Source organism: Rudanella paleaurantiibacter (assembly GCF_009184635.1).
Classification (GTDB): Bacteria; Bacteroidota; Bacteroidia; order Cytophagales; family Spirosomataceae; genus Rudanella; species Rudanella paleaurantiibacter.
The window spans coordinates 288,358-519,043 of the sequence record NZ_WELI01000003.1 but is presented as its reverse complement, the minus strand read 5'-3'; the positions used below and the strand labels follow the sequence as shown (position 1 = coordinate 519,043).

General features: G+C 54.3%; 178 protein-coding genes and 1 riboswitch (2 of these 179 running past the window's edge). Of the genes, 85 read left to right on the top strand and 93 right to left on the bottom strand.

Features of this window, described 5'->3' with window-relative positions; genetic code table 11:
* The 14 genes from F5984_RS10800 to F5984_RS10735 all read right to left on the bottom strand — a co-directional run.
* A protein-coding gene (locus F5984_RS10800) for an efflux RND transporter permease subunit (protein ID WP_152124256.1) crosses the window boundary here: on the bottom strand, window positions 1-2,532 show its 5' portion. It extends 561 nt beyond the left edge of the window; only the first 2,532 of its 3,093 coding nucleotides appear in the window; it begins with the start codon at window positions 2,530-2,532; its stop codon lies beyond the left edge, outside the window.
* 102 nt (window positions 2,533-2,634) lie between these two features.
* Window positions 2,635-2,994 (bottom strand): four helix bundle protein, encoded by a 360-nt coding sequence (locus F5984_RS10795; protein ID WP_152124255.1) that lies wholly within the window; start codon window positions 2,992-2,994, stop codon window positions 2,635-2,637.
* An 85-nt stretch (window positions 2,995-3,079) separates the two neighbouring features.
* The gene (locus F5984_RS10790; RefSeq protein ID WP_152124254.1) at window positions 3,080-4,201 is read right to left on the bottom strand and encodes an efflux RND transporter periplasmic adaptor subunit; all 1,122 of its coding nucleotides are present in this window, start codon (window positions 4,199-4,201) and stop codon (window positions 3,080-3,082) included.
* 185 nt (window positions 4,202-4,386) lie between these two features.
* On the bottom strand, window positions 4,387-4,869 hold the full coding sequence (locus tag F5984_RS10785; RefSeq protein WP_152124253.1) for a hypothetical protein: 483 nt from the start codon (window positions 4,867-4,869) through the stop codon (window positions 4,387-4,389).
* Window positions 4,870-4,879: 10 nt separating this feature from the next.
* On the bottom strand, window positions 4,880-6,334 hold the full coding sequence (locus F5984_RS10780; RefSeq protein ID WP_152124252.1) for a RagB/SusD family nutrient uptake outer membrane protein: 1,455 nt from the start codon (window positions 6,332-6,334) through the stop codon (window positions 4,880-4,882).
* 21 nt (window positions 6,335-6,355) lie between these two features.
* Complete coding sequence (locus tag F5984_RS10775) at window positions 6,356-9,418, bottom strand: SusC/RagA family TonB-linked outer membrane protein (RefSeq protein WP_246168908.1); 3,063 nt, start codon at window positions 9,416-9,418, stop codon at window positions 6,356-6,358.
* A gap of 358 nt (window positions 9,419-9,776) precedes the next feature.
* Window positions 9,777-10,289 carry a hypothetical protein gene (locus F5984_RS10770; protein ID WP_152124251.1) on the bottom strand — a complete coding sequence of 171 codons (513 nt, stop codon included), beginning with the start codon at window positions 10,287-10,289 and terminating at the stop codon, window positions 9,777-9,779.
* A 21-nt stretch (window positions 10,290-10,310) separates the two neighbouring features.
* Window positions 10,311-11,765, bottom strand: a complete 1,455-nt coding sequence (locus F5984_RS10765; RefSeq protein ID WP_152124250.1) for a SusD/RagB family nutrient-binding outer membrane lipoprotein — start codon at window positions 11,763-11,765, stop codon at window positions 10,311-10,313.
* A gap of 22 nt (window positions 11,766-11,787) precedes the next feature.
* Complete coding sequence (locus F5984_RS10760) at window positions 11,788-14,937, bottom strand: SusC/RagA family TonB-linked outer membrane protein (RefSeq protein ID WP_152124249.1); 3,150 nt, start codon at window positions 14,935-14,937, stop codon at window positions 11,788-11,790.
* 202 nt (window positions 14,938-15,139) lie between these two features.
* Window positions 15,140-15,619 carry a hypothetical protein gene (locus F5984_RS10755; RefSeq protein ID WP_152124248.1) on the bottom strand — a complete coding sequence of 160 codons (480 nt, stop codon included), beginning with the start codon at window positions 15,617-15,619 and terminating at the stop codon, window positions 15,140-15,142.
* Between the two features lie 57 nt (window positions 15,620-15,676).
* Window positions 15,677-17,167 carry a RagB/SusD family nutrient uptake outer membrane protein gene (locus tag F5984_RS10750; protein WP_246168907.1) on the bottom strand — a complete coding sequence of 497 codons (1,491 nt, stop codon included), beginning with the start codon at window positions 17,165-17,167 and terminating at the stop codon, window positions 15,677-15,679.
* A gap of 25 nt (window positions 17,168-17,192) precedes the next feature.
* On the bottom strand, window positions 17,193-20,294 hold the full coding sequence (locus F5984_RS10745) for a SusC/RagA family TonB-linked outer membrane protein (protein WP_185155481.1): 3,102 nt from the start codon (window positions 20,292-20,294) through the stop codon (window positions 17,193-17,195).
* Window positions 20,295-20,756: 462 nt separating this feature from the next.
* On the bottom strand, window positions 20,757-22,283 hold the full coding sequence (locus tag F5984_RS10740) for a RagB/SusD family nutrient uptake outer membrane protein (protein WP_152124247.1): 1,527 nt from the start codon (window positions 22,281-22,283) through the stop codon (window positions 20,757-20,759).
* 33 nt (window positions 22,284-22,316) lie between these two features.
* Window positions 22,317-25,436, bottom strand: coding sequence for a SusC/RagA family TonB-linked outer membrane protein (locus F5984_RS10735; protein WP_152124246.1), 3,120 nt, complete (start codon window positions 25,434-25,436; stop codon window positions 22,317-22,319).
* Between the two features lie 336 nt (window positions 25,437-25,772).
* Between F5984_RS10735 and F5984_RS10730 the strand changes: the two genes are divergently transcribed.
* A complete protein-coding gene (locus F5984_RS10730; protein WP_152124245.1) occupies window positions 25,773-27,110 on the top strand; it encodes an amidohydrolase in 1,338 nt (445 codons plus the stop codon).
* A 299-nt stretch (window positions 27,111-27,409) separates the two neighbouring features.
* Here F5984_RS10730 and F5984_RS10725 read toward each other — a convergent pair whose 3' ends face one another.
* The 4 genes from F5984_RS10725 to F5984_RS10710 form a co-directional block, all read right to left on the bottom strand.
* Window positions 27,410-28,873 (bottom strand): SusD/RagB family nutrient-binding outer membrane lipoprotein, encoded by a 1,464-nt coding sequence (locus tag F5984_RS10725; protein WP_152124244.1) that lies wholly within the window; start codon window positions 28,871-28,873, stop codon window positions 27,410-27,412.
* 86 nt (window positions 28,874-28,959) lie between these two features.
* Window positions 28,960-32,268 carry a SusC/RagA family TonB-linked outer membrane protein gene (locus F5984_RS10720; RefSeq protein ID WP_152124243.1) on the bottom strand — a complete coding sequence of 1,103 codons (3,309 nt, stop codon included), beginning with the start codon at window positions 32,266-32,268 and terminating at the stop codon, window positions 28,960-28,962.
* A 183-nt stretch (window positions 32,269-32,451) separates the two neighbouring features.
* Window positions 32,452-33,240, bottom strand: a complete 789-nt coding sequence (locus F5984_RS10715; protein ID WP_152124242.1) for an SDR family oxidoreductase — start codon at window positions 33,238-33,240, stop codon at window positions 32,452-32,454.
* Between the two features lie 81 nt (window positions 33,241-33,321).
* The gene (locus F5984_RS10710) at window positions 33,322-34,233 is read right to left on the bottom strand and encodes a S66 peptidase family protein (protein WP_152124241.1); all 912 of its coding nucleotides are present in this window, start codon (window positions 34,231-34,233) and stop codon (window positions 33,322-33,324) included.
* Window positions 34,234-34,352: 119 nt separating this feature from the next.
* On the opposite strand from F5984_RS10710, the gene kefF reads away from it, so the two are divergent.
* Together kefF and F5984_RS10700 are read left to right on the top strand one after the other, a co-directional pair.
* Entirely contained in the window at window positions 34,353-34,955 is a 603-nt protein-coding gene (gene kefF, locus F5984_RS10705) for a glutathione-regulated potassium-efflux system oxidoreductase KefF (protein ID WP_152124240.1), read from the top strand.
* Window positions 34,952-36,838, top strand: a complete 1,887-nt coding sequence (locus tag F5984_RS10700; protein ID WP_152124239.1) for a monovalent cation:proton antiporter-2 (CPA2) family protein — start codon at window positions 34,952-34,954, stop codon at window positions 36,836-36,838. Before kefF ends, F5984_RS10700 begins: the two co-directional genes overlap by 4 nt.
* On the opposite strand, the gene F5984_RS10695 is transcribed toward F5984_RS10700, so the two are convergent.
* A complete protein-coding gene (locus tag F5984_RS10695) occupies window positions 36,831-37,157 on the bottom strand; it encodes a DUF721 domain-containing protein (protein ID WP_019990319.1) in 327 nt (108 codons plus the stop codon). The genes F5984_RS10700 and F5984_RS10695 overlap by 8 nt on opposite strands.
* Window positions 37,158-37,489: 332 nt before the next feature.
* A riboswitch (SAM riboswitch) is annotated at window positions 37,490-37,601 on the top strand.
* A gap of 109 nt (window positions 37,602-37,710) precedes the next feature.
* On the opposite strand from F5984_RS10695, the gene F5984_RS10690 reads away from it, so the two are divergent.
* Together F5984_RS10690 and F5984_RS10685 are read left to right on the top strand one after the other, a co-directional pair.
* Window positions 37,711-39,009 carry an O-acetylhomoserine aminocarboxypropyltransferase/cysteine synthase family protein gene (locus F5984_RS10690; protein WP_152124238.1) on the top strand — a complete coding sequence of 433 codons (1,299 nt, stop codon included), beginning with the start codon at window positions 37,711-37,713 and terminating at the stop codon, window positions 39,007-39,009.
* Between the two features lie 122 nt (window positions 39,010-39,131).
* The gene (locus tag F5984_RS10685) at window positions 39,132-40,172 is read left to right on the top strand and encodes a homoserine O-acetyltransferase family protein (RefSeq protein WP_152124237.1); all 1,041 of its coding nucleotides are present in this window, start codon (window positions 39,132-39,134) and stop codon (window positions 40,170-40,172) included.
* Between the two features lies 1 nt (window position 40,173).
* On the opposite strand, the gene F5984_RS10680 is transcribed toward F5984_RS10685, so the two are convergent.
* On the bottom strand, window positions 40,174-40,794 hold the full coding sequence (locus tag F5984_RS10680) for an MCP four helix bundle domain-containing protein (protein WP_152124236.1): 621 nt from the start codon (window positions 40,792-40,794) through the stop codon (window positions 40,174-40,176).
* A 377-nt stretch (window positions 40,795-41,171) separates the two neighbouring features.
* Here F5984_RS10680 and F5984_RS10675 point away from each other — a divergent pair, with 377 nt between their 5' ends.
* Entirely contained in the window at window positions 41,172-44,624 is a 3,453-nt protein-coding gene (locus F5984_RS10675) for a pyruvate carboxylase (protein ID WP_152124235.1), read from the top strand.
* A gap of 44 nt (window positions 44,625-44,668) precedes the next feature.
* Here F5984_RS10675 and F5984_RS10670 read toward each other — a convergent pair whose 3' ends face one another.
* The 3 genes from F5984_RS10670 to F5984_RS10660 are packed head-to-tail and all read right to left on the bottom strand — an operon-like array spanning window position 44,669 to window position 45,953.
* Window positions 44,669-45,037 carry a TM2 domain-containing protein gene (locus tag F5984_RS10670; RefSeq protein ID WP_152124234.1) on the bottom strand — a complete coding sequence of 123 codons (369 nt, stop codon included), beginning with the start codon at window positions 45,035-45,037 and terminating at the stop codon, window positions 44,669-44,671.
* Entirely contained in the window at window positions 45,034-45,324 is a 291-nt protein-coding gene (locus tag F5984_RS10665; RefSeq protein WP_152124233.1) for a DUF2752 domain-containing protein, read from the bottom strand. The genes F5984_RS10670 and F5984_RS10665 overlap by 4 nt, the downstream gene beginning before the upstream one ends.
* A 17-nt stretch (window positions 45,325-45,341) precedes the next feature.
* Entirely contained in the window at window positions 45,342-45,953 is a 612-nt protein-coding gene (locus F5984_RS10660) for a hypothetical protein (protein WP_152124232.1), read from the bottom strand.
* 173 nt (window positions 45,954-46,126) lie between these two features.
* Between F5984_RS10660 and F5984_RS10655 the strand changes: the two genes are divergently transcribed.
* The gene (locus F5984_RS10655; RefSeq protein WP_152124231.1) at window positions 46,127-47,233 is read left to right on the top strand and encodes a Gfo/Idh/MocA family protein; all 1,107 of its coding nucleotides are present in this window, start codon (window positions 46,127-46,129) and stop codon (window positions 47,231-47,233) included.
* Between the two features lie 88 nt (window positions 47,234-47,321).
* On the opposite strand, the gene F5984_RS10650 is transcribed toward F5984_RS10655, so the two are convergent.
* The gene (locus F5984_RS10650) at window positions 47,322-48,431 is read right to left on the bottom strand and encodes a hypothetical protein (protein WP_152124230.1); all 1,110 of its coding nucleotides are present in this window, start codon (window positions 48,429-48,431) and stop codon (window positions 47,322-47,324) included.
* A 153-nt stretch (window positions 48,432-48,584) separates the two neighbouring features.
* Here F5984_RS10650 and F5984_RS10645 point away from each other — a divergent pair, with 153 nt between their 5' ends.
* The 4 genes from F5984_RS10645 to F5984_RS10630 all read left to right on the top strand — a co-directional run bounded on the left by F5984_RS10645 (window position 48,585) and on the right by F5984_RS10630 (window position 52,075).
* Window positions 48,585-49,340: an outer membrane beta-barrel protein gene (locus F5984_RS10645; protein ID WP_152124229.1), complete on the top strand. Its 756-nt coding sequence runs from the start codon at window positions 48,585-48,587 to the stop codon at window positions 49,338-49,340.
* Between the two features lie 279 nt (window positions 49,341-49,619).
* The gene (locus F5984_RS10640) at window positions 49,620-50,018 is read left to right on the top strand and encodes a LytR/AlgR family response regulator transcription factor (RefSeq protein ID WP_152124228.1); all 399 of its coding nucleotides are present in this window, start codon (window positions 49,620-49,622) and stop codon (window positions 50,016-50,018) included.
* Between the two features lie 191 nt (window positions 50,019-50,209).
* Window positions 50,210-50,842 carry a hypothetical protein gene (locus F5984_RS10635; protein ID WP_019990331.1) on the top strand — a complete coding sequence of 211 codons (633 nt, stop codon included), beginning with the start codon at window positions 50,210-50,212 and terminating at the stop codon, window positions 50,840-50,842.
* A 51-nt stretch (window positions 50,843-50,893) separates the two neighbouring features.
* Complete coding sequence (locus F5984_RS10630) at window positions 50,894-52,075, top strand: glutathionylspermidine synthase family protein (protein ID WP_152124227.1); 1,182 nt, start codon at window positions 50,894-50,896, stop codon at window positions 52,073-52,075.
* A 396-nt stretch (window positions 52,076-52,471) separates the two neighbouring features.
* On the opposite strand, the gene F5984_RS10625 is transcribed toward F5984_RS10630, so the two are convergent.
* Window positions 52,472-53,098 (bottom strand): hypothetical protein, encoded by a 627-nt coding sequence (locus tag F5984_RS10625; RefSeq protein ID WP_152124226.1) that lies wholly within the window; start codon window positions 53,096-53,098, stop codon window positions 52,472-52,474.
* Window positions 53,099-53,307: 209 nt separating this feature from the next.
* On the opposite strand from F5984_RS10625, the gene F5984_RS10620 reads away from it, so the two are divergent.
* Window positions 53,308-54,663 carry an NAD-dependent succinate-semialdehyde dehydrogenase gene (locus F5984_RS10620; RefSeq protein ID WP_152124225.1) on the top strand — a complete coding sequence of 452 codons (1,356 nt, stop codon included), beginning with the start codon at window positions 53,308-53,310 and terminating at the stop codon, window positions 54,661-54,663.
* A 108-nt stretch (window positions 54,664-54,771) separates the two neighbouring features.
* Window positions 54,772-55,614, top strand: coding sequence for an ion transporter (locus F5984_RS10615; protein ID WP_246168906.1), 843 nt, complete (start codon window positions 54,772-54,774; stop codon window positions 55,612-55,614).
* A gap of 66 nt (window positions 55,615-55,680) precedes the next feature.
* On the opposite strand, the gene F5984_RS10610 is transcribed toward F5984_RS10615, so the two are convergent.
* From F5984_RS10610 to recJ, 3 genes are read right to left on the bottom strand one after another with little or no spacing between them, the layout of a single operon-like run.
* The gene (locus F5984_RS10610) at window positions 55,681-56,253 is read right to left on the bottom strand and encodes an NUDIX hydrolase (protein ID WP_152124224.1); all 573 of its coding nucleotides are present in this window, start codon (window positions 56,251-56,253) and stop codon (window positions 55,681-55,683) included.
* Window positions 56,250-56,981, bottom strand: a complete 732-nt coding sequence (gene lptB, locus F5984_RS10605; protein ID WP_019990337.1) for an LPS export ABC transporter ATP-binding protein — start codon at window positions 56,979-56,981, stop codon at window positions 56,250-56,252. Before lptB ends, F5984_RS10610 begins: the two co-directional genes overlap by 4 nt.
* An 18-nt stretch (window positions 56,982-56,999) precedes the next feature.
* Window positions 57,000-58,823, bottom strand: a complete 1,824-nt coding sequence (gene recJ, locus F5984_RS10600) for a single-stranded-DNA-specific exonuclease RecJ (protein ID WP_185155480.1) — start codon at window positions 58,821-58,823, stop codon at window positions 57,000-57,002.
* Window positions 58,824-59,068: 245 nt separating this feature from the next.
* Here recJ and F5984_RS10595 point away from each other — a divergent pair, with 245 nt between their 5' ends.
* The gene (locus F5984_RS10595; RefSeq protein WP_152124223.1) at window positions 59,069-59,491 is read left to right on the top strand and encodes a DUF2141 domain-containing protein; all 423 of its coding nucleotides are present in this window, start codon (window positions 59,069-59,071) and stop codon (window positions 59,489-59,491) included.
* A gap of 194 nt (window positions 59,492-59,685) precedes the next feature.
* Here F5984_RS10595 and F5984_RS10590 read toward each other — a convergent pair whose 3' ends face one another.
* A complete protein-coding gene (locus tag F5984_RS10590) occupies window positions 59,686-60,120 on the bottom strand; it encodes a hypothetical protein (RefSeq protein WP_152124222.1) in 435 nt (144 codons plus the stop codon).
* Between the two features lie 311 nt (window positions 60,121-60,431).
* On the opposite strand from F5984_RS10590, the gene guaB reads away from it, so the two are divergent.
* Window positions 60,432-61,904, top strand: a complete 1,473-nt coding sequence (gene guaB / locus F5984_RS10585; RefSeq protein ID WP_152124221.1) for an IMP dehydrogenase — start codon at window positions 60,432-60,434, stop codon at window positions 61,902-61,904.
* Between the two features lie 331 nt (window positions 61,905-62,235).
* Here the strand turns inward: guaB and F5984_RS10580 are convergent, their stop codons facing one another.
* From F5984_RS10580 to F5984_RS10540, 9 genes are all read right to left on the bottom strand, one after another.
* On the bottom strand, window positions 62,236-63,012 hold the full coding sequence (locus F5984_RS10580; RefSeq protein WP_152124220.1) for a DUF3223 domain-containing protein: 777 nt from the start codon (window positions 63,010-63,012) through the stop codon (window positions 62,236-62,238).
* Between the two features lie 165 nt (window positions 63,013-63,177).
* On the bottom strand, window positions 63,178-63,906 hold the full coding sequence (locus F5984_RS10575; protein ID WP_152124219.1) for a metallophosphoesterase family protein: 729 nt from the start codon (window positions 63,904-63,906) through the stop codon (window positions 63,178-63,180).
* The gene (gene mazG, locus F5984_RS10570; RefSeq protein ID WP_152124218.1) at window positions 63,903-64,757 is read right to left on the bottom strand and encodes a nucleoside triphosphate pyrophosphohydrolase; all 855 of its coding nucleotides are present in this window, start codon (window positions 64,755-64,757) and stop codon (window positions 63,903-63,905) included. Before mazG ends, F5984_RS10575 begins: the two co-directional genes overlap by 4 nt.
* A 394-nt stretch (window positions 64,758-65,151) precedes the next feature.
* Complete coding sequence (locus tag F5984_RS10565; protein ID WP_152124217.1) at window positions 65,152-66,453, bottom strand: TraB/GumN family protein; 1,302 nt, start codon at window positions 66,451-66,453, stop codon at window positions 65,152-65,154.
* Between the two features lie 162 nt (window positions 66,454-66,615).
* Window positions 66,616-67,506, bottom strand: a complete 891-nt coding sequence (locus F5984_RS10560) for a LytR/AlgR family response regulator transcription factor (protein WP_152124216.1) — start codon at window positions 67,504-67,506, stop codon at window positions 66,616-66,618.
* Between the two features lie 62 nt (window positions 67,507-67,568).
* The gene (locus F5984_RS10555; protein ID WP_152124215.1) at window positions 67,569-67,898 is read right to left on the bottom strand and encodes a YegP family protein; all 330 of its coding nucleotides are present in this window, start codon (window positions 67,896-67,898) and stop codon (window positions 67,569-67,571) included.
* Between the two features lie 89 nt (window positions 67,899-67,987).
* Window positions 67,988-68,608, bottom strand: coding sequence for a GNAT family N-acetyltransferase (locus tag F5984_RS10550; protein ID WP_152124214.1), 621 nt, complete (start codon window positions 68,606-68,608; stop codon window positions 67,988-67,990).
* On the bottom strand, window positions 68,581-69,000 hold the full coding sequence (locus F5984_RS10545; protein ID WP_152124213.1) for a nuclear transport factor 2 family protein: 420 nt from the start codon (window positions 68,998-69,000) through the stop codon (window positions 68,581-68,583). Before F5984_RS10545 ends, F5984_RS10550 begins: the two co-directional genes overlap by 28 nt.
* A 139-nt stretch (window positions 69,001-69,139) precedes the next feature.
* Window positions 69,140-69,913: a hypothetical protein gene (locus tag F5984_RS10540; protein ID WP_152124212.1), complete on the bottom strand. Its 774-nt coding sequence runs from the start codon at window positions 69,911-69,913 to the stop codon at window positions 69,140-69,142.
* A 709-nt stretch (window positions 69,914-70,622) separates the two neighbouring features.
* On the opposite strand from F5984_RS10540, the gene F5984_RS10535 reads away from it, so the two are divergent.
* From F5984_RS10535 to F5984_RS10505, 7 genes are all read left to right on the top strand, one after another.
* A complete protein-coding gene (locus tag F5984_RS10535) occupies window positions 70,623-71,315 on the top strand; it encodes a DUF1361 domain-containing protein (RefSeq protein ID WP_152124211.1) in 693 nt (230 codons plus the stop codon).
* A gap of 94 nt (window positions 71,316-71,409) precedes the next feature.
* A complete protein-coding gene (locus F5984_RS10530) occupies window positions 71,410-71,781 on the top strand; it encodes a diacylglycerol kinase family protein (protein WP_152124210.1) in 372 nt (123 codons plus the stop codon).
* A gap of 299 nt (window positions 71,782-72,080) precedes the next feature.
* Window positions 72,081-72,734, top strand: coding sequence for a hypothetical protein (locus tag F5984_RS10525; RefSeq protein WP_152124209.1), 654 nt, complete (start codon window positions 72,081-72,083; stop codon window positions 72,732-72,734).
* Window positions 72,731-73,027, top strand: a complete 297-nt coding sequence (locus F5984_RS10520) for a winged helix-turn-helix domain-containing protein (protein WP_019990353.1) — start codon at window positions 72,731-72,733, stop codon at window positions 73,025-73,027. Before F5984_RS10525 ends, F5984_RS10520 begins: the two co-directional genes overlap by 4 nt.
* 146 nt (window positions 73,028-73,173) lie before the next feature.
* Entirely contained in the window at window positions 73,174-73,971 is a 798-nt protein-coding gene (locus tag F5984_RS10515; protein ID WP_152124208.1) for a hypothetical protein, read from the top strand.
* 102 nt (window positions 73,972-74,073) lie between these two features.
* The gene (locus F5984_RS10510; protein ID WP_152124207.1) at window positions 74,074-75,102 is read left to right on the top strand and encodes an aminodeoxychorismate synthase component I; all 1,029 of its coding nucleotides are present in this window, start codon (window positions 74,074-74,076) and stop codon (window positions 75,100-75,102) included.
* On the top strand, window positions 75,032-75,649 hold the full coding sequence (locus F5984_RS10505; protein ID WP_152124206.1) for an aminotransferase class IV: 618 nt from the start codon (window positions 75,032-75,034) through the stop codon (window positions 75,647-75,649). The genes F5984_RS10510 and F5984_RS10505 overlap by 71 nt, the downstream gene beginning before the upstream one ends.
* A gap of 106 nt (window positions 75,650-75,755) precedes the next feature.
* On the opposite strand, the gene F5984_RS10500 is transcribed toward F5984_RS10505, so the two are convergent.
* From F5984_RS10500 to F5984_RS10420, 17 genes are all read right to left on the bottom strand, one after another.
* Window positions 75,756-76,313 (bottom strand): heme oxygenase-like domain-containing protein, encoded by a 558-nt coding sequence (locus F5984_RS10500; protein ID WP_152124205.1) that lies wholly within the window; start codon window positions 76,311-76,313, stop codon window positions 75,756-75,758.
* A gap of 217 nt (window positions 76,314-76,530) precedes the next feature.
* A complete protein-coding gene (gene miaA / locus F5984_RS10495) occupies window positions 76,531-77,457 on the bottom strand; it encodes a tRNA (adenosine(37)-N6)-dimethylallyltransferase MiaA (RefSeq protein ID WP_152124204.1) in 927 nt (308 codons plus the stop codon).
* A gap of 6 nt (window positions 77,458-77,463) precedes the next feature.
* On the bottom strand, window positions 77,464-78,336 hold the full coding sequence (locus tag F5984_RS10490) for a hypothetical protein (protein ID WP_152124203.1): 873 nt from the start codon (window positions 78,334-78,336) through the stop codon (window positions 77,464-77,466).
* A 36-nt stretch (window positions 78,337-78,372) separates the two neighbouring features.
* Entirely contained in the window at window positions 78,373-78,789 is a 417-nt protein-coding gene (locus F5984_RS10485; RefSeq protein ID WP_152124202.1) for an SRPBCC family protein, read from the bottom strand.
* A 220-nt stretch (window positions 78,790-79,009) separates the two neighbouring features.
* On the bottom strand, window positions 79,010-79,918 hold the full coding sequence (locus F5984_RS10480) for a helix-turn-helix domain-containing protein (RefSeq protein ID WP_152124201.1): 909 nt from the start codon (window positions 79,916-79,918) through the stop codon (window positions 79,010-79,012).
* Window positions 79,915-80,682 (bottom strand): hypothetical protein, encoded by a 768-nt coding sequence (locus F5984_RS10475; RefSeq protein ID WP_152124200.1) that lies wholly within the window; start codon window positions 80,680-80,682, stop codon window positions 79,915-79,917. The genes F5984_RS10480 and F5984_RS10475 overlap by 4 nt, the downstream gene beginning before the upstream one ends.
* A gap of 18 nt (window positions 80,683-80,700) precedes the next feature.
* Complete coding sequence (locus F5984_RS10470; protein WP_152124199.1) at window positions 80,701-81,681, bottom strand: bestrophin family protein; 981 nt, start codon at window positions 81,679-81,681, stop codon at window positions 80,701-80,703.
* On the bottom strand, window positions 81,671-82,168 hold the full coding sequence (locus F5984_RS10465) for a hypothetical protein (protein ID WP_152124198.1): 498 nt from the start codon (window positions 82,166-82,168) through the stop codon (window positions 81,671-81,673). Before F5984_RS10465 ends, F5984_RS10470 begins: the two co-directional genes overlap by 11 nt.
* Window positions 82,169-82,272: 104 nt before the next feature.
* Window positions 82,273-83,091 (bottom strand): SDR family oxidoreductase, encoded by an 819-nt coding sequence (locus F5984_RS10460; RefSeq protein ID WP_152124197.1) that lies wholly within the window; start codon window positions 83,089-83,091, stop codon window positions 82,273-82,275.
* Between the two features lie 134 nt (window positions 83,092-83,225).
* Window positions 83,226-84,005, bottom strand: a complete 780-nt coding sequence (locus tag F5984_RS10455) for a phytanoyl-CoA dioxygenase family protein (RefSeq protein ID WP_152124196.1) — start codon at window positions 84,003-84,005, stop codon at window positions 83,226-83,228.
* A 121-nt stretch (window positions 84,006-84,126) separates the two neighbouring features.
* Window positions 84,127-85,491: a flavin monoamine oxidase family protein gene (locus F5984_RS10450; protein ID WP_152124195.1), complete on the bottom strand. Its 1,365-nt coding sequence runs from the start codon at window positions 85,489-85,491 to the stop codon at window positions 84,127-84,129.
* Between the two features lie 43 nt (window positions 85,492-85,534).
* Complete coding sequence (locus F5984_RS10445) at window positions 85,535-85,861, bottom strand: DUF2200 domain-containing protein (protein WP_221412961.1); 327 nt, start codon at window positions 85,859-85,861, stop codon at window positions 85,535-85,537.
* Window positions 85,862-85,938: 77 nt separating this feature from the next.
* Window positions 85,939-86,433 (bottom strand): hypothetical protein, encoded by a 495-nt coding sequence (locus F5984_RS10440; RefSeq protein WP_152124193.1) that lies wholly within the window; start codon window positions 86,431-86,433, stop codon window positions 85,939-85,941.
* Between the two features lie 18 nt (window positions 86,434-86,451).
* Window positions 86,452-87,153: a VIT1/CCC1 transporter family protein gene (locus F5984_RS10435; RefSeq protein ID WP_152124192.1), complete on the bottom strand. Its 702-nt coding sequence runs from the start codon at window positions 87,151-87,153 to the stop codon at window positions 86,452-86,454.
* A 129-nt stretch (window positions 87,154-87,282) separates the two neighbouring features.
* Window positions 87,283-89,394 carry an ATP-dependent DNA helicase RecG gene (recG, locus tag F5984_RS10430; protein WP_152124191.1) on the bottom strand — a complete coding sequence of 704 codons (2,112 nt, stop codon included), beginning with the start codon at window positions 89,392-89,394 and terminating at the stop codon, window positions 87,283-87,285.
* Between the two features lie 192 nt (window positions 89,395-89,586).
* Window positions 89,587-90,120 carry a protein kinase family protein gene (locus F5984_RS10425; protein ID WP_152124190.1) on the bottom strand — a complete coding sequence of 178 codons (534 nt, stop codon included), beginning with the start codon at window positions 90,118-90,120 and terminating at the stop codon, window positions 89,587-89,589.
* On the bottom strand, window positions 90,117-91,586 hold the full coding sequence (locus tag F5984_RS10420; RefSeq protein ID WP_185155479.1) for an amidohydrolase: 1,470 nt from the start codon (window positions 91,584-91,586) through the stop codon (window positions 90,117-90,119). The genes F5984_RS10425 and F5984_RS10420 overlap by 4 nt, the downstream gene beginning before the upstream one ends.
* Before the next feature lie 54 nt (window positions 91,587-91,640).
* Between F5984_RS10420 and F5984_RS10415 the strand changes: the two genes are divergently transcribed.
* The gene (locus tag F5984_RS10415; RefSeq protein ID WP_152124189.1) at window positions 91,641-91,982 is read left to right on the top strand and encodes a hypothetical protein; all 342 of its coding nucleotides are present in this window, start codon (window positions 91,641-91,643) and stop codon (window positions 91,980-91,982) included.
* A gap of 81 nt (window positions 91,983-92,063) precedes the next feature.
* Here the strand turns inward: F5984_RS10415 and F5984_RS10410 are convergent, their stop codons facing one another.
* The 6 genes from F5984_RS10410 to F5984_RS10385 all read right to left on the bottom strand — a co-directional run bounded on the left by F5984_RS10410 (window position 92,064) and on the right by F5984_RS10385 (window position 98,832).
* Window positions 92,064-93,611, bottom strand: a complete 1,548-nt coding sequence (locus F5984_RS10410) for a phosphatase PAP2 family protein (RefSeq protein ID WP_152124188.1) — start codon at window positions 93,609-93,611, stop codon at window positions 92,064-92,066.
* 60 nt (window positions 93,612-93,671) lie between these two features.
* Complete coding sequence (locus F5984_RS10405) at window positions 93,672-94,565, bottom strand: hypothetical protein (protein ID WP_152124187.1); 894 nt, start codon at window positions 94,563-94,565, stop codon at window positions 93,672-93,674.
* Window positions 94,566-94,574: 9 nt separating this feature from the next.
* Window positions 94,575-95,696, bottom strand: coding sequence for a TonB-dependent receptor (locus tag F5984_RS10400; protein ID WP_185155478.1), 1,122 nt, complete (start codon window positions 95,694-95,696; stop codon window positions 94,575-94,577).
* Window positions 95,697-95,881: 185 nt separating this feature from the next.
* Window positions 95,882-96,421, bottom strand: coding sequence for a hypothetical protein (locus F5984_RS10395; protein WP_152124186.1), 540 nt, complete (start codon window positions 96,419-96,421; stop codon window positions 95,882-95,884).
* 95 nt (window positions 96,422-96,516) lie between these two features.
* A complete protein-coding gene (locus F5984_RS10390) occupies window positions 96,517-97,299 on the bottom strand; it encodes a DUF2490 domain-containing protein (protein WP_152124185.1) in 783 nt (260 codons plus the stop codon).
* Between the two features lie 54 nt (window positions 97,300-97,353).
* Entirely contained in the window at window positions 97,354-98,832 is a 1,479-nt protein-coding gene (locus F5984_RS10385) for a sodium:solute symporter (RefSeq protein ID WP_152124184.1), read from the bottom strand.
* Between the two features lie 172 nt (window positions 98,833-99,004).
* Between F5984_RS10385 and F5984_RS10380 the strand changes: the two genes are divergently transcribed.
* From F5984_RS10380 to F5984_RS10370, 3 genes are all read left to right on the top strand, one after another.
* Window positions 99,005-99,283: an ATP-dependent Clp protease adaptor ClpS gene (locus F5984_RS10380; protein WP_019990379.1), complete on the top strand. Its 279-nt coding sequence runs from the start codon at window positions 99,005-99,007 to the stop codon at window positions 99,281-99,283.
* Window positions 99,284-99,294: 11 nt separating this feature from the next.
* Complete coding sequence (gene recR, locus F5984_RS10375; protein ID WP_152124183.1) at window positions 99,295-99,906, top strand: recombination mediator RecR; 612 nt, start codon at window positions 99,295-99,297, stop codon at window positions 99,904-99,906.
* Window positions 99,907-100,344: 438 nt separating this feature from the next.
* On the top strand, window positions 100,345-101,049 hold the full coding sequence (locus F5984_RS10370) for a superoxide dismutase (RefSeq protein ID WP_152124182.1): 705 nt from the start codon (window positions 100,345-100,347) through the stop codon (window positions 101,047-101,049).
* A 135-nt stretch (window positions 101,050-101,184) separates the two neighbouring features.
* Here the strand turns inward: F5984_RS10370 and F5984_RS10365 are convergent, their stop codons facing one another.
* Window positions 101,185-102,747, bottom strand: coding sequence for an ATP-binding protein (locus tag F5984_RS10365; RefSeq protein WP_246168905.1), 1,563 nt, complete (start codon window positions 102,745-102,747; stop codon window positions 101,185-101,187).
* A gap of 177 nt (window positions 102,748-102,924) precedes the next feature.
* Between F5984_RS10365 and F5984_RS10360 the strand changes: the two genes are divergently transcribed.
* The gene (locus F5984_RS10360) at window positions 102,925-103,881 is read left to right on the top strand and encodes an isopenicillin N synthase family dioxygenase (protein ID WP_152124181.1); all 957 of its coding nucleotides are present in this window, start codon (window positions 102,925-102,927) and stop codon (window positions 103,879-103,881) included.
* A gap of 127 nt (window positions 103,882-104,008) precedes the next feature.
* The gene (gene chrA, locus F5984_RS10355; RefSeq protein ID WP_152124180.1) at window positions 104,009-105,211 is read left to right on the top strand and encodes a chromate efflux transporter; all 1,203 of its coding nucleotides are present in this window, start codon (window positions 104,009-104,011) and stop codon (window positions 105,209-105,211) included.
* Between the two features lie 52 nt (window positions 105,212-105,263).
* Here chrA and F5984_RS10350 read toward each other — a convergent pair whose 3' ends face one another.
* The 3 genes from F5984_RS10350 to F5984_RS10340 all read right to left on the bottom strand — a co-directional run bounded on the left by F5984_RS10350 (window position 105,264) and on the right by F5984_RS10340 (window position 110,411).
* On the bottom strand, window positions 105,264-106,619 hold the full coding sequence (locus F5984_RS10350) for a hypothetical protein (RefSeq protein WP_152124179.1): 1,356 nt from the start codon (window positions 106,617-106,619) through the stop codon (window positions 105,264-105,266).
* A gap of 263 nt (window positions 106,620-106,882) precedes the next feature.
* On the bottom strand, window positions 106,883-107,947 hold the full coding sequence (locus tag F5984_RS10345; RefSeq protein ID WP_246168903.1) for a hypothetical protein: 1,065 nt from the start codon (window positions 107,945-107,947) through the stop codon (window positions 106,883-106,885).
* Between the two features lie 136 nt (window positions 107,948-108,083).
* Entirely contained in the window at window positions 108,084-110,411 is a 2,328-nt protein-coding gene (locus tag F5984_RS10340) for a PAS domain-containing sensor histidine kinase (RefSeq protein ID WP_152124178.1), read from the bottom strand.
* A gap of 129 nt (window positions 110,412-110,540) precedes the next feature.
* Between F5984_RS10340 and F5984_RS10335 the strand changes: the two genes are divergently transcribed.
* From F5984_RS10335 to F5984_RS10325, 3 genes are all read left to right on the top strand, one after another.
* Window positions 110,541-111,797 (top strand): sulfite oxidase, encoded by a 1,257-nt coding sequence (locus F5984_RS10335; protein WP_152124177.1) that lies wholly within the window; start codon window positions 110,541-110,543, stop codon window positions 111,795-111,797.
* A 13-nt stretch (window positions 111,798-111,810) separates the two neighbouring features.
* Window positions 111,811-112,203 (top strand): hypothetical protein, encoded by a 393-nt coding sequence (locus F5984_RS10330; protein WP_152124176.1) that lies wholly within the window; start codon window positions 111,811-111,813, stop codon window positions 112,201-112,203.
* Between the two features lie 82 nt (window positions 112,204-112,285).
* Window positions 112,286-113,083 carry a hypothetical protein gene (locus F5984_RS10325; protein WP_152124175.1) on the top strand — a complete coding sequence of 266 codons (798 nt, stop codon included), beginning with the start codon at window positions 112,286-112,288 and terminating at the stop codon, window positions 113,081-113,083.
* Window positions 113,084-113,155: 72 nt separating this feature from the next.
* On the opposite strand, the gene F5984_RS10320 is transcribed toward F5984_RS10325, so the two are convergent.
* Both F5984_RS10320 and F5984_RS10315 read right to left on the bottom strand, forming a co-directional pair.
* The gene (locus F5984_RS10320) at window positions 113,156-113,707 is read right to left on the bottom strand and encodes a hypothetical protein (protein ID WP_152124174.1); all 552 of its coding nucleotides are present in this window, start codon (window positions 113,705-113,707) and stop codon (window positions 113,156-113,158) included.
* A 27-nt stretch (window positions 113,708-113,734) separates the two neighbouring features.
* Window positions 113,735-114,265: a hypothetical protein gene (locus F5984_RS10315; RefSeq protein WP_152124173.1), complete on the bottom strand. Its 531-nt coding sequence runs from the start codon at window positions 114,263-114,265 to the stop codon at window positions 113,735-113,737.
* A gap of 507 nt (window positions 114,266-114,772) precedes the next feature.
* Here F5984_RS10315 and dprA point away from each other — a divergent pair.
* Window positions 114,773-115,882 carry a DNA-processing protein DprA gene (dprA, locus tag F5984_RS10310; protein ID WP_152124172.1) on the top strand — a complete coding sequence of 370 codons (1,110 nt, stop codon included), beginning with the start codon at window positions 114,773-114,775 and terminating at the stop codon, window positions 115,880-115,882.
* A gap of 5 nt (window positions 115,883-115,887) precedes the next feature.
* Here dprA and folP read toward each other — a convergent pair whose 3' ends face one another.
* On the bottom strand, window positions 115,888-116,742 hold the full coding sequence (gene folP / locus F5984_RS10305) for a dihydropteroate synthase (protein WP_152124171.1): 855 nt from the start codon (window positions 116,740-116,742) through the stop codon (window positions 115,888-115,890).
* Window positions 116,743-116,846: 104 nt separating this feature from the next.
* Between folP and F5984_RS10300 the strand changes: the two genes are divergently transcribed.
* The 3 genes from F5984_RS10300 to F5984_RS10290 all read left to right on the top strand — a co-directional run bounded on the left by F5984_RS10300 (window position 116,847) and on the right by F5984_RS10290 (window position 119,208).
* On the top strand, window positions 116,847-117,401 hold the full coding sequence (locus F5984_RS10300) for a DUF1599 domain-containing protein (RefSeq protein WP_152124170.1): 555 nt from the start codon (window positions 116,847-116,849) through the stop codon (window positions 117,399-117,401).
* 102 nt (window positions 117,402-117,503) lie between these two features.
* On the top strand, window positions 117,504-118,649 hold the full coding sequence (locus tag F5984_RS10295; RefSeq protein ID WP_152124169.1) for a BT_3928 family protein: 1,146 nt from the start codon (window positions 117,504-117,506) through the stop codon (window positions 118,647-118,649).
* A gap of 52 nt (window positions 118,650-118,701) precedes the next feature.
* Window positions 118,702-119,208 carry a shikimate kinase gene (locus F5984_RS10290; protein WP_152124168.1) on the top strand — a complete coding sequence of 169 codons (507 nt, stop codon included), beginning with the start codon at window positions 118,702-118,704 and terminating at the stop codon, window positions 119,206-119,208.
* A gap of 101 nt (window positions 119,209-119,309) precedes the next feature.
* Here F5984_RS10290 and F5984_RS10285 read toward each other — a convergent pair whose 3' ends face one another.
* Together F5984_RS10285 and F5984_RS10280 are read right to left on the bottom strand one after the other, a co-directional pair.
* On the bottom strand, window positions 119,310-120,884 hold the full coding sequence (locus F5984_RS10285) for a hypothetical protein (RefSeq protein ID WP_152124167.1): 1,575 nt from the start codon (window positions 120,882-120,884) through the stop codon (window positions 119,310-119,312).
* 144 nt (window positions 120,885-121,028) lie between these two features.
* Entirely contained in the window at window positions 121,029-122,366 is a 1,338-nt protein-coding gene (locus tag F5984_RS10280; RefSeq protein ID WP_152124166.1) for a hypothetical protein, read from the bottom strand.
* A 363-nt stretch (window positions 122,367-122,729) separates the two neighbouring features.
* On the opposite strand from F5984_RS10280, the gene proS reads away from it, so the two are divergent.
* The 5 genes from proS (at window position 122,730) to F5984_RS10255 (ending at window position 128,185) form a co-directional block, all read left to right on the top strand.
* On the top strand, window positions 122,730-124,202 hold the full coding sequence (proS, locus tag F5984_RS10275; RefSeq protein WP_152124165.1) for a proline--tRNA ligase: 1,473 nt from the start codon (window positions 122,730-122,732) through the stop codon (window positions 124,200-124,202).
* A 97-nt stretch (window positions 124,203-124,299) separates the two neighbouring features.
* Complete coding sequence (locus F5984_RS10270; RefSeq protein WP_152124164.1) at window positions 124,300-125,043, top strand: TerC family protein; 744 nt, start codon at window positions 124,300-124,302, stop codon at window positions 125,041-125,043.
* Between the two features lie 187 nt (window positions 125,044-125,230).
* Complete coding sequence (locus F5984_RS10265; protein ID WP_246168901.1) at window positions 125,231-125,854, top strand: thioredoxin family protein; 624 nt, start codon at window positions 125,231-125,233, stop codon at window positions 125,852-125,854.
* A gap of 63 nt (window positions 125,855-125,917) precedes the next feature.
* A complete protein-coding gene (locus tag F5984_RS10260; protein ID WP_152124163.1) occupies window positions 125,918-126,349 on the top strand; it encodes an FKBP-type peptidyl-prolyl cis-trans isomerase in 432 nt (143 codons plus the stop codon).
* 162 nt (window positions 126,350-126,511) lie between these two features.
* A complete protein-coding gene (locus F5984_RS10255) occupies window positions 126,512-128,185 on the top strand; it encodes a sulfatase family protein (RefSeq protein ID WP_152124162.1) in 1,674 nt (557 codons plus the stop codon).
* Window positions 128,186-128,203: 18 nt separating this feature from the next.
* Here the strand turns inward: F5984_RS10255 and F5984_RS10250 are convergent, their stop codons facing one another.
* A complete protein-coding gene (locus tag F5984_RS10250) occupies window positions 128,204-129,055 on the bottom strand; it encodes a LysR substrate-binding domain-containing protein (protein WP_152124161.1) in 852 nt (283 codons plus the stop codon).
* Between the two features lie 214 nt (window positions 129,056-129,269).
* Between F5984_RS10250 and F5984_RS10245 the strand changes: the two genes are divergently transcribed.
* From F5984_RS10245 to F5984_RS10225, 5 genes are all read left to right on the top strand, one after another.
* On the top strand, window positions 129,270-130,805 hold the full coding sequence (locus F5984_RS10245; protein WP_152124160.1) for a proton-conducting transporter transmembrane domain-containing protein: 1,536 nt from the start codon (window positions 129,270-129,272) through the stop codon (window positions 130,803-130,805).
* A gap of 49 nt (window positions 130,806-130,854) precedes the next feature.
* Complete coding sequence (locus tag F5984_RS10240) at window positions 130,855-133,113, top strand: DUF2309 domain-containing protein (RefSeq protein WP_246168900.1); 2,259 nt, start codon at window positions 130,855-130,857, stop codon at window positions 133,111-133,113.
* Window positions 133,114-133,293: 180 nt separating this feature from the next.
* Window positions 133,294-133,737 carry a DoxX family protein gene (locus tag F5984_RS10235; protein ID WP_152124159.1) on the top strand — a complete coding sequence of 148 codons (444 nt, stop codon included), beginning with the start codon at window positions 133,294-133,296 and terminating at the stop codon, window positions 133,735-133,737.
* Window positions 133,738-133,749: 12 nt separating this feature from the next.
* Window positions 133,750-134,235 carry a glutathione peroxidase gene (locus F5984_RS10230; protein ID WP_152124158.1) on the top strand — a complete coding sequence of 162 codons (486 nt, stop codon included), beginning with the start codon at window positions 133,750-133,752 and terminating at the stop codon, window positions 134,233-134,235.
* Between the two features lie 34 nt (window positions 134,236-134,269).
* A complete protein-coding gene (locus tag F5984_RS10225; protein ID WP_152124157.1) occupies window positions 134,270-134,740 on the top strand; it encodes a MarR family winged helix-turn-helix transcriptional regulator in 471 nt (156 codons plus the stop codon).
* Window positions 134,741-134,807: 67 nt separating this feature from the next.
* On the opposite strand, the gene F5984_RS10220 is transcribed toward F5984_RS10225, so the two are convergent.
* The 6 genes from F5984_RS10220 to F5984_RS10195 all read right to left on the bottom strand — a co-directional run bounded on the left by F5984_RS10220 (window position 134,808) and on the right by F5984_RS10195 (window position 143,795).
* Window positions 134,808-140,363: a putative Ig domain-containing protein gene (locus tag F5984_RS10220; RefSeq protein WP_185155477.1), complete on the bottom strand. Its 5,556-nt coding sequence runs from the start codon at window positions 140,361-140,363 to the stop codon at window positions 134,808-134,810.
* A gap of 126 nt (window positions 140,364-140,489) precedes the next feature.
* Entirely contained in the window at window positions 140,490-141,011 is a 522-nt protein-coding gene (locus tag F5984_RS10215) for a phage tail protein (RefSeq protein ID WP_152124155.1), read from the bottom strand.
* 180 nt (window positions 141,012-141,191) lie between these two features.
* Window positions 141,192-141,713 (bottom strand): phage tail protein, encoded by a 522-nt coding sequence (locus F5984_RS10210; RefSeq protein WP_152124154.1) that lies wholly within the window; start codon window positions 141,711-141,713, stop codon window positions 141,192-141,194.
* Between the two features lie 32 nt (window positions 141,714-141,745).
* Window positions 141,746-142,378 (bottom strand): leucine-rich repeat domain-containing protein, encoded by a 633-nt coding sequence (locus tag F5984_RS10205; RefSeq protein WP_152124153.1) that lies wholly within the window; start codon window positions 142,376-142,378, stop codon window positions 141,746-141,748.
* Window positions 142,379-142,597: 219 nt separating this feature from the next.
* Complete coding sequence (locus tag F5984_RS10200; protein ID WP_152124152.1) at window positions 142,598-143,110, bottom strand: hypothetical protein; 513 nt, start codon at window positions 143,108-143,110, stop codon at window positions 142,598-142,600.
* A 175-nt stretch (window positions 143,111-143,285) separates the two neighbouring features.
* Complete coding sequence (locus F5984_RS10195) at window positions 143,286-143,795, bottom strand: hypothetical protein (protein ID WP_152124151.1); 510 nt, start codon at window positions 143,793-143,795, stop codon at window positions 143,286-143,288.
* A gap of 371 nt (window positions 143,796-144,166) precedes the next feature.
* Here F5984_RS10195 and F5984_RS10190 point away from each other — a divergent pair, with 371 nt between their 5' ends.
* Window positions 144,167-144,814, top strand: a complete 648-nt coding sequence (locus tag F5984_RS10190; protein WP_152124150.1) for a collagen-like triple helix repeat-containing protein — start codon at window positions 144,167-144,169, stop codon at window positions 144,812-144,814.
* Between the two features lie 290 nt (window positions 144,815-145,104).
* Here F5984_RS10190 and F5984_RS10185 read toward each other — a convergent pair whose 3' ends face one another.
* Window positions 145,105-147,777, bottom strand: coding sequence for an MGH1-like glycoside hydrolase domain-containing protein (locus F5984_RS10185; protein ID WP_152124149.1), 2,673 nt, complete (start codon window positions 147,775-147,777; stop codon window positions 145,105-145,107).
* Between the two features lie 324 nt (window positions 147,778-148,101).
* Between F5984_RS10185 and F5984_RS10180 the strand changes: the two genes are divergently transcribed.
* Both F5984_RS10180 and F5984_RS10175 read left to right on the top strand, forming a co-directional pair.
* The gene (locus F5984_RS10180; RefSeq protein ID WP_185155490.1) at window positions 148,102-148,632 is read left to right on the top strand and encodes a gluconate 2-dehydrogenase subunit 3 family protein; all 531 of its coding nucleotides are present in this window, start codon (window positions 148,102-148,104) and stop codon (window positions 148,630-148,632) included.
* Window positions 148,633-148,756: 124 nt separating this feature from the next.
* On the top strand, window positions 148,757-150,469 hold the full coding sequence (locus tag F5984_RS10175) for a GMC oxidoreductase (RefSeq protein WP_152124148.1): 1,713 nt from the start codon (window positions 148,757-148,759) through the stop codon (window positions 150,467-150,469).
* Window positions 150,470-150,654: 185 nt separating this feature from the next.
* Here F5984_RS10175 and F5984_RS10170 read toward each other — a convergent pair whose 3' ends face one another.
* Together F5984_RS10170 and F5984_RS10165 are read right to left on the bottom strand one after the other, a co-directional pair.
* Window positions 150,655-151,416 carry a hypothetical protein gene (locus F5984_RS10170; RefSeq protein WP_152124147.1) on the bottom strand — a complete coding sequence of 254 codons (762 nt, stop codon included), beginning with the start codon at window positions 151,414-151,416 and terminating at the stop codon, window positions 150,655-150,657.
* Between the two features lie 236 nt (window positions 151,417-151,652).
* A complete protein-coding gene (locus F5984_RS10165; protein ID WP_152124146.1) occupies window positions 151,653-153,917 on the bottom strand; it encodes a S9 family peptidase in 2,265 nt (754 codons plus the stop codon).
* Window positions 153,918-154,249: 332 nt separating this feature from the next.
* Here F5984_RS10165 and lepA point away from each other — a divergent pair, with 332 nt between their 5' ends.
* From lepA to F5984_RS10090, 15 genes are all read left to right on the top strand, one after another.
* Window positions 154,250-156,037, top strand: coding sequence for a translation elongation factor 4 (lepA, locus tag F5984_RS10160; RefSeq protein WP_152124145.1), 1,788 nt, complete (start codon window positions 154,250-154,252; stop codon window positions 156,035-156,037).
* Between the two features lie 242 nt (window positions 156,038-156,279).
* Complete coding sequence (locus tag F5984_RS10155) at window positions 156,280-157,707, top strand: FAD binding domain-containing protein (RefSeq protein WP_152124144.1); 1,428 nt, start codon at window positions 156,280-156,282, stop codon at window positions 157,705-157,707.
* 3 nt (window positions 157,708-157,710) lie between these two features.
* Window positions 157,711-159,987, top strand: a complete 2,277-nt coding sequence (locus tag F5984_RS10150) for a xanthine dehydrogenase molybdopterin binding subunit (RefSeq protein WP_152124143.1) — start codon at window positions 157,711-157,713, stop codon at window positions 159,985-159,987.
* A gap of 337 nt (window positions 159,988-160,324) precedes the next feature.
* On the top strand, window positions 160,325-163,357 hold the full coding sequence (locus F5984_RS10145) for a hypothetical protein (protein ID WP_152124142.1): 3,033 nt from the start codon (window positions 160,325-160,327) through the stop codon (window positions 163,355-163,357).
* A gap of 3 nt (window positions 163,358-163,360) precedes the next feature.
* Window positions 163,361-163,768: a DUF596 domain-containing protein gene (locus tag F5984_RS10140; protein WP_152124141.1), complete on the top strand. Its 408-nt coding sequence runs from the start codon at window positions 163,361-163,363 to the stop codon at window positions 163,766-163,768.
* 186 nt (window positions 163,769-163,954) lie between these two features.
* A complete protein-coding gene (locus F5984_RS10135) occupies window positions 163,955-166,768 on the top strand; it encodes an ADP-ribosyltransferase domain-containing protein (RefSeq protein ID WP_152124140.1) in 2,814 nt (937 codons plus the stop codon).
* Between the two features lie 3 nt (window positions 166,769-166,771).
* On the top strand, window positions 166,772-167,059 hold the full coding sequence (locus F5984_RS10130) for a hypothetical protein (protein ID WP_152124139.1): 288 nt from the start codon (window positions 166,772-166,774) through the stop codon (window positions 167,057-167,059).
* Window positions 167,060-167,061: 2 nt separating this feature from the next.
* Entirely contained in the window at window positions 167,062-167,319 is a 258-nt protein-coding gene (locus F5984_RS10125; protein WP_152124138.1) for a hypothetical protein, read from the top strand.
* A 61-nt stretch (window positions 167,320-167,380) separates the two neighbouring features.
* Entirely contained in the window at window positions 167,381-167,866 is a 486-nt protein-coding gene (locus tag F5984_RS10120) for a hypothetical protein (RefSeq protein ID WP_185155476.1), read from the top strand.
* A complete protein-coding gene (locus F5984_RS10115; RefSeq protein ID WP_221412960.1) occupies window positions 167,844-168,524 on the top strand; it encodes an HNH endonuclease signature motif containing protein in 681 nt (226 codons plus the stop codon). The genes F5984_RS10120 and F5984_RS10115 overlap by 23 nt, the downstream gene beginning before the upstream one ends.
* Before the next feature lie 12 nt (window positions 168,525-168,536).
* A complete protein-coding gene (locus tag F5984_RS10110; protein ID WP_152124136.1) occupies window positions 168,537-169,118 on the top strand; it encodes a hypothetical protein in 582 nt (193 codons plus the stop codon).
* 38 nt (window positions 169,119-169,156) lie between these two features.
* Window positions 169,157-170,548, top strand: coding sequence for a hypothetical protein (locus F5984_RS10105; RefSeq protein ID WP_152124135.1), 1,392 nt, complete (start codon window positions 169,157-169,159; stop codon window positions 170,546-170,548).
* 3 nt (window positions 170,549-170,551) lie between these two features.
* Window positions 170,552-171,559: a PQQ-binding-like beta-propeller repeat protein gene (locus tag F5984_RS10100; RefSeq protein ID WP_152124134.1), complete on the top strand. Its 1,008-nt coding sequence runs from the start codon at window positions 170,552-170,554 to the stop codon at window positions 171,557-171,559.
* A gap of 400 nt (window positions 171,560-171,959) precedes the next feature.
* Window positions 171,960-172,865, top strand: a complete 906-nt coding sequence (locus F5984_RS10095) for a hypothetical protein (RefSeq protein ID WP_152124133.1) — start codon at window positions 171,960-171,962, stop codon at window positions 172,863-172,865.
* Between the two features lie 231 nt (window positions 172,866-173,096).
* Entirely contained in the window at window positions 173,097-174,695 is a 1,599-nt protein-coding gene (locus F5984_RS10090) for an FAD-dependent oxidoreductase (protein ID WP_152124132.1), read from the top strand.
* Here F5984_RS10090 and F5984_RS10085 read toward each other — a convergent pair whose 3' ends face one another.
* Window positions 174,696-175,835 carry an NAD(P)/FAD-dependent oxidoreductase gene (locus F5984_RS10085; RefSeq protein WP_152124131.1) on the bottom strand — a complete coding sequence of 380 codons (1,140 nt, stop codon included), beginning with the start codon at window positions 175,833-175,835 and terminating at the stop codon, window positions 174,696-174,698.
* Between the two features lie 184 nt (window positions 175,836-176,019).
* On the opposite strand from F5984_RS10085, the gene F5984_RS10080 reads away from it, so the two are divergent.
* The 4 genes from F5984_RS10080 (at window position 176,020) to F5984_RS10065 (ending at window position 182,024) form a co-directional block, all read left to right on the top strand.
* Window positions 176,020-178,764, top strand: coding sequence for a DUF1553 domain-containing protein (locus F5984_RS10080; RefSeq protein WP_152124130.1), 2,745 nt, complete (start codon window positions 176,020-176,022; stop codon window positions 178,762-178,764).
* A 61-nt stretch (window positions 178,765-178,825) separates the two neighbouring features.
* On the top strand, window positions 178,826-180,301 hold the full coding sequence (locus tag F5984_RS10075; RefSeq protein WP_185155475.1) for a DUF1501 domain-containing protein: 1,476 nt from the start codon (window positions 178,826-178,828) through the stop codon (window positions 180,299-180,301).
* A gap of 81 nt (window positions 180,302-180,382) precedes the next feature.
* Window positions 180,383-180,970 (top strand): DUF4082 domain-containing protein, encoded by a 588-nt coding sequence (locus F5984_RS10070; protein ID WP_152124129.1) that lies wholly within the window; start codon window positions 180,383-180,385, stop codon window positions 180,968-180,970.
* A gap of 247 nt (window positions 180,971-181,217) precedes the next feature.
* Window positions 181,218-182,024: a DUF2490 domain-containing protein gene (locus tag F5984_RS10065; RefSeq protein WP_246168899.1), complete on the top strand. Its 807-nt coding sequence runs from the start codon at window positions 181,218-181,220 to the stop codon at window positions 182,022-182,024.
* A gap of 152 nt (window positions 182,025-182,176) precedes the next feature.
* On the opposite strand, the gene F5984_RS10060 is transcribed toward F5984_RS10065, so the two are convergent.
* Window positions 182,177-182,611 carry a hypothetical protein gene (locus F5984_RS10060; RefSeq protein ID WP_152124128.1) on the bottom strand — a complete coding sequence of 145 codons (435 nt, stop codon included), beginning with the start codon at window positions 182,609-182,611 and terminating at the stop codon, window positions 182,177-182,179.
* A gap of 269 nt (window positions 182,612-182,880) precedes the next feature.
* Between F5984_RS10060 and F5984_RS10055 the strand changes: the two genes are divergently transcribed.
* Both F5984_RS10055 and F5984_RS10050 read left to right on the top strand, forming a co-directional pair.
* The gene (locus F5984_RS10055) at window positions 182,881-184,098 is read left to right on the top strand and encodes a hypothetical protein (RefSeq protein ID WP_152124127.1); all 1,218 of its coding nucleotides are present in this window, start codon (window positions 182,881-182,883) and stop codon (window positions 184,096-184,098) included.
* 121 nt (window positions 184,099-184,219) lie between these two features.
* Window positions 184,220-185,302 carry an alpha/beta hydrolase gene (locus tag F5984_RS10050; RefSeq protein WP_152124126.1) on the top strand — a complete coding sequence of 361 codons (1,083 nt, stop codon included), beginning with the start codon at window positions 184,220-184,222 and terminating at the stop codon, window positions 185,300-185,302.
* Between the two features lie 83 nt (window positions 185,303-185,385).
* Here F5984_RS10050 and F5984_RS10045 read toward each other — a convergent pair whose 3' ends face one another.
* Both F5984_RS10045 and F5984_RS10040 read right to left on the bottom strand, forming a co-directional pair.
* Window positions 185,386-186,768 (bottom strand): S8 family peptidase, encoded by a 1,383-nt coding sequence (locus F5984_RS10045; protein ID WP_152124125.1) that lies wholly within the window; start codon window positions 186,766-186,768, stop codon window positions 185,386-185,388.
* A 196-nt stretch (window positions 186,769-186,964) separates the two neighbouring features.
* Window positions 186,965-188,083 carry a glycoside hydrolase family 18 protein gene (locus tag F5984_RS10040; RefSeq protein WP_152124124.1) on the bottom strand — a complete coding sequence of 373 codons (1,119 nt, stop codon included), beginning with the start codon at window positions 188,081-188,083 and terminating at the stop codon, window positions 186,965-186,967.
* Window positions 188,084-188,267: 184 nt separating this feature from the next.
* Here F5984_RS10040 and F5984_RS10035 point away from each other — a divergent pair, with 184 nt between their 5' ends.
* Entirely contained in the window at window positions 188,268-188,708 is a 441-nt protein-coding gene (locus F5984_RS10035; protein ID WP_152124123.1) for a VOC family protein, read from the top strand.
* A gap of 308 nt (window positions 188,709-189,016) precedes the next feature.
* On the opposite strand, the gene F5984_RS10030 is transcribed toward F5984_RS10035, so the two are convergent.
* Window positions 189,017-190,237 (bottom strand): multidrug effflux MFS transporter, encoded by a 1,221-nt coding sequence (locus F5984_RS10030; RefSeq protein WP_152124122.1) that lies wholly within the window; start codon window positions 190,235-190,237, stop codon window positions 189,017-189,019.
* 352 nt (window positions 190,238-190,589) lie between these two features.
* Between F5984_RS10030 and F5984_RS10025 the strand changes: the two genes are divergently transcribed.
* From F5984_RS10025 to F5984_RS10010, 4 genes are all read left to right on the top strand, one after another.
* Window positions 190,590-191,441, top strand: a complete 852-nt coding sequence (locus tag F5984_RS10025) for an alpha/beta fold hydrolase (protein WP_152124121.1) — start codon at window positions 190,590-190,592, stop codon at window positions 191,439-191,441.
* Window positions 191,441-191,944 carry an RNA polymerase sigma factor gene (locus F5984_RS10020; protein WP_246168898.1) on the top strand — a complete coding sequence of 168 codons (504 nt, stop codon included), beginning with the start codon at window positions 191,441-191,443 and terminating at the stop codon, window positions 191,942-191,944. Before F5984_RS10025 ends, F5984_RS10020 begins: the two co-directional genes overlap by 1 nt.
* The gene (locus F5984_RS10015; RefSeq protein WP_152124120.1) at window positions 191,931-192,536 is read left to right on the top strand and encodes a hypothetical protein; all 606 of its coding nucleotides are present in this window, start codon (window positions 191,931-191,933) and stop codon (window positions 192,534-192,536) included. The genes F5984_RS10020 and F5984_RS10015 overlap by 14 nt, the downstream gene beginning before the upstream one ends.
* 151 nt (window positions 192,537-192,687) lie before the next feature.
* Complete coding sequence (locus tag F5984_RS10010; RefSeq protein ID WP_152124119.1) at window positions 192,688-195,435, top strand: DUF5686 and carboxypeptidase regulatory-like domain-containing protein; 2,748 nt, start codon at window positions 192,688-192,690, stop codon at window positions 195,433-195,435.
* A 4-nt stretch (window positions 195,436-195,439) separates the two neighbouring features.
* On the opposite strand, the gene F5984_RS10005 is transcribed toward F5984_RS10010, so the two are convergent.
* From F5984_RS10005 to F5984_RS09995, 3 genes are all read right to left on the bottom strand, one after another.
* Window positions 195,440-197,944, bottom strand: a complete 2,505-nt coding sequence (locus F5984_RS10005; RefSeq protein ID WP_152124118.1) for a penicillin acylase family protein — start codon at window positions 197,942-197,944, stop codon at window positions 195,440-195,442.
* 39 nt (window positions 197,945-197,983) lie between these two features.
* On the bottom strand, window positions 197,984-198,793 hold the full coding sequence (locus tag F5984_RS10000; RefSeq protein WP_152124117.1) for a peptidoglycan-binding protein: 810 nt from the start codon (window positions 198,791-198,793) through the stop codon (window positions 197,984-197,986).
* Window positions 198,794-198,925: 132 nt separating this feature from the next.
* Window positions 198,926-201,325, bottom strand: a complete 2,400-nt coding sequence (locus F5984_RS09995; protein ID WP_152124116.1) for a bifunctional YncE family protein/alkaline phosphatase family protein — start codon at window positions 201,323-201,325, stop codon at window positions 198,926-198,928.
* Between the two features lie 203 nt (window positions 201,326-201,528).
* Between F5984_RS09995 and F5984_RS09990 the strand changes: the two genes are divergently transcribed.
* Window positions 201,529-201,804, top strand: coding sequence for a hypothetical protein (locus F5984_RS09990; protein WP_246168897.1), 276 nt, complete (start codon window positions 201,529-201,531; stop codon window positions 201,802-201,804).
* Between the two features lie 14 nt (window positions 201,805-201,818).
* Here F5984_RS09990 and F5984_RS09985 read toward each other — a convergent pair whose 3' ends face one another.
* Entirely contained in the window at window positions 201,819-202,592 is a 774-nt protein-coding gene (locus F5984_RS09985; protein WP_152124115.1) for an SDR family NAD(P)-dependent oxidoreductase, read from the bottom strand.
* Window positions 202,593-202,711: 119 nt separating this feature from the next.
* On the bottom strand, window positions 202,712-204,370 hold the full coding sequence (locus F5984_RS09980) for a UxaA family hydrolase (RefSeq protein WP_152124114.1): 1,659 nt from the start codon (window positions 204,368-204,370) through the stop codon (window positions 202,712-202,714).
* Between the two features lie 171 nt (window positions 204,371-204,541).
* On the opposite strand from F5984_RS09980, the gene ade reads away from it, so the two are divergent.
* The gene (gene ade, locus F5984_RS09975; protein ID WP_152124113.1) at window positions 204,542-206,173 is read left to right on the top strand and encodes an adenine deaminase; all 1,632 of its coding nucleotides are present in this window, start codon (window positions 204,542-204,544) and stop codon (window positions 206,171-206,173) included.
* Window positions 206,174-206,276: 103 nt separating this feature from the next.
* Window positions 206,277-206,861 (top strand): RNA polymerase sigma factor, encoded by a 585-nt coding sequence (locus F5984_RS09970; RefSeq protein ID WP_019990455.1) that lies wholly within the window; start codon window positions 206,277-206,279, stop codon window positions 206,859-206,861.
* Between the two features lie 137 nt (window positions 206,862-206,998).
* On the opposite strand, the gene F5984_RS09965 is transcribed toward F5984_RS09970, so the two are convergent.
* The 3 genes from F5984_RS09965 to F5984_RS09955 form a co-directional block, all read right to left on the bottom strand.
* Complete coding sequence (locus tag F5984_RS09965) at window positions 206,999-208,627, bottom strand: carboxylesterase/lipase family protein (RefSeq protein ID WP_152124112.1); 1,629 nt, start codon at window positions 208,625-208,627, stop codon at window positions 206,999-207,001.
* Between the two features lie 164 nt (window positions 208,628-208,791).
* Entirely contained in the window at window positions 208,792-210,903 is a 2,112-nt protein-coding gene (locus F5984_RS09960; protein ID WP_152124111.1) for a carboxy terminal-processing peptidase, read from the bottom strand.
* Between the two features lie 99 nt (window positions 210,904-211,002).
* On the bottom strand, window positions 211,003-211,764 hold the full coding sequence (locus F5984_RS09955; RefSeq protein WP_152124110.1) for an FKBP-type peptidyl-prolyl cis-trans isomerase: 762 nt from the start codon (window positions 211,762-211,764) through the stop codon (window positions 211,003-211,005).
* Between the two features lie 385 nt (window positions 211,765-212,149).
* Here F5984_RS09955 and atpA point away from each other — a divergent pair, with 385 nt between their 5' ends.
* From atpA to F5984_RS09915, 8 genes are all read left to right on the top strand, one after another.
* Complete coding sequence (atpA, locus tag F5984_RS09950; RefSeq protein WP_152124109.1) at window positions 212,150-213,724, top strand: F0F1 ATP synthase subunit alpha; 1,575 nt, start codon at window positions 212,150-212,152, stop codon at window positions 213,722-213,724.
* Window positions 213,725-213,816: 92 nt separating this feature from the next.
* A complete protein-coding gene (gene atpG / locus F5984_RS09945; protein WP_152124108.1) occupies window positions 213,817-214,704 on the top strand; it encodes an ATP synthase F1 subunit gamma in 888 nt (295 codons plus the stop codon).
* Between the two features lie 136 nt (window positions 214,705-214,840).
* Window positions 214,841-215,560, top strand: coding sequence for a LolA-like protein (locus tag F5984_RS09940; protein WP_152124107.1), 720 nt, complete (start codon window positions 214,841-214,843; stop codon window positions 215,558-215,560).
* 193 nt (window positions 215,561-215,753) lie between these two features.
* On the top strand, window positions 215,754-217,955 hold the full coding sequence (locus tag F5984_RS09935) for a xanthine dehydrogenase family protein molybdopterin-binding subunit (RefSeq protein WP_152124106.1): 2,202 nt from the start codon (window positions 215,754-215,756) through the stop codon (window positions 217,953-217,955).
* A 69-nt stretch (window positions 217,956-218,024) separates the two neighbouring features.
* Window positions 218,025-218,726 carry a membrane or secreted protein gene (locus F5984_RS09930; protein WP_152124105.1) on the top strand — a complete coding sequence of 234 codons (702 nt, stop codon included), beginning with the start codon at window positions 218,025-218,027 and terminating at the stop codon, window positions 218,724-218,726.
* Between the two features lie 238 nt (window positions 218,727-218,964).
* Window positions 218,965-220,692, top strand: a complete 1,728-nt coding sequence (locus F5984_RS09925; RefSeq protein WP_246168896.1) for a helix-turn-helix transcriptional regulator — start codon at window positions 218,965-218,967, stop codon at window positions 220,690-220,692.
* A 148-nt stretch (window positions 220,693-220,840) separates the two neighbouring features.
* Entirely contained in the window at window positions 220,841-228,664 is a 7,824-nt protein-coding gene (locus F5984_RS09920) for a choice-of-anchor Q domain-containing protein (protein ID WP_152124103.1), read from the top strand.
* A 467-nt stretch (window positions 228,665-229,131) separates the two neighbouring features.
* Window positions 229,132-230,686 carry the 5' portion of a right-handed parallel beta-helix repeat-containing protein gene (locus tag F5984_RS09915; RefSeq protein ID WP_185155474.1) on the top strand. 1,538 nt of this gene lie beyond the right edge of the window, so 1,555 of the gene's 3,093 nt are visible here — the first part of the coding sequence; it begins with the start codon at window positions 229,132-229,134; its stop codon lies off the right edge, out of view.

Below are 230,686 nucleotides of genomic sequence, written 5' to 3'. Positions count from 1 at the left end.
GGCGGTGGTGAACGAGGGGTCCAGAATTTCACCTGCGATACGCTCCATTTCGGTAATCCCTTCGCCGAGCGAAACCCCTTTGGCCAAACCAGCCGAGACCGTAGCCGATGCGTACCGGTTGTAGCGGTATAGCGTGGGCGGGGTGCTCTGCTCCGACACCCGCACGAGGTTGTCGAGCTGAATCAGTTCGCCCCGGTTATTCTTGACAAACAGAGACTTCAGGTCGGTAATGTCGTTACGGTCAGAGCGTTCAATCTGGCCAATTACCTGATACTGCTTGCCGTCCATGATGAAATAACCGAACCGCCGACCCGACAGGCCGAGTTGGAGCGTTTGGGCCACATCCTGCACCGATACACCCAGGTTGAGGGCCTTGTCGCGGTCGATGTCGAGCCGAATTTCGGGCTTGGTAAATTTGAGGTTCACGTCGGAGGCCGCGAATTTTTCGGAAGCCTGCACCGCTTTCATAAACTCCGGCAGTTTGGCCCGAAGCTGCTCAAACTTGTTGGCCTGAATCACAAACTGAACGGGTAGGCCTCCACCCCCGCGCTGTCCGGTCTGAATGGTTTGTTCCTGCGCTACAAACGTGCGGGCACCCGTGTACTGCTTTACAACGGGCGTCATTTCATCGACTACCTGTTGCTGGGTTTTGGTGCGGGGCGGTTTTTCGCCGAGGTAAATCCGGATGTTGGCCGTGTTGGTGGCCCCGCTACCAAAGCTGGGCGAAGTAACGGCAATGACACCCGGCACCGTAGCCGTATCGAACCGGGCGCGCAGGTCTTTGGCCAGCCGGTCGGTGAAGTTGAGCATGTACTCAAACGTAGCCCCTTCGGGCGCGGTGGCCTGAATTCGGAAACCACCCCGGTCTTCGAGCGGGGCCAGTTCCGACGGAATGGCGTTGGTTTTGAACAGCACGTACACAATACCCACCATGCCGAGCATAATGACCCACGCCAGCCAGCGCAGGCGCAGAAAATGGGCCAGCGAACGCTCGTATCCGCTAATCATCCACTCGAAAAATGGCTCGGTAGTACGGTAGAGCCAGGGTTGCCGTTTCCGGTTTTTCAGGAGTTTCGACGAGAGCATGGGTGTGAGCGTGAGCGACACAAAAGCCGAAATAAGCACCGAGCCCGCTACCACAATGCCAAACTCCCGGAACAAACGGCCCGTAATGCCCTGAAGGAAAATCACGGGCAGAAACACGGCCGCCAGCGTGACCGTAGTCGAGATAACGGCAAAGTAAATTTCATTGGAACCACTCACGGCCGCCTTGTAGGGCGACATGCCCTCTTCAATTTTGGCGTAGATGTTTTCGAGTACCACAATGGCGTCGTCGACAACCAGACCGATGGCCAGTACGATTCCGAGCAGGGTGAGCACGTTGATCGAGAAGCCGCAGAGGTACATGATGAAAAACGTACCAATGAGAGAAACCGGAATGGCCGTGAGCGGAATAATGGTACTCCGCCAGTCGCGCAGAAACAGGAAAATGATAATGGCAACCAGCACAAACGCAATCCCGATGGTTTCTTCTACCTCTGTAATAGACCGGCGTACGTACTGGGTATAGTCGAAGCCCAGCATCACCTTGAGGTCGGGGGGGAGGTCGCGCTTGATCTGATCGAGCTTGACGTACACATCGTTGGCAATCTCGATCTGGTTGGCGCCCGGCTGCGGAATCACGGCGACGGCCACCATCGGCACCCCGTCGCGCTTAAACATGGTCCGTTCCACCTCAGGGGCCAGTTCGGCATAGCCTACATCCTGAAACTTCACCACCTGATCGGCGGTCTCTTTCAGAATCAGGTTGTTAAAGTCGGAGGCCGTGCTCAGGCGGCCCAACGTCCGAACGGTCAGTTCCGTGGTTGCCCCCTCCACCGAACCCGAAGGCAGCTCGACGTTCTGGGTGCGGAGGGCATTGGCAATATCAATGGCCGTGAGCCGGTACGAAGCCAGCTTGACGGGGTCGATGCGGAGCCGCATGGCGTATTTCTTTTCGCCCCATATCTGAACGCTACTTACGCCCGGAATGGTCTGAAAACGCTCGCGAAACTGCCGGTTAGCAATGTCGTTTACTTCGAGCAACGAACGTTTGCTCGACAGCAGCTGGATAAAATAAATAGGGCTGGCGTCGGCGTCGGCCTTGGCCACAACGGGTGGGTCGGCATCGGGTGGGAGGTTGGCTACGGCCCGGCTCACCCGGTCGCGCACGTCGTTGGCGGCATCTTCGATGTTCACGTCAAGTTCAAACTCGACCGTGATCGACGAGCGCCCGTCGCGGCTGCTGCTGGCGAGGGTGCGGATACCGGCAATCCCGTTGATCGACTCTTCGAGGGGCTCGGTAATCTGCGACTCCACAATGTCGGCGTTGGCACCGGTGTAGGTAGTTTGTACGGTTACCACGGGCAGGTCGATGCTCGGAAATTCGCGTACGCCCAGATACAGGAAGCCGATCACCCCAAAAACAATAATCAGCAACGACAGTACAACGGCCAATACGGGGCGGTTGATGGAAGTGGTAGAGAGGTTCATGCGTGTATAGGAGTGAGGAGATAGGAGAGAGTAGTGAGAAGAATGAACTCACTGCGAACGTCCTTCTGCGTGTCAACCTTGTAAATTAGTGAGTCTCTGAGGCTATTTTTTTGCCTCGATAGCCCCGTAATAAGCATTGAGTAATCGGGATACTTCATCCAGATTTGATTGTAAGGTTATTGTATCAGCATAGCCGAGATCGTGGGCCAGAATAAGGTAGTAATGTGTTTCGTCGAGCGAGCCCTGAGCTATGTTTAGAAACTTTGATTTGTCGGGGAGCGTCCGTTTGCGATACCCTTCGGCAATATTAGCGGGAACAGACGTAGCGCTTCGTCGAAGCTGTGAAGTCAGACAAAAGAGTTCGTCTTTGGGAAACGATTTGGTGAGTTGGTAAACAGACAGTACGAGTTTGTGTGCTTTCTGCCACACTATGAGCTGTGTAAAATGCTGCGTTTTTTGCATGATGATACAAGTAGACAAAAGCAAAATACTGTTTATCCTCACTCCTCACTCCTCACTCCTCACTGCCGGGCGGCCCCGTCCTCACTTACTGCACCAGCACCTCACCGCCGGGTTTGACCATCTGAATGCCTGAGGTAATGAGCGAGTCGCCCACGTGCAGGCCACTCTTGATTTCAACGTTGCGGTCGGTGCGAAGGCCGATCTGCACCGGTACCGACTCGGCTTTCCGATTGCGGACAACGTACACCTTCTGGCCGTTTTGTTCGGGAATAATCGCTTCTGTGGGGACTACAATGGCGTTGCCACGCGCGCTGAGCACCACTTCAATACGGGCAAACGCACCCGGTACGAGCGCCCCGTTGGGGTTGGGGCTGGTGGCCCGGAGCAGCATTGCCCGGGTTTCGGGGTTTACCTTAGGTTCAACGGCGTACACCGTACCCGCCCGATTGGCTTCTGACCCCTCCACCGTAAACTGAATCCGGCTACCCCGCCGAACAATCTGAGCGTATTTGGCCGGTACCGAGAAGTCGATTTTGGCCGGGTTCGTGTTGGTGAGCGTAGCAATGGGCGTAGCCGGTGATATGTAGCTTCCTACGCTGATCTGGCGCAGACCAATAGTCCCGTCAAATGGCGCCCGGATCACAGTTTTGGCCAGTTGCGCTTTCAGGTTTTCGATGTCGGCCAGAATACCCGTGAGGTTCGTTTGGCTGATTTCGTATTCGGCCCGGCTGATGGCCTCTTTTTCAAACAGCCGCTTTTGCCGTTGTTCGTTGGCCTCGGCCAGTTTGCGGTTGGCATTTAGTTTCTGGAGCTGTGCCTGTAAATCGGCATCGTTGATACGGAGCAGCACCGTCCCCCGGCGCACATAGTCGCCTTCACGGAAACCAATGCTCGTTACCCGCCCCGACACTTCTGAGCGGATTTCCACCTCCTCGTTGGCAACTACCGTGCCGGTGGTCAGAATTTTCTCGTCCAGCGATTCGGTGTTGACCACCATAATCCCGACAGACGTAGGCCCACCGCCCGCTTTTCCGCCCGCAGGACCACCACCAGCCCCCTTGGCTGCTCCACCCGCAGCCGTGGTTTTGGCAGGATCACCGGCTCCGTCGGCGGGTTTGAAAAGGGTTTTCAGTTTGGGGTAAAAAGCCAGCCCGATGACGAGCAGAATAATCAGGACGGTCAGAATTCGTTTGGTAGAGGTGTTCATAGTGCCAACCCAGGTGTATAACAGAATGTGCCACGAAATTACGGAGTAGGCACGCTTCTTCAATAAGACAAAAGTCAATTTGGTTTACTGCCACGAAAAAGCCCTCTACAACGAGGTAGAGGGCTTTTAATCTAGGCTAAACGGGCTCTGGTTCACTCGTGACCGAGCCCGGAGCGCGGTTGCAGTTAGTTGCGAATGGTAAACCCAATTCGCTTATAGTTGGTATTTGCCTTGTACTCCGTACTGGTGCTGTCCAGGGTGAGAACCAGGTTACGGATTGGAGCCGTGGTGCTGCTTGCCCGCGATACCGCAATGGAAAGCGACCCAACGCTGCTATTGGCCGGAATAACCACCTCGCCGTTGTTGACCAGTGTGTAGGTGTTAGCGCCTGTTGTGGTGAGCGTTGGTTCTACCAACACCTTAACCCGTAGTTCGCTGTTGCGCTGGGGACCCACCAAATTAAGCTGCGTGGTGAGGGTGGGCGCCAGCGTAACACTATTCGCACTGGCCACGAGCGGAAACGTCAGACCCACGGCTGGGTTACTGCGCACGGCCGTCTCGAATTCTACCTGAGCTGGGCCATCGTAGGTAATCTCCAGATCTTTAAAACAAGCTGTTGCCAGCAGCATAATACCCAGCAACAGGCTATATGGAAGTAACTTTTTCATGATGTCTCGATTAGTAACCTGCGTTTTGAACCAGTTTGTTGTTGGCTTGAATTTCCCGAACTGGAATAGGGGCGAGGGTGCGCGTATCGCCATAGGGTACGTTGCCCGTTGACTTGACCACATCACGTCCGCGACGCTTCAGGTCGAACCAGCGGTGTCCTTCAAAGGCCAGTTCCAAACGGCGCTGCAGCTCAATCTCTGTCTGCAACTGTGCATTAGTCGTTGTAGTGGGCAGCGCTGTCAGGCCGGCACGAGTCCGAATCCGGTTCACGTCGGCCAGAGCTTGAGCCTGGTCGCCGTTGCTGCGAGCCAAAGCCTCAGCCCGGATCAGAATCAGCTCAGAGATACGAATTACGGGTACGTTGTCCATGTAAATTACGCCCGACTTGCCCACAAACTTGGTGCACTCTTCCACGATGCTACCTGAACGGTTCAGGCCCAACTGGTAAAGCTGACGCCGAACATCACCGGTCTGGTGCAGGCCCAGAAAAGCCGTTGTTGGTACCACCGATCCCCAACCGTTGGCTGTTGGCAGCGGAGTAGGACGCAGGGCACCCAGGCTGTTTACCTGCGCTACCGATTCCATCGTCGTGTAAGCCGATTGCAGTGAGTTGTTTACGCCCAACGACTCCTGGCGGGTTTGGAACAGAATTTCAAACACCGACTCGGGGTGGCTGTTGCTACGCCACGCAGCTACATAATCCGTATTGCCTACAAAGCGGCCCACGCCCGCATTGAGCGCGTCGGTAGCATATTTGATCGCGTTGGTGAAGTCTTCGTTGTACAGAGCTACCCGGGCAAACAAAGCCATGGCTGCTGCGCGGGTAGCCCGGCTTGGGGCACCCGTGGTAGGGGCTTTCGCAACGGCGTCGGTCAGGTCTTTGTAAATCTGAGCGTACACCTCATCAACCGAAGCACGTGGGTGGTTTTCGATCTGCTCGGGCGTGCTAACACCTTTCAGAACGAGAGGTACCCCGCCCCGGTCCAGCGAACTGATTCGTACTTTAGGATCGTAGGCAAATACACGGGCCAGATTGTGGTAGTTCAACGCCCGCAAAAACTTCAATTCGCCCTCGATGCGCTCACGCTCGGCTTCATTGAAAGGGCTGCTTGGCAGCGCGTCCAGAATGAGGTTGATGTTGTTAATGCCGAGGTAGTAGATGTTCCAGCCCAGCAGATGGCTGTTAATCACGTTCTGGCCCTCATTGATGAAACGGCCACCTGCCCGGTTGATGATCCGGCTTTCGTCGCCCAGTGCTTCGGCAATGGCAATCAGGTCACGACCATACAGGGTAATATCTTTCTGGTACGTGTAAACGTTGGTGACGGCCGCATTGATGCCTTCGCGCGTGGTAAGGGCCACACCCGAATCAATGGATTGCCGGGGCTGCACATCAAGCAGGTTGCTGCAACTTGCCATGAACAGGCCAACTGTCAGCGTCAGAATTCCTAATGTATGTTTCATAAAAGTCGTTTGTCGAGAGAATTAAAGGCCAATTTGAACACCCAGCGTGTAATTGCGTGACTGCGGAATGATCCCCTGGTTGTCCAGGCCACCTTCAATAGCAAACTCAGGATCGAAGCCTGTCCAGCGCGTCAGCGTGAAGGCATTGACTGCCTGCGCATACACTTTCAAACCTGACAGCTTCAGGCGGCTTACTACAGCCGGTGGTACGGTGTAGCTGAGCGAAACCTGCTTCAGACGGATATACGATGCATCTTGGAAAAAGCGCGTGCCTGACTGGTACGAACTTACACGACCACTGATTTCGGTCCGGTTGTTGGCCGGGCGTGGTACGCTCGTAATCTGACCGGGAGTAGTCCACCGGTTCGTGAAATAATATTCCAGTCCGTTGCGCAGTACGCCGGCATTGTCGGCCAAACGGAACTCCTGGGTGTTCTGAATCACCCGGCCAAAGTCATACTGGAACAAGCCTGACAGTTCGAACCCTTTGTAGCTGAACGTGTTGGTGAAGCCACCAAACTGCTTAGTGATACCTGAATGACCCAGCGGACGCTGATCGGCTGTCCGGACAATGTACGTAAGGTTGCCACTGGGGTCATACCACATCGGCCGACCGTTGGCTGGGTTTACACCGGCATAGGGTACACCCACGTTGGTAAAGAGCGGATAACCTACCCGTACTGACAGGTTGCCGGGCAGAACGTCAGCACCTTCAAACAGCTTGGTTACTTTGTTGTCGAGGAACGTGATGTTGAAGTTGCTCTCCCAGCGGAAACCACCCGTGTTGACGTTGACAGTCGTGATGGCAAATTCCAGACCCCGGTTTTGTACCTCGCCGATGTTCTCAAAAATACTGTTAAAACCGTTGGTTTGCGGAATCGAGCGGGTCAGCAGCAGGTCGCGGCTAATGCGCTGGAAGGCATCAATCGAGCCTTTCAGACGGCCCCCGAAGAAACCATAGTCAAGACCCACGTTGTAGGTTACGTTACGCTCCCAGCGCAGGTTGGGGTTACCCAACTGACTTACGCCAATACCGGCATTACCCTGATACACACCGCCAAGGCCATACAGCCGACGGGCTGCAAAGTTAGCTACCTGATCGTTACCGGTGCTACCCACGCTAAACCGCAGGCCGAGGTCACTAACTACGTTGCTGCCTTTGAGGAAGTTCTCTTCAGCCAGGTTCCATTTGGCCGAAATCGATGGGAACACACCCCATTGGTTGTTAGCCCCGAACCGTGATGAACCATCGTACCGAATAATACCGCTCAGAATAAAGCGTTTCTGGTATTCGTAGCGCAGGTTAGTAAATACACCGGCCCGCTTGAAGCCCGACCAGAAACCGCCTACCGATACGGGTTCAGCAGCCGCGTTGGCGGTGTTGAGTTCTGGCGTGGGGAATCCCTGGGCGTTGAGTGATGTACCTTCGTTGATCTCCTGCCGGTATTCAGCACCCAACAAGGCACCAAACGTATGCTTGCTGCCAAACGTTTTGTTGTAGTTCAGCGTAGCGTTGGTCGTGAGGTTGGTGTTGTTATTCACAAACTGGTTCAGCGTACCCCGGATGTTGAAGTAATCTGACAGGCGTGGGTCACCAAAAAACGACGAGTTTACCGAACGGTAATCTAAGCCACCAAACGCCTTAAAAATCAGGTCTTTGTTGATAGCGTACGTTAGGCCCAAGTTGGCTACAAGCTGACGGGTGCCTGTTTTCGACTTGATGAGATTTGAGTTGGCAATAACGTTCTGCGAGAGGTCACCCGGCATTACGATTCCCGAAGCGGGCAGGCCGTAGTAGCTACCGTCCGGTGCGTAAATGGGGTTGATAGGCAGAATCAGCGGGGCTGAGTACTGAGGGGCACCAAACGCCAGCGAGCCTTCAGAACCACCGTAGGGACCGCGTTGTGACACGCTGGCGGCTGTCAGGCCGGCGTCCAGTGTAATCTTATTGCTCAGTTTGCTCGTGAGATTCATTTTGCCCGAGAACCGCTGGAAATCCACATTGCGCAGAATGGCATCCTGCTGGTTGTACGAGCCTGAGATGTAGTACGTGGTGCGGTCGTTGCCACCCTGTGCCGACAGGTCGGCGTTGGTTACGCTGCCAGGCCGGTACGCTTCGCCTTGCCAGTTATACGTTGGCAATTCAGCAATAGCCTGATCGCTCAGGTCAACGGGTAGGTTCAACGAGGCCAGTACGGTTGTCCGGCTGGCGGCCGGGGTCAGGGTAGGCGTGTTCGTGATAAGAGCCTCCTGTCGGGCCTGAATCCACTGTTGGGTGTTCAGTACGTCGAGTTGCCGGATGGGTTCTACCACCCCGCGATACATATTCAGGTTTACTTTGGCTTTAGTACCCGCTTTACCGCGCTTGGTGGTTACCAGTACCACCCCGTTGGCGGCTTGTGCACCGTAGATAGCGGCCGTAGCGGCATCTTTCAGGATGTCGATGCTCTCAATATCGTTAGGGTTCAAAAACGCCAGCGGGTTATTGCTTACGTTGCCGCCCCCGTCGTTCCGGTTGTTTAGCTGAACACCATCGACAATGTACAGGGGCTCATTACCAGCCGAGATCGAGCCGACACCCCGAATCCGTACCTGTACGGCACCACCGGGTGTTCCATTATTTGAGGTGATTTGCACACCGGCTGCTCGTCCCTGCATAGCCCCGTCGAAGCTCGGGTTAGGCAGGTTTTCAATTTCTTTTCCCTTGACGTTTGCTGTGGCGCCGGTTGTTTCCTTTTTGGTAAGCGAAGCGCCGTAGCCCACAACCACAACCTCGTTCAGGTTCGATGCGTCGCTTTCGAGCGTAACCGATAAGGTCGACTGGTTCCCGACCGCAATTTCCTGGCTTTTATAACCGACAAAGCTGAAAACCAGCCGGCCGGTGGCAGGAGCTTCAATCCGGAAATTTCCTTCTGCATTAGTGGTGGTACCGCGGCTGGTTCCTTTCAGCAAAACGGTTACACCCGGTAGGGGCGATCCATCATCGCCCTTCACTTTTCCGGTTACTGCCCGATCCTGTGCCCAGGCCAATTGACCCAGCAGAACCATGACCAGCAAACAGAGTTGTTGTAAAGTGTTTCTCATGGTATTTAAGATATATTGGTAATGCACGGCAAGTTATTCACAAACCGTTGAATAAATAAATTCGATTCACAATAAAATTTGGTTAATAAGAAGATTTGTGATACTTAATGCGAATGAGGACGAATTTGTGACCGTATTATGCAAGAGATTATAGTAGTGTATGTGCAAACAGGAGTACGCCTTTAGAATTAGTAGGATGAGTAAATTTTGTTATGTATGAAATTGGATTATTAGAAGATAGTATATCCGATACTAATAGTGTTATTGCCTAAGTGAAATCCTGATTAAAAAAGTAGACATAACGCACAAAAAAAGCACCGATGCGCAAGCATCGGTGCTTTTAACAAACAGAAACGGTTTAAGCCAACACGCGGGCCCGTACCTGCTGAGTCACAATCTGGGTGTTGTCGTCCAGTGTTACCAGGAAGATAAAGGCAATCTCACGCGGAGCCGCCGGGTTACCCGTAGGAGTAAGCACTACTGCCGGATACTTAGCGGCAAAGGCAGCCTGCGTCATGGTAAACGTAGCCGTTGTGCCGGTACCCGCAATCGGGGCCGTGTTAATTACCAGTGAGCTGGTGTTGAGCGAACCGGCGTTGATACCCGTACCGCCACCCACTACGCGGGTAATCTCTTTAATAGTCCGACCTGAACCGGCCGGAATCGACAGGGTAAACGTGATGGGTGTAGCCCCGGCCCGAGAAATTTCGATGAAGGGGTTACCGCCGTACGTGGTGGCGTTGGTGAACGTAACCGGTACCGCCGGGCGGTTGTCGCGCACAAGTGTGCCGTACTCCAGATCGTCTTTGCAGGCAACGGTACTCAATGCCATCGCTGCCAGCAATACTCCTTTTATAAGTGTCAGTTTCATTGTGTAGCTATGTTTTGAGTATTAGTTGGCGTCCCACCAAACTTTTACGTTCGACTGGGGGGCTGGGTTCGGGAAGTTGGTGTTCCGCTCGTTTTCAAACGACACATACACCGCCCGTACAGGCCGGGTTCCGTCGATACCTACTGCATTCTGAGCAGGCTGCTGGGTTGGGTAACCCGTCCGACGCCAATCGTTCCATAGCTCAAGGCCGTTGCCCGTAAACGCAATGTACTTCTGCGTAATAATCTGGGCCAGGCGCTCCTGCTGCGTACCGCGCAGGGCATTGGCGGTGATGTACGCATCGATCTGAGCGGTTGGAATACCCGCCAGCGTCATCGACGCCCGGATACCTTCGGCATACAGCGTTTGCGGATCACCTGCCGTGCCCAGCATCAGGGCCGACTCCGCCAGAATAAACGCCCGCTGGAAGTTGGTCAACAGGCGCACGGGGCCTTCACCATTGGCACCGGTCACGTAGCTATTGTACCGCGACCAGGTTGTTACCGGTGTAGGCCGGGCACCGCTCTGACCGTTGTCCCAGGTTACGTAATTGGCTGCAGGTTTTGTCCAGAACACGGGCAGACGGGGGTCATTGAGGCCCTGCAACAAGGTCAGGTACCGCGAGCTCATGATCAGATCGTCTTTAAACGAGCTGATGTTGGTGTACTCAAAGCGGGGGTCGCGGCTACCTACAGCAGCACCGAACGTTACGTTGAAATCGTCGGCATTGCTGCGGATAAAGTTGTTACCGGCAATTACCTGATCAATCACCTGTTTCGCCAAAGCGGGCTCTTTCACGCTGATCGTGTTGGCTAGCTTCAGCAGCAGCGTGTTACCGGCCCGACGCCATTTGGCCAGGTCGCCCCGGTAAATCACGTCGTCATTGCCCGGCCGCGTAGCCGACTGCTTGTCGAGGTCGGCCAGACCTTCGCGCACCAGATCAAACAGGCTCTGGATGTTCTGCGACGTGTTGCCTTTGTAGATATCCTCCTGCTTGTCGACGCGGGGCTGTGGGTTAGCTTCGCCCTGCAACGCCTGCGAGTACGGTACATCACCCCACATATCGGTTGCCACACTGAACGCGTACGCCTTCATGATTTTGGCGATACCCGTGTAAGCGGGTGAGTTCGATGCCGAGGCAATGTCGATAATCTTCTGGGCGTTTACCAGCGCACCGCCGTACAGTTCAAACCGCCACTGGTTACCGAAATCGGCACCGTTGGTCTGGTACACGTCGTATGTAGCCGGGCTGTTGGCAGCACCAGCCGTTTGTTGCATGATGGTTGATGCAAACCGGTTAATCTCATTGGCATTGGCGAAAGCGGTACCGATTTCAACCGTGGGCAACAGTACCGAAGGGGGTACGGCTGTCGGGTTGTTCGGGGTTACGTTGATGCTTTCGTCGAGGAAGTTGGAGCAACCGAGGCCAAATGCCAGCGGCAGCATCAGAACTACACTACGAAATATTATTTTCATGGATGTATGTAAGATGAAAGTGTTAGAATGTAAGCCGCAGATTGACACCGTAGTTGCGGGTGTTTGGCGGCCCGTTCAGATCCAGACCCTGGATGTTACCCGCGCCCTGCGTGTTCACTTCGGGGTCAGCAAAGAAGCCAGGGGCGAAGAAATACAGGTTCCGGCCCGTGATACCGATCGAAGCGGCTCCCAGCGGAGTACGGCTCAACCACTCTTTCGGGAAGGTGTAGTTGAACGATACCTCGCGCAGGCGGTACACCGTTGCGTCGAATACGGCACCTTCTGAGGCCAGACCACCCAGACCAGCCCAATAGGTTTGGGCAGGCAGCTGAATGTTGTTTGGCCGGAATGTTCCGTCGCTGTTCTGGATTACACCCGGCAGAATACGGGGCTGATCGCGGTCGATACCCGTTACGTACAATGAACCACCCGAACGATAGTCGGCCGCGCTGAATGAGAACAACTGACCGCCCTGACGGGTATCAACCAGTGCCTGCAGCGAGAAGCCTTTGTACGAGAACGTGTTGTTCAGGCCGGCCGTCCAGTTCGGGTTGGGGTTGGCAATTACCTGACCCGCCAGACCCGGCGCAAACTGACCCGTTGTTGGGTTAATTACGTACTGACCAACAAACTGACCCGTTGCATCGTAGTACTGACCGTTCGGGTTGGTGTTCTGTACCCGTGGGTTTGCCGTACTTACAATTACACCGTAGGGCTGACCTTCGACAATCGACGACGTGATACCGATAAAGCCGTTACCGGTAATACCTGACTGGGTTACACCGGGTGCAATCGACACAACCTTGTTCCGAATCCGGGTGAAGTTAAGCGTTACATCCCAACGGAAACCACTCGCCCGCACAGGTGTTGCGTTCAATGTCAGTTCAAGACCCCGGTTCTGGAGTTCACCCACGTTGGTAGTCCGGGTGTCATAACCCGATGAGGGCGATACGGCTACGTTGAAAATCTGGTTAGTCGAGCTCGTGAAGAAGTAAGCTGCATCGATGCTCACTTTGTTCTTGAACAGACCCAGGTTCAGACCTACCTCCTGCGAGGTTACAAACTCAGGCGTCAGGCCGTTATTACCAATCCGACCACCAATGGCAAAGCCCGGTACGCTGCTACCGCCAATTGAGAGGGGGAACGCTACGCTCGCCAGGTTGTTACCAAAGCTGGCCTGTGCAAATACTGAGTTGAGCAGGTAGGGGTCGGCATCACGACCAACCTTGGCAATGCTCGCCCGTACTTTGGCATACGACAAGATGTCTGACTGGAGCTTGAAGGCATCTGTGGGTACGAAGCTAACCGAAGCCGAGGGGTAGAAGTACGTGTTGTTGGCACGGGGCAGCGTCGACGAGCGGTCGGCGCGGCCGGTCAGTTCGAGGAACAGGTAGTTGTTGTACGACAACGAAGCCTGTGCGTAGTAACCTACCAGTCGGCGGGTCAGTGAGCTTTCGCCTGAGCTGGTAAATACCGAACCGTTTGATACGTTGCTAAAGCCCGGAATCGTGAGCTGCTGCGCATATACCGACTGGCTCTGCGACTGCCGCTGGTTGATGTTGTTACCCAGCAAGAGGTTACCGCTCAGGCCTTCAATAAAGAGCTTGTCGGCTTTGGCGTTTACCAACAGGTCGCCGTTCAATTCCGAACGGAAGAACTGATCCTGGATAATTTCACCCTGCGGAGCGCGGGCTGCACCAATATTGTTTACGTTTTTCCGGCGGTCGGTGTAGGTATCTCCCGTTACGCGGTACGTTACGTTCAACCACTTGGTTACGTCGTAACCCACCGTGAAGTTACCGAAGAAACGATCTACCTGGCTGTTGAGGGTCAGGTTCCGAACGGCCCAGTTGGGGTTATTTGCTGTGGTCAGGAAGTAAATACTCTGCCCGTTGGCGTCCTGAAACGGCTCGTTCACCAGGTCGTAGCTACGTGGAATACGCGTCAGCTGACCGAAGGCGCTACCTCCGTTACCGAGTGCCGTACCACCCTGAACTGTCTGTACGTACGAAGCCGTACCTGATACTTTGATACCGTTGTTCAGTTTGCTTTCGCCACCAACCTGTACGTTGGTCCGGTTGAACTTGAACGTAGGCACAATCCCTTTCTGGGTTGTGTTACCAAACGACAGGCTAAAGTTGCGGTTGGCATCGCCACCGGCAATGTTAGCCGTGTTCTGAAAAATGCTACCCTGCTGGTAGAAATCCCGAACGTTGTTTGGATATGCCTGGTACGGACGGGTTTCGCCCTGTAAGTTGGTAATCGACGTTGGGCCACCTACAAACGGCAGACCCCATGAGGCCGTCGTGTTGTTTACGTACAGGTTGTTGGTACCCTGACCGTAATCGTTCTGAAAACGGGGCAGGCCGTACACGTTTTGTACGTTGTACGATGAATTGACGGTAACCTCGGTTTTGTTGTTCTGGTTACGGCCGTTTTTGGTGGTGATGATGATAGCACCCGCCGACGCCCGCGAACCGTACAGTACCGCAGCCGCAGGGCCTTTCAGTACGTTAACCGACTCGATGTTTTCGGGGTTCACGTCGGCCAGACGGTTGGCCGACTGAGCCTGGAACAGGGTGTTACCGGATACGTTTACGTCATTGCTGAAGATGATACCATCCACAACGATAAGCGGCTGGTTCGATCCGTTGAACGACGTAATACCCCGAATGTTGATGTTGGTTGAAGCACCCGGCGCGCCACTTTGCCCGCTGATCTGAACCCCGGCTAACTTGCCTTGCAGGGCGTTGAGCAGGTTGGGTTCCGATTTCTGCGCAATCATGCTGGCGCCTACTTCCTGGGTTGAGTAACCGAGCGAACGTTTGTCGCGCTCGATACCCTGTGCCGTTACCACAATCTCGTTGAGGCTTTGTGTGCCACTCGACAGTTTTACGTCGATCGTTGTCTGGTTACCTACCAGAATCTCCTGCGTTTCGAAACCAATGTAGCTAAATACTAACCGGCTGTTGGCTGGTACACTCAGTCGATATTGTCCCTGAGCATCGGTGGTTGCGCCACGCGTGGTACCTTTTACCTGAATGCTCACACCCGGAAGAGCGGAGCCGTCGTCTGATGAAGTGACCCGGCCACTTATCGATACATCCTGTGCCAGCAAAGGCAGACAGAAAAGCAGCGAAAGAAGCCAGCTTCCTAATAAAATTCTGCGCATATGGATTTTGAGATTAAAAATAAATTAACAAATTGATGAAATGGACCGCAAAGGTAAGGGTAAACAAGATTATCTGTAGACGTAAAGGCAGGGTTTTTTATTGCATTAAGAACGTTACTTGTACCTGTATACTAGTGGTATACACTGTAACAAAAATGCCCCACTTTTGGTGAGGCATTTGGACAAAAAAATTTCACTTCGGTTAATTACGGAACGAGAAACCCAGCCGCTTGTAGTTCTGGCTCGGTTTAAAGTCGGTGCTTGTGCTATCAATAACCAGTACCAGGTTTCCGACCGGTGCCGTGGTGCTGCTGGCCCGGCCAACCGTTACGGTCAGTGAGCCAAAGCTCGAGTTTGCCGGAATTACCACGTTACCGCCATTGCTCAGGGTATAGCTGCTGGCGGGGGCAGTAGTAGCTGGGTCGACAAGTACCCGCACGGTAAGCTCGCTACCCCGCTGCCGACCTACCAGATTCAACTGTGCCGTTGAGGTAGTGCCCGCGGTAGGGGTATTGGCCAGGCTGGTAATGGAGTAGGTACGCCCGGTAGCGTTGGTGCGCAAAATGGCTTCGTTGAATTCAACGAGCGTTTGCTCATCGAACACTTGATCCAGGGTGTTGTCGCAGGCTGCCAGACCCAAAACCGACAGGGCGCACAACAAAATATAATTCAGTTTTTTCATGAATGTGCTTGGTTTGTGCATGCACCGGCCGAGTAAGCCCGACCGGTGCACTGCCGATTAATAACCGAAGTTCTGGCGAATGTTTTTGTTGGTAGATACCTCGTTCACCGGAATGTTAGCCAGTACACGGAAGTCGTTGTAAGGCAGGTTATTTGCCGTGGGCGAGAGCGGGATGGTCTTGATCACATCCTGTCCGCGCCGTTTCAAGTCAAACCAGCGGTGACCTTCAAACGCATACTCTAACCGGCGCTGCCGCAGAATTTCGGCCAGCAGGGCGGCATCGTTCGTAAAGCTGGCCATAGTACGTGCCGTCAGGCCCCGGTTTGTCCGGATGGTGTTGAGGTCGGCCAGGGCGTCGGTCATCCGGCCCAGCATAAAGTAAGCCTCAGCCCGGTTGAGGTAAGCCTCTGGAATACGGAGCACCGGTACGTTGTCGAGGTTGATTACCCCGTTTTTACCCAGAAACTTGGTACACTCTACAAACGCCGTTCCGCGTCCGGTAGTACCCAGTTCGTACAGTTGCGCCCGCACATCGGCAAAACCCGTCGCGCTGCTTTCCGACCGGATGTCGCTCAGGAACGCGTTGTTTGGAACGAGGTCACCGAAGCCACCCGTGGTGCCGCGGTCGCCGGGGCGAACAAGCGTTGTGTAGGTGGTTTGCAGTGAGGTGTTTACCCCGATGTTTTCCGACGGAGCGGCAAACTGTACTTCAAACAATGACTCCGGGTTACGCGGAGCGCGCCAGCCGCCAATGTAGCCGCTTGCATCGACAATACGAACCGTACCGCCAATAGCGTCGGTCGCATACCGTACCGCCGTGTTGTAGTCTTTGTTGTACAACGCTACCCGTGAGAACAGGAGTTGAGCCGCAGCACGGTTACCGTAGGCCGGAATGTTGCCGTTGTTGGCACTGGTCCGGCTAAAGAATGTTACCGACTTCTCCAGGTCGCTATAAATCTGCTTGTACACATCGGCAATGGGCGCACGGGCCGGAAACTGCAACTGATCCTGGTTGTTTACACCTGTCAGCACGATGGGAACACCACCCCGGTTTTGTTGTGCAATTTCAACACCCGGATCGTAAGCATAGGCCCGCATCAGGTCGTGGTAGAGCAACGCCCGTAGGAAGTGACCTTGGCCGAGAATCGAGTTGCGCCGGTTGGTATCGGTCAGCGACGTAACCTTTGGCGTGGCTTCGAGCAGCAGGTTGGCCTGGTTGATGGCGAAATAGCTGGTAGCCCAGTTGACAAACGAAGCACCGGCTACATTCCGGTTTTCGTTGTTCAGGCGGCCCGATTTGTTGGTTGCCTGCGCATTGTCGCCGAGGGCTTCGGCTACGGCCAGAAAATCACGACCATACAGGGCGGTGCTTTGCAAACGGTCGTAAATACCGTTGAGGGTAGCATCCAGGCCTTCGGCTGTATTCAGTGCCGTGGTCAGATCGGCGTTGGAGCGGGGCTGTACTTCGAGCAGGTCGCTGCACGACGCCAGCGACAGGGCCGCAGCGGTCAGCAATCCGCCAGACAAGGTTTTTATGGAAATACGCATTGTCGATAAGTCAGTTTGAAGATGATCAGAACGTTAGGTTAATACCGGCAGTAATTGACCGTGAGTTGGGTACAACCCCGCTGTTGCCCGAACCGAAGTTCAGGAATTCGGGATCGTAGCTCGTCCAGTTGGTCCAGGTGAGCAGGTTCTGCGCCTGTACATACACACGGGCCTTTGAGGCTGCAATCTTACGGCCAATGGTACCCGGAACATCGTAGCTCAGCGTGATCTGCTTCAAACGCAGGTACGACGCATCTTCAAGCGTACGTGAGCCGCCAAGGCTGCTGATACCCCGTGTTTCGGCATTGCCGTTGATTGGGCGCGGTACGTCGGTGATATCACCCGGCTGCTGCCAGCGACGGTCGTACACTGACCGGATCGCGTTGAAATCACGACCTGCCAGCTCGGCCAGGAATGAGGTTTGGTTGTTGAACGACCGCCGACCATAATCGTACTGGAAGAGAGCGTCCAACGTCAGACCCTTGTACGAAATCGAGTTCTGGAAACCACCGTAGAACAGGGGCTGCTCTGAGCCGAGGTAACGCAGGTCACGCGGAGTTACCGGCGTATAGGTAATGTTACCGGCAAAGTCGTAGAACATGGGTCGACCGTTGGCTGGGTTTACACCGGCATATTCCGTGGTGTAGTTAGCCAGCAGCGGGCGGCCCTGGATGGCCGTACGAGCTACGCCGTAGAAGTCGTTGTAGTTGATCGTGATGGCGCTGTCGGGGTTAGCCAAGGGCGTAATACCGTCGATCAGCTTCACCACTTTGTTCCGAATGAACGTAATGTTGAACGACGATTTCCATTTGAAGTCGCCCGACTGCACGTTCACCGTGTTCAGTTCAATTTCCAGACCGCGGTTCTGTACTGAACCTGAGTTACGCGAGATGGCCGTGAAACCGCTCGTGAAAGGCAGGTTTACACCCAACAGTACGTCGCGGCTGGTCCGGTCGAATACGTCCACAGAACCCGTCAGACGGTTGCCGAAGAAACCGAAGTCCATACCCAGGTTGGTCGTTACGTTGGTTTCCCACTTCAGGTCCGGGTTACCCAGCTGTGAGGGGGCAAAACCAGCCGCACCGTTGTAGTCGAAACCGGCACTTACCAGACCCAGTGACGGGAAGTTAGCCAGACCGAACAGTGAACCAATCTGGTCGTTACCCGTAGTACCGTACGATGCCCGGAACTTCAGTTCGTTCAGTACCCGGTTGCCTTTCAGGAAGTCTTCTTCTGATACGAGCCACGCACCCGATACCGATGGGAAGAAACCAAAGCGGTTGTTGGCACCGAACCGGCTTGAGCCGTCGAGACGGGCAATCACGCTCACGTCGTACTTCCGGCCGTAGTTGTACTTCACATTTCCAAACACCGACGCCTTGCTGTAACCGGTCCAGCCACCACCAATGGATTGGGGCAGGGCCGCAGCACTACCGTAGCGGAAGTCGGGCGTAGGTACGTTGGTGATGTTTGAGTTGGTAAACTCGTTCCGGTCTGAGCGGTACTCAGCACCCAACAGAGCGCTTACGTCATGACGGCCACCAAACGTTTTGTTGTAGTTCGCCGTGATGTTGGTCAGGAAGTTAATGTTCTGGTTGAACTGATCCTGCAAACGTCCCCGAACCACAAAGGCATCGGCCGTGCGGGGGTCAGTGAAGTAGCGGCCCTTGATAGCCCGGTAGTCGAGGCTCACAAACGGCCGGATGTTCAAGCCTTCGATAGGCTTATAGTTGAGCGACAAACCACCCACAAACTGGTTGATGTTTGAGGTAATGTCGTTCAGCGTTGATACCTGAATGATGTTCTGGTTCAGAATACCCGGTGTACCGCCCAGTGCCGGCGTTCCGAAGAACGTGCCATCAGGGTTGTAAATGGGTACGCTTGGCAGCATAAGCGACGACGAGAACGCCGACGAGCCGAGGAATGAACCCCCGTTGGGTGAGCCCTGCTGACCGCGTGCCTGAATGGCACTCATTTTCAGCGTTTGCTCCAACGTCAGTTTGCTGTTGATGGCGTGCGTCAGCGTGGTGTTGAGCGTTCCGCGCTTGAAACCAACATTGATAACGTTGGCACTCTGCGTGTAATACGAGCCCGACACAAAGAATTTCGTTTTCTCGTTACCACCGTTCAGGCTCAACTCGTAGTTGTTGGTACGGCCGTTCCGGTAGGCCTCTTTCTGCCAGTCGTAGGTGGGCAGAGCGGCTACTTCGGCGTCGGTCAGCGTAGTGGGTTGCCGCAGGGTGCTCAGAACCGTAGCGCGGGCTACGTCGGCTGCCTGACCGGCATTGATCCGAGCCTGAGTCCGCAGGGCAATCCATTCCTGGGTGTTCAGTACATCCAGGCGCTTGATGGGCTCATCCACACCAGTGTAATAGTTGAGCGATACCTGCGTTTTGCCTGATTTACCGCGCTTGGTGGTCACGAGTACAACCCCGTTGGCCGCCTGCGAACCGTAGATAGAAGCCGCAGCGGCATCTTTCAGGATCTCGATGCTCTCAATATCGTTGGGGTTCAAAAACGCCAGCGGGTTTGAGCTGGTAAAGCTGGAGTTGTTGGTTGAGTTCAGCTGCACCCCATCAACAACGTAAAGGGGGTCTGAGCCCGCCGAGATTGAGCCAATACCCCGGATACGTACCTGAATGGCACCACCCGGAACCCCGTTGGCTGAGGTAATCTGCACACCAGCCGCCCGACCAGCCAGGGCTTTGTCGAAGCTACCCACGGGCAGGTTCTGAATGGCCGTACCCGTTACTTTCGAGCTGGCGCCCGTAAACTCGCGCCGGTTGATGGTGCCACCGTAACCGGTCACCACTACCTCGCCCAGTTCCTGCGCGTTGTTCTGCAACTGTACGTTGAGGGAGGTGCGGCTCCCCATCGCTACTTCCTGTGACAAAAAGCCGATGTAGCTAAATACTAAACGGGAATTGGCCGGAGCGCTGAGCCGGTAGTTACCCGATGCGTCGGTGGTGGTACCGCGGGTGGTACCTTTAACCTGAACACTCACGCCGGGCAGGGCGGAGCCGTCGTCTGATGAAGTTACCCGTCCGCTAACCGTGATGTCCTGTGCCAGTACTGGCAGGCAGAACAACAGTGTCAGCAACCAACTTCCCAATAGAAGTTTTCTCATAGGAGTTTGAAAGATGAATTGTTGAATTATGAGTAAACAGAACACAAAATTAGTGAACAGGAAGCTACATTGGACAAAATGAGAAAAAATAATCTGTAGGTACATCAGAATATTGGTAAAATTTAATTTGGTCAATTAGGTTTCCAATGTCCTATATTCATTCTATTGCTTAGTAGGGCCTTTATGTTTAGTTTTTATGTTGTTTGCGGTATAGTTATTCTTTGTTTTGTACAATACTAAAAACGGTTGAATGAATAAGGATCTAAAGACCAATGATTTATTTTCTGTTTAATGTTTTGGTCTAAACGTTAACAAAATTGAAGCTGGTTATTTTGTAAGTAGTTCATTGTGATTGAACTATACGTAGTTAAGGTTTACGCTGCCGGGCTGGAAAGGGGCTAAAAAAAGTCCCCACCAGCCAGGGCTGATGGGGACAGAAAGGAGCTGTTCGTTCAGAACGTCTTACGGGTTCTGAACCGCCAGTTTATTTACGTTCAGTTCGGTTTGCGGCAGAGGCCAGATGTAAACCGATGCCGTAGTGGGTACGGCTTGAATCCGGGGAGCACTTTGCACACCGCCTTTTTCGGGCAGGGGCTGATTGGTCCGCAGCAGGTCGTTTGAACGCATGCCTTCGCCAAGGAACTCAATCCGGCGCTCGGTCAGGATGGCGCTAACCAGGCCTGCCGAATTAGCCAGACCCGCAGCCGTGTAAGCGCCCGTTGGGTTTGAGCGCGTCCGAACGGCGTTGAGCAGGGCCAAACCTTGCTCATCCACCGCCGAGGTGTTGAGCCGGGCGCGAGCCTCAGCCGCATTGAGCAGTACTTCCGAGTAGCGGATTACCGGAGCCCAGTCGGTATGCACCGGACCAGTCGGGAATTTGAACAGACGGTTACGCTGTGCCCCGCTGATGAGGTCACCCGAGAAATCCGACTTCACGAAGTTCCGGCGGGCGTCGGCCGTTGCGAAGGCCGTCGTGTTGCTGATAATCCCGTTCGGGTTGAGGCTATAATCACCAATACCCGTGAGCGGCACGTAATAGCTGTGCAAGCCATTCTGCGTGCCGGGCAGGTCGTTGCTGCTGAACGGCATCGAGAAAATCGACTCGGTCGTGGTGTAGTTGCTGAACACCGTCCGCACATCGGCCTGAAGCTGATGGGCTACCCCCGTGCTGGCACGGTAAGGTGCTGCCGTCGACACAATCTTGTTCGCTTCCGTTACCACGTTGGCCCACTGACCCATAGCCAGATAAACGCGGGTTTTGAGCGCAATAGCCGTGTTTTTGTGCGCACGGGTAGTATTCAGGGTTGCGCTGGCGTAGTTGGCGGGCAGGTTCTGCTCGGCAAAGTTGAGATCGTCCAGAATCTGCTTGTATACCTCGGCAACGGTGGCACGGGCAAGGTCATTGCCCCCCGAGCCTACTTCGCCTTTGATGCGCAGGGGCAAGCCCGGCGAGGCACCGTTATCTTTCGTATAGGGTTGAGCAAACAGCTGCACCATCTGGTGGTACGTCAGCGCCCGCAGCAGCCGGGCTTCGCCCCGGTACTGGTTGGCCAGTGTCTGGTCAATGACGGTTGGGTTTGCGTCCAGACCCGCCAGGAACAAGTTTGCCCGGTTGATGGCGAGGTAAGCCGCGTTCCAGAGGTTGGTGGGTTCGTTGGAACCCGAGTTCTGGGTGTGGTTCCAGGCCGAGAGGGCCGTCACACCGTTGTTAGTTACGTTCAGAAACTCTTCGCCCCGTACGTCGACGTACACCTGATAGCGACCACCCATAAACTGACCCGACTTCACGCTGGCGTACAGGCCGTTGACCTGAGCCAATACCCGGTCGGGCGTGCTGAACGCTTCTACGTCGGCCAGCGACGTGAGCGGGGTTGGGTTCAAAAACGTTTCCTGATCACAGGCAGTCAGGCTTGTTCCGAGTACGGCGGTTACGAGTGCCGTACGGAGCATCCCGCGCCGTGAGACTATGTATTTATCTGAAAAAAGCATACGTGTCTTACTAAGTGTTTGAGAAGTGAAGAATTAGAACGTCAGTCCTAAACCAAGGGTGTACGTACGGGCCTGTGGCGTCGAGTTCCGGTCAACACCCGGTGCGACGTTCGTGTCGCGGTTGGTCGAAATCTCGGGGTCAGCACCACTGTACTTCGTGATCACGAAGGCGTTTTGTACTTGTCCGTACAAACGGAGGGAGTTGATGTTGGCTTTCCGCAGCAGGTTGTTACGGAATGTGTAGGCCAACAGGATGTTCCGGCCCCGGATGAAATCACCTTTCTCTACGTTCTCAGAAATGGGGTTAGCCGAACCGTTCGAAATGTTGTCGTTCAGAACCGGCCGTGGGATGTTGGTAATGTCGCCCGGCTGCTTCCAGTGGTTTAGTACATCGGTATGGTTGTTCCACGGACGCTGATCGCGCAGACCGGCCTTGGTACCATTGTAGATGTAGTTACCACCTGAATATTGCAGGAAGATGCTCAGGTCGAGGTTACCGTACTTAAATGTGTTGTCGAAACCGCCGTAGTACTTAGGCAGGGCGTTGCCAATCACGACCCGGTCGGTACCCTGGATAGCCGGAGCTACCGCACCATCCGACACGTAGGTCCAACGCTGTGCCGGAGCGGCAGCGTGGTCGTACTGAACTTCACGGCCAGCCGCATTGATGAAAATTCGCCGACCGTTGGCAGGGTTCACCCCGTTGGTACGGATGGCAAAGATGCTACCAGCCGACTGACCTACCCGGATGATGTTTGAGCTTTCCAGACCACCCGTTGAGCCGAAGATATCCGCATTGTTGTTAGCCAGCGCCAATACTTCGTTGTTCAGGGTAGTGAGGTTAAACGAGGTAGTCCAGTTGAATTTACCACGCGTGTACGTGTTGGCTGTCAGGGTCAGTTCGAGACCCCGGTTCACCATCGAACCTACGTTGGTGGCGATGCTGTTGCCCGGAATACCGCGTGAGGGTGCCTGTGGCTCGTTCAGTACGAGGTCGTCGAGCTGCTTGTTGAAGTACGTCAACTCACCCGTGATACGGTCGTTGAACAGACCAAACGCGACACCAAAGTCGGTGTTGGTGCTGATCTCCCAGCGCAGGGCAGGGTTGCCGGCTTGAGCAAAGGCAAACGTAGGCACCGTACCGTACAGACCTGAGTTGAACAGGCTGAGCGATGCAAAGTTGCCAATACCCGTGTTACCTACACGGCCCCAGCTGGCCCGCAGCTTAAACTCGTTCACAACACGACCCAGAGCTGAGTTTTTCCAGAAGTCTTCTTCTGATATGCGCCAGCCAGCCGATGCACCGGGGAAGTTACCCCACTTGTTGTCTACTGAGTAGGCCGAGAAACCGTCACGACGCAGCGTGAACGAGAACAGGTACCGCTTGTCGAAGTCGTAGTTCAAACGACCGTAGTACGACAACAGGGCGTTTTCGGTCTGCAAGCCCGGAGGAGGGTTGTTGGTAGTAAAGTTACCCTGGTAGCTGGTGAAGAAGGGGTCAGAAAGGCCCTGACGCGTACCACCCCAGATGTTGAACATCTGCTTCTGTGATTCGGTACCAACGATGGTCTGGAAGTTGTTTTTGCCAAAGTTGAAATCGTATGTCAGGTAATTTTGCCAGTTCCACTGCTTGATGTTCGAGTAGATGTTAGTCGCCTGACCACCTACCGTACCAGCTTCGCCATGTACGCTGTTGCGGAAGTCAATATCTTCGACCGTAGTCTGATCCAGACCGTATGAGGTGCGGAACACCAGACCGGGCAGCAGGAACACGTCGGCAAACACGTTACCAATAAGGTGGTTGTTTTCTGACGTAAACTTGCTCAGTTCGAGGTCGGGCAGGGGGTTGTAATAACCACCGGGGCCGATCAGGTTCTTACCCAAACCAAGGTTGTTGGCAGCCCGGTTGATGTTGTATGAGCCGTCGGGGTTGCGCGGAGCCACGTTCGGAGCCAGTACCAGCGGCAAACGGCCCAAACCACCCGTGCTGAACGCACCGGTTGTACCCGTGTTGGGCGACTGGTTGAAGCTGTTGGCGAGGCTGATGTTAGCACCTACCCGAACAGCTTTGTTCAGCTGATGCGAGATATTCATACGGCCCGTAAACCGGCTGAAATCGTTTTTCTGAATCATCCCCTGCTGCTTGGTGTAGCCAACCGAGAATGCATACCGTGTGTCTTTGTTACCACCATTTACGTTCAGGTTGTGGTTCTGACCATAGCCGGTGCGGTAAATCAGATCGTACCAGTCGGTGTCGGCAATCGACCCGTCGGGGTTCGTGGTTGGGAAGAACTGATCGGGCAGACCGGCGTTGCGGGCAGCCAGGTTCTTATAGTCCATGAACTGCTGCGCATTGAGCATGTTGAAGAGCCGGAAGGGCTGCGTAGCGCCCAGCCAGCTGTCGTAGCTTACCTGCGCACGGCCTTCTTTACCTTTCTTGGTCGTAATCAGGATAACCCCGGCGGCAGCCCGCGAACCGTAGATAGCGGTGGCCGAAGCATCTTTCAAAATGTCGAGTGACTCAATATCGTTCGGGTTAATATCACCCAGCGGGTTGTTTACCGTGAAACCACCCTGCGATACGTTGCCCGAGTTGATGGGCAAACCATCCACCACAATCAGGGGCGACGAAGAACCGCTGATCGACGATACGCCCCGTACCCGGATTACCGGTGCGTTGTTCAAAACCCCGTTGGGCGTTGTGATGCTCACACCAGCCGCCCGACCTTGCAGGGCCTGATCGAAGCTTTGAACCGGCTTGTCGCTGATTGATTTTCCGTCAACCGTGGCAATGGCACCCGTAATCGTTTTCTTGCTTTGCGTACCGTAACCCACTACCACGACTTCGTTCAGCACGGAGGCATCGGATGCGAGGCTGAGGTTGACGGTTGTGCGATTGCCCACGGCAACCTCCTGCGTTTTGTAGCCAATAAAGCTGAAAACAAGCTGTGCATTGGCGGGGGCGTTGAGCCGGTAGTTACCCGAGGCATCGGTGGTAGTTCCGCGGGTAGTACCTTTTACTTGTACACTCACGCCGGGCAGGGCGGAGCCGTCGTCTGATGAAGTTACGCGACCACTAACCGCTATATCCTGCGCCAAAACGGGCAGGCACAATAGCCATAGCAGTACGACATTAAATAAAGATTTAAGCATAGAAGTGAGGTAGTAGAATTGTTTGAAAAAGTAATTTAATGAGCCGCTAAATTAGTCAATCGGGTGAATTAGCCGAAAGAAATTTTGAATTATTCATTAAATTCAGATTAGGTTACAATTGTACGTATAGGGGTTTTCTTGCCCTAAAAGAAGGGTTGAAATCGTTAAAAACCCCTTTTTGGGGTTACCTCACGGCGTTATAATTTGACCTGCTTGTGGGTGGTCGAAATGCGTCTAAAAGGTTACGGAACCGCCGGGATAGGCAACCTGAGTCCGGTTGACTTGGCAAAGCCGCCCGTCTGTTTTAACTTGTGCGGTAACTTTTTACTATTTCCTATGAAACACGTTGTACACGTGACCGGCCTTACGTTGGGGTTACTGGCTGGCTCGGCGTTTTTTTTACAAAGCGAAGCCCAGTCGGGTGCTGCGCTCAAATCCCGGATTGATAAGCAGGCCGAAAGCCTGGAGCAAAAAGTGGTGGCCTGGCGTCGGGAGTTTCACCAGAACCCTGAGTTAGGCAATCGGGAGTTTCAGACCTCGGCCAAGGTGGCTGCTCACCTCAAGTCGCTCGGTATGGATGTACAGGTAAATGTGGCCAAGACCGGGGTGGTGGGTATTCTGAAGGGCGGTAAGCCCGGCCCCGTGGTGGCCCTACGAGCCGATATGGACGGCTTACCCGTGACGGAGCGCGTTGACCTGCCGTTTAAATCGCAGGTGATGACGGAATATAACGGTCAGAAAACAGGCGTTATGCACGCCTGTGGGCACGATACCCACGTAGCCATGCTCATGGGGGCTGCCGAGGCTCTGGCATCGGTTCGGGCCGATCTGCCCGGTACGGTGAAGTTCATTTTCCAGCCAGCCGAAGAGGGCGCACCGGCCGGTGAAGAGGGGGGCGCTGAACTGATGGTGAAAGAAGGGGTACTCAACAACCCGAAGGTCGATGCCATTTTTGGGCTGCATATCAACTCCCTTACCGAAGTCGGAACAATCAAGTACCGGCCCGGTGCTACCATGGCCGCTGTAGACCAGTACGCGATCAAAATCAAGGGTCGCCAAACCCACGGAGCCTCGCCCTGGTCGGGTGTCGACCCAATTGTGACGGCTGCTCAGGTGGTTATGGGCTTGCAAACGATTGTGAGCCGCAACGTAACCCTGACCGACAATGCCGCTGTGGTTACCGTAGGAGCTTTGCACGGAGGGATTCGGCAGAATATCATTCCCGAAGAGGCCAACATGATCGGAACGATCCGGACGTTTAGCCCCGAAGCGCAGCAGCTGGTGCACCGGCGCATCAACGAAATTGCGACGAACATCGCTGAGAGCGCCGGAGCCAAAGCCGATGTGAAAATCGACATTATGTACCCGGTTACCTATAATGACCCCAAACTGACTGAGCAGATGGTGCCTACGCTCGAAACGTTGGCGGGTAAAAATAAGGTGGTGATTACCCCGGCTCAGACGGGTGCCGAAGACTTCTCGTTCTACCAGCAGAAGGTACCGGGTTTCTTCTACTTCTTGGGTGGTATGCCCAAAGGCAAAAAAATTGAAGAGGTAGCTGCTCACCACACGCCCGACTTTTTCATTGACGAAAGTGCGTTTGTGTTGGGTATGAAATCGCTCTGTCACCTGACGGTTGATTACATGGAGCAGGCCAAAAAAGGGGCGAAGTAAGAGATTGGGTTGAGTAATAAAAGAAGATAGAGGATGACCACTGGCAGGGTGTAGAGCTGAAACCCTGCCAGTGGTCGAAGACCCTGGCAGTGGTTTTGGCAATACTCTCAGCCGTAGTTTTGAGATTTTCTGCCAGACACACCAACAGCATCCCCAAAGTCTGAAAAGAGATTTGGGCGCATCGGCCAGTGTTCAAACGCGTATAGTACGATAAGTGCCTCTAAAGGACGAAAATAAAAAACGGGAAGCCAAGCAATTTGGCTTCCCGTTTCTGTTTACTAAAATATAAATCGCTTTGCTTACCGGAAAATTGCCGTGGGGGCAAACAGGTCCGGTGTCGGGCGCGGGGCGCTACTGTTGGCGTTGATTTCGGCCTGTGAGTACAGGAATCGGCGCGGAATCTGATTGCCTACGTTGGCCGGGATTCGGAGGGCGTTGCCTGTCCGGCGGATGTCGTTAAAGGCTTCAATCTGTCCATAGAGCGTAATGTAGCGCTCCTCCAGAATTTCGAGCAGAAGCGCCTGTTCGGCCGAGCGCAGACCGGCCCGGTTCTCAATACCGCCTGACTGGAAATCGGCCAGCACGTAGGGCGCGTACCGAATCCCCGCGCCTAACCAGCCTTCGGGAATAAAGCCGCCTGTGTTGTAGAACGAGCGCAGCAGGTTCAGGTCAGCCAGGGCGGCTTCGGTTTGCCCCAGACGCGCCTTGCTTTCGGCCAGAATCAGCTGGTTTTCTTCAAACGTCACGAGCGGGAATGGCGCATCGGCCGCAAAAAATCCATCCTCGCTGCCGTCGGCGGCTACGCCCCAGCTAAAGCCAGTTTCGCGGGCCGAGAGTACGTTGGGTTCTACCGAGAACGTGTTCAGACCTTGCTGATAGTACCAGTTGAGCCGCGCGGCTTCATTGGTTTTGCTGTTGTTGCGCGTCAGGCGGTCGCCCGGATCAAGAAGTTTTACAGCATAGGCCCCTTCGGCTGTCATGTAGCCCGCCCGGTCGTAGGTCAGAAACGAGTAGTACAGGTTGTACGTTTTCTGGTACTCATTGTCGTGATAGCCAAACAAATTCAGGCCCGGATTCTTGATCCCGTTGTTCGCAAAATTGATGGCCTGCTGATACTGACCCTGATGCAGGAAAAATTTGGCCTTGAGGGTATTGGCCGCCGAAATCCAGAACGTACGGCCCCCGCCAAACATATAGTCGCCCGTGAGTGAGCCCTGCCCGGTGCCGAGGTCGGCAATGGCTTCGGTAAGCAGCGTTTGTGCAGCCGCATACACCGCCGTTTGGTTATCGTACGTCGGGTTGGGAAACTGAGCCAGGTTCGAGGCTTGTGAGAACGGTACATCACCCCAGAGGGCGGCCGTCATCCCGATGGTGTGCGCTTCGATAATCTTGGCGACTCCCTGCACACTGCGGTTACCGGCGGCTTGTCCTTTCTGGCGGAGCAGGCGGGTGTTTTTAATGACGCCCGCGTAGATATTCCCCCAGGCCCCGTCGAAGTCGGCCGAAACCGTATTGTAGTTTTGCAGGGCTACATACTGCCGGTCGGAGCCGGTAAAGTACCCTGACCACATACCAGCCAGGCGGGCCAGCTCGCCCTCCATCACGCCCTGATAGTTTACCTCCGTAGCCGTGAGCAGGGCCGGAATTGGCGCATCGACCGGCGCCGTCGGGTCTATTTCGTCTATTTTATCGACATAGCTCTCGCACGACGCCAGCCAAAAGCCGACGGTCAGAATGGTGAGCGTTTTCTTCCAGAAATGCATATAGTAAGAAGTTTTCAGTGTACTGTTTCCTGTTTTCAGTTCGTGTCAAACAACCCTAAACTGAATACTGAATACTGTAAACTTTATTAGTAGTTGATCCGAACCGTAAACAGCACTGAGCGGGTAGCCGGGTTGTTGAAGTACTCCAGACCCCGACCATTGCTCGTTCCCGTCAGGTTGGTTTCGGGATCATTGCCAACAAAGGGCGAGATAATGAGCAGGTTACGGCCCGTTACCGAAAAGTCGACTGACGACAGGCGCGTTTTCTGCCGGAAACCGGGTGTCTTGAGCGAGTACGAGAGCGTTACCTCACGCAGACGCTGCCAGTCGGCTTTCTCAATAAACTGGCTCGATACCGGCCCGAATCCACCCCCAAGATCTTTGTACCACGACTCGGTCAGGGCCACTGGGCCACCCCCAAAGTCAACGATATTACCCCGGAAGGTTGTACCCGCCCGAATAATGCCGTTTGCATCGCCGTACTGATCGTTGTCGGTGTTGTACACCCGCAGATCCTGCGTAGCTGTCACCTCGTTGGCCGACCGGTCAGACCGGCCGAAGTAGTCGAGAATTCCGCGTGTACCGCCCCAGATCTGACCACCTACCTGCATATCCCACAGCACATACAACGACAGCCCTTTGTAAGCGAAGGTGTTGCCAATGCCCAGTTTGAAGTCGGGGTTAGGGTCGCCAATGACGCTTTCCTGCGGAGACGCCTGCGGGAAGCCGCGCTCCAGAATCAGGTTGCCGCTACCATCGCGGAGGAAATCACCGCCCCACAGTACGCCCAGCGGATAGCCTTCAACGGCCCGCGACGAAGTGCCGGCAAAACCCGCCAGGAACAGCGAAGTAGTACCACTGAGGGAGTTGACCTTGTTGCGGAGCCGGGTAAAGTTGGCGTTCATGTTCCAGGTGAATCCATCGCCCTGCAAAATGTTGGCCCCGAGGTCAAGCTCGATACCCTTGTTGCTGATCTCGGCGGCATTGCCCGTGCGGCTGGTAAAGCCCGTCGACGGGGCCGTAGCCACCGACAGAATGGCGGCTTGGGTCGTATTCTGGAAGTACGTAGCACTCAGGGAGAACCGGTCGCGGAGGAAACGCAGATCGACCCCGCCCTCAAATTCGCGCTTCCGCTCGGGCTGAATGGCCGGGTTGCCCAGTACTGAACTTTGCTGATAGCCCCCGTTGCCGTAGGCCAGCGCGTCGAGGAAAGGCCCCCAGCTCTCGCCAATGCCGCCCGGTCCGTAGTACGTAACGGTATTGTACGGCCCAGGCTGCACACCCACTTCGCCGTACGACAGGCGCACCTTACCAAACGACAGCGTTTGGCTGTCTTTCAGAGTCGGTAGAGCTTCGGTAAACTGGAAAGCCACGTCGGCGGCTGGGTAAAAGAATGTCCGGGTCGTATTCTTACCAAACGTCGATGCCGATTCGCCCCGGCCCGTCAGGTTCAGAAACAGGTAATCGCGGTAGCCAAGGTTGGCCGTAGCATAGAGGGCTGCCGTGCGCTGCTGCGAGAAACCGTAGCCGGGGTCTTTGTTGGTCGGCTGCGCGTTCGAGATGTCCGACGGTGGCGGATTGTCGCCCAGAATAAATGAACGGGCAAAGCCTGAGTTATTTTTGAACACCCGATTGTTCAGGTTCATACCCACAATGGCGTTCAGGTTCAGGTCGTTGTTGATCTGATACCGGGCATTACCGAATACCTGCACGTCGGTCTGAGTTTCCGAAACCGAGTTGAGCGAGAGCAAACCACCGGGGTTCGACGAGGCCAGTGTGGGCCAGAAATCCCGACGGCTGTCGGTGAATGAGTCGATACCAACCCGTGACACCACGTCGAGCCATTTGAACGGGCTCAGGGTCAGCTCCAGCTTACCAATGTACCGGTCAACCTCCGAGGTACTGCGCACGTTTTTCTGCGTCCAGATCGGGTTGTCGTACGTAGATCGGGTGCTCGAACCGAGTGGGTTCCGGTAAGCGCGCTGGCGATTGGCAAAAATCTCGCCGTTGGGGGCGTAGTAGGTGCCTACTTCGGGCAGTACGTTAAAGTCGGCGGGCGTCCGCAAGCCACCCAGGTACAAGCCCGACAGGTTGGAGCCCTGCTGCACCCGGTCGGAGGTGGTTTTGGTAAAGCCGAATGTGGCCGAGGTTTTAATAAACGAGTTGAACCGGCGCTCGGTGTTTACCCGGGCGGTTGTTCGGCGGTAGTCGCTGTTATGTTTAATGACACCCTGCTGATTCAGGTCGCCGAGGCTGATGTAAAAGTTGCCGTTCGGGTCGCCACCGCTCAGGCTAACCGTGTTGTCGGTGAAGTAGCCCGTTTTGAAGAATGTGTCGCGGAAATCGTACACATCGCGTGAGTTTTTACCCCCGTGTGGGTTGGCTGCGTTGCCGTCTGGAATCCGGTACAGGCGGGTGCCGTCGGCAGCCTCGAAATAGCCTGCGTAACCCGGTGCCGTTGGGCTCGTGATTTGCGCATCGGCTGCCCCCGAACGGTCGGCAATGCGATCACCCCACGATAAACCACCCGACGGGACAAATTGGTAAATACCGAAGATACCGCTGCCAAATTTGTTCTGGAGGGGCTGGGTACGGTACACCTGATCGAGCGAAAGGGTCGATTTGAAATTGACGTTGATCTTGCCCTGCCCGGCCGAGCCACGCTTGGTAGTAATCACGATCACCCCGTTGGCGGCCCGTGTGCCCCAGATGGCGGCCGCACTGGCCCCCTTCAGAATCTCGACCGATGCGATGTCTTCGGGGTTGATGTCGTTCAGACGCGACTGCTGCGCTACACCCTCGGTGCTGTTGCCCAACGTCGAGTTGTTGATCGGAATACCGTCGAGTACAATCAGGGGTTGCAGGCTGCCCGATATGGTGCTTTGCCCGCGAATCTGAATGTACGAGCCCGCGCCGGGGTCGCCCGACGACCGCACAATCTGCACACCCGATGCCTTGCCCGACAGGCCGTTGATGAGCGTGGCCTCACCCGATTGGGCTACGGCCGTACCTTTCACCTGCGAGGCCGCCGAGCCAAACTGATCGCGGCTTTGTTCAAGACCTAGGGCGGTTACCACCACTTCGCCCAGTTGCCGCACATCGGGCTTGAGCTGGGCGTTGATGGTAGCCCGGTTACCTACCTGAATGTCGAGGTTTTCGTACCCCACAAACGAAACCTGTAACGTCGCGTTGGCAGGTACATTGTTCAGGGTAAAACGGCCGTCGGCCGCGGTGGTTGTACCATTTTGGGAACCCTTTACCAGCACATTGACGCCGGGCAGGGGCGAGCCATCTTCTGTCGACGTGATGACGCCGGTTACCGTTCTGCTTTGGGCAAAAACCGATAAACTAATCAGCCAACAGAGCACCAGACTCAGCAGTAGTTTTTCTCTCATACGTTACGCGCGTTTGTAAAATTCTTTGATTACAAGAATAGGTTAAAAATTGGTGAAACAGAAAATGAACTAGACAAATTGAAGGCGGACATCGACAGATGCCTATTTACGTATTGGTAAACGGGTTTCGGCCCAAATAAGATTTGTTTTTACCGGATTTTGCCCCTGTTTTTTTTAGCGCCCTTATTCGGGGGCCCGGTTTCGAACGATGCGCCGAACCAGTGCAGGCCAGAATCGGGCGAGGTAAATGCCCAGTGTTTCAATGCCGCCTACGTACACTTCGTCGCGACCGCGGGCCACGGCCTGGCAAATCTGACGGGCACACTCGGCCGGGTCCATACCCTTGTCCTGATTGGCATCCATGCGGGCGTGTTTCTGGCCCTGTGCATCGAGTGCGTGCAGCGAAATCGGGGTTCGGATATAGCCGGGGCATATGGTTGTGACGCGCAAACCGGCCTCGGCGATTTCGGCCCGGAGCGCGTCGAAAAAACCGTGCAACGCGTGCTTGCTCGCGCAGTACCCCGACCGTTGTTTGGTGCCAATTTTACCGGCTACGCTGCTGGTGACCACAAAATGACCCTGCCCCCGGCGTAGCATATGCGGCAGTACGGCCTGCGTGAGGGCCACCACCCCGAAATAGTTCAGTTCCATCAGTTGTCGGTACACAGGGAGCTGGGTTTCGGCAACACTGCCCCGCTGGGTGATGCCGGCGTTCTGAAACACGTAATCAATCTGACCGAAATGGTCCAGCACGGTTTGCACATGCCCGGCCATGCCGCTCAGATCGGTCATGTCGAGCGGTAGCACCAATACGTGGGTAGGGGGGAGGTTGGTTGCGTTGGCAACGCGCCGGAGTTCGTCTTCGCGCCGGGCCGAGAGTACCAGACGCGCCCCTCGGCGGGCCAGTTCAAGCGCCAGAGCCTCTCCAATACCCGAAGAGGCTCCCGTAATCCAGACGACTTTATTGTTCATGGGCCGTAAAGTGAGTAGTTGTGCCGATGTATCACGGGTCGGTGTATCGACCGTGACTCAACATACAACATCTTCTGCACACTACAACGCCCAGTGCAGTGTGGAGCCCGTTTCGGTCACGGTGAGGGTGGCGGGTAGGCCCATCGGCAGGGTCCAGTTGGGGGTGTCGTGCCCGGAGGGCAGGCCGTAGCAAACCGGAAAGTCGTACCCGGCAACGGCCTGGGCAATGATTTCGTCGGGCGAGAGACCAAACGGCAACGATAGACTGGTGACCATATCGGTAAACTGCCCCACTACCAGACCCGCCAGCCCGGCCAGTCGCCCCGAACGACGTAGGTGGTGCATCATCCGGTCGAGGGAGAAAAGCGTTTCGTCGATGTCTTCGATGAACAGGATCTTGCCCGTATAGTCGAGGTCGGTAGGGGTGCCAAGTGAATTAATAAGCAGGGTCAGGTTGCCGCCTACCACCGGGGCCGTGGTTTGCCCGGCCCGGTTGAGCGGGTGCGGAGGCAGTTGGTACGGCGTGTGCTGTTCACCAAAGAGCCATTGCCGCAGGTTTTCGACCGATTCGCCCGTCGTGTCTTTGGCAAACCCACGGGGCATAATACCGTGCAGACAGGCCACACCATGCCCCACCAGCAAGCTAAGTAGCACGGTAATGTCGCTGAAACCCACCAGCCATTTCGGGTGCTGGAGCAGCCCTGTCAGGTCGAGCGAGTCGGCAATGCGGTATGATCCGTAGCCGCCCCGTGCCGCCAGCACTGCCCGTACGTCGGGGTTGTCGAACAGGTGTTGCAGGTCGCGTCGGCGCAGGTCGTCGGAACCCGCAAAGGGGCCACTACGGGCCTTAAGGCTCTCGCCCTCAATCACGTTGAGCTGCCATTGGTCGCGCAGAATAGCCAGCCCCGGCTGGAGGTCCTGATAATCAAAATGACTGGCCGGAGCCACCACACCGACCGTATCGCCGGGCTTCAGAAAGGGGGGGATTATCATCGAATCAGCGTTAGGGGGCTTTTTTGCGCGTTGGCGTGCCGGGTTTGGCGTATTGTTTTGCCGGCTACATGGACAAAGGTAGTCGGAATCGTACTTTTACGTGAAACAGAAAACACACAATGCGGACCATTCTGATTTTGTTTGCCCACCCGGCTTTGGAAAAGTCGCAGGTGAACAGGGCATTATTGCGGGCAACAGAGGGCTTGCCCTTTGTGACGGTCAACGACTTGTACGAAGTGTATCCAGACTTTGAGATTGATGTCGACCGGGAGCAGGCTTTGCTGTTGGCGCACGATTATGTACTGATGCAGCACCCGTTTTATTGGTACAGTGCTCCGCCCATTATTAAGCAGTGGGAGGATCTGGTGCTGGAGCACGGCTGGGCGTATGGCCGCACGGGCAAGGCTCTGGCGGGCAAAAACATGATGAATGTGATCACAACGGGCGGCCAGCAAACGGCCTATCAGCCCACTGGCTTCAATCGGTTCTCGATTCGGGAGTTTTTGCGGCCTTTCGAGCAAACGGCGGTGCTTTGCAACATGACCTACCTGCCTCCGTTTGTGGTTCATGGCACGCACCGAATCACCCCCGAACAAACCGACAGCTACGTGGAATACTATCGAGCGTTGCTCACGGGGCTGGGCGAGGGGCGTATCCAACCCGACCAGCTTACCGCATTCACCTATACAAACGAATACCTAATCCCCTTCCCAATTGTATGAGCCAATCTGTACTTATTCAGGCCGTTGTGTACCTGGCTGCTGCCGTTGTGTGTGTGCCCATAGCCAAGCGGCTGGGCCTGGGCTCGGTGCTGGGCTATTTGCTGGCGGGGGTACTGATCGGCCCCGCCGGACTGGAGTTGATCGGCACGGAGGGGCAGGATGTAATGCACTACGCGGAGTTCGGTGTGGTGATCATGCTGTTTCTGATTGGCCTCGAACTCGAACCCGAACTCCTCTGGCGCATGCGTACGGCTATTCTGGGGCTGGGTGGCTTTCAGGTGCTGCTCACTATGTTGGGCGGTATGGGGCTGGCCATGCTGGCGGGGCTGGCCTGGCAGCCGGCTCTGGCAACCGGAATGATTCTGGCTATGTCGTCTACGGCTATTGTGTTGCAGATGCTCAAAGAAAAGGGGCTGACTGAGAGCAGTGCAGGGCGGAGTGCGTTTGCGGTACTGCTGTTTCAGGACATCGCCGTGATTCCGATTCTGGCGGTGATGCCCCTGTTGCAAATATACCCAATAGTGGCTACCGGTGCCGAGGGGCATCATAGTCTTGTGGAGCACTTGCCGGGCCTGCTGCGTGTGTTGGTCGTGGTGGGTTCAGTGGGGGGCGTGGTGGCTTTGGGGCGTTTCGGAATGCGGCCCATTTTTCGGGTTATTGCCGGTACGGGCCTGCGCGAAGTGTTTATTGCTACGGCCCTGTTGCTCGTGGTTGGGGTGGCCTTGCTCATGGAGCTGGTGGGCCTGAGCCCAGCCTTGGGCGCGTTTGTGGCCGGGGTAGTGCTGGCCAACAGCGAGTACAAACGAGAACTTGAAAGCGACATCGACCCGTTTCGGGGGCTGTTGCTGGGTTTGTTTTTTATTGCGGTGGGTACCTCTATCGACATCGCCCTGATTGCGGCCAACGTAGGGGTGGTGATGGGAATCGTACTGACCATCATGGTACTCAAGGCCGCCGTTTTATGGGGGCTGGGAGGGCGGTTTAAGCTGGGTACCGATCAGAACCTGATTTTTTCGCTCGCGCTGTGTCAGGTGGGCGAGTTTGCCTTTGTACTCCTGTCGTTTGCGCAACAGAACGGTATTCTGGCGACTGATACCGTGGGGCTGCTAACGGCTTCGGTTGCGTTGACTATGGCCCTGACGCCCGTACTGATGCTGGTGAATGAACGATGGCTGCTGCCCCGTCTGGGTACCCGCGACAAACCGGGCCGTACGGAGGACGCCGTTGAGGAAAAGAACCCGGTTATTATTGCGGGCTTTGGCCCGTTTGGTAATACAGTAGGGCGGTTTTTACGGGCCAACAACGTGGGCACAACGGTATTGGATATGGATTCAGACCGGGTAGACCTGCTTCGTAAAATTGGCCTGAAAGTGTATTACGGCGATGCCTCCCGCTACGACCTCCTGCGGGCCGCCGGGGCCGACGATGCCAGGCTTATTGTGGTAGCCCTGGACACCACCGAACAATCCGTCGAACTGGTCGAAACGGTGCGTAAACATTTTCCGCACCTTCAGATTCTGGCCCGTGCTATGGATTGGTCTGATGCCTACGAGCTTGTGGATGCTCAGGTGCCGCATACCCGCGTTTACCGCGAAACGCTGGACACCTCTGTACGGATGGGGGTTGACGTGCTCCGCGAACTGGGCGTTCGGGCGTACCATGCACAACGGGCCGCGCACCTGTTTATCAAGCAGGACCTGACCCATCTGGATGAATTGGCGCGGGTGCGGCACGATGAAAAGCTGTACTTCAACACTACGCGTCGGCAACTCCGCGAAATTGAGCAACTGATGGAGTTTAACGAGAAAAACCGCTGGCTAAAAGAGATCAACGACGGTTGGGATACCGAAACGTTGCGGGCCGAGGTGAAAAGTATCAAATAAACACAACGTCGTCGATCACGCTCGTGCCCATATCTTCGTTGATGCGGGCCACCATTTTGTGTTTGGCATTGACCAGCTCATTCCGAAGCGGGGCCGAGGTGATTTCGATGTACAGGATACGCTCTTTCACGTACAGCCGGGTTGTACGCGAGGCAATCGTTGACCCCATCATTTTGGCCCAGAACGCTTCCAGATACGTCTCGTTGAAGCGCGACTGTAACTGGTAGTGTTTCAGCAGGCGGTTGATCGCTTCCTTCACGGTGGTGGTGCCGGGGTTGCGAATGGCGTTGTCTCGGTTGTAGCGGTAACTATCGTTCATACGGGTAAGTGAGCCGTTCGGGCGGGCCGTTGAGCAAAATTACACAACCGCAACAAGGAATAGGTGCGTCTACCCGCTTCGATCTGAATTCTAACCGCCCTTTCTTCGCTGTTTATCCGTTTGGGTTTAATGCGTTAAAGGCTGAAACCACTTTTGGTACGGTGAAAACGTTTCCCTGCCCGACCTGCTCGGTGCAGACAACAAGCCCCACCGGGCGATTGGCAGAAATTACGGGTTGCTGTTGCGCCCAACCGATTTAGGCTTTATACTTGCACCATCAAGTCAAACACCGCGCCACTAACTCCGGCGCTAGCGGGCTCGCCCGCATGGTTGATTTATACAGAAGCGAGGAGAGACCAGGCTCTACGAATCGCTGGCAACCTACCCACTCCGGCAAGGTGCTAATTCCTGCCCACGGCAAGGCGCTGATGGGAAATATAAGTTACTAATGGATAATGAATACCAATTGATGACTCAGGCATTGTAAGGTCGTTGCGACCCGTTGAGGCATTCGTTGTACATTATACATTCAACAGTATCTATTCACAAACGCATGGCAAAACCCTTGCACTTCGACACCCTGCAACTGCACGCAGGCCAGGAGGTAGACCCCACCACCAACTCACGGGCGGTACCCATCTACCAAACCACTTCGTACACCTTCAACGACTCTGCGCACGGAGCCGACCTGTTTGCCCTGAAGGCGTTCGGGAACATCTACACCCGGATCATGAACCCCACCACGGATGTGTTCGAGAAGCGAGTTGCGGCTCTGGAAGGGGGCGTGGCTGCTTTGGCGGTGGCTTCGGGGCAGGCGGCTCAGTTTATCGCACTGAGCAACCTCCTCAACGCGGGCGATAATTTTGTGTCGTCGCCGTTTCTCTACGGAGGCACGTACAATCAGTTCAAGGTGTCGTTTAAGCGGCTGGGTATTGAGGCCCGGTTTGCCAAGAGTGACCGCGCCGAAGACCTGGCCGCGCAGATTGACGAGAACACCAAAGCCATTTACATCGAAACCATTGGTAATCCGGGTTTTAACATCCCCGATTTCGACGCGATTGCCGAGGTTGCCAAACAACATGACCTGCCCCTGATTGTCGACAACACCTTCGGCGCGGGTGGGTATCTGTTCCGGCCTATTGAACACGGTGCGGCTGTGGTGGTTGAGTCAGCTACGAAGTGGATTGGCGGCCACGGCACCAGCATTGGCGGGGTCATTGTCGACAGTGGCAACTACAACTGGGGCAATGGTAAGTTTCCGCAGTTTAGCCAGCCCTCGCCGGGGTATCATGGCATGGTGTTCAGTGATGTTTTTGGCGTGGGTGGTCCGTTTGGCAATATCCAGTTCATTATTCGGGCTCGGGTAGAGGGCCTGCGCGACTGGGGCCCGGCTATCAGCCCGTTCAACTCGTTCATGCTCTTGCAGGGCGTCGAAACGCTGTCGTTGCGGGTCGACCGGACGGTACAAAATGCGCTGGCTCTGGCGCAGTGGCTCGAAGGGCATGAGCAGGTTGAGTACATCAACTATCCCGGTTTGCCGAGCAGCGCGTATCACGAGCTGGCCAAGAAATACCTGAAGCGGGGCTTCGGGGGCGTGTTTACGTTCAAGGTGAAAGGAGGCAAAGAAGCCGCCGACCGCTTTGTGAACAGCCTCAAAATGGTGAGCCACCTGGCCAACGTGGGCGATTCAAAAACGCTCATCATTCATCCGGCAACCACCACGCACCAGCAGTTGAGCGAGCATGAGCAAGCGAGTGCGGGTGTTGAGCCCGGTCTGCTGCGGGTATCGGTAGGTACTGAGCATATCGACGATATTAAAGCTGATTTTGAGCAAGCTTTTGCTTCCTTGTAATAGTAGTAGGCAGTGGCAGTAGGCAGTAGCAGTAAGTGGTTGGCAGAAAAGCTACCACTGCCTACTGCCGCTGCTGACTGCTACTGCCCACTGCCACTGCTGACTGCTTACTTTTCTGTCTCTTGAATTATTTCGACTATAAATATTCGTTTCCGCTCGAAGCCGGGGCTACACTACCGGGCTTTCGACTGGCCTATACTACGTTTGGAACACTTAATGAGGAGCGTTCCAACGTGATCTGGATATGCCATGCCCTGACGGGTAATGCCGACCCGACCGATTGGTGGAACGGCATGGTAGGGCCGGGCCGTTACTACGATCCGGCGCAGTGGTTTGTGGTGTGTGCCAATATTCTGGGTTCCTGTTACGGGTCGACGGGGCCGCTTTCCATCAACCCCGAAACCGACGAACCCTTTTACCACGATTTTCCGGCTATTACGATTCGCGACATCGTCAATACGCTCGATTTGCTTCGGCAGGAGCTGGGCATCGACCGGATTCACACCTGTCTGGGTGGTTCGGTTGGGGGGCAGCAGGCGGTAGAGTGGGGTATTTTGAAGCCGGGCCTGATCGAAAACCTGATTCTGATTGCGACTAATGCGGTGCATTCGCCCTGGGGAATTGCCTTCAACGAATCGCAACGTATGGCTATTGAGGCCGACCCAACCTGGACCGAACGCCGACCTGATGCGGGAGCCGTTGGTATGAAAGCGGCCCGCTCTATTGCGCTGCTCTCGTACCGCAACTACGATACCTACGGGTTCACCCAGGCACTCGACAATAACGAACAATTGGATAACTACAAGGCGGCTGGTTATCAGCGGTATCAGGGCGAAAAGCTCGTGTCTCGTTTCAACGCCTTTACGTACTGGACCCTCTCAAAAGTGATGGATTCGCACAACGTGGGGCGTAATCGGGGGAGTATTCTGAAAGCCCTGGAGCAGATCAAAGCCCGCACGCTGGTCGTTGGTATCCGGTCTGATGTGTTGTTCCCGCCCGCCGAACAGCAGTTTCTGGCCCGACATATTCCCAATGCTGTTTACGAAGAAATCGACTCGCTATACGGGCACGACGGTTTCCTGATCGAGTTTCGGCCACTGACGCAGATAATCCGGAAGTGGATGGGAGCCGAGAAAATAGGGGAGAAGGTGCTGACAACTTAAATTACTCGTCGACACTCCGTTGCAGCATCAGGCTGCCGATTAGTAAGATCAACCCGATCTGAAGGGCGGTCAGAATAAGAATATAGCGGGTTTTCTGGCGGGCCTGCTCGAGAACATCCTCGCCCACGGTCAGTTGGAGCGTAGCCAGTTTATTGAGCGAATTGAGCATTTGCCCAAACGTATCGAGTAACGTTTGGGAATACACATCGGCCGTTTGGGTCGGTGTGCGGTTCAAGACGCCAGCCTCGGCCTTATTGTAGTCGGCCAATTGCTGCTGAAATAAGCGAAGTTGCCCCGCTTCTTCAGTGGTTAGCTTCGTTTTGGTGTAATCGGTAATAAGCGAATCGACCCGTTGGTTATCCACCTTGACCCGTTCCTGAAGGGCCGCTGCTGCGGGGCCTTCCGTTGGCGGATTTTTTTCGAGTAGCATTCGCTTCCGATAAACGGCCGATGTCAGATTCACCACTAAAGCAGTGGGAACCAGGCGGTCTTCGTAAATTGATGTGGTCATCTCCTGAATATCGACCAGGGCGCGCCGACACAGGAAAACACTGACCAAAATAAGGCCCAGGAAGCTGGCAAAGAGTATAATATCCCGTAATGTGGTGGGCCGAGACTTCATGTCGAATAAGGCTGATGGATAGGTGAAATAGGCGAAATGTAGGCATTCAGAACGGGAAGAAAAAAGAAAAGTTGTAGTCTTTACCCGGATCGTTCTATTCGAAGAGCCTGAATGAAGGGCTATTTCCGCACTCGATGTCTAAAATTCGGCCGTACTTAGGTACAGTAAGGTGCTGAACTTTTTCCTGAAAATATTTCCTTTTCCAAAGATTCTTTTGTTGGATGATATTTTTTGCAAATTTTCAACAAACTTGCCATCTGTTTGGAAAAATAAAGAGCTAGAGGCCGAATGAGTGAAAGAGTGATAAAAAAACTCACCTCTCTTTGTTCGTCAACCTGCGCGCTCTTTCCCTCTTTATACGTTTTCACTCCTGCGCTATGAAGGATTACATCCGCCCGATTAACCGCCTGCTTGTTGCCAACCGGGGCGAAATCGCCATCCGCATCATGCGGGCCGCTACCGAGTTGGGAATTACCACTGTTGCGGTGTACACCTACGAAGACCGCTACTCGCTCCATCGGTATAAAGCCGATGAAGCGTATCAGATTGGTCGTGATGAAGACCCCCTCAAACCCTACCTGGACGTAGAGGGGATCATAGCGCTGGCGAAACATAAAAAAATTGAGGCCATTCACCCCGGCTATGGCTTCCTGTCCGAAAACGTAACGCTCGCCCGGCGGTGCCGCGAGGAGGGTATCGTATTCGTAGGCCCATCGCCCGAAGCGATGGAAGCTCTTGGCGACAAGGTGCGGGCCAAGAACCTGGCTACCTCCGCCGATGTGCCTCTGATTCCCGATTCGCGCGAGGAAAACATGTCGCCGGAGCGGGCTATGGAGGAGGCCCTGCGAATTGGCTTCCCGATTATGGTGAAGGCGGCTGCCGGTGGGGGCGGGCGCGGAATGCGCGTGGTGCGTAACGAGGAAGACTTCGAAAAAGCCTTTACCGAAGCTAAAAACGAAGCCCGGAACGCCTTTGGCGATGACACGATCTTCCTCGAAAAATTCATTGAAGACCCCAAACACATTGAAGTACAGCTGCTGGGCGATACGCACGGTAGCCTGATTCACCTCTACGAGCGTGATTGCTCGGTACAACGGCGCTTTCAGAAGGTGGTTGAAATGGCCCCTTCGTTTGGCTTGCGGCAGGAAACCCGCAACAAGCTGTACGAATACGCGCTCAAAATTGGTCGGGCTGTCAACTACTCCAATGCTGGAACGGTCGAGTTCCTGGTCGATAAGCACGAGAATATCTACTTCATCGAGGTGAACCCCCGGATTCAGGTGGAGCACACTATTACCGAAGAAGTAACGGGTATCGACCTCGTCAGGACGCAGTTGCTCGTCGCGATGGGCTACAAGTTGTCGGACAACGGGATCTACATCAACCATCAGGACGAAGTACCCCTCAACGGCTACGCTATTCAGTGCCGCATCACGACCGAAGACCCCGCTAATGGCTTTAAACCCGATTTCGGAACCATTATCGCCTACCGCAACGCGGCTGGCTTCGGTATCCGTCTGGACGAAGGCAGCAGCTACCCCGGCGTAAAAATCTCTCCCTATTTCGACTCCATGATTGTGAAGGTCTCCTCGCGGGGCCGGACGCTCAAAGGGGCCGTACAGCGCTTGCAGCGGGCGTTGATGGAATTCCGAATCCGGGGCGTGAAAACGAACATTCCGTTTTTGCAGAACGTGATTGCCCACCCGATTTTCCAGCGGGGCGAAGCACGGGTGTCGTTCATTGAAAGCCATCCCGAACTGTTTAACCTGCGTATTCCCGGCGACCGCTCTACGCGGGCTTTGAAATACCTGGCCGAGGTGATTGTCAACGGAAATCCGGAGGTTAAAAAAGTCGATAAAACAAAAGTATTCCGTACGCCGATTGTGCCGGTGTATGACCAATACGGGGCGTACCCAAAAGGCAACCGCGACCGGTTAAATGAACTGGGTCGGGAAGGGTTTGTGAATTGGCTCAAAGAACAAAAGCCTGTCCTCTACACCGATACGACCTTCCGCGACGGCCACCAATCGTTGCTGGCTACCCGCGTACGGACGCAGGATATGCTGAAAGTGGCCGAAGGGTTCGCTAAAAACCACCCGGAGCTATTCTCGATGGAAGTGTGGGGTGGGGCTACGTTCGACGTGACCATGCGATTCCTGCACGAGAACCCCTGGAAGCGGCTCGAAGCCTTCCGCGAGGCCATGCCGAATATGCTGCTCCAAATGCTGTTCCGGGGCTCCAACGCTGTGGGTTACTCGGCTTACCCCGACAACCTGATTGAGAAGTTCGTGGAGAAATCATGGGAAACGGGTATCGACGTATTCCGGATTTTCGACTCGCTCAACTGGGTGGAAGCCATGAAGGTGAGTATTCGCGCGGTTCGCGAGCGTACCAACGCCCTGGCCGAAGCCGCCATTTGCTATACCGGGGATATGCTCAACCCCGATCGAAGTCATAAGTATAATCTTCAGTACTACCTGGACCTGGCCCGTCAGCTCGAAGACGAAGGCGCGCATATTCTGTGTATCAAGGATATGGCGGGTTTGCTCAAGCCGTTGGCCGCGCAGGTGCTGGTGAGCGAACTGAAAAAGGCAGTCAGTATTCCGGTTCACCTGCACACTCACGACACGGCGGGTATTCAGGCGGCTACCTACCTGACCGCCATCGACGCGGGCGTCGACGTGGTCGACTGTGCTTTAGGGGCACTTTCGGGCCTGACCTCGCAGCCGAACTTTAACTCGGTGGTGGCCATGATGCAGGGCCATGAGCGCGAATGCCCCATCAATCTGGGTTCGCTCAATGCCTATTCCAACTATTGGGAGGATGTGCGCGAGTACTACTATCCGTTTGAATCAGGCATGAAGGCCGGTAATGCAGAGGTGTACGAAAACGAGATTCCCGGTGGTCAGTACTCTAACCTGAAACCGCAGGCCATTGCTACGGGGCTGGGCGATAAGTTTGAGGTGCTGAAGAAGAACTACGTGGTGGTGAATCAGTTGTTTGGCGATATTGTGAAGGTGACGCCTTCGTCGAAAGTAGTAGGCGATATGGCAATTTTCATGACGGCCAATAACCTGACCGCCAAAGATGTACTGGAACGGGGTGAGTCGCTGGCATTCCCCGAATCGGTGAAGGAGTTGATGAAAGGGTTGCTGGGGCAAGCGCCCGGTGGTTTCCCCGAAGATATTCAGAAGGCCGTTCTGAAAGGGGAGGAGCCGCTGACGGGTCGCCCGAATGAGCATCTGGCCCCCATCAATTTTGATACTGACTTTGACGCGTTTGGGCAGAAATACCCCCGCAACGAAGGCTTCACAGACTACCTCTCGTACCAAATGTACCCGAAGGTGTACGACGAGTATTACAAGGCTCGTCAGGAGTACGGCGATGTGAGTATCATTCCGACCCCCGCTTTCCTCTACGGCCTGAAAGAAAACGAGGAAATTCTGATTCAGATTGGCGAGGGTAAGAATATTCTGGTTCGATTGCTGTTCAAATCAGAGCCCGACGAGTTGGGTATGCGGACCATCACATTTGAGCTGAATGGTCAAAGCCGTCAGGTAAAAGTGCGCGACAAATCGTTGAAGGTTGATAAAGCGCAGAATGCCAAGGTGAGCAAGCCCGGCGATGTGGGAGCTCCGTTGCAGGGCCGCCTGACACGGATTCTGGTGAAACCCGGCGACGTGGTGAAGAAGAATCAGCCCCTGTTTGTAATCGAGGCCATGAAGATGGAGAGTATTGTATCGGCCTCCAGCGCGGGTACGGTGAAGCAGGTTGTGTTGAAAGAAAATACAACCGTGGAGCAGGACGATTGGGTGCTGGAATTAGCATAACCATAAAAAATCCCCGGCTGTGAGGCCGGGGATTTTTTGTTTGTTTAGCGGAAGCTCATCTGCACCATTCGAAGGCTTTCAAAGGCTTGTCGCTGGTTATATTCGTTGGTCATCGAACGACTGTTCAACAGGTCGACAATGGTACCAATGCCACAGAAACCGAGCGTGAGAAAGTACAAAATACCCATCCCGATCTGACCCAGAATCAGGCGGTGAATACCCGCAAACCCGGCAAATCCGGCCAGAGCCACAATCAGAATCGTCTGATTGTCTTTGCGTTTGGTACGGTACAGGTACACAAACTGCTCCAGTTGCTGAGGGGTCAGGTCGCGGGTGATACTCTGGATATAGTTCAATTCTTCGGGTTGCATGTCGGGTAAGTACAGCAACGGATTCGGGTTCGCGGAGTTCATTGTATTTGGTGTTTGTTTGTTGAGTCAAATTTGACGAGTTGCCACATACGATTCAACAAAATCAGGAGAGCCGGAATGGCGAGCGGATGACTGGCCCAGGATTCGGCTAAACGGCCATGCAACAAGTGACTCACGCCATGCCCCAACCCGCAACCGGGGCAATGCTCGAACCCAGCCGCCCGAAATACGCAGACGGAGTAATGCGCCGACTCGACCTCGGTAAAGGCCAGCCATAACAGACCGGCCACCCAAACAAACAGTTCGATATAACGACCAAAGCGAGTCATGAGGGCTTCAGGTTAGCTTATAACCAGGGTCGGCGCTTTTTGAAGGCGCGTTTCAGGCCCAGTACCAGCAACACCGCGCCGATAAGACCAAACAAGAGGGCTAGTTGACCCAGATTCAGGATGGCAAACACAATGGCCACCAGAATCACAAACACGGAGGCTTTGAGTTTCCAGTCGATGCGTTGCCACCAGTTGAGTTCTTCGCGGAGGGGTAACCCCAGCGATTCCCGGATTCGGTTGCCCAGTCGCAACTGGCTTTTGGATTTAGGGCGGGGCCGGGGTTGCTCAGAGACCGTTTGGCCCGACTCGCTTATTAGCCGCTCGACTCGCTTCAGCCGGTTGGCCACTCGTTGTTCGGCCGGTATGGTAACGGACGGAGCAACACTGGCCAGTAACGAAGCTGGGTCGGGCTCGGTCACGGGCTGGTTTTCTTCGGCAAACTCGGTCAGGGGCTCCGTTGTAGTGGCAACGTCTGTGCGGCTGAGCGTTAGGGTGTCGGGCCTGGGCTGGGCCATCGGCGACGTGAATCGGGGGGCTGGGGTACGTTGAACAAGGGCGTAGGGCCGTTGACAGGCCGTAAAACAAACGAGAATAAACAGGCTACTCAGCAGCAAAAAGGGGTTTCTCATAGAGCAGGAACGCGATAGTAAACGCTCGAAAATCGAAAGTACAACGAACTTCAGAGCGGTAATCTTATCGAACAACAAAAAATGGAGTGGGCGGGGCAACGCCGGGTTCCGATTTGAGTAGGTAAAGCATCCGTAGGTACTGCTTTCTGATACGAAACGCTTTCAAATCGATCATGAATAATTTTGGTTTTCAATCGCGACGGCACTTTCTGTCGACCGTTGGCGGGGCTGCGCTCACGTTGCCCGCGCTTACCGATGCCCTGGGACAGCCTCTGCAAACCCGCAAACTGGGTATCGCGCTGGTCGGGCTGGGTTATTACAGCAAAAATCTGCTGGCCCCCGCTCTGCAACAAACACAGCACTGTCGACTGGCGGGTATTGTGACAGGCACCCCGGCCAAAGCCGATGAGTGGATGGCTAAGTACAACATCCCGAAAGCGAACGTCTACGACTATAAAAACTTCGATCGAATTGCCGATAACCCCGACATTGACATTGTTTATGTGGTGTTGCCCAACTCCATGCACACCGAATTTGTGGTGCGGGCGGCCCAGGCGGGTAAGCACGTAATCTGCGAAAAGCCCCTGGCCATCACCGAGGCCGAGTGCGACCAGATGATCAATGCCTGCCGGAAGGCCAACAAGCAATTGGCGGTTGGATACCGGCTGCATTATGAGCCATTTACGCAGGAGGTGATGCGGCTGGGGCAGCAAAAAGTGTTCGGGGCCGTTAAGTTTATAGAAAGTAGCGACGGCTTCCGTATTGGCGACCCGAGTCAGTGGCGGATGAAAAAAGCTATGGCGGGTGGTGGCCCGTTGATGGATGTGGGGATTTACGCGGTTCAGGGAGCCCGTTACGTAACTGGCGAAGAGCCAATCTCGGTAACAGCGCAGTTCTCGGCTAAAACGGAGCCACAGAAATTCAAAGAAGTAGAAGAGACCATGTCGTGGCAGTTCCGGTTCCCAAGTGGGGCCATGAGCAACTCAACAACCAGCTACACGGCCGGGGTAGAACGCCTATACGCATCCTGCGAGAAAGGGTGGTTTGAGTTGTCGCCTGCTTTTGGGTACGGTCCGCTCAAAGGGCGTACCAGCAAAGGACCTATCGAAATGCCCGTAGTAAACCATCAGGCGGCCCACATGGATGGTGTCTCTAAGACGTTGCTGGACGGCAAACCCCTGCCCGACCATATCACCGGCGAAGAAGGCAAACGCGACGTTCGGTTGCTTCAGGCAATTTACCGCGCAGCCGAAACCGGCCGAACAATCAATTTGAAATAAAGGAATAGAGGAAAAAGGAGAAGGGAGTAAGGGAGAAAGAAGCCAATCAGCCGTCTTTTCCCTTACTCCCTTTTCCCTTCTCCTCTATTTAATACGCCGTCCGGTCGCGGGCGGCATCCAGATCATTATATTTCCGGTCGAGACCCTCGGTCGATTTATGGTCCGACCGGTCGCCGTGGGCGGCTTCCTGGGCTTTTACGCTACTCTCGTCCATACTTTCGCGCGGCTGACTCATCATCTGAGCTGTTTCCTGTGGCCGTTCGCCCGGTTGGTACGACGAATCTTCTTCACCCTTCACATCATACGGATGCGTGGAATCGCCGGTTGTAGGATGGCGGTCCATACCTTCGTCGGCCGAGACGGCATCGGGGCCGGCCTCCATCCCGTCGTACTGATTTCCGGGCATGGCTTCGCCGGGCTCCAGATCGTCGGTCGACAAGGGGAGCTGATCGGCTGGTCGGGGCTCGATCGTGGCTGTGTACGACAGCTCACTCGCAGCGGGCCAGCCTGTTACGTGAGTCGAACGTTGCTGAAAACCAATCTGATGCGACCGGTCGGGCTCCGTAGGTTCCTGAATTTCGGGCTGATGCGGTTGCGGCTGGCCGGGCAACGGGGTGATTTCCGGAGCCGGGTCGGGCGACATCGGCGGGGTGGGTGTGTCGGGGCCTGCCGGAACCGGATTGTTGGGGTCGGGCGTCGAGGGCGAGGGCGGCACCATGTCGGCAAACACGCCAAAGCTGCTCGTAGCCGTATTGTTCATATCCGACCCATTGGGTTGCACGCGGTCGGTAGGGGTGCTGTCGGTTGCCCCGCTGGCGGTGTTGGCTTCCTGGGCGGGTAAACCCGTGTTCACCGTTGCGCCTGCGTCTGGGTTGCCGGTTATTTCGGCCTCCGCGTGCGGGTTATCGGGCATCTGATCGGGGTCGATGGTATTGCCCGTGCGCAGGGCGGCATCCGAATTTTCGTAGGTTTTCTGGTCGTAGCCCTGTAAGCTTCGCTCTTCGTCGCTGCTGTAGCGGTTGCGGAGCTGCTCGTCCATCACATCATCGTTGGTATCGCCGATGGGGGTGAGTTTACCGTCTACTAATTTGACCATGTTGGTTTCGGCCTGATCGGCTCCGAACATGGTTTCGGCGTTTTCGTTGGAGACCATATTGGCCTGCTGAGCGCCATCGGAAAGGGCTGATGAGTCTGCCATAACAGTTGAGTTGGTTGAGTGAATTGCGTACTCTGTTTTCTATAAACCCTACCTGCCGACAAAGGTTTTAGCCGGTCTTGTATGGGATGGCATTGATTTTGCTCTGAGGCTTCATAGCTCAACAATAGGCTCGTTCAACCAATGTCTTATTCCATGAAACGACTTTACGGAAGTATCTTGCTCCTGTGGCTGGTAAGCCTTTCGGTACACGCCCAGAAGAGCTTTATTTTACAGCACCAGCCCAAAAACGGATTTTTTTCGGTCAGCAGCGGAGTGAGCCTGCCCACGGGGAAGTTCGGGCTTTGCTCGACCCGCGATGAAGAGGCCGGCCTGGCCAAGCAGGGAACTATGGCGAGTATTTCGGCTGGTTACCGGGTGGCAGGCCCTGTTGGTCTGATGGTTCGGTATGAGATTTTTCGCAACCGGGTGCACGAAGAGGCCCTGCTCGACGGGGTGTACCGCATTAATGGTGATACCTGGACCGCCAACGCTGGTTTCTGGGCGATTACCTCGCTCACGGCCGGGCCGTACGTGAACATCCCAATGGGGCGCTGGACCATTCAGGCGCGGGCCACCCTGGGGCAGGCCTCGGGTATTTGCCCCAGCACCAGTTTAAAGGGTCGGTTTATGGATATTCCGATGGCGATTGAAACCAGTGAGGTTCGCTCAACGGCCCGCTCCTACAACGGGGGGCTTACGTTGCGGTACCGGCTCGGTCGGAGCACCGCTCTTCAATTTAATACCGACTACAGCCGCGCTGATTTCACGTTTTCTGATATGAAAACCGTAACCAGCACGGGCCTCGGCCGTGGGCAGACAAGCCTCATGACCAGCGTAAAGCCCATTAGTGTCGTAAGTGTATCGGCAGGTCTTACTGTTCTGTTTGGGAACCGGAGCCGGGTATTTTAAGGCACTCGACTCGAAAGGGGGGCAAGTTTTTTATAACAGGTTTGCCAGAAAAGTTTTTCCATCAGGATTACAGGATAGACAAGAGTAATCCTCCGGGCCGCTAGGCGGTCAAAAAAGAAACGTGTCCTACACGGCTCGAAAGGGGTTTACAGTCTGTAAATCGAAAGTAACGATTCATCGGTCCATTTAGCCGGTACGTCCAAAAGGGCACTGGGGGTTCATAAAGAGGGTGGTAGTTTTGATGCGATAGTTAACCGCACAGTAAACAACAACCCCTTTATGAACCCCTCTTTGCTGCAAAAAATTGCTCAGTTAGGCCTCTCGGCTCGTTCGCGTCAACAAGCCCCTGCCGGGTTAGAACTCCCCTTCCCAAAAGGCCGCCGGTGGGTGCCGCTCTCGGCCATCCTGATGCTCGAAGGCACGAGTAATTACACCCTGTTGCACTTCCGCGACGGTTCACAACTACTCGTGGCCATTACACTCAAGTCGCTGTCCGACCGCTTGCCCGCTGGGTCGTTTGCCCGGCCGCATCGGAAGTATATGTTCAACTGGCAGTATATCAAGATGGTACACCGACCCGACAACGAGGTGGTGCTGGTAGGGGGGATTCGGCTTCCGATTGCCCGCCGACGACTAACCGAGTTTATGAACGAGTACCGGGGGCAACTGCACGCGTAAGTGTAGTTCCAAACAGCCGGGCCGGTTGACCTGCAGCCATCCATTGGCCTGCGGGTCAACCGGTTTTGGTATAAAGCACCCTCAAATTCGACCGTTTGTCCGGTTCCGGTGACGTTTGTCGGGAATCGGTTTGAACCCCATGTTCGTTGCCGTAGTTTAGTACCATAGTTAGGACCCTTACGACAACGGCCATGACACCGACACGAAAACAAGCCCTTATTCGGCGTGTAAAAGATATCACGCTCGGAACAACCCTCACCGTAGCCCTGCTCAACGGGTCGGTGTTACTCCAGAGCTGCGGAGGCAGTAACGACGATGGGTACGCTGACTCCGGGCAGGCCGATACCCAGACCGAGACGTATAAAAAAGGAGTGCTGTCGTACATTACCGAGACAGCCCCCGGCAATTTTAAAATCACCGACGAGCAACAGGTGGGCCCCGAGCGTGCGGGGGCTATCGTGAGCTATTTCGACGGGCACCGCGATACGCTCAGCGTGGCCGCGGCTCAGGCGCTCGTACGCAACGACCCCTCTACCAGCCAGTATTTCAATAATCCATCGGGCTACAATCACGGCAGCGGATTGGCTAATGCCCTGCTGTGGGGTGGCCTCGGCTACATGATTGGGCGGCAGTTTATGGGCAGTGGACCCAATTTTGACCGCGACCGCCGGTATAGCCAGGGGGTTTATACAAACCCAAGTGTGTACGCCCGGTCGAGCGATATTGGCCGTGAGGTGAGCCGCTCGCGGGTGGTCACCAGCCGACCAAGCGGGAGCCGGGGTGGCTTTTTTAGCCGGGGCCGTAGTGGCGGTTTCTCGTCTTAACCAATACGGGCCGATGTTGGTCCGCTTTTCACGTTTTCTTCACCATTGTCAATGATTCAACTTAAAACACTACCCGTTAGCCCCGATAAACAGCTCCGCAACATTGGTTGGGACTGGATGCTGGGCACCGATACTGTACCGTACCTCACCAACGAAGTGGTGACTGTTTCGGAAGCCGATGTGGAAGCCTATCACGAAGCAGCCGCCGAATTATTCGAGATGTACGTGGCGGCCGCGCAACACGTGATTGACCGCGACCGATTTTCTGAACTCGGAATTCCGGCCAACCTCGTTGAGCTGATTCGGCAGTCGTGGGACGATGACCGGCAGATTCACCTCTACGGTCGGTTCGACCTGGCCATGACCGACCGGGGCGTGAAGCTGATTGAGTTCAATGCCGATACGGCAACCTGCCTGCCCGAGACGGCCGTGGTACAGTATGCGCATTTGCGGGCCAACGACCTCGACGAGTCGCGGCAGTTCAATGCCGTGTACGAAACACTGGTGGGGCAGTTCCGGTATCTGCGCGAGCAAAACCCTGACCTCGACCCGTCGCTGTTGCTGTCGACCACCCGCGATATCGACGGTAATGGTATTCCCGAAGACGATGCCAACGTGGCGTTGATTGCCGAGGCCGCCCGCGAGGCTGGCTTCGATACGGCTATTGCCTACATTGATACCGTCGATTTCTCAGCGACCGAAGGCATTTTCCGGCAAGACCCGTTCAGCGGGCGGTTTATCCGGTACGACTACTGGTTTAAGCTGGTGCCCTGGGAAGTGATGGCCGAAGATGAACCGGATTTGTGCGCATTGCTCACGCAAGCTGTACGCAACCGGCGCACACTGGTGCTCAACCCGGCTTACACCTTGCTGTTTCAGTCGAAGTACATCCTGAAAGTATTGTGGGAGCTGTACCCAAATCACCCGTTATTGCTCCGCACCGAAACCCGGCCCTTCGCTGATGTGCCGAGTGTGGAGAAAGTGATTTTTGGGCGTGAAGGCGCCAATGTGCGCATTCTGGAGCCGGGCGGGCAGGTTCGGCAGGCCGCCGACGGTGAGTATGGCGATTACCCCAAAGTGTATCAGCAATACGTGACTTTCCCGACCGACGCGGCTGGCCATACCTATCAGGCCGGTGTGTTTTATGCAGGCGAACCCTGTGGGTTGGGCTTCCGGCGCGGAGGGCTTATTCTGGACAACGGTGCTCAGTTTGTTGGGCACATGGTGGGGTAGTGAAAAAAAATAACGCGCCCGTTCCAACCCTTTCCTCCAGCCGGGAATCCTACTACTGACAATCGAGAGAGGTTTCGTAAGGCAAGATTGTTATCATAGCTCAGAACGCGAGTCGCCCGGCCAGATTTGACCGGGCGACTTTTTGATTTTCAGGGCAATAACTAAGTGAATGGACAATGTAAAATGTATAATGAACAATTGTGTTACCTGTTGATAATCAGTCATCTCATTGTTCATTTTGCACTATTCATTTTACATTTAATTCTGTCCAAATACTTAAGCTGGTATTGTCGGTTTCTCAGTACAGGACATTCAGACTTCAGATACCAGACGTTAGACCTACTACCATCCTGTAGAGAAGTCTAACGTCTAGTGTCCAACATCTAATGGCCAGTTTTATTGACCAAACAGGATTTTGTTGGTCACGTCTTGCTCGATGGTAATGTAGCCGGGATAGTTGACCGCTTTGTTACCGAGGTCGAGCGTCGGTTTGATTTTAATTGTCACGCGAGATGCTTTGGTATCGTCGGAGCCCGCCAGATTGCTCACAAACTGCGCAAAAGCATCGCGGGTTTTGGCATCGGTAAGCAACTGAAATGCGTTGGCGTTGATCCGAATAGGCACCACGGTTTGCCCACCACCCGCCGGTACGGCCACGCGCTGGTTAATGAACCCGTTGAACAGCTCCTGACCTGCCAGTAAAATGCGATATTCCAATTGGTTGATAGCCGCATTGCGGTTGGTGGGGTTGGTAATGCCCAGATTAATACGGGCGTCGAGCGGAACGTTGCGGGTGAGCAAACCGGCGGCAATGCGCGGATACTTAACCGGGTTGAAATCGCTCATATCCTTCATGTTCCGAAACTGACGGATGTCGTAACCAGCCAGGGTAATGCTATCGGCCGACCGAATAGCGTATCGGCAATCGCCCAGCGCTTTGGCTTCGGTCAGTTGGCGGCTTACCCCACAGCGCGTCAAAAGAAGGGGCAACAGAGCCAGTGAAAACAGCAGGAATCGTTTCATAAGTCTTAAATGAGTTAAATTGTGGATCGACCCAGTGATAGCCGTCCACCGGTTCTTTAACCTCAGACAATCCGCAATTGTGTTGGTTTAATAGCGAACCTCTAGGTAATTGAGCGAATGAACAGGCTCAAACCGGCGAACAAATTACGCAAACGGGGTCTTATCCATAAAGGGCCACCCGCGTTGCGACCCCATTTCCCGAAAAAACCATGCAGTTTCAAACCATAAATCCCTATACCGGCCAAGTATTGGCCGAGTACCCAGCGCATACCAAAGCCGAAATTGATCAATTGCTCGGGCAGGCCGACGCCCAGTTTGCCCATTGGTCGGAAGGGCCGTTTGCTATTCGGGCGGCTTGTTTTCGGCGTTTGGGGCGACTGTTGCGTGACCGTCAGGAGGAACTGGCGCAGCTAATGACTGCCGAAATGGGCAAGATCATGGCTGAGTCACGGGCCGAGATTGAGAAATGCGCCGGTCAGTGCGACTATTACGCCGAAAATGCCGAGGCCCTGCTACACCCCGAATCTATCCCGACCGAGGCCCGGCAGAGCGGCTACCGGTACGAGCCGGTGGGTGTGGTGCTGGCCATAATGCCCTGGAATTTTCCGTTTTGGCAGGTATTCCGGTACGCCGTGCCGGCTCTGATGGCGGGTAACGTGACCCTGCTCAAACCGGCCCCCAACACCCTCGGCTGCGGATTCGCCATTGAAACGGCGTTTCGGGACGCGGGCTTCCCTGAAGGTGTGTTTGCCTGTCTGGTTGCCGATGTACCCGCCCTGAAAGCCGTGATCGAAGACGACCGCGTAGGCATGATTACCCTCACCGGTAGCGAGCGGGCCGGGGCTTCGGTAGCGGCCTTGGCGGGTGCGAGCATCAAAAAATGTGTACTTGAATTAGGCGGCAGTGACCCCTTGATCGTGCTGGCCGACGCTGATCTGGATAAAGCCGCGCAAGCAGCCGTAACGTCGCGTATGAGCAATGCCGGTCAGGTGTGCATTGCCGCCAAACGGTGGCTGGTTGAGGAGACTGTTGCTCAGGCTTTCAACCAGCGGGTTGCCGAGCTGATCCGGGGCATTCGGCAGGGCGATCCCTTCGACCCCGCCGTACAGATGGGCCCCATTGCCCGGCTCGATTTGGCCGAGGGGCTCGAAAAACAGCTACAGCAGGCTCTGGCGCAAGGTGCCGAATTGCTTGTAGGTGGCCAACGCAACGGTACGCAGATGCAGCCAACGCTCCTCGGTAACGTGCGGCCCGATAACGTGGTGTTTCAGGAAGAAACCTTCGGGCCTCTGGCGGCTATCACGACCGTTGCCGATGCCGACGAAGCCGTGCGGTTGGCCAATGCATCGCGGTACGGACTGAGTGCCGCCATCTGGACCGCCGACCTCGACCGGGCCGAGCAACTGGCCCGGCGGCTGCGGGTGGGTAGCGTGTTTGTGAATGCGGTGGTCCGGTCCGACTCGCGACTACCCATCGGGGGCGTGAAGAAATCGGGCTACGGTCGCGAACTGGCTGGACCGGGTATTCGGGAGTTTTGTACGGTAAAAACGCTGTACGTGGCGTAACAGTAACTGGCTTGCGGGGCCATCATCGAGTAAGCCGTAGACTGAGGGGCGTTTACCGGGTGGATAGAAATGTGTATTTTTACCCACTCACCCCCGTTTTACGTTGTCATGGTTAATGCCCCCCGCTCGGCTTCGTCAACCCCTCATCAGCCCCGGCGCACGCGTCTGCGGCTGACTATGTACCGGGTGCTGGAAACGTCGACCGGTAAAAAAAGGGGAATGAGTCTGGTTTTCAACGTGGTGCTGGTTACCATTATCACGCTCAATGCAGTGGCTATCGTGCTGCATACGGTTGAGTCGATCAATCGTAAACACGCCGTTCTATTCCGCGACTTCGAGTTTTTCTCGGTGATGTTTTTTACGGTGGAATACCTGTTGCGCGTTTGGGTATCGGTCGAAAACGAGAAATACAGAAACCCGGTCTGGGGGCGACTGCGGTACATGGTTTCCATGTCGGCCATCATTGACCTGCTGGCTATTTTTCCGTTCTATTTCAGTCTGTTTGCGACCGATCTGGCCATTGTTCGGATTCTGCGGATCTTCCGTATTTTCCGGCTGTTCCGTATCAGTCGGTATTCGCACGCGGTCCGGCTCATTCAGCGAGTGGTAGCTGACCGGAAAGAAGAACTGGTGCTTAGTGTAATGTTTATTCTGTTTATGCTCATCATTGTTTCGAGCATCATGTACTACGTGGAGCACCCAGTGCAGCCGAGAACGTTTTCGAGCATACCGGCAACCATGTGGTGGGGGGTAAACGCGATGGCTACGGTTGGGTATGGTGATATTCACCCTATTACCCCTTTGGGCAAGCTACTGGCCGGCATTGCAGCCATGATGGGTATTATGCTGTTTGCCCTGCCAACGGGTATTCTTACATCAGGGTTTCTCGAACACCTGCGGCTTCAGAAAGGGGCTCGTAATTACTGCCCACATTGCGGTAAGGAGATCTGAAATTGTTTCAGGCTGCCCATACGCCGGTTTATAGTTTTCCCGAAACGAAACCCCATAAACCCGAAACTACTCACCCCCGTATTGACCCAGATACCGGAGTAAGGGGGCGAGGTGTAGTGCCTGAATCATCTGGCCGTTGTCGATCAGGGCGAGGGCTTCGGCTGGCGACACCAGATGCACGCTGATTTCTTCGGTGGCTTCAAGTTCCTGCGCCTGCATGAGCGTAACACCCGTAGCCAGGTACGCGTACGTCAGGTTTGAGTGCGTGCCGGGGTTGGCCGAAAGGGTCATCAGCAGTTTCCACTCGCCCCCGCCATAACCCGTTTCTTCCAGCAGTTCGCGTTGGGCCGTGATTAGGGCCGCTTCGGGCCCGGTTGCGCCGTCGTATGATTCTACAACCCCTGCGCATAATTCGTAATGAACAGCCCCAAAACCGTGCCGGTACTGACGGATAAGCACCAGCTTTCCCTCGGTTGTAACGGCTACTACGTTGATCCAGTTGGGGTATTCCAGTACAAAATAATCGGGAATGTAGCCGCCATTGGCCATCCGAACCGCTTCTTTCCGAACGGTAAACCACGGCAGCCGGTGAATGTACTCCGACGATTCGACCTGCCAGGGCTGGGGCTCGTCTGTCATATCTTGCGTTTCAGTTCGAAGTGCTGACCCAAATACAACCGCCGAACCTGCTCGTCGCTCGCGAGGTCCTCGGCGGTACCCTGTTTCAGAATTTTACCTTCGAAAAGCAGGTACGCCCGGTCGGTGATCGAGAGGGTTTCGTTTACGTTGTGGTCGGTAATCAGAATCCCGATGTTGCGGTGTTTCAGCTTGGCTACAATGCTTTGAATATCCTCTACCGCAATCGGGTCGACGCCCGCAAAGGGCTCATCGAGGAGGATAAACTTAGGATCAACGGCCAGGGCGCGGGCAATTTCAGTGCGTCGGCGCTCCCCTCCCGACAGTACTTTGCCGAGGTTTTTGCGGACGTGCTTGAGGCTGAATTCTTCGAGCAGATCCTCTACTTTGTCGCGTTGTTCGGCCTTTGAGAGCTTGGTCATTTCGAGTACGGCCAGAATATTTTCTTCCACCGTCAGATCGCGAAAAACCGAAGCCTCCTGCGCCAGATACCCTAACCCAAGCCGGGCCCGCTTGTACATGGGCAGGTCGGTCACGTCGGTATCGTCGATGTACACCTTGCCGCTATTGGGTTTGATAAGGCCCACAGCCATGTAAAACGACGTGGTTTTACCCGCGCCATTGGGGCCAAGCAGCCCGACAATCTCGCCCTGCGCCACCTGGTACGACACGTTGTTGTTGACCAGCCGGGAGCCGTATTTCTTGATGAGGTTTTCTGTTCTGAGAATCATTAAATCCTGAATAATCGATCAAGCAACCGCGTTGGGCTGCTGGGTAGAGTCAAGCGTTGGCGGGGTAGGGTCAACGCACCGAATGTCTTTCAGTACCAGCTGGATAGATACCTGACCGTTGAAATGGTTTTCTTCAATCTGGTAGCAAATCGACAGGGGCTCATCGTGGTACAGCCGGTCGGCCCACTGCGGAGCCATGTTGAACCCGATGGCCTGAAACTTATACGCCGAGTTGGCCTGCCGTACCCAAAACTTCAGGTGCTTTTGCTGCATGGTCTGAACCGGTCCACAGAGGTACACCTGTTCGGTACAAAAGACCGGTTGTAGGTTGTGCGGCCCAAACGGCCCCATCTGTTTCAAAATTCGGACAAACTTCCCGTCAATCTGATCGAAGTCGAGCGGCATGTCAATTTCAATCAGTGGGGTGAGCATTTCCTCCTGAATTCGGCCCGATACCACCGTCTCGAATTTCTGCCGGAAAGCGGATACGTTTTCGGGTTTCAACGTCAGGCCAGCCGCAAAGGTATGCCCGCCAAACTGTTCGAGCAGGTCGGCACACTCTTCAATGGCCTCGTACACATCGAACCCCGGCACCGACCGCGCCGACCCAGCCACTTTCTCGTTCGACTGCGTCAGAATAACCGTAGGGCGGTAATAGTGTTCGATACAGCGCGAGGCCACAATACCAATAACGCCTTTGTGCCACGATGCGTCGAACAAAACCGTTGATTTAGCATTTTTTAACCATTCGTCGGCCTCGATCATGGCCAATGCCTGCTGGGTGGTGCCTGAGTCGAACTTCTGCCGGTTTACGTTGTGCGTGTTGATCTCCAGCGCAAAGCGGTCGGCTTCGGTATCATCGTCGGCCAACAGCAGCCGCACGGCTTCCTTGGCGTGTTTGATGCGCCCGGCTGCGTTGATGCGCGGCCCCACCTTAAATACCAGGTCGTTGATGTCGAGCTGCCGCGTCGACGGCGTGGCCCGGCTGTCGGTAATCAAGTTGCCCGACTCGTCTTTTTTGGCGTTGGCCACTTTGATTAGCGCCCGCAACCCCGGCCGGGCCTGTTCGTTGAGGCACCGGAGGCCGTAGTAAGCCAGCACCCGGTTTTCGCCCGTGATAGGCACAATGTCCGAAGCAATGCTCACCACCACCAGGTCCAGAAACGGGTAGAGTTGTTCGAGCGGAATACCGTTGAATATACACAGCGCCTGCAACAGCTTGAAACCAACTCCGCAGCCGGTCAACTCTTTGTACGGGTACGCGCAGTCGACGCGTTTGGGGTCGAGTACGGCGGCCGCGTCGGGTATTTCGGTGCCGGGGCGGTGATGGTCGCAGATGATAAAGTCGACCCCCAGGGCTTTGGCTTCGGCAACGCAGTCTATCGATTTGATGCCGCAGTCGAGGGCGACGATGAGGGTAAAGCCATTGTCGGCAGCCCACCTAACCCCGGCCTGTGAAATACCATACCCCTCGGCGTAGCGGTCGGGGATGTAGTAGTCGAGATGGGGGTGCAGGGTCTTCATGAACCCGTAAAACAGGGCTACCGAGGTGGTTCCGTCGACGTCGTAATCCCCGTAAACCAGAATTTTTTCCTGGCGCACCATCGCCATCGTGAGCCGGGTGATAGCCCGGTCCATGTCGCGCATGGCAAACGGGTCGTGCAGGTGGCCAATTTCGGGTCGGAAAAAAACGCGGGCTTCTTCATAGCCCGACACCCCGCGCTGTACGAGCAAGCTCGCCAGAAACGGGCTGACCTTTAACTCGTGCGTCAGAGTCTCAATAGCCGCTCGCTGTGCGGGTGCATCGGGAAACGGCTTGGTGATCCATCGACGGGGCTTCATAATTAATTCTCAATGAGCAGTTAGCAAACAGAACAACGAGCGGACCAAGGGGTAACTTACTCAACCGGGTTGCTTATGTTCGTGGAGCAGAATTAAATGTATAATGAACAGTGTAGAATGTACAATGAAAGAGCTGACCGTCAACAGGTAATCCAATTGTTCAATATGCATTTTACATTGTTCATTCACTTATGTTCGTGTACTTTATGGCAAGATAACAGCGTTTTTACAAAAAATTATAGTCAATGCGCTTTCTGATGCACCTCCTGGCCCTCGCGCCCTCCTTCGTTGTTCCGGCCCCCGCTTCGGAAAAAGCAACCCTCACCGTCACCGTCCAGAATGTTCAGACCAAGAAAGGAACCATCCGGATTGCGCTGATGAAATCGTGTGCCAAATTCCCTGAATGTAAGCCCGATGATACCGCCATTATTGAGGCTAAGAATGGGATGATTCAAAAAGAATTTGACGTTGAACCCGGCGAATACGCGGTGGCTGTTTACCACGATGTAAACGCCAACGGCACCCTTGACAAGCGTATGTTCGGAATACCTAAAGAACCGTATGGCTTTAGTAATAATTTCCGGCCGACGCTCTCGGCTCCAAAATTTACGGATTGCAAAATTGTGGTTGGCTCGGGCGGCAAGGCTATTTCTATTCGAATCGAATAACAGCTTATGCCTTGCGAAAAGGCCCTTGCAGAAGGCTATTGGCCAAATAAACGCTTAGTGGAAGTATCTGATAGGGGTACCTTGATGAGCGGTGTCCTGCAGTTAGTTAGAGACAAAGCTGATGGGTGAGGAGTCAAAAAAACGGCTCTTTCCCCGTTGGTATGTTCAGGGAAAGAGCCGCTTGAGGGGGCTACTTAGTAGTTAATCAGGTCGTCTTCCAGTTCAGGCTGTGCCGGCATTGGTTTGAGCATGACGCCCGTGAGCGACCAGATAACCAGTTGGAGCTGGTGCAGGCTTTCAACGTACACAACGTTGGCTTCGATCTGCAAGACCCATACCCGATCTTTCCGGTATAACGAAACAGGTCTCCGGCCCGTTTGTAACACCATCGTGTAGCAGGTGCTCAGCGGCTCCGTCTCACGAAAGCCCAGTCGGCAAAGCGTGTAGTGGCTGATAGCACAGGGTCTTAATTCGCTGTAGGTCGACCTTTCTTCGCAGAAACCATAAATGTCGAGTAGGCATACCTGTTCTTTGCCTACTGATTGAACAATTGCGGTGTAACGTTCCTGACCGTCGTAAAGGACTACAGCACCCTCAAAAAGTTGATCCCGGGTAATCGCTTGTCTCATAGGCGTACTGATGGAAAAGAATGTTGGACTGATGGGAGAGATTGATAGTGAATTTTCTCCATAAATATGATAAAAATTTATTTTATGCGTATATATAGTGTTAAATATTTATTGAATAGTCCTAAATAAAATATAAATGGAGTATTTTATACATGAGTAGATATGCTATTCAGTGTATTGGGTACAAGGAATAAAACCTCTTTCCCCGATGCTTTGGAAGAGGGTAAAAACAATTTAGACAGGTCGGAATAGACAAGTAGACAAAGAAATTCGTACCTTTGACCGGCAAATAACAATCTCTGCTATTTGCCATGAGCTTAGACTCCGCCAAGTTTCTCTACGAGGCTCTCACCTACGACGACGTACTGCTGCTGCCTGCCTACTCGGAAGTGCTCCCCCGCGACACCCAAACCGAAACGCAGCTTACCCGCAACATCCGGCTTAACATTCCTCTGGTATCGGCTGCTATGGATACCGTTACCGAGTCGGAAACGGCTATTGCGATGGCGCAGGAAGGTGGGATCGGCATCATCCACAAGAACATGAGTATCGAGGCTCAGGCCGAGCAGGTTCGGAAGGTGAAACGCTCCGAAAGTGGGATGATCATTGACCCGGTGACGCTGTCGCACGGAGCTACTCTTGCCGACGCCCATCGGTACATGCGGGAGTTCAAAATCGGGGGTATTCCGGTAGTCGATGAGCAGAATGTACTCGTTGGGATTCTGACCAACCGCGACCTGCGTTTCCAGCGCGACATGAGCCGCCCCGCTACCGACGTCATGACGAAGGAGAACCTGATTACGGCCCGCGAAGGCATCACGCTCGAAGAAGCGGAGAATATCCTTCAGGAATACCGGATCGAGAAACTGCCCATCGTAAACGCTGAATACAAACTCGTTGGGCTGATTACCTACAAAGACATTCTGAAGCGTAAGAGTCACCCCAATGCCTGTAAAGACGAATGGGGCCGCCTGCGCGTTGGAGCCGCAGTGGGGGTTACCCCCGATCTGATGAAACGGATTGAGGCTCTGGTGAAAGCTGGGGTCGACGTGATTAGCGTTGATACCGCTCACGGTCACTCAAAAGGTGTGATCGATGCGGTTCGGAATATTAAGCAAAACTTCCCCAAACTCGACGTCATTGCCGGTAACGTAGCCACGGGCGACGGAGCCAAAGCCCTTGCCGATGCGGGTGCCGATGCCGTAAAAGTGGGGGTAGGGCCAGGGAGTATCTGTACCACCCGAATTATTGCCGGTATTGGTATGCCGCAGCTGACGGCCGTGTATGAGGCTGCCAAAGCGTTGAAAGACACAGGGGTTCCGGTTATTGCCGATGGTGGTATCCGGTTCTCGGGCGATATTACCAAGGCCATTGCGGGCGGAGCCAGCACGGTTATGATTGGTTCACTGCTGGCAGGTACCGAAGAGGCTCCCGGCGAAGTGGTGATTTACGAAGGTCGCCGGTTCAAAAGCTACCGGGGCATGGGCTCGGTAGAGGCTATGGAAGAAGGCTCGAAAGACCGGTATTTCCAGGATGCCGAAGACGATGTGAAGAAACTGGTGCCCGAAGGTATTGTAGGCCGCGTACCCTACAAAGGTCGCCTGTCCGAAATTATTTACCAGATGGTGGGCGGTCTGAAAGCCGGTATGGGGTACTGCGGAGCCGCAAGTATTCCGGCTTTGCAGGAGGCCCGGTTTGTGAAAATCACAACGGCTGGGGTGAAAGAAAGCCATCCGCACGATATTCTGATTTCGAAAGAAGCACCGAATTACTCATCGCGGTAGTCGGTAGATGTATTGAGTGATTAGATTGTTCTCGTTTGTGCTGTCCCTGTTTAACCACTGCCAGTGGTCGAAGACCCCACAGCGGACGTTGCTGGCAGTGGTTTTCTTATCGCTCAATACGTGTAGAAACGAAACGGGTTTTTCGGATAGTCCGAAAAACCCGTTTCGTTTTATGGCTTCAACATTCGGCACTTTAATCGTAGGTGTTGATGATGAGCGAGTAGCTAACTGAACATGAACGATTCCCAACCTTAACACACTTGTCATTGTTGGGCTGTTGACCCGATAACGGGACGTGCTTCCTGTCGACAGAAAGCTGCCTTTACAAGTCTTATTTTATTGTCAAATCTTTCGCTGTCTTTTTTACCCTTGCCAATCCCGTTCTACTTGAATTGCACTCCTTTCTGACTATCCGCAGGTTTGCTTTGGCTCTGTGGTATTCTCTGAAACTTTGGGTTAATTTTTCGTCCTTGAATATAAGCTGGTTGTCTGGGCTTGAGCTGTATTCAATTACATCAAAATCAAAGTTGTTTACCTCTTTAAAGCGGTCGACAATCATCGAAAAGGTATGTGGTTGCCGATGGTCAACAGCTAATTCAGTCCATTTTGATAAAATTCCCGTTTCTTGGCACTTTACTTGGCCTTTGACAGAGTGGGTATCAAAATATACTTGTTTCACAGCACGAATATCAGCGTGAACCGAGTTTCTGCAAGCTATGTAAAACAACTTTTCGGGCTCATACCTTTTACTGTTAATCAACATCAGGTACGAAATATATTGACTTGTATCATCAGTATAGAACACCTCAAAGCATTTGGTGTTAAACTGAACACGCGCTACTTGAATATCTTTTATGTAGAAACCCCCTTCGCCCTTATCTGAGTTGTTTTCGACCGCTTCTTCTGCATCCTCACTTTCCTGCTCAGTCTCTTCATCCATTGCCAGAGAGTTCAAATAGTCGTATTCGAGTAAGTCAACAATCGCTTCAAAATCAGAATCGCTCAATGACTCACCGAAGTTATAGGAGTTCAAAATTGCTTTATAGTAAGCAAGTGCGTCCTTCTTGAACTTAAACTCGTTTTGTCCTATTTTGAGCGGTCTTGCCATTCCTTACTATTCACTTTGCCAGTAGTGGCCTCTTCCTGACAAGTCTGATTTTCCTAACTCAGGCGTTCGCCTTGTAGCCCAGAACCCTGAAATAGAGCCTATAGCTTTATTTATTTGCCACCGGAATGCTTTTCTGCAAGAATTACTTGAACGACTACCCAGCCTTTAAATGTAATGTACGCGACTGGTAAGCCCACCTGGCGATACAATGATTTCGCGCACGGCTGGCGTTGTTTTCACCATTTTGATTTCGGGCGATAGCGGGTCAATCTGAATGTACGTCGAGGGAGTTACCATCAGGCTGGTGTTGCCGCGCAAGGCTACCGCTTCGGTATGGTAATGGCCACTGATGACCTGCATTCGGCAGGGAAGGTCGTGGGTGGTTTCGAGCCACTTTTCGGTTTGCCGAAACGGGTATTTGGTGTCCATAAACTCGGCATTGGCAGGCAATACCGGGTAATGGCAAAAGACCAGCACATTGTGGTGAATAGATTTCAGCTCGTCGCGGAGCCATTCCCATTGCGTGGCTGAGAGTTGCGCCTTCGACGAGTCCAGAAAAACGGCCGGATACCCTTCGAGCGGGCTGCTGAAGTACAGCTCATTGCCGTGCAGATGGTGGTCTAGATGAAGCTCTTCGGCGAGCATTACCGAGTCGTCGTGGTTACCGGGAATGGCAAACCAGGCGCAGGGCAGGTTCATGAGCTGCTCATAAATCCAGCGGTACACGGCCCGGTCGCCGGAATCGTAGCAGAGGTCGCCCCCAAGCACCAGACAGGCCGGTTTCATGGCCCGCACAAACTGGAGTGCTTTCAGGAAATTGGCCCGAACGTCGATACCCAGCGGCATTTCGCCCTCGGCGCCAATATGGAGATCGGTGATAAACGCTATTTTCATAAAGAGTCCGACACGTCGGTTTTGGCTTCGTTCCAGTACACGTCCATCTCGGCCAGGGTCATATCTTTCAGTTGCTGCCCGTTGGCGCGGGCCCGCTCTTCGAGGTACTGAAACCGCCGGATGAATTTCTTGTTGGTCCGTTCGAGGGCCGTTTCGGGGTTAATCTTAATAAAGCGGGCGTAATTAACCAACGAAAACAGCAAATCACCAAACTCACCTTCGGCCTTTTCGGGGTCGAATGCCTCGTTCGATTCAGTGTTGAACTCTTGCTTAAACTCCTGCATTTCTTCCTCCACCTTTTGCCAGACCTGCTGTTTTTCTTCCCAGTCGAAACCGGCACCCCGGGCTTTCTCCTGAACTCGCATGGCTTTGACCAAAGCGGGCAATGAGGCTGGCACCCCGCCCAGCACCGATTTGTTGCCTTCCTTGAGCTTCAGTTGCTCCCAATTGGCTTTAACCTGCTCTTCGGTTTCGGCAATAACAGGCTGCCCATTGGCGTCGCCGTAGATATGCGGGTGCCGCCGAATCAACTTCTCACTGATCGCGTGCAGCACATCGGCCATATCGAATCGGTCGGGGTCGCCGGGGGCTTTTTCAGAGGCAATCCGGGCGTAAAAGAGCAGATGTAGCTGAATGTCACCCAGTTCTTTTTTGACTTCGCCCAGGTCTCCGTTCAGAATAGCGTCCGACAGCTCGTAGGTTTCTTCGATGGTGAGATGGCGCAGGCTGTCGATGGTTTGTTTGCGGTCCCAGGGGCACTGTTCGCGCAATTCGTCCATGATGGTCAGCAGGCGGTTAAAAGCCATCAGTTGTTCCTGACGGCGGGGGGGGAGGCTTTGAAAATCGCTCATAATCGCAAAACCGGGCAGATCAGCAGGATCCTGAGGTTTGGTAGAAAACGGAAACTTGGGGTACAGGGAGCGCCCGTACCGTTGGGCCTTATCGAATGCTCCTGATAAGCAAAGATAACCCTTCTGAGCGATTTCTGGTATGTCCGTCGGCAATACCTATGGCCAGTACCAGCCGATTGTTGCTATCAAAATGGGGTAGGGGGAAGAGCTGGCTTTCTGCTACCAGTTCATCCCCCTACCCCTGCTGACCTAACAAATGGATTAAGATGAGTTATGGGTAAGATGCGTCGTAAATGTCTATTCTACATAGAGTTGCTGCTGCTCGGGCCTTCGACAGGCTCAACCGCACGCGGTCTGGGCTGACGGGCAGCCAGTTTCCATAACTCACGTTAGATTAAGGTACAAGCGGTTCGGTCATGTCGGAGTTACGAACCAGAATGGTGTACCCGAAATAGTCGGTCATGGGCCGGTTTTCTTCAAAGTTGAACTGCTGCTCTTTCGGCATAAACGGTGAGTAGCTAATCCGGCCCGGCCGTTGCCCGGCCTCGGTGCCAATCATTTTGAATAAAGTAAGTGTGTTGGGACGCGAGAGGGCCATCAGTTGCTCAATACCTTCGGTGCGCATCATGGGGCCGTTGTTATTGAACTGGTCTACGCGGGAGAACGTCTTGCCGGGCGTTTGCCACATCGGAGGCAGGTAAGCCGACGCCAGCATCATCTGACAATCAATGTACAGGCACGTGATGCTCGCAATTTTGTCGCGCATGGGCAAGTTCGATTCGCGCACGAGGGCCGCAAACGGTTTGCTTCGGTTGGCCGTGGGGGCCTGCAACACGTGGTAGAAACCCCAGAACCCGTACAATTTCTCGTTTTTCAGGTCGGTAGTCTCAACAAAGGTTTTAAAGTTGGTGAATATAGTCGGTTCGCGCTTCAGGGTTTTCAGGTACACTACGTTGGTCAGTACGTGTTTTAGCTCGCTCAGGCGGTCGGCCGGAAACTGACGGTACGCGTTCGGATTGGCGTTGAGGTCGTTGAGCCAGGCAGTGGCGGCCTCAGCCCGCAGGCTATCGGGTTGGCGGGTTTGCAGACGGTTCAGCAGGGTGTCGGCCAATGGGCGGGCGGCCGGGCTCAACCGACGGCCGGCGAGCAATTCGGTCAGGTGTTCGGCCACCAGCTTGCGGTCCTGAATCCGGTCGATACCCACAAACCGAATCCGGCGTTCGGCGGGGAGGGTCTGGTTCAGCGCCCGAATCCGTCCGATTTTCCGGTAGAAATCCCGGTTGGCCCACTGCTCTTTGCTGTTCACCCAGCTCCGAAACACCTTCATCAGAGTGCTATCGTTACCGGTTTGCAGGTACTGATTCATGAAATAAGCTTTTGAGGGGTCTACTTCAGCGATGTAGTAGCGCACGCCCACCCGCTCGTTCAGGTGTTTGAGCAGGGCGAAATCCAGCTCCTGTGGCTTTTGTACACCGTGCGACTCGCCCAGCAGAAACAGTTGATTTTGATAAAAAGCGTCGTCGAATAGGGCCAGTCCGTTTGGCTTACTCAGGTCTATTTCAACGGGAGTAAGGGCGGGGGCTGTTGAGCCGGGTTGCGCCTGTACGGCGGTGCTTGTCAGCCACAGGGTAAGCAGATGAAAGGTGATGCGGGTAATCGAGAGATTCAGACGAGAAAAAAAGCGAGATGCATGCATGGCGATGGTTTGTTTTGCCGGTTGTTTGTCGGTTTGACTGAGGCAAAACTGGCCGATCGTAATGGCTCCCGCAAGCGGCCGGGATAAGGCGCCTGATTATGGGATAAAATGGCTTTTTGGGGATGTACTGGCCTTTTTTGGGATAAATGGGAAGGCGTTTTGTTATACGTTGGCCTGTTCCATGCGGGCTTCAAAGGGCTCTACATACCCCCGTGCTACGGGGATTTCCTGTGGCAACTGATGGAGCGTGAGCTGGTAGCCCCGCGCATTGCCCGACGTATGCCGAATGGCGTCTAAATTGACCAGAAACGCGCGGTGGCACCGAAAAAACTGCGGGTAAGCTGCCAACTTGTTCTCGGCTTCTTTGAGGGTAAGCCGGAGGGTTGTTTTCTGCACATCGGAGCCGTTGAGCCAGTAAAAATCAAGGTAATTACCCACCGACTCGATGGCGAGCAGCTGCGCGGGCTGGATGGTGAGCCGGTCTTTACCCGACGTCGGTACAAACGTAATGGCCGGGTCGGGGGGGCTTGTGATCGGGGTGGGGTTGGCGGTCGGGGCCGGGCGTTCGGGAAGGGCCTCGTTGAGCTGCAGCGCCCGGCGCAAATTACGCTTGAGCTGACGCTGTTGGGCTAGTACCACCGACATGGTTATCGGAAAAAAGCCGATGAGCGTCACCATCAGCAACATATTCAAAAACGGCGGAGTGGCATTGCCGCTTACGGTCAGAATCAGGTGGTTGCTGAGGCTGATGCAGAACAGCGTGAAAATGGTATGCAGAATATGTTGCCCTACCGTCCAGCGGTCTTCATCATACACTCGGGGCAGTAGCCGGGGTACTACGTAATTGGCCAGTAGCGTGGATACCGTCACGCCCAGCGATAAAACGCCCAGCAACAGGAGCCGGGATTCTCCGCTCGTGAACCGGCCCGGTATGAAAAAGAAAATAAACAGAAAAACGTAGACTCCGCCCTGTATGGACGACAGCAGCTGATTGCGAAAACTGAAGTCTTCGGCCAGAGGCCGGGCCAGAAAACGCCTGATCCAAGTTACCATGCCACAAAGCTACAGGTTTTATGGCATGGTAACCGGGTGGTTGACACACACGCGTGGCCAGTTTACTCTTCTTTTTCGACGGTTGCGTCGGGTGCGTTTTTCTTCACCGACTCGATACCGTTGTCGCGGGCGGCCACGCTCTCGTAGTTTTCGCTCGTACCAATAACCTGACCATTACCGGCTTTGAGGTTGAACCGGAACTTGCCGTTGGTGGTCACTACGCGCTCAAACCGGTCGTCGTCGGGCGCATTTTTCTTCACCGATTCGATGCCGTTCATGCAACCGGCCTCGGAGGTGTAGCCTTCGCTGGTTAGAATAATCTGGCCGTTGCCAGCTTTGAGGTTGAACTGGTATTCGCCGTTTTTGCGAATGGAAACAACAAACTTGCCCATGTTGATAAGGATTTACGAAGTAAACTGTACTTGGCGTTAAAGCTACCGATTTGGGCGTGCCTTGTCAATACCCGGTTTTAGTGAGGCAGTTAGAGCGCGCGGGTCCAGAACACCATCGGCTTGGGGGTCGATTGTTGTTCGCCCAGGTCGGGCCAGTAAAACGCCGTGGTCAGCTCGGGGGCTTTCCGGTACCCCAACGATCCCCAAAACACGTCGAGCGGACGGTAGGTAGCCGGTCGCAGCGGGTGGTCGGCAGGGCGTTGAACGGCACAGAAGCAGGTAAGCCGGTACGTACCAAACCGGCGGGCGTGGGCCTCGCGTTCTTCAAAAAAACGCTTGCCCCAGCCGCTACCCCGGTAGGCCGGGAGCAATAGGCTTTCGCCGAAGTAGAATACCGATGCCAGATCGTAGCCTGCGGCCCGGAAAGGGGCCTGAACCTCGTCGGTCTCGTCAGTGAGGGGCAGGCAGGTGGTAGCCCCTACCAGCCGGTCACCATCGTACACCAGCAACCCCATCGACCGCTCGGAGCGGACGTAGGTGTTGAGGTACGTTTTTTCGTAGTCCGTTGACCCTTCGTACAGATACGGAAAATCCCGAAACACCGCGATCCGAAGGGCCGCCAGGTCGTCGAGTACCGAGCGGAACTCATCGCCGGTAACTCGTTTGGGGGTAAGCAACCGGCTTACCGACCCAGTACCAGCGACTCCCAAAGCGGCAGGTTGTAATACGTGGTAATGCGGGTGATGAGGCCGTCCTGCACGTCGATAAACGATCCGGCGGGCAGAACATAGCGTTGGCCCTGAGCCGGGGGCAGGTCGCCATCGGTGGCTTTGTACGTGCCATTGACAACAAATTCGCAGGCCACCCGACTGAGCGCGGCCCCTTCTGTATCAGGCTGAGTCAGAATCACCATATCGGTCAGTTGCTCGTCGTAGCAAGTGTCCATGTGGTTCAGGAACTCGGTAAACAAGGCCTTACCGTGGCGGGGTGTACCCTGATTGGGGTCGTGCCGAATCTCATCGTGCAGCAGGGCGAGCATGGCCGACCAGTCTTTGCGATTGAAGGCTTCGTAGTACGTTGAGACGGTTTCGTAAGCAGTCATATGGGTAGTTGTTGAACGGCTGCAAATATATACAGCCTAACCAATAGGGCCGCTTTTTGAGGGGTAATTGTGGCTTAAATAGTACACAAAGTGAGCTTTTGTGTCCCCAATTTACGGGATGCCGCTCTGTTGATAGCCGTTACAGTTCCCGGCAGGCATCGGTCATGGCGAGCTTTTGGGCAGGCACGGCGCCGTTGAGGGTTGGTTTATAAACCATGATATGCTGGGTGGTGCCTTCCGAATCGGTCCATGTCTCGTCGATGCGCCGGATCACGAACATTTTCTTGTCGATGTAGAGCGTTGCGTCTTTGCCTTTGGCCCGGGTGGTTTTGAGCCGGTAGCAATCGGCCCCGTCTTGTTGGGTATCGGGCAGGCGTTTCCAGTCGAGCGTAGTTTGCATATCCCAGCCGGCATCGATAGGCTGAAGCAGCAGTAGCCCCGGAATTTTGCGGGAAGCCGACATAGATACGCCGGTTGCCCCCGCCAAAGCATCTGTCAAGGTCGGTTCGGCTATGCCTTCGGGTTTGGGCAGCGCACTTTGCCACCTGAGGGTTCGGGTCTGTTGGTGGGCAATGGTATAGCATTCGGTATGGTAGGAAGATGCTTTCTGGTAATGAAATCGAAACCGATCGGTAGCCCGGACGTAGGCCGTTTGAAACCGGATGGTGCTGGTAAATAGCTTATCGTCCATGGGTACGTATTTGTCGATGAACGTTTGGAGCAGAGTCCGTTCCCGTTTGGCGTTTCGATTCCGGGCGTGTGTGGTGGTAACTGTACCGGCATCCTGATAGGTGCGGGCCGTGCGGTAGGTGCTGTACACCCGGTTCAGAATAGCCGTTTCGGTTGATTGTGCCCAGGCGGTAGCGTGCAGCAAAAAGCCCGCGAATAGGGTGTTCAGGAGGAATCGTGTCATGGAAAATGGTCGGGTACGCGTAAAGGTGGGTGAGAGTACCGGCCGCAATTAATTGAATTATCGTGAATTATAGGTGAGGAGCTTTGTAACTATTTATCAAAAAAGTACCTGTTAGCTGATTGCTGAGTTTCCTCTCCGTACTGGACATTAGACGTTAGCCCTCCCTACAGAATGGTAGTAAGTCTAATGTCCAACGTCTGAAGTCCGAATGTCCAGTACTGAAGAGTTTCCAGGTAATTCAACAGCTAAGGGGATAGGCAATGAATAACGGTCGTCTTATGTGGAGACGCGGCATTTAGTGTAGCTCCGGCCCAAGGAATCAGCACGCGAATGACACGGATTAAGCTAATTTTCACGGATTGGCAAAGGGAAACGGTGTACATCTGCCCGATCCGCGTCATCCACGTTCCATGCGTATCCATTGGCTGAGTCAATCGCTCAATTGTGCATTGAGTCCAGTAGTGAGCAATAAGTAGTCAGACAGAATTAAATGTAAAATGAACAGTGTAAAATGTATAATTAGATGGGTGATTGTCAGCAGGTAATACAATTATTCATTGTACATTTTACATTATTCATTCACTTCTGCATTGTGCAGTTGATTTTGACTCAGTACGCCCAAGTGGAAGGCCTTTCCGTAAAAAAGGAATACAGACGCATTGTTGTATGCATTTTTATCGTTGCTTTGTTTTTCAAAGTACTTCGAAATATGCAAACATTATTTCTACGCTTGTCGGTCTCGGCTCCGCTCCGTCCCGACGAAACCTCGGGACGGGGTGTCCGGGCGCTGGCCTGGCTTACGGCGGTTGGTTTTGCACTGGTTACGGCCCGTGGGCTGCTTACGGCCAACTGGTGGTTCTTTGTCATGCTGAGCTGGAACGTATTTCTGGCGTGGTTTCCGCTGGGGGTTCAGCTCGTTCTCCGCGACCTGATCGGGCATAGGCTGGTGGGTCGGGTTGGGGTGTGGCTGGGGCTCGGCTTGTGGCTGTTGTTCATGCCCAACGCACCGTATATCATCACTGATCTGTTTCATATTCAGCATATTCAGGCTCCGCTGCTCTGGTTCGATACCATGAGCCTGTTTTTGTTCGCCATGACGGGTTTGCTGGCGGGCCTGTATTCGAGCTATCTGGCGCACCGGCTGCTCGATCAGCTGGTGGGTTGGCCCCTGGCCTGGGTGCTGATGGCGCTCTGTCAGGGCTTGGCAGGTTTTGGTATTTACCTCGGTCGGTGGGGCCGTTGGAACAGCTGGAACATCATGAGCAAACCGTGGTTGCTGGGTCAGGCCGTGTGGCAATCGGCACACGATACGCTGGCCGTGAAGCTGACGCTCGTGTACGGGTTTGTGTTGCTGGGGCTGTACGTGGCATTCTGGCTGTACGTTCGCACGGAGAAGAAGTAAGAAATGGGGCGGGGGTTCGGAGAGCGCCTTTTGTATCTTTGCGGCCAAAGCGGTCTGCGATACCCATCCCGCATGGCTCTTGCCAATACTCCGAATGATTGACATACAAAAAGTATTTCGCAGTTTCTGGTTTGCCTGGCAGGGCATACTGGATTTGTTTCGGTATGAGAACAATGCCAAAGTGCACTTATTGGTGGCTATTGTCGTAATTGCGGTTGGTTTCTGGTTGCAGTTTACCGTGACTGAATGGGCAATTGTGCTGACCCAAATCGGGTTGGTATGGTCGGCCGAGGCAGTCAACACGGCCATCGAACGGCTATGCGATGTGGTATCACCGGGACATCACCCCACCATCGGAAAAGTAAAGGATATGGCCGCCGGGGCCGTGCTTATTCTGGCTACAATGGCCGTTGTGGTGGGCTTACTGGTAATCGGCAACAAATTGCTGACACGTTTCTGGGTGTAGAGATAAGTGAACGTATAATGAATAACTCAGTACTGGATATTACATGTTGGACATTAGACGTTAGACCTCCCTACAGAATAGTAGTAAGTCTAACGTCCAGTGTCTAATGTCCAACATCTAACGTTCAGTACTTAGATTGTTTCGTATTCATTTGATTTTGACTCAGCACGTATGCTGTGTAGAGATACTATCTTCCTGAACAGGATTCAGGCGCGTACAACTAGCCAGAAACAATAAGCCAGAACCCGGCCCGTCGGCCACCCAAACACCTAAACCACGTAAGTAACTATAAACAATTTATGAACGAGCATCTGCAAACCCTGACCGAGATCCGGAGCCTGATGGAGCGGTCGTCCAAGTTTTTATCGCTCAGTGGCTTGTCGGGCGTTTCGGCTGGTATCGTGGCGCTCATTGGGGCTGCGGTGGTGTATATGCGTGTCCGTACCGACTGGCTCAGTGTGCTGCCGTATGAGAAACTGGCCAATTACGGGCTGGCTCAGTATGAGCAAGTGCATTTATTTCTGGTGCAAACGGCCATGTTGGTGTTGCTGGCTGCGCTGGGGCTGGGTATTCTGTTTACGGTGCGTAAAGCCCGGAAGCAGGGGCAGCCCGTCTGGAATATGGCTTCGCGCCGACTGATATGGGCCATGGCGGTGCCGTTGCTGGCGGGTGGAGGGGTGTGTCTGGCCTTGTTACAGTACCGTTTACTATTCCTTACGCTGCCCGTTACGCTTATTTTTTACGGTCTTGCCTTGCTCAACGGCAGTAAATACACCGTACGGGATGTTGAATATCTCGCTTATTGCGAAATTGCGCTCGGATTACTGGCTCTGTTTATCACAGGCTGGAGTCTGCTGTTCTGGACGGTTGGCTTTGGGGTGCTGCACATCCTGTACGGAATGGCGATGTATTGGAAATACGATCGGAACCCCACCCACCAACCTGCTGCATGAAAGAGCTATTAGCCCACTTCAATAAAGCGTTTGAGAGTAAAGCGCGGCTGAGTATCATGTCGGTGCTGATGGTCAACGAGTCGATGAGCTTCAACGGGCTCAAAGAGTTGCTGGCCCTCACCGACGGAAACCTCGCTACGCACCTCCGTGCGCTCGAAGAAGCCGGGTATGTGCTGGTGCAGAAACAGTTTGTTGGCCGAAAACCCAATACAACCTATCAGGCTTCAGAAGCCGGTCGGCAGGCTTTTACCGAACACCTCAACGCGCTCGAAGCCTTTATCCGTACAATTTAAGCCTTATTTCGTCGCTTCTAACCCACGCCCGCTCACGGCTTTTATGGGTCCGGTTCCGCTCGGGAACAAACGGGTTGTTGTCCATTTGTCACGCATCAGATTGCCGATCTTGTTCGTTTAGTGTGTGAACGCTAAACGAAAACGGCATGCGTCTGAATACTACGAATTGCTTGCTTGTCTGGCTATTGGCTGCGGGGCTGCCCACGATGGCTCAACCAATTCCGGTGCCGCTCGGGCCTGTTGCCAATGATACTGAGTTGAGGCCCCCGGTTCGCCGACCCTGGTCACGCGATATAACCACCTACTACCGGATGGGTTGGCAAACGATCAACCTCGCCCCCCTTAATGCCGAATTAGCCCGCAACGGGTACTCCGCCCTGACGGGGCGTTTCCGAACGGTCGGGATGGGTACTCAACTGAAAATCTCGCGTCAGCCCATTTTTCTGCTTACCGACATCAACCTCGGTATAGGTACCCGGTCGGCCACCAGCGCAACAAACAAGGCCAGTATCGGTGTGTCGACGTTTCGGCTGGGTATGGGCTACCGGATTGTGCGTCGGGCAGGATTCCAACTCATGCCCACCCTGGGAGTAATGTCGATACCGATTCGGTTACGGATTGCGAGTGGACAGAGTCAAACCCCCACGCTCTCGGCAGCCCTGAACAACCCCGGCGCATCACAGTCGACGCAACTGAATACTACGGCCGGTGCGGTTGATTTGGGGCTGACTGCTAACTACCGATTTGGAGTACAGCGTCGGTACGACGATTGCGTTAATCAGGAACATGCCCTAGTAATAGCGCTCGACGGGGGCTACCGGGTGGGCTCGCGGCCCGAGTTTATTACCGAAACCAACCCGCTGCAACGGGTATCGTTTGGGTCGTCGGGCTGGTACGTAGGCCTGCGGATTGGGGCCGCATTCCGCACCGACCGCAAGCTGTAAATCGGTCGGCAGATCGAACTAAATTGGGGTTCCTGTTGTCATTGCGGCATCGACAACGCCGATTGTTTTTGTTGCGCTTCAACCACAAACCACAAATTATGTATGCTTTCGGATTCGGCTATTGACCAGATGAATACGTACGGGCGTCAGCGTCAGCCGTTTCTGTTTTTGCTGGATTTCGATGGCCGGATGCCCCTTGTATTGCGACCGGATGAGTGGGCCGCACACGATGTTCAGTTCGATTTTACCGGCACACCAGCCCCCCTGTTTCCCCGGCCGGTTTCGTTTCAGAAATATCCCATTTCGTTTGAGCAGTACCGTATCGGATTCGACTATGTGGTGCAGAATATCCGGCTGGGTAACTCTTTTCTGGTCAATCTGTCGGCCCAAACACCCATTGAAACGAATCTGACCTTACTCGAGCTGTATACCTACACGGCCGCCCGCTACAAGGTGCGGCTGGCCGACCAGTTTGTGTGTTTTTCGCCCGAATCGTTTGTGCAGATTCAGGGCAACCGGTTGGCAAGTTTTCCGATGAAAGGAACCATTTCGGCTCAAGTGCCCAATGCCCAGGCTACTATTTTGGCCGATGCCAAAGAGGCTGCCGAACACGCTACCATTGTTGACCTGATTCGGAATGACCTGAGTCAAATAGCCCTGAAAGTTTGGGTAGAGCGGTACCGGTATCTCGACCGGCTGGAGACGAGTGGGGGCGGGTTGTGGCAGGTAAGCTCCGAAATTGCCGCCCTGCTACCTGATAACTGGCCCGAGCAAATAGGGTCTCTGCTAGCAAGTTTGCTGCCCGCCGGGTCGATTAGTGGCGCTCCGAAACCCAAAACGGTCGACATTATACGTAAGGCCGAAGGCTACGAGCGCGGCTATTATACGGGAATCTGCGGTTACTTCGACGGGGTTAATCTGGACTCCGGGGTGATGATTCGCTTTATCGAATCGAGTGGGGGAGGGCTTGTTTTCAAAAGTGGCGGGGGCATTACGGCCCGGTCCGACGCCCATTCGGAGTATCAGGAAATGATTCAAAAAGTGTATCTGCCCATTACCCATGCATCCACAACCCTGCCTCGAGACCCTGTGCGTTCGGCACCGTCAGCTTCAGAACCTATCGGCGCATAATGACCGGCTCAACCGCACCCGGCACGCTTTATGGCACCGGGCCGATGCATTGCGGCTTGACGAAGTTGTTAGGCTGCCCGACTGGCTCCGGCCCGAGCAGGTGTATAAGTGTCGGGTGACGTACGGGCCTGATGTTCAGTTAGTCGAGTTTGAGGAGTACCACGTCCGGCGGGTGCAAAGCCTTAAGCTGCTTGCGGCCGATGGGCTCGATTACACCTACAAATATGCCGACCGCCGGGCGCTGAATGCGCTGTTTGCTCAACGCGGCCCGGCCGACGATGTGTTGCTGGTGCGTGATGGACTGCTGACCGATACCTCGTATGCGAATGTGGCTTTGTACGACGGCTCGCGGTGGCATACGCCCGCCCGGCCTTTGCTGGCTGGCACCATGCGGGCCCGGCTTCTGACCGAGGAAATTCTCCACCCAACCGATATTCGACCAGACGACCTTCCGAACTACAAAGGACTCAAATTACTCAACGCCATGCTCGACTGGGGTCAAACCCCCATGCTGGATATAGGGCAGATTCTCAGTACTGGACATTAGATGTTGGACATTAGACCTCCCTACAGAATGGTAGTAAGTCTAACGTCTAATGTCTGAAGTCCGAATGTCCAGTACTGAAGGGCAGATTATCCCATAGCTGACAACCTTACTGTACCACAGCGGGGTTGTGCGCCAGGTTTGAATACAGTTGCAGGGCTTCCTGCACGCCATCAAACACCTCTGCTTCGTGGCCTTCGGCATGTACCCGTACGTACGATTCAACGGCCTGGTGGCTCGCTGAGGTGTTGAAAAAGCGCGAAATACGGGCCATAGGTGGTACTAAGGGGCTTTTCTGGAGGGCTACGTTAATTTCTTTAGCCTCGATCGAGAGGCCTTCGCCTACGTAAGCGGCACCCAGCAGTTTCCAGGATGACCAAGAGGCAAAGTATGTGGGGTATTGCTGCGGAATGGGCGCGCCCGTAGCCAGCAAATCGGCGACGAGATAGGGGGTGCGGCATTGCAGAAGTCGGTCGTAACCCGGCAGGTAGGCCGCCTGTTCGGTCAGGGCCCGTTCGAGCGCGCGGTAATACGCCAGATTGATGCAGAGGAGTTGCTGGTACTGTTTCAGGGGGAGTACGTCATTGCTCGGATTGGCCGAGAGCAAGCTCCGAATCTGCTCATGTAGCCGCCCGGCCTGCTGCTGAAGAAGTGAGAGAAAGTTCATAGTCGTTGAAATAGTAAGCCAGACAGATACACCCGCGCGCCCAAGACTCCCAACGGTAGGGAGTCGTGAATAGTCTACTAATTGTATATGCAAAATTGTGTAAACGGCCGGGTATATAGAAGTGAATCTGAGCCAATGGCCCTAATTTCTGCGGGTTGCCAGTAAGGGAGAGTAGCGCCCTGATTGTACGCCACCACGGGTTTGGGTGGAAGGCTTATTAACCCGTAATGAGCGTTGTGATTTGTTGGCTCAACACCTCGGTTGGTTGGGTGCCGTCGAGCCAGTGAATGAGTAGACCATCGCGTTCCATCTTCCGAAAAAACGTCATTTGGCGCTTGGCAAACTGGTGAATGGCGGTTTCGAGCCGGGTGGCCATCGTGTTGTAATCCAATTCTCCGCTCAGGTATTGGGTGATGAATTTGTACTCTAAGCCATAAAAAACGAGTTTTTCGGCCGGTACACCCTGTGCCAGTAGTTGCTCTACTTCCTCAATCATGCCATGTTGCAAGCGGTGCCGGAGCCGTGTGCTAATTCGCTGGCGACGCAGCTCAACGGGTACGTCGATGCCAAACAGCCGGGCTTCGTAGGCTGGGGTCGCGGCTCCCAGCTGCACGTTGGGGTGGGCGTTGAGATACGTACTTATTTCGACCGCCCGGATGAGCCGCTTGCGGGTAGAGGTGTCGGCAACCGGGCTGTAGGCCGACGGCGTGTCGTGGAATCGGTGGGTCAGTTGCTCGTCGGTGAGAGTGTCGAGTGCGGCCCGCAAGGGTTCATTGACGGGGATGGCCGTGTAGGCATGCCCTTTCAGCACGGCTTCGATGTAGAGGCCTGTGCCCCCGCACACAATGGGCCGGTGCCCCCGGTTCTGAATGTCGGCCACGGCCCGCCGAAAATCCTGCTGATACCGGTGCAGGTTGTAGTCGTCACCGGCATTCACCACGTCGATCAAATGGTACGGAACCGTCTGGTTATCTGTTGTGTACTCGTCCAGGTCTTTGCCCGTTCCGATGTCCATGCCCCGGTACACCTGCCGCGAGTCGGCGCTGATGATTTCGCCCTCCAACAGCCGCGCTACCTGCACCGCAAGGCGGGTTTTACCACTGGCGGTAGGGCCTAAAATAACAAGCAGGGGCGAGGAGTTCATGGCGTATTACGAAGTGCCCGACTCCGTAGACTCAGGCTTTAGTTTTTTTACAAACTTAATACTCCCTGCGTTCCAGACCGGAATCAGCCCCGTTGTATCGTCGATTCGGTGCGGGTAATGCCGTTGGAGGGTGATAGGGTCGAGCCAGAAGAGTTGCGGGTCTGTTTCGCCCAGCCGTTCGAAGCCCAGCCGCTCGTAACTGCGCCCGTCCGACCAGTCGCGGTCGGCGTAGGTCATAATGTCGTCGGGTTTGTGTTCGGCCACAAAGGCTTTGAGGAGTTTGTCGAGGCCACCTACTACCGTACAACCCAGCCGGTTGGCAAACCGCACCAGTTCGTACGAGCGGTAGGGCTGCCCATCGCGCGGAATGGTGCGGGGGTGACTAAACGTAGCTACAGCCACGAGGCATTCGGGCTGTTGGGCCTGCTCAGGGGTGAGATAGTCGGGAGGGAGTACCCGAAAATAGCGTTGCGGCAGCCACAGGCCGTATTTGTATTTCGATGCGGTTGCTACCTGAAGGTGATTTTGTTCCAGAAATGCCAGGGCCGTTGGGCGGTCAATGCGCCGGACCTGCGTCAGCCGGGCCGGTATCCGTACCGAATCGCCCGCGAGTGCCCGCACCCGCGAGGCCACAACCGCCGGTTTCAGCTGCTCGACATCGGCCCACAGATGCACTACCAGCCAACCCTCGGCCCGCAACTGTTCCGATAAGTCGCGGAAAAAGGGCTCCGGGTTCGTGGTTTGCCGGAACCGTTCGTACGTTGGCAAATCAACCCGGTGCAGCAGCGTACGGGTGCCCGGAATCGGATCGAGCACAAAGGGGGTGAGGCCGGTTGGCGGTTGGGGCCGGTTTAGGTCCGGGTTGGCGTTATTGGGCAATCGTCAGCACGAAAAATGTAGTGGGTAAGATCGGCTTCAATTCGTCTCGGTGTACGTTTTGAAATTGTTCAGAATGGCCTGCCAACCCGCCAGTTGCATCTCGACTGGGTTCTGGCTTTCAGCATCGAACGTGGTGGTAATCAACGTGGTGTTATCCTGCGCGTCGAACCGGGTTGTTACCTGTCGGCCATCGGGCATGGTGTAGGCAAGTTCCTGCCCATCGGCAACCCGGTCGTAAATAGCTTCAAAGTCGAAACCGAAGCTCCCGTCTTTGGCTTCCATCCGGGCTACGTATTTACCGCCGGGCCGGAGGTCGTTTTCGGCGTGGGGGCACTGCCAGTCGTCGGTAGCGAAGTTCCAGCGGGTAATATGTGCGGGTTCAGTCCAATACGCCCAAACTTTGCTGGCTGGGGCTGCCACACTGGCCTGAATGGTAATCTTAGTGGGTTCCATAGGGTTGTTCGGCTGTTTGTCGTTGCCTGTTCGGGGTATTGTCTGCTTCGGAGAAATGCAGCCCGTGGCTGCCACAAACGTAGTAACAAATTTCGTTAATCAGTGTACCCAAGCCGGTCGTTTGCCTGCTCACGACAGAAACACCCGCAAGCTTGGCCTGAACAACTGGACAAGTTCTTTGTGATAAGCTCGATGAAAATAAACTTGTCCTGCACCCGTTTCAGTTCAAGCTTCTAAACTCCAGGGGTGTTCGTCCGGTCTTTTGCTTGAACAGTTTGTTGAAGTACTGAGGGTATTCAAAGCCCAGCTTAAAGGCAATTTCGTTGACGGACTGGTCTGTGCTGATGAGGCTATTTTTGGCGGCCTCGATCAAATAATAATGGATATGCGCCTGGGCGTTTTTGCCGGTTTCCTTTTTAAGCAGATCGCTCAAATAGCCCGGCGACAAATGCACCTGATCGGCCAGATATTTCACTGTGGGTAAGCCCCGTTCGTTGGTCTGATTGGTCAGAAAATGAGCCTGTAAAAGCGTTTCGATCTGTGCCACCACGGTTTTGTGGGTGTGCGTCCGGGTGATCATCTGTCGGCCATAAAACCGGGAGCAGTAGTTGAGCAGCAGTTCGATCGTCGAAACAATAATGTGTTGGCTGTGCACATCAATGTTTTCCCGGAGTTCGGTTTCGATGCGTTTTACGCAGTCGTAAAGGGTATTGGTCTCTTTGGCCGACAGGTGCAGGGCTTCGGCTATTTCGTACGTAAAAAAGCTGTAGTCTTTCAGCTTGTCATTCAGCGAGGTAGCCCGAATCAGGTCGGGGTGAAAGAACAGCCCCCAACCGAGCATATTGTCTTTCACCTCGACCTCATTGTCCAATTCAATAACCTGATTTGGCGCTATACAGATTAAACTGCCGTCCTGGAAATCAACCGTCTTGCGTCCGTATCTAATCAGATTTTTACAGTAGTTTTTGAACATGACCGAATAAAAATCGGTCGCGATTTTGGTGTTTGGCTCCAACTGCTCGTCGACCTGGCTAAAGTCGATTACCGCGACTAGAGGGTGTAGTGGCTGGCCAATTTGGAAGACTCGGTACAGGTCGGAGATGGTTTTCAGGTGTACGACTGCGTTCATGAAAGCGGCTGGTTTATGCCCGCTAAAAAATTGGTTAAGACACTTTGTCGGGTGTTGTGCTGGAGGTCAATGATATCGAACCGCCGGGTAGCCGTAAACGAGCCCATATCGCTGTCGCTATTGATCAGAATAGCGCCTACCAGAATAACGTATTTGCAAGGGTATTCGGTAAGGGCTACCAGTTCGTTAATCCGGGCGTCAATAGCTTCATAAATCACTTCGGTGGCTTCGTGAACAGGTACTTTAGCGGCCCGGATTCGGGGCGCTTCTTTGAGGAGGATCTGCTCCAGTACGTTCATCTGGTAGTCGATTTCCGTAACCTGCCCCTCTACCAGTTCGTTGTTGAGGAGCTTGTTTAGAGCCCCTTTGCAGGCCCCGCAGCAACTGGAGTTTTTTTGTTGTCCCAACCGGTGTATTTCGCCAATGGTACCTGTTTTGGTGATACCGATATGGGGGCCGTAATAAATCAGCACCGCTCCATCGTCGGGTACATGGCTGGCAAAGGCTTTCATGCCGGTTAAGCCCGTAAACGGAAAACCGTTGAGACCACCCATCTTGAACGGCCCCAGAAATTCCTGCGCCCGTGTTGGGTACTGAATACTGTTCACATCGTCGCTGCAAATGCTGTCGGCAAACATGATTTTCGACGGTTCCAGCCGCAACACATCCTCGTAATAATCAATAGCTCTGTTTACGCTATCGACCAGGGTAACGGCATTCGGGTAGTACGTCCGGATAATGGCGAGTTTATCTTGTTTAAGCATGTTTTTACTGATCAGGGGTTACATTAATACGCCCTCCTGCGCTCTGATAGGCTCAGGCCGGTGGGCTTCTTCCAGATACTCCAGCACTTCTATTTCTAAATTCCGGGTGATGGCGGTGATTGGTACGTCCAGAATTAACCCTTCAAACGGATTTTCGCTGTAATCGCCGATCATTTCCATTTGTAAAAACACCCACGACAGCAGTACCGAAAAAGGAACCGTGAGCCAGTTGTTTATTTTTTGCATTTCACTGAGCAGGCCCAGGGGCAGCAGTGCCACAAACACCAGCACAAACAGGTACGCATAGTTGGCATACTGGCGCGGAATCGGAAAGGTCTTGATCCGTTCGTTTTTGCCCTGATGCTCATACAACCGGGTTATGTGGTTCTGTAACTCAAACAACCTGAAATCGTCAATCAGGTTTGCTTCCCGAAGGTCTTTAAGAGCCTGCGATTGGTTTTGCAGAATTTTCGACGCCTGATTACCTGCCCGTTCCAGCCCAGCTACCTCGTTGGCGGGCAGGTAACGGGCTATATCCTGCGCCAGGTCGGTGCTGATCTGAAACTGTTGCTGAAACCGTTGCCGGTACTGATTATTAACGGCCCGATTATGCTCCCAGTCCATTCGTTTGTGCCGCAAAAAATGGTGGTGGGCATACAGCCAGGCAATATGCCGGTGTAGTATCGATTGCTTACGGGTAGTTTCTGTAGTTGGCAGGTAGGTAGCCAACAGCGCCATAAACGCCCGGGTATCGTTGGTAATAGATCCCCAATTTTTGCGGGCTTCGTTCTGCCGCTCATTCGAGGCATTGTTCTTGAACCCGAGATAAAACGAAACCGCAATACCCAGCAGCGAAATGGGCAGAAATGGAATCGCCAGCCACGGGTAAGGCAAAAAGGTATACCCTGCTACAACCACAATGGCCCAAACCGTTGCCCCCAGTAGCGGCAGCACCGAAAATTGGGCGATAATCCTGACCGGAAGATTTTTAGTTAACACCGGCCAGTTGGTTTAGGTATTCCAGATAGAGGTGTCCGCGTCGTTCGGCAAAAAAATCAAGGCTTAGGACAATGCCCGCCTGCATAAATAGGCCCAGGCCTAGCCCTCGCCAGAAGGTATCGTTCAGGGTGCTGTACATGAGTACAATACCCAGTAGGATCAGGGCGATTTCCATGTATCGGAACACCACAAAGTTGCGCATCACCACCTGCATTCTGGGTATTTCGTCGGTTTTGATTTTGAGTGGCTGTTGGCTAATCCAGGCTTCTACCCGCACAATGTCTTTTGGGCTGCGGGTGACTATGGTATAACCGACAATTAACTCCAGAAGAGCCACCGTGACAAAGGGCACGGCTACGCCTTTCCAAAACGTTGTCTTGAGCGCAAAAACGAAGTAGAAGGCAAGAGCCAAAGCCAGTACCCCGGCGATGATGAACAGGTAGCTTTCGGCTTTTTCGCCAGTGAAATATTTGATAACCGGATTCATATTGTTCTGATTTTGGGTACTTGGGTAGGATATGTTAAGAGGTTAGCCTGTCGTCGGGATGACACAAACACCTGTTTCAAAAGCTTCTGTTTAATTCTGCTCGATTAAAGGCCAAACTGTGCTTTTATGCCACCAATAAACGTAGCGTCGTCGGCTTGCCGACGGCTATCGAGCAAGAGTCGTGCATCCTCACCGGCGGTGTAGCGGAGCTGGTCCTTCCCATCGGTGGCTGCGGTGTAAATCACGTCGGCAACCACTCGGGCGGGCGAAGCGTTAGCCATCACGCCCGACATGACCCCCATAAAACGGGCAATCAGTGGCTGGTACTCCGACAACGATTCGTCATTGCTGAAATCAAACGAACGCCCACCAAAGTCGGTGGCAATAGAGCCGGGTTCGATTAGTTTTACCTGACCTCCAAATTGCGCGACTTCGTAATGGAGAGACTCGGAGATGCCCTCAACGGCAAATTTGGTTCCGTGGTAAAGCGCACCCAGCGGAAAGGTCATTTTGCCACCTATCGATGAGATGTTGATGAGGATGCCGCTCCGGTTTTGCCGAAAGTGCGGAAGCAGCGCGCGGGTCATATCTAACAACCCAATTACGTTGGTGTTGAACTGCCGTTGAATTTTGTCTCGTGAGAACGATTCCAACGGCCCGTAGGCACCGTACCCCGCATTGTTGACCAGCACGTCGATGGTGCCGAACGTCTGGATTCCTTCGGCTACAGCCCGTTCAATAGAGGCCAAATCGAGCACATCAAGCTGGCTAACCAGCACATTCTCTAATTGGGTCAATTCGGTTTCGTTGGCGGGGTTACGCATGGTAGCGATTACCTGCCAGCCCTGAGACTGAAATAATTTGGCGGTTTCTTTCCCTATGCCACTGCTGGCACCCGTAATGAAGATGGTTTTTTTGCCCATGATTTTGATTGTCAAAATGATAAGGCAAAGTTGCCCGTACAGATTGGCTGTCGGGTAATACAAATTCGGGCTATTTGTATACTTTATACGGTTGTTGGCGGGGATGACGTATCCGTGTCAGGCATTCGGACAATTTACGCGGTTATAGCCTCCACAATCGCTCGTTCTACAGGATACAGCTCTTGTGCGGGCCGAAAGACGTTCCAGTCGGTGCGGGGGTGTAGCGGGGGCTGTGCCATAAACTTGGGCTCGGTGCCGTGATGATCCTGAGCGGCATGAATCGCGAACGGGTGGAGCAAATAGACCGTACCAGCGGGCCCCGTTGCGTGGACCTCAGGGTGGTCTGGTAGGTCAGCTAATTGGTGAGCCAGTTCTATGAACGAAAGGCCTTGTTCGCCAACCGGTTGCAGGATTTTGGCTACGTCGCGGTGCGAGCCAACCCGCACACGGGTGGGGGCATCGCGCTCGGTCACGTCCGAGAACAGAAACAGCATGAGTAGGGCCCGACCCCGTGAGTGTACGTTGATTCGCCAGTTGAAATAATCGGTTGGGTCGTCGCCCGGAAAGCTCGCATCCACGTGCCAGCCCGTGTCACCAGCCAGCTCCCGACTTGGAAACCGGATCGGAAACGAGCCCAGACTCGTCCGGGGTAACCACCGTTCGGGGCCAATCAACTGATCGAACGCCCGGTGCAGAATGGGTGTGTTGGCGGCCCTCTGAAACGGCTCTCCGGTCATTTCTCCAATCCGAAACACAGGCTGAGTCCAGGTTGTGGAATCGTGAGGGTCAAAAGGAGTTGCCTGCCATAAAAGATCGCGGCACTGCCGGGCTGTTTCGGTAGAAAACGCGCCCTCAATCTTCACAAACCCATCCTGAACGAATTGGGCAATCTGGTCGGCTGAGAGCTCTTTCATAACGTTTGTGAGGAGTGACTTAACAAAGTTCTGAATGAAATAGGCGATAACCCAAACAGGCAGCCGTTAAATCGGGCGTATTCATTCGTTTTTGTGGACTATTGACTTCTTGTGTAAGTCCTTATGAGCCGAGTAAGTCAATGATTTTGTCGGCCTCCCGTAGCCCACTCAGGTAGGCCCCGTGAACGGTTGAGAAATAGTCGACCTCGGTATGCTCGCCCGCAAAAAACAGTCGGTCGTTTACGGCTTCGGCGAGGTCTTCAAAATGCCGCATCTCGGTCCCAACGGCGGTGTACGAGTAAGACCCAAACGAATTTGAGTTCGTTTGCCAGCGGGTGCGCAACAGCTGGGTTGGGTTCGGAACACCCGTGCCGTACATATCGCGTAGGTGAGCCATGATTTCGCCCACAACCTGAGCGTCGGTCATGCTTTCAGTTTGCCGGGCATACCTGGCGTAGGCAAACGTCATCAGGCTGTTAGCTGCCGGACGAAACGTGTTCAGATTCAGAAAATAGTTGAATTTGTCCCGGATTTCGGGCGTGTACGACAAGTACTGCACATTGTCCCAGAAAGCCGTGTTCCAGGTCAGCAGAAACTTATTCACGCAGTTCATGCCTATGTTCTGAATGGCGTTTTGCTTTTGAGCAGGTAGCGCGGGTGTGAATTGAATCGTGTTCGCTTTCAGAACGCCCAACGGCACGGTTACGAGCACGTAATCGCCGGAGGTTACGGTGCTGTTGTGGGTCACGCTCACCTTCTTGGCCGAATAGTCAATTTTGGTTACCCGCTGGTTTAGCTGAATCGACAATCCTTTGGCCAGATACGTAGCCAATGTGTCGTAGCCATTGGTGACGATATGGTCGACACCGCCAAACTCTTCGCCTTCATCATATAGCAGCGACGAAAGGGTATCCAGGTCGCCACAGTCGAACGTGAGGTACGTGGAAAGCAAAAATTTCCAAAGGCGGTCGTTGGCGTAGGCGGGGTACAGTCGGTTAAAAACCGTTTCGAAGCCTTGGGTAGCATTCCCGCGCTTCATCAGCGAACCCAATATCTCGTAAAATGCATCTTCGGCCTTATCGTACGCAGCCGTTGTTCGGGAAGTACCGCCCAGGTCGTACGATTTTCGGTTCTCGTCGCGGGTATGAAATGTGGTCATACCGGCCTGTTGCGCAAGTGCTGTAATCGGGTTTCCGGTAATGCCGTGAATCCAGCTGGCCCCCTCATCGAAGGCGATGCCGGTGCTTCGGTTGGTGCGCAAACGTCCACCCACTTTTTCCTGCGCTTCCAGCACGATAACCGTAAACCCCTTTTCCTGTAGTTTCTTAGCCGCAGCCAGACCTGATATGCCAGCGCCTATAACAATAACAGTTTTACCGTTGGGCGAAATGGCCTCGTCCTGCTGACAGGAGCTTGCCAGCAGGGAAGAGGTCCATAAAATGGGTAATCCGGTTAAGGTATTCTGGATAAATTGGCGTCTATGCATCGTTTTTAAGCCCGGTTATTCTTTAGCCCGGTTGCTGACCCTATTAGCTTCTGAGAATCTTCGCCATCGCTTTGCCCTTCGCTAATTCATCAATCAGCTTATCCAGATAGCGAACCTGTTGCACGAGTTTATCTTCGATGTCTTCTATCCGATGTCCACAGATCACCCCCGTAATTTTCGACGCGTTGGCGTTCAGGCTCGGTGCTTCGGCGAAGAAAGTTTCAAAATCGCTTTTCCTGTCGATTTGCGCTTGCAGTGCATCAGCGTCATAACCGGTGAGCCAGCAGATGATTGTGTCGACCTCGGCCTTGGTACGTCCCTTTCGTTCCGCCTTTTGAATGTACAACGGGTAGACGCTGGAAAACAGCATTCGGTAAATTCGTGAATGATTCATGGTATTTGTCGTAACGCGTACAAAGGCTTTGTTCGGACTGTACTATACGCCATCTACTCGTCGTGCTCCGATTCGGCTTTGCCGGTGGGTACGGTGGCCTGATTACCCTCTGCTCTGATTTCAGTATGCCGAATTTCGCCACCTGTAGTGCCGGTCTCTTTACCGAAAAACAGCACCACGGCCGCAAAAATCAACGTGCCTATGCTGACCGGGGTTGACAGGGCGCTTTTCTTGAAGCTTGCCCATAAACCAAGCAGTGAGAGCCCGCCCAGAATAGCCGTCAGGATAGCAAATGTCTTGGCGACTTCTTCGTGTTTCTCAATGTATTCTTCACTGACGCCGTTGATGTGTTCGACCACTTCTTCGGCCCCTTCGCCACTGTTCATGGCCGCAATGGCGGTCAGGGAGCCAATAATGAATAAGAGATAGGCAGTACGTTTAACCGGTTCAGATTTAGAAATCAGAGCCGTCACCAGAACGATACTACCTGCGATAGGGAAAATGATGGGTAGGTGGTTGACCACTAAATGAAAATGGGCTGCATTCATTGTTTTGATGGGCTTGTTTTAAACGTTAACACCGAAAATATAACCAACCAGCGCTGAGAGACCCATAGCGAGAGTCCCCCAAATCACGATCCGAAGTATGGCTTTGCTGATGCTTGAGCCACCTGTTTTGGCAGAAACGGCACCGAGTATGATGAGTGAGATAATCGTGAATCCGTACAGGAAATAAACCATGTTGGCAACGGGCGCGAAAAGTATGACCAGCAAGGGAAGAAGGCCCCCCACTGTAAAGGCGGCCCCTGATGCAAAGGCCGCTTGGGTGGGTTTGGCCTGACTTACTTCATTGATTCCCAGCTCGTCGCGGATGTGGGCGGCCAGGGCGTCGGTTTCGGTTAACTCTTTGGCTACCTGCAGGGCTGTTTCCGGTTTGAGCCCGCGTTTCTCGTAGATTTTTGCCAGAATGTTTAGCTCAACCTCGGGCATTTCTTTTAGCTCCTGCTTTTCCCGTTCAATATCAGCGTACTCAATATCGGTTTGTGAACTGACCGAGACATATTCACCAGCGGCCATCGACAACGCACCGGCTACAAGACCCGCTACGGTTGCCAGCAGGATTGGATCGCGGGTTGTACTGGCTGTGGCCACCCCAATAGCGAGGCTGGAAATAGAAATAATCCCGTCGTTTGCCCCCAGAACAGCCGCCCTCAGCCAATTGCTTCGGTGGATGTAATGCTTGTCCAGATAATTGTCGATTGTTATCATGTTGGCTCGGCTCATACTGAAATTTCAAGGCATGCAGCCTGCATGCCCCACATAGGGCGCCAAGTTAAGAAATTATTTAAGTAGTCCTCCGGGAGTAATTAGATGATCTAAAGCCGGACGTTTGGAGGCCTACGAAATCCGGCTCCAGTTGTTGTCTTTGCGGTTTTTGAGCCGGTCCAGATGGTTGCGGATCGGCGTGTGCTGGGGCAGCACAAGGTGCGGGTCGAGGTCCAGAATCTGCTGCGCCGACTCGCGGGCGGCCGTCAGCACAGCCCCGTCTTTCGCGAGGTCGGCAATCATCAGGTCCATGATGCCGCTTTGGGCCGTACCGGTTAGGTCACCGGGGCCGCGCAATTGCAGGTCCACGTCGGCAATTTCAAAGCCGTTGTTGGTGCGAACCATGGTCTCGAGCCGGGTGCGGGTGTCGGTGCTGAGTTTGTAGCCGGTCATCAGGATACAGTACGACTGATCAGCTCCCCGGCCTACACGCCCGCGCAACTGATGTAGCTGCGAAAGGCCAAATCGCTCGGCGCTCTCAATCACCATCACACTCGCGTTGGGTACGTTTACGCCTACTTCGATGACGGTAGTGGCTACCAGAATCTGCGTTTCGCGTTTCAGGAACCGCTGCATCTCGTCGTCTTTCTCGTAGGGCAGCATTTTGCCGTGCAGCATACCCACCTCGTACTTAGGCCGTGGAAACGCTCGCTGAATACTCTCGAACCCGTCCATCAGGTCTTTGTAATCCAGTTTCTCCGACTCCTCAATGAGCGGGTACACCACATACACCTGCCGCCCTTTTTCGAGTTCGGTGCGCATGAAGCCAAACACCTCGGCGCGGTGCTTGTCGTACTTATGGACGGTCTTGATGGGTTTACGGCCGGCGGGCAACTCGTCGATGATTGAGAGGTCGAGGTTGCCGTAGAGAGTCATGGCGAGCGTGCGCGGAATAGGCGTGGCCGTCATGACCAGAATATGGGGCGGCACCACCGGGTTTTTGGCCCACATTTTGGCCCGTTGCGCTACCCCAAACCGGTGCTGCTCGTCGATGATGCACAGGCCGAGGTTACGGAACTGAACGGCATCTTCGAGCAGGGCGTGCGTCCCGATCAGAATATGCATTTTGCCCGACTGTAATTCTTCGTGCAGCACCACCCGCTTCTTCTTGTTCGTGGAGCCCGTCAGAATGCCGATCTTGAGGCCCATTGCTTCGGCAAAATCTTTCAGGCCATTGTAGTGCTGATCGGCCAGAATTTCCGTCGGGGCCATCATGCAGGCCTGCGCTCCGTTGGCAATGGCGAGCAGCATCGAGATAAACGCCACGATGGTTTTGCCGCTGCCCACATCACCCTGCAAAAGCCGGTTCATCTGCTTGCCCGTGTTGCAGTCAGTGTAAATTTCACGGAGTACGCGCTGTTGTGCTCCCGTGAGCGGAAACGGCAGCAAGTGCTCGTAAAAGTGTTTGAGGAGGCTGGTGTTTTTGAAAATTGCGCCCGGGAACTCTTCTTTCTGAAGGAGTTTGTTTGAAATGAGCCGCAACTGGTTATAAAACAGCTCTTCGAATTTAAGCCGACGCATGGCCTGCTTAAGCCATGCCTGATTTTGCGGGATATGAATATTCCAGAGGGCCTCGGCCTTGCTGATGAGCCGGTATTTTTCAATTAGTTCGGCGGGTAGGGTCTCGTGGATGTGTTGCCACGAGCTTTCGAGCAACGACCGCACCGCCCGCGAAATCACCTTGCTGTCGAGTTTGCGCTTGCGGAGCTTATCGGTCAGGTTATACACGGGTTGCATACCCGTTTCGAGCTCCATAGCCGGCCCTACCGGGTCGAGTTCGGGGTGCACAATGCTGTATCGCCCGTTGAAACCCTGCGGTTTGCCGTAAGCCACGTATTCGCCATTGGGGCGCAGCGATTTTTCGAGCCAGGTAAGCCCCTGAAACCAAACCAGCTGCATGGTGCCGGTACCGTCGGTAAAGTTGGCGATGATCCGTTTTTTGCTACCCTCGCCCTCCACAACCCAGTCGCGCAACCGCCCCCGAATCTGGGCCGAAGGGAGGCTTTCGTCCAGTTCGTTGATGGTGTAAAAGCGCGTACGGTCGTCGTACCGGAAGGGGTAATACTGAATCAGGTCGCCATAGGTGAAGATGCTCAATTCGGTATTGAGCAGTTCGGCCCGTTGCGGTCCCAACCCCTTGAGGTATTCGATTTTGGTATCAAAAAAAGACTTCTGCTCGGTCATGGTGTCAGGGCTAAAGCCCCTTGTGGTTATAACACAGAGATGTCCAGAGAAAACGCAGAGTTACGCAGAGTTTTCTCTAGGCTTTCTACCTATTTCTCTGTGCAACTCCTTGGACCTCTGTGCATCTCTGCGTCATAGTATTAATAAGGCTTACAGCTCGTCATAGATTTAAAAACGCCTTCAGCCTTACCCTCAGCGGTTCAGAAAATAATCCCGAAATTCGGCCATTTCAGTCTCTTCGTTCGCTACATATTTTTCAAATATCGTATCGCCCACCTGCTTTTTCAAGGCCGAAATCCCTACATCGATCAACCGCAGACCCTGTTCAGTGAGCAGAATATTGTCGAACGCCAAACCGCCCAGATTAGATGGCGGTTTGAGGTCACGATGCACAAATCCCGCCCGGTGCAGGCCCCGCAGCTCGTCTTCAAACACATCGAGCCAAAGCTCCCGAACCTCCACCTCGTAAGCCCGGAAATCAATCGGCCGGATGCGTTCCATAACCGCCGGGCGGCCCCGAAGCATTTCAGCTTCCAGCGCGTCGTTATAATCCAGTCGGATAAACTTCACGACCAGGTCATTGATCGTATTGGCAAAACGCATTTTCTCAGCCTCTGACCCTATATCAGAACGAGTATCACTCGTGTAGAGTTTGGCCACTTCGGTTTCCGATAGAACGATTACCGTATTGTTGGTGCCAGAAGAGAGCCGACGGGCATATTTCATTTCCGATAATCCAGCGCGGGTTTGCGGTTGCCGAGCAGGGCCTCGTAGTTGAAGTCAGTTCCGCCCCGGGCTTCCAGCCATTCCTGCCGGGCTTTTTGCAAAAGGGCCGGGTTTTGGTACAGCTCCATGGCCGTCAGTGCGAGGGTTTTAGCCGCTACCATCATGCCTTTGGTGCCAATGCCGGTAGCCCCAGCGGCTACGGCCTGCCAGCTATGGGCCGCCGTGCCCGGTACCCACGTGGCAGCACTCATGCCTACGGTGGGCACGGCCCAGCTAACATCGCCAACATCGGTTGAACCGCCACTCAGCGGGTCATTACTGATACCCGCAAAAGGAGCTACGGTGGCCGCTTCGCCCGGTTTTCGGATCGAGCCAAAAGCTGCACCGAAGCTCTCACTCAGCTTTTCGGCAAACTGCGTTTCCTCGGGTGAGTAGGTTACACCCCCCACTTTGCTCAGGTTCTGATACATCACCCGCGCCAGCGATTCTACCGGCAACAGGTCGAACACCCCCCCGATAATTTCGACTTCCATTTTGGTTTCGGTACCCAAAGCAGCCCCTTCGGCCGCCTTCATAATTCGGGCCCAGACCTGCTTCAGTGTGTTGCGGTTTTTATGGCGGCAATAGTAATAAACTTCGGCATAGTCAGGTACAACGTTGGGTGCCTCACCTCCGCGTGTGATCACGTAATGCACCCGCGTATCCGACGGAATATGTTCGCGCATCATGTTGACCATGTAGTTCATCGACTCCACAGCGTCGAGCGCCGAGCGACCCCGGTCGGGTGCGGCCGATGCGTGGGCCGAAACGCCCCGGAACCGGAATTTGGCCGTGATGTTGGCGAGCGAGGTGGACGGGTCAGCGCTATTGCGGTCAGCGGGGTGCCAGTGCAGCACGGCGTCGACGTCATTGAACAGACCGGCTCGCACCATGTACACTTTGCCGGAGCCACCCTCTTCGGCCGGTGTGCCGTAGAGTCGGATAGTGCCTTTCTGGCCGGTTTGCTGCATCCATTGTTTCACGGCTACCGCAGCCGCCACGGAGCCCGTGCCAAACAGGTGATGCCCGCAGGCATGACCGGCGCGCTTACCCTCAATGGGCTTGCGCTCGGGAACGGCATCCTGATTAATACCGGGTAGGGCGTCGTACTCGGCCAGAATCCCGATCACGGGTTTTCCGCTACCGTATGTAGCCACAAAAGCGGTCGGGATTTCGGCTACACCGGGCGTAATTGCAAAGCCCTGTTTACGAAGCTCGTCCTGCAACAGAGCCGAGCTTTTGGTTTCCTGATAGCCCACTTCGGCCCAGTCCCAGATTTGCCGGGCCAGGGTGCCGTAGTGCGATGTTTGGGTTTCTAAACCGGATAAAACGGTCTGTTGTTGTTTAGTCAGGGTGGGGGGTGTTTGCGCCAGCACCGATAAGCTGGCTACCGACAAAGCAACTAGTGTGTGTAAACTGTAGCGCATTGTGTTGGGGTTAACGAGCGAACATCTCTGCTCAAATTTAACCAATTTTGTGGCATGATTCTGCTGGTAGTGCCCTTTCTGTGGGTTGATGGACTAACGCTCTGGCCGTTCGTACTGGTACGCCGACCCAACCCCCGGCCGGTGTTGATCAACCATGAACGCATCCATTTGCGGCAACAGCTGGAGCTGGGTCTTGTGGTGTTTTACCTCTGGTATTTGTTCGAGTACCTCTACCGGCTGTTTCAGTACGGCGATCATTACACAGCCTACCGAAACATCAGCTTTGAGCGCGAAGCCTTTGCCAACGATCAGAACCTCAAGTACCTGACTTCCCGCCGACTGTTCGGGTTTTGGCGATATGTACGGCTGGGCGAATGGCAAAAAAGGCGTTCCTGACAAAAAAATGTCCCCGTCGGCTCGCGGCCAACGGGGAACACAGACTACATACCTATGATTGGTGGGTGTGGATAATGATTTTTACAGCCCCGAGCCGTCGGCTTTGCCTCGGTTAACGGCGTAGCTGCCAATATTTTTGCCGCAAATCAGGCCCGTTTCACAGTCGGACCGGAAGTGAATCAGGCCGTAAATCCGCGAAACCGAAGCCTCCGTTGCTTTGTCCATGAATTCCTGCGACCGTTCGGGGAAGATGTAGCTCAACACCGTGGCCGCTGCCCCCGAAAACGTAGAGTGCCCCGACGTGTACGAGGGGAAGTTGGGTAAACCTACCGACGTTTTTACGCCAAATTGCTGCGGGCGGGGTGTGTAGTAGTAGAACTTGGTCTCCCAGCAACATACCCCCGCATCCTGTAGGGTAGTGCCCAGCAGGGCGAGTGTCCGGGCCATCCGAACCTCACTGTACCGGGCTTCGTGGGCCGCGTTGGCTGCAATCCGGTGCCAGTGCCCCGGTGGCGTGTAGCTACCAGCTCCATCGGCCCAGAAGTTAGCAATGCGTGCCTGCTCGCGGGTTTGGGTTTTCTGTATGGTTTTCAGCTCATCCAGCTCTTTGTCAAACTGAGCGGTGCCGGGTAGGGGTGCGGGGCCGGGCCGTAGTTTCACGAGCGTAGCCCGGTCGAAGTTCCAGGTAGATACGGCTCCGTAGTTTGGGAGCATTGGTGGCCGAATAGGTGACTCCTGACTCAACCAGATTTGGGTTTGGCCCCGGCCCTGAGCGGCTTCAATCATGCCTGCCGTGAGGCTTTGGTTGTTGGCGGCACTCATACCGTCGGTGCGGGCACGGCCCATCACCAGCGCAGCCACCTGCGTACCCAGACTGCTACCGGCGGTCAGGTCGCTTTCTACGTTCATACCGGCCCATTGGCGGCTAGCTGCATGTTCGGCTACTTTGGCGTCGATGAAAGCCACCTCGCCCGGAAACATGGCTTTGAGCACCACAGCTGATGCAGCAGCCACTACCGCATCTTCTGACGGGTAGCTGGGTAGGCTCGAAACGGGCAACGCGACCCGGATACCCGCGTCAACTTTCGATGGGGCTACGCGCTTGTAAAGGTATTTGTAGTGCCACGTAGCCACCAGTGCGTCGTACTGTGCCACACTCAGGTAAGCCAGGGCGCGAGCGGTGTAAGGTGGGTTGGCAAACGGGAACCGGGGGTCGGCATTGGGGTTAGCCGGGTCGGGGACGGGGTACGTGCCGGCCGCGTTTGAAGCCGGTGGCAGGTTGTATTTGGCGGCCAGTTCGCGGGCAATTTCGTTCCAGCGGTACACGGCACCCGCTCCCCAATACACCACAGCCTCTTGCTGGGCGCGGGTCAACTCGGCCGATTTGGCTTTGAGCGAACTCAGTTCGGCTGCATACGCCGACGAGGTGGTAGCAACCGGGGCCGCTACTGTTACGGCCGTGGGTGTACTCAGGATGTAGGGTTTCCAGGTACCGGCCTTGTCGTCGAGGGTAGCGGGGGTATAGCCCACCCGTAGGGGTTCTTCAATGGTTTTATCGCAGCTGGTCAGCAAGGCCGATGAGGTGGCCGCAACGAAGCTTACGAGGAGAAATTTGTATATCGATTTCATGGTAAAATAAAAGTTGAGCCGAGCGGGTAAGCCGATTAGCATACGCCCGGCAATGCGCGATTACAAACCGCCAATCTGATACAACAAGCCTACCGTGTAGCTGGTAGCCTGACCCATGTTACGCCCGTTCACTACGTAACCAACGCGGGCGTTGACACCAATATGGCGGGGCTGTAGCTTGCCGTACCAACCGACCGTGGTGGCCTGCATGTTGTTGGTCGGGAACGGCATGTCATTCCGGCGAATATCGTCGCCACTCAGGTTGGCCATCCGCTCGGCAAACACCTCGGTTTGCCATTTCTGGCGCAACACACCTACCCGAACGGCGGCATCGTACCCGTTCGGCACTTGTACCTCGTTGGTCTGGTGTAGTCGTTCGTTGGCATAATACGAATCCCGGTCGACCCGGATGTTGCTCCGCCAGTTGTACGAGCCTTGGGCCGTCAGGTAAAGACCCGTGCGGGGGTGGGTATAGTTAACCAGCAGACGGCTTGTAACCGTGCGGGCGCCCAGCCCAATCGACATGGGCAGAAAATCGGGCACGTACCGGCTTGCGGGCAATGAGCCCCCTACAACCCCGTGCAGGGACAACCCCTTGTGTTCGGCCAGCCGAATCTTTAGCCAACCCGACAGGTCCTGAAAACCGCGCTGCCCCATTAGGTTGCCGGCTGATGTTTTGGTCCAGACATAGGGGAGGCTCAGAATTAGGTTCACCCGGTTCGAAAGCCCAATGGCGGGCATCAGCATGGCACTTTGGGTGGTGTGTGTACCGATGTTGAAGTTCGCGCGTTTGAGCGAGCCCTCCCAGTATTCGTTCCAGGTGCTCTGACCGTACATACCGGCAATACAAGCCGAGTTTTTGGGCATGTAAATGGCGTCGTGGGGCATTTGTGCCCAGGCCGGGAGCCCCGTTAGCAGGGCTCCGGCTACGACAAACAGACGTAGAATTTTCATGATGTTGGCTTAGAACCAGCGTGATACGTTAAACGAGATGAGGTAGTCGGCAAAGGCTGCGTCGCCGTGACGCACACCCAGCGGGTCGAGCCGGTCGGCATAGCTCTTGATGCGGTTACGCACCACGGCTACGGGCACCGTAAGCCCGGCCGAATAGTGGCCTTTCATGTAGGCCAGTCCGGGCTCTACCGACACAATGTAGCCGGGCCGCCGGAAACCGACGCTGCTACCGATGGCGTCGTGCGCGGGAACGCCTTCCACACGGCCGCCCAGCATGACCGAAAGACCCGGTACAAACCGCAGCGACTGACTCAGGCCAACGCGGGCCGCAAACTGATCGGCCACCGAAAACTCTCCCGTAACCAGATCAATGGTAGTCGCTTCGGGGCTGCGCACTACACCGTTGGTAGCGCGGGGATTGAACAGGTAAAACCCGTTGGCATATGCCGTGAGGCCACCCGTAAGCTGCGCATACCCTTGCAGTTCGACGTTGGCACCAACACCACCATCACCTAATTGAATGGACTGGTCCACGGGCTTCACAATCGTGTAATCGGCGCCTTCTTTGGTGCGCCGGTGAAACGAATCGGTCACGCGGAAGTTGCCCGTGGGAAGTTTTACCCCCAGACCAACGGCGAGGTTGGCCTTTGGCAGAGCCGCCGGGTTGACCACCCAGTAGCTTCCCGAAATGCGCAGGTCGCCGATACCCTGTGAGCCCGTATGGAAGCGCTTTTGCTCAGGGTTGGTGGCTACGGCATTTCCGTAGTGTTCGTATAGTGATGACCGGTCGTTGTATTGCACCGGCAGGTTGACCGAAATAGCCCAGCGGGGGTTGGGCATGTACGTAACGCCCAGATCGAGCGCGTGCGATACGTTGATCACCTGCGTGCCCTGCTCAACGCGCTGTTTTTGTTCTTCGGTACCCACAAAGTGTTTGTACGACCGGAAGAACCGGTAGCCGGCCGATACCTGCCAGGTGCCGGCCCGTTGTTTGAAGTATTCAGACGAGTTTGCACCAGTCGGCGCTGCGCAACTCATGTGACGAACGGCTACGCAGCCCTGTGCTGCCGCCGGGGTATAAGGAATCAGGCATAGAGCCAACAGCCCTATACATGGTATAGAAAATTTCATGATCTGAGAAAAATGAATGGACAATGAATCGTGCACAATGGGTAGTGCACAAGGCCAAACAGATAATGCACAAAGCCTGATGGGCAATGAAACGTGTGTAATGAATAGTGGCGACTAACCCTTAGGGTGGCCAGCTATTTCATTAAACATTGCTTATTACGCATTGTACATTACGCTATAGTCCCTCAGATTTCGGGCGGGGGGGAGAACACCGGCAGGGCGCGGTGCAGCAGCATAACGGGCGCTTCGGGAATCCGAATGTCCTGGCGCCAGTCGTATAGGAAGAAATGGAGAATGGTGCGGCTGTTGAGCGAATAGTCTTTCAGGAGGAGTTTGAGCCACCCACTCGACTTCCGGCTCGACTCCGACTGGGTGTTGATCGTATCTTTCAGGAACGAAAGCAGATCACGTTGCCAGAACGAAGCCTCTTTGTTTTCAAGGCCGCTGATAAACAAAATATTGTCACGAATCTCAACGCTCACCACATCGTAGTAGTGGTCGTGATAGGTAAAACCCTCGCGGGTGGCTTCGTGCAGGTCGGCGGGGTCGTGGGGGCCGTCGAGCGGAATCTGAAACTCCACCAGGCTATCCACCGATCGGTAAACCGTCAGGCGCTGGCTCAAGTCATGCTGATCCTGCCACCATGAGCCGATGGCGACAACAACGCCCCCCAGCGAATGGTACAGCAGCAAGAGCAGCAAAGAGAAGCCGAGCAACCGTTTCATGACTAATTTTTAAAACAAATCAATACAAAGCTAATAAAGTGAATTGGCAATACAATAGGATTTAGCCTATATTAATTATAGTCTAAGCTATTCCACTAATAAGGGGGTGTCAGTAACCAAACCCCCAGGTTCTCCAATGTGAAGTTGGTTGACCAGGTCACCTGTGCCAAATGCAGGTGGCGATGATCGCCCGCTTTGTTCCGAATCAAATCCTGATAATTGTACCCAAGCTCCAGTTTTCCGAGCTGATTACCAAAGTTATACCCAATGCCACCCGATATCCAGTTTTCGCCGTAAAACGCATTCTTTGAACTAACAGGGCTGTTTTTTGCGCCCGACAAACACAGGAATGCCTCGTTGGAAACCGATACAAACAGGCCTTGTTTCTGCTCTTTCGGATTGTACAAGGGGAGCGTAAACCCAACGTGGTACCGAAATAGCTGGGCGTACGACCACTGCTTTGTTTTCAGGTTCAGCGGATAACGCTCCTCGTAACGGAGTCGGTGAGTCAGGCGCCCCTTGCCAAGCGGTAAACTGCTTACTGCCTGAGCCCACACGCGATTTTCGTTTACATACAACCCGAAAAGGTGATGCCTAACGTGTGCAGAACCGATGCCAAGTTGTGTGTTGGGCGTCAGTTTGTAATGCAGACTGGGTTGTACGTAAAGCTGTAAGTCGCTGGTTGGGAAGTACTTGGTCTCGGTCGATTTGTGAAATGGATCGACCGTGGACGAGATAAAGGCGTTGTAATTCAGTCGTTTAGATACGTTGCCGGTTTGCGAGTATTGCGGAAACATTCCGAAATAAGTCCAGGTTTGGGCCTGTACTGATGCGTTGATGGCTAATAAGGCCGCAGCTGTGCGTAATACGTGTTTCATACACCAGAAAGATTTTCCTGGTGTCGTCAACAATAGTGCCAGAGAGAAGCAGGTCTATGCCGTTACAGATGCCTTGCGCGACAACGCCCACAGGCCGAGATACGTGAACAGCCCGTTGAGCAACAGACGCTCGAACCCAAACTTATAGCCCCCCAGCCAATCTGCCGAGTTGTTGTTAACAATAATGGTCAGGATGGGCGAGAGGATGCAGATAAACGGCACCAGATTGTCGCGCACGGGGCGCTTGGAAAACAAACCAAACGCGTACAGACCCAGCAATGGTCCGTAGGTGTACCCTGCCAGATCGAACACGGCCGTGATGACATCCTGACTATTGAGCTGATTGAAAATGACGATCACGATCCAGAACAGGACCGAAAACCCAATGTGTACGTAGTGCTTAATGCGGGCGCGTTCGGTTTCGGGCCGGTTCTCTACGTTCATGAAGTCGATACAGAACGAGGTTGTCAGGGCGGTCAGGGCTGAGTCGGAGCTGGCGTAGGTGGCCGCCGTGATGCCCAGCAGGAATGTGATCCCCACCACAGGCCCAAAGTGATTAAGGGCGAGCATCGGGTACAGGTCGTCGGTTTTAGCGGGTACCGAGATGCCTTTTTGGGTGGCGTAGATGTACAACAGGGCCCCCAGGCTCAGAAACAGGAAGTTAACAATGGTGAGCGTAATGGTGAACCAGAACATGTTTTTCTGGGCTTCGCCAATGTTTTTGCAGGTCAGGTTCTTCTGCATCAGGTCCTGATCGAGCCCGGTCATCACAATGGCAATAAACGCACCCGAGATAAACTGCTTCACAAAGTGGCGTGGGTCGTTGATGTTCTCGAAAAAGAAAATTTTGGAGTACGGGCTGCTCTGTACCGTGCTCACCATCTCGCCAAAGCTCAGGTTCAGCTCGTTGGTGATCAGGATAATGGTGAGTATCACCGCCGTCACCAGAAATGTGGTCTGAAGGGTGTCGGTTACAATAATGGTCTTAACCCCGCCCTTGAACGTGTACAGCCAGATGAGCAGAATTGTGATGGCGACCGACACTTCGAACGGAATGCCGAATGCGTTGAAGATAGCCAGTTGGAGCACCTGAGCGGCCACGTAGAGCCGTACCGCCGACCCCACGGTGCGGGCCAGCAGAAAGAATCCCGCCCCCGTTTTATACGACCAGAACCCAAATCGTTTTTCGAGGTATCCGTAAATCGAAATGAGGTTCATGCGGTAGTACAACGGCATGAGCACCGTGCCAATCACGTAGTACCCGACAATGTAGCCCAGTACCACCTGAAAGTAATTGAAGGCCTTAACTCCTTCAAAGCCTTTCTGTAAGGCCCCTACGGCACCCGGCACCGAGATAAACGTAACCCCCGACAGCGAGGTGCCAATCATGGCGAACGCTACCAGATACCAGGGGGATTGCCGGTTGGCCGTAAAAAAAGTATTGGTGTCGGCCCCGCGTGAGGTGTAGTACGACACCGCAATCAGCATGGCAAAATAGGCAATCAGAATGATGAGTGCGATGGTAGCATTCATGGAGGTAAAAGCAACTTTTTGTGCCCGAAGTGGGTTAATTTAGAGAAGGTTGACCCCTCAGAAATCGAGTGTTTTCTGCCGTGGACAGCTGTTAAATTCTCGTCTTTGGAGAGCCAAAATTGCGTAAATTTGTCCAAACAAAGTCGATTTTCAATCTACGAACTTAGTTCCTATGTTGCCTTTTGAACAAAATGAGGTTGAGGTTCTCGAAGACGTTGTCGAGACGGATGTATATCATTTGGTTGTTTTCAACGATGATGTAAACACGTTCGATTTTGTCATCGATACGCTCATCGACGTGTGCGAACACACGCCCGAACAGGCCGAGCAGTGCACGCTCATTATTCATTACAAAGGCAAGTGTTCGGTGAAAGATGGCTCTTGGGAGCAACTCGTGCCTATGCGCAACGAGATCTGCCGTCGGGGCCTCAGTGCCGAAGTTCTGCAGTAAACCAATTATACATGGAATTTCCATCCAAACTGGTCGAAGACGCGGTAAATGAGGTGTCGAAACTGCCGGGTATTGGCAAAAAAACGGCGCTTCGACTGGTACTCCACTTACTCAAACGCGACGAAGAACAAACCGAGTCATTGGCCAATGCGCTGGTGGCTGTGCGCTCCCGTACTCAGTACTGCCGCAAATGCCACAACCTCTCCGACAATGAGTTGTGCGGTATTTGTGCCAGCAACCGGCGTGATGCGTCGATTATCTGCGTAGTTGAAGATACCCGCGATGTACTCGCTATTGAGAATACGGCTCAGTTTAAGGGTTTATACCACGTACTTGGCGGTATTATTTCGCCGGTAGAGGGGGTGGGCCCGAGCGACCTCCAGATTGACTCGCTTCTGCAACGGTTGCAGGGCGAAGATGCGGGCGAGGTGCGCGAAATTATTCTGGCCCTGAGCCCCACTATGGAAGGCGATACAACGGCGTTTTATCTCCAGAAGAAACTACGGCCATTTAAGCTCAAAATCTCGACCATCGCCCGGGGTGTACCTATTGGCGGTGACCTTGAATATGCCGACGAAGTGACCCTTGGCCGGAGTATTCTGAGCCGAATTGCGTACGAGTAAACGAATATGAGTTCTGATTTTTTTAAGACTGTCTCTGATTAACAATGGGTTACGAGTAGAACTGGCGCGCGACCCTTCGACAGGCTCAGGGTGACGGTCGAATAGAGCCAAATTAGCCAATTAGACTCAAATTCTGGGTCACCCTGAGCCTGTCGAAGGGCTGTACGCCAGGTTTTTATACCATAAAAATCTCCTGGTTCGCGTTAAAGTAGAATAAGCCAACGAGTTTGTAGGCCCCGGAAAGAGCTTTTCGGGGCTTTTTTGTGCCCATTATGCCCGCTAATGGAAGCAGACTAAGAGGGCCGACTGGTCGGCTACAGGCTCGTTTTTTGGGAATACAGCCGCCGGGGGTGTTTAAAGTAGGGCGGCATTGCTACATTTGCCCACGACAAGGTCTTTGCAGACGACCGAATTATTCATTACCAAAACAACTGCTTCATGAATCGCGCTGAATTTTTAAAGATTGCGTTGGCTGGTTCGGCTGTGTTTGCCACAACCCGTTCGTTTGGCTTCAATAAACCGGCTCAGGCCGAAGGGCCATTCAAACTGGCACCCCTACCTTTCGATTCGGGAGCGCTCGAACCCCATATCGATAAAGCAACCATGGAGATTCACCATGGCAAGCACCACAAGGCGTACGTGGATAACCTCAACAAAGAGATGGTGAAGCCCGAAAACGCGAAAATGGCGAAAATGAGCATCGACGATCTCGTTAAAAGCATCGACGCCAAAACACCGGCCCCCATCCGCAACAACGCTGGTGGTCACTGGAACCACACGTTTTTCTGGAATACCATTGGCCCCAAAGGCGGTGGAGCGCCCAAAGGTGCTTTGGCCGAAGCCATCAACAAGAAGTTTGGTTCGTTTGATGCCTTCAAGGTCGAGTGGGCCAAGGCTGCGGCCGGCCGGTTTGGTTCGGGCTGGGTGTGGCTCATCAAAACGGGTAACGAAGTAGAGATTACCTCAACTCCGAATCAGGATAACCCGCTCATGGCATTGGCTGAGAAAAAAGGTACGCCCCTCATGGGTCTCGACGTATGGGAGCACGCGTATTACCTCAAGTACCAGAACCGCCGACCTGATTACGTGACAGCCGCCTGGAACGTGTACGATTGGGATAAGATTGGCAAGAATTTCGCGTAAGCGCTTCCAACGGCAAGTTGCTTGTTGAAGAGGCCGCCCGATTCGTCAATCGGGCGGCCTTGTTTTTAGTACGTCCGAGTATGAGTGTAATGTACTGTGGCAGAAATGGGGCCGGTGGGTGGTAAACCGGGAGGGCTAAAAAGTAAGCGATGCCGGGTCGGGTGCAACCGGCAGGTACACGTTGAAAACGGTCCCCTTGCCTACTTCACTCGAAACGGTAATGGTACCGCCGTGGTTTTCGGCTACGCGCTTAGTCGTAGCCAGGCCGATACCCGTACCTGCGTACGTAGAGCGCCCATGCAGGCGGGTAAACAGCCCGAAGATTTTCTGAAAATTGTCCTGATCGATGCCGATGCCGTTGTCGGCAACGCTTATCTCGGCGTATTGTAGCTGATAGGCGAGGTTGGGATCGGGCTTATACGGAAGCTCCTCTTTCGGGAGGATACGGGCTGTAATCGTAACACGGGGAGCCACCCCCGGCGCTACAAACTTGAGCGCATTGGTCATCAGGTTCTGAAACAACTGGCGCAGCTGGGTTTCGTCGCCAGCGACCACCGGCATCGGCGACAAAACCTCCACCTTGGCGCCTTTTTCCCCAATCACCAGCTCCAGGTCGCCTTGTACTCCCCGCAGCAAATCGCCTAAGTTGACCGGATAGAAGGTAAGCAGGGGTGTGTTGATGCGGGAGAAACTGAGCAATGACCGAATCAGCTCGTCCATCCGGATAGCCGCCGACTGCATCCGGGCAATCATATCGCGGCCACCTTCATCGAGTGAGGGGGCATACCGGACATTGAGCATATCGCCGAAGGCCCGAATCTTGCGCAAAGGCTCCTGCAAATCGTGCGAGGCCACGTAGGCAAACCGTTCGAGGCTTTCGTTGGACCGGTGCAACGACACGTTGGCCTGCTGCAACGCTTGCTGTTGGGCATACTGCTCCGATACGTTTTTGAAAACCGCCAGAACCATCACCACCTGCCCGCTCGGATTGCGTACCGGCCCGACGTATATCTCACACCGCAAGTTGTTCCAGTGGTCGGTAAAGTAGTGTTGCTCCCCATCGAAAGCCGTGCTGATATACCGCTGCCAGTCGATCCCGTATTTGGTTTCAATGGCGTCGAGAAACCGGCGACCCACCAGATCGTCGGCCATATTGCTGATAAACAAGCCCGGTAACTGACCGTTGGCAAGGGCAATTTTGCGGAAGAAATCAATCGCAACAACCCCCATTTCGGGCACAGTAGAGGAGAGCGCCTGAAACAGGATAGAGTCGCTGAGAAGGCTTTGTTGGGTTTGTTTCCACTCAGTAATGTCGTGAAACGAAACCACCGCGCACCGATTGTCGTCGAGGGGCTCAATGCCTACGTCGAACCAGGCAGCTATACCCGACCGGCTTATCGACGAGAAGACTTCACGGCGGGTGGGCTGCCCGGTGCGAATGGCCCGCTCAATGTCGGACCAAAGGGGGAAATTACCAGCATCAGGAAAAAGGTCGTGCGCAAACCGCCCGGTCATTTCTTCTTTTGAAAGGCCAAATAAGCGTTCGGCCTGCTGGTTAGCTAGTTGGATCAGAAGCCGGGTAGCGGCACCTCCCTGTTTCACAATTTCGTACACAAGCAGACCGTTCGGAACCTTGTCCAGGGCTTTCTGCCAAAGCGAATGGGGGGTTATGTCGGCTCGTGTCGAGTGGTTGTTCATGCGTTGAGGAGCGCGCTGGCGTCGGATACAAAAGTTTGTAAAATTACAACGGGCCGAAAAAAAGCGCTTGCAAACTTATTCAATAGCCCAAATAGGTTACCCAGAGCAAGATACAAAAGGCCATCGTTTGGTATAAAAACCGAAGTTGTTGTAATTTCGTCTAAATAATAGTCTGGAATGGATAATCAACAACTATACGACGAGATCCCCTCGCTTGATCTGGCGGATTTCACCTCTGGAGACCCCGCCCGCAAGGCGGCTTTTGTACAGGCACTCGGTAGCGCATTTAATAATATCGGTTTTGTAGCGGTTAAAAATCACGGACTTACCGATGAATTAACGAAAAATCTCTACGATTCGGTACAGGAGTTTTTCAAGGCCGACGACGCTGTCAAGAAGAAATACGAACACACTGAACTCAACGGACAGCGCGGGTATGTAGGTAAAGGACGTGAGCGGGCCAAAGGGGCTACCGTGGCCGATTTGAAAGAGTTTTACCACATTGGGCAACCCGAACCCGTGGGCGATATGCCCGCCAACGTATTGCCCGAAGAGTATCCGAACTTTGGTAAATATACGATTGAGACCTACCGGACTTTAGAGAATACCGGTCGGCAGTTGTTGCGGGCCATTGCGATCTATCTCGAATTGCCCGAGAATTACTTCGACGATAAAGTATCCAACGGCGACAGTATCCTGCGGGCGTTGCATTACTTCCCCCTCGACCCTGTTACTACCCCCGACGGGGCGGTTCGGGCGGCTGCTCACGGCGATATTAACCTGATTACCTTGTTGATGGGAGCCTCGGCCGACGGCCTTGAGGTGTTGCGTCGGGACGGCAAATGGATTGCCATTACCGCCCTGCCCGACCAGATTATTGTGAACGTGGGCGATATGCTCGACCGGCTTACCAACCACAAGCTGAAGTCGACGATTCACCAGGTGGTGAACCCGCCCCGCGAAAAAATGGCGACTTCACGCTACTCGATTCCGTTCTTCATGCACCCCCGTGGCGACATGGACCTGACCTGTCTGGAGTCGTGCATTGATGCCGAACACCCAAAACTCTACACCGACATGACGGCCGGTGAGTTTCTGAACGAGCGCCTGATCGAATTAGGGCTTAAGAAGTAAAGTATTTTGTTGCTGAACCTGCAAGCCGGGCGGTTGACCTCCGCTGGCTTGCAGGTTTTTTGCCGGATTCCGGTTTTGACCCGACTCCTCTTTCCGCCTGCTTCCATCCCACACGGATGCGCCACGAATGATCAACTACCTCCCTCATCTGAAGCCGGTGCGCAAGATTCGGTATATCATCTTTTTGAAAGATGTGTTGATTCTGGCGTTGACCACCTTCGGGGGGCCGCAGGTGCATCTGGCCATGATGCTGGATTGGTTTGTAGAAAAACGGGGCTACCTGACCGAAGAGGAGCTGATGGAGCTGAACGCACTCTGTCAGATTTTACCGGGCCCTACCTCAACCCAAACGGTTACGGCGCTGGGCTTCAAAATTGGTGGGCCTAACCTCGCCTACCTGACCCTCCTGATCTGGTGCCTGCCCGCGGTGGCCATCATGACCGCCTTTGGTATGATGGTAGGCTATTTGCAGGAAGAACATCAGTCGTTGCGGTTTGCCCGGTTTATTCAGCCTATGGCAGTGGGATTTCTGATTGTAGCCGGGTATCGGATTGCCCGCAAGGTTATCAAAACCCAGAGTGGGCTGGTGCTGGGTATTCTGGCCGCGCTAACGGCCTACGCTTTTCGGTCGCCTTATGTGACCCCGGTTGTAATTCTGGCTGGTGGCCTCACCACTGCCCTGACGTACGAAAAACAGACGGTAATGGAGAAAAAGCCTATTCGGATTGAGTGGGCCAATTTTTTTCTGTGGCTTGGCGTGCTGGTTGGGGCGGCTGTGTTGGGGGCTGTAACGCAGTTGTTGCCGGTTCGGTTGTTCGAAAACTTTTATCGCAACGGCAGTCTGGTGTTTGGCGGAGGGCAGGTACTTACGCCCATGCTTTACAATGAGTTTGTGGCCTTTAAGCATTACCTCACCCGCGAGGAGTTTTTGTCGGGACTGGGCATGGCGCAGGCCATTCCGGGACCGGTGTTTGCGTTTGCCTCGTACGTAGGGGCGCTTTCGATGCGGTCGGACGGGGCGTACGGGCAACTGATTGGCAGCGCCGTGTCGACGGCGGGTATTTTTCTGCCCGGTACGTTTCTCATTTTCTTCGTGTACCGGTTCTGGAATCAGTTGAAACGGTACCGGGCGGTGCGGGCCTCGCTCGATGGCATCAATGCCGCAAGTACCGGGCTCACAGCGGCAGCTGCTTTGGCTCTTTTTGAGCCGATGGCTTCCAATTGGCCGATGGTGGCCACTGTACTGGGTACTATTCTGGTACTCGAACTCACCAAACTGCCGCCTTTTCTGCTCATTATGGGCGGTTTGGTGATAGGCGTTTTGTTGTAAAATCTCCTCTCTCTTGTTCTTCTTGCGCGGTTGGTTTCCTTCCTCGGCGGAGCTACTCTTCGCGTCTATCCAACTCCCCGGCAATCAAATTCCGCAAGGCCTCGTGGGGGCGCGGAGCGGCCGTGGGCAGGGTAGGGCGCGGGGCTTTGGCGTTGGCCTGATTGCTCAAATAGTTTGTTTTTACCTGCTGTTGCTCGCCCTCACTCAAGGTTCGGCGGGCTACGGCACCCTTCTGGAAACCATCGGTGAAATTGGCAATTCGGCTGTCGGTCTGCGCCAGTCGGCACTCGGCCAGCATATCGTCAATCTCTACGTGCAGAGCCTGCTGCCGGGCCGTAAGCTCGGCCGGGTCGGGGGTGAGGGCCAGTTCGTGTTCCAGTACTGCCTTGCGCGTGAGGTGCCCCGCCAATGTCGATTCGGCGGGTTCGAGTTCCTGTTGTACCCGGCGCAACCGCTTCCGAATTCGGCGCAGCCGCCAGTCGGCCTGTAGCCAGCGAAACCAAAAGTCTGACAGTACGGGTAGCCCGATTCCCAGACAGACGGCTCCGGCCAACGCAAACAAGAGTCCGCTCAGGACAAACGAAAGCAAAGCCCACGGGCTGTTTACCAGCGTCAAATTCAGCTCGCTCGACTGCTGAAGTTGTTTCTCAATCCGGGCGAGCAAGGCTGGGTCGGCCGCAACGGTGCCATCGCCATCGGCCGAAAGGCTGCTTTGCTGCATTTGCCGGATCGATTTGTTAATGGCTGATTTGAGCTGATCGGTGCGGTAGGCTTCGTAACGGAACCACCCCAGAACGGCCAGCGTCAGCATAGCGAACACGGCCAACCCGATCTTGAACCGGCCGTATCGGCGTCCGTGCGCGACCGGGTCGCGCTGATAGGGTTGCTCCACCAGCCGGTCGTAAGCTGGTTTAAGCAGGATGGATACCATAGCCAACCCCACAGCAAAGGCCCAGGCCTCGGTGGTGTTACGAATATTGAGGGCGTAGGCCACAATCTCGTGCGAGATAATCAGGTCGCCGGCCAGAAACGAAACCCCGGCAACCAGAAACAGCAAACCCGCCAGCAACGAGTATTCGGGCGTATGTTTGGCCCGGCGTTGTTGCAGCTCCGTTCGTTCGGTCAGTAGTGCATCCTGTTCGGCTTGGAACCCCTCTACCCGCTTAGCGGCTACGCTGACCTGTAGCAGGTGTTCCTGCAACTGGGCAAAGGCCGTTTTGCGGGCAACGGTTGCTTCGCCCAACTGACCCTGAATCTGCTCAATGGTAGCGCGCTTCTCGGCGATGCGTTCGTTGAGCCAATCCAGATTGACCTGACTTGACAAATAGCCCTCGTACGCGTCGGGCGTGACGCCCTCAACGCCACTGCTGTAGCCATGCTGAAAGTCGGGTTGGTTCGTTGGTTCCATGCGTAGGGTTTCTTTCTATTAGTTTATGGTTTTTAGCGGCCGGCGTTCCGGTTTCTGGTTTTTAGTGGTCGGCGTTCGGGTTTTTGTTCAATAGTTTGGCTGTTTGTCAAATTATGTGGAAGTCGTGTAGCTCTGGCCGGAGGGCCGCAAAGGTCAGAGCTACACAGGATGCCGAGTCTCTACAAAAAATGTCAGACAACCAATAGATTTTATCGTTCCGACCAGTCAGCTTCCAACTAAAAACCCTAAACCAAAAAACCTTTTTACGATTCGCCCAGAATAGCTCGGCGTTGTGCGTCGCTCAGCCGATCTTTCACCGACCGGGCCAGGTTAAATTCGCTCTCGAACAGCCGCACCAGCATATCGCGCCGGGCATTGAGCCGGTCGCGCTCGGCTTCTGTGCGGGTCAGGTCGGGTAAAATTTGCCATTTCTGCGCCCGCAACTGATCCATTTCGTGCCGCAACGCTTTGGTTTCGGTTTCGTAGCGGGCGGTGAAGGCGCGTTGATCCTGGAGAAGTTGCCGGTTGGCAGAGTACGCCCTGAGGTCATCGCGTAGCACGGTCAGCAAACCCAGCAGGAGCTTTCCACCAAACAGAAATAGCCCCAGCACAAACAGGCCAAGGGCTGCGGCCATCGGGGCCGACTGACTCTGTAGCGCCATCATCCACACAAAACCGGCTGATACCACCGGCAGGGCAATCTCTTCGAGCACTCGCCGAACCGACAGGCGGCTATCGGGGTCGTGAAACAGCGATGTCCGGCTGAACAGGCCAAACATACCGGCCAGAAAAACACCCCCCGCTATAAACGTGGTGTGGGTTGGGTAAGCGGGTTGCAGAGCCGTTTCGATCAAAAAGTAGTTGCCTACGCACATGGCGCAGGCCAGCAATAAACCCACTACCGTACGCGGCAACTGATGGTTGGCCGGTGGTTGATTAAGTAGTGTGGTGTGTCGGTGTTCCAGTTCGGCCAGGCTGTTTTCGCGCTGACCGATAAACAGGTTTAGCTCCCCGATTTTTTCGTTGTACTGCTCAATTTGCCGTTCGAGACCGGCCGTCTGATGGGCAAAGAACGTTCGGATGACGGCCGTTTTTTCTTCGGGCCGGGCCTCCGACAACCCAAAAATAACCCCTTCGTCGCGCAGAAGCCGTTCGTCGGTTAGCCAGTCGGGGGCCGCCTGCGGCACAACCGGAAGCGCAGCCACCGGGGGCAACGGGGTAGGCGGGGCTACCATCGGAACCGATGCCTGACCTGCCTCCGGGGCGGGTGGTGCTTCGGGTACGGGGGTGGACCGACCAAACCGGAAAAGGCGTTCAAAAAATGTCATGGCGCAAAAAAAGCGAATTGGGCGTAAAGGGCAAGAAACGGGCCTGTCTAAGAATCTGTTTGAGTTAATCCCTTTGGCCCGTAAGGGCAGCTTTTGTTCGCTCCCTACGGTCTCAAATCGCTAACTCAAATAGTTGCTAAGCCGGTTGAATGGGCAGATAAACCGTAAACGTGGCCCCCTCGCCCAACCGACTTTGGGCGGTGATGGTTCCGCCGTGGTTTTCGGCCACGCGCCGACAAATAGCCAGCCCGATTCCCGAACCCGCAAACTGAGCCGGACTATGCAGTCGCTGAAACACCTGAAAGACCCGGTCGGTGTACTGTTCGTCGAACCCGATACCGTTGTCCTGAATATGGATAACCGCCATGGGGCCTTTGGTCGGGTTGTGCACCTTGGCCTGCACATTCGGGGCCAGCTCGTGCCAGGGTTTAGTTTCGCCAAATACCCGCACTACAGGTTTAACGCCCGAACGCCCAAATTTGATGGCATTGGAGAGCAAATTTTGAAATAATTGCTCTAACTGAACCGGGTCGCCGGGAATGTCGGGCAGCGGTTCGAGCTGAATCTGAGCCCCGCTTTCTTCAATTGGTACGTACAGATTATCAACCGCTTCGGTCGCCAGTTGATTGAGCGAGGCTGTACTGCGCTTTTCGGGATGCACACTGATGCGGGAGTACGTGAGCAGATCCCGGATCAGCAGCGACATCCGACGGGCGGCCGTTTGCATACGCGTAATCATGTCATTGGCCTCGGGAGTGAGCGTACGGCCGTAGGTTTCGCTCAGCATATCGCCGAAGGCAATGATTTTGCGTAGGGGTTCCTGCAAATCGTGCGAGGCCACGTAGGCAAACTGTTGTAGGTTCTCGTTTGATCGCATCAGGTCGAGGTTGGCGCGCTGTAAGAAATGATTCTGGCGTTCCAGTTCCAGCTCAGCCAGTTTACGTTTGGTTATGTCCGACACGGCAATCAAAACGCCGTCGCCCTGTTTCACAATGCGGGTGTCGAACCAGCCATCGGCAGGCCCCTGATTCCCATTCAACTCTTTCTGAAATGGTTCGCCGGTAGCAATGACCTGCTTAAACACGTCGATCAGTTCGGGCGAGTCGGGGCAGTCTTCGGCCCGAATCCGGTTGTCCGATTCGCTTTCGGTAGGGAGTTGGGCAATCTGGGAAATAGCTTCGTTGGACATGACCCAGTGAAAGTCGATAATGGCCTGCTGTTCATTCCGAACGGCCTCAATCAGCCCGATGCCCACCTGTACATTATCGATCACCTTTCGCAGCAGCTCGCTTTGCTTTTGCGTGGCAAACTCGGCCTCCCGGATCGGGGTAATGTCACTGAACGACGAAATAACCCGGTCGTTGCCCAGGTAGGAGAGTTGCGTATCGACCCATTTTCGGGCGCCCTCAATCAAAATGCTGTACTCAAACCGTTGGATTTGTTTAGTCTCCACCACCGATTCGTAGCGAGGAAACAGCGTTTCGTACTGTTGCTGGGGAAAAATGACCGAAGCCAGTTGCCCAATCGTTGCCGACCGTTGTCGGCGGCTGGTGAGCAAAGCCACCGCGTTGGCCTCAACAATCTTGAAATCCACGATTTGACCCGCCCCGTTGCGAATAGCCTCCGATACAAACACACCCGCCGGAATCGCGTCGAGAATTCCCTCCAGTGTTTCGGTTTGCTGTTTGAGCGCCAGTTCGGTCTGTTTGCGTTTGGTGGCTTCGTTGACGGTCACAATGATGCTATTGTCGAACTGGGACACAAAAAACTCGTACCAGTTGGTGCCAATATGTCGCTCGAAGCGGGCGGGTTCACCGGTTTGGGCTACCCGGGTGTAGTGCCGGAAAATGGCTGTCTCGCGGAAGTTCTGAAAAATGGCCGACAGGGGCTTCTGGTAGGCGTCTTCTTCCGAAACGTTCATCCAGTTGAAGGCTAGCTGGTTGGCTCTGATCAGCTGAAAGTCGATAATTTCGCCCGTATCGTTAAATATAGTTCGGTGTAGGGCAATGGCACTCGGAGCTGTCTTAATCATCCGGTCCAGCATCTCGTTCTGCTGTTTCTCGAGCAGGTCGCGTTGTTTCGACAGGGTAATGTCGATGTAGTTGGCAACCACGCCCCCATCAATTGGCGTAATCCGGACGGTGTACGAATGCAGAGCATTGTCGAGGCTGCGCCGGGAGTCGGTGTCGTACTGAACCGCGCGGCCACTCTCTACCGCCAGGGCGCATTGCCGGAATAAGTACAGGCTGGGGTCGTGTTTCAACAGTTCCAGCAGCGATTGATTCAGCAGCTCTTCGGTGGGTCGGTTGAAGTCGATGCGCGCCTGTTCGTTCAGGGCGATTAACGTAAAGTCACTGATTTGGCCCGATTCGTTGTATACAGTTTTGTACACAATGGTGCCATTCAACGATGCATTGAGCAGCGTATCTACTTGATTTATGCTTGCGCTGAATGAACTTGACATGTTACGGATTGAAGTTGAACAGGTTGGGATACGGTTGAGCAAACATACTGGTTTGTTCCTATTAATCCGCAGTGGCCGTCCGTGGACCAACCCTTTTTCTGTATCTTTGGTGGACTGATTCTAATTCGTATGCCCGACGTTCATTCTCAGAACCGGCTCTTCAATCGCCGGGGTTTTTTGCGTCAGAGTACACTGGCAACGCTTGGTTCGCTGCTGGGTGCCCAAATTGTGTTTGCCGATCGGTTGCCCCGGCACTACCTGCCGTTGGTGTTTAGCCCGAACGATGGCCCGATTAACCCCATGACCGCCAAGCATAAAGATCTGGTGGTGCTCAACGATAAGCCGTGGAATGTAGAAACGCCGGCCCATCTGCTCGACGACCGGATTACGCCCGCCGAGCGGATGTTTGTTCGTAACAACGGCCTCATTCCCGAAAAAATAGACCCGGCTACCTGGAAGTTGACCATCAACGGGGAGTCGGTCAGAGCGCCCAAAACCTATACGCTGGCCGAACTGAAGAAGAAGTTCCGGCACCATACCTATCAGCTCGTGCTGGAGTGCGCCGGCAACGGACGTTCGGGGTATTACCCCAAAACGGCTGGCAATCAATGGACCGACGGGGCCGTGAGCTGCGCCGAGTGGACGGGGGTACGGCTGAAAGATATTCTGGCCGACGTGGGCCTCAAATCCGACGCAGTATACATTGGTTACTACGGCAGCGATTTGCACCTGAGTCAGGACCCCAAAAAAGAAGTGATCTCGCGGGGTGCTCCCATGCACAAAGCCCTCGAAGACGAAACGCTCGTGGCCTGGGCCATGAACGGACAAGATATTCCGGTAGTACACGGGGCTCCGTTACGGCTGGTTGTCGGGGGCTGGCCGGCGTCGGTATCTGGCAAATGGCTGCACACCATCAGCGTGCGCAACAAAGTACACGACGGGGCTAAAATGACCGGTAAAAGCTACCGCGTTCCCATCGACCCGGTGGAGCCGGGTGTTGACCCGCCCGAAGATCGGTTCCGGATTATTGAGTCGATGCCCGTAAAGTCGCTCATCACGTTCCCGCGTACGGGTACCCTGCTGAAGCCGGGTGAAGCCATTGCCCTGCGTGGTCATGCGTGGGCTGGCGACCGGGCCGTGCGCTCAGTCGAGGTGTCGATGGATTTTGGGGCTACCTGGCAAGCGGCCAAGCTCGAAGCGCCCCGCAACCGGCTGGCCTGGCAACATTGGACGGCCGAGGTAAAGCCGCCCCGTCCGGGTTATTACGAACTCTGGGCGCGGGCAACCGACGATGCCGGGGTGTCGCAGCCTATGGTAATGCCACAATGGAACCCCGAAGGTTACTGCAATAATGCCTGCCACCGGATTGCCGTGAAGGTGGGCTAAACGAGAAACACGTATGAATAAGGGACTTCTCGTCGGCACATTGTTCGGTCTGTCTGTGGGTCTGGTAGCGTTTACGCTGCCTACTCGTTCGCTGCCAGCCCAACCGATTACAGTTGCCGATAGCCTGCAACTGGACAAGGAAACCGGTCTGGTGATTGATGATCGGCTGACGCTCGTAAAAGGACAGTGTACGGCCTGCCATTCGAGTAAGCTGATTGTACAAAGCCAACTTACCCGTGATGGCTGGCGGCAGAAAATCCGCTGGATGCAGCGTACGCAAAAACTTTGGGACCTGGGCGAGTCGGAGCCGGTTATTCTGGATTATCTGACCCGATACTACGGCCCGAAAGAGCGCCCGTTCGATGGTCGCCGGTTGCCCCTGCCAAAGCAGCAGTGGGGACTTTAGTGTGTAGTTTACAGTTTTGAGTTTTCAGTTGTGCTGTCGCTGCCTGTTTGCGCCAGTCTACGCATGTTATTGTCGTTGATTCATGTCGACCAAAGTACTTTACCAAACGCTTTACCAGACCGAACACCTGTTTCGGGTTCCGACCGAGACAGTCGCCGATTGGGGAGGGGTGGTGCCTGCCATTAGCGAACCTGCTGTGGTGCCACCCGTACCGGCTATCCCGCCCGTGCAGGACCCGCAACTCGTGGTGCTGGAGAAGCAAGCTGTGGCTCCGACAATCGTTGCGACACCGATAATTGACGATCAGCGTATTGCCCATGAAGAAAGCCCGGTTGAGCTGATTACAACAGCCACTGTGGTTGACGTGGAACCTGCCCCAACGGTGCCGATTGTTATGCCGGACGACGTTCAGGTGCCGGTGACTCCTCCGCTCACTACGTCGGTGACGGCGGCCGAACCTGTGCAGGATACCCGCCCACCCGCCTGGCCTGCCGAGGGTCGGAAACCGGAGTTGCTCAAGCATAAAGTACTTATTCTGGCCGACGAAGATTTGGCCCCCAGCGACTTGCTGTTTCTGGAAAAGATTCTGAAAGCAGTTAATCTGGATGTGAACGGTGTCGATTTGTTGAACGTGTATGGTGTAGCCGACGTGAACTTTGCCGAGGTGCTGCGGCACAAGTACATTCATCATTTTATCACGTTTGGCGTACCCTTCAAGCGCATCAATCTGGATATTATGATGGATCGCTACCAGCCGATCCGCTTCGACGGCATCACGTTCCTCATGGCCGACTCACTGCCGGTTATCGAAGCTGACCAGAACCTAAAGCGGCAGCTCTGGAATTCGCTCAAACGGGTGTTTGAGATTGGAAATATGTAAGGGGCAGTGTGCCCGAAATAAATACGCCCGGAAAGCGCAAAGCACCTTCCGGGCGTTTCAACAACTCATAAACTATACGGATACCGCCGAGGTGATGGCGTAAATGTGTAGCTGCGTGATGTAGGCAAATGATTTCCGCCCGGCGTTGTCGGTAGGGCCGCCATAATCCACATCTTTTTGCAGGTCATGGATCGTGTTGTACATCGACAAGGCAATGTCGCTGGACCGAATCGGGGCAATAACCAGGTTGTCTTTGGAGTTGCCATTAAACTGGATCGAAGCCTGTGCCACCTGCAGATACCCATTCACATCGAAGCCCGTAATCAGGATAATGTGGTCGTCGCCCGTGTTACGCTCGTAGTCGATTTTGACCGATACAAACATACCCGTAGGCTTACCGTTATCCGACTTCATAAGCGAGGTTTCCATGTACCAGGTTCGGTAGCCCAACGTCTCGCCCGAATCTTTGTCGTCGTACGTGTACTCAACTACCTGATTATAAACGCTGTCGCTGTCGCTATGGCTCCATTTTATCCAGCCATTCTGGCCATTGTGTTCGTCTTTAACATCCATGCCCGTATAGCTATCGAGCGACTGAGCGAATTTGAGATAATCAAAGGTCATGATTTGTGTTCGTTTTAGGTTAAGAGGTTAGTTGACAGATACGCAGCTGTTGAGCCGGTTGACGGTATGGCAAACGACCGCCGTAAAATAGAACCGACCACCGTTGTCGCTCATTCGGACAATCAGCGTCGAGAGGGTGTTAAACAGTTTGCAGAAACCATCGAACACAGCCACCGCCGATTGGGCGGCCGCTTCGGAAATGCCGGCCGTTTCGAGGGCTCCTACGGCCCCCAGTATCTCCGCCGAAGCATCAACGGCTTCAATGACTACTTTGGGAATCTGATAGCCATCATTGCCTGCTTCCCAGGTTCCTTCAATGCTGACCATGCTGGCGTTGCTGGTATCGAACGTAATCTGAAGTTCCACATGATCGTCGGTTGCGCCCCCGCGTATGTGATCCATTTTAACCACAAGAACTGGCTTCCCACTTTGCCAGGTAGGATTGTAAATTCGGTAGTCGGAATCTTCGACGGTGTACTTAATTGCTTCGCCGTCTTTATCGCTCGTGGCGTCTGGGAATAGCGATTGAAACTGACCGATGTTTAAACTAAGAGACATTTGATTGGTAGTTAAAGGGGAAAAGTCGTGCCTACTCGTTGGCTTTTCGGCGTCCGCCACCTGCGTTGGGGCCTTCGGTGTCATACCCTTTATGTGCGTGCGTCAGTCGGGTAAGATCTACGTATTGGATTGGGGGAGCCCGTTGAGGTCTTGAAAAAAAAGGAATGGCTGAGGTGTTCATGGATCGTGCTGTTTGTCGGAAATGACCCCGGCAAGTAGCACCGATCAGAAAGGGCGCGCTAACACACTCGTTACATTTTTTAACACTTATGTTTCATTTGTTAGTATGAAAGGTGTTTTAACTGACTACAAGTCGGTTTATGGTTAATTAGTGTATATAAATACTTGATAGTTAGTATTTTAGAATTGTTCCTCTATGATGTAAGTAGTATGTATCAGACAGTTGGGAAGAAAGCGAAGAACGTGGTGCGTTAAAATTGTTTATTTCCGGTTACAGACGAGTTAGTTATCTAGGCCTTTGCTTATTTTGGCGGTTTAACTATTCGTATGCCTCTTCATTCTATTGCGCTAACGTTGGTTCCGGGCGTTGGTGATGTACTGATTCGTCAGTTGGTTAGCTATTGTGGCAGCCCCGAAGCGGTTTTTGCGTCGCCGGTGGCCAAGCTTCTCCGAATTCCGGGTATCGGCGAGGTGACAGCCCGTGCTATTCGGCAACCGCAGGTTCTTCTGGAGGCCGAAGGGGTGATGCGTCAGCTTGAAAAGATAAAAGCCCGCACCTTATTTTACACGGATGCCGATTACCCGGCCCGGCTTCGGGGCCTGTACGATGCGCCCGCCCTGCTTTATTACAGTGGAGCCGGCGACCTCAATGCTCCCCGTACTATTGGCTTGGTAGGTACCCGGCAGGCTACCGATTACGGACGACGCATTACCGACGAAATTGTGCAGGCGATGCAGCCCTACGGCGCAACGGTGGTGAGTGGCCTTGCTTACGGGATCGATATTGCTGCCCACCGGGCGAGCCTTGCGCATGGCTTGCCCACTATTGCGGTAATGGCGAGCGGAGTCGATGTGATTTATCCGTCGCAGCACCAAAAAACGGCGCAGGAGATGCAGCTAACGGGTGGCTTACTCACCGAAAGCCCTCCCGGTGTGAAGCCCGATGCCCGGTTGTTCCCAGCCCGCAACCGGATTATTGCGGGCCTGAGCGATGTGGTGGTCGTGGTGGAAGCGGCTGCCAAAGGGGGCGCTCTGATTACGGCGGAGTATGCCAACAATTACCACCGTGAGGTATTGGCGGTGCCGGGTCAGCTCAATCAGGCTTTTTCGCTTGGTTGCAACAAGTTGATTCGCGAAAATCGCGCCCAGATTTACACCAGCCCGCAGGACATTATTGATGCCGTTCGGTGGTCGGCTGAGGCTACCCGGGCGGGCATAACAACAGGGACACGGGCTACTTCAGCACCATTACCCATTGATGTTACGGAAGAAGAGAGTCAGATTCTGGCTCTATTGCGTCAGCATCCCGACAGCCATATTGATGATTTGAGCTGGCGGAGTTCTATCCCGATGGGGCAGTTGGCCGCCCTGTTGCTTAATCTTGAATTTCAAGGCTTCGTGCGGTCGTTACCGGGCAAAAAGTATCAGTTGGTGTAAGCCTGTCAGCGTAGGTGGCTCACGAGCGTAACGGCTTCGACGGCCTCGCGAACGTCATGAACCCGCAAAATCGAAGCCCCTTTCTGTAGCGCTACCGTGTTGAGCACGGTGGTGCCGTTGAGGGCTTCCTCAGCGGTGATACCCAGCGTGCGCCAAATGGTCGATTTGCGTGAGAGTCCAATCAAAAGCGGCTCGTCGAACACCCGAAACGATTCGAGCTTGTGCAAGAGGGTGAAATTGTGCGCGGGCGTTTTGGCAAAGCCGAAGCCGGGATCGAGTAGAACATCGATTTGACCCAGCGCCCGCAGCCGGGCCAACTGAGTGGCCAGCTCATCAATCACTTCGGTAACCAGGTTGGTGTAGGTTGCCATCGACTGCATGGTTTGGGGGGTACCCCGCATGTGCATGAGTACGTAGGGCACACCCAGGGCCGCTACCGTCTCGAACATCCGGTCGTCGAGGGTGCCACCGGCTACGTCGTTGACCATACACGCCCCAGCCTCAACGGCCTGTCGGGCCACCTCTGCCCGGAATGTATCAACAGAAAGCAGGGCCTCGGGCCAGTGCCGCCGGATGGCCTCAATGGCGGGTAGTACCCGGTCGGCTTCTTCGGCTGGGCTGATGTCTGGGGCACCCGGCCGGGTCGAGTAGCCGCCAATATCCAGAAACGAGGCACCATCCTGAAGCATTTGGCCCGCGCGGTCGATCAGCGCGCTTTCGAGCGACTCACCAGCTGGCACCCGGCTTCCGGCAAAGAACGAATCGGGGGTGATATTAAGGATGCCCATGACGGCTGGGCCGTGGCTGAGGTCGACGAGACGACCCCGGCAATTGAGCGTTTTTTTCGTATTTTGCGACATTAAACAGAGTGGTCAAAGGCCGGGGATTGGGGGAGGTGCCCGTATTGGCTTACTCCCGTATCGAATGCCGACACGGCAGCCCGGACTACCGACCGCCCATCACTATGGCGAATACCGAAACACAATATCGGCAGGTTGTTGAGCGCTGCCAAGACCTGTTCCTGAAAAAAAATAAGGATTACGGCACTGCATGGCGCATTTTACGGCTTCCGAGCATCACCGATCAGATTTATATCAAGGCTCAGCGCATCCGAACACTCCAGGAAAAAGGCGTCTCGAAAGTGGGCGAGGGGATTGAGCCTGAGTTTGTTGGCATCATCAACTATAGCGTGATGGCCCTGATCCAGATGGCCCTGGAGAACGACCCCCGCACGGATATTCCGCCAGTGGAACTCGAAAGCCTGTACAATGAACAGATTGGCCGGGTTATTGATCTGTTGTTTGCCAAGAACCACGATTACGGCGAAGCCTGGCGCGAAATGCGGGTTAGTTCGATGACCGATATCATTCTGATGAAGCTGCTCCGAACCAAGCAGATTGAAGACAATGCCGGAGCCACCCTGGTTTCGGAAGGAGTAGAGGCCAACTACATGGACATGATTAATTACGCTGTGTTTTGCCTCATCAAAATAGGAGAGAACACCTCTACACCGGCCTGAACCGGTTAATTTAGCCGGGTCTGGATATAAACAACGAGTTTTTTCGTTACTAACCGTACTGATTATCTGGTGTGACGACACCGTCTACGTTCTGAAGCGCGAATGGAAGCCAACCTAACCACTCCCCCCAAAGTAAAAACCGGTACGCCCGGCATGCTCATTGCCGCCCGTATTGCCCGCTATCTGGTCGGTATCATCTTCATTATTTCGGGGCTCATCAAACTCAATGACCCTGTCGGAACCCAGATCAAACTGGAAGAGTATTTCGAAGTGTTTGCGCAGGACTTACCGGCCCTGCACGGCTTTTTTGAAGCACTGATTCCGGCCGCCTTGCTCATTTCGGTGGTCATGTGCGTGCTCGAGGTGGTGCTTGGCGTGGCTTTGCTGGCATCGTACAAACCTAAGCTAACTACGTGGGTGCTGCTGCTGCTGGTGAGTTATTTTACCGTGCTGACGTTTTACTCAGCTTACTTTAACAAGGTAACCGACTGCGGCTGTTTTGGCGATGCGTTGAAACTGAAGCCCTGGACATCGTTTACCAAAGATGTGGTGCTGATGGTGCTCATTCTGTTTATAATCGGGCACCGCAATCGAATGCCATCCCGCAAAACAGGTTGGCTCGTCACGCTGGCCACTATTTTCTCCATTGGGTTAGGCGTGTATGCCATTGAGTTTCTGCCCCCGTTTGACCTGTTGCCCTATGCGGTCGGGAAAAATATTCCGACCCAGATGAAGCCTTCCGAGGAATTGCGTTACAAATACATCGTAACCAAAGATGGCAAAGAGTTTGAGTTTGAGAAATACCCAACCGAGGGCGGCTACACGTTTAAGGAAATGGTGTTGCTGAACGAAAACGCCAAGCCTAAAATCACCGATTACCGGGTCTGGAACGATGCCGACGGTGATTTTACCCAGCAGACATTTGAAGGCAATAAACTCTTTGTGATTATCAAGAACGTGAAGGATTTCGACACGGGGAGCCTGCCCGCCATCCGGTCGTTGCTGAAAGGGTTGCAGGGGTCGTCGGTGAGTCCGTACATCCTGACCTCGGTGGGTGGTGCCGAAATCGAAGCCTTTATGAAAGAGTATCAGCTCGACGCCAAAGTGTATCAGGCTGATGCCACAGTGCTGAAAACCATTATGCGGTCGAACCCCGGCACATGGTTGCTCAGCAACGGCACGGTGCGTGGCAAATGGCACGTGAACCTGACTCCATCGGCCGAAGAAGTAATCCAATTGGTCAAGTAAAAGGAACGGGGAGAAGCCATTAGCTTCTCCCCGTTCTTTATCCCTTACTCCTTTGAAGAATATTTACCTCATCGGGATGCCATCGTCGGGTAAGAGCACGCTGGGGCGTCGGCTTGCCAACGAGTTGCATTACCGATTCGTCGATACCGACAAGATCATTGTCCGGGAAGAAGGCCGCAGTATTGCCGAGATTTTTGCTGAACAGGGCGAAGCGTATTTCCGCGAGGCCGAAACCAGGGCGTTGCATAGTATTCGGCCGGGCGAAGCGCTGGTTGTAGCTACAGGTGGCGGAATGCCCTGTTTTCACAATAACATGGACTATATCAAAGCGTCGGGGGTCTCTATTTTTCTGGACGTTGCCCCCGAAGTTTTGGTTGAGCGTATTCTGGCCCACGCCACGCCCGACCGGCCGCTGGTCAATCATCAGGACCCGGCTCTGCTCGAAAACCTGCGTCAGAAATACGAGTCGCGCTTACCCTACTACCGCCAGGCCGATATTATTGTAACAGGCTCAGCCACCGAGCAAATGCTACTCCGCGAGTTGGGCAACTGGTTGTAGAATCTGCTTTTTGTAAAAGCGAAGAGCGCCAATGGCTACTGGGTAGCTATTGGCGCTCTTTTTGTGTTCAGTCTTCAAACACGTTCAGTTCAGAACTGCGTTTAGAAAAACGTGCCCAACGAGAGTGTAACGGTGCTGAGTTTGTTGTTGATCAGCGCCGAGCCGTAATCGGCGGGGTTGGGCCGGGTGTAGGGCGTGAAGGCTGCCTCAGTTGTGTTGAACGTTCCCGATACATCGGCGAAGAAACGGTCGTTACGGTAGCCAAGTCCGCCCGAAATCAACAGTCGGGTACGGTCGATGTTGTCACGACGGCTGATGTCAGCGTCGGGCAGGTAAGCTGCCCCGCCCCGAATCCGGAACATACCGGCCCGGAACTCGGCCCCGGCCCGTACATTCACCACATTCTGGTACGATTGCTGAACGCTGTTGCGGACGTTGTTACGAAACGCGCTGTTGTCGCTTGCGTTGCCACCGCTGGTATTGGCCCGCATGCCCGCATAGCCAACGTACTCGGCCGAGGCTGTCAGGAAACCAATTTTGCCCCCACCCAGAAATACCGTAGCACCGCCCGAAGCCCGCAACGGCCCCGTAATCGAGTAGTCGAAATCATTGGGAGCTACGTCGACATCCGTAGCGTTGAGCTCGCCAACAATAAGGTCTGCAAGGTTAGGGTCAACCGGGTTTACGCGCAGATTTTGGGTAAATGTTTCGGTTACGCGCATGAAGTTGGGCGAGGCCACCGTTGCCCCGATCTGAACGCTGGGCGTGAGTTTATAAATAGCACCCAACGTTGCGTTGATCCCGTTGCCCGATACCGTCAGCCGGTCACGCTGGCCAATGTCGCCAAAGCTATTACCTCCCTGAATGACCTCGGTCAGGACATTATCGGAGTTATACCGCAGCCGAGACAGGCCTACGTTGATACCCAGATACAGTTTATCGTCGAGGTTGCCAGCATACGCTACAGTCCATTGCGACTGTGAGCCCGACGACTCAAACGTGTTTTGTTGCGAGCGCGGGTTAAGCAGGTCGTAGCTGAAGAACGGAGCGCGGGTGTTGTTGCCCTGGGCGTCGGGCGTACCGTTTACAAGATAAAGCTGGTATGCAGCCGCCAGCAGGTCGTCGGCTTGCCGGATGTTTGGGTCGTATCCATTATTGAGCTGCCCACCGGTAAGCCCCGGAATCCGGTTGGCATCATCGAGCAGGTTATCAACCAGTGAGCTACGGCGGTTGAGCCCTTCAAACGTAAATCCGTTATTGAAATTGATGTTCTGGTGATAGCCAACGCCAAAGGTAGTCCGGCGCCAGCGTCGGTTACTGTTACCGTTGTCGCCACCGGCCAGAATAAGTCCCAGTTGCCCTACAGCTACCCGTCCCCGACTGTCGGTAGTGGTGCTGCCCAGATACGTCGTTTGTGATGAATTATTGAGGAAAGTAGGGCTGAAGCTCAACTCCGAACGATTGTAGAAGCCCAAACCCGCCGGGTTGCCGAACAAGGTGCTGGCGTCGCCCCCCAGCGCAGTATGGTTTCCGCCAATACCTCTAAACCGGGCCGTACCTGATTGCTGAATCTCGTTGTATTGAAAAGCGGCATCGGCATAGATGCTTCCCGTTTGCCCAAACGCTGCTCCTGTACCAAAAAGCAGGCCGCCGAATATAAGAAGTCGAGTAGTCATGTGTGTAGTTAGCTTGCGTGTGTGAAACTTAGCTCTATGACAATTATCATGAACGAGCGTTTAATCTCACCTTTTTATAAACGAAAAACCCCATCAATTGTAGCCAATGACGGGGTTTTTCTCCAATAAATTTACACAAATGGTTTAGCGTGGGCCACGTGAGCCGCCACCACCACCGCCTGAGTAGCTACCTCCGCCACCTCCGCGTGAGCCACCCGACGAGGGGGCCGAATAGCTTGGTGTGCTCGACTGGCTGGGCTGGCTGTAGCTCGGACGGCTTTCGTACGTGCTACGCTGCGGAGCCTGATAGCTGGGCTGGTTGTAGCTCGGCCGACTCTCGTACGTGCTGTTACCACTCCGGGGAGTATACGTGCCACGGCTGTTTTCGCGCGGGGCCGAATAATAACCACCCGTGCTGCTGCCTGTACGTCCATTGGGGTTGGTGTACGTACCGCTTGGCGTGCTGCCACCGCGTGTACCGGTATTGTTGGCACCGCTCTCGTAGTAGTAGGTACCCCGCGTGTTGCGCGGCCGGGCGTAGTAGCTATCGCTCGAACCAGTGCTTGTCCCCGTATTGGTGTTATTGCCGTAAGCAGGCGTTGCACTGCCTGTAGCTGTGCGGCCTCCGTTACCCCGCGGGTTGTAGTTGCGGGGCGTGTTGTTGAAATTGTCGTTGTAACGGCTGTTTGAGGCTGAGCCACGAGCGCCGTACGTGCGGGTTGCGCGGTAGGGATCTGCACCGGTAATGATCGTGTTGCTCACGATGACCGGACGGTTCCAGCCACCACCCCAGGGGCTGTAGCCAAATCCACCGTAACCGAAACGGTTGAAACCACTACCCCAGAATGGGTCATAGAAACCGCCACCGTAACCCCAGGGGCTATAGGCAAATGAGTTGAAACCACCCCCCCAGAATGGGTCGTAGAAACCACCGCCGTAACCGAAGCGGTTGAAGGAGTTCCAGCCCCAGGGGTTACCCCAGCCGAAACCAGTACCAACGCCCAGCCCGATAGAGAGGCCTGTATTGAATCCATTGTTCCAGCCCCACGGATTCCAGCGGGTGCTGTTGAATGCCGGGTTGCCGATGCCCGCGTAGTACCCGTCGGTAAAGCCATCGTTGTACGAGCCGGTGTTCCAGCCCGGGTCAGCCGATAGCCCCCGCTTCACATTGCGCGTGCTCAGTTCGGTGTAGTAGTCGTCCCGGTTAGGGTCGTAGCCCCGCTGCTCGTCGTTAACGTAATCTGGATTTGTGTTGCGTGAGTAAGAGTCGCGCTCACGTTGCCGTTGCGAACGTGTCGACGCGTAACTCTCGGTCGGTTGTGATGATTGGCGATTGCCTTCATACACAACCGCGTTGGCTGAACTCCCGTAAAGGTCGTCCATTTCGCCGGCGTTCTGTGCAGTCTGACGGCTGCTTGTACAGCTTGCCAGGCCCATCAGCGCGGCCAGCGAGAGATATGGCCAGGTGCGTTGCGTTTTCATCTGACGAAGAGGGTTTTTGTACAGTACTCGAATATCGATCCTGTTTTCTTGTATAACGTGCGGAAAGACCTGTTTGATTACAAATATAGCATAAAAAACTATCTTTGCAACCCCTTCCTGACCTTAGACCCATCTGAGGGCTGAAGGGTTTAAATCGACTTAAAAAAAAGATAGAAGACAGTGGGCACCCGGTGCCTCCAAGCCGCCCCTAAAGGTTGCAGAATCTGGACGTTAGACTCCTCGCAAAACACCATTTGCTAAGTCTTACAAGGCTCCGCCCGGCGGGCCTCGTTCCGGTCAGAAACCGAGGAGTTGGTACGGAATCGTACCCGGTCTGTTGTCAGGTATCACCCAGCGTCCTGTATGGCAAAAGCAATTCCGTCACGTAGCGAGAACTATTCCGAGTGGTATAACGAACTCATCAAGCGGGCCGATCTGGCCGAAAACTCAGCCGTTCGGGGGTGTATGGTCATTAAGCCGTACGGCTTTTCGATCTGGGAAAAAATGCAGCGGGCTCTCGACGATATGTTCAAGGAGACGGGCCACACCAACGCGTATTTCCCTCTGTTCATTCCGAAATCGTACCTGAGCAAAGAAGCCAGCCACGTGGAGGGCTTTGCCAAAGAGTGCGCCGTTGTGACGCACTACCGGCTCAAAAATGCGGAAGATGGTTCGGGCGTCATTGTTGACCCGGAAGCCAAGCTGGAAGAAGAGCTGATTGTGCGCCCTACCTCGGAAACGGTAATCTGGAGCACGTACAAAAACTGGATTCAGTCGTACCGCGACCTGCCGCTGCTGATCAATCAGTGGGCGAACGTGGTGCGCTGGGAGATGCGTACCCGTATTTTTCTCCGCACGGCTGAGTTCCTGTGGCAGGAAGGGCACACCGCCCACGCAACCGCCGACGAAGCGATGGCCGAAACCCGGCAGATGCTCGACGTGTATGCCCGCTTTGCTGAGGAGTGGATGGCTGTACCGGTGCTCAAAGGGGCCAAAACCCCCAACGAGCGGTTTGCCGGTGCCGACGATACGCTCTGTATCGAAGCCATGATGCAGGACGGTAAAGCCTTGCAGGCCGGTACGTCGCACTTCCTGGGGCAGAACTTTGCCAAGGCGTTCGATGTGCAGTTTCTGAACAAGCAGAATCAGCTCGAATACGTTTGGGGGACATCGTGGGGGGTATCGACCCGCCTGATGGGTGCCCTCATCATGGCCCACTCCGACGACTCCGGGCTGGTGTTGCCGCCCAAACTGGCCCCGATCCAGGTGGTTATTGTGCCGATCTACCGCAGCGAAGAGCAACTTGAGCAGTTGTCAGACAAACTGAAACCGCTGGTGCAGCAACTGCGTAAGGCCGGTATCTCGGTTAAGTACGACGATTCGGACGCCAACAAGCCCGGCTGGAAGTTTGCCGAGTATGAGCTGCGGGGCGTACCTGTACGCCTGGCTATGGGTGGTCGCGACCTCGAAAACAACACCATTGAGCTGGCACGACGGGATACCAAAACCAAGGAAACCGTGCCATTTGATGGGCTGGTGGAGCGGATTCAGGCGCTACTCGACGACATTCAGCAGAACATCTACCAGAAAGCGCTTCAGTTCCGGCAGGAGAACACCTTCCGGGTCGATACGTTTGAGCAGTTTCAGGAGCAGATTGAGAAAGGCGGCTTTTTACTGGCCCATTGGGACGGTACCTCCGAAACCGAAGAGGCCATCAAAGAAGCTACCAAAGCGACCATTCGTTGTATTCCGTTCGATCAGGAACCGGAAGAAGGTACCTGTGTCTTCTCAGGCAAGCCATCGAAAGGCCGCGTAGTGTTTGCACGGGCTTACTAAGTTTAAAGTAGGTTTTAGTAAACAGCTATATACGAAAACCAGTTAGAGAGAAGGCGGTCGATAAGGCCGCCTTTTTTTGCTACCTAACTGAAAAAATATGGAGCTCGTTGATAGCATCGTACCCTTACTTACATTGATCGTGCTGGAGGTGATTCTCGGCATTGATAACATTATTTTTATTTCCATTCTGTCGGACAAACTACCACCGGAGCAACGCGATAAGCTTCGGCTATGGGGTATTGGTCTGGCCATGTTTATGCGGCTTGGGTTGCTTGCCCTGATCTCGTGGATTATGCGGCTCGATCAGACGCTCTTCACGGTGTTTGGCATCGATTTCAGCGGAAAAGGGCTAATTCTGCTGGCTGGAGGGCTTTTCCTGATTTACAAAAGCACCAAGGAGATTTACCACAAAGCCGAGCTTAACGACGACGCCAACGCGCCCAGCAATACGGCCAAAGCGACATTCCGCGATATGCTCATTCAGATCCTGATTCTGGATATGGTCTTTTCCATCGACTCGATCATCACGGCCGTGGGGATGGTTGATCAGCTTTGGGTGATGTACACCGCCGTCATCGTGACGGTAGGTATCATGCTCGTGGCTTCAAAACCGATCAGCAACTTTATCAGTCAGCACCCATCGTTCAAGATTCTGGCCTTGTGCTTCCTGCTCATTATCGGTATGTCGCTGGTGGCAGAGGGGCTTCATTTCGAAATCCCGAAAGGCTACATCTACTTCTCGATGGCCTTTGCGTTTCTGGTGGATCTGATCCAGATGAAAACCGTACCCAAGCCTACCGCAAACACCGTGAATGAACCACCTAAATCGGTGAATTTGTAGGGGTGTGTTCGTAGGGTGTGGGTGCGGGTGGCCTGATAAAGGTTGCCCGCACCCACTTTTGTTTTGGGGTAGTCATCTACTTTTCTACAACAGCCACAGAGGTACAACGTCCTGGATTAAGCCTAACCCGGTTACCTGGTGCGAACCAACTGGCGAAACAGGGGTGTTATGAAAGAAATAGATGATTATGATTACCCAAACCACCCCAACACCGGAACTGGTTGCCTCGGCAATGACCTACGAACAGTACCGGATACTGGCTACCGAACTTTTTGAGCAGGGCCGCACAACCTCGGCCGATGCCCACTATAATACCCCTGAGATTCTGGGTTATACTAAAATGAACCTGGCTCGGATGAGCCGACTCGACAAGCAGACGGTTATTCATCCCCAACTGACCGAAGCTGTGCAGGCTGTAGCCGGCCGTTGGACGTGGCTGGTACTCACCGAGTCGTGGTGTGGCGATGCGGCACAGGCCTTGCCTGTATTGCGGGCCATTGCGGGCGAGTCGATACCGCTGCGGTTGCTGTTGCGCGATGAAAACCCGGCGCTGATGGATGCGTTTCTGACCAATGGCGGGCGATCTATTCCCAAACTGATTTGCCTCGACAATGCATCGGGTGAGGTGCTCGGAAGCTGGGGCCCACGCCCGGCAGCCCTGCAGGCAGCTATTGTCGAGTGGAAAGCCGCCGGTGATCTGACCTTTGAGCACATCCTCGAAAACACCCAGCGCTGGTACAATGCCGACCGGACCGAATCGATCCAAAACGAACTATTGACGCTGGTACGGCGTTGGTCGGAGGTAATCTGATTGAACAGCCTACACATGGATTGATAAACTAATATCTTTGTGGGGTACTAAACACACAACAAAATGGCACAAGCAAAAGCTGGCGATACCGTTCAGGTACATTATACAGGCACTCTGGACGACGGAACGATTTTCGACTCGTCGGCGGGCCGCACTCCGCTCGAATTTACCCTGGGCGGTGGCCAGGTAATCCCCGGTTTCGACAACGGAATCGAGGGCATGAGCATTGGTGAAAAACGGACTATCAATATCCCGGTCGAAGATGCCTACGGCCCAGTAGTTGAAGACCATGTGTTCAGCATCGAACGGAACGAAATCCCTGCCGAGATTCCCCTCGAAGTAGGTATGACCCTCAATATGCATCAGGAAGGTTCTCCCCAGCCGATTCCGGTAATCGTGCGGCAGGTGACCGAAACGAACGTGGTACTGGATGCCAACCATCCGTTGGCGGGTCAGGACCTGACGTTTGAGGTTGAGCTGGTTGGAATCAACTAAGGATACTTTATTGCTTACAAGAGTTTTTTGAAAAAGCCGCCCTGTGGTCAAACAGGGCGGCTTTTTTGCGTTGGAAGATAGCCCGAAACAAAGCCTGATAGGGGCACGACAAAAGATTTGCCCATACCGGGCCTTTTGTGCCTAAACCCCCGACGCTATCGTATGAATACACGCTGGTTGGCAGGTCTCGTGGCCGTAGCAGGCCTCCTGGTCGCTTTTGTAAGCCCTGTAAGCCCGGTTTCAGCTCCCGGGCGGACGCGGCCCCATATCCTTTGGATTTCGTGCGAAGATATGTCGCCCCGATTGAGTTGTTACGGCGACTCGACGGGTGGCCCCGGCAAGCCGCTGACCCCCAATATTGACCGGCTGGCGCGCGAGGGGGTTCGGTACACGAATGCGTTTTGCACGGCCGGGGTGTGTGCGCCGAGCCGCAACGCGATCATTACGGGGATGTATCAGACCTCAACGGGTGGGCATAATATGCGCACCCTGAACAATACGTACCCCGAAAAAACGGGCTTGCCTAAAGAGTACGCCGTTGTGATGCCGCCATCGGTAAAGGCGTTTCCGGAATATCTGCGGGCGCAGGGCTACTATACCACCAACAACGCCAAGACCGATTACCAGTTCGAGGCTCCACCTACCGTGTGGGATGAAGTTGGCAACAGCGCCCACTGGCGCAAACGCCCCACCGATCGGCCTTTTTTTGCGGTATTCAACTCGGTAGTGACGCATGAGTCGCAGGTATGGTACGGAGCGACGGGTCGGCGTAAAGACCTGCCTTTGCGCGTCGACCCGGCCCGGATTCAGGTGCCACCTTACTACCCCGATACCAAAACCGTCCGCCAGGATATGGCCCGGTTTTATAGCAATATCCGCGAAATGGACGATTGGGTAGGGGAGATTCTGCAACAGCTCGAAGCCGATGGCCTGCTCGACAAAACCCTTATCTTTTTCTGGTCGGACCACGGTGACGGGCTTCCGTTTGTGAAACGGGAAGTGTATGACCGGGGGATTCGTGTCCCCCTGATTGTACGATTTCCCGATGGTCGGTTTGCCGGAACAACCCGTAGTGAGCTGATTTCGATGATCGACCTGGCCCCGACTGTGCTAAACCTGGCGGGTGTTCGGCCCCCTGCGTACATGCAGGGGCAGGCATTTCTGGACCTTGAAACTGGACAACGACCCCGCCGGACACCTGCGCGGCCCTACGTGTTTGCGGCTCGCGACCGGCTCGATTCGGAGTATGACCGGGTCCGCACCGTACACGACGGTCGCTTTCAGTATGTTCGGAATTTCTTCCCCGAAAAACCTTTGTACATGGATCTGGAATACCGAAAGCAGCAGCCCATGATGGCCGAACTGCTTCGGATGCGTGATGCTGGTCAATTGAACCCGACTCAGATGCATTGGTTTCAGCCGACGAAGCCTGCCGAAGAACTGTACGACATTCAGAAGGACCCGTATGAACTGAACAACCTGGCCCGTCAGTCGGCCTATGCCCCACAGTTGAAGCGGCTCCGTGCGGCACTCGACCAATGGCTGGCTCAGTCGACCGATTTGGGGGCTATCCCTGAAAAAGACCTGGTCCGAACCTGGTGGAACGGGCAAAACAACCCCCCCGCTACCGAGGCCCCGAACATTCAGGTTACAGGCAATCAGTTGACTATCAGCTGTACCACCGAGGGCGCGTCGATTGGGTATCAGTGGGCGGGCGATGATACCGGCTGGCAGGTCTACACCGGACCTGTGCCCGTTCGGAAAGGGGCACGGTTACGAGCTACGGCCATGCGGATTGGGTACACCCAAAGCCCGGTTGTGAGTCAGGAATTATAGTGCGCTTGTATAGCGGGCTCAATGCCGCACTTTTTTGAGGACAAATTCTTCCAGCGACTCCACGGCTTTACTGGCGTGGCCTTGCCGGAGTAACGAAACGTGGGTTTGGGGAAGCGGAGGCAATAAATTGCTGCGCAATACCTCCAGCGGGGCAGGTACAATGGCTTTGGGGAGAACCGTCAGGCCCAGACCGGCTTTAACGGCGGCAACTGTTCCCGTGTAGCTTGGGCTGCTGTACACCAGTCGCCACGGGATTCCGGCCGTTTCGAGGGCTTCGATGGCGCGCGCCCGGTACACACAGGGCTGGGGCGACAACACCAACGGCAGCGGGCTTTGAGCGTCGCTGTTTTTAAAGTGTTCATCTTTGCCAACCCATTCGAGCGATTCGGACCACATATCGACGCCCTCCGGAAATTCTTCGGGGCGGCTCATTTTTACCAGAATAAGGTCGAATTCGCCCCGCCGGAACCGGTCGAACAGGTTGAGGGTTAGGTCGCACTCCACCTTCAGGAACACCCGCGGATGAATCCGTGAAAAGTTAACCAGCACATCCGACAATAATACCGTAGCCAGGTCTTCGGGCAGGCCAAAACGTACCTCACCCTCCAGTTCGGGCTGTTTGAACCGGTCCAGGGCTTCGCGGTGTAGCGCAAAAATCTGCCGGGCATATCCCAGAAAAATCTCTCCCTCATTGGTAAGCGAAAGAATTTTGCCCCGGTTGATGAGGGTCTTACCCAGAATCAGCTCAAGCTTAGCCAACTGCTGACTAACGGCCGATTGGGTTCGGTTGACCCGGTCGGCGGCTTTGGTGAAACTACCCGTTTCGGCTACGGCCAGAAAACACTGAAGTGTGACGGTATCCAGTGACATAGTCGGTATTGTTTGGGTGAAGTGTATGCGTGATGTCTAACTTAGGCAAAAATTTTCATGCGTCAAAAAGCGAGAAAATGGCCCAAAAACAGGCCCTGATCCATTTTAAACAAAGATATAAGTTTTTCTTATTTTCAAAATAAGAATTATTCGTTTTTCTGATATAAGAAACGCTTTTAGTTTTGGCCATTGATAATAGTAAATCTAATATTCAATGGCCTATCTTTCACAACCACTGGTACTTTACGTTTCACTTTTAGCTCTGCCCATTGCTGGCGCGCTCGTGAATGGGATTGGTTTTCGTGCCAACCCGCAGCGGGGGGCGCAGGCAACAACCGCAGCTATCTGGGCAAGTTGCTTACTGGCCATTGCCGGTTTGATTTTTGGTGATCAGTACGAGGGAGCAGCCATTTTTGGGATTCGGGCCGATGCCCTGTCGTGGATCATGGCAACCCTCATTTTGTTTGTGAGTGGTATTGTGCACCAATATTCGCAGCGGTACATGGCTGGCGACCGCCGGTACCAAGCCTTTTTCGTGCAGCTCTCGCTGCTGACAGCGGCCGCCCTGCTGATGGTCATGGCCGATCATGTCCTGTTGCTGCTGGCTGGCTGGGGACTGAGCAACGGCCTGCTGGTTCGGCTGATGATTCACAAAACAGGCTGGCGGGCATCGTACAATGCCGGTATGCTGGCCTTGCGGATGTTTTTTCTCGGTTTTCTGCTGCTGGCCTTTGCTCTTATACTCCTGGCCGACCTAAGTGGTAGTTACTCGCTCCGCGCTATTCTGGCGACGGGTGTCGATGTCAGCGCATCGCCCATGACAACGGTATTGATTCTGATCATGATGGCCGCCCTGATTCAGTCAGCCTTGCTGCCCTTCCATAAGTGGCTGACCAGTTCGCTCAACTCGCCCACGCCGGTATCAGCCCTGATGCACGCCGGCCTGATTAATGGGGGCGGATTTTTGCTGGCCCGGTTTGCGCCCCTGTACCTCCACCAGAATGGCTTACTGCTCGTTTTGTTCGGCATTGGCGTGCTCACCGCCCTGGTGGGTGCCATCTGGAAACTGATTCAGAGTGATATAAAGCGGATGCTGGCCTGCTCAACCATGAGTCAGATGGGCTTCATGGTCATGCAGTGCGGGCTGGGGCTGTTTCCGGCGGCTGTAGCGCACCTTTGCTGGCACGGCCTGTTCAAAGCCTTCCTGTTTCTGAGTGTTGGTTCGGCGGTTAGTGAGAAACGTCAGTTGGCGGCTTTCCGGCCGGGTACACCCATGCAGTTTGTGCTGGCTTGCGTAGCGGGCCTGGCGGGTGTGGTTGGGTTTGCGTACATGAGCAACAAGCCCCTGCCGATAGCCGGGCAACCCCTCGATTCAACAGTAGTACTGCTTGGTTTTGCCTTCATGGCGGCCACGCAAATTGCCCAAACGGTGCTGCAAACGGGTAAGCCCCTCGTGCGGCTGGTACCGGCCCTAGTGCTGGCGTTGCTGGCGGGTGGCTTGTACGGCCTCAGCGTACACGGTATCGAAACGGTACTGGCTCCGTTGGCTATTGCCGAACCGCAGCCGCTCCACGGCGTTCACCTGCTGGCGTTGTCGACGATGCTGCTAATCTGGGTCGGTATGAACCTGAACCTGCTGACCGAGCTGCAAAATACCCGGCTCTGGCGCAGTCTGTACGTGGCGGCCCTCAACGGAAGTCAGCCCGACGCCAATACCACCACGCCTATTCGCACTACTTACCACGTTTAAAGTTCACCATTCTCTCCCGTCTTTTCCCTCATTCAATACGTAGCAACCTATGCAATCGACAATAGCTTATTCCCGCCCTGTTGCCCCTGCCGTTTCTAAGCGCGCTCAAATTCAGGATGCCGTAAGCCGGGCTGGTCGGGTTTTGGCACCGGTATGGCCTCTCAAAACGTTTATTGCCTGTAATCCGCTGCAGGGGCTGGAGTCGATGCCCTTTGAGCAGGCATTACGCGAAGGGACGCGGCTGTTTGGTTTACCCGAAATAAGCCCGGCGCTCGAAGCCGTAAACCGGCAGTTGATCAAGTGGGGGCATGTGTTTCTCGACGAAGGACAGGCAACCATTCCGATGCCCAACCGGCATTTGGGCTTTTACGCGGCCTGGCGGCAACTGGCGTTTCTGGACGATGAGCTGCATGGATTCGACGACGACCGCCGGGAATGGCTGAAGGCCCTGCCCGAGGCACCGGAAGATGCCATCCTGCTCTGCCTGGAAGCACTGGGGGTAATAGAGGAGGAGCATGTGCCGTTTTTGTCGCAGTCACTGGCGTATTTGCCGGGCTGGTCGGGTTACGTGAAATGGCGCACGGAGTGGCAAACGCCCCCGGCCGTGAACCCGAACCCCATTACTATGACTGATTGGCTGGCGGTGCGGCTCGCCATCACCTCGATGCTCTGGCCCGATGCGTACCAGCCGACGATTCGGCAGGCGCTGTCGCCTGTGGCAACCGAAAAGGTGGAAAAAACGATGATCCAGTTGGAGCAGTCAGAAGCTGTTTACCGTCGGCAATTGCTTACCCAACTCTTGCCGCAGGCCCGGCAGCTGGGTGTAGCCGAGCAACGTCCCGATGCCCAACTGGTGTTCTGTATCGACGTCCGTTCGGAGCCGTTTCGGCGTCGGCTGGAGGCCCAGGGCCGTTACGAAACGTTTGGCTTTGCGGGCTTCTTTGGGCTACCGATTCGGGTGCACCACCATGCCGACCCCGAAGCGCACGATGCCTGCCCGGTATTGCTCAAGCCCCGCCACGAGGTGCATGAAACGCCTTTGGCCGACGAAGCGCAGCTACAGCGCTTTCAAACGGGCGGTCGGGTTCTGAAAGGTCTGAAAGCAACGTACAACGCACTCAAATACAACTTTGCCACGCCCTTTGCGCTCGTCGAGACGCTGGGTGCGGCTTGTGGCCTGCTGATGCTCGGCCGAACGCTGGCCCCGGTGTCGAGCCAGCGGTTACGGGAGTCGCTGACCGGGGCTATCCAGCCCGAAATCCCCACGAAGCCTGACTGCTGTGCTACGCCGGCGGGTATTTCGGCCGCTGAGCAGGCTACCTATGCCGAAACCGCCCTGCGACTCATGGGTCTGACAACCGGGTTTGGCAAGTTGGTTGTGTTCTGCGGGCATGGTAGCACTACTCAGAATAACGCCTACGCGTCGGCCCTCGATTGCGGTGCCTGTGGAGGTAATCATGGTGGCCCTAACGCCCAACTGATGGCCCAGATTCTGAACACGCCTTCGGTGCGGCAGAAACTGGCCCAAAACGGAATCGAAATCCCGACGGATACGGTTTTCATGGCGGCCGAACACAACACCACAACCGACGAGGTAACTCTCTACGACGAACCTCTGGCGACTACGAACGCGTCGAAATTGCAGGGCTTGCAAACGGCACTGGTGGCGGCACGCCGGAGCAATAGCGCCAACCGGTACAATACCTTTGGGCGGTCGTCCGAGGGAGTCGATACGGTTGGGGCTACCGTACGGCGCAGTGCCGACTGGGCCGAGGTACGGCCCGAATGGGGGCTGGCTCGTAATGCGGCCTTTATTGTAGGGCCCCGCCAGCTTACGCGTCAGGTTGATCTGGAAGGCCGCTGTTTCCTGCACTCGTATGAGTGGGAAAGCGATGTGGAGAGCAAGCTGCTGGAGACGATTCTGACGGCCCCGATGGTGGTGGCTCAGTGGATTAATAACCAGTACCTGTTTTCGACGCTCGATAACGTAGCCTACGGTAGCGGGAGCAAAGTGACGCATAACGTGGCTGGCAAGCTGGGTGTCATGCAGGGCAACGCCAGCGACTTGATGCACGGGTTGCCGCTCCAGTCGGTATTCGCTAGCGACGAAACCCGCTATCACGAGCCACAGCGACTGCTTACGGTGGTGTACGCACCCCGCTACCGAATCGACCAGATTATTGAGCGTCAACCCGTGCTGCAAACCCTGTTTTTCAACGGCTGGGTGAAACTTGTAGCCATCGAACCCACCGATAACCGGGCGTACCGGCTCGATGTGAGCGGGATCTGGCAGCGATTGGCTTTTTAACCCAACGATTCGGAATCAACCTCTTTCCATACGTAAAACCCCGTCGGCCTCAAGCCGACGGGGTTTTTGTTTTGCCTTTACCTACATGCAACGCATCGACAGATAGGATTTCATTGAAAATTATATCGCACGCGATTTAAATAGTTGTACCTTTGTATCGCACGCGATATAAATAGGCGAATGATTACTCAGATTCTACAAACCCCCAATCAAAAGACAGGTCTTTTGCAGACCATTTTCCGGTTGTTACTGGGCGCTAACCTGCTGTTTGCAGGTATTGGGCACCTGACCTGGGCCCGGACCGAATTTCTGGCACAGGTACCAACCTGGCTCCCGCTCAACGCCGATCTGGTCGTGGTACTGTCGGGGGTAGTCGAGATTGGGTTGGGTCTGTCGTTGCTGTTGCTGGGGCGTTACAAGGTCTGGGTCGGGTGGGCGACGGCCCTATTTTTTGTGCTCATTTTTCCCGGCAACATTTCGCAGTACGTCAACCGAGTCGATGCATTCAATCTCAATTCGGATACCGCCCGACTGGTGCGGCTGTTTTTTCAGCCTGTGCTGGTTGCCTGGGCCTTGTGGAGCACCGGAGCCTGGCGGGCGTACCGAAAGGGTCAGTTGTTTTAACCGATACGAACTATGCACAACGCTGAATTTTATGGGCTGACGGCCCAAACTCTGCAAGGCAAGCCCGTGAGTATGGAGGCTTTTGCCGGTAAAACTCTTCTGATTGTTAATACGGCCAGTAAATGCGGACTGGCTCCACAACTGGAGGGGCTCGAAAATCTGTATCAGAAGTACAAGGATAAGGGTCTGGTGATTCTGGGGTTTCCGTGTAATCAGTTTGGAAATCAGGAACCCGGCAGCGAAAAAAGCATTACCGAAGGATGCCTGATTAACTACGGGGTCACTTTCCCGATGTTTAGTAAAGTTGACGTAAACGGCGCGAATACGCATCCGGTGTTCCGTTTTCTGAAAAACCGGCTGACGGGTTGGTTTGGTAGCCGTATCAAATGGAACTTTACCAAATTTCTCGTGGATAAAGAAGGGAACCCGGTTCGGCGATTTGCCCCGATTACCAGCCCCGACAAACTCGACCACTATCTGGCCCGGCTACTGGTCTGATGCGTCGCCGGAGCGGGGTCATGTTGTACGTATTATGGCTACAGAACACTTAAAGCTCGAAAATCAGCTCTGTTTTCCGGTCTATGCCGTTTCGCGGCTCATCACCCGTGCGTATCAGCCGTTTCTTGACGAACTGGGCATCACGTATCCGCAGTATCTGGCGTTGCTGGTTTTGTGGGAAAAAGACAACGTGACGGTCAATGATATTCGCCAGAAACTCGTGCTGAATACCAATACCGTGACGCCTTTGCTCAAGCGTCTGGAAACAATGGGGCTGATCCGGCGTAGTAAATCGACCCAGGATGAGCGCAAAGTGCTGGTGGAGTTGACGCCTGAGGGCCGGGCTCTCGAAAGCCGGGCGGCTACCATTCCCGAACGGCTGGTGGGTAGCCTGAGTACTACCGATCTGAGTGTTGACGAGTGGATGGATTTAAAAGCCAAACTCGACCGGGTACTGACGTCGCTGGGGTCGCAACAGAACCCGACAGACCTGGGTCTGGACTAAACGAAATTGGGTACTAAAAAGCCCCGGCTCATGAGCCGGGGCTTTTTTAGTTACGTCACGCCCTGATTTACTGACGGACGATCTTCACCGTCTGGGTCCGTGTTGGTGTGCTCACCCGGAGTACGTACATACCCGCCGACGCACCAACCCGCACCCGCGTAGTGGCTTCGCCCTGGCTGGCTGTTGCCTGCTGCTGGCTCACCAAATGGCCTTGTGCATCAGCTACTTCCAGCGAGAGGGCTTCGCTACCGGCACCGGCTATCCGCACGGCTACCCACTCGGCAGTGGTGGGGTTGCCCAGTACCGTTACTTCCAGCGGAGCGTCTTCGGCCCGCGCAATCCGGGCGGTACCTGTACAAAACTGCTTGAAGTTAAAGCTAAACGTATTGCTCGTAACGCCGTTTTGGGTAACCCGCAGGTTGAGCGGACCAATGTCAGAAGCCGGGTTGTTCACGGCCCGAATCAGGTCGGGGTTGTCGAGTACCCGCAGACAGTTGTTGGGGTCGGCATTGCTCAAACCTACCAGATTGGCGTAGCTGATGGGCGAACCGTTGCCACCGCTCGTCAGAATCCGGAATGAGCCCGTCTGGCAGTTGACTTCGGTTACACCCGTTACCTGCAAGGCGCTGCCCAGGGTAGCCGTTGGGCTGCCGCAACTGGTAGTGCTTGCAGGGGGCTGGGGCGCTCCCGTGCAGAAGGCGGCAAAGTCGAACACAAACGCCTGACCCAACACGCCATTCTGCCGAATTTGTACCGTAATCGGCTTCGGATCGGCGCGCAGACCGGCTTCAATCACGTGATTTGTGTTGGTGGTCCAGCCCGTGATGCCAATGGAAAGGTACTCTACGGCCGATCCGTTACCACCCGTTGAACCGAAGACAATGGCTCCCGTGCTACAGTTGTAGCTCACCACAGTGGCTGACAACAGCCCGCCTGTAGGTGGTGGGGTACTTGTCTGGCTACCCACAGGGCTCACCGTCAGCACAAAGCTGGTGCTGCTGCTGAGGCCGCCCGGATCGGTGGCGGTGAGCGTAATGGTGCTCACACCCGACGCTGACGGTGTACCGGTGATAAACGTACCGATCAGGTTCAGACCAGCTGGTACGCCCGAGCCCGACAGGGTTATCTGGCCCGGAGTCTGGGCGTCGGTGAAAACAGTACCCAGATTCAGGGTGTAGGGGACCCCAACCGTAGCCGATTGTGGGGGTACCGCGTTGACCAGTAGGGGCGGGGTATTGTTACCGCAGAACTGCCCAAAGTTGAAGATAAACGGCAGACCTTCTACGCCGTTTTGCCGCACCTGAATCGTGATCGGTTTCGGGTCGGCGCGCAAACCGGCCTCGATGAGCTGGTTCGGGTTGGTAGTCCAGCCTGTTACACCAATCGCGAAATACTCGATCACTCCGCCCGTGCTACCTACTGAGCCGAGTACAATTGCCCCGGTTTGGCAGTTGTAGCTCACCACGGTGCCGCCAAAAGGCTGACTGGCTGTGGTGATGATAAAGGTAGTGTTGACCGATAACCCGCCGGGGTCGGTGGCCGTCACCGTCACGGTGCTGGTACCCGATGTTGATACCAGACCGCTGATGGTGTTGCCGCTGAACGTGAGGTTCGGGGGCAGACCCGCCACCGACAGGGTGAGGCTGTTCGGCGTTTCGACGTCGGTAAATGTGTTGGCCGGTATCGTAAACGTGAACGCCTGACCTACTGTAGCCGACTGCGGAGGAATCGCATTGGCCACTGTAGGTGCACCGTTGGGTGCATTGTATTGGATGCTGAGTAGGTTCGAGGCCAGGTTTTGGTTACCGGCATTGTCCTGAGCCACACCGGGGGCCAGACTGACCGTAACCAGCCCGGTACCCGCCGGAACGATGCTCACCGTATAGGTACTGCCACTACCGGTCAGGGTCGACGCGGTGCCGTTGGTTACGCTGATTTCGGCCAGCGTAAGCCCCGTAACCGATTCATTAAAGGAGATGGTTACTGGAATGGGCGATACTTGGGTTGGATTGGTGGCTATCGTGCTGACGGTCACCGTGGGCTGATTCGAGTCGACCGTGAACGTATTTGTATTGCTGTCGACGCTCTGAATCTGATTGGTCAGTTGCGCCCTCGCCCGAACGGTATGCGACCCCTGAGAAAGCGGCACCGAGAGCGTGAACGTCCAGTTGCCTGCACCATTGGCGGTTGTGGTACCTGCCGTGCTGCCATCCACAATAACCGTGACGGTACTGTTAGCAGCGGCTGTTCCTGCAATGGCAGGCGTAGACGTGTTGATCAGGGCCCCGTTGGCCGGAGCCGACACGACTGGTGCTGGCGTAGTGAGCTGACCGGGTTGGGTGATCGTAACGCTCTGTGAGATTGTACAACCGTTAGGGTCCGTAATGAGCACATTGTACAGACCAGCCGCTAAACCCGAAATAGTGTTGGTACCATCGCCGGTTGGGTTGCCGGGTGTCCAGTCGTACATGTATGGACTACCCGCTCCGCCCGATACCGAAACCGAAGCGCGTCCATCGGTAGCCGCAAACGTCGAAACGTTTGTCTGGCTCACCCCAACGCTCAGCACCGGGGGCTGGCTGATGGTGAAGTTTCGGGTCAGCGTGCAGCCGTTAGCATCAGTAACGAGTACGCTGTAATTACCGGCGGTCAATCCGGTAGCGGTAGCCGCTGTGCCGCCCGACGGACTCCACAGATAGGTGTAACCACCCACACCCCCTGAAGGCGTTACCGAGGCTGACCCGGTTGACCCGCCATTGCAACTAACGTCTGTCTGGCTCGTAGTGGCTGCCAATAGCGGGGGCTGCGTGATGGTGAAACTCCGGGTGGCCGTGCAGCCATTGCCGCTGATAACCGTCACGCTGTAAATACCGGCGGTCAGGCCCGAAGCGGTTGGAGCAGAGCCGCCTGATGGTGCCCACATATAGGTATAAGGCCCCGGATTGCCTGATGCTGACACGGTAGCCGAGCCCGTGGCCCCGCCATTACAGCTCACATTGGTCTGGTTACCGCCTAATACCAGCGCGTTGGGCTGGGTAATGGTGAAGGTTTGCGTAGCCACACAACCGTTGGCATCGGTAACGGTCACGGTGTAGCTACCTGCCGCAAGGCCCGTAGCGGTTGCGCCATTACCACCCGAAGGTGCCCAACTGTAGGTGTATGGGCCTGAGTTACCTGATACCGATACGGCCGCCGTACCATTGGTCAAGCCGTTACAGGTAACATTGGTTTGGCTGGGTGTGATGCTAATAGCGGCCTGCTGGGTAATGGTAAACGTCTGTGTGGCAACACAGGCGTTGGCATCGGTAATGGTCACGGTATAGCTACCTGCCGCGAGGCCTGTAGCGGTTGCGCCATTACCACCCGAAGGTGCCCAACTGTAGGTGTAACCGCCCGCGCCCCCTGATACCGATACTGAAGCTACTCCTGTATTACCACCATTGCAGTTGACATTGGTTTGGCTGGTTGTTACGGTCAGTGCAGGTGGTTGCGTAATGGTAAAGCTGCGCGTAGCCACACAACCGTTGGCATCGGTCACGGTCACGGTATAGCTACCTGCCGCAAGGCCTGTAGCGGTTGCGCCATTACCGCCCGATGGTGCCCAACTGTAGGTGTAACTACCTGTGCCCCCTGAAGGCGTTACCGTAGCTGATCCCGTAGCGCCACCATTGCAGCTAACGTTGGTTTGCGAATAGGTATTGATGACTAGCGTAGGCGGTTGCGTAATAGTGAAGCTGCGCGTGGTTGTACACGCGTTGGCATCGGTTACCGTTACAGTGTACGTTCCGGCTACCAGACCCGTAGCGGTAGCATTTGTGCCACCCGATGGTGCCCAGCTGTAGGTGTAACCGCCCGCGCCCCCTGAGGGCGTTACCGTAGCTGATCCATTACTGCCGCCGTTGCAGCTAACATTGGTCTGGTTGCCACTTGATGCCAGCACAGGGGGTTGCGTGATGGTGAAACTCCGGGTGGTTGTACACGCGTTGGCATCGGTTATTGTTACAGTGTACGTTCCGGCTACCAGACCCGTAGCGGTAGCATTTGTGCCGCCCGAAGGAGCCCAACTGTAGGTGTAACCGCCCGCACCCCCTGAAGGTGTTACCGAAGCTGATCCGTTTGACCCGCCATTACAGCTAACGTTAGTTTGCGAGAAGTTGCTGACAGCCAGTGCGGGTGGTTGCGTAATGGTAAAGCTTCGGGTGGTTGTACACGCGTTGGCATCGGTTACCGTTACAGTGTACGTTCCGGCTACCAGACCCGTAGCGGTAGCATTTGTGCCACCCGAGGGAGCCCAGCTGTAGGTGTAACCGCCCGCACCCCCTGAAGGTGTTACCGTAGCTGTGCCGGTATTGCTACCATTGCAGCTGACGTTAGTTTGGGAGAAATTGCTAATAGCCAGTACGGGTGGTTGCGTGATGTTGAAGCTGCGCGTGGTTGTACACGCGTTGGCATCGGTAACGGTCACAGTGTAGCTCCCTGCCGCAAGGCCCGTAGCGGCAGCATTTGTGCCACCCGAGGGAGCCCAACTGTAGGTGTACCCACCCACGCCCCCTGAGGGCGTTACTGAAGCTGAGCCATTGCTGCCACCGTTGCAGCTAACATTGGTTTGCGAAAAGGTATTGATGACTAGCGTAGGCGGTTGCGTGACAGTACCTACAGCTGTAGCAGTTGTGCCCTGACCGTCGGTCACAGTGATAGTATAACTGCCTGCGGCTAAGCCGGTAATGGTGGTAGTGCCGTCGCCGGATGGGCTACCGGGTGTCCAGTTATATGTGAAAGGGCCAACTCCGCCACTGACTGAAGCCACCAAAGATCCATTTGCCCCTCCGTTACAGCTGACATTTGTAGTTTGAATAATGGTAGCTGCCAAAGCTACCGGCGTTGTGAAAGTCAGCGATGACCCGTAGCTTGGACCAGCACTATTAATAGCATAAGCGCGTACCGTATAAAGGGTATTGGCCGATAGTCCGGTGGCTGTTACTGAGAATGCGCCCGTGCCAGTTCCACCTGTTACTTTCGTGTTGGCAGTAGTGGGCGTACCGGTGCCAGCTACGTAAACGACTCCGCGCTCTGTAATAGCACCTCCGCCATCGTTGGTGACATTACCGCCGAGAGTGGCCCGGTTGGGTCGTATTTCGCTTGGAGCGGTGGTAGTCACGGTAGCCAGGGTAGCTGGTAGTTGTACCACCAACGGCGTATTGCCCGTGCAGGGTCCTACTACACCTGATGTTTCGGCTAACCAGCCGGTAGTGGGAGGCAAGCTGCCCGTTGAGGTGTTTGACAGGTAGGGTTGACCGTCGAAACTAAGGACCCAGACGGACGCCGAGGTCAGGTAGGATAAACTGATTTCAACGCCTGCGTACGTTTGCCCGTTGAGAATGACACTACTCGTGGCTGTATAGGACGGCCGGTTTGATCCCTCGAAATTGGTTGTGCTGAGATTTAATGTAACGGCTTGCGCAAGACAAGCCCCCGATACAGTAACCGAACTGGGTGGGCTTTGGGCACGAACAGCCTGCCCGAAGCTCGCCAGCAGCACGACCACCAGAAAAAACAACTTTAGCGAGTGAAGTTGCACGCGTAGGCGCAGAGCTTCTGGCCGATGTGGTAGAGAAAGTCGCATGATTGAGTTAAAGCTAAGGTTCAAAGAAAGGTTGAGTAACAAGGGTAGGAAGTAAGCTGGTGTTAATTGCGTTTTACGGCAAAATTGCCCGTCATGAGAGACCACCAGCATACTTCGCCGTACGACTTAATTACGCGCTGGAAAAATGCCCTCCATGCAGATGATAAAGTTGATGCCCAGATAGGGCTGCATATTGTTGTGGGGCTGCGAGCCGCCAACAACCGACATTGAATTTGTGCCTAATGGTACGGCTGAATCCAGTGTGCTTCTGTACTCGGGATCGAGTGAGCCCGTGGCGGCCAGGAAAGCATTGGCGGGTGCTGCAGTATTACCTGTTTGAGACGACGCATTCAATGAATGATTATGCGCTGGCATTTCAGTACTAATCAGGGTATGCGTTGGAGTACCAGCCATTTGGCCTAAATTGACTGCGGGTAAACCAGGCCCTTGACCAGTACCAACCGGCACTCGGCCACGTAAATCTGGGAGAGCAAAGGTGGTCTGGCCATTTCCCCCATAGGTGGTACCCAAAAGCGAGAAGAGGGCTGTATTTTGGGCAATCGATAGAATCTGCCCATTACAGAACGCCCAGCTTCGAGGAGCGAAGTTGCCCGCGAACATGATGATTTGAGCTATGTATCCTTCCATGTGTAAAAAGAGATTTTGAATTAGTTGTAAACTGTAAAGCAGCCCGTGAACTGCTTGAGGTGGTCAATTGGTAATCAGGTAAATAGTGAGTAAGCAAGTACCAAATGGGGCAATTTCGTAGGGGTCTTGTCCTGAAATTGATAGCCCCTGATACAGGCTAACACACAAACACGATCAGGCCTAATTCCTTGACGGATAGATTCCTGTGGTACAGATGATGAAGTTCATTCCCAGATAAGGCTGCATATTGTTGTGGGGCTGCGAGCCGCCAACAACCGACATTGAATTTGTGCCTAATGGTACGGCTGAATCTAGTGTGCTTCTGTACTCGGGATCGAGTGAGCCCGTGGCGGCCAGGAAAGCATTAGCGGGTGCTGCAGTATTACCTGCTTGAGACGATGCATTCAATGAATGATTATGCGCTGGCATTTCAGTACTAATCAGGGTATGCGTCGGAGCTCCCCCTTGTCCCCCCCAATTAATATTAGGTAAGCCTGGGCCTTGACCAACACCAATTGGAGCGCGGCCGCGTAGATCAGGTAAGCCAAAGGTTGTTTGACCATTTCCCCCATAGGTGGTTCCGATAAGCGAGAAGAGGGCCGTGTTTTGGGTAATCGCCAAAATCTGCCCCTGGCAGAACGCCCAGCCTCGAGGGGCGAAGTTGCCCGCGAACATGATGATTTGGGCGAGGTAAGGTTCCATAAATTAATACGGTTTGGATGTACACTAATGATTTAAGCGGCCCGGCACCGAATGCCAAGGCGTTGTTCTACACGCATCACTTCGCGGTCGGGCAGATCGTCGTTCGGTAAACAAAAGAACCCTTTCAGATTACGGGCGTGCTTTGCTGTGATACCATCAAGGGTTTTCAGGGGGTTGAAGTTGATGTAGATTTCCCGCAGGCTGGTTAGCTCCCGAACAGGAGCCAATGAATCAATCTGGTTAAACTGTGCATACAGTTGCTCCAGTTTCTTGAGGGATTCGATGCCGGTTAGGCTCCTGATCGAGTTGTTGTTAACAAACAGGCTCCGCAGTTTGAGTAATGTGGCCAGTTCGGTAACAGACCCTAACTGATGGTGGGTGAGCACCACAATTTCCAGATTACTCATACCCTGCAGACCTGAACAATCGGTTAGTTCAAACGGCATATTTGGGTAAGGAGCCCGTGGGCCGGTGAACCGGATGGCCGGAATTTGCCAGAGGTATTCTAATTCTTCGGCCATGGGGTGAGCTGAATGTTGCAGGACGGCCGTCTGGAATGCCGACCGCCATGCGGGCGTCAGGCCAAGCCACCACGTCAGGCGTTTGGCGTGCGTATCGGCCACAGCAGGTACTGGCTTCGAGGCTACTTCGGGGTCAATAACCATAAAAACGAAAAAAAGGAAAGCAAATAGAAACAGGCTTAGGCTACGGTTGACTCAGTCTGCTGGATAGCTGGAGACTGACTAAGTGAATGTATAATGAATACGCAGTACTGGACATTAGATGTTGGCCGTTAGACCTCCCTACAGAATGGTAGTAAGTCTAACGTCTAATGTCTGAAGTCCGAATGTCCGGTACTGAACAGTATACATTTGCTTTTTGACTCAGTACGTATAGCGAGCAATCGTAAACGCGTGCGTCTTGAGGTCAAGGCTAAGTTGGGCCTTGCTGCCGGCAATCAGTAGCGTACTGGTCACTTTATCATCGACGGCGTTCAGACGGGCGAGGGCCTGCCACGTCAATTGGATATCCGACACCATTAGCTTACCCGAGTACGTGCCAAATGCACTGGATGGCGTAGCATCGAAAAAAGCCGCCGAATTTGCTATCGGTTGACCATGCCCAAGAAGTTGGCCCGTAAGTTCGAGTTGCTGAGCGGCAATTTGCCGAAGAGCCTGAGGGGGCGTGTAAGCTGGATTGTACCCGTGGATGATCTGGATACTTTGTACCGTTCCGAGCTGACCGTTCCGAATCTGGGTCGCGGCATTTCGGGTTGATTCTGAAGTCAGTGCTGATTGAGCACTACTGGTGACCGAGGATGCCAGTACAGAGGAAAGAGGGAGTAACGGGATAGCAAACCCGGCCGAAAGTTGACGAAGAAATAGACGTCTTTGCATGTAAATGAGCGGCTTAAGGTGAGAAGGAAATGACGATAAACTGTTTGTTGAGTGGAAGCTAAATGACCACAGGCGCCAACCAGCGTATAGGCCAGTAAAATTGATGATTATATGATATATGTACAACTTTAGTGGATGTACGGCTAAAGATTTTTCAAAAACAGGTGACTTGTTTCTACGTGCCTCCGTGCTTCTGAGGCCTCAGCCAGTGCAGCATATTCGGAAACCCGACTTCGGGCCGGTTAGGGTCAGGGTTATGGGCCAATCCCATCCAGACCAGGAGCGGCAAACCAATGTATTGTCCCGTTGTAAAATGGTCGATCAGCCATTGGCTGTTGCCATTGTACCCATTTGGGTGAAAGACGATGTCGGGCGGTAAGTTCAGGTGCAGAGCGGCTGCATAGCTCCAGAGCAATACGGCCATTTCGTCGCCCGCCTTGTCGGGGTGATTATCGGTAATATTACCCCCTAAATGAGGCCGGTCTTCGGGTGTACAGACGGCAATGTGCCCTGCTTCGTGCAAAACATCACCGGGGTAGAGAAGCTTTTCCTGGTCAATCAGGATGGTACCATTCTGAATGAGTAACCCCGGCAAAAACGTGGGGCCTTGCAAGGTTTCGTATCGGGTTTGTATGCCAATCTGATCCAGGAAATGGCAAATTGGTTCGATATACTGAACAGACATTACGGTACAGTGCAAAGGGTTGACGATGCAGTTAATCTGGTTCACAAATCCAGATTACCAGAAAGGCATGCGTACAAAAGCGGAGTGGATAGGGGAGAGTCGAATAACGGATGGGCACGTTACCAAACTAGCAGTGCAACTTACACTATTCCCCTAGTCTTTGTCAAGAAGATACTGTTTGCCGGTGGGTATTTTTAGTTGCCCCCAATCAGTAAGGGGCATCCACAATTCAGTCGCCCAAACTGACAACCGATACCTTTTGGGCTTCTACAGCCGTTGGATCAATCTCAACTTTGGGTTACGATACGGTCGGCCTCGGCCTTCCTCTATCCATACACTACAAACATTCACTTTTTGTAAACGACAAAGACATGAAATGCGTGACAATTGTCCTGCTATCTGGCCTGTTCGCCCTGGCTGCTTGCCAGACCGATCCGGTTCCGGGGCCCAAGGGAGACACAGGGGCACAGGGCCCTAAAGGGGATGCCGGCGCACAAGGCCCCAAGGGTGATCCGGGATCGCCCGGTCAGCCGGGAGCACCGGGGCAGCCTGGCGAACCGGGCACGGCAAATGCCTGGAGTTATATCTACCCCAACGAAGTGTTTCGGCCGTTGGGAACGCCCGAGTATAGCTCCATAACTAAAATGTACACATCCAGGGGCTTCCGGCAGTTTACGCCAGAGAAGTATGCCGAAGTGGCTGATAAAGGGGTGGTACTCGTGTACCTGCGCGACGGCCTCAATGCCTGGACACTCACCAGTATTCAATCGATGTACCTCAGCGCTATACCCACCGATCCGCCGAGCGTCGTCGAAACCTCGGCCCGGAACTTTCCCGACCGGGTGCAGGTAACGGCCAAACTGACGACGATCAATGAGGGGTCGACGATTCTGACCACGTACAAGGCCGATGTGAAGATTATTCTAATTGCGCCCACGCACGTAATCATCAATCAGGTTCGTAACGGGCGGCTCGACCTGACCGATTGTGCGGCTGTGGAGCGGTATTTGAAGCTGTAGCCCTGTGCGCCAGTAATTTTCCATCATTCACAAAAACATGAGTTATCCCGGATTTTAAGGTCTTGGTGTTTTTGGTTCAATGCCCCGTTAGGGGCCGAACATCGGTAGCCAACCGGAATATGGACCCAGTACCAGAGCCCCGAAGGGGCGTAACCTTAAACAAGTTACGCCCCTTCGGGGCTCTGGTGTTCCGATAAGACGTCTTTTCTACCAATATTGGGCCCCTAACGGGGCGTTCGGGTAAGAAAATTCTCCTAACCTAAAATCCGGGATGACTCATGTTGTGTAACCTACTTCACCGCCAGATTAGCGGTTTCGGTCTGGTACAGGTATCGGTACTCGATCAGGTCGGCCACGAGACCTGTCCAGCCGGTTTGGTGAGCCGCCCCAAGACCCGCCCCCACATCCCCGTGGAAGTACTCGAAAAACAGGTACAGGTCGCGGAAATAAGGGTCTTTCTGGAATTTCTCTTCGTTGCCGAATGCCGGAATAAGCCCCGTTTTTTCGTCGCGCCGGAAAATATTGATGAGCCGCTCCGCCACCTGAACGGCGGCTTCTTTGATGCTCATCACCTGCCCCGAATGGGTGGGATATTCAATCTCGAAATCGTCGCCGTAATACTGGTAAAACTTCAGGAGCGAGTCGATCAGCAGGAAGTTGACCGGGAACCAGACCGGCCCGCGCCAGTTGGAGTTACCGCCGAAAATGCTTGCTTCTGACTCGGCCGGAACGTACTTAACCTGGAACATCTCGCCGTTGAGCACAAACTGGTACGGGTGCTGCTCGTGGTATTTCGACAGGGCCCGGATACCGTAATCCGACAGAAACTCGGTCTCATCGAACATCCGTTTCAGCAGCATTTTCATGCGGTGCCCCCGGAGCAGCGACAGTAGGTGCGTTTCGCCTTTACCCGGCTCGTGCCACCGCGATACGAGCGAGGCCAGGTCGGGCCGGTTTTTGAGCACCCACTCCACCCGGCGCTTAAAGTCCGGGAGTTTGTTCAGGAGGTCTTCATCAAGAACCTCCACCGCAAACAGAGGGATAAGACCCACCATCGACCGGATTTTGAGCAGCCGGGCGTTGTTATCGGGGGTGTGCAGTACGTCGTAATAGAACTGATCCACCTCGTCCCACAGGCTGATGTGCTCCTTGCCGAGGTTATTCATGGCGGCTGCGATGTGCAGAAAATGCTCGAAGAACTTGCTCGCCATGTCCTGATACGATGGCCGGGTTAGGGCTATTTCGCACGAAATCCGAAGCATGTTGAGGGTGTACATGGCCATCCAGCCGGTACCATCGGCCTGCTCAATGCGCCCACCCATTGGCAGCGGTTGCGACCGGTCGAAGACCCCGATGTTGTCGAGGCCGAGGAAGCCCCCGCCAAAAATATTGTTGCCTGCTACATCTTTCCGGTTTACCCACCACGTAAAGTTGAGCAGTAGCTTATGAAACACCCGCTCCAGAAAGTCAACGTCGCCCACGCCGTTCATCTGCCGGTCAATCTCGTACACTTTCCAGGTGGCCCAAGCGTGTACGGGTGGGTTTACGTCCGAGAAGTTCCACTCGTAAGCGGGGATCTGCCCGTTGGGGTGCATGTAGTACTCCCGCAGGATAACGGCCAGTTGCCGCTTGGCAAAGTGGGGGTCGAGCCGGGCGAGGGTAAGCGTATGAAACGCCAGGTCCCAAGCCGCAAACCACGGGTATTCCCACTTATCGGGCATACTCAGAATATTGGCCGTGTACATGTGCCGCCAGGTCTCATTGCGGGCATATACCCGCCCCTGAAACGGCACCGGCATTTTTGGGTCGCCTTTAAGCCACTCGTCAACGTTATAATAGTAGAACTGCTTGTTCCAGAGCATGCCCGCATAGGCCTGCCGCTGAATGTTCAGTAGTTCGGGGGTGTCAACGTTTTGTTGGAGGTGGTCGAAGAAGGCATCGGCCTCATCCTGACGGACTTCGAATACCTGATCGAAATCGGCAAAAGGCTGACTCAGGTGGGTATTGTCGCTGAATCGCAGCCGCACCGTCAGCGACTCGCCGGGGGCTACCGTGCGGGTGTACTGAGCCGAGGCTTTCGTCCCGATCTTGTTCGGATTGATGGCGTCGGCCTGACCGCCAACAACGTAGTTATTGATTCCGTCTTTCGGAAAAGCCGTCGAGTTAGGGCGGCCGTAGAGACGTTCGGTATTGGTTTCGTTTTCGCAGAACAGCAGGTCGTCGGCCCCTTCGCAATAGAGCTTAAATTTGCCCAATTGCTTGTGGTTCACCTCGATCTGACTGTTGGCAATGCCGTTGAGCATGGGCCGGCTATTGTACTGCTCGTACCCCCACGACCAGGTGTTGCGAAACCAGATGGTGGGTAACAACGTGAGCGGGGCCGGTTCGGCACCCCGGTTGTGGGCCGTGATTTTAACGAGCCAGTCGTTTTGGTCGGCTTTGGCGTACTCGATAAACACATCGAAGTACTCGTCCTGATCGAAAATGCCGGTGTCAATCAGTTCAAACTCGGGGTCATGGCGCGACCGGCGCATGGTTTCGATCACGAGCTGATTGTACGGAAACTCCCGCTGCGGATACTTGTACAGCATCTTCATGTAGGAGTGCGTGGGCGTGCTGTCGAGGTAGTAGTACAGCTCCTTCACGTCTTCGCCGTGGTTGCCCTCAGGGCCCGCCAGTCCGAAGAAACGCTCTTTCAGAATATTGTCGCGGTGGTTCCAGAGGGCCAGGGCAAAACAAACGTGGCCTTTGTTGTCTGAAATACCGCCGATTCCTTCTTCGCCCCAGCGGTAAGCGCGGGAGCGGGCCATGTCGTGCGTGACATTGTTCCAGGCATCGCCATACGGGCTATAATCTTCGCGGACAGTACCCCAGGCCCGGTCGGAGAGATAAGGGCCCCATTTTTTCCAGCCCTTGTTATCGGGCCTGTCATATATGCGTAGTTTTTCAGCGTCAGCGCTCATAGAAAGAAATTCAACGGGTTACGCTCGTGCTCTTCTCGGTGGTCGAAGCATCAAAGATACAACCCTTACCCAACAACGCGCCCGGAACAAAGGCAGAAGCGCTGTTTTTTGCTTAAATGGGCTTGGTTAACAGCTTTTTATGCAATTCATTAGCCGATTTGTCTAACGGCGTGGACATTAGCTTTCCAGATTAATTATCTTTGTATTGGTGCCCTACGCTCATTTTTACGGTCTCTTTTCGTTATCAAAGATGAGCAGGGGAAGCCTTGTCAGAATTGGATTTCCATTAAAATTTGGACCTTGAAAAGACGTAACGCGTTAAAAATGGTGGCCACTGCGGTGGGTGGTCTTGCCGTTCTGCCCAGCTGGGCTACCCGCTGGACACCCGAATCGCTCCGGGCTACGGGCCCGATGGGTGGGCTTATTTCCTCAGCGGAAACAAACTTGCTGGCCGAACTGGTCGAAACCATCATTCCGGCTACCCCCGCCACCGACCCGTCGAAAGGCGAAATTCCGGGGGCCAAAGCCCTGAACGTACACCAGTTTGTCCAAAAAATGGTGGCCGACTGCTACGATAAAGCTGCGCAGGATACCTTTCGGAAAGGCTTTACGGCTCTGGATGAGGTAGCGAAAGCAACGGGCGGAAAATCATTTCTGGAAACCGACGCGGCTGGGCGGCTCAATGTGCTCAAACAAATGCAGCAATCGACCGTGCCGGGGCAGAAAGAGTTCCTGTCGCTCGTGAAAAACCTGACCATTCGGGGCTACATGAATTCCGAGTACGTTATGACCAATTTAACCCACTACGAAATGGTGCCCGGCCGCTATAAAGGCTGCGTGCCCGTGGCTGGCTAAACAACACCGGTTTGGGCCTCGCTGCCCAGACCCGAACCCAAAACAGTTCAGGAAATACAAACGGGGGTTACGGGTGGGCTGAAAAGGTTGCCTACCTGTACAGAAACTCCCCACATAGGCTATCATGTCATACTTCAATATTGATGCAGCTGCGCAAAATACCTACGATGCCATTGTGGTAGGATCGGGGATTAGTGGCGGATGGGCTGCCAAAGAACTTACCGGCAAAGGCTTGCGGACACTCGTGCTCGAACGGGGTCGGGATGTGCGGCACGTGACCGACTACCCCACCACCATGATGCAGCCTTGGGAGTTTGAACACCGGGGGCAGTTGCCCAAAGAGGTGCGCGACGCTAACCCGATTATCAGTAAGTGTTACGCGTTTTATGAGGGTACCCAGCATTTCTTTGTGAAAGATGCCGAGCACCCCTACGTGCAGGAGAAACCCTTCGACTGGATTCGGGGCTATCAGGTGGGCGGTAAGTCGCTCATGTGGGCGCGGCAGACCCAGCGGTGGAGCGACTTTGACTTTGACGGCCCCGCCCGCGATGGATTCGCGGTCGACTGGCCTATCCGGTATAAAGATATTGCCCCCTGGTACAGCTACGTCGAGAAGTTTGCCGGTATCTCGGGTAACAAAGACGGCCTGGCGAGCCTGCCCGATGGGGAGTTTCTGCCCCCGCACGAGTGGAACTGCGTGGAGAAACATTTTCAGCAGAAAATAGCGGGTAAGTACAAAGACCGGCACGTGATTATGGGCCGGGCTGCTCATATCACCCAGCCGCAGCCCATTCATTTGCAGCAGGGCCGGGCGCAGTGCCAGCACCGCACTATTTGTGAGCGCGGCTGCCCCTACGGCGGCTATTTCAGCAGCAACTCCAGCACGATTCCGTGGGCCATGCGTACCGGCAAAATGACCCTGCGGCCGCATTCGGTGGTGCATTCAATTATCTACGACGAGGCTAAAAAACGGGCCGTCGGTGTGCGGGTGATTGATGCGCAAACGAAGCAGATGCAGGAGTTTTACGCCAAAATCATTTTCCTCAATGCGGCCGCGCTGAACTCCAACCTGGTGTTGCTCAACTCGACTTCGAACCGGTTCCCCAACGGGCTGGGCAACGATAGCGGAGTATTGGGCAAGTACGTGGCTTTCCATAACTACCGGGCGGGTATCTCGGCGGAGTTCGACGGCAACCTCGATTCAACCACCGAAGGCCGCCGACCCAATAGCCCGTATATTCCCCGTTTCCGCAATTTGCTCAAACAGGAAACTGACTTCCTGCGGGGATACGCGGCCGGATTCAGTGCAGGCCGAATCTCGCGGGCCGATCAGAGTGGTTTAGGGGCCGACCTCAAGCAGGGCCTGCTTAACCCCAAACTGGGTGGCTGGTACGTGGGCTCGCACATGATGGGCGAAACCATCCCGAAAGAAACCAACTACGTAGCTCTCGACTCGTCGCTGAAAGACCCGTTCGGGATTCCGCAGTTGAAAATCGCCATTGACTACGACGCCAATGACGATAAGATGGTGAAAGACTACCAGGAGCAGATGACGGAGATGTTTACGGTGGCTGGTTTTACCAACATTCGGGTGCGCGACGACCACCGGAATCCGGGGCTGGATATTCACGAAATGGGTGGGGCTCGTATGGGCAACGATCCCAAAACGTCGATTCTGAACAAGTGGAATCAGGTGCATAGCTGCCCCAATGTATTTGTGACCGATGGCGCTTGCATGACTTCGACCTCGACCCAGAACCCCTCGCTCACGTACATGGCCCTGACCGCCCGCGCGGCCGACTACGCCGTGAAAATGATGAAGCAGAAGAGTCTGTAAAACGAAGTTCGGCCCTTGTGCCAGCCATTTCTGTAATTCATGTTGTCCAAACTAACATGAATTAAATTAGAACGCGGATGACACCGATTGAGCAGATATACGCTAATCTGCCTAATCGGTGTCATCCGCGTTCTAATTTGTTTTTGCTTAACGTGAATCACGTTAAGTGTCCGGTTTAAAATGGTTTAGCGTGTCAGATGTTCCGGTTTGCCCTTTCGGCGCGAAGCAGGCTCGCGAAAAGGCGAAATCCGCTCCTTGTGTCGGATAGCCCGCCAAAGGTCGGTCCAGAAAGCGGGAAAAACCGTAGCGCCAAAGCTGTAATAGGCTCCGTTGAAGGGTAGGCTTTGGGCCGAGTGAAAGGCGTACCGATACCCAACCTGCGTACTTAGACCTACCCAACGAGTGGCTTTCCATTGGCTGTAGAGGCCCACCTGAACGGGCACAAAAAAACCACTTTGGGTGCGCGGAGCCTCCTGATCGGTGCCGAGCGTGGTGGGCAGTGCTAAGGCTTTGCCCGCGCCAGCTTCAACCGGAGTGCTTAGAATCCAGCGTTTGTTATGAATCAGGTTGGGCCAGTAAAGCAGGCTCATAAACCACACATCGGTGCGGGTGTAATACCCCAAATTGACCCGCTGGAGGGCATCGCGACGCCAGTTGATGAGCCGCAACTGATTGGCGTACGTCAGCCAGTAATACCCTAACGTGAGGTGGTGGCGTTTGCGGCCAAACGTAATACCTGAGTTGATACCCCATACGTTGACCGGGTGCCGCATGATAAACGAGTTTCGGAAATCGAGGTTGAATGCCCAGGTAATAGCCGGGCGTGGCCGGGTACGGTTGCTGTCGGTGGGGGTATGCGTCAGGCTGTCGGGCATACTCTGTTCATCGCTCATGGCCGAAGCCGAGAACGAGACGAGCAGAACGACAAGCAGGAGGCAAAGACGCATAGGGTCGACGCAGCAAACGATTTAGTAACGGATTGGCAATATAATCCGTGTGTATACAACCGGATTTCGCTACAAAAAAGAGACTAAGGGGTTATCAATGAATGGTGTAACAATTATTGTGCCTTAAAAATCTCCGTACAAAATAACTGTCCAGTACAGAGCTATACAATCGCTCCATACTGGACAGTTCACGCAAATTAATACATGTAAAACCCAGCCCTGCTGACAGCCTTGAGCTATTTCAGGTGTTGCGCCAGATAATCAGTGTATTGCTGGTGCAGCAGCACATACGAAGCACCGTTGTAAGCTACGCCGTGGGCACCCGGCGGATAAATACGCAGGTCGGCATCCTTACCTTCGTCTTCGAGGGCATTCATCAGCTGGAACGTGTTCCGAACGTGCACGTTTTCGTCCATGGTTGAGTGGGCCACAAACATTTTGCCCGCCAGATTTTTGGCGTACGTCGTCACAGCCGAAGCCTTGTATTTAGCTTCGTTTTCGGGCATCAGACCCATGTAGCGTTCGGTGTAGATGCTATCGTACAAACGCCAGTCGGTTACGGGAGCGCCTACCAAAGAAACCTTAAATACACCGGGGTGCGTCAGCATGGTGTAGCTGCTCATGTAGCCGCCGTAGCTATGCCCCCGAATGGCCATCCGGTTGCCGTCAACCCACGGCTGTTTGGCCAGATACTTAGCGGTTTCGGCAAAGTCGAGGCTTTCGTATTTGCCCAATTGCTCGTACACAACTTTCTCAAAGTCGCGGCCGTAACCTCCGCTACCCCGGTTATTGACACTCACGACCACGTATCCTTGCTGGGTGAGGTACTGATGCCATGCACTCGTGCTGAAATCATTGTACACCGACTGCGCACCGGGGCCACCGTAAATATCGACCAGCACCGGGTACTTTTTCGAGTTGGGGTCGAAATCGGCCGGTTTGAGAATCGAGATGTCGATGCGTTGCCCGTCGGATGTGGTGAAATTGACCAGTTCTTTAGTGGCAATGGCGTTTTTAGCCACAAAATCGGTCACGCGGCTGTTGGCTTCCAGCGTTTTGATTTTTTTGCCTTTTGTATCCCACAGTTCGACCTGAGTGGGGGTGGTGGTGTTCGAATACCGGTCGATGTAATACACACCGTTGCCCTTGCTGTCGGCCGTGGCTGGGGCCACATTGACCGTGTGCCGACCCGGCGTGTTGGTAAGCCGACGCTTGTTTTTGCCGTCGATGTCAATCACATACAACTGCCGTTCCAGGGGCGACACTTCCGTAGAGGTGTAATACACTTTGCGGTTTTTGGCGTCGATGTGGTGCACGTAGGTCACCTCCCACGCGCCCGAAGTCACGGCGTTGAGCAGCTTACCCGTGTAATCGTACCGGTACAGGTGGGCGTATCCGTCGCGATCCGATACCCAGTAAAACTCGTTCACGCCCGCCGGGAAGTACATCAGGTGATTGATGCCCGCAAAAAAGTCAAATACGTCAATCCAGGTCTTTGCTTTTTCTTCCATGATGGGCCGAGCCTCGCCCGTGCGGCCGTTGGCCATGAACAACCGAAGGTGGTTTTGTTTGCGGTTGAGGTGAATCAGAGCCACCTGACCTTCTACATTGGTCCAGTAGATACGCGGAATGTAGCCATCCTGTAGGTCTACGTTCATCCACTGCTTTTTGCCGTTACTAATCTCGATGACACCAATCCGAACGCTGGGGTTGGTATCGCCCACGCGGGGGTAGGGCAGCGAGTCGTATTTCTCGTTAAAGCCCTTGTAATCGGTCATTTTGTAGATAGGTACCTGCCGCTCGTCGGACTGCCAGAACGCAATAAACTTGCTGTCGGGCGACCATTCCCAGGCTTGCGCCAAACCAAACTCTTCTTCGTACGCCCAGCCAAAGCGGCCGTTGTAGAAAGCGGGCGCGGCATCGTTGGTCAGTTGGGTTTCTTTACCGCCCGCGAAGTCGAACACAAACAGGTTGCCCCCCCGCTCGTAGCCAATCTTGCTGCCATCGGGGGCCAACTCGGCGGTTTGAGCATCTTTAGCTACCAGCTTCAGTGATTTGTCGGCCACCGAATAGCTGTAATAATCCGAAATACCTGATCGCCGGTACACCGGCCGGAAATTGGTTTGAAACAGGATGTTTTTCGAGTCTTTCGACCACTGAAACGACTGATAAACAAACTTTTGGGTTGTGCCGGGAAACGTAAGTCCACTGGCGTCGAAAACCACGGTTTCCTGCCCGGTTTGGGGCGTAAAGGTTTTAATAGTGCTTTGCCCGTCGAGGTACGAGAACGCCCGTCCGTTGTCGATCCAGTTGACACTGCGTGGCCCCTGCGAACCGTTGAGCTGACCACCGGCCGAGAGCGCCTGTTGCAAACTGGCAAAGCGTTGTTTGGCAGAAGCGGTCACATTGGCTGCCGGAGCCTGTGCCGATTGCCCGGTACCCACCAGGGGCGACGCGAGGGCCAGCCATAACAGCCAGCCAAAGGGTTTGTGATGAGACATGTAGTTAGGTAATGAAAAAGCAAAATTAATGAATTACGCCCAACGGTGCATGGTGCGGGCAACCGGGAAAAATCGGGCGTGTACACAACCCATTACCCCCTTTTAGAGTTAAAATGAGGTGAACAAATCCGGTGAATCGAGGCCAAACAACCGGCTCCGTTTTATCGGTGAACTATTCCTTCGTAATTTTGTAAGATTGGTGGCATACGAGCGATGGGTTGTTTGTCTTTGCCTATCTGTATTAGCTTGATTATGAGCAAAGAAGGTACAGTATGGCAAAGTTGAAAACCGCAGGTCGTATCGCTCAAACTACTTAAAGTAGACTTCCCAACGTGAAGCACATCCGTAATTTTTGCATTATCGCCCACATTGACCACGGCAAAAGCACACTCGCTGATCGCCTGTTGGAATTTACCAAGACCGTTGGGGCCCGCGACATGCAGGCCCAGTTGCTCGACGACATGGATCTGGAACGGGAGCGCGGTATTACGATCAAGAGCCACGCCATCCAGATGGACTACGTCCACAAAGGCGAGAAATATACGCTCAACCTGATCGACACGCCCGGTCACGTCGATTTCAGCTATGAGGTGTCGCGGTCGATTGCCGCCTGCGAAGGGGCCCTGCTCCTCGTGGATGCCTCACAGGGTACTGAGGCTCAGACCATTTCGAACCTGTATTTGGCCCTCAACAATGATCTGGTCATCATCCCGGTACTGAACAAAATTGATTTGCCCGGCGCTATGCCCGAGGAGATCAAAGACGAGATGGTAGACCTGCTCGGATGCGAACGCGACGACATTATTCCGGCATCGGGTAAAGAGGGTATTGGCGTTCCCGAAATTCTGGCCGCTATTGTCGAGCGGATTCCGCCACCGAAAGGCGAACCCGACGGAGCGCTGCAAGCCTTGATTTTCGATTCGCATTTTAACTCGTACCGGGGTATTGAGGTTATTTTCCGGGTTAAGAACGGCCGCATTCGCAAGGGCGATAAGGTGAAGTTCATGAACACCGGCAAGGAGTACATTGCCGATGAGATTGGTACGCTCCGCCTGACGCAGGAGCCCAAAGATGTGATCGAGTGTGGCGATGTAGGTTACCTGATTTCGGGTATCAAAGTGGCCAAAGAAGTGAAAGTAGGCGATACGGTCACGACGCTCGAAAACCCCGCTACGGAAGCCATCAAAGGGTTCTCGGAAGTAAAGCCAATGGTTTTTGCGGGCATTTACCCGGTTGAGACGAGTGAGTTTGAAGACCTCCGCGACGCGATGGAGAAGCTTCAGCTCAACGATGCGGCTCTGGTTTGGGAACCCGAAACCTCGGCGGCTTTGGGCTTTGGTTTCCGGTGCGGCTTCCTCGGTATGCTGCACATGGAGATTGTGCAGGAGCGGCTCGAACGCGAGTTCAACATGACCGTGATTACCACGGTCCCGTCGGTGCGGTTTGAAGTACTGACTACCAAAGGCCAGGAGCTACAGGTTTCGGCCCCCGCCGATATGCCTGAGCCGAACCTGATCGACTTTATCGAAGAACCGTTTATCCGGGCACAGATTATTACGAAAGCCGAGTACGTGGGTGGCATTATGGGCCTCTGCATGGACAAGCGGAGCATTCTGAAAAATCAGGTTTACCTCACCGCCGACCGCGTGGAACTTCAGTTTGAGATGCCCCTCGCCGAGGTCGTGTTCGACTTTTTTGATAAGCTCAAGACCATTTCGCGCGGGTATGCCTCACTCGATTACGAGTTTATGGACAACCGAGAGTCGGACATGGTGAAGCTCGACGTGATGCTCAACGGCGACAAAGTGGATGCTCTGTCGGCTATTGTGCACCGCTCGAAATCATACGAATGGGGCAAGAAACTGTGCGAAAAGCTCCGCGAACTGATTCCGCGTCAGCAGTTCGAGATTGCGATTCAGGCGGCTATCGGCCAGAAAATCATTGCCCGCGAAACCCTCAGCGCCCTTCGCAAAGACGTATTGGCCAAGTGTTACGGGGGGGATATTTCGCGGAAACGCAAGCTGCTCGACAAGCAGAAAAAAGGCAAGAAACGGATGCGGCAGGTCGGCAACGTCGAGATTCCGCAGGAAGCGTTTATGGCCGTGTTGAAGATTAATTAACGATATCCCTTGCTGGATTACGCTTGTTGTACATCCTGCTTGGAGCCACGGAAGATGACATCTCGTTTGGAGAGATGTCATCTTTTTTTATACCTATTCAGCTTGACACCTCTTATGTTTAGCTGAATCAACCTTCCTCAAAAAAAGTCTCATTGAAAGGATAGAATAATAAGATAGACTTAGTAAAAGGCAATTGAATCGTTTTATATTTACAAAATAGCCTTAAAACAGACATAGTTCTCTTGATTCGATTCCTTCTCAACGACCGACTTATTCAAACGGATGCTCCGACGAGCACCGTGATGCTTGACTTTATTCGGGCCAATCAGCACCTGACCGGTACCAAAACCGGCTGCCGCGAAGGCGACTGTGGGGCCTGTACCGTACTGGTAGGTGAGTGGGCCGACGGCCTGATGCACTACCGTTCCATGACCTCCTGCCTGATGCCCCTCGGTAATGCCAAAGGGCGACATATTGTAACCATCGAAGGGCTTAATCGCCCTAATACCCTCAATGTAGTACAGCAGGCTATGGTAGATGAAGGTGGTACACAGTGCGGTTTTTGCACGGTCGGGTTTGTGGTTTCGCTGGCGGGCTACTGCCTGAGCCACAAGGACCCCACTCCTCAGCAGGGTATTGCCAGTATCGACGGTAATATTTGCCGCTGCACAGGCTACAAGTCTATCGAACGGGCCGTAGACCGGATCAGTACCGCCCTGCGCGAGCGGCCCGCTCCGACCGACGCCCTTCCGTGGCTGGTACAACAGGGGTTCCTGCCCGATTATTTTGCCCAGATACCGCAACGGATGGCTCAGCTGGAAGCGCCGGGGGCGAATGGTCTGCACGCAACGGGTATCCATACCGATGCCTCTACCGACGCGGTGTTGGTGGGTGGCGGTACCGACCTCTACGTGCAACGCCCCGAAACCATGCGGCATGCGGCAGTACGGCACGTGTTCCGAGCCGACGAGCAGCCGCCCGTCTGGCGCGAAGACGACATTGTGTCGATAGGGGGGGCCTGCACAGCCGCCCAACTGGGTGAGTCGCCGGTATTGCTCGACCATTTTCCCGACTTGCCCGCCCACCTCAAGCTGGTATCGTCGACGCCTATCCGAAACATGGGTACGCTGGCCGGCAACCTCATCAACGCATCGCCCATCGGCGACCTGACCATCTGGTTTCTGGCTCTGGACGCGCAACTGGTCTTTTTTCGCGACAATGTCCGGCGTATTGTGCCCCTGCGCGACCTGTACAGGGGTTACAAAACGCTTAACAAGCACCCGCACGACGTACTCGAATCGCTCTTTTTTACCTTGCCTCGCCCCGGTGCGCAGTTCCGATTCGAAAAGGTATGCAAGCGCACCTACCTCGACATTGCGAGTGTGAACTCGGCAGCCTTGATTGAAACCGATGGCGACCGTATTCACCGGGCCGAGCTGTCGGTGGGGGGCGTAGCGCCCGTGCCGTTGTATCTGGCCCGTACGTCGGCCTTTCTGGCCGGGAAACCACTTAACCCACACACGCTCGAGGAGGCCAACGCCATTGCCCAAACGGAAATCAGCCCGATTGGCGACGTGCGCGGTTCCGTTGCCTACAAGCGCCTGTTGGTACGGCAGTTGCTCAAAGCTCATTTTGCCACGTTCCTGAGCGAGACCCACAACCTATCCTGACCTATGCAAAACATTGATTCGTTTACCCACGTCCGGGGCGAGTCGTTATATCTCGACGATCTGCCCATTGTCAACGGTACGTTATATGCCTGTGTGTTTGGGTCGCCGGTGGCGCATGGGCGTATCCGCTCGCTCGATTTGGCCGATGCACGCAACCTGCCCGGTGTGGTGCGGATTCTGACCGCCCGCGATATTCCCGGCGAGAATCAGATTGGGGGTATTATCCCCGACGAGGTGCTGCTGGCCGACCAAACCGTCGACTTCTGGGGAATGCCCATAGCCCTCGTTGTGGCCGAAACCGACGAAATTGCCCGCCGGGCCGCTACGCTGATCCGGGCCGACATTGACCCTTTGCCCGTAGTGACCGACCCGCGCGAGGCTTGTGCCCTGGGCCAGTTGATTGTGCCCCCGCGCACGTTTCAGACCGGCGATGCCGAAGCCGCTTTTGCCGATTGTGACTACATTTTTGAAGGACGGGCCGACTCGGGCGGGCAGGAACACCTGTACCTTGAAACCCAGGGAGCTTACGCTATTCCGCTCGAAAACGGTAATATCCGGCTGTTTTCGTCAACGCAGGGGCCAACCGCCGTGCAACGGGCGGTAGCGCGGGTACTCGGCCTGGGCATGCACAAAATCGAGATCGACGTGACCCGGCTGGGGGGCGGTTTTGGGGGAAAAGAAGATGGGGCTAACCTATGGGCGGCTTTGGTGGCTCTGGCTACGCACTGCCTCCGCCGTCCGGTAAAGTATGTGCTGCACCGGATGGAAGACCTCCGCATGACCGGCAAACGGCACCCCTACACCTCTGATTTCAAAATTGGCCTGACCAAAGACCTCAAAATTCGGGCGTACACGGCCTCGTTGTATCAGGATGCCGGGGCCTCGGCCGACCTGTCGCCGGCGGTGCTGGAGCGGAGCCTGTTTCACGCTAACAACACCTATTTTATTCCCAATCTCCGTGTTACGGCTTACTCGTGCCGCACCAATCTGCCTTCCAATACGGCGTTTCGGGGGTTTGGTGGGCCGCAGGGTATGTTTGTGATCGAAGCGGCCATTGCCAAAGCGGCCGAAGAGCTGGGCGTATCGGCCCTAGACATTCAGCGGGCTAATTTGCTGCGCGAAGGTGATGCGTTTCATTACGGGCAAGTGGCCGACGGTTGCGAAGCCGAAGCCTGCTGGACCGATGCCGCCACCCGCTACGACCTGCCGGAGTTACAGCGCGAAGTCGACGAGTTTAACCGCCAAAACAAGCTCAAAAAGAAAGGGTTGGCCGTCATGCCAATCTGTTTCGGCATTTCATTCACCAAAAAATGGATGAATCAGGCGCGGGCCCTCGTGCATCTGTATGCCGACGGGAGCGTGGGCGTAAGTACGGGCGCGGTCGAGATGGGGCAGGGGGTCAATACCAAAATGGTGCAGGTGGCCGCCCGCTGCCTGTCGGTGCGGCCCGAACGCATCAAAATTGAACCGACCAACACCACCCGCATTGCCAATACTTCGCCCACGGCTGCGAGTGCCACCTCCGACCTCAACGGCAAAGCTCTTCAACTGGCCTGTCAGGCCCTGACCGAACGTTTGTTGGGGGTAGCCCGCGCCCGGCTTCAAGCCGAGGAGGTTTCTATTCGCAACGAAGTCGTTTGGGTAGGCAATAAGCCGAGCGATCTGGGCTGGAACGACCTCATTCTGGAGGCTTATCAGCAGCGGGTCTGCCTGTCGGAGCACGCTCACTATGCCACGCCGGGCATTCATTATGACCCTACCGTAGAGAAAGGCCATCCGTTTGCGTACCATGTGTACGGCACGGCTTTGGTCGGAACTACGGTCGACTGCCTGCGGGGCACCTACACGGTCGATTACGTGCGGGTAACCCATGATTTTGGGCAGAGCATGAATACCATCGTCGACCGGGGGCAGGCCGAGGGGGCCATTGTGCAGGGCATTGGCTGGATGACTATGGAAGACCTTCGTTACAACGCCGACGGTCGTCTGTTGTCCAACGCTCTCTCGACGTACAAAATCCCGGATATTTATTCGGTGCCGCCCGTACTCGACATTCATTTTCTCGAAACAGCGGGCAGCGACTACGCCATTTTCCGGTCCAAAGCCGTTGGTGAGCCCCCGCTGATGTACGGCATTGGTGCTTATTTCGCCCTGCGGAATGCCGTTCGGGCGTTTAACCCCTCGTCTAACTTACCTTTCGACGCGCCCATGACCCCCGAAAAAGTCTTGTTGAGCCTGTACGCCGACGCGCTTGTACCCACGCCCGAAGTCGCGTCATGACATGCCGCCCCGGTCCGGTGAACGGCCGTACCGGGGCACTTTATTAGTCACACCGCAAACGCAACGTTTCAGCTCATGAGATCCTATCAGAGTTCCTACGAAAATTGAGGAACCCAAAATTACTTCATACGTAAAAGGATCGAGTTAGATAACTGTATCAATCAAAATAACGTGAGTTATGGATAGTGGATGGTGTAACTGTCTGCCCTATAAATAGTTGATGGCGCTTGTGCCTTCGACAGGCTCAGGCTGACTGGCAGCTCTCTAACCGATTGTCAGCCTGAGCCTGTCGAAGGCACAACGTCAGCGGTTTTCAGTAACTTACGTTAAATCATATATGTCCTGGTGCCAGATCGACGATATTCGAAGCTTATCGCTGGTTTCCAATGTCATTACGATCCAAAATGGGGTTACCATTGCGGGGGTAACGGCCCTGACGGTGGGCGAAACCCTGTCACTGACGGCTATGCCTGTCTCCCAACCCGCCAGTGCTACCGCTACGGCTACCTACGTCTGGGCTGGGCCAGCCGGAACGGGGCTAACGAGTACAAGCCGATTTTTATCGCAGGTAGGGGTGAGCGCGAACATGTCGGGGCTGTATACGGTAACGGCAACCATTGGCAGTTGTAAAGCCGTTGGCACGACGAGTGTCACCGTGACCGGTGCCCGGATTGTTACGGGAACGCTTCCCGTGGCGAGTGTGTGCTTTAGCCGGGAGCTGACGGTTCCCTTCTCGCAAACGGGCATCCTAGCCACCAACGCTACTACGGCGACCGGGCTTGTCGCTGAACTGTCCGATGCGGGAGGCAGCTTTAATCAGCCAACCCGTCTGTCGACACTGGGTAGTACGGCCACCAGTATGCAGGTAGCGCTTCCGCCGACGCTGGCCAGCAGCGTAAATTATCGGGTGCGGGTGATAAGTATTAATCCCCTGATCGAAGGAACAGTAAGCCCCTCCGCTTTGACCATTACCTCGGCTCCGACTCTGAGCGTTTCGGTAGCCTATCCAGCGGGCAACCTCGCTGACGGGAGTTCGGTCACGCTCTCCGCCCGGTTGACCCCCGCTACTCCAGAGGCAACTTATGCCTGGCGAACACCAACCGGTACCACCGCTACATCGGCAACGCTAATCGTTCCTTTTTCGACGGCAACGGCTACGGCACTTTATACCTTGACGGCCACCGCGCCGGGTGGTTGTACCGTAACCGGTGCTACCGCCCTGACGACCAGTACGCAAAGCTGCGACGTGCGCATCGTTGCCAAAGACAGTAAGGGCAAGGAGACAACGAAGATACCCCGAACAGCCCCTGCCTCGCTCACTTTATCGGTAGAGAGTCTGGAAGGCGCATTGTTACAAGGCTACACCTACCAATGGTTTTACAAAACAGCAGCTGGGGTAAGCACTGGTCTGGGCAGTAGCCTAAGTGTCGTGGCCACGGCTGTGGGCGAGTATGGAGTAAACCTAACCGGACCCGATGCGAGCACTTGCGTGGCCTACCTCACCCTGAGCCGGACCCTATGCCAGACGGTGGTGCAGACCTATCAGTGCGGCACAAATCCGGCCACGCCCGTAGGTACACCGGGAAGCCCTCCTCTGACAAACCTTGCCCCCGGCGACACCATCCGTACGGGTGACTTTGACGTGGTGGTAACGGAGGTAACAGGGGGCGGAGCTTCCGGCTGGACGGGCAAAGGTTACACCGAGATACCGTATCTAAAGAATCAGCGCATTGCCGTAGAACTAAACGGCGCGGTGGTGAACGATTGCTATGAACTGGTGAGCGGAACGGTGGTGAGTGCTTATGACCCGGCATGGGGTGAGGTGCGGGATATAAACACGGCCAATATTGGCGCAGACAACGACGATCCGCAGACAACGCTTGCCAAAGTTCAGGACGCCATGCTCACTTTCTCCGGCAGTGATGGCGATAAGCAGCGTATTGATGAGTACATCGCCAAGTTGCAAACCCAGATTCTGAATGATCCTGATCTGACTGACGAACAACGCTCACAAGGTTTGGCAGATTTAACGTTGGCAAAGAAAGCCTGGGAGGACTTAAAAGCCTGTTCATCAGCACGTATGGCAACAGCTACAGCCCGACTGGCCGCACCAGCTTGCTCGAAAGAGACGGTTTCCGACGCGTTTGCCCAAATAAATACTACCTTAACCAATCCTTTAACGCCTTGTCAGGCACCCGATGCCCCCCGACCAACGCGGCCCGGTTTAGAGGGCCAAATGACAACAACGGTGGGTACGCGCATCGGTGGCGGGCCGGATGGCCCCAAACCAGAGTCCTGCTTTAAGGAGTGGTATTACTTCGCAGGAGCACCTGCTTCGCTACAGGCCGCTACTTTCCCCAGTATCAGCGATTGGAGCGCGGGCTGGTACAGCAAGCGGGAGTACATCAGCCGGGTGCGGGAAGTCATCAAGGCTTTTGCCTACCTGACGGGTGATGTAAAGGTACTTGACCCGGATTTTAACCGGGCGCAAAGTCTGGCTCTGTTTAATGATTATGTGAATAGCCGTAGTTTCTCGGATAATTTCCTGACGACAATCTCGGCTGATTACGAGGGCATCAAACGGAGCATCGATTTCACTGTAACAGGGTCAGGGGCTATTGAACCCTTCAACATTGACTTTGATGTACTCACGGTTGGCACACTGACCGGCTGGAAAGCACTGGCACAAGCGAGTTTCGGCCTGGCCAAAGCGGGCCTGCTGAGTTCCCGAAACGCTTACATCACCGTTCGGCTGGCAGCTAACCTGCGGCTGGCCAAAATCGGGCCGGGTGGGGTGTTGAGCAACATCAAGTGGTTGGAGAAGAACATCACCGAGAGTAGCATTGCACACTCGATGCAATTGACCAATCAGCCCTTTATCAATCCTTTTGGGGAGCAGGTGGTAGGGCGGTTGTTGCTGATCAAACTCAAAGACAATACCTGGCATACGCTTTCAGGGATTCGGGGCGACATCACTAGTCCGCTGGGTGATGTTGTGAGGCTTTTCGATAAGACGGATTACCTGAACTCATTGACTATCAGGGGAAAGATTCTTCAGAATGTAGCGAATCCGCGTGACAGCCGAACCGTCAAAATTTTCGCGGGTGCTACAGATAATGAGATTATTCAGTTAGCAGAAACGCTGGCGGGTAGTAAACTGAGTAATGCTACACTCAGAGAAATACCTCAAGGTAAGATCTGGACCTGGTATCCCGACCCAAGTAATCAAAAGTTTCAAATCAGACTCCGCAATTTGGGTAATCTAACTAATCAGGCATTAACTGAGGCCCGATGGACAATAGATGTAGTCAACGAGAACCTATTATTGTCAGTCGTCAACGACAAAAAAATAGAACTTAAATTTCAATAGGGTATGATTAGCAAGGCAAGTTTAGATAAGATCATTACCTGTTTCCTCTACCAGGATTTAGAACATCTTTGGTTCAAAACGGAACGATGGGATTTCTACGATTTTCCACAAACAATCTCTGAGGATTATCATCAAAGGGTCCAACTGTTTTGCTATGTCTTAGAGCACATCCTGAATGATAACCTGGCTGTACTGGCCAAAAATGGTGTTTTTTTGGTAGGCAGCCCTACTGAGCAGGCTAACCTGTTTCAGAAAGCATTCCCTGCGGATGAGGCAACCTGGGATGAACACAGTGCCTACTGGTGGTTTCTGGATGAATGTCCGGGATCAATTGTTTGGTATATCGAAGACGATAATGGAGGTGTTTTAACTACTCCTGTAGGTGATGGACGTTTTTACTACTGGCCTTAATCAACCGTGCTCACCCCCACCCTCACATACCACCCCCATCTCACCCGTTGGCCCCTCAGCCGCCGGGCGGGGGCGTATGGATTTGGGGAGAGCACCACCACCGCCCTCGGCAGCAGCCCCACCCTCTCGGCCACCGCGATTGGGGAATACAAGGTGACGGTGAGCGGAGCCGACAACCGCACCTGCGTGGCTTACCTGACCCTGAGTAAGTCGTTGTGTAACACCGTTGTACAGACCTATCAGTGTGGCACAACCCCCGCCACACCTATCAGTAGCATTGACACCACTCCACTAACCAACCTCGCCCCCGGCGACACCATCCGTACGGGCGACTTTGATGTGGTAGTGACGGAGGTAATAGGTGGCGGAGCTTCCGGCTGGATAGGCAAAGGTTACACCGAGATACCGTATCTGAAAAACCAACGCATTGCCGTAGAGCTAAACAGTGCCGTGGTGAACGACTGCTACGAACTGGTGAGCGGGACTGTTGTGAGTGCCTATGACCCAGCCTGGGGTGGTGTGCGCTCGGTGGATATGGCTATTGACCAGATTCGGGACTTGGCCACTCGACTTGTGGATCTTTACAATACATACACGGGCACGGCGGAGCAACAAGCGCAGATTCGACAGGCTAATGCGCAACTATGCGAGAATATTACGAGTAATAATGAGTTAAGCGCGGATCAGAAAGCGACGCTGTTGGCTAAATGTCAAGCTTACCAGGCAGATGCCGAAACTTTCTTAACCTGTACAGCCCCTGCCCCCACAACGAGTGGAGTTGGTAATCGTAATACTGCTCGTTCGGCAACCAGCGCCAGTTGTACCGTTACGGCCGATATGCTCACCGGGCAGGTCAATGACATTCAGCAAGCAGCCAGCGCGAATGCCACCGCTACCCCACCGAAGTCTAAACCGAATGAGTACTTCTCAGCTACAGGCGAATTGCTCAAACCATTAGTATTTTTTGCGGTGGGCGACAAAAAGGTGGTGGACCTGCCCAAGGGAGCTAAGCTTGACATCCGCATGATTGATCAGAGCATCTTTGATCGGAACGCCAATCGGTTGATGTCATTCCAGGAGGTAACCAAGAAGTATTATGCTGATCCTCTAAAGAGTAGCTCTGACGCGATTCAGTACATTGCAGAAGGAGATAAAACGCTCTATCCGTTACGGGCATTTTCTACGGCATTACCCGAGGTCTTCACGGTCACTTATCGTATTGATCCCCAGGGAGGTTGTAAAGCTGAAGTCTTTAAAACGAAACTCACGGCCGAAGGGCAAATTGACGGACCAAAAGCGTCGGTATGGGTAGCGACGAGTGACTGTGGTCAGACAGATGAGTTTTTAGCGAAGTATGGGCAGGGGCTAAAGACCATCCTGGCCGCTAACAACCAGCGAGCCGATGTGTACCTCTACGATTGCGCCAAGCCAAACAAGTATGTGCATGTAACGGCCACCCAAAGCGAGACGCTTACAGGCTCAGCTACAACCGACCGTCCTGGTGAGGCCAACATCCTGGTACGGGCCTGCTGGAATAGTACTACCAAAAACTGGGCAACAGTGAAAACGGAGTTTCGTGTTCAACCTGCTGAAAACGCCAAGTGGAGTGCCAAACGGGTGACGGCAGCAAAGATCAACGATGCTTTTGATCGCAAGGCTAAAGAACTACTAGCTCAGCGCAGTACTGAAACTTCCCCCGGCGAAGGGACGAATACAAACTATAGCAGCCTGCTGACCGATCCGGCCGAGGGTAAATTTGAGTACAAAAACTCAAACATCTTCGCCTTCATCGTTGGCTTAAAAGACATCAGTGGGAAGCTAATCGAATTAGCCAAAGTACCTGAATCGACCTGGAACCCACAGGCCCCAGGCTACACAGAGTCGGTAGTGAAAGTACCTGCCGTTTTAGCTGGTGGTACTGATCAGACAATCGAGGAATTCACCGACGGGTTACAGTTTGTGGATTTAGCCCTGGATATTGCCGCCGAACCCGCTAAGGCAAAGCAGATTTGGGATGGCATCCGGCAAATCAGGCCCGAAACGGTGAAAAACATCATTCGGGAACACGTGGCCACTTATACAGCGGGTGGCCCCAAAGCCTTCTATCAGGGCGGACGCGACGGCATCACCATAGCCTTCATGTGGAAGGGACTGGCTTCACTGGTCGCAAAAGCTGCAACGGGAGTTGAGCAGGCCGGCGCTACGGTAGTCGCTCTCATGGCTGGCGGGGCGGATGATATTGTAGCAATGCTTCTCCGTCTGCAAAAGAAATTCAAGGCTCTCAACAGGGGCGGACTTTTCGATCAATTCAAAAAAGACTTTGAAAACAAGCCTGATTTGTTGCAACAGTTCGATACAGACGTATTAGACATCAAAGCATACGATGCGTTGGCAACCAGCAGCTACCGGACAAATGCTACGTATCTAAGGTTTTTCGGCAACCAAACGGTACGCGACAACTTAAAACGAGTCATCAGTGATGAAAGCCTCGATTTTAAAAACCTGACGTTTGAACACGTAACAGCAATCTACCACTATACGACTCCCGCCTTTAGAGAGTTAAACAGTGCCTTACGCAATCCTGCTTTGATGAACGATTACCTGCGTTCGTTTCAAACTGTCCTGAATGATGCCATTGATAAATTGCCCAAGCGTATAGGAACAACGTTTCGAGGAACCTCATTGCCCCCTTTTGTAATTGACCAATATGAGTTAGCATATAGAAATGGTACATCTAACCTCGAAAAGGCATTTACTTCCAGTAGTAAAGACCCAATAGTTGCTCAACGCTTTGCTGACCAAGCTGTTAAAGATGGAGAAATCCGGGTTGTATTTACTGTGAATGGCCGTAGCGGAGTTGATATGAGTGGAATGTCAGCAGCAGTAAAATACCAAGAGAGCGAAGTACTTTTCAAAAGTACTTCACCTTTCAAAGTAACCGATTTTAAACTCTCTTCGGATGCGAAAGGCAGTATATATTTAATCGAACTAACCGAGTAATTTATGGAACCTGATGTAAACCGTAGGCCGAATGAGACCTTCGAGGAGTACATGAAGCGTATTTTAGGTGAGGCTAAGGAACGTTATGACCGAATGAGTCCTGAAGATCAGCAGCTTTTAGATGAAGCTGCTCGGCGACATGGTGAACTTGTACATTCCGAAATCATGGTCTCGTTTCCCGATGTGTTGGACGATACCGCTGGTAAAACTCCTCAACAGGGGGAGACAGCAGACAACAAAACGCCACCCGTAGACCAGCAGCCGGATGCCAATTCTAACATTACAGAATAGCTATGGAAAAGCAGGAAACGCCAGAAGAATTTAGAGATCGCATCAATCGACTTATCCGTGAGTCGGATGAGCAAATAGCTAGGATGACTCCAGAGGAACGAGCCGAGCTATTTGAGGCTCAGCGCAGTCACGCCGAAAAGGTCCGAGACCAGATAACGGCTTCCTATGAAGCAGATATCCGGGCGGGGCGAGTCCAACCAACAGACGATAATACGCCCGACAAATCGCCTGATTCAGAGGAATTGCTACAAAGTGAGTAGTTGATTGCTGCCAAATAAACTATCAAACAAGACCATGCCCTACCCGGCCCATCTGTCACGCTTGCTCCTAATACTCCTGCTGGTCATCGTTCCCGGTAGGCGGATTTCGCTTGCTTCTGTCAGTTTAGGGCTGTCCCCCGTGCTGGCCGGGGGAGCCGACCAAACCCTGGAAGAGTTTACCGATGGGTTACAGTTTGTGGATTTAGCCCTGGATATTGCCGCCGAACCCGCTAAGGCAAAGCAGATATGGGATGGCATCCGGCAAATCAGGCCCGAAACGGTGAAAAACATCATTCGGGAACACGTGGCCACTTATACAGCGGGTGGCCCCAAAGCCTTCTATCAGGGCGGACGGGACGGCATCACCATTGCCTTCATGTGGAAGGGACTGGCAGGGGCTGCTACTAAACTGGCGGGCTATGCCTCGCAGTTAAGTTCGGTTGCCGATCAGGTGCAACAGGCTGGGGCGACCATGATCGGTTTGGTGACTGGGACGAGTAAAGTGGCCGACGAGGTGCTAGGGATTGCTCAAGAAGTTGCAGAGTAAGTTCAGCAACGAGCAAAATTTCCTTGCATTCTTGCAGGAGTATGGCCGCGACGATGCGTTGACCACATTGAGCCAGTTTGATGCTGGCTTCCTGGACGTACGCGGCTGGGAGATACTTCGCAGCCTGCCCGATGGTAAGAAGTGGGTGAAGCAGAACAAAGCACTGTTGAACCGAATGGTAGGGCGCACTGACGCCTTCAAAGAAAACATCCGTAAATACTACGAGAACCAGCAATTGCCCAGTGGCAGGGCTTCTGACCCACCCGTAACATACAATGGCGTGGATATTGATGTGTATGGACATCCTAACTTTGTTCCCTTTGTCCCTCAACTGGCTGACGGACGCAAAATCAGGTATACCAGCCAAACACTCAACGGGACAATTACTGATATGAAAACAGCAAACACTTGGGCCAGCAGTTATGGAATAGAAAATTTTGAAGGGCTTCCCAATGGTCGCTGTAAGATCAAGGATGCTTCAGGTACTTGGGTAGAATGTGTGTGGCATCATCATGAAGATGGCAGAACGCTAATGCCTGTTCCTATAGAGGTTCATAATAGGAGTTTTAGCGCAGCTGGTACGGGCGTTCCTCACACCGGTGGAGCCGCTGTTATCAGGTATGGTATTCAGGACTTTTTCCCTTCTCCACAATACTAACCAATTTTTAAAATGCAAGAAAAGAACGGACTAGAACTATTAGTTCCCAGAACACAAGGTGAGCAGTTAAATATTAGCTCATTTGAGGAAAGTAATGGCATTAAACTGCCGCCTGTTTATAAAGCATTCATACGTTCTTATAAACTTCTGGGTGACGACACAATTATCAATCCGTATAATTTCTACTATCCTCCACAGGATAGAACAAGAAACTTTGGTGATGCAAATCATCAGAACATTGATGTCTTGCTAGGCGCATTCTATGAGCCAGTCAAGTGTATGGAGCTGATGAACGAATTCTACCCTCAGGAGGATGCCATCTGGCAGCAGGAAGTTTTTCTTATTGGCACAAACGACATGAACCATGCCCTTCTGGTAGGAATCGGTTCGGCTAACCTTGATCGAATCATCATTGACAGACCCGACCTCGAACCTCGTTTTATTTCTGTAGCAGAAGATATTCTTGACTTGATCCGAGGATTTAGCATTCGTCCAGAGGAACGGATGCTTTACGGCCCTAAATTGTCTCAACTCTACAAAAACTGGGGCGAAGACTTTTGGCGCATTCGGGAAACTGAAGCTCCCCAACAATAACCCTCCTCAAAACGACCATAAAAAGTCGCTTGTAAACGATGTTTGCTTTACTTCCTTTTCGGTTATTTATAGCTTTTTTCCTGATATTCATCGGGTTGCCAGACTCAGTATGGGCGTTGCGGGCCGAGGTTACCAACATACTGGCTGGGGGAGCCGACCAGACTCTGGAAGAGTTTACCGACGGGTTACAGTTTGTAGATTTAGCCCTGGATATTGCCGCCGAACCTGCTAAGGCAAAGCAGATTTGGGATGGAATCCGGCAAATCAGGCCCGAAACGGTGAAAAACATCATTCGGGAACACGTGGCCACTTATACAGCGGGTGGCCCCAAAGCCTTCTATCAGGGCGGACGCGACGGCATCACCATAGCCTTCATGTGGAAGGGACTGGCAGGGGCTGCTACTAAACTGGCGGGCTATGCCTCGCAGTTGAGTTCGGTTGCCGATCAGGTTCAACAGGCTGGGGCGACGATGATCGGTTTGGTGACTGGGACGAGTAAAGTGGCCGACGAGGTGCTGGGATTGCTCAAGAAGTTGCAGAGTAAGTTCAGCAACGAGCAAACCTTTATGGCGTTCTTACAGGACTTTGGCTCCGACGAGTCGCTGGACCTATTGCGTAAGTTCGACGCGGGTGAGCTGGATGTGAAAGCCTGGGAAGTGCTGCGCGAATCAGGCAGTACGGCTAAAAAGTCGATAGCAACACTGGAAAAGTTATCTTCTTTGCTCAAAAGCAACCGCTTCAATTGGACTTCTCTCGAATTCAACAAAACTTTTACCAAACTTTTGAAGGATGTTCGACCTGGCACTATCATCACCTACGTGGATGATGCGGGCGAAACGGTTCAAGACTTGGTTGGCAAAACGCTTTCGGAAGATGAGTTGCTCGACGGCTTGAAAGCACTGAATGACCGACGTATTCTTAACAGTGAGGACGTTTTGAAAGAGTTATGTTGTGAATCAACCTGGAAGTTTACTGGCGCGGAGATGGTACTGCGGGCTGCCCTAACGACTAAACCGAACCCTTTGTGGGATCAGATCCAGTCTTTCGAGCAATATGTGAACGGGCAGAACGGTGGACGATTCATTGATATTTTGCTCAAAACTGGGAAGCGAATCGAGGTCAAAAGCTGGAAAAAACTATATTCCGCGTCGTTCATCAAGCAGTTTGTGCAACGGGATTTAACCGATATTAATGCACTGTCTGAATTAGGATGGGTGTTTGATGGCAAGTATCCGAACGGCATGGCGGGCCTGAAAGCAGACGTAGAAGATGTACTAAGGTCCGCTAGCGGAAAGGCAGCATTAAATGCCCTACCTCCAGCTAAATTGAACGCCTATTTTCCGAACTCAAATCCATTAACAGGGCTAACAGACTCCGATATAACGGATTTTGTAAATCGTAACTTCAATTCAATTTTTAGTCTACAGTGATTTATGTTTGACCGGATAAAATCAATTCCGCACATCAGTAGAGACATTGCTTTTTTTAAGGGGGAAGTTGTCTATAGCGACGGTATGACTGTTGTACATTGGAAACCTCCTTATCAGGAAGCTAACTCCTACACACACAACTCAAAACTGGTCATTGAAAAAATCGATGTAACTGGTATCTGGATAAGAGACCTGACATCGCTTTATCAAATAACCAGTACAGTTAAACATTCGATCCATCTGGCTAATGGCTTCGGTTTACAGGTAAAATATATATCAGAACATAAGATTTTAGTTCGTCGAAAAGTTGATGATCGCCTTTGGATGATGCAACTGCTAGATGCAACTAATGGGCTTGTACTTTGGGAGTATCCTGCTCCTGACCTTAGCGATGGCTATATCGAGAATCAAACACTCTTAATTCGAGAGGGTACAGCTTCAATAAGCGGTCTCTCCATACGGAATAGTACCAAGGTATGGCAGTTTTATGTTAAAGAAAAAGGCCATCATTTTAGTGACAAGGGGCCTACCGACGGCGAAATTCGTAACCTGTGGATACACGATAACCTTGTTATCATTGAAGTCGCCCGGCAGTGGTTGGTTGCACTCGACATCAGCACGGGGGCTGTATGCTGGGAAGTTCCCTTCTCCTCGCAGTGGGCCTTTTACTGTTCTCTTTACGAAGGTGTTTTATATATCTTCTCGGAACACTATTACGAGATTGACGCACAGTCTGGGCAAATTCTACGAAAATTAGTCCATCGTCCACTCTTTGAGTCGGTTGACTTTACGCCTGTGTTTCATACCGCTCCTGCTATTGATGCAAAGTTCCTAGCCATTGCATCAGGGAACAGCCCAAAGTTGTTGGTCATCAACCGTCAGGACTTCACTATTCATCAATGCATTCAGCTTAAGAATAGTGTGCCACTTTCCAATAAACCCGTGCTACACGAAGGATACCTGCTCCAGTTAGAAAGAGACGAGACGTTACAAATTTTCAAACAACAATAAAAAGCATTTACTCGTGTATGAACTGCGCAAACTTCTTACAGATTTTGCACCAAAAGCTCTCGTTACTCAGCGCGTGGTCGGAATCAGTATGGGCTACACATGGCTACACAGATTCGATAGTTTCGAAAGTAAAGATACTGGCTTGCTGGCCGAACGATTTGACCAAACTCTGAAAGTCTTCACTGATGGGTTACTGTACAAAGAAAACCTTAAGGGAATGAAACTTCTCTTCAAAGACTAAAGCCAAATACAATGGCATCTCACAATAACCACCAATCCAATGCACCACTTTTACAAAACCACTATCTTCCTTAATACAATCCTACTTAGCCCCCTGCTAGTCATAGGGCAAGCTATTAAACCCGTCCAAACAAACGACTTTTCGTTTAACGCGTTTAAGTTGCCACCCTTCCCAGTTGAGGTGCTCCATGTAGGTCCGGCGGGTGGTGGAGTAGCCCTCACTACCCTGATGCCCATCGCGGGCCGGACCTTACCCCTTGCCGAAACGCCAAAGCCTAAAGGGGCCGTTTTTTCGTCCAATGCCCTCTACATGCAGACGCTCGTGCTGGGGCCTTCCGGTCAACCGGTAGTACCCGCTGAGGGCGGAGCTTCGCCAGGTGAGGTGTTTGGGCAAGCCCCTAATCTGGGGGCTGGGCATGATTGGGCTGTGTTCGGTACCAACAGCAATGATGGCCCACTGCGCTTACCCTATGGGGGCGACTTTGGTCAGATTGCCAGCCGCTTTCCTCAGGCCTCTCTGCCCGGTGCCATACCCCTTGCGCCCCGGCTGGTGAGCAATGGAGCTGGTACGGCGTCCACACTCCATATCACCTATCCCCAGCAGAACCTATCTATCGACCCTACGACCGGCAAGCTGATCATGCGGCCCGAGTCACCCGCGCCCGGAGCTGGTCAGATACAGGCCAGGACAGGGGGCTATGCTTTACCCTTCTGGCTCAAAGATGGTCATATGCTTTCCCTGTCGAATGGTCACTATGAAGCCCTTGCCCTCCGGCAGGATGCGACCGATAAGAACGTCCCTTTTCGTCACTTTCAGTTTCTGCGCTTCGACCGTAGCGGTACACTGTTGAGCGATCAGCCCGTACGCTTTGCTTACAACCGGGAGTTCTTTGCCCGCTGTCCCCTGTTCGATGAGCAAGGGAACGTAGTGGGCTCGGTGAACGTCTTTGGGGATGGCAGCGGTAAAAAAGCAGACCTGGACCCGGATGACAATCGGGTGGCCGTCGTCGTCACCGACGAAAACGGCGGCATCTGGGCGCACACGCAACCTATCCATTGCCCCTGATGACAATATTGTCTACAATGCTCGTATCGATAGCGAGGGGAAGTCGTCGAAAAGCTAAAGTCCAAGCCCTGGCGTGCCAAAGCCAAAAGTCATCCTTCAGCCATCGTTTCATTCGTCGTCACAAACGGAGCTTTTCAGCCCCGGGCTATACCGGATGGGCCTCCTGAAACCCTTCGCTCTGTTTTTTAGCGCTTTCGGGTTGCGGTGAGTTTAGTCGGAAATCTGACGTTTATGACGACTGACTACACCGAAGCGGCCGTGTGCCATATTGACGACCTGCACGATGGCCAACTGAAAGAAGTTCGGGTGGGCGACACGGATGTACTTCTTGCCCGTGTCGATGGGCAGTACTACGCGCTTTACCCCAAATGCTCGCACTATGGTGCCCCGCTCGCCAAGGGCGTATTGCATGGCCACCGGCTCGTGTGTCCGTGGCACAATGCCTGTTTCGACGCCACAACCGGCCACCGGCTCGAAGCCCCCGCACTAAATGGCCTGCCCATGCACGAAGTGCGGATTGAGGGCGATCAGGTGCTGGTGCGGCTGACGACCGATGCCCAAAGCCGAACCAATCCGCTGGCGGCCCCACAGGCCCATAGCACCGAAACCTACGTCATTGTTGGGGCGGGTGGGGCCGGGGCTTTTGCCGCCGAGGCCCTGCGCGAAGGGGGCTTCACGGGCCGAATCGTGATGCTGACCCAAAGCCCAAACCAACCCTACGACCGGCCCAACTGTTCCAAAGATTACTTACAGGGTAAGGCTCCGGCCGAATGGATGCCCTTGCGCGAGCCGGATTTTTACAAACAATACGGCATCGAAATACGCACCGAAACGCCGGTGAAACGGCTCGACGCAGCCACCAAAGAAATCGAGCTCCAATCGGGCGAGACAATCCGGTACGACAAAGCCCTGATTTGCACCGGTGGAGCGCCAAACCACCTGCCCGTGCCCGGTGCCGGCCTCCGCCATGTGTTCACCCTGCGGAGCCTGACCGATAGTAGTCAGTTGCGCTTGCTGGGGCAGCAGGGCAAGCGGGTGGTGATCGTGGGTAGCTCGTTTATCGGGCTCGAAGCGGCTATGAGCCTGCGTAAACTGGGGGCTGAGGTGGCCGTAGTGGGCCGCGAGGCTGTTCCGTTTGCCAAGGTGCTGGGCGAAAAAATCGGTCGGTTGGTGCAGGGATGGCACGAAAAAGCGGGTATCCGGTTTCACCTCGGCCGGGAGGTGCGGCAGTTCGACGGTACGGGCGAGGTAAGCGCCGTAGTGCTCGACAATGGAGAGTCGCTACCCGCCGATGTGGTACTGCTGGGGCTGGGGGTGAAACCCCGAACTGATTTTCTGGAAAACGTACCCCGCGCCGACGATGGGGGCGTACTGACCGATGAGTACCTCCAACTGGCCGACGGTCTGTATGCTGCGGGCGACATTGCCCATTTCCCAACCCCCGATGGCCCGGTCCGTATTGAACACTGGAAAGTAGCCGGGCAGCAGGGCCACGTAGCAGGCCTGAACATGGCCCGCCCGGATGCCCCGGAACCCTACCGCATGGCCCCGTTTTTCTGGACCAATCAGCAGGGAAAGCGCATCAATTACGTAGGCCACGCCGAGCAGTTTGACCAGATAATCTACGACGGCGACCCCGAAACCGACGATTCGTTTCTGGCCTTTTACGGGGTCGATGGAATTGTGAAAGCGGCTGCGTCGCTCGGGCGGGATACCGATATAGCGATTATCAGGGAGCTGCTGCAAAGCGGCCAACTGCCCGATCCGCAAACCATTCAGGCTGGTGTCGACTGGCCCGCGCTGTTGGCTAAAGTTACTCCCCAAGCGTAGTTAAACCGCCACTTCCTCGCCGTGGGTTTGCCGCATCACACCGCGTAGGGCAGGCTTCACCAACCCAAACGCCGAAACCGCCAGTTCGGAGAGCCGCACATTGCCAAAGAGCCGCTGCACGGTGCGGCCCACCCAAAGCCGCCGGGCAAACAGGGCTTTCCACCGTTGTTCATAGAGCCGTTCCAGTTCGGGGCGGCTCAGTTTGTTTTGTAGGAATGCAATGGCTAGCTCGCTCGTGAGTTTGGCCCCATGAATGGCCATCGCCATACCGTTGCCGCAGAGCGGAGTAATGAGCCCCGCCGAATCGCCCGCCATAAGCATGTGCATGTCGACGGCCCTTTTGGGCGCAAACGAAACCTCGTTGATCACTTCAGGCTTGTCGTACAGAAACTCGTAGGTTTCAAAAACATGGCGCAGATGGGGGTTTTGGGCCAGAATCGTCCGTTCCATATCGGGAATATTGCCAAACTGCCGGAGATTTTGGCGGGTAGTGAGGTAGCACAGGCAGTATTTTCCGTCTTCAATGGCTGACATCCCGCAGTAGCCATCCCGGAAGTTGTGCAGGGCAATCAAATCGGTGGGGAAAGGCTCAGAGTCGGGGCCGGGGGCAATGTGGTATTTCACGCCGATGTACGGAGCCGATTGCCGCATAAACGGCCGGTCGAGGGCTTTGTCGAGCCGGGAGCGTTTGCCAAACGCACCGATCACGAGCCGGGCCGAGAGCGTTTGCCCATCGTTGGGGTCTACGGAAAACAGACCCTTTGTTGCATCAAAATGGACACCTTCAGCCTGTTTGCCGAGCACAAAGGTCACCCCGGCCGCTTGTGCCAATTGGTACAACGCATAGTCGAGGGTGTAGCGACTGATGCCAAACCCGCCCAGATCGAGCGGGGCCTCCAGCAACCGGCCTGAAGGCGACGAAAGCCTGAACTGGGTAATCTGGGCTGCGCCTAACCCGTTCAGGTCGATGCCGAGGGCTGTGAGATACCCGCGCACTTCGTTGGATACGTACTCGCCACAAACCCGGTGAAATGGGTACGTTTTGCGCTCGATCAGGGTTACGGCAAAACCCGCCCGTGCCAGTTCCAGACTGCTCACCAGCCCGGCCAATCCGCCCCCGATAATGACTACATCCGGCATAAAAACAATGCGTGACAGTGTAACTGTGTGATTTTGTGAAAACGAAACCCCCCTTTTACCTAAACCGGCCGGGTTAATGAATGGTTTTGTGATCAATGCCGGACAGAAATGTGTTTTTCCGGGTTTCTGAATGAGTAAGTTACTGTTCCCCGCCTGTTTTCAGAAAGAAGTTTACGCAGACTGAATGAAGACCTGGATATACACCCTAATTGGATTGGCGGGCCTGAGCATCGGGGTGTTCTCGCTGTGGCCCTCCTCTGATCGGGTTGACTATAATACGCAGATCAAGCCGATTCTCAACAAGCACTGCATTGCCTGTCACGGCGGGGTAAAACAGGCCGGTGGGTTGAGTTTGCTGTTTCGCGAAGAGGCCCTGGCCAAAACCAAATCGGGCCACCCGGCCATTATTCCCGGCGATGCCCGCAACAGCGAGTTTATCAAACGCCTGACCGACCCTGACCCCGAGGAGCGGATGCCCTACAAAGCCGATCCGCTCAAACCCGAAGAAATCCAGTTGCTCACCCGTTGGGTCGATGAGGGGTGCGCCTGGGATACCCATTGGGCCTACCGCCCGCTCGAACGCCCGGCCGTGCCCGGTGGTGGTGCGTTGGCCGGTTTTATGGACTGGTTTTTGAGCGATGCCGATACGAACGCCATCGACAAATTTGTGGCCAAACGGCACGAAGAGGAAGGGCTGAGTATGGCCCCCGAAGCCGACCGGCTCACCCTCATCCGGCGGGTAAGCCTCGACCTGACGGGCCTGCCTCCCACGGCCGAACAACTGAAAAAGTACAGCGAAGCCGACGACTGGGACACGGCCTACGCCCAACTGGTCGATGAGCTGCTGGCATCGTCGGGGTATGGTGAGCGGTGGGCGGCTATGTGGCTCGATCTGGCCCGCTACGCCGATTCGCGCGGGTACCAGAAAGATAACGGCCGCTCTATTTGGCCTTACCGCGACTGGGTAATCCGGGCTTTCAATGCCGATATGCCCTTCGACCGGTTCACGACCGAGCAACTGGCTGGCGACCTGCTGGCGCAGCGGCTCCCGGCGGGTAAACTGCCCCCCGACGATCTGCTCATCGCGACCGGTTTCCACCGCAACACGATGAACAACGACGAGACCGGCACCGTCGACGAAGAGTTTCGGGTGGCGGCCCTCATCGACCGGGTCAACACGACCTGGGAGGCCTGGCAGGGTACGTCGTTTGGGTGTGTGCAGTGCCACAGCCATCCGTACGACCCATTCCGGCATGAGGATTATTACAAGTTCATGGCGTTTTTCAACAACACCCGCGACGAAGACACGCAGGACGAAGCCCCGTTTTTACGGCAGTTCAAGCCCGAAGATGAGTCGAAAGCACAGGCCATGCTGACGTGGCTCCGAGCTTTGCCCGATTCGGGTGCGGCCACCTCGGCCCGGCCGTATCGGGGTACGTTCAACTGGGTGTATTTCCTGCGGCATCTGGAACCCCGCCATCATGCACATTATGCCGACAACTACGAGAAAGGAGCCCTGCTGGGCGACCGTAACATTGGTCTCAAACACGGGGGCTCGTGCCGGTTGCCCAATATGCAGCTCGACGGGCGTACCCAACTGCTCACGCACCTGAGCGTAAAACAGCCCGGTGGAGTGCTCGAACTGCACCTCGATAGCCCCACCGGCCCCCTCCTGAGCCGGATAAAGCTCGATACCACCCGCAACAACGCCCGCGAGAAAGTGCTGCAACGTTGGCCCATCAAACCCACAACCGGGCGGCACGACCTGTATCTGACGGCTACTAACCCCGGCATCGACCCCGAGTCGTACTTTTTCCAGATCGACTGGTTTGCCCTCATTCCTGATTTTCCGGGCGATGCGGCTCAGCAGCAGGCGTACCTGGACCTGATTGCGGCCAAAACAAACAATACGCCCATTATGCTCCCCACCGACCCCGACTATGCCCGGCCCACGCACCTGTTTGTGCGGGGGAACTGGTTGAGCCCCGGCCCGGTGGTGCAGCCCGACGTACCGAAGTCGCTCGGGGGTATGAATCGGCGGTTGCCGAAAGACCGGTTGGGGCTGGCGCAATGGCTCACCGACCCGAATAACCCGCTTACGGCCCGCGTGACGGTGAACCGGTTCTGGGAGCAGCTATTTGGCGTGGGGCTGGTCGAAACGCTCGAAGATTTTGGGACGGCCGGTGCCAAGCCCAGCCACCCCGAATTGCTCGATTACCTCGCCGTGCGGTTCTCGCGCGATTGGGGTTGGAGCATGAAGCAGCTGTTGCGGTACATGGTTTTATCGAAAACATACCGCCAATCGTCGAAGGCAACGCCCGACGCCGTGTCTCGTGACCCGCAAAACCGGTTGCTGGCGCGGGGTGCCCGCTTGCGTTTGCCGGCCGAGACCATCCGCGATCAGGCCCTGGCCGTGAGCGGGTTGCTGAGCCGTAAAGCCTTCGGGAAACCCACCATGCCCTACCAGCCCGACGGTATCTGGCAGGCGGTAAACAGTAGCCTCAAATGGGAGCCCAGCCTGGGTGAAGACGCCCACCGGCGGGGGATTTACACGTTTGTTCGGCGCACAGGGCCGTACCCGTCAATGGTGAGTTTTGATGCCGGAAGCCGCGAAGTGTGCCTTTCGCGCCGGATTCGGACCAACACGCCGTTGCAGGCCCTGACCTTGCTCAACGATCCTGTGTTTGTGGAAGCCGCCGACCAACTGGCCCGGCTGGTAGAAAAACACCCCACGGTTGAGGCCCAACTGGCCGATGCGTATCAGCGGGCCATCGGTCGGCCGATAACGCCCGAAAAGCAGGAGGCTCTGCAAGCCCTGTACGATGCCGCCCTGAAACAGTTTAGAGGTCGGCCCGATGCCAAACACGCGGCCCTGAGCATGGCGACCAACGCCCTGTTGAATATTGATGAGTTTGTGACCAAGTCCTGACCGGGCGGGGCCGCACGGTTGAGAAACCAGCGAGCCCCACCGAAAAAATACAACGCGTAGTATGCGCCTGAATATTGACAAAGAAGCCGCGCTGGCGGCCGCCCAACTCGAAACCCGGCGGCATTTTCTGAAACAATGCGGTAGCGGCCTGGGGGCGCTGGCGTTGCAATCGTTGCTGGGTAGTTGCGGTCTGGGCGGTAGTACACCCGCCGTGAGCAACCCCCTCGACCCAAAGCAGGCGCATTTCCCGCCCAAAATCCGGTCGGTGATCTACCTGCACATGGCGGGTTCGCCGAGTCAGCTGGAGTTGTTTGATTATAAGCCCCAACTGGCCCGCTGGCATGGGCAAGACTGCCCGCAGTCGTTTCTGGAAGGAAAAACGTTTGCCTTTATCCGGGGTGTTCCGAAAATGCTGGGGCCGCAGGGGCAGTTTGCCCAGCGGGGGCAGTCTGGCGCGTGGGTGTCTGACCACCTGCCGTACTTTGCCAACATGGCCGATGAGGTGTGTTTTCTGAAGGCAATGTACACCGATCAGTTTAACCACGCCCCGGCTCAGCTGATGATGCACACCGGCACCCCCCGGCTGGGTCGCCCCGGCATGGGTACGTGGGTTACGTACGGGCTGGGCACCGAAAACCAGAACCTGCCGGGTTATGTGGTGCTGACCTCCGGCGGCAAATATCCCGAAGCCGGTAAGAGTATCTGGGGGAGTGGGTTTCTGCCCTCGGTTTTTCAGGGGGTGCAATGCCGTACTTCTGGTGAGCCGGTGCTGTTTGTCGATGATCCCAAAGGCGTAAACCGCGACCTTCGTAAAGCCAGTATCGACGCCATTAACCGTATCAACCAGCAGACCTACGACGAGTTTGGCGACCCCGAAACTCTCACCCGCATGAGTCAGTACGAGCTGGCGTTTCGGATGCAGCTCGAAGTACCCGAAGTGATGGACATCAGCCGCGAGCCGCAGTCTACGCATCAGTTGTACGGCACCACACCGGGGCAGGTATCGTTTGCGAACAACTGCCTGCTGGCGCGCAAGCTGGTGGAGTCGGGCGTGCGGTTTGTGCAACTGTTCGACTGGGGCTGGGACTCGCACGGCTCCAGCTCGCAGGAGGCCCTGGAGGTTGGTTTTCGGCAGAAGTGCCGCGATGTAGATCAGGGAATGACGGCTCTGCTGATGGACCTCAAACAGCGCGGCCTGCTCGATCAGACACTGGTCGTCTGGAGTGGTGAGTTTGGCCGGACACCCATGCAGGAAAACCGCGACAACCGCCCGGCACCGTTTATGGGCCGCGACCATAACCCGTCGGCCTACACGCTCTGGATGGCGGGCGGGGGCGTAAAGCCGGGTTTTAGTTACGGCCAAACCGATGAACTGGGCTATCAGGGCGTAGAGGGCCGCACGCACGTGCACGATTTTCAGGCTACGATTCTGCACCTGCTGGGTCTCGACCACGAAAAGCTGACCTACGAGTTTCAGGGGCGGAACTTCCGGCTGACCGATGTGGGCGGTAAGGTGATCCGGCCGATTCTGGCCTGACCGTTCGCTCAAGACCGGGCCGTGGTTGTTGCGGGGTAGGGGTGTTTACCCGACCAATGATTCAGACAAAAAATCTGAATCATGAAAACGACATGCATGTATGCTGTGCTGGTGGCGGGGTTGCTTAGCCTGACCACCGGTTGCAGTTCCAAAGAAGAGGCCGCCAAACCCGCCGAAAATGTGCTGACGAGTTTTGTGGGTGGCGAAAGCTCCCTGTCGGCAAGCGTACGAACGTCGGGTCCGTGGGAGTTGGGGCTTGTGTTTAGTGCCTCGGTGGCTGGTAAAATCACGCAGTTGGGTGCCAAAATGCCCGAGCCCGGTACATACCGAATCATCGTCTGGGACTTCGACACTAAACAGGTTATTCGTCAGAAAACGGTAGAGCAGACCGCACCCGACAAGCTCACGCTCGATAACGTTGACCCATTGGCCCTCACGCCGAATAAGAAGTACCTTATCAGCGTCAATAGTCAGTCGGGCGGGGTCAATAAAAAGTATGGCGTGGCCTACAAAACGGCCGGGGGCGATTTTATGCCGTTTACCAAAGGGAGTATTCTGGTGTATAATGCCTGTTACCGCAATACCGCTACCCCCGTATTCCCCGATGCAGTCGCCAACGTGAAATACGAAGCCTACGGTTTTCCCGAGTTTACCTTTATCGCCGATTAAGTTGACCGCCTGCCAATGCCTGAATCAATGGGGCATTAGCAGGCGGTTCTGGATTTTTCGCTCCCATCGAACGACTGCCAATATTAATGTGAGGTATAGAAAATGGCTGTTGGTTCTTGCGTTAGCAACTATCTGTAAAATAGATAGTTGAGGGTTATCTTCTCCGTAGCCCGCGTTAATATTAGCGGCCTCAAAATTATCTTTCCGTTACCAACCGTAGCTTTGTAGCCAAAAAAGGGAGATACCGGTGCTGTATAAACGTTTGGTTGGGCGGTTGGCCTGTTTATTATTTAGTTTCGGATGGGTGAGTGGGGCGTTGGCCCAAACTACGGTGCCTACGGTGCCTGCTCCCGAGCCGCTTGGGTCGTGGGTGATTACGACGCTTCAACTGCCTTCAGGGCCCAAGCATTGGGGCGGTTTTTTCGAAATTCAGGGCCGTAGTTACCGCCCGTTTCAACAGTTTTTCTACAATGAGTTTAAAGGCGGGGTTAGCTATGATCTCGACCGGAACTTTACCTTCACGCTGGCGGGAGGCCGGTATGCTACCTACGACTATAACGATCTGTCGGCGGGGCCGCTCAACACCGAGAAACGGTTGTGGGAGCAGTTGGTCATCAATCAATACCTCGACCGACTCCGGTTTGAACACCGCTACCGAATTGAGCAGCGGTGGTTTCAGTTTCGCGACGGGTCGGATTCGTTTCGGAGCCGGATTCGCTACCGGCTGAACGTATTCTTGCCCCTTAACAACCGCAAACTGACGAGCAAAACGTTTTTTCTGTCGTCGTACGACGAGATTTTCCTGAACCCTAAAGGCCCCGCGTTTGAGCGTAACCGGTTATATGCCGGTATGGGGTATCAGTTCGACCGGAACTTTACGATGCAGGTGGGATGGGTCAATCAAGTTAATTACACTCCGGCCCGATTCGATCAGGGGGTGTTTACGCCCAAGCTGGCAGCCAGCAAACACAACGTTGTGCTGACACTCACGTATCGATTGAATCGACGGAGTAATAAAACACCATCAGAAACGCTGCCCTCTCAGTCGGACTAGGAGAAAGAGTAAAAGAGCGAAAGGTCAGGCCGTTGGAGGGGGAAAGAAGAAGCATTCTGTATTACTTCTGGCAAACTGCCTCACCCAACCGAAAACCGTAAACAGAAGTCCCCAGGTACATGATCGAGACCGTGTATCTGGGGACTTCTGGCTTATTTGCGGGCAACAAACGCCATTTCGAGCTTTGGGTTGCTTTCGGTATAATTGAAAATAATCGATGAGCCGTCGACATCGGCGATGCGGCTGCCCTCAGCAAAAAGGCCATATTCTGACCCTACCTGCCGCACCTCAACCCCTTCAAACGTAACACTTTCGTCGTCCATACCCGTGGCTGTGAGCAGGAATGTCATGTCGAGCGTTTTATCTGACTTCTTGGTCAGCGTTACCTTCCCCGAAATAGTGGTTCCGTTGGCGGTCATGGGCAGGGTCGGGAACTCAAGTTTCTGGGTATCGTCGACATACCGAAACGAGCTGAGTTTGTAGGTGCCGGCAAACCGGTCGGCGAGGGGGGCGGGTTCAATGTCGGTTTCTTTTTTGCAGGCCGTGAAGGCAAACGCGATGAGGAGGAAGGCGATAAGGTGTTTCATTGGGGTATTGTGTTGTTTTGTCCCGACAAAGCTATTACGGGCTGTAGCCTTTCTCCATTGGTTTTATGGGTGAGTCGTCGGATTGGCTGGTTCAGTCGGTATTTTATGAGGCTCAGTTGCGCGAGGGTGAGAAGAGGTTGGCATGACTACCTACCGTTTACTAAAATCGTAACCGGGGTAAGTAGGGTATACGTATTTCTACGCATAGATAGTGTTGATGTTCAGGGTATTAATGGCAATTTGTGACGGATTTATAAACCTCCATCGTCATGAAGCACTGCCCACTACTTGCCTGCCTGATTGCCTTACCGGGTCTCGCTCAGGACAATTTGATTATCAATACGCCGGTCGCGCCCGGACCGGGCTTTCACAACGTCATGGTTGGGCTAAGGCAACCGACAAAAGTGACCAACAAGCGCAACGTGATTATTGGGTACGATGCCGCTTCATCGGCCGAGTCGGTTGAGAACAGCGTTGTCATCGGACCTGCCGCCGGTAATGGTGGGCGGTTCCGTAATGTGAGTAGTAGCGTCGTGATTGGCAATTTGGCTGGTCAGGACAACCGGGCCTCCAATGTGGTGATGATCGGCCAAAGTGCAGGTAGAAGTAATACGGGCCCCGGCAACATTTTTATCGGGAGCGAAGCGGGGTCTACCTTTCAGGGCGTCAACAGTATTCTGATTGGCCGATTTGCTACCGACAATGATAAAGATGCCCCTGTTTGGAGCAATGGGGCAACCTATATTGGGCATGAGGTGGCCGGAGAAGACAGCCTGAGTACTAACGGCACGTATCTGGGTTTTAAAACCGGGATAAACTTCCGTACCGGCGATGGTAACACGTTTATTGGTACGGAAGCTGGCACCGGTTTCAATGCGCCCGTTTACGCGCGGGGCAATTTCAATACCTTTTTGGGCTATGCTGCGGGCGGGCAGACGATTCGTACTGACGAAAACGTGTTTCTAGGTTTTCAGGCGGGGTATCGGATGGCCACGGGTAAACAAAACGTGATTATTGGGGCTCGGTCGGGCGAAAAGCTCAGTGAATTTGTGGAGGGGTTGGTGTTGATCGGAGCCAACGCACAGGCCAAAAGCGGTATTCGGAATGCCGCGGCTATTGGCGCGAATGCCCGGGTAGAAGCCAGCAATGCATTGGTGCTTGGAAACGAAGTCAGCCGGGTAGGGATCGGCACAAATGACCCCCAAAACCGGCTGGAGATTGTAGCACCTACTCCCCACAGCAGTGGGCTACGCCTGTCGGGGCTCACCGACCAGTCGCCTACGCAGGGGGGCGCCACAAAATTTCTGTCGGTCAATGCGCAGGGCGATGTGATTCTGGTCCAAAATACCCCTGCCGATCTGACCGCCCTTGTAGAGCGTCTTCAGGTTCTCGAAACGGCTAATACAGCCTTGGCTACGCGGGTACAGGAGCTGGAAAAACGGCGTTGTTTTATCTGTTTGCCGCGTAAGCCGAAAGAAAAACCGTAGCAGAGTCTGCCCTGGTCAGGTGGTTTGCAGGTAGGCGTTGCGAGTAAGAGCGGCTGAAGCTGGTAAAAAGTAGCCTTTGGTTGCTTGTGTGGGTATAAACCTAAATCGTATGTTTCCGAAAATGCGTCTACGTGTTATCGCTTTGCTGTTACTAAGTGGCGGGTTATTACAAGCTCTGCCGACACTCGCTCAGAATACCCCGGCCCGTACCGGAAAAGTGGAGCGAATCAAAGTACACGGAAAAGGGTTGGAGGGCAACCTCGCCGGCGACTCGCCCGACCGCGACGTGTCGGTGTATCTGCCCCCTAGCTACCAAACCGACCGCAACCGCCGGTATCCGGTCATTTATTTCCTGCACGGATTTACTGATAGCGACGATAAATGGTACGGCTTTACCAAGCATTGGATAAACCTGCCCACTGTGGTCGATAAAACGCTGGCCGACGGTAAAACAGGTGAGTTTATCATTGTGACCCCCAATGCTTACAACCGCTATTTCGGGAGTATGTATTCAAACTCGGTCACCATCGGCAACTGGGAGGATTTTGTGGCCTACGAACTCGTCGACTACATTGACAAAAACTACCGGACCTTGCCGCAGGCCAGCAGCCGGGGGTTAGCCGGGCACTCAATGGGTGGGTACGGCTCGATCCGAATCGGGCAGAAACACCCCGAAATTTTTTCGAGTTTGTACCTGCTGAGTCCGTGCTGCATGTTGCCTGCCATGAACGGTCCCGGTAACCCCGAGATGGTGGCGAGTATGGAGGGAGTGAAAACCCAGGCCGATCTGGAAAAGGCGGGCTTTTTTACCAAGGCCATGTTTGCGTCGGCAGCGTCGTGGTCACCCAACCCGACTAATCCGCCGTTTTACCTCGACCTGCCTACCAAAGAGGGGGTGTTGCAGCCGACTGTCATAGCCAAGTGGGCCGCCAATGCCCCGCTGGCCAGCATTGACGGGTACATTGGGAATCTCAAACAGCTTCGGGCGTTGGCGTTCGATGCGGGCTCGAAAGATGCCAGTATTGCCGCCAACAACAAGGTGCTCAACAGTGTACTGACTAACTACGGCGTGAAGCATACCTACGAAGAGTATGATGGCGACCATATCAATAAAATTGCCGAGCGGATTGAGCAGAAGATGCTTCCGTTTTTCACGCAGCATTTGTCTAACCAGCCCGCACCCCGGTCGGCCCGGAAACGTTGAGCCGCTGACGAACCTGCAAGCTTAAAAACACAAAACCCACCGGTAGCCGGTGGGTTTTGTGTTTAAACGGAACAGAGCTTTGCTTAGAACGTCGATACGTTCAGGCGACCGCCTGTTGTTGTCTTCCCTGAAAGTGATGGCGTTGGCGTAGCTGAGTTCAGGATGGCATCCTTAACCTGTGCAGCCGTTGCACCTGGGTTGATCGACTTGTACAGGGCCGCAGCACCGGCTACGTGTGGCGTTGCCATTGACGTACCGCTGTATGAACCGTACGATGACTTACCCGCTTTGCCCGGCAGGGTTGAGTAAATGGCTGAACCCGGCGCGCCGATGTCAACCTGGTTGGCACCAAAGTTTGAGAAGCTCGACAGGGTACCCGATGAGGTGATCGAAGCTACCGCAATGACGTTGGCGTTCGGGTAGTTCGATGGGTAGTTGGCTACGTTGTCGTTGTTGTCGCCTACACCGTCGCTACCGCCGTTACCGGCGGCTGCAATGAAGAGAACACCTGCCTGGTTGGCCCGCTCAATGGCGTCCTGCAACCCTTGCGAGAAGCCACCACCCCCCCATGAGTTGTTGGTCGCTACAATGTTCAGGCCTTTCTTCTTCAGTTCGGTGAAGTAGTCAATTGCCTTGATTGCATTGGCAGTTGTACCGCCCCGGCTACCGAGGAATTTACCCGAGAGCAGCTTGACGTTCCAGTTAACACCAGCAACCCCGATACCGTTGCCACCCACACCGCCGATTGTACCGGCTACGTGCGTGCCGTGGTCATCGGCCGTACCGTCGAATACGGTGCTATTGTTACCGGCAAAATCCCAGCCGTACACGTCATCTACATAGCCGTTGGCGTCGTCGTCGCGGCCGTTACCTGCAATCTCGAAGGGGTTCGTACCGGCGTTGGCGGCCAAATCTTCGTGGGTGTACATGTAACCCTCGTCAATAATACCTACGTACACGGTCGACGAACCGGTTTTACCGTTAGCCCAGGCGGTGATGGCCTGGCTACCAAACTGGTTGCCATTTGCACCCATACCCCAGAGCTGGCTCAGGCCCGGATCGTTCGAAACGGCATTGTGCTGGTAGATGAAGTTTGGCTCGGCAAACTCCACCCCTTCAGCGCCACGCAGCGCTTCGATGGCATCCAGCGTGTTCATTTTGGTTTTGATCAGCACTACGCCTTCACTGTCGCCCATCCGCTCCATGATTTTGGTCAAGATCTTCTCGGCAACTTCGCCCTTTACGCGGGTGAGGGCGTTGGCCAGCCCCTGTACTCCGGCGCCTTTAGCCATTTTGACAAGAATTTCGCCCTCGACAAAGTCGGCGCTGGCTGCACTACGTGCGGCCCCGGCTGGGTTGGGATTTAGGTCAAGTTGGGGTTGGCAACCCGTGGTTAGGAGCGTTGTTGATAAGGCGATAGCTGCACTGGCAAGCTTCCAGCTATTGAAGCGAAGAAAATTTTGCATAGCTCATTTAGTGTTAATGATTTGCGCAATATATATAAATTTAAACGTCATAATATATGGCTCAAATTTTTTTTAGTTATTGTTCGTATGGTCTAAACTGGGTCATTTTTATACCATTCCGCGAACGGAAGTATATAGTCAACTAAGTTGAGTATATTAACTTAGGCCGTTTAAAATCAATACACCGACATTTTACTCAGAATTGGCGGTCAATTTCACTCAGTAAATACCCTTTCGGATCGCTGAAATATTCCCAGAACATCACCCCCGCGAGTCCTTTCTTTTTTACATATCGGCATTTAGCCCGTACCGATTGCTCGTCGTCGAAGGAAAAGAAAATTTGGTTTTCGGCCCCGTACAGGTAGGGCGCTTTGGCCCGGCGGTCCCAGTACCGGCGGTAGGCAGGATTGGTGAGCAGGCTGTCTTTGATAAAGGTATACCCACCGCCCCGCTCCACTTTCTGGATGGTGCGCGGGTGGGCCTCCGGGTCAGGCGTTTGTAGCCGCCAGGCTCGCCCGTAAAATGCAATTCCCAGCACCAGTTTTTCGGCCGGAACGCCCGCCTGTCGGTACAGTTGCACGGCGCGGTCGCCCGACGACTCATTGGCCACCTTCCCCGACGGGTACAGGTTGGTGTGGTGCCCGGCCGTGGGGCCACCCGTGTAAAAATCGTACGACATCACGTTGATGAAATCGAGGTAAGGGTGTACTTCGGCCATGTTGGTATGGGTGAAAATGCCTTCAAAACCGGGCAGCGCCGTAGTGACCAGGTACGATTTGCGGGTTTGGGTAGCCAGACCGTTGAGCCCTTCGCGCAGGGCTTTAAACAGGAGGGTGAAGTTTTCCTTGTCTTCGGGCCGGAACACGTTGTCTTCGCCTTTCATGCCGGGGTATTCCCAGTCAATATCGATACCGTCGAGGTCGTACTGCCGTACTATATCGACCGCCGAGGCCGCAAAAGCTGCCCGCGACGTATCCGTCAGAACGGCATCGGAGAAGTTTTCACTCCAGGCCCAGCCGCCAATCGAGATCAGGATTTTCAGGTCGGGGTTCCGGCGCTTGAGGGTGTTTAGCTTACGAAAATTAGTAGTGTCGGTAGTGAGGTTGTGCAACCAGGCCCGGTTGGCTTTGATATCGACAAAGGCGTAGTTGATGTGGGTGATTTTTTCGCCTTCAATCCGGTCAGTATCTACCAGTCCTCGAAAGCCGCCCACGTAGGCGAGCACAATCGGTTTGGCGTTGGGCGACGGTCGGAAACCACCCAGAAAACAAAGAACCAGCAGAGACGAAGCAAGTAAAACAGACAGGCGATTCATACGGCAAAAAGGCTTTTCACAAAGAAAGAGTTTTTTGCGGTTGCCCGGCGATTCGGGCCGGTAAAGAGTGCGTGTTAGCCTGCCCAAAAGCTGTCCCAAATACACCCCGTTCTTGGCTTGTTTGCCCACCGGATCGGCCTCCAGAAGAGCGTACCTTTGCCTTGTACTCTAAACAACAATACGTATGGCAACCCAAATTTTTGTGAACCTGCCCGTGCGCAGCCTGGACCGCTCGGTTGCGTTTTTTACGCAGCTTGGCTACACCTTTAATCCTCAGTTTACCGACGAAAAAGCGACCTGTATGGTTATCAGCGACACCATTTATGTGATGCTGCTGGTGGAGCCTTTTTTCTGCAGCTTTACGAAAAAGTCGATTGCCGACACTACCCAAACAGCCGAGGTAATTGTGAGCCTCTCCGCCGATAGCCGAGAAGCCGTTGACGCGATAGTCGATAAGGCCGTTGCGGCCGGGGCCAACACGCCCGTGCCCGCTCAGGACCACGGTTTCATGTACGAGCGCAGCTTCGAAGACCTCGACGGCCACAGCTGGAGCTACGTATATATGGATATGGCAGCCGTTACAGACGCCAGCCCGACCGAAGTAGGTGCCGGTAATGAGGGGTAGTATTTAGGTGGTGGTAAGGGGCTCCCGGACATGACATCTCTCTAAACGAGATGTCATCTCTTATGTAAGCGGGTTCTGTTTTAGGGAACCAAGCCCCCAGCGATAACATCTCTCTAAATAAGATCTCAGTAATGGACAAAAGGTACAATCAAGCCAATTGAACGCGGATAACATCGATTTGCCGAATTCACGTCGATGAGTAAATCCGCGAAAATTAGCTTGATCCGTTTCATCCGCGTGCCAATTCTTTTGTGCCGAACAAATGTCCAATACCGAAAAACAAGATGACATCTCTGGAGCTTGCCAGTTTACAGCGCGGCTTTAGGGGTCACGCTACCGCTGCGGTGGGCAATGGCCCGCTCGCCAATTAGCAGAATAAGCAGGCCACCCACAGCGCAGAAAGTCATCATGCCAATCATGGGCAGGGCGGTGCCGTTGTGCATCAGGCTCACAATGGCCGACACCAGTGCCCCAAAACCCATTCTGAGGCTCCCCATCAGGGCGGCAGCACTGCCTGCGTGCCGGGCAAAGGGCATCATCGACAGGGCCGACGAGTTTGGACCAACCAGCCCTTGACCAAGTAGAAACAGAAACAGCATCCCGAGCAGACCCGTTAGCCCGAACCACCCTGCCCAGCTACCAAAGACCATGATGAGTCCCACTGCCGACTGGTAAATGAGGGTAGTATGCACAATCTGCTCGTTCGAAAACCGCTTGAGCAGCACGTGATTCAGTTGATTGGGTGCCAGCACTGCAATAGCCAGAAAGGCAAAAATCCAGCCGTACTGCTGCTCGCTCACGTGGTAAAGGTTCATGAACACATCGGGCGAGCCCGCAATGTACGCGAACGATGAGGCCGTAGAGAGCCCACCCGCAAAGGCATAGGTCATGAACTGCGGTTGCCGAAGCACCGTAAAAAAGTTGCCCAAAACGGCTTGTGGTCGTAACGAAATGGAGGGGTCAGCGGGGCGGCCATTGGGGAGGGCGTAATACACCGCCACCAGAATCAACACCGTAATGCCGGCCAGAATCAGGAAAATAGAGTGCCAGCCGAAAGCCACGGTAGCATAGCCCCCCACGGTGGGGGCAATCATGGGCGAAACGGCGATGACGAGCGTCAGCAGCGAAAAAACCTGCGCAATGTTGCTCACCGGAAACAGGTCGCGCACGAGGGCCTGAGCTGCCACCATGCCCACGCACCCGCCCAGTGCCTGCAACAGCCGCATCAGCACGAGCATCTCAATGGAATGGGTAAAGGCACATCCGACCGAAGCCAGCAAGTACAGCCCTAAACCGGCGTAGAGCGGCATTTTGCGTCCAAATCGGTCGAGCAGGGGGCCGTATAGCAACTGCCCGGCGGCAATCCCGAAAAAGTAGGCCGTCAGCGAAAACTGTACTTTATCAATGGTGGTATTGAGGTCGTTGGCAATGGCCGGAAACCCCGGCAGGTACATATCAATCGAAAAGGGGCTGATAGTGGAGAGAGTCCCCAAAATCAAAATAATCACAAAATGCTGTTTGCGCGTCATACCAGTACAAGAGGTGCCTTGTCTGTAGACGCCTGAGCGGGAAGGATTGTTCCTGACTGATTGATTTTTAGGTTTAAAGTGAGTAAATGGGGGCTGCGTAGGTTTGATCTGTACAAGCTTTATTGAACCGGGCGAATAGGCCTTCTACCTCTAAAAAGCCGTTATTGAGGATAGGTTTGTAGAAGAGAATCCAGAAAAAGTTATAATTTTTTAGACAGGGAATAAGTCGGTCGAAAAACTTTTTTTCGGCCGACTGTAACAAATGTCGGGTTAGGGGTTCTAACCACCGACAACACCGCAATGGCGCCCAAGCGGTCTTCGTCGTTCAAACTTTTTTAATCCGTTTGCACACATGAAGACCATCCTTTGCTCTCTTCTTTTGCTAGTAGCCCAGTGGGGCATGGCACAATCGTATTCGTTTCGGGTTTCGGTGACCGGTAAGGGTCAGCCTATTCTGCTCATCCCCGGCTACTCGTGCAGTGGCGATGTATGGCAGGAAACCGTAGCGCACCTCCGTACCCGGTACGAGTGCCATGTGCTTACTCTGCCCGGCTACGCTGGGGTCGACCCGATTGGACAGCCAATTTTGCAAACCGTGCGCGACCAGATTATTCGTTACATTCGGGAAAAACAGCTCCGCAAGCCGATTCTGATGGGCCATAGCCTCGGTGCATTCATGAGTTTGTGGGTGGGTAGCACCGCCCCTGATCTGGTGGGTAAACTAATCTGTGTGGATGGGGTGCCGTTTATTTCGGGGATGATGAACCCCAAAACCTCGGCCGATTCGCTGCGTAACCTGCCCATGTTCAATGCCGAAGCTGTGGCTCAGAATTTCGTGAATCTGCCCGTCGACTCGTACGAAGATAATATGGCGCGTTCGATGCGAACGCAAGTGGCCGACACTACCCGCGCCCGGCAGATTGCCCGGTGGTCGGCTACGTCGGACCGGCGGACGCTGGGCTACACGATTGTTGAAATGAGTCTGACCGATCTGCGTACCGATATTGCCCGGATTAGCTCACCGGTGCTGGTGCTGGGGAGCCTGTACATGAACAGCCGCGATACATCCATGCGCATCCTGAACGAACAGTACGCCCGCGTGCCCAATAAGGTAATTGCTGTGGCTAACACCAAACACTTTATCATGTACGACGATCCGGCTTGGTTTCAGGGGCAGATCGATGGGTTTTTGCAACTGCCTTAATGAACGCCAGCCAATCGATACCGCCTTTTGAGGAGTTGTACACCCGCTTTGCCCCCCGAATTCTGAAGCTTTGCCTTGGCTACACGGGTGAGTACGCACAGGCGCAGGACCTGATGCAGGAAACGTTTATCAAAGCCTGGCAGCATCTGCCCGCGTTTCGGGGCAATGCCGAGGTTAGTACCTGGCTGTACCGTATTGCGGTCAACACCTGTCTTAACCACCTGCGTACGGCCAAACGACAGGTTGCCGAGCCACTCCTCGAACAACACATGGCTACCCTGGCCGACGATACCGGCGAGCCCGACGAAGCAGTTCGGCGGTTGTACGGCTGCGTGAGCCAACTCCCCGAAACCGACCGGCTCATTATCTCGCTCGTGCTCGACGATGTGCCATACTCCGAAATTGCGCAGATTGTGGGGGTTTCGGAGGGCAACCTACGGGTCAAAATTCACCGGATTAAACAGCAACTTGTTACCCTCTTTCACCAGCATGGACCCCTTTGACGATCTCAAAAAAATATGGCAGCAGCCCGTTTCCCCGCCTGATACCGTGGGCTGGGAACAGCTCCGGCAAACCAACGCGACGCACAGCCAAAAACTGGCCCAGACGCAACTGTGGAGTGGTATTGGCTTGGCCCTGACGGCGGTGTTTCTGGCAACCTTCAACGAGCTGACGGGTATTCGGTTTACGCAACAGACTACCTACGTAGGGCTGTATCTGATGGCGTTGATCACCGGGGGGCAGGCGGTGGTGAACCTGTATTTGTACCGGCGGTTAAAGCAAATTGACCTGGCGGCCCCCGTGGCCGAACACCTGGCTACGTGGGAACGCTACTACGCCTTCCGCAAGCAGTTGATCCGAATCAACGGGCCGGTGTATTTTCTGCTGCTCAATGGGGCCTTTGGGCTTTATTTTATCGAGATTCTGGGTCGTATGCCCCTGTTAGGCAGGACTATAGCGCTGATTGTGTACACCGGCTGGATGTTGTATGCCTATTTCGTGCTTGGTAAGCGGACCCTGCGCCGGGAAGACAAACGGCTAACCGAAATTATTGGTGGCTTACGTCGATACCAGAATCAGCTATCTGGCGAATAGAGGGCCTTCATGATGGACGATGACTCGTAAATCATACTTGATCGAGCCTAAAACCCGCCGTTTGTCCTTAAAAACTGTTAATTCAACCGAAATGCTTGCAGGGCTGTTGGGGTAGGGTGTACTTTGTGCAGTTCATTACTCTCTTCTCCTTATGCTTCGCCTGTACGTTATTGGCATTTTGTTGTTTATTTCTCAATTGACCGCGTACGCTCAGGGCATCCGGGGTACCATAAAAACCACGGGTGGCGATGTGTTGCCTTACGCGGCTATTGTGGTCAAAAATGGGACAGGCAAGGGCACCGACGCCGGTACCATATCGAATACAGAAGGCCGCTACGAACTGCCATTGGCTCCGGGTCGCTACGAGGTAGTGTTTCAGTACCTTGGGTTTGCGGCTCAACAGAAGACGGTGGAGGTCAAAAGCGGCTTTGAAACCATCGATGTGGTCATGGCCGAGCAGGTAATCCGCCTACAGGAGGTGCAGGCCCGCTCCACGAATGAAGACCCGGCCTACACCATCATGCGCCGGGCCATTGCCAAAAGTAAATACCACGCCCTACAGGTCAATAGTTACACGGCGCGGGTGTACGGCAAGGGGTCGTTTATTGTGGAGAGTATTCCGAAGCTGATTGAAAAAATGGCGGGCAAACAGCTCAAAGAAGCGGAGCAGGAGGCCAACTTCAAAGTGGGTGTCCCGAACGTGTTTGAATCGGTTTCGGAGGTTTCGTTTCAACAACCCAACACCTACCGTCGGCGGCTGATAGCCTCACGTAATTCACAGAGTGATCAGCTCATTCCGGCTCAGTTTTCGATGGGCTCGTTTTACAGCCCGGAGATCAATAACGCCGTGTCGCCCTTGTCGCCCAAAGCCTTTGCGTACTACAAATTTGTGTATGAAGGCACCTTCCGGGAGTCGGTTGGCGGGGGGCAGGCGGTCGAAATCAGCAAGATTCGCGTAAACCCGCGCTCGTGGGGTGAGGGCGTGTTTCGGGGCGTCATTTACATCATCGAGAACAGCTGGGCCATCCATAGTCTGCAACTCGAACAAGTGTTGCAGCAGGGCTTTAGCATTAACCTGCGGCAAACCTACACGCCAATACAGAACGTCTGGATGCCGGTCAACGGTCGGTTCAATTTCAAGGGGGGGATTTTCGGGGTGAAGCTTGGGGGTGAGGCTGTGGTGAGTTATCAGTACCGCAATCTGAAGGTGAACCCGGCCTTTGTGGATGAGGTGGAAGTGGTCGACGAAAAGAAATTCAAGCCCGAAACCAAACTCACCAAGCGCGACGTGAAAGAGCAATCGCTGGATGATCTGGTCAAAAAACAGAAAGAGTTTTCGACCAAAAACATGCGGCAAATGATGAAGGAGTACGAAAAGCAGGAGGCCAAAGCCCGTCGGGAGAAAGCCCGGCAGGAAAACCGCGACGATGTTCAGGTGCTCCGCAATGATTCGAGCAGTGTGGATTCGCTGGCGGGCAAACGTTCGACCGCGTTCTGGGATTCGCTCCGGTCGGTGCCGCTCACCTCGGCCGAAATCCGCAGTTATGTCCGCAACGACAGCCTTAAAATTGTGCGGGAAATCAAGGCCAAAACCGACAGCACCAAGGCTGTTAAGAAAGACTCGACCCGTGGCAGTGCCACCTTCAAACCGATGCAACTGCTCGAAGGGGCCAACTGGCGGGTGGGCAAGCGTACCACGCTTCAGTACGATACGCCGATCAAAAGTATTTTTTACAATACCGTAGAGGGCTACTGGGCGCAGGCCGGCCTTAAACTGAACATTCGGGCAGGAGCCCCCGACACCACCCGTAAATCGAAAACCCCGCAGTTTAAGCCGGGGCCAACGTGGTCGGTGGGGGGCGTGGTCCGGTACGGGCTGGGCTGGAACCGGGCCGTGGGTTACGGACTGGCGCAGTATGCCTACAAAACCACCTCGGTAGGGCTGGAAGGAGGGCGCTATCTGTCGCAACTGAACCCCGACAACCCGATCAGCAACGCCATGAACACGCTCACGTCGCTGGTGTTTGAGCAAAATTTCCTCAAAGAGTACCAGAAAGACTTTGTGCGGTTGTCGGGCAATTTCCGATGGTGGCATAACCGGCTCAACGTGTCGGCCTCGCTCGAATATGCCGAGCGGACGGAGTTGGCCAACTTCCGCGACATTATTCGGCCCTGGATCAACTGGCGCAACCGGGCCTACACCACCAACCGGGTTACCAATGCCGAGGTGGGCTCGTCGGCGTTTCCGGTGCATCAGGCGTTTGTGCTCAATTTGCTGGCTTCGGCCCGGCTGGGTGCTCCCCGGTATATTATTCGCAACGGTCGGCGCATCAGTCGGCCCAACAACGATGCCCCCCTGCTGTCGGTCAACTACCGGAAAGGCATTGCGGGCGTGGGCGGGAGCGATACCGACTACGATTTTTTGCAGGCTCGGATCAGTCAATCGTTTGAAACGGGTATCCGCAGCCGCCTGAGCTACAACCTGTCGGCGGGTGCATTTGTCAACGACAAGCGGGTGTACTTCCCGGATTTTCGGCACTTTGCGGGCAATCAGTTCTTTCTGCAACAGGGCGACCCTGTTTCGGTGTTCCGGTTGCTGCCCTACTACCAGTACAGCACGGGCAAACGATTTGCCGAAGCGCACGTCCTGGCCGAGTACCGCAAGTTTTTGCTCACGCAGATCACCTGGTTCCGCCTGCTCGACCTGAAAGAAAACCTCTTTGTTCACTACCTGGCCACGCCCGGCTCAAAAAACTATACCGAAGTGGGGTACGGCCTGAACGGGTTGATCCCTCGGGTCTTGCCCGTGTTCCGGCTCGAAGTTATAAGTCAGTTTCAGAACGGCTCGTACAAGGGGCTGGGCTTCCGGGTGGGCACTACGCTTAGCTTCGGTCGGTAGGGGTTCAGGGCCGCAGGATGGTTGTTTGTTCGGCGGCCGCTTTCACCTTTTCCCGGCTGAAAAAGACCGGGAAATACCCATTTTGCCCCCACAGCTCAAACAAGTCGCGGTAGTGCGGGCTGGCCGGGTCGCCCGATTGGCCGGGGCTGTTGATGCCAAGTGTGCGGTCCCAGTCTTCGGTATCAACCAATATCCGAAACGAAGCCCCGTGCTCCTGATTTAGATTGCTGCCGGTGTTATTGACGGTTTCGCTGTAGCCCCCGCGCGGAATGGGGCCGAGGTTGATGCGCCTGCGCTCGTCTTCGCTCACGAGTGCGCTGAGCGGGTGCGTCAGACTGATGTGTTTGTTGGCCCGTTGGCCGTATTGCCACTCGTCCATATCCCCACCGAGCCGTTTGGTGAGCGTACTCACTGCCTGATCGAGGCTGGTGAGCAACAGGCTGTCGCGGTTCATCAGTCGTAGGGAGCCTCCCGTTGAGTCGGGTACCGGAATCAGGGGTAGACTCAACCAGTCGAGTATACGTTTGGTGGGCAGCGAGCGCAGGTAAGGCCGCGCCCGTTCGGGCACCATCGTTTGGTATAGTGCCTGCCGGAGCTGGGTTTCCCAGGCCACATAGATCGAGGCTGCCACCGAGCCCGGCTCCAGTTGGTAGTTCCATTTGCGAAGGTAGCTGCTCGCCTGTTCGGTGCGCGAGTCGTCGGCTACGAGTGGGCCGAGCAAGGGTACCAGTGTGCGTGCTGGTATGGAGAGGTAATCGGCCTGTAGGCGGGCAAAATCGGTAAGGGTTTTACGCTCTCCGTTGTTCAGGACTTCTTCAATGCGGTGCGCCCGCGACGGCCCCGCCCACACCCATCCGACAGCATTGCGGTCGGGAAAATCAATCGGGGTTAGGTTGTTGTTGGCCGTGGCTACGTAGCCCTCGGGCGGATTATGCTTGTTGGGTAATTTCTGAATCGGTAGGTAGCCGCTCCACTCGTAGCGACCATCGCCGGGTACCGGCACCAGCCCGGTCCAGCTTTGGCCACCTACAGCGGGCCGAATAGGCGAGATTCCCACGGCCTGCCAGCCAATATCGCCCTTTGTGGCTGGCTGACCGGTGGAAGGCTGCCCCCCGGATGGCCGGCCCGCGGATGGCCGCCCCGCCCAGATCATGTTTTCACCGGGGATGCGGCTGTAGGCGCAGGCCTGCCTGAACTCGGTCCAGTTGCGGGCCCCATTCATACGCAAACTGGCCAGATAAGGCGCGCAGCCTTTTTCGAGCCACCCCGCCCGCACGGCATACGCTTTGTGATTCCTAGTGTCTTCAAACGTAACGGGCCCGTGCCGCGTGTATTTCAACATTACGGGGACCGCTTCTCCTCCTTTGACCCGGATGGTGTCGCGAATCAGGCGCATCGGCTCCCAACGGCCCTGGTACCGGTACTGGTTGGGATTCCGGGGGTTGGTTTCGTACACATACAGGTCTTCGTTGTCGGTCTCGAAAATGGTAAGCCCCCAGGCACCGTATTCGTTGTGGCCAATCGACACGCCCGGCAGAGTCGGTTCGCCCGCGCCTACCACATTCCATCCGGGCCCATGCAGATGAACCCAATATCGTAACGACGGGGCCGACTGCGCCCGGTGCGGATCGTTGGCCAGCATGGGATAGCCGCTTACCGAGTGTCGCCCATCCACCACCCAATTGTTGGAGCCTACCATTGTTTTTTCGGTATCGAACCAGTCTTCCACCTCGGCCGAGGGGGTGAAGTGGAGGTTGGGTATCCGGGGCGAGTGGGTTACGGGGCCGGTTGCCGCCTGTCGGGTGTCGGTGGGCGGGGTAAACTTAAGCGGAAGCCGAAACGCATCGTAGAGTTCCAGAATGGGTTGCATCAGTTGCGCTCCATCGACCCGGAGGGTCAGGTTGGGCTCGCGGTCGGGCGTGGGCGTTGGGTGAAACCACTGCAACTGCCGCAGTTTTTCGGCCCCGATCAGGTAGACCAATCGCCCAAAATTTAGTTCGTCGCGTACGTTGCTCAACAGGCCCTGGTGTCGGCTAATCACGATTTCGGGTGTCCAGAGGCCCGGTTCGGTTTTGAGAACTTTGAACTCAAACGGGAGCTTGTCGGGTGTTTTCCGAATCTCGGTGATGTAGGCGTTGATGCCCTCCACAAAGGCCCGTATAATGGCCGCGCCCCGTGGGTGGTAGTGGTTCAGTTCGGCATTGAGTGTTTGCGGAGTAGTGCGGAACCGAAACAGCCGGGCCCCCTGGTCGCGCTTGAGTTCCTGCGGCCCCAGTAGCTCGGCAACGGTGCCGGTAGCCTGCCTGCGCCACATTTCCAGCTGAAACAGCCGATCCTGCGCGGCACAGTAACCTTGTGCATAGAACAGGTCATGCTCGGTTTGCGCGTAGATGTGGTTTACGCCCCAACGGTCGCGGATTACCTCTACGGGCTTCTGAAGCTGGGCAAACGAACGAGTAGTGAGGCAGAAAAGGCCGATGCAGACGATGAGAGCCGGGGCAATGCGCATGATTTGGGAAGTAGGAGTTTCTAAGATTAGTTGCCTGATTTATAGACCTTCGGTGCGGTAAACGTCGATAGTGGCTTTGCGGAAGTTACGCACCCGCGCAAACACGGCCGTTCCGTTGTTCGACGACTGCTCGTTGGTGTTGCCCTCGATGGTCTCAAATACATCCTCGTCGACCTCGGTGATGAGGCCCGTATGAAACCAGTCGGGGGTATTGGTAAATCGGAGCAGAAACAAATCGCCGGGTTTGGCCAGTTTGGGATTTTTGCGGATGTCGGCGTTCGGAATATACCGGCCGTTTTGCGTTCCTGCCATGGCTACCACATCGCAGCTGAGTGTTTGGGGAATAATAGCCGTAAAAGCGCGCCCGTTGGCCGTTGCTACCTGATCGAGTACTGTCTGCACAAAGCCCATGCACCACAAGAACGGCGAGCCGTCGTACCCATCGCAGTAAGCCCGCACCCAGGGACCGAGGTTTTGACCCGCGCCGGTTTGCAGCTCCGAGGCCCGGTGCAGCAGGTGCTGTTTGGCGGTTGCAATGAGCTGATTCGGAAGTTTATCCTCGGCTGCGATCGGCCCAAAAGCGGCCCGCATGGGCTGCGCTATCTGTTCAAAAAAGGCAGGTGTAACCTCTCCCGTGGGCGTGGTTTTCAAGGCACGTTGCAGGTTCTTAACAGCCCGCTCGGTGGCCGGGCCAAAATCACCGTCGATCACCACCACGACCGATGCTGCCGGAAATCGTAAGGCGCTCAGGCAGAGCCATTCCTGTATCCGACGGACGGCGGTCCCTTTACTGCCCCGGCGCAGGGCGTCGTCAAGGGCTATTTCGTTCTGATAAGCGGTTTTTATCATGTGTAGTGTGCGGTTTGGTAGGTATGGGAACAGAAAAGCCTCAACCACTTTAGATCAAAGCGATTGAGGCTGCAATTTTTCACGATAAACCGAAACTAAAAACGATAAACCAAAAACCGGTAGTCGGTTGGATTAATCGTCGTCGCCATCGTCTTCTTTCTCGGCAATTCGGAGCCAGGCTCCTCGGCGGGGTGCCGGCACCGGGCTGTTTTCGCCCCGCACGGCCATCCAGATCACGGCGTTGAACTCGTGGTCGTCTAAGGTATCGGCATGGCGCAGGTCAAACTTCTCCGACCGCCGGGCGGGTTCGTTCATAGCCGTGTTTTTGGCGCTCAAATCGACCTGAGCCGGTATATGCTTGTAGGGGGTAAAGTCAGGTGTGTTGGTAAACAAGGCGAACATAGGCCGGGCAGCCGCGTCGTACTGACTCATGGGTGGCATACCCAGAATCAGTTCCATCGTGCGGAGCATGGCTGAGGTTGAATACATGGTGTGCTCGATGTGCCGACGTTTGGCGTAGGGACTGATTACCAGCGCGGGCGAGCGGTGCGCGTCTACGTGGTCGGCCCCGTTTTGGGCGTCATCTTCCAGAATAAATACGGCTGATTCTTTCCAGATCGGGCTGTTTGAGAGGTGTTCGATAAACCGCCCCACGGCCAGGTCATTATCGGCCACCATGGCGGTGGGTGTCAGTTGGCCAATGCGGGCTCCGGCGGTATGGTTATTGCCCAGCCGCAGCGAGTTGAAGCGCGGCACAGCATTGGCCGTCACTAGCGAATCGAAGTCGCGTTTCCAGATCTCAACCCGGTCGATGTCTTTTATTTTGAGGTCATAATCGGGGTATTGGTGGCAAAACCGGCCGTCGAGCGCCGAGCCCCGGCGTCTGGCATAGGCGGCAAATTCGCCGTAGCCCCGGTAGCTGATGCCCGCCTGCTTGCAATGATCCCAGATAAACCCTTTTTTCGGAAACGCCACCGGTCGGCTGCCTTCGTAGTCGTAAGTGCCGCCACGTCCGCCGTAGCTGGTGGGCCAGGTTTTTTCGACGTAATCGGGTGCGTAAGCCGCTGTGGACCAGTTGTGCCCATCGGCGCTGACTTCGGCATCCACGTAGAAGTTATCGAGCAAGCCAAATTCGCGGGCCAACGCGTGCTGATTGGGGGTTACTTTTTCGGGAAATAAGCAGAGCGATGAGTCGCCATTACCACCGGGCATATCCCCAAAAACCTGATCGTAGGTACGGTTTTCTTTGATGATGTAAAAAACGTACTTGATGGGCGAGGGGTCGCCTACCCGGCGCGGAATCGGGTTGTTGGGCTCGCCAGCCGCCAGTTTTTCTTTCTCTTTGCTGTACGGCGTGTTGGCGTACACCTGCCGCGTGAGGCCCGTCAGTTGCGCGGCCGAGGGCATCGTAAACGTCGAGAGGGTGCCTTTGAACAGGGCCCCGATATACTGGGTGTCTTCTTCCCGGCGCTTAAACGGGTCGGGGCCTTTTGGGTTGGCCAGTGAGGTCATGCCCTTACCGTTCGACACCAGAATTTTTTTGCCGATTACTTTGACGGCGGTCGGGTACCAGCCCGTTGGGATGAAACCCAGCGACCGGCTCTTGCCCGGTTTCGATACGTCGAAAACGGCGAGGCAGTTGTTGTCGGCGTTGGCTACAAGCAGCGTTTTGCCATCGGGCGTGAGGGCTAGCCCGTTGGGCGTGCTACCGGCGGGTGCGTCGGGGTAGAGGGCCGTGTTGAGGGCTTCGACCACCCGGCGGGTGCTCAGGTCAATAATCGAGACGGAATTGTCGTTGGCGTTGGCCGTAAACAGGTACTTACCCGATTTGGTCAGCACCATGTCGTTGGGGTGGTCGCCGGTGGTAATACGGGCGCTGATTTGCCCCGTTTTGGTGTCGTACACCTGTACCCCGGCTCCGCCCCAAAGCGTGATATACAGCTCATGGCCCGACGGCGAAAGCAGGCAGGTGTAGGCCTCGTGTGGGAGCTGAATCCGTTTCTCAATTTGCCTGGTCGCTACATTACACACGTACAGGGCGCTATCGTCTTTAGTAACGGTGTAGAGTGTTTTGCCATCGCGGCTGAGGTCGAGCCCCGCTACCGAAATTCGGTTGGGCCACGGCTTGCCGAGCGTGATGGAGTCGGCTTTAACCAGTTGATTATCGGCTATTTCGTAGACCATCACGCGGTTGTCGTTGCCGCCCGATGCGTACAGCCGTTTGCCATCGGGGCTAAACCGGATGCCTACCCATGCCTTCGGAATCTCCAGCGATGCCAGCTGCCGGGTGCTTGTCCCGCTTACGTCGAAAAGCTGAATCGTGTGTTTGCTCTGCCCGTTATTCGTAACGGCTAAGCGTTTCTGGTCGGGCGACACAACCATGTTGAGGGGTAAATCGCCGAGGGGGACTGAGCTGCCGGTCGGAGTGAGGCTCCAGCCATTCGGAAGCTGAACCCGTTGGGTAGGGGCGGGTTGGGCCCATACCGCGCCAACGGTCAGGGCGCAGAGCAGGGAGGTATATAAACGTACCATCGGAAAGTGGGGTGTTTAGGAACTGGCCAAAGGTACGAAACCTGTAGGCCCGACTCAACGATTTACTGTTATGCTTCTTTTAACGATTACCCCTCCTGAAAAACACAGGAGAGGAGCTTACTGGCAGGCTCTTGCCGTTTGCTCTACTTTTCAAACGGATACGCTCCGAACGAGTTGAGGGGATAAACCTAAACAAGAAGGCCATGAACCTGACAGAGAAAACCCCGAAGGGTAGCCTGACAACGATGCCAAACGGTGGCGATACGGAGTTGATAGGCTCACGCATAGGCCGCATCAGCCCCGATATTGTGAACCAGAGCGGGGCCGCTGTGGATGACGGTGACGATGATGAGCAGTTTGATGACGAACGCCTGCTCGATGATGACGATGAACCCGTTGATGAAGACGGTGACCCCACGGGTGAGCACGATCAGCACCGTGACGATAACTACGCTCTCGGTGGAAAAGTGGCCCGCTGAGGTCGCCGGTCGGTTTAGTTGTTGAGCCGCAAAAAGCCCCCGTCGATGGGGTAGTCGGTGCCGGTAATAAACGAAGCCTCGTCGGAACACAGGTACAGCGCCAACGCGCCAATTTCGGCCGGTTTGGCCATCCGCCCAATGGGTTGGGTAGCCGCCAGCTTGGCAAACATTTCGGCTTCCTGACCGGGGTAGTTTTTGGCCAGAAATCCGTCGACAAATGGGGTGTGTACTCGTGCTGGCGAGATACAGTTGCACCGGATATTGTGTTTAAGGTAGTCTTTGGCTACCGACAGGGTCATGGTCAGCACGGCCCCTTTGGTCATGGAGTAAGCAAATCGGTCGGGAATACCAACCGTAGCCGCTACTGATGCCATGTTCAGAATGACTCCTCCGCCATTGGCTTTCAGGTGGGGGATAGTCACGTGCAGGCAGTTGTACACGCCTTTCACGTTGACGTTGTACAGCCGGTCGAGGTCGGCCTCGGTGGTAGTTTCGGCATTGCCTACGTGCGCGATGCCCGCGTTGTTGACCAGAATATGAATCGGCCCTTCGGCCGCAATCTGGTCGATAACCGCCCGAACATCAGCCTGTTTCGATACATCAACGGCATGAGCCTGCACGCGGCCTCCGGCGGCATTCAGTTCGTCGGCCACTTTCTGGGCCTGATCGGTATTCAGTTCGAGAATATGCACCGAGGCACCGGCCTGGGCAAATGCCGTTGAAATAGCCAGCCCAATACCACTGGCTCCACCCGTAACCAGGGCGGTTTTGTTTTGTAGGGAAAACATAGAAACTAAGGAGTGAGAAGTGAGAAGCGAGGAGTGAGGAGATAGAAGTGAGAAGTACTGATGCTGAATACCTCATGCATTAGTACTTCTCACTTCTATCTCCTCACTCCTATCTACTTTTAAAGTGATACCCCTCGTTTCCAGGGGATGAAATCGTCCTGGCCCAATTGTTCGGCCTTGGTGGTTACCTCACCCGAAGCCAGCTGAATGAGCCATTCGAGGAGGAGGTCGCCATTTTGGGGGATGGTTTGCTCCCCGTCGATGATAGGACCACTGTCGAAGTCAATCACGTCGGGCATCCGGTTTTTCAACGCGGTGTTGGTCGAGATTTTTACGACCGGGCAAATAGGATTCCCCGTTGGCGTACCCAGCCCCGTAGTGAATAGGATCAGGTTGGTGCCAGAGCCCGCCATGCCGGTAGTGGCTTCAACATCGTTGCCGGGGGTGCAGAGCAGGCTCAGGCCGGGTGCTACGGCGGGCTCGGCATAGTCGAGTACATCGGCTACGGGCGCGTTGCCGCCTTTTTTGGCTGCCCCCGCCGACTTGATGGCATCGGTGATGAGTCCGTCTTTAATATTACCGGGCGAAGGGTTCATGTCGAAACCTGACCCGGCGGCTTCGGCCTGTGCCGAATACGTTTGCATCAGGCTGACAAACTTGCCCGCCTTGGCGTCGTCGGCGGTGCGGTCAATCAGGTCCTGCTCAGCACCGCAAAGTTCCGGGAACTCCGCCAGTACAGTTTTGCCGCCCAGCGCGCCGAGTACGTCAGACAGGTGGCCAATGGCCGGATTGGCCGATAGGCCCGAAAACCCGTCGGAGCCGCCACATTTCAGCCCTACGCATAGTTGGCTCAGTGGGGCCGGTTGCCGCTCAATTTTGTTAATCTGAGCCAGCCCCAGAAACGTTTCTTTAACGGCCTGCGCCATCAGGGCAAACTCGGTGCCTTCCTGCTGTTCGAACAAGAGCAACGGCTTATCGAAGGCGGGATTCTGCCGACGAACCTCTTCTTCGAGCATGCCGGTTTGCAGGTGTTGGCAACCTAAGCTCAGGACGGTGGCCCCCGCTACGTTGGGGTTGTTGATCATCCCCGCCAGCAATGAACAAAGGTAGGCCGAGTCCTGACGGGTGCCCCCGCAACCCATTTCGTGCGTCAGAAACTTAATGCCATCCACATTTTTAAACGGGCGGTTGGCGGCAGGTTGCGTAGCGTGTCCATTGAGTGATGCTGGTTGCAGGCTCTGAATGGCCTTCAGGTCGCCATGCTGGTACAGGCTAAGGAGTTCACGAACCTGATCGCGGTATGTATCCGGTTGCGCGTAACCGAGTTCCCGCTCAAAAGCGTCTTTCAGAATCAGGATATTCCGGTTCTCGCAAAACACCAGCGGTACCACCAGCCAGTAGTTGCGGGTGCCCACCCGGCCGTCGGCCCGGTGATAGCCCATAAACGTGCGGTTTTGCCACTTCGTTACGTCGGGGGCTGCGTAGGTGTAAGGCCGTCGTTTGTCGAGACCGTACTGATCCGATTCGTGTTTGAGATTAAACGTTGTGATGGGTTCGCCCCGCCGAATGGGTTGGGTTGCCTTACCAACCGTCACGCCGTACATCCGTACGACACCGCCCGTGGGCAGGTCTTCGGTCACAAATTTATGTTTGGCATCCACACCGATTGGCAGTGTGTACGATTGGCCTTCAAACGCAATGGTCGATTGGGCGGGCAGGTTCCGAAGGGCTACAATTACGTTGTCGTCGGGGTGAACTTTAAGGACCTGGGCAGGCATATTAATACGTCAGATTGATCCGATAATTTAAAATAGAAGGCGAAGACAAGAGGCATATACCCCTGCTAATCCGACAAAACTTGCGGAAGATTCTTGCTTTCTCTCTAACCAATGCCCATTTTGCTTTAGTTCTTGTGCGTACTCCCCCCGTTTATCTTTTTCGATTCTTCCATGACTCTGACCGCCAACATCCTTGATCTTTTCGACCAACGTATCTATTACGGTTCTATCCATATTGAAAATGGCCGGATTTCGCTGATTGAGCGCGTAGGTAATGAGCGGCCCGGTGTGCCGTATGTGCTGCCGGGGTTTGTTGATGCGCACGTGCACGTTGAAAGTTCGTTGCTCACCCCCGCCCAGTTTGCCCGGTTGGCGGTGGTGCACGGAACGGTGGCCACGGTGTCGGACCCGCACGAGATTGGCAACGTGCTCGGTGTGCCGGGGGTTGAGTACATGATTACCGATGGCAACCGGGTTCCGTTTAAATTCTGTTTTGGTGCGCCATCGTGCGTGCCGGCAACCCCGTTCGAGACGGCCGGTGCTACCATCAGTGTGAGTGATGTTCGGCAACTGCTGGGCCGGCGCGAAATCGGGTATCTGGCCGAGATGATGAACTTCCCGGGGGTGCTCAACGAAGACCCTGATGTAATGGCGAAAATTGCCCTCGCCCGTGCTTTCAACAAACCTGTAGATGGCCACGCACCGGGGCTGCGGGGCGATGATGCGCAGCGGTATATTGACGCTGGCATTGAAACCGACCACGAATGTTTTACCTACGAAGAGGCTCTCGACAAAGTACAGCGGGGCATGAATATTCTCATTCGGGAGGGGAGTGCGGCCCGTAACTTCGAGGCTTTGCACCCGCTGCTGACGTATTATTCGGATCGGGTGATGTTTTGTTCGGACGATAAGCACCCCGATACACTGGCCGAAGGTCATATCGATCAGTTGGTAGTGCGGGCCTTACTCAAAGGGCACAACGTTTGGAACGTGCTGCGAGCCGCCTGCCTGAATCCGGTGATGCACTACCGCTTGCCGGTGGGCCTGCTACGTGAAGGCGACCCGGCTGACTTTATTGTGATTAATGATATGGAGCGGTTCCGGGTGATGCACACCGTAATCAATGGGCAGGTAGTGGCCGAAAACGGTAAAACGCTCATTCCTGACCTCCGTAGCGACCATCCGAATCAGTTCAATTGTGGCCCAATAGCCCCCGAGAGTCTGGCTGTACCGCACGAAGGAGGCTCTATTCGGGTCATTGAAGCACTGGATGGGCAGCTTATTACCAACGAGCTTCATGTAGTGCCTACCGTTCAGCATGGGAACATTGTGGCCGATCCGGCGCGAGACCTGCTCAAGCTGGTAGTTGTGAACCGATATGCCGATGCGCCACCGGCTGTGGCATTTATCAAGAATTTCGGCCTCAAACAAGGGGCTATTGCTTCATCGGTTGGGCATGACTCCCATAATATCACGGCAGTGGGTTGCGACGACGAGAGTATCAGCCGGGCTATCAACCTGATTGTGGCCGAGAAGGGCGGGCTATCGGCCGTAGGTGGGAGCGAAGAATATATTTTGCCTTTGCCGGTAGCGGGTTTAATGACAGACGTTGACGGGTACGAAGTCGCAACAAAATATTCCCAATTAGACACGTTCGCCAAACAAGATTTGGGGAGTTCGTTGGCGGCACCGTTTATGACACTTTCGTTCATGGCATTGCTCGTAATTCCGGCTTTGAAACTGAGTGACAAAGGGTTATTCGATGGGAGTAACTTCAGATTTACCAAAATATCAATGGCATAACTGGAAATTTTGCTAATTTTTGAGGGGTTTCCTTGTAATCTTCAAAACATTATCGTTATTTTTACACGATTGCCTGAACGCTCCAACCCCCTATCATCTCTGTATGCCTCGCCATCGTACCCCATCCGGCCAAGACGAAGAGCAGTTGTGGAACCAGTTTCGTAGCGGTAACGAAACAGCTTTTGCCCAGTTGTACAAAGACTATGCTCAAGTACTCTACCACTACTGCACGCACTTTGCGCAGGATAGACCGCTAATTAAGGACTGCATTCACGATTTGTTCGTGGAGTTATGGAAACATCGGGCCAATATCGGACCTACCACTTCGGTTCGGTACTACCTGATGGCCTCGATTAAACGTAAGTTGGTTCGGCATTTGACTGCTGAGCAGAAAATCAGCAGCCAGGATGATGTTCAAACCGATCTGTTGCCCGGTTGCGACCCCTCGTACGAGTCAACTATCATCGCTTTTGAAGAGGATAGCTTTGTAAATGAGTGTCTGCACAAAGCTATCGAGCGTCTGCCCCGGCGTCAGCGCGAAGCCGTTTACCTTCGTTTCTATCAGAACATGAGTAACGAAGAAATCTCGTCGCTGATGCAGATCAATATTCAGTCGGTATACAATTTAATTTTTGGTGCTTTAAGTAATTTGAAGAAACACGTTACCCTTGACCGCATTCGTCTTTAATTGATTATTCCTGAACCCTTGAAACAAAAAGAGCGGCCTCAACAGCCGCTCTTTTTCATTGTTTTCAGTTTACGGTTTACCGTTTTCAGTGATTGTTGGCGTAAGCCAACTGAAACCTGTAGACTGAAACCTGAACGTTATTTCATCAGCTGATCCAGAAACTGGTACCGGCCCGCGTTCTTTTCGGTTTCAGTACGGGTGTTCACGTCGATGTGCAGTACCGGGGCGGGGCCACCTTTGGTTACGGCCGGCCATTTGGGTAAGCCTTTGCCATTAGGGTTGCCGGTTTTGATGAAGTTGGCAAAATACGTCTGCATTACTTCTGAAACCTTGTAGTCATCCGGTGTCCAGGCATATACCTTGTTAGAACCGAGGTTGCCCATCGCGTATTCAATTTCGGCCGAGTGCACAGCGCCTTTAGCTGGTGGCGCCTTGGGGGCGTTGCTGTCGCGAATGACACCCCCAGCCAGTCCTGGTGTAGCGTTACCCATTTCCGGGGTCATGGGTGGGCGAGGGCGCTCGTAATAATACCGGTACACGGGTTTACCTCCGCCTGTTTTCACGTGCATATCGGTCCACTTCCAGGTGCTAAAGCCAATGAAGCGATCACCGGCCAAATCAGTGGCAGCCTGGGTAACTTCGGCTTCGGTTTGGCCCGGATACAGTTTCAGTACCTCATCGGCCCGGTCAGGGTAGAGTCTTTTTACGTTTTTCGCGAAATTTTCGGGGGTAGGGGCGTCCTGCCCCAGAATGCCACGAGCCCCGGATTCTTCGGAGTTCCAGCCTGCCAGCAACGGAACTTGTGCCTGCTCGCCAGCCGCGAAAATGGCTATGGCTGATTTGGGCAAAAAGTGGCCATCGAGCACAGTACTAAAGCGGGGGGCGCCAGCTTGCCCCGTTGCTTCGAGAACTTTGTCGGCTGGGACAGCCCGCAGATCGGCCAGTGAGTTAGCACCGAGACTACCCGCAAATTTCACGCCCAGAGCCTCCGCGTCGGCCAGGGGTGTGGGGGAGAGGGTACCCAATAGCGAACCACTCTCGCCAATGGCACCAGCAATCAGGTTTTTAGAACCCGGCGAAACCATTTGCGCACTGACTGATACCGACCCGGCCGATTCGCCCGCAATGGTTACGCGCTTGGGATCGCCCCCGAACGCGGCAATATTTTGCTGCACCCAGCGCAAAGCCGCCTGCTGATCGAGCAGCCCGTAGTTGCCCGACGCTTTGTGGGGCGACTCTTTGGTTAGCTCAGGGTGGGCCATAAAGCCAAATACATTGAGCCGGTAATTGACCGTCAGGGTCACAATGCCCCGCTGCGCCATGCTTTCTCCATCGTACCGGGGCTCCGAGCCGTCGCCCGCGATAAAGCCGCCACCGTAAAAGTACACCAGCACGGGTAGTTTTTCCTTACCTGTTTTGGCCGGTGTCCAGACGTTCAGGTACAGGCAATCTTCGCTCATACCGTTCGAACGGAAGTTCATATCCCCAAACACGGGGCGTTGCATGGCTCTGGGGCCAAATTTGTCGGCTTTACGCACGCCCGACCAATTCTGGGCGGGCTGAGGCTCGCGCCAACGAAGGTTGCCCACAGGGGGCGCGGCAAACGGAACCCCTTTAAACGAACGCACCCCGCCCGGCTCGGCAACGCCTTCCAGCGTGCCGTTGGCTACCTGCACGCGGGGGGGCGTAGCTGATAGATTAGTTTGGGCAATGGCTGCTTGTGTAAGCCCGAGAGCCACACAGAGCAGTACAATGTGTTTTTTCATATTCTACCTGATGAAAAGTTGCTTACCTCGTTGTTCAGGAGGCTTTTTGCGTAGGATTGCGCACGCGTAGTAAAGCAAAATCGGTAGAAGTTCTTACCAAAGACGAAGTACAAAAAAAGCCCCACTGCTCAGGGCAATGGGGCTTACGTATTGGTGCAAAAAGGCTATTTGTTGACAGCCACAATGTAGTCAGCCAGAATCCGACCGGTTTCGGTCAGGTACAGATCTTTTTTCTTTTTCTTGTCCTTGTCGGCCTGATTGGCTGTAGCTGTACCGGTTTCATCGAGACCCTCAGGGTCTTCGGCTACTTCCTTACGCAGCGCTTCCCGCTTTTTCTCAGCCTCATCGCGCTCTTTCCGACGCTTGGTTTCCTGCAATGAAACCACTGTGTTTTCTTTGGCTTTTTTGAACTCAGCCAATTCCTGCGACAGTTTTTTCAGTTCAGGGTCGTTCTTCAGGCGCGACTCAAACCGCTCTTTCACGCGGTTCAGAACTTTGTCGTTTACCGCATTGGTCAAGTCATAACGAGTGGCCGGAATCTGATCCCAGGGCAGAGCACTTGGCTGAGAACTTTCGCCAAATTCTTCGGCCGAGTAACCCGACGGCAACTCGATATCGGGCGTTACGCCTTTGTGTTGCGTGCTGCTACCATTAACCCGGTAAAACTTCTGGATCGTCATTTTCACCTGACCTACCTTGTCGGTCTCTTTGGGCATCCACTGGTTCAGGTCGATGAGCGTTTGCACCGTTCCTTTACCAAATGTTTGGCCACCTACGATAAGACCGCGTTTGTAGTCCTGAATGGCAGCCGCGAAAATTTCGGACGCTGAAGCGCTAAACCGGTTTACCAATACGGCCATTGGCCCATCGTAAACAAGGCTGGGATCGAGGTCACTGTAGACTTCGGTTTCGCCCGAACCTTCGCGTACCTGCACCACCGGCCCTTTCTGGATAAACAGACCCGTCAGGTTGATCGCTTCGGTGAGTGAGCCACCGCCATTGTTGCGGAGGTCGATCACGATACCGTCAACCTTCTCTGATTTTAGCTCCTCTACAAACTTTTTTACATCGTTGGTCGTGCTGCTGAAGTTTTCCTCTCGCCGACGGGCTCCCTCAAAATCGCGGTAAAACAACGGAATGTTGATCACCCCAAGTTTGTAGTTACGGCCGTTTTCGCTTAGCTCGATTACTTCCTTCTTGGCCCGCTGCTCTTCGAGTTTAATTTTCTCCCGAACCAGCCGAACTTCTTTCGGAGCAGAACTTGCCAGGGCATCGGCAGCCCGAATCTGCAATCGAACAATTGTTGCTTTGGGGCCTTTGATGAGTTTCACCGCATCATCGACCCGGTATCCGATGATACTCACCATCGGACCATTATCGCCCTGAGCAACTCCAACAATTTTGTCGTTGGAGTTCAGTTGCTTGCTCTTGAACGCAGGACCGCCGGGGATCACATTCGAGATTTTGATGTACTCGCCGTCTTCCTGCAACATGGCCCCAATACCTTCCAGCGACTGGCTCATTTCCTGATTGAAGCGGTCAGCATTGCTGGGGTTGAGGTAGTTGGTATGCGGGTCGAGGGCTTCCGCAAAGGCGTTCATGTACATCTGGAACACATCGTCGCTCCGAATTCGGGCCACAGCTTTGTCCAGGTTTTTGTACCGCTGGGTAAGCGTAGCCGTAATTGCGCTGTCTTTCTGGCCAGCCAGTTTCAGTTCCAGCGCCTGATTCTTGAGCATTTTGCGCCAGATTTCGTTCAGCTCGCCCGCATCTTTAGCCCAGGGGGCTTTCTCGCGATTGGTGTTCAGGGTTTCATCAACCGTAAAGGTGAACGGTTTCTTCAACAGATCCTGCACATACGTACTACGCTCAGTGTACCGTTTACGAAACACATTGTAAAACTCGTAGGCCGCCGACAGGTCGCCGTTAACCAGCGCATCGTCAACCTGCGTGCGGTACTTATCGAACGCGGCTACATCGGAAGCCAGCAAATACGTTTTGTTCCGATCAACCTGCTCAAGGTAATTATCCCACACCTTCGACGACAGTGAGTCGTTCAACCGAACTTTCCGGTAGTGATAGGTTGTGAGCAAACGCGCTACCGTCTGTTCAACTCTTTCCTGCGAAATAGTTGGCTTTAAATCCTCGTCAGATGAGGCCGTCAGGTCCGAAGCCCCCGCCGTCACCGTTCCGAATTGGTGCGCACCCGAAGAGGGAGAATCCGGCTGAATGCTCAGAATCAGCACGGGCAATAAGGTTACGAGGTATTTCTTCATAACAGTCAATGTAAGATGAAGAATGTACAATGAATAATGAATTGGGACAGACGGTAAAATCAAAGACCCGCCAAGCACTATTCATTAACCATTATCCATTTATTTTACAATATCCAGCAATTCTACATCAAAAATCAATGTTGAACCGGGGCCAATGTCGGCACCCGCTCCACGATCGCCGTAGGCCAGATCCGACGGGATGTACACCGTCCAGCGTGAGCCCACAGGCATCAGTTGCAACACTTCGGTCCAGCCCCGGATCACCTCCGTTACGCCAAATTCGGCTGGTTGTTCGCGTTGCTCCGAGCTATCAAATACTTTACCATCGATCAGACGGCCGGTATAGTGAACTTTGACCCGATCAGTGGGGGTGGGTTTGCTACCCGTTCCCTCTTTAATCACCTTGTACTGTAGACCACTTGCGGTAGTAACTACCCCCGGTTTAGTCTTGTTTTCGGCCAGAAAGGCATTTCCAATCTTTTTGTTGCCTTCAGCGGCTTTGGCACTCTCGGCTTGCCGAACGGCCATCTGCTTCTGCATAAACGCGCCCAGGACCATGTTGGCCTGTTCGGGTGTCATGGCCATGTTGCCGCCTTTGAGGGCATCATTGATACCACGGGCAAGCATCGCTGAATTGATATCGGTAATGCCCTGCTGCTTCATGTTCTGGGCAATATTGAGCCCAATGCTGTAGCTGAGCGAATCGTTGGTAGTACGCAGACTCATACCGGGGGCAGCCGGGCGGGCACTTGATTTTGCAGGGGTGGGTTTGGGAGCAGTTTTTTTGGCCTGAGCCAGAGCGGAACCGGACAATAAAGCGGCCGATGCTGCACCGGCTAAAAAGACTTTGAAAAAGGTCATGCGTATGAAAAACAAGTTATTAAGAACGAATCGTTGCTTAGTATGAAAACGTAAATTACGTAGATAAAAGTTTGGATTAACGGCCTGTGCGCAAAATAATATCTATCGCGTTAAGGACTTTTAACAAACTAGTACCGGACGGGTCAAATTGACGGGCCAGCCCCTCACAAACGTACAGACGTCCGGCGTTAGTGCCCCGGTCACGGAACGTCGGTGAAGAAATTAACGAAAACTGCCGTGACAAAACGAGTTCGTGCCCATTGGCGTCATTAGAAAAGTCTAATAATTAGCCTTGTATTTTAGCGGATCACATCTTTTTATCAAATTTTGTCCCTACCTTTGCGGCCGAAAATCCATCTACTAACAAACGATTTCCACTAATTATATGGTATCCGTAAGACCCGACGAGGTATCCGCCATCCTCCGCGAGCAACTCTCCGGCGCCCGCACCGAGGCAGAACTCGAAGAAGTCGGCACGGTACTGCAAATTGGCGACGGCGTAGCGCGCATCTACGGCTTGTCGAAGGTGCAGGCCGGTGAGTTGCTGATCTTCGAAAATGGTTTGCAGGCCCTGGCGCTGAACCTTGAAGAAGATAACGTAGGCGCTGTATTGCTCGGTGACTATTCTGAAGTCAAAGAGGGCGATACGGTGAAACGTACCAACCAAATTGCATACATCAACGTTGGCGAAGGTATTCTGGGCCGGGTGGTAAACACCCTCGGACAGCCTATCGACGGCCTTGGAGCAATCCAGGGCGAGACGTACGAGATGCCCCTGGAGCGTAAAGCGCCGGGTGTAATCTTCCGTCAGCCCGTTAACGAGCCGCTCCAGACTGGTATTAAAGCTATCGACGCCATGATCCCCATCGGCCGCGGCCAGCGGGAATTGATCATTGGTGACCGTCAGACGGGTAAAACCGCCGTGGCTATCGATACCATCATCAACCAGAAAGAATTTTACGACAAAGGCCAGCCGGTTTACTGTATCTACGTAGCCTGTGGTCAGAAAGCGTCGACCGTGAAGCAGGTAGAAGCTACGCTCCGCAAAGCCGGTGCGATGGACTACACCGTAATCGTGGCTGCCAACGCATCTGACCCCTCGCCGATGCAGTTCTTCGCGCCGTTTACGGGTGCGGCTATCGGTGAGTACTTCCGCGATACGGGCCGTCCGGCACTGGTTGTTTATGACGACTTGTCGAAGCAGGCCGTAGCTTACCGCGAAGTGTCGCTGCTGCTGCGTCGCCCACCGGGCCGTGAGGCTTACCCTGGTGACGTATTCTACCTGCACAGCCGCTTGCTGGAGCGGGCCGCTAAAATCACGGCCAACGACGAAATCGCGGCCAACATGAACGACTTGCCACCGAGCCTCAAAGGGGTTGTGAAAGGTGGTGGTTCGCTCACGGCTCTCCCGATTATCGAGACGCAGGCTGGTGACGTTTCGGCGTATATCCCAACCAACGTAATTTCAATTACCGACGGTCAGATCTTCCTGGAGTCGAACTTGTTTAACTCGGGTATCCGTCCGGCTATCAACGTAGGTATCTCGGTATCGCGGGTAGGTGGTAACGCCCAGATCAAGTCGATGAAGAAAGTAGCCGGTACGCTGAAGCTCGATCAGGCTCAGTTCCGCGAGCTCGAAGCCTTTGCTAAGTTTGGTTCTGACCTTGATGCGTCGACCAAGCTGACCATTGAGCGGGGCCGCCGGAACCAGGAGATGCTGAAGCAGCCTCAGTACGCACCCGTAGCGGTTGAGCAGCAGGTGGCAATCATCTACGCATCTACCAACGGTCTGCTCGACCGGGTACCTGTTGAGCGCGTGAAAGAATTCGAAAGCGAGTTTGCCCTGATGATGTCTACGCAGCATCCGGCCGCTCTCGAAGACCTGCGCAAAGGTAACCTGAGCGACACTGCTACCTCAGCGATCAAGAAAGTAACCGCCGATCTGTCGGCCCGTTATTAAAAGGAGTGGATGGTTTATGGTTTGTAGTTTATGGTACGGTTATCCGTCAGTAAACTATAAACCATGAACTACAAACCATAAACTCACTTAAAATGCCATCACTAAAGGAAGTCCGTAACCGGATTGTCTCGGTAAATTCGACTCAGCAAATCACTAAGGCCATGAAAATGGTGGCCGCTGCCAAGCTTCGCCGGGCGCAGGACAACATCATTCAGATGCGGCCCTACGCGCAGAAGCTGAGCGAGATGCTGGGTACGGTGTCGGCTGGGGCCGATGTTGCGGCTGAAAGCCCTTACAAAGCCGTACGGCCGGTTGAGCGGGTGCTGATGATCGTGGTCACTTCAGACCGGGGTTTGTGCGGTGCCTTCAATACCAACGTAGTGAAAGCCGCGCTGACTCGTATCAGTGAGCAATACGCAACGCAGCAGAGCCGGGGCAATGTGGAGATCATGGCCATTGGCAAGAAAGGTGGCGAAGCCTTTACGCGTCGTGGTTTTAAAGTCAACAATCAGTTTGTCGATAGCTTCCTGAACCTGAGTTTTGCCAACGTACGGGCAGCTGCCGAAAGTGCGATGGAGAGCTTTGTCGCAGGTCGGTACGACGTAATTGAGCTGGTGTACAACGAGTTCAAAAACGTGGCTACCCAGATTGTTCGGACGGAGCAGATGTTGCCCATCGTTTCGAAGCCAGCCGATGCTACGGCTACGACAGCTTCGGCGGTTAACTATGCGTTTGAGCCTTCGGAAGAAGAGATCATTGCTGAGTTGATTCCTAAGTCGCTGAAAATCCAGTTGTACAAGGCGGTTCTGGAGTCGAATGCTTCAGAGCACGGTGCCCGGATGACCGCGATGGACAAAGCGACCGAAAACGCGGGCGAACTGCTCAAAGAACTTCGGTTGGTGTACAACCGGACTCGTCAGGCGGCCATCACGAAAGAGATTCTCGAAATCGTAGGTGGTGCCGAAGCCCTCGCTAACTAATTAGAAGTCTCAATGTCGGTGGTATAGTTTATTTCCACCCGCTGTTGCTGAAATACAAAAGCCCGTTACTCAAAAGTGACGGGCTTTTTCGTTTGGTATCTTTTGGGTACATTTGATAAACAACAATCATGTTTCCATGAAAAAAGTATTGCTGATGGGCGCTTTTCTGATGAGCGCTCTTACTATCCAGGCCCAAACAGCTGACGAAGTTATTGAGAAATATATTGCGGCCAGGGGCGGTGCCGACAAGCTTAAGGGCGTAAAGTCGGTGCGGATGGAAACATCGACCTCGTTGATGGGAAACGACATCAAGTCGGTGTCGACAATTGTGGCCGGTAAAGGGATGCGTTCCGACGCTACCGTAATGGGGCAGACCATTACGCAGGCTTTCGATGGCACCAAGGGTTGGATGGTAAATCCGTTGGCGGGCAGCAACGATCCGCAGGAGATCCCGGCTGAAATGAGCAAAAGCCTGGCGGATCAGCTCGACCTTACCGGACCCATTGTGGACTACAAAGCCAAAGGCAATAAAGTTGAGATGTTGGGTAAAGAGGCTGTTGATGGCAAGGATACGTACAAATTGCAGCTCACCCGCCCCGATGGTACGGTGATTACGCACTTTATTAACACGACGAGCTATCTCGACCATAAAGTGACCAGCAAAACGAAAGTGAATGGTCAGGAGGTAGAGGGTGAGGTCTATTTTGACGATTACCGTGCCGTTGACGGTGTGAAGTTTCCGTTTTTGAACGAAATGAGTAATCCGCAGTTTGGCCGTATGAAAATCAAGGTTGAAAAAATTGAAGTGAATCCGACCGTCGACGAGGCTATTTTTAAAATGCCCGCGAAGAAGTAAGACGTAAAGTCATTGACAGAACCCGACTGCTACGGAGCCATGCGCTTTGTCGCGGTCGGGTTTTTGTTTGTCTGCCCAACCAGAACAGACGTTCACAGACGACTGGTGCGCTGACTCTTTTTTCGTAACTTTCGCATACTTTACCACGGCCTGCCCACAACAGTAGGCCTGACCCTTAAAACTGCATCACCCTATGTCTGCTTCTGCCGTTGATCGCCGTTTGTTTTTGAAAGCTGCCGGACTCACCGGTGCTGGTTTATTACTGGGTTTTTCGACTGATGCCGCCGGCATGACTACGCTGGTTAATCCGCAATCGGCCGAACCCGCCATCCTGTCGTTTGAGTTGCACCCGTTTATCGTGATCGATAATGCGGGGGGCATTACGCTCATTAACCACCGGCCCGATATGGGGCAGGGGAGCTGGCAGGCCGTACCTATGATGATTGCCGAAGAACTGGAAGTCGGCATGGATCAGATCAATATTCGGCAGTCAGACGGACTGCGGAAGTACGGCAGTCAGTTGTCGGGCGGGAGCAGCACCGTGCGTACGGGCTGGAAACGTCTGCGCGAAGCCGGAGCGGCCGCCCGGCAGATGTTCACAACGGCCGCAGCCAGCCGTTGGAAAGTAGCCGAAACCGAATGCTACGCCGAAAACGGGGCCATTCATCACCGGCCGACGCAACGTACACTGACGTACGGCGAACTGGTGGATGAAGCGAGCAAGCTGCCCATACCTACCAAACTGGTACTGAAGCCGAAGAGCGACCTGAAACTGCTGGGGAAATCGATGCCCCGCCCGGAGGTACCTGCCAAAGTTACGGGTAAAGCGGTTTTTGGAATGGACGTTGAAGTGCCGGGTATGCTTTACGCGAGTGTGGAGCACAGCCCCGTGATTCACGGTAAAATTGTGTCGGTAAATGAAGCGGCCGCCCGCAAAATTCCCGGTGTCAAAGCCGTGATTCGCACCGAGCGCCCCATGCCGCACCGTAAGTCGGAGGCAGTAGCGGTACTGGCTACCAATTATTGGGCGGCTTTGCAGGGTCGGCGGGCGTTGCAGGTGAAGTGGGACAATGCTGGGTACGATACCCAGATGACCACCGCCCGGTATTTTGCCCAACTCCGGGCGCAGGCCGACGTAGAACCGGCTCCGTACTACACAACCGGCAACTTCGGGCAGGCGTTTGAAACCGGTGCCAAAAAACTACAGGCTACTTACGAAACCCCTTTTCTGGCCCATGCGCCCATGGAGCCGGAGGTCGCTATTGCTCATGTAAAGCCCGATGGGTCGTGTGAGATCTGGGCGCCCGTGCAGGGCCCCGATGGTGCTATTGAGCAGGTATCGGCACATCTGGGAATCAAACCCGAGCAGGTAAAAGTCAATGTACCGTTCCTGGGCGGGGCTTTCGGGCGGAAAGCGTACCTCGATTTTGTACTCGAAGCGGTGAACCTGTCAAAAGCAGCCAAGGCACCGGTTAAGGTGGTCTGGACGCGTGAAGACGATATTACGCAGGGGCCTTTCCGGCCGGGTATGCTTAGCTCCATGAAGGGAGCTGTAGATGCCAACGGACAGGTAACGGCATTTGCCCATACGCTGATCGGCGAGTCGATTCAGGGACAGGTGTTTGGTTCGCTCAAAGAAGGCACGGCCGATGGCTGGGCTGCTGAGGGCATTGGCAAACACGAAAGCCCCTACGCCTTCCCGAATGCCCGAGTGGGTTGGAAACACGTAAAAACGGACATTCCGATTGTCTGGTGGCGCTCGGTATACCCATCGAATAGCTGCTTTGGACACGAAAGCTTTATTGATGAACTGGCCCATGCTGCGGGCAAAGACCCACTGGCATTGCGTCTGGATCTGCTGAAAGCCCAAACCGATGGCGAATCGGCCAAATCGGCTAAACGGTTTATCACAGTGCTCGAAACCCTGGCGCAGAAAGCCGACTGGAATAAGCCGTTGGCGGCCGGGCAGGGCAAAGGGGTGGCTGTTTGTCAGTCGTTTGGGAGCATCTGTGCCCACGCTATTTACGTCTCCAAGCAAGGGGCTGGTGTTAAGGTCGATCGGGTGGTGACGGTGCTGGATTGCGGTATGTACGTGAACCCCGACAACGTCCGGGCCCAAACCGAGGGCAATGTGGTAATGGGGCTGACAGCCGCCATTAAAAACGGAATTACGTTTGAGCAGGGGCAGGCTCAACAGCAGAATTTCCATAACTATCAACTCCTGCGCCTGCCTGAGACCCCGGCCATGGAAATCCATATTTTGGATAACGAAGAAGCACCCGGCGGTGTGGGTGAGCCCGGTTTGCCGCCTATTGCTCCCGCACTCTGTAACGCGGTGTTTGCGGCTACGGGCAAGCGGATTCGTACGTTGCCGTTTGATGCTCAGAACGTTTAAGTTTAATTGGCTGCACGCCCAAAGTCTGTATCAAAGAGACTTTGGGCGTTGCTTTTTCCATCCTATACCATGAAATATTTCCTTTTGCTGGCGGTTGGCATTGCACTTGCCTTCCGACCGTTTACGGCACCATCGACACAGGGGGCCTGGCGTAAAACCAACGGTAGCGAAACAACTATGCTGTTGGTGGCCGACAACTATTTTATGCAGACCGTTTATACACCAACTCAGTTTTTGAGCACCCGGGGCGGTACCTGGAAACAGGACGGTACGAAACTGACCATGACCATTGAGTTTGATTCGGCGGATAGTACCCGTGTAGGTCAGTCGCAAACGGCCGAGATGGCCTACAGTGCTAACCAAATGGCAGTTATTACCCCCAATGGGCAGCAGGTGATGACCCGCGTTGATGAACTAAGCGACCAAACGCCGATGGCCGGTCTGTGGCGCATTACGGGTCGGGCTAATAATGAGGGCGTTATGACACCTATGCAGCGCGGAGCCCGGAAAACCCTCAAATTGCTGACTGGTACCCGGTTTCAGTGGGCTGCCATCAATCCCGAAACCAAACAGTTTAGCGGTACCGGGGGCGGGACATACACGCTCAAGGATGGCAAATACACCGAAACGATCGACTTTTTCTCACGCGATAACAGTCGGGTTGGCAAATCGCTGACGTTTGATAATAAGCTGACGGGCAACGATTGGCTCCATACCGGCCTTAGCTCAACGGGCGGTAAGGTCAACGAGATCTGGAGCCGGGAGCGGTAAACACATAGAAATACATAAAAGCCGTGCTTACCAGCCCTGAGCACGGCTTTTATGTATCCAGTTGATTTTTTGTACTTTATCTATAGTTTACAAGGATAAAATAACAGTGCCGTATAGCCATTAAAAAGGTGTTCGTACACCATCGCAGACTACTTATAAAACGTATATATCTGGAATACTTCCCAACCTACGTACGTTGCCCAGGCGCATGAAGTGCTTAAAGTCTTTGCTCTGCCCATTGCTGTTTCTTGTTAGTGTATGCCTCCCATCGCTGGTGCGAGGGCAGGTAGATACGCTGTTTCGATATACACCTGACGAGCGCATTTTTAAACTCTGGCAAAATCCGGCCTGGGATGCGATCTGGGCCAAACGAGCTACGGCAAAGGATTCTACCCGGTTGTTTGCACAGCTACGGCAATTGCAGACGTTTGCCAATAGCGAGAATGATGACCGGCTATACTGGTACGCTGAGCTTCATAAAATACTTTTCCGGCATCATCTTGTCGATTTTTCGGGCCAGTTCTCCACCGTGCTTGATGAGGCTGAACCACTCATGGAACAGTGTCCGGTGCCGGTTGTGAAAGCGTCGTTGCTGTATTTTAGAGGACGGTATTACTTTGGGGAACTTCAGTTTGAAAAAGGATTTCGGTTGCTTTTGCAGGCGCAGCAGGAGTTTGAGCGAATAGGGTATCAAAACATCCCCGAGATAAACCAGTATCTGGTAGGTTTAGGCGGCCGCTATTACTTTTTCGAAGAGTATAAAGTGTTTCTGCGTTACATGGATCAGGCTTTTCGGTATCCGTTTTTGTCGAAACGGGCCGAGGTGTCTGCTTTGCACAGCGTGGGTATGGCACACCAGCAGCTGAAAGATTTCGAAAAAGCAGCCGCCATATTCAGCCGGGCAATTCGCAAAGCGAGGGTTTATCAGGATACTACCTTTTGGGGGATTGCGTCGGTAAGTTACGGTCAGAATCTGCTTGAGTTGAACCAAACCAGGCAGGCGTTGCCGCACCTTTACACCGGCTATAAACTGAGCCGGGGCGAGTCGCCGGAGCACGCGGCTACGGCGGCTATCCACATCGCTAAGGCATTGCTTGCGCTCAATCGCATTGCTGAGGCCAAGACATACATTGACGAGTCGCGTACGTTGAAGCTGCGCAAGGAAGCATGGGTTGAGTATCCGTTGGTGTACTATCAGGTGCAGGCGCTTTATTACCGAAAAACAGGTGATTTCCCTAAAGCGACCCTTTATCTGGATTCAACCATTCAGGTGAAAGACTCGCAACGGGCTTTATTCAGTAACCAACTGCTTAATAATACGCAGATTCGAATCAATGCCGAACGGTATCTGAGTAGTCTACAGGCATTAGAAGCCGAGCGAACCAACGCCATTCTGGTCCGTAATATCATCATCGTTGCTTTGGTGTTGCTTACAGCGGCTGGTGTGTACGCACTCAGTCAGAACCAGTTAAAACGCCGACGGGAAAAACAGGTGCAGGCCGAACAGCAAAAACGGGCCGAAGAGTTGCTGGCACACGCTACAGAGCAGCTCAATCAGCACATGACGTATCTGAAAGAGAAAAATGAGCTAATTGAGAAGCTGGCGGCCGATCTGGCCCAGGCGACACCCGCCGAAGCTTCGTCGGTGCGGTCGGAGACCCACGTACCTGTCGAAGATCTCCTCCAACGAACCCTGATTACCGAAGCTGACTGGCAGCGGTTCAAGCGACTGTTTGAGCAGGTGCACCCCGGTTTCCTTGATTCATTACAGGAAAAACATCCCGAACTGACAGCCGCAGAGGTACGGTTGCTGACCTTGTCGAAGCTCGAAATCCCGTCGAAAGATATGGGCTTTATTTTGGGAGTAGGTCAGGAGAGTGTCCGAAAGGCTCGTTACCGGCTACGCCGAAAGCTCGAACAACGTCACCCCGATACGACGCTCGAAAGCCTGATTCGCTCTCTGTAGGCTTTATAACCTGCTATTTCTTAAGTGCTTGGAAGTATGTCCACGCTTTGTCCACGGCCAAATTTAGGCTTGTCGACGGCGTGGACTTTGTTTTGTATGGTTCAGCAACTCTTCATCAAAACCATATCACTCCGTTAAGCTCTGCCTTATGAAGCACATTTTCCTATTCTGTTTTCGACTACTCATCATCCTGCTGTTTGGTATTCCATTGACGGGGCAAGCCCAGACGATTCGCTATGTGAAAGCGACAGCCAGTGGCAATGGTAGCGGTAGCAGCTGGGCCAATGCCAGCGGGGACTTGCAGGCTATGATCAACGCCAGCAGTGCCAACGATCAGGTTTGGGTAGCGGCTGGTGTCTACAAACCGACCAGCAGTACAAATCCAGGCGTGAGCTTCTCGATGAAAGATGGGGTAAAGATCTACGGGGGCTTTGTTGGCAATGAACAAACTTTCGCTGCTCGCCCTCAAATCAATCCGGTGCTTGGGCAACCATCCAGCACGACGTTATCGGGCGATATTGACGGAGATGGTACGTTGGCCAATAATAGTTATCATGTCATTAAAAACAGCAGAATCAGCCGAACTGCTATTCTCGATGGATTTGTGATCACTGGGGGAAATGCCGTGTTCGCTGAATCACTTGGTGCTGATGCTGGAGGTGCCATTTATAATGATCAGGGTAGTCCCAGTCTAACCAACTGTAGTATACAGAATAATCAAGCGTACTATGCGGGAGGGGGTATCTACAATGGAAATAATAGTTCTCCAGGACTGCTGAATTGTATGCTACAAGCCAATAACGCTTTTTTTGGTGGAGCCATCTGTAACGAAATTTCATCAGCCCCCATTCTTACTAATTGTATCCTGCAAAATAATCTGGCTGGTAGTTATGGTGGAGCTATGTTTAATAGGAATAATAGTAGCCCGATTCTGACGAACTGTAGTTTGGAGGGAAATCGGTCAGAGAATGAAGGAGGAGCTATTTTTAGCACAGATGATTGTAGCCCTGCATTGATGAACTGTACGCTACGCAGTAATCAGGGGGGGGCTGGTCAGGGAGTGATCTTTAATGACCGCAGCACCACTTATCTTTCAAATTGCGTGGTGTTCGGAAATGGAGGCCCGAATACGATCATCAATAGTAACGGTTCGGCTGAAGCGGTCTACTGTCTTTTTGACGACACTGTAACGGGCTATACTAGTGACCCCACCAACCTGACGACCACTGTATCTCCCTTTGTTTCTGCTACGGGTATCGCCCTAAACGCGTGTTCGCCCGCCATCAACGCAGGCAGTCCTGTGCCGAGTAACGTAGGTAATATAGATCTGGTCGGTAACCCCCGTATTGCTGGTACCCGTATTGATATGGGAGCCGTTGAGTTTCAGGGAACAGCCCGGCAACCCGTTACAATCATTACGCAACCACTGCCCGGTACATCTGTGCTTGCCGGTAGCGTGGTAACGGCCGGTTTGAGCGCCAGCGGTACCACACCGATCTCCTATCAATGGTACAAAAACACAGAGCTGGTAAGCGGACAAAACTCAGCCACGCTATCCTTGACAAACGTGCAACCCACTGATGCGGGTAAGTACGTAGTTGTTGGTACAAATGCCTGTAATAGCCTGACGTCAACTGCCTTTAGTTTGTCGGTTACGGAGCCCTTTTCCATCATACCCGCGTCTGTTTTTGCCAGGCGGGGTATTGCTGCCCAAACTACCACTCTGGCTACGCTTACCCGCATTAGTAGTGATCCCGCCAGCCTGACAGCCACCCTCAATGGGGGCTCCTCAGTCACTAACAACGGCGTGACAATCTCTGGCGTCATTAACAACAGCGGTACCATCACGGCTGACATCACCGCCACTTGCGGGGCTATCCCGGCTATGTTTATCCTGCACGTTACTGATGGCATCTATAGCCGATCCGAAACCATACAAGTTGGCCTCATTCCGTCGGTTGTTCCACTTATCCTCGAAGAGCCAGCTTCGTACTCTCTTGTACAGCCGGGCGCCACGGTGACCACCAGCTTCGAGATTCGGGCGGGCGACCCACCCACGTACCAATGGTACCGGGGCAGTACCGCGTTGCGCGGGCAGGGCTCGTCTACCTTGACCCTAACGAATGTGCAAGCCAGTGCGACTGGTACTTACTATGCAGTAGCCACAGCCGGTTGTGTAAGTCTGACTTCCAACACGTTTAGCCTCTCGGTCAATGCGGTAGATATGCCCGTTGCGATTACCATCACCCCGGTAGAGCCGTTACTACTCAGCGTGCCGGAGGGCGGGAGTGTGGTTAATCGGACGCTGGCTGCGGTAACAACCACAAGCCCGGCGAATCTGACCGTGACCATAAATGGTAGTACATCGGCTACGCTCAACGGTGTATCCGTAACTGATCTGGTGAATACCAATGGTACTATTCAGGCGAACCTGGCGGCTGCTTGCGGAGCCTCGTCGGCCTTGTTTACGCTGATGGCTACCAATGGTACCGTCAGCAGTTCGGCGTTGGTGCGCATTGGTGTCGTCAGAACGTTACCGGTGCTGTCGATCACAAGCCAGCCTGTTGCAACATCGAGCGTACAGGCTGGGGCCAGCGTGATGGCCAGCGTCAGCGCGGTGAGTGGCAACCCGATTAGTTACCAGTGGTATAAGGATGGCCAGCCGGTTACCGGACAAACGTCGGCCATGCTGAGCCTGACCAATGTACGATCGGGTAGTTCGGGCACGTATGTAGCTGTACTGACGAGTGGCTGTCAAAGTGTAACATCTACGGCCTTTACGTTACAGGTCGAAGGACCGCCTACTCGTTTGTACGTGCGAGCCAATGCGTCCGGGGCCAACACGGGGCTCAGTTGGCAGGATGCCTTCACCGATCTGCAATCGGCTCTCAATTATTCGGATGATACTGATTTAGTTGAGATATGGGTAGCCGCCGGGCTCTATAAACCAACAAATGGTTCGGACCGTAGTCGGGGCTTCGTCATGAAGCCTAATGTGGCTGTATATGGCGGTTTTACAGGCACCGAAACCCGGCTGAGTGAGCGTCCGGCCATCCATATTTCAGCACCGTCGGCAACTACCCTTTCCGGCGATATTGGCCAGTCAGGCAATACGGCGGATAACAGCTACCATGTGGTTACAACCCCCACCGGGTCAGTGGCTATGGCTGTGCTCGATGGTTTTGTGCTTACAGGTGGCAATGCCAACGGTAATGAAACGAATCAGTTCGACAGAGGGGGCGGTGTGTATAGTGCCGGTATGAGCCTGACTGTTCGTAACTGTGCGTTTGTGGGTCTTTCGGCTCGTGAGCAAGGAGGGGGCATTTGCGTTGAGGGCGGCAGTCTTGTCGTTCAGAACAGCTGGTTCAATAGTAATAACGGTGGCTTGAATGGGGGTGCTGTGTTCAATGGAGGGAACGCCCAGTTTGTGAACTGCTCGTTTTTTGATAATCGGGCCGTGGAAAATGGGGGCGCTTTTTTTAATACGGTGGCCTCGTCTGTCGCTTTTCTCAACTGCTCGTTCCACCGTAATCAGGCTGCCGATGGGGGTGCCGTAACGAATGCCGGTACGGCGCTACTGACCAACTGTGTACTCTGGAGTAACGGCTTGGTAGGGAATGGCCGTGCGTTTACTTTCAATGGTAATGTTACCGTTAACTACAGTCTGCTCGAAGTGCCGATTTTTCCGTACGAGGGCTCCAATAACATCATTGCTACGGTTTCGCCTTTTGTCTCACCCACCAGTACGCAGATTACGGGCTGTTCACCAGCCGTTAATGCCGGCGACCCGGCCACCCCATTGGCTACGGTGGGTAGCCTGGATCTGGCTGGTAATGCGCGCCTGTTTGGTACCCAACTTGATATGGGTGCCTTCGAATTCCAGAGTGCTCCTCAGCAAGTAGTTGGTATTACCAGTCAACCGATGGCCGGTACATTGGTGAGCTTAGGCGCTGTAGTAACAGCCAGCGTAAGTGTGAGCGGCACCGGTCCCTACACGTACCAGTGGTTCAGAAACGGTCAGATTGTTGGGGATCAAACCTCGGCTACGCTGAGCCTGACGAATGTGCAGCCTACCGACGGGGGCATTTACCGGGTGGTGGTCAGCAGTGCCTGTAACAGTGTGACGTCTACAGCATTTAGCCTGTCGGTGGTAGTCTCCAGATTATATGTACGGGCCAATGCCAGCGGAGCCAATACGGGCCTGAGCTGGCAGGATGCTTATACCGATTTGCAAACAGCACTCACTAATGCGCAGATCAGCGCTGCCGAGATTTGGGTCGCGGGTGGTGTCTATAAACCTACAACCAGTACAAATCGGAATGTAAGCTTTGTATTTAGACCGGGAATGAGGCTGTACGGTGGGTTCAATGGCACCGAAACGGACCTGAGTCAGCGGCCAGTTGCTAATCTATCGTCGCCATCCAGCACAACACTATCGGGAGATATTGGCCTTACAGGAAATACTACGGCTAACGCCTTTAATGATAATAGCTATCACGTTGTTGTCGGACAGACAGGTCTAAGTCAGTCCGATGTGCTGGATGGGTTTGTCATCACACGAGGTACTTCCAATATTCTCGGAATCGGACTGGCTGGAGGATTCGGCGGAGGACTCTACATCCAGGGAGCTGGTAGCGGACAGGTTTGTAGCCCGACCGTTCGGAATTGCTGGTTTGTGGACAACCGGGCTGTCAACGGTGGAGCGGTTTGTAATGACGCCAGCAACGGCGGCACCAGTAGTCCAATTTTTGTGAACTGCCTGTTCGAGGGCAACGGGGCTTCATCAGTCGGGGGGGCATTATCGAATTATGCCCCCCAGAACGGCTTTAGTAATACACAGTTGGTGAACTGCTCGTTTGTCAACAATGGAGCAGTTGAAAAAGGAGGGGCTGTTTACAATGCCCTCTATACGGCTGGTAGCCAACTTACGTTGCTCAACTGTTCGATGCAGAATGGGGGTACTGTGTACAACGAGGAGGTGAAAACCCGCCTACAACTGACCAATTGTTTGCTGTGGGATACGTTTGAACGGCCCATACTGCAAAGTGCCATAACGGCCAATTATTGCCTGTTTAGGAAAAACGAGACCAACTACAGTGGTGTTGGTAATGTGGTGTCGTCTTACTCGCCTTTTGAATCGGCAACGAGTACCAAACTCGTTAATGTATGCTCGCAAGCGCTCAACGCGGGTGACCCAGCGACTACTGTTGAAGCGGTGGGTACCACGGATGGTTTCGGCAATCCACGGATTGTGGACGGACGGATTGATATTGGGGCGTATGAAGTGCAACTGAGTCCTCCGTCGGCTACTCGTTTGTACGTGAATGCGTCGGCTACGGGGGCCAGCACGGGTTTGAGCTGGGCCGATGCGTTCACCAATTTGCAGGCAGCTTTGGCGTATCCGTGCGAAGCTCTGCGCGAAATATGGGTGGCTGGTGGCTCATACCGCCCGGCGGCCGGAACCAGTTTTGCTATGCGACCGAACGTAGTTGTGTATGGCGGCTTTATCGGGACGGAAACTGAACCGAATCAGCGCCCGGCTATTAACCTGACGACGCCCTCGTCAACTACCTTGTTGGGCAATGGTCAATCTATTATCAGCAATGGACCGGGCCTGACCGAAACGGCTATTCTGGATGGATTTGTCCTCGCCGATAATACCACTATCAGCAACGGTGCCGACATTGGCAATGGGGCCGGCATAACCAACGACGGTTCTGGGACTGGTAATGTGTGTTTGCCGCAGATTCGCAAGTGCTGGTTTGTCAACAACACCGTCTTTAACGGAAAGGGAGGAGCCATTTACAACAAGGCTGGTAACGGGGGACGAAGTGGCGCTTTGATTCGCGAGTGCGTTTTTGTCAATAATAGGGCTAAGTACGGCGGAGCGATCCACACGGATAGTGACCAGTTAGTGGTAGAAAACTCGGTTTTCCGGGCTAATAACGCTACCAGTCAAGGCGCGGCCATTTTTTTCGGTGATGGGACCGTATTAATCTCGAAATCTCTGTTCGAAGAGCATGCGAATGTTTTCACCAGCGAAGGGACTGTCTTCAGCAATGGTACCGCCACAATCGATAGCTGTGTCTTTCGAAAGAATACAGGTAATTATGCCGGGCTTCTATTTCAGGGGGCATACATACAGATTAGTAACTCTCAGTTTATTGATTTGGGGAGCACGCCCAGCGACCTCGAATCCGTTGCTATTTCACGGGGCCGCGTCACAAACAGTTTATTTCTGAGGATCAAGTCGCAGGGTACTCTATTTCATTCTGGGGAAGTTACGGTTGATAAATGCCGCTTCGAAAAAAATGAGGGTTCGGTAGCCGGAGCAATATGGAGCTTGGGCGATCTGAAGGTGTCAAATAGTTTATTCACCGAAAACTCCTCTGACCAATTTGCGGGTGTATTTGACGGAGGCTCTTTTCGCGGAGGCTCAGGCGATAAAAACGCTTCATTCACCAATTGTGTATTTACCAATAATCGAGGTGGCATCTATGGGAAAATTTTCACCGCTGGTAATAGCACCTCGGGAAAGTTTATCAACTGCTCGTTTCAGGGAAATTATACCGAAAACTACATTGGTGTTGGACGATTTCCGGTCGCATTGGAAAATTGCGTTTTCGGCGGTAACAAAGGGCAAAGCCCCTTTGTCAGCGATATTCTAACGGCGAGCTATTGCGTTCTTGAAAATGGAGAAATGGCGGGTATTAGTGGGGCTAACAACATCGTCTCGTCAACGTCTCCCTTTGCTTCAACCAGCAGTGCCGAATTATCCGCCTGTTCACCAGCGATCAATGCGGGCGATCCAGCCACTACGACCGCTACCGTTGGCACGACGGATTTTGCCGGGAATCCGCGTTTCGTGGGGGGGCGTATTGATGCAGGAGCCTTTGAGTTTCAGGGGGGCGTACAACAACCTCTCGCCATTGTCAGTCAACCGGCGGCCGGTACGGTTGTACCGCCGGGCGGTGTCGCAACAACCAGTATCAGCGTGACGGGGGGCGGGCCTATCTCGGTTCAATGGTACAAAGGGGGCACGTTGCTAATCGAACAAACGTCTACTACCCTGAGCCTGAGTAATGTGCAGCCCACGGATGCGGGTAATTACAGTGCCGTAGTGACCGACGGATGTTCGAGCCTAACCTCCAACGGATTCAATCTGGAAGTTACCGGTCTGAATGATGTCTCCGTTTGCGCTGGGCAGAGTGTCAGCCTGACGGCTACGGGCGGAGTTTCGTACACGTTGCTCAACACCGGGCTAAGCAATGCTACGGGTATTTTTACGGTCTCACCTTCCAGTACAACCACATTTACGATCATCGTTGGGACATCAACAGGTACGCAGTTGACACAGATTAGCCGGGTCACCGTGCTGGAGCAACATCCTGATTATGCCCCTTTGGCCGATTTGTACCGGGCTACCAACGGAATGGCCTGGCTTAACCGAACGGGATGGCTGGCAAGTTGTGATCCTTGCTCAGGCTGGTATGGAGTGAGCTGCCAGAACGGTCGGGTGGTAAGCCTAAGCTTGTCGGCCAATGGTTTGGTGGGCTTGTTGCCCGCCAGCTTGCCCGGATTAACCCAGTTGCAACACCTTAACCTGAGCAATAATCAGTTGCAGGGCTGTTTTCCGGCTTCGTTGACGGCTTTATGCAGCTTGTCTACAAAAAGCTTTGCCGGAAATGCAGGGTTGCCCAATGGGGGCGATTTCGATGCCTTCTGCGAGCGTGGTGCCGGGAGCGATGCCTTACTGGTGTCGTTAGCCGCCAGCCGCGATCGCGTATGTGTGGGAGACGGGGTTGTACTCGAAGCCCGAGTTCAAGGTACTGGCCCCTTCAGTTATCAGTGGTACAGCGGAGCGTTACTGCTCTCGGGCGAAACTGGCCCCCGGCTGGAGTTAGGAAACCTACGGCGAAGTACCAGTTATCGGGTAGTCGTGTTGGGGAGTTGCCCAGCGGGAGGTAATTGATCAGAATGCGATATGTTAAAGTAGCTTGCTAATCAGGGATTTAAGTACGTGTCCACGCTTTGTCCACGGCCAAATTTAGGCTTGTCGACGGCGTGGACTTTGTTTTGTGTAGCTGGATAATGGGCCCTGATTAATGCTTGACCATTCACCGCTGAAACTGAAGTTTCCCCCTGTTTTTAATACACAACTTTATGAGAGCACGTGTACAAGTCTCCGGCCGGGTAACCCATTGGGTGTTTACGGTTGTTTTTAGCATCAGTCTAATCAGTAGTGGCTGGGTTAGGGCGCAGACAATCCGCTACGTAAAAGTGGGTGGTACTGGCAGTGGAAGTAGTTGGGCTACTGCCACCGCTGATCTGCAAAGCGCCATAAATTCACTGACTGCTACAGGGGGACAGGTCTGGGTAGCAGCAGGGGTTTACAAGCCTGGTGGAGCGGCTAACACCAATCGGAGTCTAAGTTTTCAGATGCGCAATAATGTGGCCATTTATGGTGGCTTTACCGGTACCGAAACAGCACTGAACCAGCGGCCGTCAGTTAACCCTATTACGGGTCAACCTTCGAGTACAACCCTATCTGGTGCTCTTGCTACGACCCTAACATCAGATAACTCCTATCACGTAATCAAAAATGTGGGTTTCAATCTCAACAGTACTGCCATTTTGGATGGTTTTGTTATTGCTGGGGCGAATGCAAACGTTACTAATGATACGTTTGGGGCTGGAATATACAATAGTCGGAGCAGCCCATCGGTTGCTAATTGTGTGTTTTCTGGCAATTCTGCTTTTGATGGGGGGGGCGGGATGTACAATTCTAATAGCAATCCAATTCTGACCAGCTGCCTCTTTCAGGAAAACTTAGGTCAGACATTTGGGGGCGGTGGTGTGTATAATGTAAATAGTAACCCAACGCTGACCAACTGCCACTTCCGGGGTAATTTGTCTCAGGTGTATGGTGGCGGAATCTATAATGAAGCTTCCAGCCCTGCATTGACAAATATTACGTTCCTGGAGAATCAGTCGATTAATGGTGGTGGGGGTATTTATAACATAACCAGTAACCCAACAATACAAAGTTGCGTATTCATTGGTAACACGGCCACTCAGGGGTTTGGCGGAGGAATGTACAATGAGGGTAGTACCCCCACTGTGTCCAACTGTCTTTTTCAGGGTAACCTAGCTTTGTCTGCCGGAGGAGGGCTGACCAATTCAAATTGTAGCCCTACATTTACTAATTGTAGCTTTATAATAAACTCAGCTCAAACGGGTGCAGGAATATTTAATTTTCGAAGTAGCCCAACTGTAATCAATGCGATACTGCGGGGGAACTCGGCAAGCCGAGGTGGGGGGCTCGGGAATACAGACAGTAGCCCTGTACTGATAAATTGTAGTTTTCAGGGAAACACAGCCAGTACTAGAGGTCTTTCATTAGCCAGTTTCAACAGTATGCCGACCTTGACCAACTGCATTTTGTTTGATTCAGGCGTAGGTGACGTAATTAGTAATGAGAGCGGAAGTGTAACAACTGTTCAATATTCGTTGATACAAACCGGCGTGACCAGTTTCACCGGTACTAATAACATCACGACCACTACTTTCCCCTTTTTATCAGCAACTGATCTGCGACTTAATGATTGTTCGCCCGCAATTAATGCGGGTAATAGCGGGGCTTATACAACTGCTGGTGGACCTATGTCGGATTTGGCTGAAAATAGTCGTCGGTACAATGGTGGCCCGATTGATCTTGGGGCGTACGAGTATCAGGGAGACCTGCTCACGGTCAGCACTCCAATTGTCAGTACGGCCATTCAGGGGATTCCGTTTAGCCAAACTTTTGTAACAACAGGCGGAGACAGCGGCCCTTACAATTATTCCATGTTGAGCGGGAGTTTACCCCCTGGCCTAAACCTGTCAGTATCGGGAACGCTGAGTGGCACGCCTACACAAGCGGGTAGCTTTTCGTTGTCGGTACAAATCGTGAACGCCAGAGGTTGTGTGCCTACCAGCCCGGTTTACACATTGG

Coding starts and splice junctions, on each gene's coding strand:
- F5984_RS10795 (WP_152124255.1), bottom strand. CDS start 2,994: ATGCAAAAAACGCAGCATTTTACACAGCTCATAGTGTGGCAGAAAGCA.
- F5984_RS10790 (WP_152124254.1), bottom strand. CDS start 4,201: ATGAACACCTCTACCAAACGAATTCTGACCGTCCTGATTATTCTGCTC.
- F5984_RS10785 (WP_152124253.1), bottom strand. CDS start 4,869: ATGAAAAAGTTACTTCCATATAGCCTGTTGCTGGGTATTATGCTGCTG.
- F5984_RS10780 (WP_152124252.1), bottom strand. CDS start 6,334: ATGAAACATACATTAGGAATTCTGACGCTGACAGTTGGCCTGTTCATG.
- F5984_RS10775 (WP_246168908.1), bottom strand. CDS start 9,418: ATGAGAAACACTTTACAACAACTCTGTTTGCTGGTCATGGTTCTGCTG.
- F5984_RS10770 (WP_152124251.1), bottom strand. CDS start 10,289: ATGAAACTGACACTTATAAAAGGAGTATTGCTGGCAGCGATGGCATTG.
- F5984_RS10765 (WP_152124250.1), bottom strand. CDS start 11,765: ATGAAAATAATATTTCGTAGTGTAGTTCTGATGCTGCCGCTGGCATTT.
- F5984_RS10760 (WP_152124249.1), bottom strand. CDS start 14,937: ATGCGCAGAATTTTATTAGGAAGCTGGCTTCTTTCGCTGCTTTTCTGT.
- F5984_RS10755 (WP_152124248.1), bottom strand. CDS start 15,619: ATGAAAAAACTGAATTATATTTTGTTGTGCGCCCTGTCGGTTTTGGGT.
- F5984_RS10750 (WP_246168907.1), bottom strand. CDS start 17,167: ATGCGTATTTCCATAAAAACCTTGTCTGGCGGATTGCTGACCGCTGCG.
- F5984_RS10745 (WP_185155481.1), bottom strand. CDS start 20,294: ATGAGAAAACTTCTATTGGGAAGTTGGTTGCTGACACTGTTGTTCTGC.
- F5984_RS10740 (WP_152124247.1), bottom strand. CDS start 22,283: ATGCTTTTTTCAGATAAATACATAGTCTCACGGCGCGGGATGCTCCGT.
- F5984_RS10735 (WP_152124246.1), bottom strand. CDS start 25,436: ATGCTTAAATCTTTATTTAATGTCGTACTGCTATGGCTATTGTGCCTG.
- F5984_RS10730 (WP_152124245.1), top strand. CDS start 25,773: ATGAAACACGTTGTACACGTGACCGGCCTTACGTTGGGGTTACTGGCT.
- F5984_RS10725 (WP_152124244.1), bottom strand. CDS start 28,873: ATGCATTTCTGGAAGAAAACGCTCACCATTCTGACCGTCGGCTTTTGG.
- F5984_RS10720 (WP_152124243.1), bottom strand. CDS start 32,268: ATGAGAGAAAAACTACTGCTGAGTCTGGTGCTCTGTTGGCTGATTAGT.
- F5984_RS10715 (WP_152124242.1), bottom strand. CDS start 33,240: ATGAACAATAAAGTCGTCTGGATTACGGGAGCCTCTTCGGGTATTGGA.
- F5984_RS10710 (WP_152124241.1), bottom strand. CDS start 34,233: ATGATAATCCCCCCCTTTCTGAAGCCCGGCGATACGGTCGGTGTGGTG.
- kefF (WP_152124240.1), top strand. CDS start 34,353: ATGCGGACCATTCTGATTTTGTTTGCCCACCCGGCTTTGGAAAAGTCG.
- F5984_RS10700 (WP_152124239.1), top strand. CDS start 34,952: ATGAGCCAATCTGTACTTATTCAGGCCGTTGTGTACCTGGCTGCTGCC.
- F5984_RS10695 (WP_019990319.1), bottom strand. CDS start 37,157: ATGAACGATAGTTACCGCTACAACCGAGACAACGCCATTCGCAACCCC.
- F5984_RS10690 (WP_152124238.1), top strand. CDS start 37,711: ATGGCAAAACCCTTGCACTTCGACACCCTGCAACTGCACGCAGGCCAG.
- F5984_RS10680 (WP_152124236.1), bottom strand. CDS start 40,794: ATGAAGTCTCGGCCCACCACATTACGGGATATTATACTCTTTGCCAGC.
- F5984_RS10675 (WP_152124235.1), top strand. CDS start 41,172: ATGAAGGATTACATCCGCCCGATTAACCGCCTGCTTGTTGCCAACCGG.
- F5984_RS10670 (WP_152124234.1), bottom strand. CDS start 45,037: ATGAACTCCGCGAACCCGAATCCGTTGCTGTACTTACCCGACATGCAA.
- F5984_RS10665 (WP_152124233.1), bottom strand. CDS start 45,324: ATGACTCGCTTTGGTCGTTATATCGAACTGTTTGTTTGGGTGGCCGGT.
- F5984_RS10660 (WP_152124232.1), bottom strand. CDS start 45,953: ATGAGAAACCCCTTTTTGCTGCTGAGTAGCCTGTTTATTCTCGTTTGT.
- F5984_RS10655 (WP_152124231.1), top strand. CDS start 46,127: ATGAATAATTTTGGTTTTCAATCGCGACGGCACTTTCTGTCGACCGTT.
- F5984_RS10650 (WP_152124230.1), bottom strand. CDS start 48,431: ATGGCAGACTCATCAGCCCTTTCCGATGGCGCTCAGCAGGCCAATATG.
- F5984_RS10645 (WP_152124229.1), top strand. CDS start 48,585: ATGAAACGACTTTACGGAAGTATCTTGCTCCTGTGGCTGGTAAGCCTT.
- F5984_RS10640 (WP_152124228.1), top strand. CDS start 49,620: ATGAACCCCTCTTTGCTGCAAAAAATTGCTCAGTTAGGCCTCTCGGCT.
- F5984_RS10635 (WP_019990331.1), top strand. CDS start 50,210: ATGACACCGACACGAAAACAAGCCCTTATTCGGCGTGTAAAAGATATC.
- F5984_RS10630 (WP_152124227.1), top strand. CDS start 50,894: ATGATTCAACTTAAAACACTACCCGTTAGCCCCGATAAACAGCTCCGC.
- F5984_RS10625 (WP_152124226.1), bottom strand. CDS start 53,098: ATGAAACGATTCCTGCTGTTTTCACTGGCTCTGTTGCCCCTTCTTTTG.
- F5984_RS10620 (WP_152124225.1), top strand. CDS start 53,308: ATGCAGTTTCAAACCATAAATCCCTATACCGGCCAAGTATTGGCCGAG.
- F5984_RS10615 (WP_246168906.1), top strand. CDS start 54,772: ATGGTTAATGCCCCCCGCTCGGCTTCGTCAACCCCTCATCAGCCCCGG.
- F5984_RS10610 (WP_152124224.1), bottom strand. CDS start 56,253: ATGACAGACGAGCCCCAGCCCTGGCAGGTCGAATCGTCGGAGTACATT.
- lptB (WP_019990337.1), bottom strand. CDS start 56,981: ATGATTCTCAGAACAGAAAACCTCATCAAGAAATACGGCTCCCGGCTG.
- recJ (WP_185155480.1), bottom strand. CDS start 58,823: ATGAAGCCCCGTCGATGGATCACCAAGCCGTTTCCCGATGCACCCGCA.
- F5984_RS10595 (WP_152124223.1), top strand. CDS start 59,069: ATGCGCTTTCTGATGCACCTCCTGGCCCTCGCGCCCTCCTTCGTTGTT.
- F5984_RS10590 (WP_152124222.1), bottom strand. CDS start 60,120: ATGAGACAAGCGATTACCCGGGATCAACTTTTTGAGGGTGCTGTAGTC.
- guaB (WP_152124221.1), top strand. CDS start 60,432: ATGAGCTTAGACTCCGCCAAGTTTCTCTACGAGGCTCTCACCTACGAC.
- F5984_RS10580 (WP_152124220.1), bottom strand. CDS start 63,012: ATGGCAAGACCGCTCAAAATAGGACAAAACGAGTTTAAGTTCAAGAAG.
- F5984_RS10575 (WP_152124219.1), bottom strand. CDS start 63,906: ATGAAAATAGCGTTTATCACCGATCTCCATATTGGCGCCGAGGGCGAA.
- mazG (WP_152124218.1), bottom strand. CDS start 64,757: ATGAGCGATTTTCAAAGCCTCCCCCCCCGCCGTCAGGAACAACTGATG.
- F5984_RS10565 (WP_152124217.1), bottom strand. CDS start 66,453: ATGCATGCATCTCGCTTTTTTTCTCGTCTGAATCTCTCGATTACCCGC.
- F5984_RS10560 (WP_152124216.1), bottom strand. CDS start 67,506: ATGGTAACTTGGATCAGGCGTTTTCTGGCCCGGCCTCTGGCCGAAGAC.
- F5984_RS10555 (WP_152124215.1), bottom strand. CDS start 67,898: ATGGGCAAGTTTGTTGTTTCCATTCGCAAAAACGGCGAATACCAGTTC.
- F5984_RS10545 (WP_152124213.1), bottom strand. CDS start 69,000: ATGACTGCTTACGAAACCGTCTCAACGTACTACGAAGCCTTCAATCGC.
- F5984_RS10540 (WP_152124212.1), bottom strand. CDS start 69,913: ATGACACGATTCCTCCTGAACACCCTATTCGCGGGCTTTTTGCTGCAC.
- F5984_RS10535 (WP_152124211.1), top strand. CDS start 70,623: ATGCAAACATTATTTCTACGCTTGTCGGTCTCGGCTCCGCTCCGTCCC.
- F5984_RS10530 (WP_152124210.1), top strand. CDS start 71,410: ATGATTGACATACAAAAAGTATTTCGCAGTTTCTGGTTTGCCTGGCAG.
- F5984_RS10525 (WP_152124209.1), top strand. CDS start 72,081: ATGAACGAGCATCTGCAAACCCTGACCGAGATCCGGAGCCTGATGGAG.
- F5984_RS10520 (WP_019990353.1), top strand. CDS start 72,731: ATGAAAGAGCTATTAGCCCACTTCAATAAAGCGTTTGAGAGTAAAGCG.
- F5984_RS10515 (WP_152124208.1), top strand. CDS start 73,174: ATGCGTCTGAATACTACGAATTGCTTGCTTGTCTGGCTATTGGCTGCG.
- F5984_RS10510 (WP_152124207.1), top strand. CDS start 74,074: ATGCTTTCGGATTCGGCTATTGACCAGATGAATACGTACGGGCGTCAG.
- F5984_RS10505 (WP_152124206.1), top strand. CDS start 75,032: ATGCATCCACAACCCTGCCTCGAGACCCTGTGCGTTCGGCACCGTCAG.
- F5984_RS10500 (WP_152124205.1), bottom strand. CDS start 76,313: ATGAACTTTCTCTCACTTCTTCAGCAGCAGGCCGGGCGGCTACATGAG.
- miaA (WP_152124204.1), bottom strand. CDS start 77,457: ATGAACTCCTCGCCCCTGCTTGTTATTTTAGGCCCTACCGCCAGTGGT.
- F5984_RS10485 (WP_152124202.1), bottom strand. CDS start 78,789: ATGGAACCCACTAAGATTACCATTCAGGCCAGTGTGGCAGCCCCAGCC.
- F5984_RS10480 (WP_152124201.1), bottom strand. CDS start 79,918: ATGAACGCAGTCGTACACCTGAAAACCATCTCCGACCTGTACCGAGTC.
- F5984_RS10475 (WP_152124200.1), bottom strand. CDS start 80,682: ATGCTTAAACAAGATAAACTCGCCATTATCCGGACGTACTACCCGAAT.
- F5984_RS10465 (WP_152124198.1), bottom strand. CDS start 82,168: ATGAATCCGGTTATCAAATATTTCACTGGCGAAAAAGCCGAAAGCTAC.
- F5984_RS10460 (WP_152124197.1), bottom strand. CDS start 83,091: ATGGGCAAAAAAACCATCTTCATTACGGGTGCCAGCAGTGGCATAGGG.
- F5984_RS10455 (WP_152124196.1), bottom strand. CDS start 84,005: ATGAAAGAGCTCTCAGCCGACCAGATTGCCCAATTCGTTCAGGATGGG.
- F5984_RS10450 (WP_152124195.1), bottom strand. CDS start 85,491: ATGCATAGACGCCAATTTATCCAGAATACCTTAACCGGATTACCCATT.
- F5984_RS10445 (WP_221412961.1), bottom strand. CDS start 85,861: ATGCTGTTTTCCAGCGTCTACCCGTTGTACATTCAAAAGGCGGAACGA.
- F5984_RS10440 (WP_152124193.1), bottom strand. CDS start 86,433: ATGAATGCAGCCCATTTTCATTTAGTGGTCAACCACCTACCCATCATT.
- F5984_RS10435 (WP_152124192.1), bottom strand. CDS start 87,153: ATGATAACAATCGACAATTATCTGGACAAGCATTACATCCACCGAAGC.
- recG (WP_152124191.1), bottom strand. CDS start 89,394: ATGACCGAGCAGAAGTCTTTTTTTGATACCAAAATCGAATACCTCAAG.
- F5984_RS10425 (WP_152124190.1), bottom strand. CDS start 90,120: ATGAAATATGCCCGTCGGCTCTCTTCTGGCACCAACAATACGGTAATC.
- F5984_RS10420 (WP_185155479.1), bottom strand. CDS start 91,586: ATGCGCTACAGTTTACACACACTAGTTGCTTTGTCGGTAGCCAGCTTA.
- F5984_RS10415 (WP_152124189.1), top strand. CDS start 91,641: ATGATTCTGCTGGTAGTGCCCTTTCTGTGGGTTGATGGACTAACGCTC.
- F5984_RS10410 (WP_152124188.1), bottom strand. CDS start 93,611: ATGAAATCGATATACAAATTTCTCCTCGTAAGCTTCGTTGCGGCCACC.
- F5984_RS10405 (WP_152124187.1), bottom strand. CDS start 94,565: ATGAAAATTCTACGTCTGTTTGTCGTAGCCGGAGCCCTGCTAACGGGG.
- F5984_RS10400 (WP_185155478.1), bottom strand. CDS start 95,696: ATGAAATTTTCTATACCATGTATAGGGCTGTTGGCTCTATGCCTGATT.
- F5984_RS10395 (WP_152124186.1), bottom strand. CDS start 96,421: ATGAAACGGTTGCTCGGCTTCTCTTTGCTGCTCTTGCTGCTGTACCAT.
- F5984_RS10390 (WP_152124185.1), bottom strand. CDS start 97,299: ATGAAACACGTATTACGCACAGCTGCGGCCTTATTAGCCATCAACGCA.
- F5984_RS10385 (WP_152124184.1), bottom strand. CDS start 98,832: ATGAATGCTACCATCGCACTCATCATTCTGATTGCCTATTTTGCCATG.
- F5984_RS10380 (WP_019990379.1), top strand. CDS start 99,005: ATGTTGCCTTTTGAACAAAATGAGGTTGAGGTTCTCGAAGACGTTGTC.
- recR (WP_152124183.1), top strand. CDS start 99,295: ATGGAATTTCCATCCAAACTGGTCGAAGACGCGGTAAATGAGGTGTCG.
- F5984_RS10370 (WP_152124182.1), top strand. CDS start 100,345: ATGAATCGCGCTGAATTTTTAAAGATTGCGTTGGCTGGTTCGGCTGTG.
- F5984_RS10365 (WP_246168905.1), bottom strand. CDS start 102,747: ATGAACAACCACTCGACACGAGCCGACATAACCCCCCATTCGCTTTGG.
- F5984_RS10360 (WP_152124181.1), top strand. CDS start 102,925: ATGGATAATCAACAACTATACGACGAGATCCCCTCGCTTGATCTGGCG.
- chrA (WP_152124180.1), top strand. CDS start 104,009: ATGATCAACTACCTCCCTCATCTGAAGCCGGTGCGCAAGATTCGGTAT.
- F5984_RS10350 (WP_152124179.1), bottom strand. CDS start 106,619: ATGGAACCAACGAACCAACCCGACTTTCAGCATGGCTACAGCAGTGGC.
- F5984_RS10345 (WP_246168903.1), bottom strand. CDS start 107,947: ATGACATTTTTTGAACGCCTTTTCCGGTTTGGTCGGTCCACCCCCGTA.
- F5984_RS10340 (WP_152124178.1), bottom strand. CDS start 110,411: ATGTCAAGTTCATTCAGCGCAAGCATAAATCAAGTAGATACGCTGCTC.
- F5984_RS10335 (WP_152124177.1), top strand. CDS start 110,541: ATGCCCGACGTTCATTCTCAGAACCGGCTCTTCAATCGCCGGGGTTTT.
- F5984_RS10330 (WP_152124176.1), top strand. CDS start 111,811: ATGAATAAGGGACTTCTCGTCGGCACATTGTTCGGTCTGTCTGTGGGT.
- F5984_RS10325 (WP_152124175.1), top strand. CDS start 112,286: ATGTCGACCAAAGTACTTTACCAAACGCTTTACCAGACCGAACACCTG.
- F5984_RS10320 (WP_152124174.1), bottom strand. CDS start 113,707: ATGACCTTTGATTATCTCAAATTCGCTCAGTCGCTCGATAGCTATACG.
- F5984_RS10315 (WP_152124173.1), bottom strand. CDS start 114,265: ATGTCTCTTAGTTTAAACATCGGTCAGTTTCAATCGCTATTCCCAGAC.
- dprA (WP_152124172.1), top strand. CDS start 114,773: ATGCCTCTTCATTCTATTGCGCTAACGTTGGTTCCGGGCGTTGGTGAT.
- folP (WP_152124171.1), bottom strand. CDS start 116,742: ATGTCGCAAAATACGAAAAAAACGCTCAATTGCCGGGGTCGTCTCGTC.
- F5984_RS10300 (WP_152124170.1), top strand. CDS start 116,847: ATGGCGAATACCGAAACACAATATCGGCAGGTTGTTGAGCGCTGCCAA.
- F5984_RS10295 (WP_152124169.1), top strand. CDS start 117,504: ATGGAAGCCAACCTAACCACTCCCCCCAAAGTAAAAACCGGTACGCCC.
- F5984_RS10285 (WP_152124167.1), bottom strand. CDS start 120,884: ATGACTACTCGACTTCTTATATTCGGCGGCCTGCTTTTTGGTACAGGA.
- F5984_RS10280 (WP_152124166.1), bottom strand. CDS start 122,366: ATGAAAACGCAACGCACCTGGCCATATCTCTCGCTGGCCGCGCTGATG.
- proS (WP_152124165.1), top strand. CDS start 122,730: ATGGCAAAAGCAATTCCGTCACGTAGCGAGAACTATTCCGAGTGGTAT.
- F5984_RS10270 (WP_152124164.1), top strand. CDS start 124,300: ATGGAGCTCGTTGATAGCATCGTACCCTTACTTACATTGATCGTGCTG.
- F5984_RS10265 (WP_246168901.1), top strand. CDS start 125,231: ATGATTACCCAAACCACCCCAACACCGGAACTGGTTGCCTCGGCAATG.
- F5984_RS10260 (WP_152124163.1), top strand. CDS start 125,918: ATGGCACAAGCAAAAGCTGGCGATACCGTTCAGGTACATTATACAGGC.
- F5984_RS10255 (WP_152124162.1), top strand. CDS start 126,512: ATGAATACACGCTGGTTGGCAGGTCTCGTGGCCGTAGCAGGCCTCCTG.
- F5984_RS10250 (WP_152124161.1), bottom strand. CDS start 129,055: ATGTCACTGGATACCGTCACACTTCAGTGTTTTCTGGCCGTAGCCGAA.
- F5984_RS10245 (WP_152124160.1), top strand. CDS start 129,270: ATGGCCTATCTTTCACAACCACTGGTACTTTACGTTTCACTTTTAGCT.
- F5984_RS10240 (WP_246168900.1), top strand. CDS start 130,855: ATGCAATCGACAATAGCTTATTCCCGCCCTGTTGCCCCTGCCGTTTCT.
- F5984_RS10235 (WP_152124159.1), top strand. CDS start 133,294: ATGATTACTCAGATTCTACAAACCCCCAATCAAAAGACAGGTCTTTTG.
- F5984_RS10230 (WP_152124158.1), top strand. CDS start 133,750: ATGCACAACGCTGAATTTTATGGGCTGACGGCCCAAACTCTGCAAGGC.
- F5984_RS10225 (WP_152124157.1), top strand. CDS start 134,270: ATGGCTACAGAACACTTAAAGCTCGAAAATCAGCTCTGTTTTCCGGTC.
- F5984_RS10220 (WP_185155477.1), bottom strand. CDS start 140,363: ATGCGACTTTCTCTACCACATCGGCCAGAAGCTCTGCGCCTACGCGTG.
- F5984_RS10215 (WP_152124155.1), bottom strand. CDS start 141,011: ATGGAAGGATACATAGCTCAAATCATCATGTTCGCGGGCAACTTCGCT.
- F5984_RS10210 (WP_152124154.1), bottom strand. CDS start 141,713: ATGGAACCTTACCTCGCCCAAATCATCATGTTCGCGGGCAACTTCGCC.
- F5984_RS10205 (WP_152124153.1), bottom strand. CDS start 142,378: ATGGTTATTGACCCCGAAGTAGCCTCGAAGCCAGTACCTGCTGTGGCC.
- F5984_RS10200 (WP_152124152.1), bottom strand. CDS start 143,110: ATGCAAAGACGTCTATTTCTTCGTCAACTTTCGGCCGGGTTTGCTATC.
- F5984_RS10195 (WP_152124151.1), bottom strand. CDS start 143,795: ATGTCTGTTCAGTATATCGAACCAATTTGCCATTTCCTGGATCAGATT.
- F5984_RS10190 (WP_152124150.1), top strand. CDS start 144,167: ATGAAATGCGTGACAATTGTCCTGCTATCTGGCCTGTTCGCCCTGGCT.
- F5984_RS10185 (WP_152124149.1), bottom strand. CDS start 147,777: ATGAGCGCTGACGCTGAAAAACTACGCATATATGACAGGCCCGATAAC.
- F5984_RS10180 (WP_185155490.1), top strand. CDS start 148,102: ATGGTGGCCACTGCGGTGGGTGGTCTTGCCGTTCTGCCCAGCTGGGCT.
- F5984_RS10175 (WP_152124148.1), top strand. CDS start 148,757: ATGTCATACTTCAATATTGATGCAGCTGCGCAAAATACCTACGATGCC.
- F5984_RS10170 (WP_152124147.1), bottom strand. CDS start 151,416: ATGCGTCTTTGCCTCCTGCTTGTCGTTCTGCTCGTCTCGTTCTCGGCT.
- F5984_RS10165 (WP_152124146.1), bottom strand. CDS start 153,917: ATGTCTCATCACAAACCCTTTGGCTGGCTGTTATGGCTGGCCCTCGCG.
- F5984_RS10150 (WP_152124143.1), top strand. CDS start 157,711: ATGCAAAACATTGATTCGTTTACCCACGTCCGGGGCGAGTCGTTATAT.
- F5984_RS10145 (WP_152124142.1), top strand. CDS start 160,325: ATGTCCTGGTGCCAGATCGACGATATTCGAAGCTTATCGCTGGTTTCC.
- F5984_RS10140 (WP_152124141.1), top strand. CDS start 163,361: ATGATTAGCAAGGCAAGTTTAGATAAGATCATTACCTGTTTCCTCTAC.
- F5984_RS10130 (WP_152124139.1), top strand. CDS start 166,772: ATGGAACCTGATGTAAACCGTAGGCCGAATGAGACCTTCGAGGAGTAC.
- F5984_RS10125 (WP_152124138.1), top strand. CDS start 167,062: ATGGAAAAGCAGGAAACGCCAGAAGAATTTAGAGATCGCATCAATCGA.
- F5984_RS10110 (WP_152124136.1), top strand. CDS start 168,537: ATGCAAGAAAAGAACGGACTAGAACTATTAGTTCCCAGAACACAAGGT.
- F5984_RS10105 (WP_152124135.1), top strand. CDS start 169,157: ATGTTTGCTTTACTTCCTTTTCGGTTATTTATAGCTTTTTTCCTGATA.
- F5984_RS10100 (WP_152124134.1), top strand. CDS start 170,552: ATGTTTGACCGGATAAAATCAATTCCGCACATCAGTAGAGACATTGCT.
- F5984_RS10090 (WP_152124132.1), top strand. CDS start 173,097: ATGACGACTGACTACACCGAAGCGGCCGTGTGCCATATTGACGACCTG.
- F5984_RS10085 (WP_152124131.1), bottom strand. CDS start 175,835: ATGCCGGATGTAGTCATTATCGGGGGCGGATTGGCCGGGCTGGTGAGC.
- F5984_RS10080 (WP_152124130.1), top strand. CDS start 176,020: ATGAAGACCTGGATATACACCCTAATTGGATTGGCGGGCCTGAGCATC.
- F5984_RS10075 (WP_185155475.1), top strand. CDS start 178,826: ATGCGCCTGAATATTGACAAAGAAGCCGCGCTGGCGGCCGCCCAACTC.
- F5984_RS10070 (WP_152124129.1), top strand. CDS start 180,383: ATGAAAACGACATGCATGTATGCTGTGCTGGTGGCGGGGTTGCTTAGC.
- F5984_RS10060 (WP_152124128.1), bottom strand. CDS start 182,611: ATGAAACACCTTATCGCCTTCCTCCTCATCGCGTTTGCCTTCACGGCC.
- F5984_RS10055 (WP_152124127.1), top strand. CDS start 182,881: ATGAAGCACTGCCCACTACTTGCCTGCCTGATTGCCTTACCGGGTCTC.
- F5984_RS10050 (WP_152124126.1), top strand. CDS start 184,220: ATGCGTCTACGTGTTATCGCTTTGCTGTTACTAAGTGGCGGGTTATTA.
- F5984_RS10045 (WP_152124125.1), bottom strand. CDS start 186,768: ATGCAAAATTTTCTTCGCTTCAATAGCTGGAAGCTTGCCAGTGCAGCT.
- F5984_RS10040 (WP_152124124.1), bottom strand. CDS start 188,083: ATGAATCGCCTGTCTGTTTTACTTGCTTCGTCTCTGCTGGTTCTTTGT.
- F5984_RS10035 (WP_152124123.1), top strand. CDS start 188,268: ATGGCAACCCAAATTTTTGTGAACCTGCCCGTGCGCAGCCTGGACCGC.
- F5984_RS10030 (WP_152124122.1), bottom strand. CDS start 190,237: ATGACGCGCAAACAGCATTTTGTGATTATTTTGATTTTGGGGACTCTC.
- F5984_RS10025 (WP_152124121.1), top strand. CDS start 190,590: ATGAAGACCATCCTTTGCTCTCTTCTTTTGCTAGTAGCCCAGTGGGGC.
- F5984_RS10020 (WP_246168898.1), top strand. CDS start 191,441: ATGAACGCCAGCCAATCGATACCGCCTTTTGAGGAGTTGTACACCCGC.
- F5984_RS10015 (WP_152124120.1), top strand. CDS start 191,931: ATGGACCCCTTTGACGATCTCAAAAAAATATGGCAGCAGCCCGTTTCC.
- F5984_RS10010 (WP_152124119.1), top strand. CDS start 192,688: ATGCTTCGCCTGTACGTTATTGGCATTTTGTTGTTTATTTCTCAATTG.
- F5984_RS10005 (WP_152124118.1), bottom strand. CDS start 197,944: ATGCGCATTGCCCCGGCTCTCATCGTCTGCATCGGCCTTTTCTGCCTC.
- F5984_RS10000 (WP_152124117.1), bottom strand. CDS start 198,793: ATGATAAAAACCGCTTATCAGAACGAAATAGCCCTTGACGACGCCCTG.
- F5984_RS09995 (WP_152124116.1), bottom strand. CDS start 201,325: ATGGTACGTTTATATACCTCCCTGCTCTGCGCCCTGACCGTTGGCGCG.
- F5984_RS09990 (WP_246168897.1), top strand. CDS start 201,529: ATGAACCTGACAGAGAAAACCCCGAAGGGTAGCCTGACAACGATGCCA.
- F5984_RS09985 (WP_152124115.1), bottom strand. CDS start 202,592: ATGTTTTCCCTACAAAACAAAACCGCCCTGGTTACGGGTGGAGCCAGT.
- F5984_RS09980 (WP_152124114.1), bottom strand. CDS start 204,370: ATGCCTGCCCAGGTCCTTAAAGTTCACCCCGACGACAACGTAATTGTA.
- ade (WP_152124113.1), top strand. CDS start 204,542: ATGACTCTGACCGCCAACATCCTTGATCTTTTCGACCAACGTATCTAT.
- F5984_RS09970 (WP_019990455.1), top strand. CDS start 206,277: ATGCCTCGCCATCGTACCCCATCCGGCCAAGACGAAGAGCAGTTGTGG.
- F5984_RS09965 (WP_152124112.1), bottom strand. CDS start 208,627: ATGAAAAAACACATTGTACTGCTCTGTGTGGCTCTCGGGCTTACACAA.
- F5984_RS09960 (WP_152124111.1), bottom strand. CDS start 210,903: ATGAAGAAATACCTCGTAACCTTATTGCCCGTGCTGATTCTGAGCATT.
- F5984_RS09955 (WP_152124110.1), bottom strand. CDS start 211,764: ATGACCTTTTTCAAAGTCTTTTTAGCCGGTGCAGCATCGGCCGCTTTA.
- atpA (WP_152124109.1), top strand. CDS start 212,150: ATGGTATCCGTAAGACCCGACGAGGTATCCGCCATCCTCCGCGAGCAA.
- atpG (WP_152124108.1), top strand. CDS start 213,817: ATGCCATCACTAAAGGAAGTCCGTAACCGGATTGTCTCGGTAAATTCG.
- F5984_RS09940 (WP_152124107.1), top strand. CDS start 214,841: ATGAAAAAAGTATTGCTGATGGGCGCTTTTCTGATGAGCGCTCTTACT.
- F5984_RS09935 (WP_152124106.1), top strand. CDS start 215,754: ATGTCTGCTTCTGCCGTTGATCGCCGTTTGTTTTTGAAAGCTGCCGGA.
- F5984_RS09930 (WP_152124105.1), top strand. CDS start 218,025: ATGAAATATTTCCTTTTGCTGGCGGTTGGCATTGCACTTGCCTTCCGA.
- F5984_RS09920 (WP_152124103.1), top strand. CDS start 220,841: ATGAAGCACATTTTCCTATTCTGTTTTCGACTACTCATCATCCTGCTG.